This window comes from Streptomyces sp. NPDC021019, from assembly GCF_044333295.1.
Lineage (GTDB): Bacteria > Actinomycetota > Actinomycetes > Streptomycetales > Streptomycetaceae > Streptomyces.
Genome location: NZ_JBIRQR010000001.1, coordinates 287,057 through 512,571 on the forward strand (window position 1 = coordinate 287,057; position 225,515 = coordinate 512,571).

The following is a 225,515-nucleotide window of genomic DNA, read 5'->3' on the forward strand; positions in this document are numbered from 1 at the left end:
ACGACTGACGGAGACCGGAGCCCCCACCCCTCTCTAACGCGCACCACGCCCGGACGTTGCGGCACCACGCCGAACTGCTTTGCCCTGGCCCCCGGGGGCCTAGTAACGTGTGCGGCGATTGGTGGCACGACGCTCAACTGTGTCATCATCTGCACGCACCACTCGCGTCCGCGCGAGGTGTGTTGGAGGCGTCGCCTAGTCCGGTCTATGGCGCCGCACTGCTAATGCGGTTTGGGTCTTAAAGCCCATCGAGGGTTCAAATCCCTCCGCCTCCGCCCCACCCCGAAGCCCCGTGCCCCTGGCACGGGGCTTCGGCCGTTCCGGGAGGCGCGAGCGCGCGGAGGGGGTGCCGGGGTCGGTTCACCGCTGGTTCGGGAGGGTGGCCGAGAGGGGCCTCGGGAGGCCGTTCCCCCAGGTCGGCAGGGGTGCGGCCAATGGATTTCGCGTCACGGCGCAGGTCATGTAATGTTGTTCTCGCAACGCCGACCGGGGAGAAAAAAGCCCGGAACGCCAAGCACTCGTAGCTTAACGGATAGAGCATCTGACTACGGATCAGAAGGTTGCAGGTTCGAATCCTGCCGAGTGCACAGCAGGCCAGAGGCCCTCAGGAGAGATCCTGAGGGCCTCTGTCGTATGTCGTGACGGCAGTGATTGACGGCAACCGCTTCGATCGCGCTACCCCCCTCGCGGAGGCGAAGGGCGATTCACCTTGCCGACGTCAGGCGAGGTTCGCCCCTGGATCACAGTGACCTTGATTGGTGAAGCCCTCGGTGCCGTTGAGTCTGGCCGGCCCTGCTGAGCCATCCGGGTTGTCGGTGGGCATCGGTACTCTGGTGTTGGGCTCTGCCGGAAACACAAGATGTTGTGGTGTGTCGACGCACCCCATGGCGCATGTTGGGGTGTCTTGCTTGCTGGCGGGCCATCCGGGGTGCTTCACTTGATCCGCCAAACCAAAACAGGCCCCAACCGGGGCCCAACTTGGGGTTGGGCGCACGGCAATGGGGCCTGATGCGTTGGTCGCGCCTTGGGACCTTATCGCCCTCTCTTGGTTCCTCCAAGATGGGCAGCTCGGCGCGTCCGGCTCCGGAAACGGATGTGCCATGGCAGATCGACCCAACACCCGGGATGTGTCCAAGCGCGACGATGGCTGGGCGGTGACGAAGCCCGGAGCCGAGAGGGCCAGTGCGGTCCTGCCGACTCAGGCAGAGGCAGTCGCTCGTGCCAAAGAGATCCTGGCCAACGACGGTGGCGGAGAGCTTCGCGTTCGCGGCAAGAACGGCCAGGTGCGGGAGCAGAACACCGTCGCCCCGGGGAACGACCCGAGGCGGTCGAAGGGATGACCTCGACGCACAAGTACGTGATCAACAAAGGCTTCGACAGTGAGCGTGAAGTCGAGGCGATCGGGTTCTCCACCGTCGGCGACTACATCGACTTCTACGGGATCGACGGTAGGGGCGACAAGATCGTGACACTCCGGATCCGGGCCGCGAGAGTGGAGACGGTCGAGCAGCTCGCCAGTTGATCCACTGACACGGAAAGAGAGCGGGCCCTCACCGACTTGGTGGGGCCCGTTCTTGTTGCTGCGAAGGTCACCAGCTGTCGTCGTCAGCCTGATTGTTGTCACCCCTCAGCGCATCCCCGACGCGGTCGAAGGCGGAGCGCTGGGAGTCCAGCCGCACGAAGGTGTAGATGTCCATGGTCACGCGGATAGAGCTGTGGCCCAGAACCTCCATGATCATTCGGGCATCGGCACCCTGTTCATGGAGCAGGGACGCGCACGTGTGGCGCAGGTCGTGGAAGCGGACCTTGCGGACGCCGGCGCGGGCGGACAGGGCCTCGAAGGACCGGTTCAGGTTGCGGGGCTCTATGGGAGTCCCGTTCTTCGTCGTGAAGACGAGGCCCTGCCCCGTTCCCTTCCAGTTGTGACCCGCGGCCTTCTGGTCGGCGATCTGCTGGACGCGGCTGCGCCGCTTGTACGTGCCGTCCGTCGTCAGGACGTACGCGCTGCCCTCCCAGCGGCCGTCCTTGCGCTGGTAGATAGTGCCCTCGTTGTTGGCGTTCTTCTTCGGCTTGGCCATCAGGCGGCTTCCTGTTCGGTGCGGAGGGATACGTAGGCGTCCAGCGCGGCTTCGCTGATGCGCCGGCAGCGGCCGATCTTGAAAGAGGCGAGTTCGCGGGAGCGGATCAGGTCGTGGACCTTCCAGCGGCTGATGCCGAGACGCTCGGCGACCTGGTCCACGGTGAGTACGGCGGTCGTCATGCAGGCTCCAGCCCTTCGTGCTTGCGGCGTTGGGCCTGGTTGATGTCGTGGCGGGTCTGGTTGGCGAGGAGTTCTTCGCCGGGGCGGTAGCCGGAGGCGAGGTAGGCCCAGGAGGACTCGGTGACGAGCACCGTGTCCGGGGCGGGTACGGAGTGGCCGGCGCGGACGCGGGCGGCGTCGGCCTGGGCGAGGCGCCAGGCGCGGCGGACGTCGCGGAGGGCGCCGAGGGTGGTGGAGTAGGCGCGGGACTTGGTGGAGAAGTGGCCGCGGAAGCCGAGCATGTGGGCCCACTTACAGAGCTTGAGGTCTGCGAACTCGGGCAGGCCGCCGAGGTCCCAGGCGGTGCGGATCATCTGCCGCACGTGCTGGTGGACGGGCAGGTCTCGCAGGGGTTCGGCCTGGCGGGTGCCTTCGCAGTCGGGGCACAACTCCCGGATTCGGCCGCCGACCCTGCCACGGCCGGAGCAGGTCCGGCAGACCAACGAACGGTCAACCGTTCCGGAGTCCTCGGCACTCTTTGTGGCGTACTTGGCGATGTAGCCCGCCACCGCCTTGTCAGTGAGTTCGCCGTCGCCGAGCGCGGTGATCTCGTCCACCTTGAACCTCTTGCCCCAGCCGATTTCCCGGTCCCCCACGGTGTCGGAGACAACGGTCAGGGTGGTCCGCTTCAGCGCGGGCTTGACCGCGCGGAGGAGGTGGTCTGTGCTGGCCCAGGCTGGCGGGGGGCTGGTGTGGCCGTCGGGGCCGTCGAAGCGGATGACGGCGTGGAAGTGGACCAGACCGCGCTGCTGGTACTCGGCGACCTTCGCGAAGGAGATCCGCAGGGCCGCGTTCATGCCCTTCTGCGTGATGCCGAAGTTTGCGGCGAGGGTGCGGCGGAGGTTGAGGGTGAAGCGTGCCCAAAGAGCGCTTGCATGGGCGTTCCAGAGCACGGCGCCGGTGTAGTCGTACGTCTTCGGGCTGAGAGGGGTGCCGAGTTCGGGGGCGCTCTCGGGGTGCCGGGTGCCGCAGCGGCAGGGCTGGGGCTTGCCGTCCTTGGTGGTGGGTCGGTTGTGGACAGGGCCGAAGGAGGGCGCGGTGAGGGTCAGGAAGACCCTGGGGTGGGTGCGGATGGTTTCGGGGACGTTCTTGCCGCCGGAGAGTCCGGCGCGGATGAGGTGGTAGGTGTCGGCGGCGTAGAGGCGGGAGCAGGTGGGGCAGCGGGAGGCGCGACGGTTGCCGCAGGTGGTTAGCAGACGTCCGGTGGGCTCGTCGCTGGTGGAGTACGAGCGGATCGTTTCGCCGGTGGTGTGGTCGCGGGTGGTGGTGTGGCCGACGAGGTTGATCGGACGGGTGCAGCCGCGCAGGCGGTTGATCTGTTCGCGGGTGCGGTCGAAGTCGCCGAGGTTGGCCAATTCGATCAGGTCCCGGACAGCGGGGCTGATCACGTGCCGCAGGTCGAGGTCGCGGGGCATCGGCAGGGGGTCCTTTCCGCTGATGGAGGCCTCGGGCAGCACCGAGACGGAGCCAGGTGCTGCCCGAGGGCATGACGGGTCAGGCCCAGGAGGCCAGGAGGAGATGCCGGAAGGCTGGCGGAGGGTCAGGCCGTCAGTGCCGCGTGTGCGGCGGTGGCCAGGGGGAGGCTGACGCCGAGACGGGCCTTGAGTTGCGGCAGCGTGATGGGCTGGCCGGTAGCGGCGCGGTGGGCTTCGGCGATCTCGCGGGCGGCGTCCAGCAGAGCCGGGGCCACCTTGACGGCCGGATGCGGTACAGCGACGGGAGCGGGGGCCAGGGGTGCCGCAGGTTCGGGCACGGAAACCGGTTCAGGAGCAGGCTCCGGGATGAGGGCGGCTTCGATGTCGGCTGGAGCGTCCTCCGGTACGGATTCCGGGTTTGACGCCGGGTCGGCCACGCGAGTCTGGGCCGGGAGGACAGCCGGTGTGGTGGTGGGGTCCGCGGTGGTGACGGCGTGGAAGTGGCGCAGGAGCGCGGGGCCGACGGCACCCCAGCCGAGGAGGAGCAGCGGTGCCACGGAGTCGACGCAGGCGCGGCCGCAGTGGCCGGCGATGACGGGTTCGGCGATGTTGAGGGCGAGGGTGAAGAAGCCGGAGGTGTGCATCAGCCGGTTCGCGCCCTTGAGCTCGTCGGCGGCTACGCCGCGCAGGGACAGGTACCGCAGGGCGACCAGGAGGCCGAGGACGGACAGGTCCACCATCGGCGCGATCAGGGGCGCGACCGGGTCGGGGACGCCCAGGCGCAGGGACAGGTTCCAGACGTTGCCGAAGGAGAACACGAAGGCCAGCAGGGCGATGACTGCCATGACCACGGTCACGGTGCGCTGAGTGATCCGGTCTTCTGACATGAAGGGATTCACCTCCTCCAAGGGGAGTTGGGGCCGAGGTCGGCGGGTCAGCTCGCGGGGACGAGTTCGGCCCTGTGGGCGACGTTCGGACCGAGGTAGGTCTCCAGGACCTGGCGTTCGTGGGTGTTGGCGATGCGGTAGGCGGCGATGCCTATCCGCGTGGCGCGGTCAAGGTCCCCGGTAGTGATGGCCTTGTGCATGTGTCGGATGTAGATCCGCATGGAGGGGCGCATCTCAGGCCGCTTCCGCCGGGGGTTCGGGGTCCTCCTTGTTGAGGTCCACACCCGTGCGGTGGATCAGGTCTTGCAGGAGCTTGGCCGGGTGGCGAACGAGGTGGGTGGTCTGTTCGGCGACGCGGGCGGCGTCCCGGTCGGCGACGTAGGGGGTGCGGATGCGGATGAAGCCGGGGCGGCCGTGCTGGGACATGACCGCGACGCCGACGTAGGCGGGGTCCTGGAGGGTGACCGGGCTGGCGTCGGGCCACTCGCGGATGTCGTCACCGAGCGCGGCCACGGCGGCGTCGGCGGTCTTCTGCGCGAATGACAGCCCGACCGGGCACACGTCGCGGATGAAGGTGGGGATCGCGTCTCCGGTGGTCTTCTGCGTGGTAAGTAGGGTCAGGAAACCGACCGAGCGGCCCTTCTTCACCAGGTCCTCCACCAGGCGGGCGTTCTCCGCCGCGAGCGCGGCCAGCTTCTTGGTAGCCGGGTCGGAGCCCTTGTAGTCGCGGAAGTAGGTGTGGGCCTCGTCGATGACGATGACGATGAGCGGCCAGTCCTCCGAGGGACCGACGTGCCACATGTTCTTCACGCCCAACACGCGGCGGATGGACGCGGAGCGGGCGCGGCGCAGCTGTACGAGTTCCTTCAGCTTCCTGTTCGCCTCCTCCAGATCGTCCCCGCAGAACTCGAACGCGCGCTGCACGAGGTCGGCGTAGTCGCCCTCGTAGGCGTGGGAGACCTTTCCGTCGAAGAAGACGAACTGGATGGCCGGCGAGGGCGCCCAGTCACACACCAGCCGGTTCACGCATGACGTCTTTCCGAAGCCTGGCAATCCGCCCATGGCCACCCCGGGGACCTCCTTCAGGGGCACGACCACGGGCAAGCCGAACTCGTCCACCCCCAGCTCCCACACCGCGTACTCCTCCGGCGGGCGGCCGGTGGGCACATGAACGGTCGGCGTGATCAGCGGATCCACCCGCACCCCGCGCAGCGTGACCTGTCCGGGCTTCTCACCCGGCAACACGGACACGCGGGCCATGCGCCAGGCGTCCGCCAGATAGGGAGCGGCCTTCTGGAACTCCGCCAGACCCACCTTCGGCAGGCAGGTTGCCCCAGCCATCACCCCGAAGGCGTCCGGGGTGACCTTCAGAGCCGGGACCAGGACGCGGGGCTTGGGTTCCTTGCCGTCCGAGGTCGCGAGCGAGGCCAGGGCGGTCGGCATCTTGTCCGTGACCGACAGCCCGCACATCCGCGCCAGCCGCTTCCAGCCCCAACGGATCCGTATCGCCTGCCGGATGCTGATCCGCTCCATCGGCGACGCCCGCAAGTAGCGGATCACCCAGACCACGGCCCACAGGGCGATCAGCCCGAGCCCGAGCCACACCACTGTACGGAGCCAACCGAAAGCTTCGTTGAGTTCGTTCACCGGTCTTCCTTCGTTCCGTTCGAGAGATCGCGCCGCAGCAGGCACGTGGGGAAAGGCAAGGGCAGGGGGCGCAGTGCCCCCAGGACGGCGGCCGCCTCGTCGATGAAGATCACGAGCGGGCGACCGCCATCCGGGGTCTCACCCCGGCGCGCGGGGAGCGACGTCACGCCGCAGCGCCCTCGGGCCCGGTCGTCTCCTGCGGCATGGCAGGGGTGTCGACCAGCTCCAGTGCCGCGCAGCGGTAGGCCACGCCTTCCTGAAGCTGGTCGTTGAAGATCCGCGCCCACGGGCTCGCGAAGAGGTCCACCGGGCGGACGAACCGGCCCGGGTGCAGACCATTGGGCAGACCGGTCTGCGGAACGGTCACCTTCAGTGCCTCAGCGCGCTCGCCCTCCATCACGAAGAGCGTCAGGGTGCACAGCGGCGCACCGGTCTCGAAGTCCACCGCGCGGATGCCGTTCTCCTGGTCCTTCCACTTCGGCACTGCTGGCGTGCCGGTCATGACGTTCGTGGTGGGGAGCACGTGGACACGGATAACGGTCCTGGCCATGGCGAATAAGCCCTTTCAGTCGGGTTCGTGACCGGTGATCCGGCCGCACCAGAGGTAACCACAACGCCTGGGTGTACTGCAACACCCAGGCGTTGGAGGGATCCTGCTATCCATGCGTTCCGTAGGTATGACAGAGGCTGCGGCCGTATCCTGCGGGCATGACGCTGCCCCTCGAAGACGACTCCCGCCCGCCCTACGTCCAGGTGGCCGACTATCTGCGGCGCCAGATCCAGAACGGCGAGCTGGGGCCTGGCGACAAGGTGCCGTCCTCGCGGGAGCTGCAAGAGAAGTTCGGGCTCGCTAGCGCCACAGTGCAAAACGCGTTCCGGCTACTCAAGAGCGAAGGGTTGATCTACAGCGTCCAGGGGCGAGGCAGCTTCATTCGCCGCCCCGCCCCTGAGTCCGACGCAGCCGCGGAGGGGGTAGGGGGAACCTCCCTGGCCGGCGACGCTGCCTGTTCAACCGCCGATGCGCGGTACGTCCGCCTTTCTCAAGAGGTCGCAGACCTTCGACGTGACGTCGCTTCCATGCGTGAAACGCTTGTTGAAGCGCTTGAGCTCATTCAGCGGCTGAAGGATCAAACGCTTGGCGAAGGCGCTTAATCTCGCGCGTCACCTGTTGCATGAGCGCGGCGAGGTCGGCCACTTCGGCTGCGAGGAGTGTCACGTCCGCGTCCAGCGCTGATATCTCCGACTCGTTCACTGTTCCCCGCCCATCGCCGCGCCGTTCTTTCGTTCCGTCCCGCAGAACCCCTCGATGGCCCGCCCTGGTGAAGCGCGCGTGCGCCATCCGGCCCCTTCTCTGGAAGCCTGCTGAGATCGGGCATCTCGCCACAACCCCGCGACCCGCCGGGCGGGAGAGGCTGTCAAAATCCCTTGCCGCGTCCCGTCATGTGGGCGGCAGTACCGCAGGGCGGTTCCGCCCCCCGGGAAGCCGTCAGTCGCTGTGAAGGTCTTGCAACCGGATCCCGCGTGACCATGCTTATGTGTGGCGTGGGTCACATTTCTCGTTCTCTGTGTACGTAGGCTCCGGTACCTCCGGCGCGAGTCGCACGCAATCAGCGAAAGCGGACACCCCCTCAGAACGCGCATTCCCGCACCTCTCCAGCGGCCCCGCTCGGCTGCATTCCTGTGGACAACTTCCAGCAGGAACATCAAACGGCCGGGAGCCTGTGGATAGATTCCGACGATCCCGCGATCAGACCGGGGTGAAACGTGGCAAAACAGCCCACTCCCTGCCGACCGAAGCAGCCGAAGGGGCGAGCTGTCCAAAGTTTCTTTACTGGATCAAGGCGGCCCGCTGGCGCGGGCCGCGCGGCGCGGCGGCCCCAGGCCGCCGCCGGCTCCATGTCTCCGCCACCGCCTGCGACGGCCCCGCCCGCTCGCGCCGCAAAAGCCCGAGAAGCGGGCAGTCAGAACCGTGAAGAACCCCGACAGCTGCCCCACGGCGAGCACGGCCAGAAGGAGCGGGACGCTTGCCAAGTCCGCATCGGCCACCGCAGATTGCCGGTCAGTCAGTCGTGACCCGGCGATCGGTCTCCCGCCCATCCATCAGGCGAGGTCGGCGGCAGCGCTCAAGCTGCAACGTGGCCGAGACCGTGACGCACTGGGGAAGCGTGGCCGGCGCCGGTGGGTGGTTGCTGGAGACACACGTGGCGGGTGCTTGTTCGGCGCACCCGCCGTCGTGGCTGACTTTCTGTGGCTGAGGTCGCCAACGGCACGGGGCAGCAGACCAGAGAAGGTGGCGCGATTTGGAGCTATGCGGACATGGCGTAGGTGAAGCCGAGGGAGGTGAGTCCTTCGGCCTGGCACAGTCGGTCGGAGGGTCCGCCGATCTCGGTCTGGAGGAGTTGGTAGGCGGCGCCGTGGGACTGTCCCCAGTGCATGGCTGCCCGCCACAGGACGCGTCCCAGGCCCTGGCCTCGGGCCTCGGGGAGGACGGCGAAGTACTGGGGCATGAGCTGGGGGCGTCCAATGGCGTCGGGCTGGATCTCCATGGGGCCGATCGCGCCCACGATGCGGTACTCGACGGCGGCGGCGAGAACCGGGCCGCACCGGCCGGCCTGCATCTGGGCGTGGAGGAAGGCCAGGCCATCGCCCGTCATGGCCTCGGCGAACGGGGCGAAGGTCTCCTGCACGGCGGCCGACCAGGCGGTGACGGGCCGGACCGGGCCGTCCGGGGCGGGGCAGGGGCAGGCGGTGAAGTCCTTCAGCTGGATGCGGGTGCCGCGCGGGTGTGCAGTCTCGGGACCGAGAGGGCGTACGACCCGGGCGCCCGCCACGTTGTGCGTGGAGGCGAGCTTCGCGGCCAGCTCGGCGGCCTCATCCACGACGGTGTCGCGGAGCCCGTAGGCGAAGACCTTCACAGTGCCGCGTCCACGCCGACTCAGGGTGGGGATGAGAGTGTGCTCGGGCTGGTGAATCACGTCCTCGCGGAGGACGTTCTCGTCCTTCTCGCCGCCCCAGCGCCGGTCCTTGTCGTAGGGCAGGAAGTCACCCGTGTCGGCCGCTCGCAGGATGTCCTCGACCACGCTGACGGTCAGGGCATCGGGGTGGATGGGACCGAGAGTCGGCACGATCGGCGCGGTCAGTTGGGGCCGGAGCCAGTCCCAGCGGAAGAACATGAGCGGCACCCTAGCGGTGGGCCGGGCAGGGCTCAGGCCCCGACGCGAGTACGCCGGGGCCTGAACGGAGTTGACCGGATCGTGTCGGTCAGTGGGGGTTGTCGTCCCCGGCGTCGCAGGAGCACTCCGCGCTCTCCACGATCACGTCGAGGTCCTGGACGGCGGTGATCGACGCGGTCGCGACAGGCGGGGCGGCGCGGCGGGCCGAGGCCGGCGGGCCGGGGAGGATGGTCACCGGTACGGGCGGGGTCATGAGGCGTTCTCCTTGTCTCCGTGCTGGCAGTAGCTGTGCAGCGGCGCCTTGGCCTCCTGGTAGTGCTTGGCCAGGGGGCGGCAGACCCGGCAGGTGCCGGACAGGGCGCAGCCCTCGCACCCGCCGGTGCGAAGCATGAGGCGGTCGGCGATGGCGCCGAGCCGGGTGAGGCCGTCGATGCCTTCGGCCATGAGGTCGATCTGGTCGTCGCGCCCGACCTTGCAGATCGACACCTTGGCGTGCGGGTCGGCGTGAAAGAAGGTGTGTCCCGCGTTGCAGCCGGCGAACGGCTTGCGCTGCCGCAGGTGGGCAGCGGACTGGGCGAGCAGCGGCTCACCGCCGCCGTAGATCGTGGGCGTCATGTTCGTGTACGCGTGGTTCTCGACGTTCCACTCGTCGGCGAGGGCGGCCATCTCGTCGGCCTCGGAGGCGTTGTCCTCGGTCACCACGACGTTGATCCGCAGCGGCAGCCCCGCCTCCCGTGCGGCGTCCATGCCGCGCCGGAACGCCTTCCACGCCCCGCGGCGCTGGGTGAGCGTGTCGAAGGACTCCTCGCTCGCCCCGTACATGCTGACCACCAGCCGGTAGGGCGGGCAGTCCCGGAAGAGCTTGAGGAGGTCCGGCCGCCAGAGCAGCGAGCCGTTCGTCGAGATAGTGAGCATCATCCCGGCCTGCCAGGCATGCCGGTAGGCACCCTGGAAGTGGGGATCCATGGTGGGCTCGCCACCGGTGATTTGCAGCCAGAGGACACCGGCCTCGCGCATGATGTCCAGCAGTCGCACCTTGTCGTCCCAGCCGAGGCCGGAGAAGGGCCGCTCGCCGAGGTAGCAGTGCTTGCAGCCGAAGTTGCAGCCGAGGTTGATCTCCCAGGACGCCCGGCAGTAGCCGTACGAGGACGGCTCGCGCACCAGCACGGTGCCCTGCGCGGTCTGGCCGTCCAGGTCCAGGCCCCACACGTCGGCGGCGGTCTGCACCGCCCAGGCGGGAAGCGACTCACCGCCGGTGGCGGCCTGGCGCAGGCCCTCGAAGTGGTCGGCGGAGATTCGGGCGCCGGCCCTTGCTCCCGGCTTGAGGAGAAGGTGCCCGTCGAGGAACGGGGAGGCGATCAGAGCGTGGGCCATCGGGGGCCCTCCTTCCGGATCACGGAACGGGACAGTGCACGGGGCTCCTGGCGGCCGGCGCGGCAGTGGATCTCGCCAAGGCCGTTGCAGGTGCCGCAGGTCTTGCCGGACGAGTTGGCGCCGCTGCCACCGCAGTCCCCGCACTGTTCGTTACGAGGCGAGCGAGGGTGCCGGGTCTTGTGCGGGCTCGCGATCAGTTGGTGCACGAGACCTCCTCCAGCGCGTCTTCCCAGGTGTGCTGCTTGGCGTGGTCGGCGAACAGACAGCAGCCCTCACCGTCGGGCCCCGGGGAGGCCACCGGGCAGTCCGGCAGTACGACGAGCTCCGTCTCGTCTGTCCCGTGCCAGCGGAGCCACAGCGCGGTCCCGTACGTGCCGGCGTCGGTGAGGAGACCGAAATGCTCACCCTCGTTGTGCGCGGACAGCTGACACTGCACCGCCCTGTCGATGTACGGGGCGGTCGACTTCTCCCGCGCTTCCCGTGCCAGGTCGAGGGGCACCCGGCGCCAGTGCGCGCAACGCATCACGACACCATCCGGAAGGACGCGACGGCGTTCCGGGCCTGCTGCGAGCACCGGGGGCAGACGCACGGCGGGTAGCGGCCCGGGTTCTCCGGGACCACCGGGTCCTCGCCCACGCGTACCTCTGTGCGAGGCCCCCACGTCTGGCCGGAGTCGCAGGAGACCCGCAACGTCATCCGTACGTTGTCCTGTCCGTTCGCCATGGCCAGGAGCATCGCGATCCGCGGGCACGGCCAGAAAGGCCAAGCGGATTACCCAACTTGGGTAACCTCACCCTCGGTTGACCAAGTGCAGCGATCCGTAGTCCTCATGCCGGAGCGTGCCCGATGCCCGAGCCATCTCGCTCGAAGGAACTCCCGGTCAGCCTGCTCACAGACCCAGTGATGATCGAGGCATGCCAGGCCAGAGACTTCGGCCGCATCTTTCAGCTGGTCAAGGTGCGAGCAGGCATCTATCCGTCGATGATCGCGCGCCGCTGTGACCTCACTCCGAGCCGTGTGGGTGAGGTGATCGCCGGGCGGAGGCAGTTGCTGCACATGGACGTGATCGAACGGATCTCTGACGGACTGCGCATCCCCGGACACATGCTCGGACTTGCCCGTCGTGCCTGGGAGACGCCGCCCAGCCTGACGGTCACGCCCCGCGAACCGGCCGAGGTACCGACCTCAGCCGTCGAACCACTGGTCGCCGGACTGCCGGGGGCGGACGTCGACAGCATCCTCGCCCTGGCGGCCGAGCGGGACCTCACCGCGTCGACCCTGGACGCGCTGCATTCGTCGATCGCGGACTACTGGCGCCGGGACGACGAGCACGGCGGCGAGACTTTACGGCCGGCGGTCGTCGGCCAGCTCCGCTATGTCGTCGATCTCCTCAAGGAGCAGCGTCCGGCTCCTTTACGGGACGGCCTGCACAGCATCGCGGCTGAGCTGGCCCGGTTCACCGGATGGACCTACTTCGACGCCCGCCAGTACCACCAGGCACGCGCCTACTTCACCGAATCCCTCGGCCTGGCCAAGGCCATCGACGACCGCCAGTTCATGGCCAACGTCCTCGCCTGCATGAGCCTCCAGGCCACCTACCAGGACAAGCCCGGCAACGCCCTCGCACTCGTCACGGCCGCCCAGGACCAGGCCCGAGCGGCCGCGGTGACGACACCGCGCGTGTTGGCCATGCTCGCGATGCGCGAAGCCTTCGCCCACGCCACGCTCGGCAACCACGGTGCGACCCACACCGCGATCTCGGAAGCCCACACCCAGTTCGGCCGGATCAGCACCGGCGATCCGGACCCGGCCTGGGTCGCCTACTTCGACGAACCGAAGCTGATCGTGGACACCGGCATTGCGCACGGCCGCCTGGGCGAAGCAGCCCTCGCCGAACCCCTCATCGCGGATGCCCTGCGCCGAGAACACCAGACGAACCACCGAGGCCGCGCCTTCCACGCCTTCTGGCTCGCCCGCACCCAGCTCCAGCGCGGCAAACTCGACGAGGCGTGCCACACGGCCATGGACGCCTTGGCCCCGGCGGCGGCCGTCAGCTCACAACGAGTCGCCGGCCACCTCAAGGAGTTTTACGAGCAGCTGGAGCCCTTCCGCCGGGAACCGGCCGCGGTGGCGTTCGAGTCCCGGCTCAGAGAAGTGCTGCCCCGTCAGATCAGCGGATCGCCTCGTCCATGAGCACGTAGAGCAGCCCGACGAGGGAGCCGCTGCTGACGATCTCTCGTCGGTCGATCATGCCCCGCACGTCGGCCAGCGGGATCCACTCGATCCGATCCGACTCGTTCTTCTCGGTCGGCGGACCCTCGTACGTCGCTCCGTCGGCCCGGAAGACGTGGTGCTGGGAGTCGGTGATGCCGTTGGCCGGTTCGGCGTAGATCAGCGGCTTGATCGGGCCGGGGCGCCAGCCTGTCTCCTCCAGCACCTCACGGGCCGCCGCGTTGGCCGGCGTCTCGCCTTCCTCGACCAGGCCCATGGGCAGCTCCCACGCCCAGGCGTCCGTGATGAAGCGGTGCCGCCACATCATCAGAACCTCGCGCCGCTCGTTGACCACGGCGGCCACGGCCAGGTGCCGGAGCTTGACGACGTGGTGTTCCCAGCGGTTACCGTCCGGCGTCTCGACGTCGGTGAGCCACAGGTTCACCCAGCTGTTCTCGTAGATCGGACGTTCCCCGTGGATCTTCCACTGCATCGCTGCGGCCCCTCTCGATCGACCTCCAGGGTCTCAGACCGAGCCGGCGGGGGACGTACGTTCAGGCCTTTTCGCGTCAACTTGACGAGATGAAGCTGCACTTGGACCACAGTGCGCGAGGAGTGAGCCGCCTCCAGGGCTTCTACTTCTGCGACCCGGCCAGCCCCTGGCAGCGCGGTTCCAACGAGAACACGAACGGCCTGCTGCGGCAGTACTTCCCCAAGGGCACCGACCTCGCGGTCCACACCCGTGACCATCTGGCCGTCGCCGCCGCCGAACTCAACGGCCGCCCACGCAAAACGCTCGACTGGGAAACCCCAGCCGAGCGCCTCGCTAAGTTCCTGGCCACAGCCAGTTGATCATCTGTGTTGCAACGACCCCTGGAATCCGCCCATCGTCCAGGGGGCCTCTGGCATCAGCGGATGACATCAACGTCCACGGCCGAACCGATCAGGCGGCGGAATCTTCCTCGGCCTGCTGTCCCTCGTCCGGGTCGATGTCGTCCAGCCCCAGGGCGTCGCTCATCCGATCCGCAGCCGCCCGCAGGGTCGTCTGCATGACGTGGGCGTAGGTGTCGAGGGTCATAGTGATCGTGCTGTGCCCGAGCGTCTCCACGATGACTCGGGCGTGCCGGGACGCCAGCCCGTTTCCTCCAGGACCTCACGGGCCGCAGCCTCCTCCGGAGTCTCACCTTCTTCGACCAGGCCCATGGGCAACTCCCACGCCCACGAGTCTGTGATGAAGCGGTGCCGCCACATCATCAGGACCTCTTGGCGGTCGTGGATCACGGCGGCCACGGCCAGGTGCCGCAGGCGAACCACGTGGTATTCCCACCTGCGCCGTCAGGCTGCTGGACGTCGACCAGACACAGACTCACCCACTTGTTCGGGTAGATCTGACGCTCACCGTGCGTCTTCCACTCCAGTCACCTTGACGAGATGTCCGTCGGGATCGGCCGCTTGCATTGCGACTCCCTGCTCTCACCCGCTCCGTGGTCTCGGCGGACTCCGCACGGTTGCGGGAAGCGTCCCCAGCCGTTCATGTCAGTACGGCTCCCCACCAACTCGCTTTCCAACGGTGTTGGTGGGGTCTTGGGCTGCGTGCAGGGGCGTCCACTTGCGTTCGCCCTGAACAGCACCTCGCGGACCGCAAGGGTGTCGGCGCCGAGCCGCCATGGGCCCAAGGAAGCGGCGGTGTTCTATCGGCTCTCACAGCTAAGGTTGCAGGATACAGCTCCCTCGGAACCGACTCGGTCTCCGGGACGAGGGCTGACGCACGCCAGGAAGGACGAGCTGCCGGATGCCACGCTTGACTTTGCCGCAGCTGGAGCGGCACCTGTTTGCCGCTGCCGATGTGCTGCGGGGCTCCATGGAGGCCTCGGCCTACAAGGAGTACATCTTCGGGATGCTGTTCCTGAAATATGCCTCCGACCAGTTCGAGGCCGAGCGGCGGCAGGTCATCTCCGAGCAGCGGGCACGGGGGCGCTCTCAGGCCGAGGCGGAGCAGCGGGCCGAGGCGCCCTCGTTCTATCGGACGTTCTACGTTCCGCAGCGGGCTCGATGGGACCAGATCCGCGATCACCTCCATAAGTCGGTCGGCAGCGGCCTGAACAAGGCCCTGGAGGAGTTGGAGCACAGCAACCGATCGCTGGACGGGGTGCTTCAGCACATCGACTTCAACCGCAAGATCGGTCAGTCGTCGATGTCTGACAAGAAGCTGCGCGAGCTGATCATGCACTTCAATAAGGTGCCGCTTCGGCAGCAGGACTTTGAGTTCCCCGACCTCCTTGGCGCCGCGTACGAGTACCTGATCCGGGACTTCGCCGACTCGGCCGGTAAGAAGGGCGGCGAGTTCTACACCCCGCGTGACGTCGTCCGCCTTATGGTGCAGGTTGCCGACCCGCGTCCCGGCATGAGCGTCTACGACCCGTGCACGGGATCTGGCGGCATGCTGATCCTCTCCAAGGAGTACGTTGAGGAGTCGGGCGGCGACAGTCGCAACCTCGCCCTCGCCGGCCAGGAGAAGGACGGCAGCGTCTGGGCCATCTCCAAGATGAACATGCTGCTCCACGGCATCCCCGATGCGGATCTTCGGAACAATGACGACGGGACGCTCGAAGATCCAGCACACGTCACGGGCGGGGAGCTGCAGCGCTTTGACCGGGTGATCACCAACCCGCCGTTCTCAATGAACTACGTGGCTGACGCCATCCCGTTCCCTGAGCGCTTTCGCTACGGCTATACGCCCGAAAAGGGCAAGAAGGCCGACCTCATGTTCGTCCAACACATGCTGGCGGTGACCCGGCCTGGCGGGCTCGTTACGACGGTCATGCCGCACGGTGTGCTGTTCCGCGGCAGTGACGAGGGGAGGATCCGGACCGGCTTCCTGAACGACGACATCCTCGAGGCCGTCATCGGCCTCGGCCCCCAACTTTTCTATGGCACGGGCATCCCGGCCTGCATCCTCGTACTGCGGCCGCTCGGCTCGAAGCCAAAGGACCGCACGGGCAAGGTGCTGTTCATCAACGCGGACCGGGACTACCGGGAAGGCCGAGCGCAGAACTACTTGGAGCCTGAGCACATCGAGAAGATCGTCTCGGCTTACCGGGCCTTCGAGGATGTCCCTGGCTTCGCGCGCGTCGTCTCCCGCAGTGAGCTGGCCGAGAACGACGACAACCTAAACATCCGTCGCTACGTCGACACCACGCCGCCTCCCGAGCCGCAGGACGTGCCAGCGCATCTGCACGGCGGCATTCCGAAGACTGAGGTCAGTGCTAAGGCGGACCTATTCGCCGCCCACGGCCTGACGCCAGATCACCTTTTGGCCCCGAAGAACGACGATTACTCGCAGTTTGCCAACGTCGTGACCGAGCGGCGCGACCTGCGCCGCCTGATCGAGGCTGACGCCGGCGTGGTCGCCACGGAGAGCGCTGTGCTCGACTCCATCGGGATTTGGTGGGATGCGCAGGAAGCGCGCTTCGACAAGCTGGAGTCGCTTGGCGACCTCGTCGATCTGCGCAAGGACCTGATCGAGACGTTCCGAGACGCGCTGGCCTCCACCCGGCTACTGGACCCGTTCGCGATCCGCGGCATCGTGGCGTCCTGGTGGGGCGAGAGCCTGCCAGACCTGAAAGCGCTCGCGACCCACGGCTACCGCGGTCTTATCGAGGCCTGGGTTGCCACTGTGCTCGACGCCCTGGCTGAAGAGAAGGCCAAGGTCAACCCGCTCGACCACAAGGTGGCGCGGGCACTGCTGCCCGAGTACCTCGACCGGCTGGCCACCCTCGAAGCAGAGGTTGCCGAGCTAGACAGCACGATCAAGGCGGCTACGGCGTCCGATGACGAGGAAAACGGCGCCGACGATGAGCCGGTCGAAGAAGCCCTCTCACCGGCAGAAGTCAGGAAGCTGCGGACGAAGCTGACAGCGACGAAGAAACAGCTCAAATCGGATAAGGGTGCTTTCGCCGACCGCCTCGAGGCCGCCGGTGCCGCTCTCAATGACGCCATCGCCCGCCGGATTGTGCTCGAAGCCATGGAACGCGATCTTCTCGCTGAGGCCCAGGCGCGCATTGCCCGGCATCGGCGGGCGGTGGTCTCGGCGTTCGAGACCTGGTGGGACAAATACCAGACACCGCTCGCGACGCTCGAAGCCGAGCGTGACGCAACTGCCACGACGCTCGCCAGGTTGCTGAAGGAGCTCGGGTATGAATAACGCTGCAGTGCCTGACGGGTGGACCCAAGTCCATGTGCGAGATCTAATCACTAAGAAGTTCACTGGGCCGAGTCCTACGTGTGAAGAGCGCCCAATTGCTAGTGATGATGAGTGGGGACTACTCAAGACCACCGCAGTAACGTGGGACGGTTGGCGAGAAGAAGCCCACAAGGTGCCACCAGCAAGTTACTGGGGAAACGAATCTATCGAGGTTCATGCAGGGGACGTCCTGATCACGAAGGCTGGACCCCGTCATCGTGTCGGTGTAGTTGTTCATGTACGGTCTACGCGGCCCCATATCATGGTGTCTGGGAAGATGGTCGGCCTTCGGCCAAGGACATCAGCCGTGCTACCACAAATACTGGCGGGTCTCCTCTCGACCAAGGTCGTTCAGGAATACCTGAATGCCCGGACGACAGGTATGGCGGAATCTCAGACGAACTTTGCGGATGAAGCATTGTTGTCTGCTGAGCTTGTGCTCCCTACGATGCCGGAGCAAGCGCGGATAGCGCGCATCCTGGATGCGGTCGATGAACAGATCGCTACCTCTAGGCGCATCCTTTCGAAACTGAGACTGGAAGCGGAAGGGGTACTCGATCGGCTGGTGAAGGAACTTCCGCCAGCCGACTTCGTCCCGCTTGCGGATCTGTGCACTGCGGATATTTGCTACGGTATTGTCCAGTCTGGAGCATTCGTTCCAGGCGGAGTGCCGGTACTTGCTATTCGCGACCTCGATGGTGACTTTGAGACGGGTGTTCATCGAACGTCAAGGTCGATTGATGCGCAGTATCGGCGAAGCCGGGTTGCTCCGGGAGATGTCCTGCTCTCGATCAAGGGGACCATTGGCAGAGTGGGTATCGCGCCGGATGCCTACAACGGCAATATTAGTCGAGAGATGGCGCGAATTCGGCTATCCGCCCGAACGGATCCGGCGTTTGCGCGCTATTATTTGTTGAGTCGAGAGGCGCAGAGGCGACTCGATCTCGCAGTGGTCGGCACTACTAGGGCAGAGGTATCGATTCACGTTCTCAAGAGGTTCGCGTTTCCATCGCCTGATATTCGATACCAGCGGCACGTTGCTCGGGTGATGACAGCGCTTCAGGAGAGGCAAGAATCAGAACGCATTGCGTTGGCCAAGCTCCAGGCCGTGCGGCGTGGCCTCTTCGAGGACCTCCTCTCTGGACGTGTCCGCGTCCCTGCTGAGGCTGCCTCATGAGTAAGGGCCCTGAGTACACCGAGGTCGAGAAGCCACTACTTGACCAGCTGGAGGGCCTCGGCTGGCAGGTTATCGAGGGGTCGAAGTCAGACCCATCAGTCACGGAGCGCGACTCATTCCGCGGCTCGATCCTCGAAGGGAGGCTCCGCGCCGCACTGCTCAAGATCAACCCAGGGCCGGACGGTGCGCCGTGGCTGGACGATGCGCGCCTGGCCGAGGTGGTCTCGTCGCTCACGCGCTCCGAGGTGGGCAAGCTCGTTGAGCTCAACGAGCGGATGACCGAGCGCCTCGTTGAAGGCGTGTCCGTAGCGGGTCTGCCGGACTGGGATCAGGGACGCTCCCAGCGCGTCCAGTTCATCGACTTCGACAACCCCGCGAACAACGACTTTCTGGCGATCAGCCAGTTCCGGATGGATGAGCCCGGAGGCCAGGCCAAGAAGTTCGTCGCTCCCGACGTCGTGCTGTTCGTCAACGGCATCCCCCTGGTGGTCATCGAGTGCAAGAGCCCGTACATCACCGACCCCATGGCCGAGGGCATCACCCAGCTACGGCGCTACGCCAACCAGCGTCGCCTCGGCCTGCCTGAGGGCAACGAGCAGCTGTTCTGGACCAACCAGTTCGTGGTCTCGACCTACGGCGACAACGCGCGCGTCGCGACCTTCACTGCGGGCCCGGAGCACTTCCTGGAGTGGAAGGACGCCTTCCCGCTCAGCCGTGACGAGCTGGCCTCGCGGCTCGGCAAGCCCGCGGCAGAGCTGACGGGTCAAGAGTTGCTAACTGCCGGGATGCTGGCACCGTCCAACCTGCTCGACGTCGTCCGGCACTTCACCCTCTTCACGGAGGTCAACGGCCGGCGGATCAAAATCGTCGCCCGTTACCAGCAGTACCGCGCCGTTGGCCGGGCGCTCATGCGGCTCCGGACCGGGAAGACACGAACCCAGGACGGCGAAAGTGACCGTCGTGGTGGTCTGATCTGGCACACCCAAGGGTCAGGTAAGTCTCTGACCATGGTGTTCCTGGTGCGGGCGATGCGCTCGGATCCAGTGCTGCGTGCCTTCAAGGTCGTGGTCATCACTGACCGGAGCGACCTCGAAAAGCAGCTCTCCGAGACCGCCAAGCTCTCCGGTGAGGGCGTCGTCCGGGCACGGCGCGCGGCTCAGCTGCGGACCATCCTGGCGGAGAAGGGCCCTGCGCTGGTCTTCGCCATGATCCAGAAGTACCGGGATGCGGATGCCGCAGGCGTCGGTGAGGGCCGCATGGCTGCGGACGAGAAGAACGAAGCACTCGGGGTCCTCAATATCGACGAGACCGTCGTGATCCTCGTCGATGAGGCGCACCGCTCCCAGACCTCGACGCTGCACGCCAACCTCATGGCGGCGCTGCCGAACGCAGCCAAGATCGGCTTCACCGGCACCCCGATCATGCGGGAAGGTAAGAAGCGCACCGACGCCATCTTCGGGTCGTTCATCGACCAGTACACGATCCGCCAGGCCGAACACGACGGCGCCGTCGTCCCCATCCTCTACGAGGGACGCACCGCCAAAGGGGCTGTGGTCGGCGGCAGCGACCTGGACGAACTGTTCGAGGACATGTTCGCCGAGCACACTTACGAGGAGATCGAGAAACTCAAGGCGCGCTATGCCACGACCGGCGCCGTGCTGGAAGCGCCGAAACTCATCGCCGCCAAGGCGAAGTCGATCCTCTGGCACTACGTGTCGACAGTGCTTCCCGGCGGCTTTAAGGCACAGCTGTCAGCTACCAGCCGCCTGGCGACGGTGCGGTACCGCGAGGCGCTCCTTAGTGCAAGGGACGACCTCGTCGCGCAGATTGAGCGCCTGCCGGAGCACCTCGTGCGTGGGGCCGAGGACGGCAGCCTGGACATCGACGGGCTCGATCGGCGCAAGCAGGTCCTAGTCCGTGGCCTGCCGCACCTGGAGCTCATTCGGATTCTGGACTTTGTCCCGGTTATCTCGGGCAGCAACAACGATGACCCGACCTGGCTGCAGTGGACCGACAAGGCCCGCCAGGACGCGGTCATCGCGGAGTTCAAGAAGCCGCTGGGCTTCCCCGGTGAGCAGAGGAGTCCCGTTGCTTTCCTATTGGTACGCACCATGCTGCTAACCGGCTTCGATGCCCCAGTCGAGCAGGCGCTTTACCTCGACCGCTTTATCCAGGACGCCGAACTGCTCCAGGCCATTGCCCGTGTCAACCGGACCAGCCCGGGCAAGGCCGCCGGCCTGCTGGTTGACTATTTCGGCGTTGGCGCCCATCTGCAAAAGGCGCTCCAGGCCTATGCGCCCGAGGACGCCGAGGATGCCATCGGGGCGCTGGCCTCGATTGCGGACGAGGTGCCAAAGCTCCGCGACCGGCACGCCCGGGTGGTGGCGCTCTTCGCCCAGGCGGGTATCGAGACGTTCGATTTGGATGAGGACATCGAGGCCTGCGTCGACCTGCTCTCAGACGATGCTCTCAGGGCCCGCTTCAGTGTGCTGCTGAAGCAGTTCCTCACTACGCTCGACACCATCCTGCCCCGTCCCGAGGCGCTGCCCTTCGTGGCTGACGCCAAGCGGCTCGGCCTGATCCAGAAGGTCGCCCGGCGACGCTACCGGGACGACGGCCTCGGAGACTTCAGTGCCTCGCTGTACGGCGAGAAGGTGCGTGCCCTGATCGACGAGCACGTCACGGCGCTCGACATCGCGACGAAGATCGCGCCCGTCTCGGTCACCGACCCGGACTTCCTTGCGAAGGTTAAGGGTCTTAGCTCCGACAAGGCGAAAGCCTCCGAGATGGAACACGCCCTGCGGTTCCACATTCGGACGAACTTCGACGAGGATCCCGCTCGCTACACCAAGCTCTCCGAGCGCCTCGACGAGATACTGAAGTCGCTTACCGGCAAATGGGACCAGCTCAGCCTCGCGCTCGAGGTGCTGCTCGGCGACATGACCGACGAGTCCAGCTCGTCGCGCGTCCACCAAGACCCGCTGGTCGCCCGCTTCTACGGCCTTCTGGAGAGCGAGTTCGCCACCAGTGCCACCCTGCCAGACGAGGTGCGGACGGACATCCTGCACCTGGCCGAAGACATCGTCGGTGAGGTGCTGCGGCACGCAGGCATCGTGCGGTTCTGGCAGAACCCGCACGCCCAGGACGAGCTGCGTAAGGACATCGTCCATCAGCTGGACGACCGCGACCTGTTTCCGTTCTCCGAGCAGGCGGCCATTGCTGACCGCCTCATGGAGCTGGCGCGCTCCAACCAGTCTTTGATCAGGGAGCAGCTTCGTACCCGGGGGCGCCCTTGATTACTGTCCTCCAGCTTGACGATCTGCGCGTACCGGTCGAGATCGGCGGCAGCAGCCGTAAGGCTCGGCTCACCATCGAGGTCGACGGATCGCTGCGTCTGAGGGCCGCCGATGATGTGGCGACCGCGGAGCTGCAGCAATTCCTGGCGTCGAAACGCGAGTGGGTCTACCGCAAGCTGGCCGAGAAGGAAGTCCTCCAGCACGAGCCCGTCACCAAGGAGCTCGTCGACGGTGAGGGCTTCCTGTACCTGGGTCGCAGCCATCGACTGAAGATCGATGACGCGGACGGCGCTGTCCGCCTGGAGCGCGGCCGACTCGTCCTGCCACGACAGCTGCTCGGCGTGGGAGAGGCAAGCCTGATCGCCTGGTACCAGCGCTGCGGCGAGGCCTGGCTCGGACCCCGCTCTCGGGCATGGGCAGAGCGACTACGAGTCGATGCGGGGCCCATCGAGGTGGCAGACCTCGGCCACAAGTGGGGAAGTGCGACGGCCGGACGCCGCGTGCGTATCCACTGGGCGACGCTCCAGTTGTCCCCACCCCTCGTTGATTACGTGTTGGCGCACGAACTCGCGCATCTGCGCGAGCCTCACCACGGCCCCGCGTTCTGGCAACTGCTCGCCCGCGTCATGCCGGACTACGACGAGCGTAAGCAGGAATTGGCGAGGCGCGGCGCTTGCCTCTGGTTTGGGGGAACGTTGTAGTGGCGCCCTGGCTCAACGCATCGTGAGTTGGGCTGACAGGCGGGAAGGTTGTAACGCAGCCGATCTGCGGGAGCCGACTCTGCTGGAGCTGTGGCGGGTCGGCCGGCGGACCGTCGTGACGACGGCGCGACCGGTTGGAGTTGACGGCAGCACTGACGGCAACGACGGCACACGGACGCACATGATCGCTGGCTTGAGCAATCGGAGCAGTAGGCCGTTGGCGCCCCTCACGGCAAGCTGCCCGATCCTACGGATCAGAAGGTTGCAGGTTCGAATCCTGCCGAGTGCACAGCAGGCCAGAGGCCCCCAGGAGAAATCCTGGGGGCCTCTCGCGTTCTCTCCGTGGCTTCCTCCGTGGCCGGGGTTCCTCCGCACAGAGGGCGGCGGCGGGTCGTTCCGGCACCTCTCGCTAGGATCCCCGCTCATGGAGAGCAAGGGCGGGGACGCGTTCGCCGCGGGCGCGGATCGGGGGGCGGACGTGGAGTTCGTCTACCGGCCGACGGTCGGCGACTTCGAAGAGGCGCTTCGTGCGCGCGCGTTGCGGACAGGGGCGGGGCGGCTCCAGGCGTTCACGGGGCCGGTGGCTTCTGTCGGTGCTCTGGCTGTCTTCGGTGTGGTCGTCGGTATGTCGGCGCCTGTGCTGGCTGTCGCGCTGGTGGTCTGCGCGGCCGTCGTGTCCTGGGGGACCCTGCGGGCTGTGCGCACCCAGGCCCGCAGGATGTTCAGCACCGTGGAGCCGTACGGACAGTGCCGCACGGTGGCCGATGAGCGCGGCGCGGTCAGTACCGGTGAGCAGGTGTCCTTCTTCGTCGGGTGGGCGGTGCACCGGGAGTATCTGGAGACCGCACGCCTCTTCGTGCTGCTCGGCGGTGAGCGTTCGGCCGGAATCGCCGTGCTGCCCAAGAGGGGTGCCCAGGGCCCTGAGGACGTGGAGCGTCTCAGGGCGATCCTGGGGCGGAACCTCAAGCGGCTGTAGCGGTCGCCCGTGTCGGCTCCGCCGTGACCCGGCGGCGGCGGGTCGGCAGGCCCATCGTCGGGTTCGCTACGCCCCAGGCCGCGGCCTTGCAGACCAGTTCCTTGTAGAGGGCCGCCGCGCGGCCGGTCAGGGCCGCGCTGACGGCTCGGTCGTCGGCGGTGACGTACTGGATCAGGCCCTCCTTGCGGCCGAGGGAGACGCACTGGTTGAAGTAGCGGGCCGAGATGGCCGGGAGCTTGGTGCCGGTGAGGCGGGCCGCGATGGCGTCGGCCGCCTGCCAGGCGGTGGGGACGCCCGAGGCGCACGACATGCGCAGCGGTTTGCCGCCCGGGCCCGCGACCAGGGCCGCGTCGCCGATGGCGTACACGTCCGGGTGCGAGGTCGAGCGCATCGTGTCGTCGACCACGATCTGGCCGTTGTCGCCGGTCCGCAGTGTTGTGGCCCGGGCGACGGGGTGGACCGCGAAGCCCGTCGTCCAGACGGTGACCGCGGCCGGGATGTCGCCCTCGGCCGTGGTGACACGGTCGGCGTGCACGGCGGTGACGTCGGCGTGTTCGTGGGCGGTGATCCGCAGGTCGGTGAAGACCTTCCGCAGGTGCCTGGCGCCCTTGGGGGAGAGCCAGTCGCCCAGTGCTCCTCGGGCGGCCAGGGAGACGTCCAGGTCCGGGCGGGTCTCGGCCAGCTCCGTCGCGGCCTCCACGCCGGTGAGGCCGCCGCCGACGACGACCACGGGCGTGCCGGGGGCGAGGGAGGCCAGGCGGTCGCGCAGGCGCAGGGCGCCGGGGCGGCCGGCGATGTCGTGGGCGTGTTCGGCGGCGCCGGGGACGGCGTGGGTGTTCCAGGCGCTGCCCAGGGCGTACACGAGGGTGTCGTACGGCAAGGTCTCCGGCTCACCGGTTCCGTCCGGGGCGGCGACGGAGACCGTTCGGCGGTCGACGTCGATGCCCGTGACCCGGCCGAGGCGCAGCCGGACGGCCGTGCCGGCGAACATCTCGCGGAAGGGGCGGGGGCGGAGGTCCTGGCCCGCCGCGAGCTGGTGCATCCGGACGCGCTCGACGAAGTCGGGTTCGGCGTTGACCAGGGTGATGGAGACGTCCTCGCTGCGCAGCCGTCTGGCGAGGCGTCCGGCGGCGCTCGCTCCGGTGTAGCCGGCTCCGATGACGATGACGCGGTGCTGCTGGATGTTCTGCTGCATGTCCTTCGCTCCTGTCTCGCGGGGTTCCGCCCTTTGAACCGGGCAGCCCGGTGATTCCTGACAGGTGAGAAAGGTGACGTGCGTCACACGGGATCAGTCGATGCGGAGGGCCGGCTCTCCGTGGTCCGTCGCCGCCCACCGACGCGTCGCGCGTTCGAGCTTGTCGGGGTTGGCCTGGTTACGGAAGGCGGCGATGCCGTCCGCCGTGATCTCCAGGCACATGACGCCGATGACCCGGCCGTCGACGGTGACCACGAGCGCGGGCAGCCCGTTGGCGTACCAGACGTGGACCTCTGCCGTGCCGCCGAGGAGGTTGCGAGCGGCCTGGTTGGGGGTGAACAGGCTCCGCATGAACTTCGCGACGGCCACGGCCCCCTCGAAGGGCCTGGTGCGGGCCGGTACCTTCCCGCCGCCGTCGCCGATCGCGACGGCGTCCGCGGTGAGCAGCCGGACGAGCGGTTCGGTCCGGCCGCCGGCGGCGGCCGCGAGGAACTCCTCGACGATCCGACGGGCGGCGGCCTCGTCGATCTCGGTCCGGGCCCTGCCCTCCGCGATGTGCTTCTTGGCGCGGTGGAAGATCTGCTGGCCGGAGGACTCGGTGATGTCCAGGATCTCCGCGATCCTCCGGTGCGGGTAGCCGAAGGCCTCCCGCAGCACGTACACCACCCGCTCGTTGGGGGAGAGGCGCTCCATGAGGGCGAGGACCGCGTACGAGACCGATTCGCGCTGTTCGACGGTGTCGGCGGGGCCGAGCATCGGATCCCCGGCGAGCAGCGGTTCGGGCAGCCACTGGCCCACATAGGTCTCGCGGCGGGCGCGCGCCGAGGTGAGCTGGTTGAGGCAGAGGTTGGTGAGAACTTTCGTCAGCCAGGCCTCGGGGACCTCGATGCGGTCGATGTCGGCGGACTGCCAGCGCAGGAACGTGTCCTGGACGGCGTCCTCGGCATCGCTCGCGGAGCCGAGGAGGCGGTAGGCGATGGCCTTCAGACGGGGCATGGAAGCCTCGAACAGGTCCGTCTGGTTCCCGGTCAGCGCCATGGCCCGGATCATAACGGCCGGCCGCGGCGGCGGATCGAGGGTGTCGGAGGCTCCGCGTAGCATCGCCGGGCCGGTCCGACCGGTGATCTGGTGCCGGTGGAGGAGAGAGCGGGGTCCGGGTGTCCGGTGGGTGGTGGTGCGCCGGGGTGCGGTGGCCGGAGCAGGTGCCCGAGCTGGGGTGGAGCAGGGGCGGCGACCGGCGGGTGAGCGTGCTCGCGTACGGGGCCGGCCTCGGGTTCCGGGCCCTTGGGGAGCGGCACTGCGTGGGGGCCCGGGGGAATGTGTGGCCGCTGGGCGCGGTGGTGCCGGGGCGTTCCACCGGCGGGCGGTGCGCCGAGTGCGCGCGGCTGGACCGGGCGCACTCGGTGGCCGCCGACACGATGGCGGACGACCCCCGGACGTACCGCGTGTACCTCGCCTGGTTCGGGCCCGGCATGGTCAAGGTCGGAATCACCGGGGAGAAGCGGGGGGCGGCCCGGCTGCGGGAGCAGGGGGCCGTGTGCTTCAGCTGGCTGGGGCGCGGCCCCCTCATGGCGGCCCGGCGGACCGAGGAGGTGCTGCGGGCGGCCCTCGGAGTGCCCGACCGGATCCCGTACGCCAGGAAGCGGGCTGTGCGCGGGCGGCTTCCCGTGCGCGAGGAGCGGGCCGCCGAGGTGGCGGAGCTGTACGCGCGGGCCGCGCGGCTCGAAGGGGGCGGCTGGCCCGAGTCGTTGGAGCGGCTTCCGCTCGAAGTCGTCGACCAGGCGGAGTTCTTCGGGATCGACCGGACGCCCCCTCCGGTGCGGTCGGTGCGGGAGCTGGTCGACGGGGGCGTCGTGGCGGGGCGGCTCGTCGCGGCGGCCGGGCCCGATCTGCATCTGGCGGTGGACGGCGTGGGCGTGGTCGTCCTCGACACGCGGCTGATCACCGGGTGGGACCTCGCGGCCCTGCCCGCGGGGGCAGTGTCCGGGGAGGCCGCGTCCGCGGGGGCCGTGTCCGCCGTGGCGGAGGGCGATGTACGGGTCCCTCTCATCGACATCGGCGGCGGTGTGCAGGGTGGGTTGTTCTGACCGTCGACCGAGGGAGAGTCTGTCATGGGAACGCCGCCGCGTTGTTCCTCGCCGAGAAGCCCTGGGGTCCGCGCCGCTTTTCTCAGGCAATTCACAGGAACGGGTCAGGTTGCTCTCACGGGTGCCTCACAGAGTGGTCCCCATGACGACGACGACCTCGCCCCAGGGGCGTACCGAACTGCTCAGGCCGGACCGTACCCCCGTGCGGGTCCTGGTCGTGGACGACGAGGCTCCGCTCGTCGAGCTGCTCTCGATGGCCCTGCGGTACGAGGGGTGGGAGGTGCGCAGCGCCGGGGACGGGGCCGGCGCCGTCCGGGCCGCGCGGGATTTCCGCCCGGACGCGGTGGTCATGGACGTGGTGCTCCCGGACATGGACGGGCTGTCCGCGCTGGGCCGGCTGCGCCGCGAGTACGACGATGTGCCGGTCCTCTTCCTGACCGCCCGGGACGCCGTGGAGGACCGGGTCGCCGGGCTCACCGCGGGCGGCGACGACTACGTGACCAAGCCGTTCGGTCTGGAGGAGGTCGTGGCGCGGCTGCGCGGGCTCATCCGCCGCTCGGGCTCGGCCGTCGCCGCCGGCCGAGCCGGGTCCACGCTCGTCGTCGGGGACCTGGTGCTCGACGAGGACAGCCACGAGGTGAGCCGGGGCGGGGACGCGATCCACGTCACGGCCACCGAGTTCGAACTGCTGCGCTTCCTGATGCGCAATCCGCGCCGGGTGCTCAGCAAGGCGCAGATCCTCGACCGGGTCTGGAACTACGACTTCGGCGGGCAGGCCAACGTCGTGGAGCTCTACATCTCCTACCTCCGCAAGAAGATCGACGCCGGGCGCACGCCGATGATCCACACCCGGCGCGGCGCGGGGTACCTGATCAAGCCCGGCGAGTAGGGGCCGGGGCGGTGTGGGGGTGCTGCGGCGGCCGTGGACGCTGCGGACGCGGCTCGTCGTGTCCGCCGTCCCGCTGATCGCCGTCGTCGCCGCCGTCAGCCGGTGCGGCTGTTCGGGCTGAACGACTGCGCCTGGGGACGCGGCCGCCGTCGGCGCGCAGCACGCGGCCGGCTGCCAACTAGCTGCCGACGGCCCGGGTATGGCGATCTGCGGCTTCAACGGGAGCGACCCACCACCGACGCCGGCCCGGTTCAGGAAGTGCGTAGCGGAGGGGGAGACCCACTACTTCATCTCGGGCGGCGGGACGGAAGGCGGCAGCGGCAGGGGCGGCGACTCCGGTACCTCGTCGCAGTTCTCCTCCTGGGTGACGGAGAACTTCACCGGGGCACCGTCGGCACCGCCACTTCCACGACCTGACACGGCCCGCCGGTCGAGGGCCGGACGTACGCGGCCGGGCTCAGAACCCGGCCGCGTACGTCCAGAAGTCCCGCATCACCTGCGGAGCGGTGGGCCCGGCCAACTCCAGCTGGGTGAGCAGGACGGCGACGGTGCCCGTGGACGGGATGACGTGGGCCGTGGTGCCGGTGCCGCCGATCCAGCCGTAGCGGCCCAGTACGTTCCAGGGGGCCGCGATCTCGATGTCCACCGCCCCGCCGAATCCCCAGCCCTGCCCCTCCGTGAACAGCCCGCTCGCCGCGCGCTGCTCGGGGGTCAGATGGTCGGTGATCATCTGGCGGACCGACTCGGCGGCCAGCACCCGCCGTCCTTCGTCGTTCAGCCCCCCGGCGAGCAGCATCCGGCCGAACGCGGCCCAGTCGTCGACGGTCGAGACCAGGCCGCCCGCGCCGGACGGGAAGGCGGGCGGGCTGCTCCACTGCCCGTCCGGGGCGTCGACCAGCACCGGATCGCTTCCGCTGTCCGCCCCGGCCCGGTAGTAGCCGGTGAACCGGTCGAGGTCGGCGGGCTCCACGGCGAACCCGGTGTCCGTCATGCCGAGGGGCTCGAACAGCCGCTCCGCCAGATACACGGGCAGCGGGCGGTCGGCGACCCGGGCGATGAGGACGCCGAGGATGTCGGAGCACGTGTTGTAGAGCCAGCCGTCGCCCGGCTGGTGCAGCAACGGGATACGGGACAGCGCGGCCATCCAGGCGTCCGGCGCGAGGACGGTCCGCGGCTGCGGCGGGCCCTGTTTCAGCTCGGCGAACAGCGGGGCGACGGCCGGGAGCGAGAAGTCGGAAGGGAAGCCGTGGCCGGCCCGGAAGGTCAGCAGGTCCAGCAGGGTGATCGGGCGGACCGCCGACACCACGTCGTCGACCGGGCTCTGCGGGGTCCGTACGACCAGGGGCGCGGCCAGCTCGGGAAGCCAGGCCGCGACCGGGTCGGCGGGGGCGATCAGTCCGTCCTCGACGAGCGTCATGGCGGCCGCCGCCACGATCGGCTTGGTGATCGAGGCGATACGGAAGAGCGAGTCCCGCCGCATCGGCGTGGGCCCGGCGAGGTCGGCCGTACCGGCCGCCGCCACCTCGGTCCTTCCGCCCCGGGCGACCAGGGCCACCGCACCCGGCATCGACCCCTCGGCGATGTGGGCGTCCAGCAGTTCGTGCAGGGGGGTGGTGGTCATGGGTCGTCCTTCGTCCGGTACCGCGGGTGCTGTCGGAGGCCTGCCCTCCGGGGGGCGCCCCGCGGCGCGTGACCGCGGGTGGTGGACCGGGCGCGGCCCTCGGACAGGAGGACGCGCGCCGGCCGTAAAAGGAGGCATGCGGGCCGAAAGTGATGACTCCCGGCCCGCCCGGGACTCATCGGCCCGGGTCCGGGTGCTGTGGGCCGCGCCCGGGGGGCGTCGGTCCGGCGCCCCGGACCCGGCCGACCGAACTCGTGGGGCATCGGCCCCGTGCGGCCCGGTGGGTTCCGTCCGGGCTTGTCCGTGCGGCTCGGTGGGTTCCGTCCCGGCTCGTCCGTCCGACCCCCGTCGGTGGGCTCATCGGCCCCTGCCTCCCCGTACCAGCAGGTCCGCCACCACCGGCCGGTGGTCGGAGGCGACGCTCTCCGGCACCCACGCCTTCCGCACCGTGATCCCGGCGTCCGGCCCGGCCTTCGACACCGCCACGAAGTCGATCCGCTTGACCGGGTCCCCCGCCGGGAAGGTCGGCGCGCCCGGGTCGGCGTCCGCCAGTTCCCGCCACAGCGGCGCCAGTTCGGGGGCGGCAGGCTCCGCGTTGAAGTCGCCGAGCAGGATCCGCGGGCCCCGGTCCTCGGCCATGATCCGCCGGGTGTCGGCGACCTGGGCGACGCGGACGGCGGGGTCCGGGCGGTAGTCGAGGTGGGTCACGTACACGTGTACGGGCAGCCCTCGCACCCGTACGACGACCTCGCCGAACCCCGGGGCGGGAGCGGGGGCCGGGTCGGGGTCCTGGGTGGAGAGTCGGGTGATCTCGTGGTTCTCGGCGCTCACGATCCGGTACCGCGACAGCACGGCCACCCCGTACTCCGCGCGGGGGCCGCCCGGCCGGGACGGGTCCAGGCTGTAGATCGGGGCAAAGGAGACGTGCATGCGGAGCCGCCGCGCCAGCTCTCCCGCGAGATCTCGCCACTCGCTGCGGTCGCCCCAGTGCCGGTCGACCTCCTGAAGGCCGATCACATCCGCATCGAGCGCCCGGAGTTCGGCTGTCTGGCGGTCCAGGTCGAAGGCGCCGTCCACGCCCGCCCCGGCGTGGATGTTGTACGTGGCGACCCGCAGCGGAACGCCCCCGCGGGAAGGGGGGTGGTTCGTGGTGACGGCGGCGGCGGGCGGCGCGACGAGCGCGCCCAGGAGGGATGCGGTGAACAGGAGTTGAGGAATGCGAGTGGTACGGCGACGCAGCGACATGGCTCTCCAACCGGCCGAAAATCGCGCACTTTGTCAGGTCAGCGTCGAGAACCGTACCGTCCGGCCGCCGCGCGGGCCCCACCGGCGCGGCCGGTCCGGCGCCGCGAAACGGACTTGTACGTTGTACAGGGACTGTCTTACGCTGTATATCAACGACCTGTCGTACACCGTTCAGCGCCGAGTCGCGCGCCGTACGGCCCCTCCGGAGCGAGCTGTCACCGCACCGGACCCCCGGAGCCCAAGGAGTCCGCATGACGGCACCCGCCGCACCACGACCAGACCTCGCCCGTCAGGGGCATCCGCAGCGCTGGCTGATCCTCGGTGTCATCTGCCTGGCCCAGCTCACGGTGCTGCTCGACAACACCGTCCTCAACGTCGCGATCCCCTCCCTCACCTCGGAGCTGGATGCCTCCACCGCCGACGTGCAGTGGATGATCAACGCCTACTCACTCGTCCAGGCAGGGCTGCTGCTCACCGCGGGCAGCTCCGCCGACCGCTACGGGCGCAAGAAGATGCTGATGGTGGGCCTCGCCCTGTTCGGCGTCGGCTCGCTCGTGGCCGGGCTCTCCCAGTCCTCGGGCCAGCTCATCGCGGCCCGTGCCGGGATGGGGGTCGGTGGCGCGCTGCTGCTCACCACGACGCTCGCCGTGGTGGTCCAGATCTTCGACGACGCCGAGCGGGTCAAGGCGATCGGGATCTGGTCCACGGTCTCCTCCCTCGGCTTCGCGGCGGGTCCGCTGTTCGGCGGGTTCGTCCTCGACCACTTCTGGTGGGGCGCGATCTTCCTCATCAACATCCCGGTCGCCCTGTTCGCCCTGGCCGCCGTCGCCCGGCTCGTACCGGAGTCGAAGAGCGGTCAGGGAGAGCGGCCGGACCTGCTGGGCGCGCTGCTCTCCACGATCGGCATGACCGCCGTCGTCTTCGCGATCATCTCCGGTCCCGAGCACGGCTGGGCCTCCGGCCAGGTGCTGCTGACGGCGTCTCTCGGAGTCGCGGTGCTGGCCGGATTCGTGCTGTGGGAGCTGCGCGTTCCCCACCCGATGCTCGACATGCACTTCTTCCGGAACCAGAAGTTCGTCGGTGCGGTGGCGGGGGCCATCCTGGTCGCCTTCGGGATGACCGGATCGCTCTTCCTGCTCACCCAGCATCTTCAGTTCGTCCTCGGTTACGGGCCGTTGGAGGCGGGCCTGCGGACGGCACCGATGGCGCTCACCGTGGTCGCCCTGAACCTCACGGGCCTCGGCGCGCGCATGGTCCGGAAGTTCGGCACGCCCGTCGTCATCGCGGCGGGGATGAGCTGCCTGGCGGCCGGTCTCGCCGCGATCGCGGTGCTCGGCGGGGGCGACGGCGGTTACGGCGGCATGCTGTTCGGCCTGGTCGTGATGGGTGCGGGCGTCGCCCTGGCGATGCCCGCGATGGCCAACGCCATCATGAGCGCGATCCCGCCGGAGAAGGCGGGGGTGGGCGCGGGGGTCAACGGCATGCTCGCGGAGTTCGGCAACGGACTGGGGGTCGCGGTGCTCGGCGCGGTGCTGAACGCCCGCTTCGCCGCTCTCGTTCCGGCCGCCGTCGGCGCCGCCTCGCTGCCCGCGGCCCTGGCCGCCGCAGACGGCCCTGCCGCCCGGGAGCAGATCAAGGACGCCTTCGCCTCGGGCCTGGAGGTCAGCCAACTGGTCGGCGCGGTCGCGGTGCTGGCGGGCGGGCTGCTCGCCGCGCTGCTGCTGCGCCGGGCCGAGCGGGCGGAGACCTCGTCGGCCGGGGCCACGAAGGCGCGGCCCGCCGACGCCACGGAGCCGCCGGTGGCCGGGGCTGCGGAACCGCCGGTGACCGACGCCGCGAGGGCCGAGGCCGGGACGGCCGGGGCTGCGAAGGCCGCAGTCGGGACGGCCGGGGCTGCGAAGGCCGATGCCGGGCAGGGAGAGGCCGGGACGGCGGTGAACAGGGCAGACTCGACGGGGCCGACGGCATAGCATCGGACCGGACGCGCGTACCGGACCGTCAGCATCCGGTACGCCGTCCTTCCGACAGGACGGCTCGGTCCCGCCCTTCCGGCAGGACCACTCGGAAGAGTGTCCGCGCAAGACGAGGAGAGTGCGCCATGGTGTCCGAGTCCGACCGCGATGCCGACCGCCATGCCGACCGGGAGTCCTTCCCCGAGCCTGAGCCGGGGACCGGTGCCGGTGCCGGCGGTGGGCCCGGGGCGGGAGCCGAGACCGGCCCGGCGAGCAACGCCGCGCGGACCAGCGTATGGCTGGACCGCCGGGCCCCCTCGCGCTCGCGCAGGACCGAGTCCCCGGTGGGGCTGGACCGCAACCGGATCACCGAGGCGTCGGTGCGGCTGCTGGACGCCGACGGCCTGGCCAAGTTCTCGATGCGCCGGCTCGCCGCCGAGCTGGACGTCACCGCGATGTCCCTCTACTGGTACGTCGACACCAAGGACGACCTGCTGGAACTGGCGCTCGACTCGGTCTACGCCGAGATCGCCCCGCCGCGCGAGGACGCCGACTGGCGGGACCGGCTGCGGGAGCTGGCCCGCAGCTACCGCGAGCTCCTCGTCCGCCACATCTGGATCTCCCCGCTGGCCGGGACGTTCCTCAACATCGGCCCGAACTCCATGCTGTTCTCGTACGCCGTCCAGGACATCGTCCGGGCCACCGGGCTTCCCCTGGAGCGGCAGACGGGCGCGCTCTCGGCGGTCTTCCAGTTCGTGTACGGATTCGGCACCGTCGAGGGCCACTTCAAGGCGCGGTGCGACGCGACCGGACTGACCCAGGACGAGTACCACCAGCAGGCGATGAGCACGATCAGGGCGCAGCCGCACATGCGGCAGATCACCGAGGCGTCGGACGAACTGATGGCCGCCCGGGGCGGGAAGACCGTCGAGGAGATGCGCGAGCGGGACTTCGTCTTCGCGCTGGACCTGCTGATCGCGGGCATCGAGGCGGTGCGCGACCGGACGGGCTCGTCCGCCCGGTAGCCGCTTCCACGAGGAGCGCTCAGTAGCGCGTGACCGGTATCGGAGAGACGACTTCGCGTTACTGAGCGTGCGTCGGCCCCGCGCCGGCTTCAGTATCCGCGCCTCGCGTCCACCGTCAGCTCGGGCCTGCGGCCCGCCGTCACGGCCTCCCAGCAGGCGGTGAAGTCGAGGGAGACGTCCTCGTCGGTGGTGATCCCCGAGGAGTGCGAGGTGATGACCGTACGGGGCAGCTTCCACACCGGGTCGCCGGGTCCGGCCGGTTCCTCCGGCAGTACGTCCAGCACCGCCCGCCGCACCCGGCCGTCCCGCAGCGCGGTCTCCAGCGCCTCCATGTCGACGGTCGCGCCCCGCCCCACGTTGACGAACGTCGCCCCGCGCACCGCCGCGAACCGGGCGGCCCCGAAGAAGCCCCCCGTGGCCCCGGTCAGCGGCAGCGTGGAGATCACCCAACGGGCCTCGGCGAGCGCCTCTTCGTCCTCGGCGGCCCCGATCACGCGGTCGAAGCCGGGCACCACCCGGGCGGTGCCGGGCGCGGGTCCGAACCGCGTCGTGCGGGCGACGCCCACGGTGCGCACCCCGCAGGCGCCCAGCAGCCGTCCGACGGCCGCGCCGATGCGGCCGGTCCCGTAGATCAGGGCGGTCTGCCCGGCGATGAGCTCCGAGGGGAGGCGCTCCCAGCGCGCGCGGGCGTGCAGGGCGGTGAACTCCGGTACGGACTGGCACTCGGCGAGCATCCAGGCCAGGACGTACTGGGCCATCCGCTCGCCCATCCGGCCCACGGTCCGGGTGAGGAGGGCCGAGCCGGGCCAGGGGCCCCCGGCGAGCAGCGGGTCCGTCCCCGCGTTGACGCTGTGGAACCAGAGCAGCCGGCTCGTCCGCAGCGCGTCGGGCAGCGTCTCCCCCACGCACAGCAGGGGCGCTTCGGACGGCGGCGGGACGTCCTCCAGGGGCTGCGCGTCCCGCCCGGTGAGCCGCTCCAGTTCTCGTACGAGTCCGCCGTCGAGCGAGGGCGTGACCAGCAGCCGGGCCTTCGCGAGGGCGTCGGGCGAGGGCAGCGGCGGGGGCGGGACGGGCATCCCGCACGCGAGGAGCGAGTGGGGCTGCCACGGGACGGGCACCGGCGGAACGGACCAGGCGTTCCCGTTCTGCCCGTTCCCGTTCTGCCCGTTCCCGTTCTCCCCGTTCTCTGTGGCTTCTCCGGTCATCGCTCGGTCAGCTCCCCGATGCCAGGTGGGCCGGGAAGCCGCCGGTGGCGACGGGGCCCCAGCGCTCCGGGGTGACCCGGATGATCGACTTGCCCTGCTTCACCATCGCCGCCCGGTACTCGTCCCAGTCCGGGTGCTCGCCCGAGATGTTGCGGAAGTACTCGACGAGCGGCTCGACCGAGTCCGGGGCGTCGATGACCTCCGCCGAACCGTCGACCTGCACCCACGGCCCGTCCCACTCGTCCGACAGCACGATCACGCTGACCCGTTCGTCGCGCCGCGCGTTGCGGGTCTTGGCGCGCGCGGGGTACGTCGACATGACGATCCGCCCCGCGTCGTCCACGCCGCAGGTCAGCGGGGAGCCCTGGGGGCGGCCGTCGGCGCGGGCGGTGAGCAGGACCGCCCGGTGCCGGGGGCGTACGAACGCCAGCAACGCGTCGAGCTCCACAGTGGTGTTGGTCGCGATGTTCGGTGCCATGCCCACCACCCTACGACCGGGCCGGGCCAGGGCCGGGGCAGCCTCGTCGAGCGCTAACCGGGCAGCGCCTCGCCCTGTACCGCCTGGATGTCCAGTTCCACGCGCAGGGTCGTTCCGATCGCGGAGATGCCCGCCTGGACGACCTGGTTGTAGTTCATCGCGAAGTCGGCGCGGCGCAGTTCGGCGGTGGCGTGGAAGGCCGCGCGCACCCCGCCCCACGGGTCGGGCCCGGTGCCGAGGTAGCTGAGGTCCAGGTCGACGGGGCGTGAGACGCCGTGCATGGTCAGCTCGCCGTGCACGGTCCAGCGGTCGGGTCCCGCCGGGTCCAGCGCGGTGGAGCGGTAGGCGATCTCCGGGTACCGGTCCACGTCCAGGAAGTCCGGCGAGCGCAGGTGCTTGTCCCGCATCTCGTTGCCGGTGTCGATGCCGGCCGCCCTGATCACCGCCTCGACCCGGGAGCGGGTGACGTCCTGGGCGATCTCGATCCGGCCGCCGAAGTCGGTGAAGCGGCCGTGCACGCTGGAGATCCCCAGGTGCTGGGCGACCGCGCCGACCGAGGAGTGCGCGGGGTCCAGCGACCAGACGCCCGGCGGCGGCAGCTCCACCCCGCCCTGGCGGGCCAGCACGATCTGGCCGCCCTCGATGCGGCCGCTAGCGGTGACGAGGGCGGTGGAGGCGACGGGCGCGTACCCGACCGCCGTGACGATCACCGTGTACGCGCCGGCCGCCAGGGAACCGTCCGTCCGGACGGCCCCGTCCTCGTCGGCCGCGGCGCGCAGCACCTGGGTGCCGGTCATGTCGGTGACGGTGACGACGGCGTGCTGGACCGCCCAGCCGTCCCGTGTCCGTACTTGTGCGCGAAGTCCCATCCCGTATCTCTCTCCTAGCTCGATGACCCGCGGCCGGCCCGAAGGAGCCCGGGGCCACATGGGTCGGGCCCCGGGGCGGTCACGGCAGGCCGTCCCCTGCTCGCCGTACCCGCCACCGGGGCCCGTTTCCACCCGGTCGTGACAGCCTCTCCGCTGGAAGTGCCGTCCGACCAGGGGTCTTCGCGATCCCTTCACGTGCTCGCGCGCATCCCTATAGGTGCACGCGCGCCCGGGCCGAAGGAATCTGTCCCGAGGGATCTGTCCCGAGGGATCGACCCGCGGGAATCAATCCGCGGGATCGACCCGCGGGAATCAATCCGCGGGATCGACCCGCGGGAATCAATCCGCGGGAATCAATCACTCACCCGGGTGGGCGAGTTCGATGTCGTGCCCGTCGACTCCCGGGCCGCTCACGGTCAGCGATCCGGCCACCGGCGGGTAACCGGTCGCGATGACCGCGTACTCGCCCGCGTCCAGGTCGGTGAAGGCGTACGCCCCGTCCTCGCCGGTCGTCGCGGTGGCGACCACGTTGCCCGCCGCGTCGATCAGCGTGACCCGCGCGTCGGTCAGCGGGCTCCGGGCGGCCCCGGCCCGCACGACGCCCCGGACCAGCGCACCGGACCGCAGCGCGGCCTCGACGCGGGTGACGCCCTGGCCGCCGATCTCCACCGGCAGCGCCAGCGGACGGAAGCCGGCGGCGTTGACCGCGACGGTCACGGAGCCCGGGATCAGCTCGCCGAAGGCGAACTCACCGGACGGGCCGGACGCGCCGGTGGCCAGCACGTCGCCCCGGACGTCGGTCACGACGACCATCGCGCCGTCGACGGGTGCGCCGGACTCCGCGGCCTTGACGATCCCGGCCAGTCCGCTCGTACCGGAGAGCAGGATGTCGAAGGCCAGCGGCTCCTCACCGACGACCACCGTGGAGGCCTGCGGCTGGAAGCCGTCGGCGGAGGCGATCAGCACGTAGCTGCCGGAACCGGGGGCGTCCAGGCTGTAGCCGCCGTCGGGACGGGCCACGGAGCGGCCGAGCTGCCGGCCGCCCAGCGAGATCAGGGTGACGGCGGCGCGGGCGACCGGAGCGCCCTCCGCACCCCGCACCACACCGTGGACCGACGTGCCCTGGACCGAGGACCCCTGAACGCCGCTGCCGCTGTCGACGGTGTCGTACGAGGCGGAGGCAGGGGCGGGGGCCGGGTCGCCGACGGTGTCGGCCGTGCTCTGGGAGACCGGACCGGTGGCCGCGCCGACGGCGGCGGGTACGGGCGCCTCGTCCGACCCGACGACGGCGGAGGCCTGGGCGGAGGCATGGGCCGAGGCACCGGAGGGAGCGTCGGCGGGGGCGTCGGTCGCCACGCTGCTCTTCAGCGCGACCTCCTTGATGAAGAGCGTCACGATGAAGGCGACGAGCGCGGCCGGAGCGGCGTACAGGAAGACGTCGCCGACGCCGTGCCCGTACGCGGCCTCCATGACCAGGCGCAGGGGCTCGGGCAGCTTGTCCAGGTCGGGGATGCCCCCGCCGCCGGTACCGCCGTGGCCGAACGCCGCACCCTCCGGGCCGAGGTCGGCGATGCCGTCCTTGACGTAGTGGGTGACCCGGTTGCCCAGGACCGCGCCGAGCGCGGAGACGCCGATCGCGCCGCCGAGGGAGCGGAAGAACGTGACGACGGAGCTCGCGGAACCGAGGTCCTCGGGGGCGACCTGGTTCTGGGTGGCGAGGACCAGGTTCTGCATCATCATGCCGATGCCGAGACCCATGACGAACATGTAGACCGCGACGTGCCAGTACGCGGTGTCGTACCGGATCGTGCCGAGCATCCCGAGCCCGGCCGTGACCAGGAAACCACCGGTGACCAGCCACGCCTTCCAGCGCCCGGTCTTGGTGATGACCTGGCCGGAGATGGTCGAGGAGAGGAAGAGACCCGTGATCATCGGGATGGTCATCACGCCGGACATCGTCGGCGACTTGCCGCGCGCCAGCTGGAAGTACTGGCTGAAGAAGACGGTGCCCGCGAACATCGCGATGCCGACGAACAGTGAGGCGATCGAGGCGAGGGTGATGGTGCGGTTGCGGAAGAGGCGCAGCGGGATGATCGGCTCGGCGGCCCGCGACTCGGTGAGGACGAAGAGCAGGCCGAGCAGGACGGAGCCCGCGACCATCACGTATGTCTGCCACGACAGCCAGTCGTACTTGTCGCCCGCGAAGGTCACCCAGACCAGCAGCAGGGAGACGGCGGCGCTGATGAAGAACGCGCCGGTCCAGTCGACCTTGACGCCCTCGCGCTTGACGACCGGGAGCTTCAGGGTCTTCTGGAGCACGATCAGCGCGATGATCGCGAACGGCACGCCGACGTAGAAGCACCAGCGCCAGCCCATCCAGCTGGTGTCGGTGATGACGCCGCCGAGCAGCGGACCGCCGACGGTGGCGACGGCGAAGACGGCGCCCAGGTAACCGCTGTAACGACCGCGCTCGCGCGGGGCGATCATCGCGGCCATGACGATCTGCGCGAGGGCGGAGAGACCGCCGACGCCGATGCCCTGGACGACCCGGCAGGCGATGAGCATGCCGCTGCTGGTCGACAGACCGGCGACGACCGAGCCCAGGACGTAGATGATCAGGGCTATCTGGACCAGCAGCTTCTTGCTGAAGAGGTCCGAGAGCTTGCCCCAGAGCGGGGTGGTGGCGGTCATGGCCAGCAGCGAGGCCGTCACGACCCAGGTGTAGGCGCTCTGGCCGCCGCCGAGGTCGGAGATGATCTCGGGCAGGGCGTTGGAGACGACCGTCGACGACAGGATCGCGACGAACATGCCGAGCAGCAGCCCGGTGAGCGCTTCCATGATCTGCCGGTGTGTCATCGGCGTGCCGTCGGGGGTGCCGGAGGCGGGGGCGCCACCGTGCCCTCCGTGCTTGGCGTGGCCGCCCCGCACACCGGTGGGTGTGGTCGTAGCCATTGAGTTCCTTATCCGTGCGAATTTGCTTCTGTTACACAGGTGTACGGGTGTGAGCCTCGTCGCCGAGACCGGTCCTGCACTCGCCGGTGTGACGTCCGGGGGCGCAGCCGCCGGATCCGCGACAGGCGAAGCTGTCGCGCAGCCGGGACAGCAGCGCGATGAGCCGGCCGACGTCGTCGTCGGACCAGTCCTGGAGGTTGTGGGCGAACACCTCGGTGGTCCGCCGGGTCAGTTCGTCGAGCTGGTCGTGCCCGCCGGGGGTCAGCCGCAGGATGCGGGACCGCTTGTCCGCCGGGTCCGGAGACCGTTCGATCCAGCCGCGATCAGCCACATGGGCCACGTGGCGGCTGGTCACCGACATGTCCACGGACAGCAGCTCGGCGAGCCGGCTGATCCGCATCTCACCGTGCCGGTCCAGGAGGGTCAGCACGGCGGCGGATCCCGCGGGACATTCGTGGGGCAGCGCGCGGGCGAGCCCCCTTTTGACGGCCCCGACGGCGCTGAGCTGCCGGGCCAGTTCCTCGTAACTACTCCGTGCGGCCACGGGAACCCCCAGCACACTCACGACTATGTTGTTGCTTAGGGCAACGATAGAAGCCGTTGGTTGCTACAGGCAAACGAAACGGCCTTGCAGAAGTAAAGGAACGCAAAAGCCTCCGTAGGGTCCGGGTCAAGCCCGTTCGCCGACTGAGACGACGCAGGTCGGAGGAGGTGCGGGGTGGCTGCCAGGTGGCCCGGGGGTTGGGCGGTGGGCCCGAGTTCGCTAGGGTCCTGCCCCATGGCACACAACCCCCACGCCCCTCAGCCGGGCCCCGAGGGCACCCCTGACCCGGCGGGCAGCACGCAGATGTTCCGCGCCTTCGTCGACGAGGGCGAGCCGCAGCGCCGGCAGCAGCCCGCGGCGACCTCTTCCGGGCCGAAGGCCGGGGTGATCGCGGCGGTGATCGCGGTCGTCGTCGTCCTCGGCGCGGTGGCCTGGCTCGCCCTGCGCTGACCCGCGTTCGCAGGGGGGCCGCCCCGGGACGGTGCGGGACGGGCCTACGACAGTGCGGGCAGGCCCACGGCAGCACGCAGCACGCAGGGCAGGCCCGCAGCAGCACGATGCGTACGACAGCACGGCGCGTACGACAGTACGGCGCGTACGACAGTACGACGCGTGTGACCGTACGATCCGGCCGCACGGGGGACGGGAGGCGGAGCCGCACAGCCGGCCGCCGCTCCACCTCCGGGCGGCGTCCGTGCGTACCTGGACGGCTCGGCTTGTGCACGTAGCGGGCTTCCCGCCGTCCGCTCAGGTCATTTCCACCCGGCGGAGACGTCCTGTGTCTCGACGCGCATCCCCAGCGGGACCCGCCAGGACTCCACGCAGACGGTGTACGTCTTCGAGCGTGCCGAGCCCGCGCCGATCGGGGCGGGCAGGGGCTGCGTCGAGGTGATGGTCGCCCAGTCGACGCCGAGGGCGCCGATGATGTGGGTGGCGAACGTGACGGTCCCCGAGCGCGCAGGCGAGCCGCCGGTGTTGCGGAACTCCACGGTCACCTTCTCGCACCACCGTTTGCCCGCCGCCTCGCGCTGCGGTGCGCTCAACGTCAGCGCGGCCGGGGTTGCGGGCGGATCGGGAGGTTCCGTGGTGCCGGGGGTGCCGGTGCCGGGGGTGCCGGTGCCGGGTGCGCCGTCGCCCGGAGGCGAAGGGGTGCCGGGCCCGCTGCCGGGCTTCGAGGGGTTCGCGGGTTTCGCGGGCCTCGCGCCCGGCCCGTCGGGCGAGCCGCCTCCCTGACCGCCCGGAGTCTCCGTACGCGCCCCGCCGGGACTGTCCTGGGTGCGCCCGGGCCCGTTCGCGGCCTCCTCCCCGGGCCCGCTCGCGCCCTGGGAGGAGGGCGCGGACGAGGGACTGCCGGACCCGCGACCGCCGCGACCGATCTCCCCGCTGCCGCTGCCGCTGTGGCTGCCGCCGTCCCCGTCCAGCGGGACCAGCGTCACCTTGCCCGAGGGCTTCCCGTCGCCGCCCGCCGGCCGGTCCCCGCCCTCGGCTGCGGCGCCCACGGCCACGTACCCGTCGCCACCCGGCCCGCTCCCGCAGGCGGCCAGGAGGCCGCCGCCCAGGCACAGAGCGGCCGCCGAGGCGACGATGGCGGTGCCTCGGCGGCGAGTGGAGCCCCACGTCTGACGTCGCATCGCGCCAGTGTGGCTGACGGTCCGTCAAATCTGAACCCCGGTGCAGAGACCGGCGGAGTCCGGTCGAACTCCGCCGACCGGCTTCAGTCCGCGATGAGCCCTTCCCTGAGCTGCGCGAGCGTGCGGGTCAGCAGCCGGGAGACGTGCATCTGGGAGATGCCGACCTCCTCGCCGATCTGCGACTGCGTCATGTTCGCGAAGAACCGCAGCATGATGATCTGGCGCTCGCGCGGGGCGAGCTTGGCCAGCAGCGGCTTGAGCGACTCGCGGTACTCGACGCCCTCCAGTGCCGAGTCCTCGTACCCGAGGCGGTCGGCGAGGGAGCCTTCGCCGCCGTCGTCCTCGGGGGAGGGGGAGTCCAGGGAGGAGGCGGTGTAGGCGTTGCCGACGGCGAGACCGTCGACCACGTCCTCCTCGGAGACCCCGAGCGCGCGGGCCAGCTCCGGCACGGTCGGCGAGCGGTCGAGCTTCTGCGCGAGCTCGTCGCTGGTCTTGGTCAGGGCGAGCCGCAGCTCCTGGAGGCGACGGGGGACCCGCACGGACCAGGAGGTGTCGCGGAAGAAGCGCTTGATCTCGCCGACGACGGTGGGCATCGCGAACGTGGGGAACTCGACGCCCCGTTCGCAGTCGAACCGGTCGATCGCCTTGATCAGGCCGATCGTGCCGACCTGGACGATGTCCTCCATCGGTTCGTTGCGGCTGCGGAACCGCGCCGCGGCGTACCGCACCAGCGGGAGGTTCAGTTCGATCAGTGTGTCCCGCACGTAGGTCCGCTCCGGACTGTCCGTTCCCTCGGGGCCCGAGGCGGGGCCGAGCGCGGCGAGCCGCAGGAACAGGGAGCGGGACAGCGTACGGGTGTCGATGGCTTCCGGCGAGCTGGTGAGCACGGCGGGTGCCGGCACGCTCTTCGTGAGCGTGAGCACCTTCGAGCTGCCCTGTTCTTCGGACATGCCACCCCCTTGAGGTCGCGGACGGTCGCGGTGGCCGCGACCATCGGAGGAACGCAGCCTCCACCTGAATACCGGAGGCGGGGCTGCGGCAAACGCGCTTCGAGCAGAATGTCACATGTCGGCAACACGCTGTAGTGACATGTCGACATGTCAGCGCCGAATCCGCCCTGGAAACAGGGGGTGTAGCCCTTTTATGCCGTCAGAACTGCTCTGTAGACGGTCTACCCGTTCCGGTTACGCCTCGATCCTGTTTGCGGATCTCAGTCGGGCGAAACTTCTGGCGAGGAGCCTTGACACATGCATCTGGGAGACGCCCAGTTCCGCGCTGATCTGAGACTGGGTCAAGTTGCTGTAGTAGCGCAGAAGGAGGATGCGCTGCTCGCGCTCGGGGAGCTGGACGAGGAGGTGCCGGACGAGATCGCGGTGCTCGACACCCGCGAGGGCGGGGTCCTCGTAACCGAGGCGGTCGAGGATCCCCGGCAGTCCGTCGCCCTCCTGTGCGGCTTCCAGCGAGGTCGCGTGGTACGAGCGCCCGGCCTCGATGCAGGCCAGCACCTCGTCCTCGGAGATCTTCAGTCGCTCGGCGATCTCGGCGGTGGTCGGGGACCGCCCGTGGGCGGTCGTCAGGTCCTCGGTGGCGCCGGTGACCTGGACCCACAGCTCGTGCAGCCGGCGGGGGACGTGGACGGTGCGCACGTTGTCGCGGAAGTACCGCTTGATCTCGCCGACGACGGTGGGCATCGCGAACGTGGGGAACTGGACCCCGCGGTCCGGGTCGAACCGGTCGATGGCGTTGATCAGACCGATGGTGCCGACCTGGACGACGTCCTCCATCGGTTCGTTGCGGCTGCGGAACCGCGCCGCGGCGTACCGCACGAGGGGGAGGTTCGCCTCGATGAGGGCGGCCCGGATCCGCCCGTGCTCCGGAGTGCCCGGCTCCAGGTTCTTGAGCTGGCCGAAGAGGACCTGGGTGAGCGCCCTGGTGTCGGCGCCGCGGGTCCTGGCGGGCCTGATGGAAGGGTCCGGGGTCTCGGTCTGGATGTTGTCCTCGGGCCGGACGGTCTGGACGGTCTGGCCTGTCTGGGGAGGCACTTGAGGCGCTGTACTGGCCGGCACGGTGACGCCACCCCTTCGCGGTCAACTACGGTCAACTCATCCGTCAAAAGCGGTCATAGCATCACAAGACATGTCCACTGTGTGCAAGCACCTCATAGTGCCGTGTTGAGGTCATAGAGGTTTAAACAGAGCAGAGAAACCCCCCGCCCGGCAGGCGAGGGGTTGCGGGAACCGGACCGAACGGGTGCCGGGAAAGCGTCAGAAGGGGTAGTCGGCGATCACCCAAGTGGCGAATTCCCGCCACTGTCCGGCGGCGGCCTGGTGGGCCGGGTGCTCGATGTACCGCTTGAGCGCGTCCTCGTCGGCCACGGCGGAGTTGATGGCGTAGTCGTACGCGATCGGCCGGTCGGTGATGTTCCAGGCGCACTCCCAGAACTCCAGCTCCGGAACCTGCCCCTCCAGCTCCCGGAATGCCTGGTCCCCGGCGACGACCCGCGGGTCGTCCCGCTCGACGCCGTCGTTCAGCTTGAAAAGGACCAGGTGGCGGATCATCGCACTACTCCTACTTCACCAGCTCTGACATGAAGTCACCGACGCTCTGCGCGGCGGTGGAAATGCCTTCGAACCCTACCTGGACCAGCTCGGCGGCCCGCTGTGGAGACATGATGATCGTGTACAGCACGAAGACCACCACTATGTAGATGATGATCGTCTTTGCCTTGGCCACAATCCTGCCTCCCCGTCGACCCCATGTGCGATCGGGCGATTGTATCCGCACGGATGGCCGTATCCGGTGGCCGTTTTCGATCACTGATGCGTCTTTTAAGGACCTACGTCCCCACCATCGAGGCCTTTCGCCCGACCACACGGCTCCTGCCGCCCGGCAGGATGGATACCGAGCCCAACGGGACCAGGCAGGACCCGGAGGGCCGGAACAGGGCCTCTCTGTGGGGTCACCGCCGCGCGATTCCCCCCTGACCGCGGCGGAGGACCAGCAGGCCCTGTTCTCACCGGGGGAAGCGGCTTGTCCCCCCGATGCCGCTTCCCCCGACCTGAACCGTGAACCGGAGCGCCCGGTCGCCGTACATCCTTATGTACGGCGACCGGGCGCTCCGCTGTTCTCGCCGCTTGCAGAAGGCTGACAGCAGACAACAGGGAGGGCCGGAAGCCCCGGAAGCCCCGGAAGCCCCGGAAGCCCATGGGTGCGGTGACTGGGGAAAACCGGTGGGCGAAGCCGAACGGCTGACGCGGGGGGTTTCTGCCGCCTTGCGGCCACCCTAGGTTTCCACCGGGAGCCGTCGGTCCGGGGCAGCCCGCACGGGCAGGGACGACCGCGTGGTGCTCTTCCTGCGGATCGCCTGCGGGGGCAACAGCTCCGCATGCGCGGCGACGACACGATCAGCGCCGAGTCGCTGTACGCGAGCATGGAACCAACCCCGCACGTGCGGGGACGACCGGAGATTCCAGGCGATCGAAAGGCTCACCGGGGGGCCGACCCCGCACGCACGGGAACGACGGGTTGCGCGGCGAGTACCGGCCGCCCGCGTTGGGACCAACCCCGCTAGCGCGGGGACGACTTCAGGGCGGTGAGCAGCTTGAAGACCAGGCCTGGACCAACCCCGCACGCGCAGGGACGACATATACGAGCGTCCTAGCTCACTCCGTTACCCGGGACCAACCCCGCACGCGCGGGGACAACGTGTGCGGTGCCGGGGCGAGCAGCCCGTTGATGGGACCAACCCCGCACGCGCGGGGACGACTACACCACGGATCTCAAGGTTCTGGGCGGCGCGGGACCAACCCCGCACGCGCGGGGACGACGCGCACCGCCGCCGTACCGGCCAGACCCTCTGGGGATCAACCCCGCACGCGCGGGGACGACTACGCACCACGATGACGGCACCCGCCGGGGTTGGGACCAACCCCGCACGCGCGGGGACGACTCCGTGAGCCGGGCCATGACGCGCAGCCGCGCGGGGCCAACCCCGCACGCGCGGGGACGACAGTCACTGAACTGGTGTCTTATATGGCGGGAGCCTGTTTTTACCCTTGATTCGGGCATAAGTAATCTTTCTGGCCTGCGGTGTACGCCGACCTGTCCCTGCCCCTGCCCTAGACGCCACACCTACCTCCCGCCCCCGAACCGCCGTCGCTTCGACGCCTTGCTCCAGCCCTGTCGGGGTACATCGGCTGCCGCGCTCCCCGCCCGCGGGGCATGGCTGCTCGGGCGGTGGATCAGAGTGAGGCCCTCGTGGTCGGTCGGGTGCCAGGTGTGGTCGTGGGTCTCGAAGGCGTAGCCCTGCTCGTTGTCCGTCTGGTAGGCGAGCAGGGCCCGGCCCTGGCCGGCGTACTCGCGGACTTCGGCCCACAGGAGGTCGCGGATGCGGGTGGACGGAGCGCCGAGGAAGACGCCCGGGGAGATTTCCAGCAGCCAGCGGGTGAGGAAGCCCCTGAGGCCGACCGGGCAGTTGGTGAGGACGATGACGGTCACCAGATGATCTCGTCTCCGTGGTTGCGCCCAGCCTCGACCATGACGTCTCCGTCGGACTGGAGAGTGACCCGGTTCGATGACGCGCTGTCCGCCTCGGCCGTGTCGCGGGTGCCGTCGTAGCCGAGCAGATCCTTGATGTCCCGGACACAACGGTCGAGCAGGCCCATGCGGTTGATGCGGTCCCGGAGCATGCGGCGGGTCCGGGCCGCGATGTCGTCCACCCCCTCGACTGCCGCGTCGAAGGCGGCGGGAATGGCGATGTCCGTCTTGTAGAAGTCCGCGACGTCCATGACGAACGAGCGTTCGTGGCCGGAGTGGACGAACCCCAGCCCCGGCGAGCAGCCCAGCGCCGCGACGACGGAGTGGGATACGCCGTACATGCACTGCGCGGCGGCCGTTACGGCCTGGTTGGGGGCATCCCCCGCCGAGAAATCGTCACGGTGGTACTCACGCTTGCGCCAGGGGACGCCCGTACGTTGGGACTCCCGTCTGTAGCACTCCCGCAGCCGCGTGCCCTCCTTGCCGAGGAGTTCCTTACGGGTGAGGCCTGTGGTGTCCTCGCCCGGAAACCGCAGCCGGTACATGGCGCGCGCCACGTCCAGTCGGGTGCGCCGGTTCGCCCAGGCCGTGGCCTGTGCCTCGATCAGCCCCGAGGAACGGGTGAGTGCCCGGCCACCCGCGTAGTACCGGACTCCGTGCTCGCCGACCCACGCCACGCCGGCACCGCTGTCGCCGAGGAGCGCCATCGCCTGGTGGGTGACGCGGGTGCCCGGACCGAGCAGGAGCGTGCCGATGGTGGCGGACGGGATGTGCGTGACGCCGTCCGCGTCTTCGGCGGTGATCGCGTTGGAGTCCCGGTGCACTGTGCACCGTTCCAGGTAGACGAACGAGAGCCGGTCGCCGACCCGGGTGAGCTCGCGCGGCGTGGAGGCCCCCCTACGGCCGACCGTGCTCACCCTTCCCCCCGCCCCCGTACCGAGGCCAGCGTCATCAAGCCGCAGCCGTACGCCTTGGCCTTGCCCAGGCCGTGGGTGAGCGTGCGGCGGAGAAGTTCCGGATCCGTGACGCGCAGACGCCCGTCGAAGGTGACCTTGGTGATCTGTACGTCGCTGTTCCCGCGCGTCGGCTCCGCCATGCGTCGGAATTGCAGCGGGATCCGGTCGCGGACGATCAGTTCGTACTCGTCGCCCTCGGGCAGCAGACGTTGTTCCGCCGGCTTGCGAACGACCTCGAAGCCGGCCTTCTCCTGCCGCTTCAACAGCCAGTCCATCTGCTGTCGGGGGGTCTGGTGCGCGGCCCGCTTAGTCCGCTCCCCCTCCTTCACGTACGCGTGGCGCACGTTGTGCACGGGGTTCGCGGTGAGCCTGAATCCCCACGTGTCGTTCGGGTGGAGTGCGGTGAGGAAGTCGGCGTACGCGAACGTCGTCCATCCGGGTTCGTCCGAGGCGGGCCAGCCCGCCTGCTCGACCAGGTGGGTCAGGTCGGGGCGGCTGGGGCTGACGACGTAGAGCAGTGTCTCGGAGGTCCCGTTGCGGTCCACCCGCCACAGCACCCGGGGCCCGGATCCGTCGCGGGAGGGCGGAGTGGGAAAGGAGGCGTTCACCGCGCCGTGCACGCGGTGCGGTGAGCCGAGCAGGCGGCGGCCCTCTGACCGGCCGGTGTTCACACGGAATCGGGTGAGGTACATCAGTCGGTCCTCGTTGCGGCGGGCGTGGCGGGCGTGACGGGCATGACGGGCGTGACGGGCATGAGCAGGGCTGTGGGTTCATGCGGCGGCCGTGCCGACCGGGCCCCGGCCGTCGTGGGCACGCTGGTCTCGGTCGTCCGCACGCCCCGCAGCTTGTACTGGCGGTGGCGCGGGTCAAAGCTCACCGGGAGATCCCGCAGGGTGATGTCCGGCAACCGGCCGGGGCCGGGCGGGCTGTCCAGCAGGAGGTCCAGGCGCACCTCGGTGGGCGGTGACTGGCCTCGGCGACGGTACGAGGTGTCACGGTGGGTCCGGTACCAGCCGGACGCCTCCCACGGCGCTTCCCTGAGAATCTGCTCCAGCTCTCCGTCCAGCGGCTCCGCGATCGTCACCGGCTGCGATGGCGGGCAGGAACGACGGCCCAGATAGGGCAGGAAAACCGGCTCCAGCAGCGCCTCGTACAGCCGCTGTACGAGTGCGGCCTCACCGCTCACCCCGGCCACGAACACCGCGTCGGCGAGGTAGAAGCGCTCCGACAGCGGCATCGCCTTGAGCGTGTCGCTGTGGTGTGCCGTCTGGAAGTCGCGCAGCCGGGTGCCCGGTTGGTCGATGCGGACACCGAATCCCAGCGCCGCGAGGTCGGTGAGATCGGCGTCCCGTCGGCGGCCCTGGGCTGCGGCGAGAAGGCCGATGACGCCACTCTTGGTCGGCGCGTTCTCCGTGGTGCGGCGGGTGAAGCGGGCAGCCGATCCCCAGGACTGGAGGGGGCCCGCGAGCCGCAACAGCAGCACGGTCATGCCCCGGGCTCCGGCACGAGGCCCGAGGCGCCCCTCGCGACCGGGACGCCGGTGGCATGCCCCGTGCCCTCCGGCGCTACCCGGGCGACGACGGCGTCCCCCACGGCGGCCAGCAGCTCGGGCAGGCTCACGGACTGGCCCAGCGCCTCCAGAGCCTGCGTCTCCTTGCCCACCCGGACGACCCAGCCCTCCGGGCCGTCGGAGAGGCCGAAGCTCGTCTCCAGGTCCGGCACGAACGCGGCCAGCTTCTCGCAGCTCCCCGTGAGGAAGCCGCCTTCGCTGCCCATGGCCACCGGCTCCTCGAACGCGGCCACGTAACTGACCGGCCGCCGGGAGCGGAGCTTCACGATCACCGCGGCGGGCAGGGTCTGGTTGCCGAAGGAGTTGATCTTTCCGGTGGGGAGGGACGTGATGAAACCTTCGAGGAACGCCGTGACAGCCCGCCGCGTCGGCTCCACAGGCCGGGCATCGTCGTGCCCGGCGCCCAGATTCTCCTGGAGGCGGTTCACATCGAGTGCGGCATAGCGGTAAAGGGTGGCGGAGTTGAAGTCGACGGTGCCGATCATTCCGGCGCCGGTTTCAGCGTTCGTGTTCTTGTCGTCGACCGCTGTGTAGTAGTCCGATTCGACCTCCACCGTGTGCACGCTCAGCGCATGGGCGACCTGGGCCGCCGCGTCCACATTCAGATCGGTCGAGTCCGCGACCATGCGTCCGAACAGGGCGATGTCCACGGAGTGTTCGGTGAGAACGAGCTGTTTGACCCGCGACTTGTTCTCCTTGTCCTTGAAGAAGTCCTTCAGCGCCTTGACGTCGCCGCCCTTCCCGCCTTCGAGCGTCATCGCGGCGAGGGCGTCGTACTGCCGGCCGCTCAGGAACATCAGGTAGGCGGATTCCGCGGCGGGATCCTCCACGTCCTGCTTGCCCTTGCGGGCGGGGACGACTTTCGAGCCGGTCGCCGTGGTGATGGTCTCCGCCGCCAGGCTCTGAGCGGCGGCACGCGACAGCGACGGGTCCAGATCCAGGACCCGGTCGGCGAGGACCTCCACGACCTTCTTGGTGCGGATGCCGAGTTCGGATGGGTCGAGCAACTCCGCGAACGCCGTACGGGTCGCCCGCTTCCACGCCTGGCTGGACACGCGGGAGCGCCGCACGCCCCCGTACGTCGCCGATTTCGGCGTCCCTGTGTCGTCGCGATTCAGGTTGCTCGGCGGAACGGTCTGGAGAATGTGAATGTCGAGAATCGTCCGGTTCAGGGCCACGCGTGCTCAATTCCTTTGATCGTCGTCGTGCGCGAGAGATGTTCTACGAGGGCGGACAGACCGGGGGCCGTGGGCGGAGCGCGGAGCTCTACTCCCCTGCCGCACAGCCGCCGTATTCCTCATCCGGGCTCAACGCCCGGTCGACCGCGTCGCCCGCATTGCCGGTGTCGCCGGTGTCGCCGGTATTGCCGGTGCCGCTGGTGTTCCCGTCCGAGGCCGACTTGCCCTTCCTCGCGGTCGAGGCTGCGGCGAGATGGAACTCGCGGCCCCATTCCCGCTGCACCCCGGCCCGGTCGGGGCGGTGCTGCCAGCGGTAGAGCTGCCCGGCCAGGCGCGCGTAGTCGAGGGGTTCCCGCGCGCCGCGCAGGAGCATCACGATCTCTCTCAGCCGTACGGCGACCGAGTCGAGGGATTCGGCCGTTCCGACCCGCACCAGGCGCTTGCGCAGCGGGGAGTCCTCCTCGTCCTCGCCCGAGGCCCCCTTCAGCCGGATCAGAGTGCGGACGGCCCCGCCCAGGTTCTGCCTCCGGTCGTGCATGCCTGTGTCGCGGGCCGACTGCTGGTGGAGGGCCCACAGGGTGGAGGCGAGGAAGACGGCCTCCTCGGCGAATGCGGGGCGGATGAAGTCCTTCCGGCCATCGAGCAGCCGAGCCAGCTCCTCCGTCCCCCCGATGCCCCACAGGTCCTGGACCTGGTGAACCCGCTTTCCCGCGCCCCGCCGCAGCCGGGCGAGCTCCGCCACGGCGGACGAGGTGTTGGACAGATACTGAGGCTGGATCCGTGCGATGTACTTCCCCGTCGCCTGGGCGACCAGCCGATGGTCGGGCAGCCGTTCGGCGGGCGGTGCGCTCTCCCGGGGTGGCGGCGAGGCGTCCGCGCCGGGCGTCGTAGCGGCGATGGTCATGCGGTTTCCTCCGAAGAAGCTTCGTCGGCGCGGTCAGCGTGGTCGAGGCGGCTGGCGCGGTCGGCGCGCTCGGCGTGGTCGAGGCGGCTGGCGCGGTCGGCGCGGTCGGGGCGGTTGGCGGTGGTCGGAGCGGGCGCTTCCGGCAGCGGCTTGGGCAGCACCTTGTTGATCCGGGTCCGGAACCACAGGTCCGCCCGAGAACTGTCGATCCAGCGCTTGCCCACGCCCGGCAGCTCGATCACCCGCCCCTCGGCCGCCCCCCGGCCCGCCGAGTCGAGAAGCTCACGGCCGAGGCCGAGCACGATGAGCCGTACGGTGGCCCGCCATGCGGCACGAGCCCGCTCCAGATCCGTGTCCTCCGCGAGATCCCCCAGCCAGCGCCGGTACGGTCCGTCCAGCGCCCCGAAACCCTGGTCCCGGGCGGTGGTGGTGGCCGGCCCGGCCTCCGAACCGGACGCACGCGCCAGATTCCCGGCCAGGTGCCCCAGAGCGGACACGGCCCGCTCGGCTTCGGCGACCGCGTCGACCGCGACCGCCCCGTGCAGGCGGCGGTCCTGGTGGAGCAGAACGACCGGCAGGGCGATGGAGTCGTCCACCACTTCGTCCACCACGGACTGCTGCGTTCCGTAGACCGCGCCGACCAGCCGCGTACGGATCAACGACCCTTTCGGCAGCACGCCCTCGGTACTGAGCAGGGCCAGCCATCTCACGATCCCGGGCGGCCGGCTCCGGTCCGTGCCCCGCCCGGTCGTGTCCCCGTCCTCCCGCTGGGCGTACAGCAGGCTCGCCAGGCCACGCCACGCCGCCCGGTCGGGGTCGTGCTGACGCGGCAGGTAGATCAGCGGACGGCCGAGCTTCTTCTCCTGTGCGGGGCTGCGGCGCCAGCCCGTCATCGGCTCCGCCTTCTGCCGGTTGGCCGGGGCGAGCGGGTCACCGTAACCGAGGACGACCCCGATGACGTCGGAGCCCTCCGTGCGGAGGAGAAGCCGCCGGGACTGCCAGGTGTAGAGATCGCGGGGGCCCGCCGGGCGAGGCACGGAAGGGTCGCCTTCCATCACGCCCGGCCCCGGGGGCGTCTCGCGGCGCCATACGGGGAGATCGGCCTTCGGCTCCGACGCCAGGATGTCCTCGTCCGTCGGAATCAGATTCAGCAGGAGGGTCTCGCGCAGCGATGCGCCCTCCGCGAAGACACCGCCGAGGCCACCTACCCAGCCGACGCCCTGCGGGTAGACCTTTCCGCCCTTGACCCGCGCGTCGCCCTCCATACCGGACTTGATCCCGGACGAGTCGTACGCATGGGTGTGGACGAGCCAGCGGGCAGCCTCGGCGAGACCGAGCCGATCGACACCGGGCCTGCGCATGGAGAAGAACGCTTCGCCGTTGGGCACGTCGGCCACGATCCGGTTCAGCGAGGCGACTTCGTGCTTCTGCGTATGCAACCCGGCCACCTGGAAGAACGGGCGTTCCGGGTGCAGAAGGTCGAAGCGGTGCCGGTGCCGGTCGAGATAGCCGGTGACGATCTCGAAGGAGTCCGGCGCGTGCCTCAGCGCTTCCCAGTCCTCCAGCTGCGCCGGCGCGCCGCCCGACCGGCCTTCCGCCTCGTCGAACGCGTCGTACAGAATCGCCAGCAGCAGCCGCAGCAGGGCCAGCTCCTGCGTCGGGAGGTCACCCACCAGCCGACGCACCTCGCCCGCCCGCGCGAAGACGTCCCTCAGCGAGAGCTCGCCGGTGGCGCCGTCCTCGTACTGGACGGGCAGCCACGGCCGGGAGACCAGGTCGAAAGAAGGCACTGAGGACGCCACTGCTTGGAGCCCCTTTGCTCTGCTTGCGCTGCGCGCGCCGACAGGACCCACCCGGAGTCCGTCGTCTGCGCTGTAGTGGACCTTCAACCCTGACAGGTGGGTCTGACAGTCCTCGTCCAGAACGAGCAGCAACTCCCCCGCCAACCAGGGGCACTCCTTCACCTGCCAGGCCGGTACGACGAAGCGCTCCAACTCCGCGATGGTCCGATCGATCACACCCGGATGAGAGAGCGCCCGGGGCAACGTCAACGCGCACGCGGCGACGATCTCGGCTGCCCGGTACGGCGGAGGCGCGTGCTCCGGCAGATCCAGCCCGCCGCGAGCGCCGTCGAGCCAGCCCACGGTGGTCAGCCGCCCGTCCGCGCGGCGCTGGACGACCAGGACCTCAAGGCTCTCCTCGCTGTCCCGCACCTGGGCGCGCCCGTCGCGACTGTCGTCCGCGTCCCCGGCGTTGCCGTCGAGCCAGCCGAACAGGGGTCGGCCCGCCCGCCGTACCGGCCCCAGCCGGAACGCATCGGCCCGCTCCCGCTTCTCGGCCATGCGGGTCAGGTACTGTCGCCGGGCTTCGGCCAGCGCGGGGCCCCAGTGCGCGGGCCCGACCGGCCGTTCGTCGTAAGCGGCCTGCACCAACGGACTGATGTGGTCCGGCAGCACCAGCGGTACGCCGTCGAGATGCGGGCCCAGCACGGCGAGCGCCCGCAGCAAGGTGTGCGGCCCCTGGTACACGGCGAGGGAACCGCGTACGGGCACGGGCTGGTCGGCGTTCCAGTCCTCCACCCCGGTGATCAGGCAGCGGGCCCGCGCGAGGCGGGGCGGCCGGGTCCGCGGATGACGGTGCAGCCGCCCCATGCGCTGGAGCACCAGGTCGACGGGGGCGAGGTCGGTGACCAGCAGGTCGAAGTCGATGTCCAGCGACTGTTCGACGACCTGGCTGGCCACCACGATGTGCGGCCCGGCGGGACGGTCGCCACCGGGCCCGAACCGTTCACGCAGCTCGGTGTCCTTGCGTGCCCGGTCGGCTGCGATGAACCGGGAATGCGCCACGGTGACGGCCTCCGCCCCGAAGTGGGCGCGGAGGTGCTCGGCGGCTTCGAGGACCCGGTCGACGGTGTTGCGTACGACGAGGGCGCAGCCACCGTCGCGCAGCTCCTCGTCCAGCAGCCGTACCAACAGGGGCAGTTCGTCGCCCAGCCGCTCCAGGAGCACGTCGGTGCGCCGCCCGGAGGCGGGCTCGGGCCGGGCCGTCAGGGCGGCGTCTCCGGGGGCGACGGCGGTGATCAACGGATAGGCGTCGTCGGGCAGATCGAGGGCTTCGGCGAGTTCGGGAGTCTCCTCCCCGGCGTACGCGGCGGCCAGCTCGCGCCGGCGCCGGGCGGGCAGGGTGGCGGAGAGCATCACGACGGGCACCCGGTAGGCGGCCAGCCACTCCAGAACGCGGTCGAGGTAGGCGTTCATGTACGCGTCGTACGCGTGCACTTCGTCGATGATGACGATCTTGCCCGCGACGGCGAGGTGCCGCAGCGCCAGGTGCCGGCTCTTGAGCCCGGCGAAAAGTACCTGGTCGATGGTGCCGACGGCGAAGGAGGAGAGCAGCGCCTTCTTGCGGCCGCGGAGCCACTGGTGGGCGTGGAGGGAGGCGGGATCGACGCGGCTCGCGGCCCCGGCGGGGGAGACGTTCTCGACCGGACTGTCCAGGTCGACGGCCGAGATCGTCCGCCGGTCGGCCTTCGTCATCCCGGCCCAGACCTCGTTGAGGGCAGCCTTGGCGTGGGCGAGGACCACGGAGCGGGGCCCGTCCGAGGGCAGCCGCTCCAGCCAGCGCAGCAGGCGGGGGAACATGGCGTCCCCGGTGGCGCGGGTCGGCAGCGCCACGAGGCACCCTCCGGCACCCGACCGGGCGGCCAGGATCTCCGCCGCAGCGAAGGCGGCCTCGGTCTTGCCCTCACCCATGGGCGCTTCGATGATCAGGAGGCCGGGGCCAGGCAGCTCCCGGGCCACGCGCACCGCCTCGTCCTGTACGGGCCTGATCTCGGCGCCCTGCGGAAGATCGAACCGTGCTCGGAACAACTCGCCCGCAGTACCGATTGGTTGTTCGGCTCGCCAGGGGCCGGGCAGGTCCAGCCCGGCCCAGGCGGCCGCGAGTCGACGGCCCTCCCCTTCCGGTCCCACGGGGGACCAGGAGGCGGGGTCGTACGGGAACAGCTCGGAGGAGCTGGCGATCCAGTCGGAGACGATGACGATCGCGGTGAGTACGACCTGAACGGGCTGCGGCAACCGAACGGACCGCCAATCGGCGAACCGCCCCTGCACGCCCGCCCGCACGGCGCAGGCATCCATCAGCTCGTACTGGACATCCCGCCAGACGACCTCGCTCTCGCCTTCCGCCCCTCCCGCCCCTCCTGTACGCAACAGGTGGGGCCGAAGCCCGAGATCATGGATCTGCTGGTGATCCGGGGGTGTGCCGTGATGCCCGCCCGCGACCACGGCGAACTGCCCGGAGACCCGCTCACTCCACCCGAACCGCTGCGCCAGCCACTCCTGGATGAGCAACTGCCCGGCCAGTCCGTGCCGAGCCATCCTGCGGTCCATCCCGAACTGCTTCTGATACGGCATGGCGAGCCCGGCCGCCCGCATCCGGTCGGAGAGCCCTTCCACCTGGCAGGCGAAGGCGGGGGTGGCCTTGCCGATGTCGTGGACGCAGGCGAGGTAGACGGCCACTTGCCGGGCGTCCCGCGCCCCTTGGGGGAACGCGTCAGCGATGAGCGCCTTGACGCTGTCGGGCACCCACTCGTCCCAGAGCCTGCCTGCCACGGCGGCGCTGTCCGCCATGTGCCGCCAGAGGGGGAGCCACTGCTCGGTCTGCCGGTCGTGCTTGCCCCAGGCGGTGCGGGATGCGGGGGACAGGCGGGCGAAAGCCGAGAGGCTTTCCGGATGATCGCGGCTCATGGGCGTATTGGACATCGTCGAAGTCGCCGGCGGTTGCGATGACCGAGAATGAACGCAAGTGCACTTATCTGATCGAGCGCGGCGGTGGGGGAGTGTTCTGCTGATGCCAGCCGCGCTTGATGGTGGCTGTGGCTGGAGGCGGCGGTGAGCATGGTCGCCGGGCTCCGTTGGTCGACTCGCGGAGTGTGGGTCGTGCCGGGAGCCTGGGGGAACGGGTCCGATTGCGCGCGAGGTGCAGCCGTCGCTGAGGCAGGACGGCTTGATTCGCACGTGTCGCCTGCGCGGGGACCACGCGACGGTGGCCGCGCCGGTCACCGGCAGTACGGGACCACCCCCGCGTGCGCGGGGACCACGGGGAGGTCGGTCCGGATGAATCCGACGGAGAGGGACCACCCCCGCGTGCGCGGGGACCACTTGCCCGCGTACCGCCATGCCTGCTTGCCGAAGGGACCACCCCCGCGTGCGCGGGGACCACGATGTTCGTCTACCGGGACCGTTCCGGTGCGCGGGACCACCCCCGCGTGCGCGGGGACCACCCACGCCGACGCGGTGCCACGACGCGGACGCCGGGACCACCCCCGCGTGCGCGGGGACCACCCGCTGCAAGCCGAAAACGGTGAGCGCATGAAGGGACCACCCCCGCGTGCGCGGGGACCACCGCGGCCCATGCCCCAACCCCAGACGTCAGGCTGGACCACCCCCGCGTGCGCGGGGACCACTACGTCCAGTTCCTCGGCGACACGAAGAAGGCGGGACCACCCCCGCGTGCGCGGGGACCACCGTCCGCGCGGCTCGGGCCGCCGGGGTGATCGGGGACCACCCCCGCGTGCGCGGGGACCACTTCCCGGCGGTCAGGATGCCGAACACGTCGGCGGGACCACCCCCGCGTGCGCGGGGACCACTCTCTGGCCGCCGAGTACGACGCGGCGCAGCCGGGACCACCCCCGCGTGCGCGGGGACCACGAGGGCTCATACCATTCCGGCGTCTTCGTCCTGGGACCACCCCCGCGTGCGCGGGGACCACGCAGTCCGTCATGGGCCTGTCTCTCGTTAGGAGGGACCACCCCCGCGTGCGCGGGGACCACTGGCGGCGGGGACCTTCATCACGGGGACGGGCGGGACCACCCCCGCGTGCGCGGGGACCACCCGGCGTCATCTTCAGCGAGGAAGAAGCGATCGGGACCACCCCCGCGTGCGCGGGGACCACACGCGGATCCGTGAGCTGATCCAGGAGGAGAAGGGACCACCCCCGCGTGCGCGGGGACCACTGGGAGAAGTCGAAGGGGAGGTCGGTGATCCTGGGACCACCCCCGCGTGCGCGGGGACCACGCCGCCCCTGCTGCCGGACCTCCGGCCTGGCCGGGACCACCCCCGCGTGCGCGGGGACCACTCCGTAAGCGACACCCCATCCGGCAGCGCCTCGGGACCACCCCCGCGTGCGCGGGGACCACCCACTGTCCCGGCTGCTGTACCCGTGACGCGAGGGACCACCCCCGCGTGCGCGGGGACCACGAGGGCGAGGAGATCACGCATGGCCTGGATGCGGGACCACCCCCGCGTGCGCGGGGACCACTCGTGCCCGCCTACATAGCCCGCCCCACCACCGGGACCACCCCCGCGTGCGCGGGGACCACCGGTCGACGACCATCGACCGGGCGAAGTTCGAGGGACCACCCCCGCGTGCGCGGGGACCACCTGGGTGCCGGGGCCGAGCACACCTGCGGGCCGGGACCACCCCCGCGTGCGCGGGGACCACGCCGCGCCTCCCGTTGCTGACACCGACTGGAGGGGACCACCCCCGCGTGCGCGGGGACCACCAGCTCACGACGAAGATGAACCAGGCCAAGCAGGGACCACCCCCGCGTGCGCGGGGACCACCGTGTCCGCGCTCCTCGATGAGCAGTGGCCCACCGGCACGGGACCACCCCCGCGTGCGCGGGGACCACCGCCCGATGAGCCCGGAGTACGGGCTCATCGGGGGACCACCCCCGCGTGCGCGGGGACCACCGGGAGCGGGACCGTGCCGAACCGCTTGTCGAGGGACCACCCCCGCGTGCGCGGGGACCACGGTCGGCGTGATGACGACCGTTCCCCGCTTGATGGGACCACCCCCGCGTGCGCGGGGACCACGGTCGGCGTGATGACGACCGTTCCCCGCTTGATGGGACCACCCCCGCGTGCGCGGGGACCACACGAAAGCACCGCCTGGAGCAGCGTCAGCGCCAGGAGGCCGGCGAACGGGACCACCCCCGCGTGCGCGGGGACCACAGTTCTTGACCTGCGGGTTTATGCGCCCGAGGGGCTGTTTTTACCCACTTCTTGAGAAACGGGCATATCTCCTCGATGTGGCAAACCGTCCTGGCCTGGAGTTGGGCAGGTGCAGGGGTGATTCTGCCCTCTGCCGGTCGCGTGCGGTATCTCGTCTCTGCAAGAAGGAGGGCGGCCGTCGTCGGGTTCGGGATCTCGCGGAGGTTCATGGCTGCCGTTCGGGAGGTTCGGTGATCTGTCCTCCGCTTTGCTCGTGGCTTGTGTCGGTCGGGGGTGCGAGTTGCTTGTGGCGCTCGGGCTCAGACGGGTCTGAGCAGGTCGCGGAGGTTGGCCATGTGGGCCTTGACGTCGGCGATCCCGGCAGAATTGGGCGGGAGCCTGTCTGCCGGATGGTGGGCGGTGCGGCAGGGGCGGCAGAGGCCGTCGGGGAGAGCTTCCGGCTGTCCGGGGCGTCCGCAGGCGGTGCATTCCATGAGGATGCGGCGCGTTGGTGCGGGAGTGCTGGGCGAGGCGCTCTCGTGGGGGAGCCGGGGTGGGATCTTGTCGTTGAGGCGGCGGCGGACGAAGCCGAGGGGGCTGTCGACCTGGGCGGGGAGCCCTGCGGTCAGGGCGCTGGTCAGGTAGTCGACGCTCACGCCCCGGGCGAGCCACTCCGCCGCCTGTACTTCCAGGGCAGCGCAGTCGTCTGCGGAGAGGGCCAGGCGGTGATCGTCGCGGCCGAGGCGGGCCAGGGCGAGGTAGGCGGGAGACCGGCCGACTTCGGGGGCTCCGTGGGGCGTCGCGGGCACCGCGCCCGGGGCGGTCGGATGGGGCGGCGCGGCCTCGGCGTCCGGGGCCTGGTCGGGGGTGCGCTGGTGTGGTACTGCGCTGGGTCCGGGGGCCTGATCGGTACCGGGGCACTCCGGCGCGGGCGGAGGCGGCGGCTCCTCGGCCGGGACCCACGGTGGCGGCGGTGCCGCGTTGAAGGCAGGCGTCTCCGGTACGGGGGCTGCGGCCAGGGCGGCCTGCTCGGTGGCGAGGTACGCGTTCCACCACTCGTTGTCGCGGGCGGTGCGGGACCAGAAGGTGCGGAAGACCCAACGGGTCTCGTCCCCCTCGCCGGCGGGGCACCGTACGCGCCGCAGATGCCCGGCGACGGACAGGGCGGTCAATGAGGTGGAGACGGCCTGCTGGCCGTAGAGCGGGATCTGCTTGGCCAGCTGCTTCACGCTCATCGCGGCACCCTCGGGGAGGTGGTCGACGAACCCGGCGACGTATCGCTCGCGGGTCGGCAGAAGTGCGAAGTCATGGGGCGTGCGGTTCTGTTGGTCCGGCGCTGAGCGTTTGCCGTACCCGGGCTTGGCCATCGGGTACGCGGCTGAGGGTGCGGGAGCGGACAGGGCGGAGCTAGTGTGCTGAGTAGCCAAGGGATCGGCTTTCTGGGTTATCGATCTTGCGGTAAGACCCCGGCCTGGTGTGGCAACACCGGTCGGGGTCGCTTGGTTCTCGCACCGTAAGCAGTCGTGACGCTGCGCCGCAAGCTGTCACGATTAGTCATACTTGCTGACCGTTACAGGGCAGGGAGGTAGGGGAGGTTTTACCCAACCCCCTTCTTCTACCGATCGGTTAAAGAAGGCGCTCGAATCCCGGGTCCCGCATCCCGACGCCCGAGTCCCGGCACCCGAGCTTCGGGCCGAAGCCCCACTCACGTACCCCCGGAAGAGTGGCCCGACCATCCCGAAGCCCGAAACCCAGGGCTCGGAACCCGGGCCTCGGGTGAGGACTACGCCCAGGGCGGTACGTAGCCAGTCCAAGCTCTCCCGCGCCAGCAGTCCGTCGACCAGATGATTGGCGGTCCCGTTGACGAGGCGGCCTGGGCTGCTGTCGATCCAGCGTTGGGCGTTCTCGTAACCCTTGGTCCTGGACTCGATGCCCTGGAGCATGCACTTCAGCTCTGTCCGCGTCCCGAGCGCAGACCGCCGACGGCAACTCCTTCGCCTCGCACTCCGCAACCAGATCACGGACCCCCGAGGCCAGCACCTCGGGCATGCGGGCCGTCTGGGCGGCAGTGACCTCCTGCGGATCGCCGACGGGCGCCTACTTCTTCCCGAAGTGGCTCACGTCGCCGGTCCGGGTCTCCTGTGTGTCGTGCCGGACGGCGAGGCAGGCGGCGCGGAGTCCGTGCCCTCGGGTTCGCGGGGATCGTGGCGATCAGTGAAGTACGCCACGAGTGGTGGCCGCCATACGTCATGTCCCCAGCACGTCCATCAGGTGATCGTCCAGGTCGGTGACGAAATCCTCACGTCGCCATGGCCGCAACTCCGTCCTGGCCCTCCGCAGTCGAATCGTCGGCACACGGCCGCCGGTCGCCGTAGCCGAGAGCACGCACTCGTGCAGCAGCTCCGCAGCCGACCGAGGATCACCCATCCGAATGCGGGCAAGAGCCTGATCGGTTCTTACGATCGCGCGTTGCACCTGCTCCCGAGGAGCGACCAATGCGGCTGCCGAAACAGCGAACCGATCATGTGCGACCGAAGGATCACCGACGGACAGCTCGCACACCCCCTCGAACCCCCGTAGGTGCCCCGCCGAAAAGCTGCTGCCCGACGGATCGCCGCTGGTCTGGCCCCCGATGTCGTACCAAGCCAACCCGAGCGCCGACTGTGCCTGCCGTTCCAGCCCCGCCCGCGCGGCGACCTCGGCCTGGAGTGCATGCGCTCGTGCCCGTACCCGGACGCTGTCCCCCGTGCGGGCCGCACGCATCGCTCGGTCGACGAGCCGCTGGGCGTCGGAGAGGTCGGATGACGAGTAGAGGGTTACGAGCGCATGACTCATGTGTACGGATGCCTGTAGCCACGTCTCTCCGAGCTGCTCGGCCTGCGCGGCTGCTGTGGCGTACGGGGCGCGTGAAGCCTGATCGTCCCCGTTCTCGAATGCCAGGCGGCCGGCCAGGGAACAGGCGGCGACGCTGACCGCGCGGACGTGGCCAACCAGCGGGTCGGGGAGTGCCCCTGCCTGCAGACGGCGGCACACGTCGATCACGGGCGTGAGCAGCAGTTGCAGACGGACCATAGGCACCGCGCCTACTTGCGCGTTGATGTTGGCCACGACCGCACCGAGCCCGGCCACGGTCTCCTCCGTCGCCTGGCCGGGGTCGGTCAGGGCAGCGGAGAGGCTCGCCTGTAGAGGCGTGGAGAGCAAGGCCAGCACGCCGCCGGCATCCGTCGCCGTACGGATGAGCGCGGTGCGCAGGGCGGCGACTCGGGACTCGCTCTCGCCGAGATCGAGCAGCGCCCCGAGCAGTTCAGCCAGGTCGGACCCGGGGCCTACGGACATCTGTCCGGCGGGGGTGCGGGCGTAGAGGTGAGCGAGGAGAAGCTGATACCGCTCGTCGGGCAGCGTCGGCGCTGCCGACTCCCAGCGGGCAACGGTTCGCTGGATACTCGCCACGGCGGGCAGACGCGGGTGATGCAGGGCCGTGGCAGTCTCAGAGAGCGCCCGTGCGGTACCGGCCAGGGAGAGGCCGCGGCTGTGCCGTAAGCGTTTCAGCGTTGCCGCCCCCGCGGCCCGGTTGCTCATACGGCCATAGTTACGCAGCTCGCGACGGTGTGTCGTCAGACCGGCACGATCAGTCGCGGCTTTCTCTGCTCTGCTGTGTAGTTGATCGTCTGCCATGTGCCGGTCGACGGCTCCGTGGCGTGAGGGAACCCGATGGTCATCGACGTGCGGTCGACCATCCACCGGTTCCGTGCGTGGTAGGCCGGGGACCGGAGTTCGGCCGCTGCGAGCTCCACGATCTCTGTGATGCGGCCCCTCGTACGAGCGACGGCCTCACGCGCCTCGGCCGGCTGCTGGCTCAGGGTGCCCGGCGCGACGACCGTGATGGCCGCAGTGGTCCGGTCGGCGAGCCAGAGAAGGGCGAGCGAGTCGATGCCCACGGCCCCGCCGAGGTAGAAGTGGGCAGCCGGAACGAACGGTTCGAGGTACTGCTCGAACAGGTCGGCATACTCGGCGAGGGACTTGTGGCCCGTCTCACGAGTCCCCGTGATCGTCACCGTCCTCATGATCCACTCCGTGTCATAGGTTGTCATATCCCCAGGGCCGGCCGCAGTTGAGACCGTCGAGCCATGAACGCCACTGACCTGCAGAGACTGGCGGGGCACCTACGCAATCACGGATTGCGGGTTGTCGCCGTGGAACCCGAACTTCGACTGCACGCCACGCACCCTCAGCACGGCCTCCTCACCGAGGAGATTGTCGCCGGGGGAGGGCGCTACGTCACAAGCCTCTTTCACGAGATCGGCGAACGGGGACGCGAGAAGGTTTGCGCCGACCGTATCGCGCGCCTGCTCGCCGTTTCGAGTCCCATCACAGCGGGGGCGTTGTGACAGAGCTGAAGGAGAAGCGACGGCAACGGAGCGGCGAAAGGGCGTACCGGACCTGGCTCGGCCACACCCAGAGCTGCCCCGCCTGCCGTGTCGGAGTCTCCTGTCCGACCGCTGTCCACCTTGGTCGTGCCTGGCGGGAGGTCCGAAGCGGATGAGGTGCTACGCAGAGGAGGACGCGCACGAGTTGCCGGTCGAGGGCACCACCGGTGCGTACTGTCCGGGCCATGAGGTGACGCTGTTGTGGCGTGGTGACCCGATCACTTCCGCTGATGTGGCCGAGGGTGCGGTGGTCGACCTGAGTGGACTGAGGGCGGGGGCGGACGGTCCGTACGGCGTTGTGTGCCGCAGCGCCCTGGTGACGGGTCTGGCCGAGGTGCACGCCTACTGCCTGCGTCCGGACTGTGTCTGCCCGTGCCATGCGGTGGCCACCGCACTCCGGGAAGCGGTATGAGCATCAACTTCTCGGCAACGGATGTCCGTATGTACGAGGCGTGTTGGCGTGCTCCGGTCACCGCTGCACGGCGTACCGAGGGTGGCCGGGATCTGCTGTGCCGGGCGTGTGCCGAGGGTGGCTGGCCCCGCCGGGTCGATGTCTTTCCGCCGTACGGGATCTACCGGCTGCACCGTCCTGCCAATCGAACTGTTGCACCGAACAGAGGAGATAAATGATGACCATTAACCCCGTACGGGCCGATGCCGGTAAGCATGGTGGGCCGCCGTCGGACAAGCCGTGGACGCCGCCCTCGGAGCCGAAGCCGTCTCCGGACGGGAGTCGCCCTCAGTGCTTCCCGCAGTGGTGAGTACCGCACGCCAGGCTCCCACCTACCCTGAGCTGGTGCGGGAGTTGGTCGATCGTGGGCTGCTCACCGGCCGGTGGCGGCGGGTGTTCGAGGCTGTTCCGCGTAGCCGGTTCGTTCCGGAGTTTGTGTGGCGGCAGTTGCCCGACCGGTGTGTGCCGGTGGTGGGGGCGGATGCGTGGCTGGGGTTGGTGAACTCGGACGAGCCGGTCGTCACTCAGCTCGACGACGGGGTCGAGGGCGGACCGGGTGTCCCGACGTCGTTCGAACTCGATGCCCTCGATGGTTGCCCAGATGCTCACGCTCCTCGAAGTCGTCTACGGGCAGCGGGTGATGGAGATCGGCACCGGCACCGGGTATGTCGCGGCGCTGCTCTGCGAACGGCTCGGCGACGATCTGGTCCACAGTGTGGAGCTGGACCCGGTCGTGGCCCGGCAGGCGGCCGACGCCCTCGCGCAGGCCGGTTACCGGCCACACCTTCGCGTCGGGGACGGCGAACGGCCATGGCCTGGTCTGGGGTTGGTGGACCGACTGATCGCGACGTGCGCATTGCGCTACGTCCCGTACGCGCTGCTCCGGCAGGTCCGGCCTGGCGGGGTCGTTGTGGCCCCGCTGGCCCGGGAGTTCTGGTCGGGTGCGCTGGTCGAACTTCGCGTTCACGGCGACGGCACCGCGACGGGCCCGTTCTGCGGCGGGGCCACGTACATGCCGATGCGAGCCCACCGTGTGCCCGATCTTCACGAGGTGCCGGGCAAGGGGCGGGCCCGTGCGGCGGGCCTGGACCCCGCCCGGCTCCTCGACCTCGGGTTCGCCCTGTACGCGGGGGCCCGGCTGCCCGGCGTACGGCTCATCCACCAGAACACCGCCAAGGGTGTTCAGGTGTGAGTGACCCGGGAGGACGGAGGCGCTGCCACGGCGGCCTCGGGTGAGGAGGTGTGGCAGTACGGGCCCGGGTTCTTGTGGGAGGAGATCGAGCAGGTCTGGTGGGAGTACGAGTCGGTGGGGCGGCCCGATGCCGGGCAGTTCGGGCTGACCGTGACCGGCCGGGGCCAGCAGGTCTGGCTGCGCGAACCCGCCGAGGTCATCCGGCCCAGCAGGGCATGACCCAGGTCGGGTCGTCTTTGCAGCCCGCTGCTTGTTGTCTACGAGCCGACTCGGCGATGGAGACGTGGATCGTCTCAGCCGCGCCAAAATGCGGAGCAACAGGACGATGAGTGGCAAGCCCGGCAGGCGGACTTGAGGACAGCCCGCGTGCGTGGGGGCCACTGCTTTGGTGTTACCCGGGCACCGATCTCGGAGGGACTACCCCCGCACGCGCGGGGACCACCTGCTGCGCGCCGCGCTCACGTACCAGGGGGACAGCGGGCCGGGACCACCCCCGCACGCGCGGGGACCACGGCGGAACTCAGCGCCCCGCCCATGTCCCGCTAGGACCACCCCCGCACGCGCGGGGACCACAGCACCGGACCATCGCGGTACTCGTCTCCGCCGGGACCACCCCCGCACGCGCGGGGACCACTCACCAGCGCGGCGCGCTCCATGAGCTGTTCGGGGACCACCCCCGCACGCGCGGGGACCACTTCCGCATGAACATCACCGGCACCGGCACCGGCAACGTGGGACCACCCCCGCACGCGCGGGGACCACCCCCAAGCGGGGTAGTGGGCCACTTTCGTCTTGGGACCACCCCCGCACGCGCGGGGACCACCTCGGCCTCCGCCCCAGCGTCCGCCGCATCGCGGGACCACCCCCGCACGCGCGGGGACCACGCCTGGCTGCCCGTGGTGGCCAGGCCGGACACGGGACCACCCCCGCACGCGCGGGGACCACAGTTCGTGACCTGCGGGTTTATGTGGCGATGGGGCTGAATTTACCCACTTCTTGAGAAAGGACATATCCCGCACCCCGAAGGTGAATCGTGCTCGGAGAGCGCTGTGCGGCAACAGTCATTCTGCCTCTCTTCAGCCGTAGTAGGAGCCCCCTGAGAGAGAGCGGCGGGTGCCGTGGCGACCACGAAGCGTGGCCGCGACGTTTAGTGGACGTCCAGGCCCGCGTCCTCCAGCAGCTTCGCCGCACGGTCGGCGATGACCTTGGGCGTGGGAATGATGTGGCTGCGGGCCAAGGACGAGGAGGGCGCGGGGGAACCGCAGGGGCTACTCGCCGTGCCATGTTCGGCCAGCCTCCTCGATCTCCTCGGGAGTGAAGGGGCCGTGTCCGTCCTCGTACGCCTCGACGATTTCTCTGGTTTTGGTCAGGGCGAGGGCGTGTTCGGCCGGGGCGGAGGCGAAGTGAGAGAACCTCCGCGCGTCTGTGCGGGCTTCGATTTCGCCGGCAAGTGATCGGGGGTGGTGACGGATTTCTTGACGGTGGTCTCGTCCGGAGGCGCGTGCTCGGTAGCCATACCTGCGTTATCTCATCAGGAGTAGGGCTACTGCCCCGTCCCATTCTTGCGACCGTGCGTCGCGGGGCACATACAAAAACCCCCTTGACCGCGTCTCCGCAGATCAAGGGGGCTCTGTAAGAGCGGTAGCGGTGGGATTTGAACCCACGGTGACGGGTTACGCCACACTCGCTTTCGAGGCGAGCTCCTTCGGCCGCTCGGACACGCTACCGAGAGAGAGCTTAGACCATCCCGGGGTGTGGACAGAAATCGGTTCTCGGGAGCGGGGCCTTGCCTGGTCGGGCAGCCGGGGCGTACCTGGTCAGGGGCGGGGCCCTACCGGTCAGAGCGCCCGGAAGAAGGCCGTCAGCTGTTCGGCGCACGTGGCCTCCAGTACGCCGCCGATCACCTCCGGGCGGTGGTTGAGGCGGCGGTCGCGGACGACGTCCCAGAGGGAGCCGGCCGCGCCCGCCTTTTCGTCGCGGGCTCCGTAGACGACCCGGGTGACCCGGGACTGGACCAGGGCGCCCGCGCACATCGTGCAGGGCTCCAGGGTGACCACCAGCGTGCAGCCGGTCAGGCGCCACTCGCCGTGGGCCTCGGCCGCCCGGCGCAGGGCCAGGATCTCGGCGTGCGCGGTCGGGTCGCCGGTGGCCTCGCGTTCGTTGTGGGCGGCGGCCAGCTCGGTGCCGTCGGGGCCGAGGACGACGGCGCCGACCGGCACGTCGCCGGCCGACGCCGCCCGCCCGGCCTCGGCCAGGGCGCGGCGCATCGGTGCCTGCCAGGGGTCGCGTACGGGGTCGGGCTCGGGTACGTGTACGGGATCCGGGGCGGGCTCGGGTGAGGGGTCCGGCGGTCGTGCGGTCACCCGCGGACCCTAACGGACGGGACGGTACGGACGGGGCACGGGAGCAGGTGGTGAGGGAGGAGCGGGTGTACGGTCCGGGCTAGCGGACCGACTCCAGGACCTCCGCCGCTCCCACGGCCTCCGCGATCTCGGAGAGTGCGTCGGTCTGCAGGGTGAGCAGCTCCTTCTCGGACAGTCCGAGGTCGGCGAGGATCCCGAGCTCGCCGATCGGTCCCGCCGGCACGGCGTCCGGGTCGGGGCCGTCCTCGTCCGGGTCGACGGCCGCGGGGGCGGGCCGTTCCGGTTCACCGTCCTCGGTGCCGTCGAGGTCGACGAGCTCCTCCAGGGCGGCGATCTCGACCTCGGCCCCTGGTTCACGGCCGAGCACTTCGTCGGTGAGCAGGATCTCCCCGTACGAGGAGCGGGCGGCGGCGGACGCGTCCGAGACGTAGATTCGGGGGTCCTCCTCACCGTCCACCCGGACGACGCCGAACCAGGCGTCCTCCTGCTCGATGTAGACCAGGACCGTGTCCTCGTCCACCGAGACCTCCCGGGCCAGATCTGTCAGATCGGACAGGGTCTCCACATCGTCGAGCTCTGTATCGCTCGCTTCCCACCCGTCTTCGGTGCGCGCGAGCAGTGCGGCGAAGTACACCGTGACTCTCCCACTGGTCATAGGCGAATCGGTCCGGCGGGAGGGCGAACGGTGATCCGTCCGTCCTGCGCCCCGCCCAACCGGCATCGTGGCAGAAACAAGCGCTGTACGAGACCTCTTCGGCCGTTGCGTCGGCCATCAGTTCCAGGAGTGCCTGGTCGGCCGTCTCCCTGACGAGGCACTCTGCGCGGGGAGTGCGCCGGTGGTACGAGGAGGATTCACCAACGGAACGTGCGCATCCGCATCTGTTGCCGCATACGGGCGGCACGGGCCCGGCGCGGCTGCACGCGGTCGCGCAGCTGCTTGGCCTCGTGGAGCTCACGGAGGAACTGGGCGCGTCGACGGCGGCGGGCGGCGTCACTCTCCTGCGCGTCCTCGACGTCACTCGCCGCGCCCTCCGCGTCGCGCCCCTCGCGCGGCCCGCGCGAGGCCGGGTCGCGCCGCAGTTCCCCGTCAGCCATCGACACACCACCCCAGTGCTGGGTCCGTATGCCCCCACCTTCCCCCCGAACAGGTGGTTGATGCCAGCGCAGAGTGCCGGGCGGCGCGGTTACTGTTGACACATGCGGATCCACGTTGTCGACCACCCCCTGGTGGCGCACAAACTCACCACGCTGCGCGACAAGCGCACCGACTCCCCGACCTTCCGGCGGCTCGCCGACGAGCTGGTCACCCTTCTCGCCTACGAGGCCACCAGGGATGTGCGCACCGAGCTGGTCGACATCGAGACCCCGGTGACGCCCACGACCGGGGTGAAGCTCTCGCACCCCCGGCCCCTGGTCGTCCCGATCCTGCGTGCCGGTCTGGGCATGCTGGACGGCATGGTGCGGCTGCTGCCGACCGCCGAAGTGGGCTTCCTCGGCATGATCCGCAACGAGGAGACGCTCCAGGCGGAGACGTACGCGACCCGGATGCCCGAGGACCTCTCCGGTCGCCAGGTCTACGTCCTGGACCCGATGCTGGCCACCGGCGGCACCCTCGTCGCGGCCATCCGCGAGCTGATCAAGCGCGGGGCCGACGACGTCACCGCCGTCGTCCTCCTCGCGGCGCCCGAGGGCGTCGAGGTGATGGAGCGCGAGCTGGCCGGGACGCCGGTCACCGTCGTCACCGCCTCCGTCGACGAGCGGCTCAACGAGAACGGCTACATCGTGCCGGGCCTCGGGGACGCGGGCGACCGGATGTACGGCACGGCCGAATAGGCGACGGCCGAGCGGGTCACGGCTGAACAGGTCACGGTCGAACAGGTCACGGTCGAACAGGTACGGACGCCGCCGAGCGGGTTCGGACGCCCGCACGGGCCCGGACGCCGGGATCGGGACAGGCCGCTCCACGATGTCGCGCCCCGTGCCGGCGTCGTACGCATCCGTACGGTGCCGGGGCGGGGCGCGACATTCTCTGCGGGTCCAGCAGGAGGGCGGCGTGTGCGGGTTCAGCAGGAGGAGGACGGGGCCGGGGCCGGCTTCGTCAGGGCCGCCATCGCGGCGGTGGCCTCCTGCGGGGTGCTGAACGCCTTGAACTTCGTCCCGAGGATCAGGTCGACCTCGCCCGTTCCGCGGGTGTCGGTCTTCTGTACCGCGCCCGCCAGCTGGGTGCCGAGCACCGTGAAGCTGCCGTTCTTCGCGGTCGGCGCGCCGAGCAGCACACCCGTGCCGGGCACCTTCTTGTCGTACGCCTTCGTCGCGTTGCCCACCTCGCCGATGGTGAAACCGCGTTTCTTGAGCTCCTCGGCGGCGGACTTGGCCAGCCCGCTGCGCGTCGTCGCGTTGTAGACGTTGACCTTGATGGCGGCCGGTTTCGGCAGCGCCTTGGCGGGGGCCGCCGACGGCTTCGGGGTGGGGCAGTCCCGCTTGTGGTCGGCCGCGCCGGCGCTCTTGTCGCCGCCGGTGAAGACGTCGATGAGCTGCAGCGTGCCCCAGCCGGCCAGGCTGAGGGCGACGACGGCTCCGATGCCCGCGAGGACCAGCCTGCGGCGGTGCCGGGGGCGGCGCATACGGGGATAGGCGTCGCCCGTGATGCGGTACTTTCCGCCCATGCCGGGGGGAGTGAGCATGCTCATGGGGGCAGCGTAGTGCGACCCCGTGTCCATGCGTACAAGATGATCAACGCATGACACCCGGATGAGCGTGAAAACACCCGAAAGGCCCGAATTGGGCATCACTGGGTTGCGGACCCCGGGTGGGGGTGCCCGGGTGCCCTCGCGGAGGCGCGCGCAGGTAGCCGGCGGGGGCGTCAGCCCAGGTCGAGGACGCGGGCGTGCAGTACCTGGCGCTGCTGGAGTGCGGCCCGGACCGCCCGGTGCAGGCCGTCCTCCAGGTAGAGGTCGCCCTGCCACTTCACGACGTGGGCGAACAGGTCGCCGTAGAACGTGGAGTCCTCGGCGAGGAGGGTCTCCAGGTCCAGCTGGCCCTTGGTGGTCACGAGCTGGTCCAGGCGAACCGGACGCGGCGCGACATCCGCCCACTGTCGGGTGCTTTCCCGGCCGTGGTCGGGGTATGGCTTCCCATTTCCGATGCGCTTGAAGATCACACGGAAAGCCTACCGGGCAAGGGCCGCCGGGCGCAGCCGGGGAAGCTCACCGCGACGACGGAGCAAAGGGATCATAGTGCCGTATTCGGCTGGATAACCGGGCAGGGGGCGCGGGAGTCGCCGGAGGCCCTGCCCGCCCCGCCGGACCCTGGGGGCGTGGAAGGTCGCGGTAGTGGACCTGGTGCGGGATCCGGGGGGATCCCGCACCAGGCCCACTGGTGGTCCACCGTGCTGGCTCGCGTCGCGCCGTTTACGGGACTCCCTTACAGGACCGCTTACGGGACGGACGGGCCGCTTACGGAACGGACGCGTTCGGGGCCGCCGCTCCTACTCCGCGACCCGGCCGTGACCCTCGCGCAGGCCGCCGCCGCTGCCGCCGCTGCCGGGCGTACCCGTGCCGGTGCCGGGGGTGACCGGGCGGGTCAGGGAGCTCAGGTCGTGGGCGTACGTCCCGACCGCGTTGGCGATCACGTCGATGTTGGTGTCGAAGTGACCCATGTCGATGTTGTCCAGGTCGTCACAGGCCGCGTGGTAGCAGGGGTCGTACGCGATCCCCGCCTCGCCGCCGAACACCTCGGCCTGGGCCGCCGTCTTGATGCCCTCCGCCCCGGTGTCCGTACCGCCGGACGGGATGCCGACCTCGATGAACGGTCCGTAGTCCGAGCGGCCGGTGAAGTCCGTGCCCTCGTGCGGCTTGCCCTTGCCGTCGAGGAACTCGTTGATGTCACGCTCCAGTTGGGCCGAGCCCTCCGGGCCCGCGCCCTCGCCGACCTCGTCGGAGTTGTCGCCGTCGAAGACGAACTGGACGCCGTTCGGCGAGCCGATCATGTCGAAGTTCAGATAGAGCGCGATCTGCTCGCGCTGCTTCTCGGAGAGCGCCGCGACGTACTTCTCCGAGCCGATCAGGCCGTTCTCCTCGGCCGACCACCAGGCGAACCGCACCTTGTTGGCGGGCTTGCTCTTCGACTTCGCCAGTTCCAGTGCGACTTCGAGCAGGCCGGCGGAGCCGGAGCCGTTGTCGTTGATGCCGGGGCCCTCGGTCACCGAGTCGAGGTGGGCGCCGAGCATCACCGTCCGGGCCGTGCTGCCGCCCGGCGTCTCGGCGATGACGTTGCGGGTGGGCCGGTCCTCCTGGAGCTCGCGGATCTCGAAGGAGACCGTGACCTCGCCGCCCGCGGCGTCGGCGGCCAGCTTCTCGCCCTCCGCCTGGGTGAGGCCCCCGGTCGGGATCCTCCCCGCCGCGACCTCGCCGAGCGTGCCGGACAGGGCGCCCTCGACGTTGTTGTAGATGACCGCCCCGGCCGCGCCCGCGTCGGCGGCGGCCGCCTGCTTCTCGGCGAAGGAGCAGCCGCCGCGCTTGATCAGCGCGATCTTTCCCGTGAAGGTCGTGGACGCGTAGTCGGTGGCCTCACAGCCCGTCGTCCCGTCGACGGGCACCGCGACGAGCGCCGCCGTCAGGCCGCCGACCTCGGTCGACGGGGTGTACGTCATGGCCTTGATCATGACGTCGCGGGGCGTCGGCGTCACCACGGCGAGCTTCTCGGCCAGCGTCTCGGTGTAGGTGAAGCGGAAGTCCTCGTACGAGACCTTGTACCCGGCCCGCTGGAGCTGGCGGTAGACGTACGCCGCCGAGGCGTCGTGGCCCAGCGAACCGGCGGCGCGGTGACCGTCGGTCGAGTCGGCTATCGCCTGGAACTGCTGGAGGTGGCGGTGGGCGTCGCGCGCGGACGCCTTCCGCACCAACTCCTTCGACAGCTTGGCCGCTTCCTTACCGGGGTCGTGCGGCGCGGGGCGTCCGGGGTGCGGGGACGCGGCCAGGAGGAGCGGTGTGGCCAGGGCGGTGGCGGCCACGACAGCGATGGCTCTGCGACGTGTTGCGTGCACAGGAGTCCTTCCGGTCTGAACGGCTGGTGCTCTGAGCGGCTCAGTACCTGAACCGACCGCCGGTGCTCCGAGCGGCTCAGTACCTGAACGGCTGAACAAATGTGCTGCGAAAGCTAGCGAGTGGGGTGACGCCTGTGAACAGATGTGGCCGGATCCGATCGGTGAGAGGGAGGTGTCGGCCTGATCCGGTGCTCGACCACGTCCCTTCTCGGTCGAGCGCCGGACCAGCCGACTACCTGCCCGACTTCCTGTTCCTGGACGGTGAGTCGCCCTACTTCCCGGCTGAGGGCCCACTCGGCTTCTTCGCTGTTCCGGCCGCCTTCTTCGCCGCCTTGGCCGCCGCCTTGGCCTCCTGCTTGTACGCGCGCACCTCGACGAGCGACTCCGGGCCCGTGATGTCGGCGACCGACCGGCGCGATCCGGCCTCCCCGTACGGGCCCGCCGCCTCCCGCCACCCCGTCGGCCGTACGCCGAACTGCTTGCCGAGCAGCGCCAGGAAGATCCGCGCCTTCTGTTCGCCGAAGCCGGGCAGTGCGTTGAGGCGTTTCAGCAGCTCGTCGCCGGTCGCCGCGTCCCGCCACACCGCGCTCGCGTCGCCGTCGTACTCCGCCACCAGGTAGCGGCACAGCTGCCGCACCCGCTGGGCCATGGAGCCGGGGTAGCGGTGCAGAGCCGGCTTGGTGGTGAACAGTTCGGTGAAGGCGTCCGGGTCGCAGGCGGCGATCCGCCCCGCGTCCAGGTCGTCGGAGCCCATGCGTTCCGCGAGGGTGTACGGGCCCGTGAACGCCCACTCCATCGGAACCTGTTGGTCCAGCAGCATGCCGACCAGGGCGGCCAGCGGGCTGCGGCCGAGAAGCTCGTCGGCCTCCGGATTCTGGGCGATCCGCAGGGTGATGTCCTTGCCACTGTCGCTCGTGGTCATGCTGCCGATCATCGCGAGCACGGCGGACGACGGCGACCGGTACTGCGCCGATGGCCCCTCCCCTGTCGGCCGAAGGGAGTAGGGAGGGGCGCGGCGGCGGGGTCGTGCGCGTCCGTCCGTGTCGCCGCGCTGCCCGATGAGGCAGCTCCGGATGCCCCGGCCGGGCCGGGGCGCGGGCTGGACGGCCCGGGGGCCGCACCGTGATCGTGGAATGCCGAGGACAGCGCGGTCAGGGGAGAGATGAGCATGGACGCGCACGACATCGAGCAGGAACCGCACGAGCATCACGGACACGGTGGGCACCACGGACATGGTGGGCGCGAACAGGCGCACGAGCGCGATGAACAGCGCGGCGAAACCGCCGCGGAGACCTCCGGCGCGCAGGCCCACCACGTCTTCCGGGCCGCCGCCACGGGCCGGGCCGATGTGGTCGGAGCGGCCGGGATGGGGCTGCTCCAGCGGACGGCCGGCAACGGGGCGATCGGGGCGATGGTCCAGCGTTCCCGGTCCGGGGCCGCTGAATCCACCGCCGAGCAGGCCGAGCAGGCCGAGCAGGCAGGGCAGGCGGCGCAGGCAGGGCAGGCGGCGCAGGCAGGGCAGGCCGAGGAACAGCGGTCGCCGGTGCACGACGTGGTCGCCTCCGGCGGTTCGCCCCTGGACACCGACACCCGTACGGACATGGAGAGCCGGATGGGCGCGGACTTCTCCGACGTGCGCGTCCACCACGACGCCGCCGCGCACGAGTCGGCGAAGGGCGTCGGGGCGCACGCGTACACCGTGGGCAACAACGTGGTGTTCCAGCGCGACGCCTACGACCCCGGATCGCCGCAGGGCCGCACCACGCTGGCCCACGAGCTGACCCATGTGATCCAGCAGCGCAACGGCCCGGTGGAGGGGACGGAGGCCCCGGGCGGCATCCGGGTCAGCGACCCTTCGGACCGGTTCGAGCGTGAAGCCGTCGCGAACGCGGACCGGGTGCTGTCCGATCCCGCGCCGGAGGCCGCGCCGGCCCCGGCCGCCCCCGTGTCCGCCCCTGCGCCCGCCGCCGCCTCCGCGGTGCAGCGGGCGGCCACGGAGGACGAGGACGAGCAACCCGCCGACGTACAGGGGTCGTTCGTGCAGCGTGCGGAGGAGAGGAAGCCGGCGGAGGAGGAAGAGGAGGAGAAACCTCCGGCCTGAGGCAGCCCGCCTTGGTCCTGCCTCGGCCTGAGGCAGCCCGGCCCGGGGCAGCCCGCCCCGGTTCAGCCCCGGCCCGAGGGAGCCCGCGCGGGCCCGCCCTCGGCCAGAGGGCCCCCGCCCCCGCCCCGGCGCGGGCTTCAGCCCGCCGGGGTGTCCGGCCGCATCGTCCCGCCCAGGAACATCGAGGACGAGCACCGCGAGGGGGCCGGGGCGCCCACCGGTTTGCCGACCCGCCTGCAGTCGATCGTCATCGTGACCTTGCCGCCCGCGGGTACCAGGATCGGGGTCACGAAGTGGTAGTCGGAGTCGCGGAAGTTCTCCAGGCCGAGGCTCAGGACGCGGGTGTCCTCGCCGGCCGTGACGGTGACCGTGCCCGCGTCGCCCTGCGGGTTCTGCACCACGATGTCGGTGAGCTGGAAGGTGTGGCCGGCCGGTACCTCCAGGGCCGTGCCGGTGTTCGGGCCGCCGCCCACCCCGTCCCGCACCCGGACCTGCGCGCTGGTCGGGGCGCCCGCCGCCGCCTCACCGCCGCCGTTGCCACCGTTGCTGCCGCCGCTGCCGCCCGAGGCGGAGGGCCCCGGTGACGGAGTGGGGCTGGCCGCGACTCCGCCCGTGCCCGCACCGGTGGAGTCGCCGCCTCCGGAGCCCGCGCCGCCCTGCTCGCCCTCGTCCGGGGCCTTGCTCCTGTCGGCCGCGGCGGCCGACCGTACCGCCTCAGGAGTGACCGCCTCCCGGGCCGCGGACTTCACCGCCGGGCGCAGCAGCGCGTACCAGAGTCCCACCAGGACGAGGAGCAGCAGAGCGGCCGTGAGCAGGGCCCGGGGCAGCCAGCGCGGCAGGATCGGGTCCTGCTGGTAGGAGCCGTCCACCAGCACCGGGGCCGGAGCCTCCTCGCCCTCGGGCGGCTGCGGGGCGGCGAACACCTGGAAGGCGTGCGTCACCGGCGTACCGCGCCACATCCGCTTCGCCGGGCGGACCCGCAGTTTCGCGAACTCCGCGTGGCCCGGCTCGATCCGCAGCTCGGAGGCGGCGAACACGACCCGCGCCTGTTCCGTACCGTGCTGGGCCCCGAGCCGTACGGTCACCGGGGTGTTGCCGCGGTTGTCGACGGCGAACTGGTGCCGCCCGCCGCGTGAGCCGTTCGAGCCGCGCGGGACCAGCTCGGCGGTCGTCTCCGTGAACGGGAGGACGGTCACCCGGCCCTCGGGCACCACGGTGCCGCCGCGGTCGCCGGTCGGCATCACCCGGATCCCGAACGTACTCTCGCCCGCGAGGACCGTCGCTTCGCGCGGCGGGCGCATGACCAGGGAGACGGTTCCGGAGTCGCCGGGGTACAGCGAGAGGACCGCGGGCTCGATCGCCGACCAGGCGGCACAGGTCCCGACCACCTCGAAGTGGTACTCCTCGACGGTCCGGCCGGAGTTGAGGATCTGTAGGGGAAGGGTCGTCTCCTCGCCCGGTACGACGGTGGCGGACGACGCGTCGAGGCTTGCGGTAAGACTCATACGCGGACCGTAGGACCGGGCCGGGGGGTGGGCACCGGTCACGGAGGAACACTTTCGGGCAGATGTGATGCCCGAGGTAACCTTTTCGTTTCCTCACGGGTAGGAACGGGAATCTCTAGTCCGCCTCACAACGGCTGGGGCGGACGAGTACAGCTGTGGAGCTTGTGCCTGCAGTGTGATGCTTCCGGCTGGTGCCCAGGGGGAGCATTCGCATGGAGCGCATCACTGTCGTTTTACGCGCGCAGGACCCGATTTCCCAGGCCGGAGTGGCCAGTCAGCTTCGGGCCCGCCCCGAGGTCGCTGTCGTCGACCGGGACGACGGGGAGCCCGCGCCCCAGGTCGTGGTCATGGTGGTGGACGCCGTGGACGACGAGGTCCTGCGCGTCCTGCGCAACATCCAGCGCACCAGCACCTGCCGCACGGTGCTGGTGACCACGGACATCGACGAACAGAAGCTGGTGAGCGCGGCGGAGTGCGGGGTCGCGGGGGTCGTCAGGCGGTCCGACTCGACGCCGGATCATCTGGTGCAGGTCATCGGCACGGTGGCGCGGGGCGAGGGACATCTCCCCTCCGACCTGCTCGGACGCCTCCTCGAAGAGGTGGGCAGGCTCCAGGGTCAGGTGCTCGGCCCGCGCGGTCTGCACTTCACCGGCCTGGCCGCGCGGGAGGTGGACGTGCTGCGGCTGGTGGCCGAGGGGTACGACACCGCGGACATCGCGACGAAGCTGGCGTACTCCGAGCGCACGATCAAGAACGTGCTGCACTCGGTGATGACCCGTCTGCAACTGCGTAATCGCTCCCATGCTGTGGCGTACGCGATGCGTCAGGGGCTTATCTGACGGCCGACCCGTCCGAGGGCCGCTCCACGAACGCCTCTGCACCATCGGGCAGTTCGGCCTTCCCGCGGAAATGACTCGTCTCTCTCCGCACGCGGTCCGCCGGTGCGCGACGGTGGCCTCCGAGTATCGGGCGTGGCGCGGGGAGGGGAACGCTGTGCGGTGGTTTCAGCCAGGAACGGGACCGCGGAGGCGAGCGGCCGGGCTCGTTCTCCTGCTGCTGGCCGCCGGCCTCGTGCCCGCGTCGGGCGTGAGCGGTGTGGCGTCCGCCGTGCCCGTGCCGCCGGAGCCGTGGGTCACCCCGGCGACGCTGGAGGAGGCGCTCGACCCGGGTGGTTCGACGGGTGTGGACAAGCGGGTGCGGACCCCGGCGATCCCGCCTCGGCCGGATGTGGTGCTGCTGGTGGACGGCACCGGAAGCATGGAAAAGCCGATCGAGGACGTGCAGACGGGCCTGAAGGACATCACGGAGACGGTTCTCGCGGAACAGCCGGACTCGCGTTTCGCCGTGGCCACGTATGGCGACGAGATCGACGACCCGACGGCGGAGTTCGAAGTGCTCCAGGAACTGACGGACAACATGACGGACGTCCAGCTCGGGGTCGACCAGTTGGACACCTCGCGCGGATTCAAGAGCAAGGGGCCGTCCGAGGACTGGATCTACGCCCTGTGGAAGGTCGCGGGCGGCGCGGACGGCAAGACGGTCTTCCGAGAGGGGGCGAGCCCCGTGGTCGTCCTGGTCGGCGACGCGTCGAGCCACGACCCGAGTAACGGGATCCCGTTCCAGGAAGCGGTGTTCGCCCTTCAGGACGCAGGCGTACGCGTCATCGCCGTCGACGTGACGACGGAGGACGGCGATGGGCTCAACGGCGACGGTTACAGCAGCCCCACCTATCAGGATCCCTATCATGAGCCCGACCAGGCCAAGCGGATCGTCGACGCCACCGACGGCCGTATGCTGAGCGGCATCCCGGACGACGGGGTGACCGAGGCCGTCATCGAGGGCTTCGAGAACCTGCCCACGTCTGTCGGCTACCGCCTCGACGCCTGCGACCCCCATCTGACCGTCGCCCTCGACCCGCCCACCCGGCAGCTCACCAGCGGGGAGACCGCGCACTTCGCGGAGACCGTCGATGTGTCCGAGGACGCCCCGCAGGGCACGACGCTGGCCTGCACCGTGCAGTTCCTGCTCGGCACCCAGGTCCCGGGCACGGACACGGTCGGGCCGGCCGCGGTGCCCGATCCGGACTTCCGGCAGCAGATCAGCATCGCCGTGAACGACGTCGACGTGCCCGTCGTCACCGTGGACGACCGTACGGCCAGGGCGCCCGACGACGACGGCGTCCGCATCGACTACACGGCCACGGCGACGGACCCGCAGGACGGGGCACTGTCGGTGACCTGCGTCCCGCCGTCCGGATCGCTCTTCCCGGTCGGAACGACGACGGTCACCTGTTCCGCGACGGACGCGGCGGGCAACACGGGGGCGGACACGGCCCGGTTCGAGGTGCTGGAACCCGTGGTGCCGCCGAACCCGCCCGCGCCTCCGCCGCCGCCCCCGCCTCCGGCCTCCGACCTCGCGGTACGGGCCGATGTCAGCCCGGACCGTACGTACGTGGGGCGGCCCGCCACCGCCCGGTTCACGATCACCAACGCGGGCCCGGACACGGCGACCGGCGTCGTCCTCGGAGCGACGTGGCCGAGGACGGACGCGTCGAAGGACCGGAGCCTGCCCGGCCTGAGCCGGTGCACGGCGGCGCGGCCCTGCACGATCGCCGCCGGGGAGCGGGTCGTGGTGACGCAGACGGCGACCTACCGGGCGGCGGTCACCGGTGACGTACGGGCCACCGTGCGCGGCACCCTGCCCGACGGGCGGGCGGCGAACAACCGGGATGTGGACCGGCTGAGGGTCCTCAAGCCCTCGCTGACGGTCACCCCACAGGTGGCGAAACCGGGGCAGCCGGTACTGGCCCGGGGCAAGGACTATCCGCCGGGCGAGACCGTACGTTTCACGTGGAACATCGGCATCACCGCGGACCGGTCCGGCGTACGGGTCGGCCGGGACGGCACCTTCGAGGTGCAGGTGCTGGTCCTGCGCAAGGACACGCTGGGCCCGCGCGTCCTGCGGGCGGAGGCCCGCGATCTGCCGCTCCTGCGGAAACCGGTGCTGGTCGTGCAACACAACCTGCAACCACCGGACTTCGCGGGTCGCTCATGAGCTCACTCTTCGCTTCGGAGGCGGTCAGCGGATGATCCATGAGGTGGACGACGTCCTGCGGGCTCTGATCCGGGCCGAGGTGCTGGAGGGCCGCCAGATCGCGGTGGTCTTCGACGCCCCGACCCGGGAGTGGGCGGCCAAGGTCAACGCCCCGATGGTCAACCTCTACCTCTACGACATCCGTGAGGACATGCGGCGGCGGGAGCGCGGCCTGCACAACGAGTACGACGAGCGCGGGGCGATCGTCGCCCGCCGCCGCCCGCCGCGCTTCTTCAAACTGTCGTACCTGATCACGGCGTGGACGAAGCGCCCCGAGGATGAACACCGGCTGCTCTCCTCCCTGCTGGCCTGTCTGCTGCGGTACGAGGCGCTGCCCCCGGAGCGGCTGGCGGGCTCGTTGGCCGAGGTCGGGGCCGCCGTCCCGATGTCGATCGCGCTGCCGCCGCCGGAGGACCGGTCGTTCGCCGATGTGTGGAGCGCGCTCGGGGGCGAGCTGAAGCCCTCGCTGGACTTGGTGATCAGCGTTCCGGTGACGGCCTCGCCGGTCTACGAGGCGGGCCCGCCGGTGGGCGACGAGGGGCTGCGGGCGCAGTTCGGGGACGTACCCGTGCCGGTTTCCGGGGAGGGTGCGGGCGCGGGTGCGGGCGCGACGGAGACGCAGCCGGGGCGGCCGGGGCTGCCGGTGTACGGGTCGCGTCCCGGGCGGCCCGTCCGGGAGCCTTCCTCCGCGCCCTCGGGCGGGGCGCACGGGCGGGCGGTGTCACTGCGGATCACGGAGCGGCGGGGGACGCCAGCTGAGGGGCGGGGCGGGCCACCCGGGGGACGTGAGAGACGCGGTACGCCCTCTGAGGATGGGAACGTATGACGGCGCCGGCCGGCGCCGGCCCGGACCTCCGCCATCTGCTCGCCCGTGCGGCGGCCGTGGAGCGGCGCATCCGGCACGCGGTGGAGCTGCGGCGGAGTACCGATCCGGACCCGGACGACGACTTCCGGGGGCTGTACCTCACGGACGACAGCATCGTGCGGCTGCTGGACGAGAAGGGTGCGAGGGGGTTTCCGGCGCTGGACGATGCCTTGGCCGAGGGTTCACCGCCCGGAGAGGCGGCCGTCGAGACGGAGAAGGACTCCCGACTGGCGGCGCTCGCGCGGGAGTTCGACCTCACCCCGCTGGACACGGAGATCCTGCTCATCGCGCTCGTACCGGACCTGGACGACCGCTTCGAGGCGTTCTACGGCTATCTGAACGACGACGTGTCCCGTCGTCGCCCGTCCATCGGGCTGGCCCTGGGCCTGTGCGGCGCGGCCCCCTCCGATCCCGCCGCCCGGGCCCGGCTGGCGGCGGGGGCGCCGCTCCGGGCCGGCGGCCTGCTTCTGGCGGAGGACCTGCACCGCCCGTTCCTGAGCCGGGCGCTGCGGGTGCCGGACCGGGTGGCCGCGCACCTGCTGGGCGACGACACCCCGGACCCGCGACTGGCGGACCTGCTGGCCCCGTGGCAGGCCGTGCCCGGGGTGGGAGACCCGGCCCCGCTCGCCGGGGTCCTGGCGGACGGCGTCCGGCTTGCCTACCTGAGCGAGGACCAGGGCGGTGCGGGCACGGCGCTCGCCGCGTCGGCGCTGACGCGGGCGGGCCGGGGGGTCCTGGGCCTGGACCTGGCCCGGCTGGCGGAGGACCCGTCGCCCGCCGAGGCGGTGAGCGCCCTGGTCCGGGAGGCGCGCCTGACGGGGGCGGGCCTGGTCTGCGCGCCGCTGGACGCGGTGTCCAGGGAGCGCCCGGGGCTGCTGAGGCTTCTCACGGCCACCCCGGTTCCGACGGTCCTGGTGGGCCGGGCGCCCTGGGACGCGTCCTGGTCGGTCGCCCCACCCCTGCTGCTGCACGCGCCCAGGGTGGAGCCGTCGGCGCGGGGGGCGCTGTGGCGTGACGCGTACGAGCGGGTGTCCGCGTTGGGGCACGTGCCTGGCCCCGCACTTGGTCAGGCACCTGGCCACGCACTCGGTCAGGAGCCCGACCGCGCATCTGGGGGCGGGGACGGTCACGGGGCCGGCCACACGCCTGGGACCTCCGCGCCGCTCCCGCCCACCATCGCCCCGGACCTGCTGCTGGCCCCGTTCCTCCTCACCCCGGAACAGATCACCGGAGCTGCCCGCTCCGCCGCCCAGGCGGCCCGGCTGGCGGGCGGCGGGCTCACCGCGGACCACGTACGGCGGGGGGCCCGCGCCCAGAACGCGGCGGGTCTGGACCGGCTGGCCCGCCGCATCGAGCCCACGGTGGCCTGGGACGACCTGGTCCTCCCGCCCGACACCCACACCCAGCTCCGCGAGCTCACGGCCCGCGCCCGGCACCGCGACCGGGTGCTGGGGGAGTGGGGAATGCGGCCGGGCGGGGGCCGGGGCCGGGGCGTGTCGGCGCTGTTCGCGGGCGACTCCGGCACGGGCAAGACGATGTCGGCGGAGGTGATCGCCGCGGACCTGGGGCTGGACCTGTACACGGTCGACCTGGCGACGGTGATCGACAAGTACGTGGGCGAGACGGAGAAGAACCTCGAGCGGATCTTCACGGAGGCGGCGGGCGTGAACGGCGTGCTCCTCTTCGACGAGGCGGACGCGATCTTCGGCAAGCGCTCGGACGTGAAGGACGCGCACGACCGTTACGCGAACGTGGAGAGCGCGTACCTCCTGCAACGCATGGAGTCCTTCGACGGCCTGGCCATCCTCGCCACCAACCTCCGCGCCAACCTGGACGACGCCTTCACCCGCCGCCTGGACCTGGTCGTCGATTTCCCGGTCCCGGACCCCGAACAACGCCTGCTCCTCTGGGACCGCTGCCTGGGCCCGACCCTCCCGCGCGGCACGGACCTGGACCTGCCCTTCTGCGCCGAGAACTTCGAACTGGCGGGCGGCAACATCCGCTCGGTCGCGGTGACTTCGGCGTACCTGGCGGCGGAGGCGGGGGGTGCGGTGACGATGGAGACGGTGATCCACGCGATCCAGCGGGAGTACCAGAAGCTGGGGCGGCTGACGCTTGCCTCGGAGTTCGGGCCGTATCTGGGGCTGGTGACATGAGGGCGCTTGAGGGCGGGAGCGGGGATCAGACGTTGACGATCCGCACCCGGTCGCCACAAAGCATGGTCAGGTCCTCGGGAGCGGAGGTCAGGATCACGGCCGGCTTCGGGGCGTGGAGTACGGTGGCGGCGACCACGGAGTCGATGGCGTACTGTGCCCGTGCAGGCCCGCATCGACGAGCAGGCCCATCGTCGTACGTCCGATCTCCTCACGGACCGGCTCCACGTTCAGCCGGGACACGGCCCAGTTGAAACGGGCTGAGTTCACCCGCGCGTGGTGTGCCTCGATGAGGGTGAGGACGCTGGGTCACGACCCGCATGTCCTCCTGCTCGGCCCCGCGCACCAGGGACATGACGCGGCGGTCGTCGGCGACCAGCTTCGACAGTCCTTCACCGTCCAGGACGAGGGTCCGCAACCGGTTCGCCTAGCCGCGCTTCTCCCGCCGGCCTCGGCGTCTCCGCGCAGCAGGGCACGCGCGGCGTCGATCTCCGCCTGACTGAACTCGCCGTGCTCCGCCTCATGGGCGGCGATCAGCTCGGACAGGTTGTCGCGCTCGATCTGCTGCTGCACGGCAGCAGCCACGTAGGCGGAGAACCCCCGCTTCCCGACGCGGGCGCGGGCGGCGGCCACGGTGCCCGAGTGCGGTTAACGGAGACATTGGCGGTGGAACTTTCACCGGCATCGCTCATCGCGGCCCCGCATTCATCGCTCGTTTGCCGGCCACATGAGGTCCTTACGCGCGAAGAGTCCGTGCACGCTTTCGTGCACGGACTCCACAGGTCCCGACAGAATCGCATCCATTTCATCTGGCTCGATGAATGGATGCCCTGATTCGGGTTCGTTCGAAAAAACCAGTCCAGGACGACCGAGGCGACAACCTGCCGATGTCCGATAATAACTGAATGGCAGGCCGAATGCATGCAATCGGAGGGTGATCGCCCGTTCCCGCTCAAGGGACGACATGACGTCGATGCCGCGAGCCGTCAGTTTGGGGATCACGTTCTCCTGGGATCGGGATGAGATCGGATTACCTGTGACATCGACGAGCTGAAGGCTTGGGAGCTCTGTGAGCGGAGTCAATTCCTCGATGAGGTTGCGCTTCACACGCAAACTGAAAATATCCCAACGCTGCACTCCTTCCAGGCTCTTCAGGGTGCTGTCCTCCACGACGAGTGAAGTGAGAGAGTCAAGTCCGTCAATGTCGCTGAGCGATGAGATCTCACACCCGACGAGTAGAAGGATCTTTACATTGGGGCAGAGGGACAGGCCGCGAAGGTCGCGTGCATGGTAGACCGAAAGTGCGGACACTTCCTCGAGTTGAGAACGCTCCCAGGTCTCTGTGGGGCCGTATGCGCGCTCAAGTCTTGAATCGATCGCTTTCTTGATCTCCTTGTCCACATGTGAAGGCATGTTCGAGTGACCTACCTTTTCACTAGGTGATACTTCTTTTTGCCTCGTTGAAGTTGTTCTCTATTTCTAGGAAGTTGTCACGTTGTATTTTTGCCAGTCCCTCTACGGTTAACTCTTTCTTGTACTCGCCGATGGCGACACGGTAGAGGGCACCGATCTCTGCTTTTTTGATGGCGTCCGGTAGGGCGCTGGTATCGCCATTCCAGATGAGACCGCCCGGACCTCCCAGCATCCCCTTCAGTTCTGTGACGAAGCTGTACGCGCCGGCCTCCTTACCGCTCAGGAATGCTGATCTCAATTTGTTATGGAAATCATGAGTTCCGTCGGTCATTACTGATTTGTAGCGGGTTTGCCCCTCCCGGTTCTTGTACGCCTCGTAGAACGAACCAACATGGCCGCCCGGATCTACGCTATTGCCATCGCTTCCCACTATCTGCCACAGCACCATGCCAGTAGGGGAGCGAAGTTTGTGTTGCAGTGTGACCCATTTCAGGCCGTCGTCCAGTGAGCTTTTGTTCTTCTGTTCGATTGCGGTCTGCAGGATCGGGCGAATGTAGTTGGAGGGTATCCATTCGTGCATACCGCTGGCTATATCTCGGAAGCGATCTTTGATCCAGGCGGATGAATCGCCATCAGAGTTCCATATCTCGTTGAACCTGCGCCAGGTGATTTTATCGACTTTTCCGAATTCCACCATGTTGTACAGAAAGGCGAGGATGGGGCGGTGTGTACCGCGCCGGGCGCCGGTGACCGCCTGCACCAGATCGGGATCGGGATCCCTCACGCCGTCCGGGAATGGTTTGAATGCGCCATAAGGCTCGAAAGTGGGGGTGAAGTTCATTTCTTCGAGCGCGATCTTTGCGGTGCTGTCCGGAGCGACCTTTTCTAAACCTTTTGTGCGAATGTGGTCTACTGTGTTTTGGTTTCCGAGGTGCTCAATCAACTCCCGGCGGTAGCGCGTGCCCTTGAAGACTTTATCCTCGTACGCTGTCGGTTTGTCCGGGTGGTTTCGCTGCCCCTTGAAAAACTCTTGATACACGGACTCTATTATCTCCGGCGATCTCAGATATGATCGGGCCGCATTTCTGGTCGGCTTTAGTACGTCGTTCTCCCACAGTTTCACTTTGTTCAGCTGTCTGCTGTACCACCAATTGTGTGCGCGAGTCATCACGAATTGGTCCCCGAAGCTCGGGAGATTCTTCTTCACGAACTTCTTCTTCTGTTCCTCTGATGATGGGCCCTGGCTTCCTGAGGGTAGCGGTGCGGGAGTCTTCCTGAGGGATACCGGATTCACTCGTCCCCGAACCGACCAGTTCCCTCCATCCGCTACAGGAGTGAGTTCTTTTAGGCCGTATCGAATGCGAATCGCTGACAAAAGTGGTCGCAGCGTTTTGGAGGCGACCGGTCGATCGCTGTATCTTGTGAGTGCGGTAACCGCTGCCGTCATGCCCTTTTCGAGGCGTTGGCGCTTGCCATCTTCGCTGTCATGGGCGGGGTCGCGACCTTTACGTCTGTTCCAGAGCGCCTTCCCCTTCTTGGCGATGAAGTCGACGATCTTGTCGATGGCCCGGGTGACCGGTCGTGACACCGACCGGAAGACCGACTTGACCTTGTTGGCCAGGCCGCCGATGCCCAGCAGGGCGGCGAGGAAGCCGATCAGGAGGGGGACGCTGGAGGCGAGGGCGGCTTCGATGAGTTTGGGGACGCCGGCCTGGCCGCCGTTGGCGATGGCGATGACGGCGTCCAGGACCGCGTTGACGAAGTCCGCGATCTGGGCGCCCTGCGTCACGATGAACGTGACGATGTCGATGATTCCCTTGACCGCGCGGACGAACGCGGAGGCGGGGTTGAGCAGGGAGATGATCCAGGTGATGCCCGCGATGAGGACGGTGGGGATCAGGTAGGTCGTCAGCTTGCCGAGGATGGTGGCCTTGAGGTCGCCCGCTTCCGCCTGGATCTCCTTGACGGCGCCGGCCGGGCCTTCGGCGGCGAGGTTCTTCGCCACCGGGACCGAGGTTTCGACGGCGCTCATCGCTTCGTCGGGGACGCCCTTGCGGGTGACGCGGGTGCGGATGTTGTCCCAGGTCAGGCCGAGCATCGAGCCGATGAGCTGGATGATTCCCTTGAGGTCGAACTTGGCCGGGAGGTCCAGGCCCGCCTTGACCGCGGTGCCCAGCAGCCAGGAGACGACGCCGGTCTTCAGGTGGTCGGCGATGTTCGTGATGAAGAGGTTCAGGCCCGCGCCGACCGCTTTCACCAGGTTGCCCAGGAACCCGATCGGGTCCTTGATGATCTTCATGATCGCGGATGCGGCCTTGGCGAGGATGCCCAGGAGCAGGTTCTTCAGCTCGTTGATCGTCTTGATGGCGCCGACGATGGCGTCCTTCGCCTTGTCGATAAGGCCCTTGTTGGCCTCCTGGAGCTTCTTGATCTCCTCGTCGATCTTGTTGAGGGCGGCGGTGTACTTCTGGGCCAGGTCCTGGACCAGTTGTTCCGACTTCTCGTTGACCGTGGCTTCCAGGTCGTCGAACTTGCCCGCGAAGTCCTTCGCCGCCTCCTCGCCGAACTGCTTCAGGTCGGCGGGGAGCTTGTCGACCTCGGCCTTCAGCTCCGTGCGGCCCTTGGCTATGCGGGCCTTCGCCTTGCCGAGTTCGGCGCCGATGATGTCGGCGACCGAGGAGATGACCGTCTGCATGCGGGAGACGTAGAGCTTGCGGGACTCCTGGTAGAGGTCGTTCGCCGCCTTCGGCAGGCCGGCGAACTTGTCCTTGATCCAGCGGCCCTTGCCCATGAGGCCCGAGTACCGCTTGTCCTTGTACTTCTTCATCCGGCTCTTGTGGTCGGCCGTGAACGCGTCCCGCGCCGACTTCTCGCCCGACGTGAACGCCGTGTCCACCTTCTTGTCCAGGCCGGACAGGGTGTCCTCGACGTCCTTCTTCGTGCCGTCGTAGACCTTCTGGAGTTTGGCCGTGACCTCGGCGCGCTTCTTCTCGTCCTTCGACTTCGTGTCGTTCTTGCCGCCGTCCACCTGTTTGCCGGCGGTGGCCCGGGTCGCGGTGAGGCCCGCCATCGCCTGGGCTCCGGAGGCCGCCGCGTTCTCCTTGGCGGTGGAGAGCTGCTGGTCCTCCGCCGCCTTGCCCTTCGCGGGAGCCTTCGCCGCGTCCGCCTCGGAGGTCTTCTTCGCCGACAGCGCCTCGTTGAACTCGGGTTCGTTGCCCTTGGCCAGCTGTTCCTCGGTGACCTCGGCGTCCGCCATCGCCTTGTCGTTCTGGGCCGGCCCCTCGGAGAAGTCCGTGACGGCCGCGGGCTGCTTCTCGGGGACCGCGTCCGTGGCGGACGGTGCGCCCGGGTTGCCAGGAGCCTGATCGGGGGAGAGCGGGGTGACCTCCTTGTCCTTGGCGGCCGAGGTGTCGGGCGGGGCCTTCGTCGCCGTGTCGATGTCCTTGGCGGAGGACTCCTTGCCGTCGGTGACCTTGCCGTCGACCTCCGCCTTGACCTGGTCCGCCTTGCCGGACTTGGCGAACTTGTCGGCCTCGTCGAGGTTCTGGGGGGCCTGGGAGTCGATCGCCTTGTTCACCGCGTCGATGAACGCCTTCTTGTCGAACTCCCCGGGCTTCGCCGCGTTCATCTTCTCGGCGTTCGCCGCCTTGCCCTGGGCCTCCTTGTCGTCCGGCGGGGCCACCGCCGCGTCCTGCGAGGCCTTCGACTCCGCCGCCGCCGGGGCGTGTGCGGCGAGCCGGGTCTTCTTCCCCGCCACATCGGCCTTCACCCTGCGGAACCCCGCCGCCTGCGCCGGGGACGGCTTCACCGGTGCCGTGTACCGCTGGGCGACCAGCCGCGACACCGCCCCGTTCCCCGCCATCCGCTGGAGCCGTTGGATCGAGCGGCGGTCGGGGCGGCGGCCGGGGGGAGTGGCCTCGGCCGCCCGCTCCGTGCGCGGCGCTTGCGAGCGGGAGAGTTCGAGGGCCGGGGGGACCGAGGATGAGGATGAGGGTGAGGGTGAGGAGAAGGAGTCGAGGGCTGGAGTGTGTGCCGTCGTCCCGTGGTCCGGCGCGTGTACGGCGTCGAGGCTCGGGCCGTGTACGGCGTCGAGGCTCGGGCCGTGTACGGCGTCGAGGTTCGGGGTGCGTACGGCGTCCTGACGCGGTGGCGTCGCGGAAGGCTTCTCCGGAACCGCCTTCATCCGCCCTCCCGCCCTCCCGCCCCCCGCCGGCCGGCAGGCCACCCGGATGGCCCGGACGGCGGCCCGAATGGGGGGCATGCGTGGTGGTCGCCACCGTGCCGGGGAATCCGGGGAGGCACGCAGCGCGCGCGGACCGCGTACGGGGCAGGGCGGGACGGCACTCGTGGCGCGGTCGCGTTGCCTCATCGGGCAGCCCTCGATGCGCGGCGGGGCGGCCGACCGTCCGTTCCCGGTGATCGCCCCCGTGACGAGAATGGCCCGCGTCACCCGGTCGAGCAGTGCGTTCAGGAGTGTGTCGAGGAGAGGCCCTTATGCCGTCGTACCTGTCCCCCGGCGTCTACGTCGAAGAGGTCGAGTCCGGATCCCGGCCGATCGAAGGGGTGGGCACCTCGGTCGCCGCCTTCGTCGGCTTCGCGCAGAAGGGGCCGTTCGACGAGGCGACGCTGATCACCAACTGGAGCCAGTTCGTCGCCACGTTCGGCGACTTCGTCGACGGCACCTACCTCGCGTCCTCCGTCTACGGCTTCTTCGCCAATGGTGGCGGCGTCTGTTACGTCGTGCGCGTCGACGACGGCACGACAGCGGCTCACGTCGGGGCCGAAGAGCGCGACACCGGGGAGGCCGGGGAGTCCGGCGAACTGCCCGTCGGCGCCGAGGTCCCGGTCGGGCCCTACGCCGTGCGGCCCCGGCCCGGCGTGAGCGGGGAGATCAGCGTGGAGGTCGCCCCGGTGGAGGGCGACGATCCGCCTGCGGACGTCTTCCGGTTCCTGGTGAAGCGTGACGGCCAGGTCGTGGAGACGTACCCCGCCGTCACCACCAAGCGCAGCAAGGACAACGTCGCCACCCGCGTCAACGCCAAGTCCGAACTGATCGAGGTACGGGAGTCGGGGCGCGGCGCGGCCCCCGCACCGCCCGCACCGCAGACGGTGGTCCTCGCCCCGGCCGCCCCCGCCGCCGGCAGCTCCGGTGCGATGGCCCCCGAGGTGTACGTCGGCGACGCCGACCGCCGTACGGGGCTGGGCGGCCTGGAGGCGGTCGACGAGGTCACGATGATCGCCGTGCCCGACCTGATGAGCGCGTACGAACGCGGGCTGCTCGACCTGGAGTCGGTCATCGCCGTCCAGCAGGGGCTGATCACCCACTGCGAGCTGATGGGCGACCGGGTGGCCATCCTCGACCCGCCGCCCGGGCTCACCCCGCAGCAGGTCCGCGGCTGGCGCACCGGGCAGGCCAACTTCGACTCCAAGTACGCCACGCTCTACTACCCCTGGATCAGCGTCGCCGACCCCGCGTCCGGCCGCGCCACCCTCGTACCGCCCAGCGGGCACATCGCTGGGGTCTGGGCGCGCAACGACGCTACGCGGGGCGTGCACAAGGCCCCGGCGAACGAGGTCGTCCGGGGAGCCGTGGCGCTGGCGACCCAGCTCACCAAGGGCGAGCACGACCTCCTCAACCCGATCGGGCTGAACTGCGTCCGCGCCTTCCCCGGCCGGGGCATCCGGGTGTGGGGCGCGCGGACGCTGGCCTCCGACCCCGCCTGGCGGTACCTGAACGTGCGGCGGCTCTTCAACTACCTGGAGGAGTCGATCCTCGCCGGTACGCAGTGGGTCGTCTTCGAGCCGAACGACGACGCCCTGTGGGCCCGTGTCCGGCGCACGGTCTCGGCGTTCCTCGTCAACGAGTGGCGCAAGGGCTCGCTGTTCGGGCTGACCCCCGAGGAGGCGTTCTACGTGAAGTGCGACCGCGAGACGAACCCGCCGGAGAGCATCGACGCGGGTCAGGTCATCTGCGATATCGGGGTCGCCCCCGTCAAACCGGCCGAGTTCGTGGTGTTCCGGCTCTCCCAGCTGACCGGCGGCAGCGGTGGTGTCGACGAATGACCGGCCGCCGCCCCCGTTGATCGCTGACAGCCCGTTCCTGAGTCCGGCGTAAGGAGTCTGCTGTGCCACTTCCCGATCTCGACAGTTCCGTCGGGCATTCCTTCGGCCTCGAATTCGACAGCGTCATCATCAAGCAGATCACCGAGGTCAGCGGTCTGAAGATGGAACAGGACGTCATCGAGCTGAAGCAGAACACCTTCGACGGCAAGTACGCCATCAAGAAGCTGCCCGGCCGCCCCAAGGCGGGCGAGGTCACCGTGACGCGCGGACTCACCGAGGACAACAGTTTCGAGCGGTGGATCAAGGACTCGCGGTTCGGCCGCATGACGAACGCCCGCCGCAACGGCGCCGTCATCGTCTACGACTACGAGGGCCTGCCGATCAAGCGCTACAAGCTCATCAACGCCTGGCCGAAGTCCCTGGAGATCGGCACCCTGAAGGCCGGCGACACCTCGGTGCTGACCGAGAAGCTGGCGATCACCTACGAGGCCATGGAACTCGACTGATGCGCCGCTCGGTCCACTTCCGGAGCGCGGAACAGATCGACGCCGCGGCGGCCGGAGCGAGGGGCGGCGCGGGGCCGCGTCAACGGGAGACTCTGCGGACGGAGTTCGGCTTCGAGCTGCCGCGCGGTTACGTCGACGAGTCGGGGACCGTCCACCGTACGGGCGTGATGCGCCTCGCCACCGCACGCGACGAGCTGGTCCCCCTGCGGGACGACCGGGTCAGGGAGAACTCCGCCTACCTGTCGGTGGTCCTCATCTCGCGGGTCGTGACGCGCATCGGCACGGTCGAGGACATCCACCCCGGTGTCATCGAGGATCTGTTCGCCTCCGACCTGGCCTTCCTCCAGGACTTCTACCGCCGGATCAACGCCGAGGGCCACACCCGTGCCGCCGTCACCTGCCCGTCCTGCGACGAGGAGTTCGCGGTGAATCTCGCCGGTGGCCGCCTGGGGGAATCGTGACGTACGCGGCCGACCTGCTCTACGAGGAGGTCGCGTACCTCGCCTACCACTTCCACTGGCCGCTGGACGACCTGCTGGACCTGGAACATCCGGAACGCCTGAAGTTCGTCGCGCAGGTCGCCCGCCTCAACGGGCACTGAGGCCCTGCCCGACGGCCGGGCGGGATACACCGCGCAGGGGAGGACGAGGAGCTCATGGGGTTGATGTCCTGGCTGCGGGGCGGCCGCGGCGGTGCTGACCGCTCCGGCGGTGCGGTCGCCCTCGTCCCTGCGCCCGTGCCTGTGGCCGATCGTGGCGAACGGGTTGACCCGAACCGGCTGGAGCCGATCCAGCGGGTGGTGTCCGGGCAGCAACTGACCCTGGCTCCGGCGGAGTTCGAGGCGTCGCTCACCACCCGTCAGGACACTGCGCTCGGAACCCCGCTCGGGCACCTGGTGAGCCCTGACGCTCCGGCCGGGCTGGTGCGCGGGGTGGGTGTAGCGGAGTCCGCCCCGTCGTCGTCGTCACCGTCGACCGTCGTTGCTCAGCGGTCCGTGGACATGCCGATGCGGGGGGCGGTGACCGACTTCGGGCGAGTGGGCGGGCCCGCGGCCGTGCCGGGGATGGTGTCCGCGCCCGTGCCCGTGGCGGTACCCGTACAGCGCCTGTACGGCGGTGAGCACTCGGCCATGACGTCATCCGCAGGGGCGGAGAGTCGTCCGGGGGGCGCCGAGGAGCTGCCCGTACGCCGTCTGGTGGGGGAGCGGCCCGTCGTGGCGGAGCCCACGCCTCCGGTCCCGTCGCCCGAGCCGCCGACCGCCCCGGCCTCCGGCGGCGCTGGCGTCGGTGTCCAACGGGCTGCGATGCCTCCGGCGGGGGAGCGGCCCCGGCGGGCGCCCGGGCTCGGTGCGCCGTTGCCCGGTCTGCCGCCGACCGCCCAGCGTCGGGCCGGCACCGGCCCGGAAGCCGCCGACCAGGGAACCCCCGGGAGCCAGGTTCCGCCTGCTGCCCCGGCTGTGCCCGACCTGTCCGATGACGTTCGGTCGGGGGGACCGGACCAGTCCACTGCCCCCTTGCTCGGTGACCATCCGCTGGTGGGGGAGGTGTCCCGGGGCCGTCCCGATGACCGGGCAGGGGGAGCGCCTGCTTCTGCCGGTGGGGTGAGCGATGCGGGTGACGCCGGGGGTGCCGGTGCTGCCGGGGGTGCCGGGGGTTTCGTGCAGCGGTCGGACGGGCCGCCTGCCCTCTCCGGGCCGTCACCCGCCCTGCCTTCCCCGGCCGCCCCGTCCGACACCGGGCCCGTCGTCCCCCTCCTGGGCGACCGGCCCCCGGTTCCACGGAACGTCGACGTACAGCGTGCCGCCGAGCCGGGTTCCGGGCCCGCCGGGGGGCCAGCGCCGGAGCCGGGCGGTTCCGCCCCGCCCCCCGAGGGGGTACCGGTCCGGTGGACCGGGGCGGAGGGCGGGGGGCCGGTGGCCGGTCCCGGTGTTTCCCCGGGGCCCGCGCCCCCGTTGTCGTCGGCCCCCGCCGGCCCGCCCTCCGCGACCTCCGTGACCGCCGCGCCCGTTCAGCGGCGGGCAGTCGGCGGGCCTCCGGTGCCCGGCTCGGTGGCGCGCTCCCTGCCGGGTTCCGGCCGTGTGCGCCGGTCGCCCTCGGCCGGGGCCGTGGCGGTGGCGGCGGGGGTGGCGCAGCGGATGGCCGACGGCAGTGTCGTGTTCGGGGGCGCGCCGGTCTCCGGCACCTCGCGGCCGGTCGTCCAGCGGGACTCCGAGGTCGCCGAGGTCGCCGACGTCGTCGAGGAACCGCCGCCCGAGCCCGACCCCGTAACGGAACCGGAGGACGGCGCGGAACCGGGGCCGGGGCCCGCAGCGGAGACGGGCGGCGGGGCCGGTGATGCCCCGAAGGACGGCAAGGGGGCTCCCGCCGTCACGGACGAGCTGGTCCGGGCCCTGTACGCCCCGCTGAGCCGCCTGCTGAAGAACGACCTGCGGCTGGAACGCGAACGCGCCGGTCATCTCATCAACACCCGCCACTGAGAACCGGGCTGGAGCCCGGACCAAGCCCGAACGATCGGCTGCTCGACCGAACTGAGAGGTACGTGTCATGGCCACCGCCCAGGACAGCGACCCCGCCGTCAGCGTCTGTTTCGTCGTGACGATCGACGACATCGAGCTCGGGTCGTTCAACACGTGCGAGGGCCTCGGCTGCGAAGTCGTCCTCGAAACGCGGGAGGAGGGCGGCAACAACGGGCATCTGTGGCAGCTGCCGACCCGCCTGAAGTACTCCAACGTGAAGCTGTCGCGCCCGCTGACCCGGGAGACGGAGAAGGTGGCGCGCTGGTTCGCCACGATGACCACCGGGTTCAGCCGGAAGACCGCGCACATCGAGGCGCGGACCGGGGACGGCCAGAAGGTCGCCCAGTGGGGGCTGCTGGAGGTCGTGCCCGTGCGGTGGACCGGGCCCTCGTTCACGCCCGAGTCCCCCAAGGTCGCGATGGAAACCATCGAGATCGCCCACCACGGCTACGTGATGGAGGGCTGAGGACGATGAGCGGTGCGGGTCCCATCGCGTTCAGCGCGGCCGGTACGTCGGGAGTGGCCTCGGCGGCGAAGGGCGGTTCGGCGCGGCCCAAGCTGGAGCACGCCTACCTGGAGCTGCGGACCCCGCCGACCGGGGGCGGGCTGACGCCCGGCGGGCCGTGCGGGCGGATCGACTTCCAGTTCAACCCCAAGGAGCTGAGCCTGACCAAGGCGGCCTCCTGGAAGCGGAGCCCGGCGAAAGGCGCGAAGAGTTCGGGCCCCCCGGAGTACCAGGGCTCCCAGCCCAGCAAGCTCACCGTCGAGATGTTCTTCGACGCCAGCGACACCCAGGACACCCGGGTCGTCACCTCGGTGGAGCAGCTCTTCGCGTGCTGTGTGCCGACGGACGAGACCCGGCAGCAGCAGCGGTCGTCCCCGCCGTGGGTGGTCTTCCACTGGGGCGGACTGACGGGCTTTCCCGGTTACGTGAGCCAAGTGGCCGCCAAGTACACGCTGTTCACGACGTCCGGCGTGCCGATCCGGGCGGTCTGCCAGGTCACCATGGAGGAGATCAGCGGCGAGACGCCCGGCCAGAACCCGACCTCGGGAGCGCTGGCCGCCCGGCGCGTCCACCGCGTCGGCTCGGGCGACTCGCTGCCCTCGCTCGCCCATCGGGAGTACGGGGACCCCGGGGCCTGGCGGGTGATCGCCGAGGCGAACGGGATCGACGACCCGATGCGGCTCGCCCCCGGCACCCAGCTCCTGCTGCCCGCCCTGGACGAGCTGGCCCGGCTCAGGGACAAGGGCCGGGGCAGGGACTCCTCGGCCGTGGACGCCGCCGGGGCCGGCCGGGGCAGGGGGCGGGGCTGATGGCGCAGCAGGGGGTTTCCACGGCGCTGACGGTGGAGTTCGGCGGTACACCGCTGCCCCCCAATTTCCTGAACACGCTGGTCGAGGGCTATGTCGACGACAGCCGTACGCTCCCCGACCTGTTCCTGCTGCGGTTCCGGGACCCCGACCGGGTGCTGCTGGAGCAGGCGGGGCTGAAGATCGGCACCGAGGCCAGGCTGCTGGCCCGCGCGGGCGGCGGCACCGAGCCGAAACCGCTGTTGGAGGGGGTCGTCACCGCGCTGGAGGTGGAGCTCGACGAGTCCGGCACCTTCACCGTCGTCCGGGGGCTCGACGAGTCGCACCGGCTGTTCCGTGGCCGCCGGGTGGCCAGCTACCAGAACATGACCCTCGCCGACATCTGCGGCCAGGTCGCCCAGCGTGCCGGACTGAAGCCGGGCCCGGTCGACATCGCCGGGCCCGTACTCGAACACGTCGCCCAACCCAGCATCACCGACTGGGAGTTCGTGCGCGGCCTCGCGGAGGAGGCGGGTGCGCAGGCGTACGTACGGGAGGGGCAGCTGCACATCACGAAGCCGGCGGAGGCGGGCGGAGCGCCCGACGCCTCGGCGCGCGCCGACCGCGACCCGCTCGTCCTGGAACTGGGCAGCAATCTGCTGCGCTGCCGGGCCGGGGTGTCGGCCGCCGAACAGGTCTCCGAGGTGGAGGTGCGCGGCTGGGACGTCCGGGCGAAGCAGCCGCTGGTGGGCCGGGCCCCGGCGGGCTCGTCCCCGACGCTGGACCTGGGGGTGACGGCGGCGGAGGTGTCGGCCCCGTTCGGCGAGGCCCGGTTCGTGGTGACCGACGCGGCGTACGGGGCGCAGGCCCAGGTCGACCAGGCGGCGAAGGCGCTGGCGGAGCGGATCGCCGGGTCGTTCGCGGAGCTGGAGGCGGTGATCCGGGGCAATCCGGAGGTGCGGGCGGGCAGCGCGGTGGCGCTGAACGCGGTGGGCGCGCCGTTCGAGGGCCGGTACACGGTGACGACCTCGCGCCATGTCTTCGACGCCGTACGCGGGTACGAGACCTGGATCACCGTGTCGGGGCAGCAGGAGCGGTCCCTCCTCGGGCTGACGGGCGGCTCGCCCGCGGCGGGAGGTTCCCGGTGCGCGGGACTGGTCAGCGGAACGGTGACGGACACGCAGGATCCGGAGGGGTCCGGGCGGGTCAAGGTGCGGTTCCCCTGGCTCTCCGACGAGTACGCGAGCGACTGGGCGCGCACGGCGCAGTCCGGCGGTACGGGGGGCGGCGAGGCGTTCATCCCAGAGGTCGGCGACGAAGTGCTGGTCGGCTTCGAGCACGGGCACCTGGACCGGCCGTACGTCCTGGCGGGGCTGTACAACGGGCAGGACCGGCCGGGGGGCGGCGGGGGCGGGAGCGGTGGCACGTCTGCCGGTGCCGCCGGTGCCGCCGGTGCGTCCGGAGCTTCTGGTGGCGTGAGTGGCGCGGGAGGCGCGGGAGGCGGGAACGAACTCGTCGATCCCACCACCGGTGCGGTGAACCGCCGGGCCTTCGCGTCGAAGAGCGGAAACCAGCTGGAGCTGCTGGACGCCGCGAACGGCCCGCAGGGCGTCCGACTCCGTACGGGTGACGGCAAGCTCACGATCGACCTCGACCGCAGGGGCACCGCCATCGTCATCGGCAGTGACGGCAGCGTGGCCATCGAGGCCAAGGAGCAGATCTCCATCCGGGCGGCCGACGGCGTCGCCCTGGAAGCGGGGCGCGGGGCGCTCGAACTGTCCGGTGAGAGCGTCACGGTGACCGCGCGGAGAGGTGTGTCCGTGGACGGCGGCACCGGGAAGGTCGGCATCGCGGCGCAGGGGCCGGTGGAGGTGCGGGGCGGCGAGGTCACGGTCGACGGCAGCCGCCGCACGGAGGTCAAGAGCGGCGGAACGGTGACGGTCAACGCGCCGATGATCAAGCTCAACTGACGCCGCAGCAGAGAACACGCGAGGGAGGAGTGCACAGCATGTCCGACGCGACAGCCGCTCCGGCAGCCCGGGTCGGCGACCCCACGGGCCACCCCGGCACGGTCGGGCCGCCCGGAGTCCTGTCCGTGCTCGTCGGCGGGAAGCCCGCCGCCACCGTCGGGACCGCCCACCTGTGCTCCTCGCCCGCCGCCCATCCGCCGACCGTCCTCGCGCCACCCGGCAGCGCGACGGTGTTCATCGGCGGGCAGCCGGCCGCCCGCGTCGGTGACCTGGCGGGCTGCGGCTCCCCGGTGCTCTCCGGCTGCCCGACCGTACTGATCGGCGGGTGAACCGGAGCCATGGGACAGCAGTTCATCGGCGCGGGCTGGGCGTTCCCGCCGCGCACGGACGCCACCGGGTCCATCGCCCTGGTGCGCGGCGAGCACGAGCTGGAGGAGTCGATCCGGCTGATCCTGGCGACCTCGCCGGGGGAGCGGCCCATGCGTCCGGAGTTCGGCTGCGCGGTCAACGACTACGTGTTCGCCCCGGCGGACGCGGGGACCGCCGGGCAGCTCGCTTACGAGGTGCGGCTCGCGCTGGAGCGCTGGGAGCCCCGGATCGAGGTGACCGAGGTCGTCGTCCGGTTCGACGAGGCGGACAACGGCGTCCTCTACATCGACATCGGCTACACCGTGCGCGGCTCGAACGACCCCCGCAACCTCGTCTTCCCGTTCTACGTGATTCCGCAGCACGCCGACTCCACCGAGGCATCGGCCGACGAGCCGGAGGCGGGCGCGTGACCCGTTCCCGTACGTACGAAGAGGAGGCGAGGGCGTGACCCTGCCCAGCCCGCATCTGGACGACCGCACCTTCCAGGGCCTGGTCGACGAGGCGAAGCGCCTGGTGCAGCAGCGCTGCCCGGAGTGGACCGACCACAACGTCTCCGACCCCGGGGTGACGCTGATCGAGGCGTTCGCGACCATGGTCGACCAGCTCGTCTACCGGGTGAACCGGGTCCCGGAGAAGAGCTATCTGACCTTCCTCGACCTGATCGGGGTACAGCTCCACCCGCCGACGGCCGCCCACACCGAGGTGACGTTCCGGCTCTCCGCCCCCCGCCCCGAGCCGGTGCTGGTGCGCGCGGGCACGGAGGTCGCCACCGTCCGTACGGAGACGGAGGAGGCGGTCGTCTTCACCACCTCCGAACCGCTCTCCATCGTGCCGTGCGCCTTCGCCCACCTGGCCACCTGGCCCTCGCCCGGGGAGGCCGTCGACCGGACCGAGGAGCTGACGCTCGGCCGGGACGTGCCCGTCTTCGGTGCGAGGCCCGCCCCCGGCGACTGCCTGTACGTCGGTCTGTCGGCCGCCGTGCCCGCGGGCGTCGTGGCGCTCCGGCTGGACTGCACGGTGGACGGCGTCGGGGTCGACCCGGCACGGCCGCCTATCCTCTGGGAGGCGTGGGACGGGGCCAGTTGGGCCCTCTGCGAGGTGGAGAAGGACGACACCGGCGGCTTCAACCGGTCCGGCGAGCTGATCCTCCACCTCCCGCGCACCCATGTCCCGGCGGCCGTCGTCCGCCGCACCGGGGGCTGGCTGCGCTGCCGGCTGATCGAGGCGGAGCCGGGCCGGCCGACGTACATGGCGCCGCCCGTCGTGCGCTCCATCACCGCGTTCACCATCGGCGCGACGGTGGCGGCCGAGCATGCCGAGACCGTCACCGACGAGGTGCTGGGCCAGGCGGAGGGCGTCCCCGGGCAGGTGTTCCGGCTGGCCAGGCCGCCGGTGGTGCCGGGGGAGTTCGTGGTCGAGGTGACCGACCCGGCCGCGCCCGACGGCGTCGCCGGCTCGGACGTCACCCGCTGGAGCCGGGTCGACGACTTCGCGCACTCCGGCCCCGAGGACCGGCACGTCACGCTCGACCCGAACGCGGGCCGCGTCGAGTTCGGCCCCGCCGTACGCGAACGGGACGGCTCCGTACGCCATTACGGCCGCGTCCCGGTCAAGGGAGCCACCGTCCGGGTCCGCTCCTACCGCAGGGGCGGCGGGCTGCGCGGTAACGTCGCCCGCTCCACGCTCCGCGTCCTGCGCAGCGCGATCCCGTACGTGGCCCGGGTCGAGAACCGTAGGCCGGCGCTCGGGGGCGTGGACGGCGAGACCGTCGACAGCGCCCGGGTGCGCGGGCCCATGACCCTGCGCACCCTGCACCGGGCGGTCGTCCCGCACGACTACGAGCTCCTCGCCCGGGAGATCGCCCCGGACGCGGCCCGGGTCCACTGCATCCGGGCCGGTGCGCAGGACGGCGCGGAGGTCGCCGACGAGGGCGGGGTGCGGCTGCTCGTCGTCCCCGCCGGGAGCGGCGACGAGCACGGCCGCATCGAGTTCGACGAGCTGATCCCGCCCGCGAACACGCTCGCCCTGATCGCCGGACACCTGGACGCCCGGCGGCCGATCGGGGCCCGGCTGGTCGTCGAGCCGCCGTTCTACCAGGGCGTCACCGTCGTCGCCCTGGTCCAGGCGGAGCGCGGGGCGGTCACGGAGAAGGTCCGCGAGAGCGCGCTGGCCGCGCTGTACGGGTACTTCAACCCGCTCACCGGCGGGCCGGTCGGGGACGGCTGGCCGTTCGGCAGGCCCGTCCAGTCGGGGGAGGCGTTCGCCGTGCTCCAGCGGGTGCCGGGGGTCGACCTGGTGGAGGACGTCCGCCTGTACCGGGCGGACCCGGTCACCGGCGAACGCACCGACGCCACCGCGAAGATCGCGCTGGACCCGCACGCGCTGGTCTTCAGCTACGAGCACCAGCTCCGGGTGCGGGGGGCCTGATCCGATGCGCGACGGAATCCCGGGGCTGCCGACCCCGCACCCCCTGATCGACCAACTGCCCGCCGTCTACCTGGAACAGGACTTCCTCCAGCGCTTCCTGGCCGCCCTGGACGACGTCCTCGCCCCCGTACTCCTCTCCATCGACAACCTGCCCGCACACCTGGACCCGCGCAGCGCCCCCGACGACTTCCTCGACTGGCTGGCCCAGTGGGTCGCCGCCGACCCCCACGAGGGCAGCCCCCCGGAGCTGCGCCGGGCGGCGGTGCGCGGCGCGGTCGCCCGGCACGCCCGGCGCGGCACGGTGGGCGGCCTGGCGGAGGCGCTCCGGCTGGAGACCGGTACGGAACCGGAGATCGTCGAGAGCGGCGGCACCGCCTGGTCGACCGGGCCCGGCACGCCGCTGCCGGGCCAGGGCCGCCCCTGGGTGACGATCCGGATCCGGGCGTCCGGGGGCGGAGGCGACGGGGGCGAAGGCGACGGGCGTGGAGGCGACGGAGGCGGAGGCGTCGGACGCGGTCACCGGGCCGGGGCCGGCGTGCGGCAGCCGGACCGGGTGCGGCTGGAGGAGCTGATCGGCGCGGAGGTCCCGGCGCACGTCGGATTCACCCTGGAGCTGCTGTGATCTGCGACGAGTGCGGACACCGGAACCCGCTGGGGCGGGAGTTCTGTGTGGCGTGCGAGGCGTTCCTGGGCTGGGAGGAGGGGGAGACCTCGCCCGCGTCGAACGCGTCGCCCGCGCCCCAAGCGCCGGACGCGACGGCTGGGCGGCCTGCCGCTTCCGCCGGGCCTGCGGGGCCGCCCGGGCCACCCGCTCCCGCCGGGCCCGCCGGTTCCGCCGGTTCCGGGCCGCCCGTACCGGGGAGGCCACCCGCTTCCGCCGGGCATCCGGTTTCCGCCGGGCCCGCCGGTTCCGGCCCGCCCGCACCCCCACCCGGCCCGCCCGCACCGGAGAGGCCACCCGCACGGGGGACCTCGCCCGCTCCCCCGCCCACCGCACCGTCCGCGTCTCCCTTCGTGACGCCACCCGCGCCCGCCCCCGCGGCGTCGCCCGCACCCATGCCCGTAACGGCCCCGCAGCCCCCGGCCCCCACGGCGCCCCCCGGGCCGCCGACGCCACCGCGGGCAGCGGCCCCCCGGCGTCCGGGCGAAGGGCCGCCCGGTCCGGCTCCCGGGCCCGACGCGTGGCCGGACGGCGGGCCGGGGCGCGCCACCGAGCCACCCCGCCCGGTACCTGTCGGCGCGCCGGTGGTCTGCCCCAACTGCCGTACGGAGAACGCCCCGGGCCGCACGCTGTGCGTCCGCTGCGCCCTGCTCCTGGACCCCGGGCCCGCCCCCGGGGGCCGGCTGCCGTGGTGGCGGCGGATCCCGCGCCGCCGGCCCCGGCAGGCCCGCGTGGCGGGGGCGCGTCCACGGCGCGGGTGGCGGCGGCCGAGGGTCGGGCTGCCCATCGTGCTGATCCTGCTGGCGGTGGGGGTGTGGTTCGCGCTGCCGCACCTGTCGGGACTGTTCGGCTTCGCCAAGGAGGAGACCGGAACCCCGGAGTCCGTGCCGCCCGCCGTCTGCCGGGGCTCCAGCGAGGCGGGCGGGCACCCCGCGGCGGCGGCGTTCGACGGGTTCAACAACCGTTACTGGGCGCCGGAGCGGACCGGCGAAGGGGTCGGGGAGCACCTGGAGTGCGACTTCGCTCAGCCGGTGCGGATGATGAAGATCGTGGTGTTCTCCGGGACGTCGGCGCGCCAGAACGAGTTTCTGACGCAGGGCCGCCCGGCGCGGCTCACGGTCGAACTGACGTCGGAGGAGGGGGAGAAGACCGACCGGACGATCCGGCTGCGGGACCAGGCGGGCCAGCAGACCTTCGACGTACGGGGATCGGACACGGTCAAGGCCCGGCTCACGATCGAGTCGGCGTACGGCTCGGCAAAGGACCGGCGTACGGCGGTGGCGGAGATCGAGTTCTTCGGCCGACGGGAGTGAGCGGGCGTGCCGGAAGGCCGAGGGGAGTGAACGGGCGTGGCCGGAAGGGCTCGGGCTCCTACGGTTCCAGCCGGTCGGCGCGCATGCGCAGATAGCGGGCCTCGGGTTCGCTGAGCGTGCCGTCGGCGGCCGCGCGGTAGGCGGCACGGGCGGCGGCCGGCTCCCCGGCCCGTTCCAGGAGGTGCCCGCGTACGGCGTCGAGGCGGAAACGCGGCTCCACAACTCCCGTCAGGGCGTCGACCGCCGCGAGCCCCGCCCGGGGCCCGTCCGCCATCGCCACGGCGACCGCCCGGCCCAGCGCGGCGGCGGGGTCGGGGGTGCGCCGCACGAGGACGTCGTAGAGGGCGAGGATCTGCGGCCAGTCGGTGTCCTCCGCGCGCTCCGCCTCGTCGTGGAGGGCGGCGACGGCGGCCTGGAGCTGGTAGTCCCCGGCCGGGCCCTGGCCGAGCGCCTCCTCGGCCAGGGCGGTGCCTTCCGCGATGGCCGTACGGTCCCAGAGTGTCCGGTCCTGTTCGTCGAGGGGGATCAGCTCACCGCCCGGCCCGGTGCGCGCCGGGGTGCGCGCCTCGGTGAGGACCATCAGCGCCAGCAGCCCGGTCACGCGCCCCTCGTGGGGCAGCAGTCGGCGGACGGCGCGGGTCAGCCGGATCGCCTCGCGCGCCAGGTCCGTGCGGGTGAGGTCGGGGCCCGCGGTGGCGGTGTAGCCCTCGTTGAAGATCAGGTAGAGGACCTGGAGCGCGGCGCCGAGCCGCTGGTCGAGGTCCTGGGCGTCCGGCCGCCGGAACCGCGTACCGCGCAGCGTCCGCTTGGCCCGGCTGATCCGCTGCGCCATCGTCGCCTCCGGCACCAGATGGGCGCGTGCGATCTCCGCCGTGGTGAGTCCGCCGACCGCGCGGAGGGTGAGCGCGATCTGGGCGGCGGGGGTGAGCGCGGGGTGGCAGCAGAGGAAGAGCAGAGTGAGCGTGTCGTCCTCGGAGGGGGCCCGGCCCGTGCCGGAGGGGCCTTCCCCGGGCGGCGGCGCGACGAACGCGTCCGCCGGGGTGAGGGCCGCCGCCGTCTCCTCCCGCCGGCGACGGGCCTCGTCGCTGCGGAGCCGGTCGGTGAGGCGGCGGGAGGCGACCCGGATCAGCCAGCCGCGCGGGTTGTCGGGGACCCCGTCCCGCGGCCACTGCCCGGCGGCCGCGATCAGGGCCTCCTGGACGGAGTCCTCGGCCGGGTCGAAGTGCCCGTACCGGCGCACGAGCGCGCCGAGGACCTGCGGCGCGTGGTGGCGCAGCAGGTCCTCGATGATGACGTCGGTCGTCCGTTCCATCCGCGTCCTCGGGTGGTGCGTCAGTCGTCGATCCCGCCGTCGACGGGCCGGATGAGCACCGGGTAGTCGGGCGCCCCGGCCGGCTGCGGACAGCGTGCCACGCGGGCCGCGATCTCGGTCACCCTTTCCAGGCTCTCGCAGTCGAGCACCCAGAACCCGGCGAGCAGCTCCTTCGTCTCGCTGTACGGCCCGTCCGAGACCACCGGACGGCCTTCGGCGTCGACGCTGACGGCCCGGCCCGAAGCGGGCTCCCGCAGCCCGTAGCCGGTGACCAGCTCGCCCGACTCGGCGAGGTCGTCGTTGATGCTGCCCATGTAGGCGAACATCTCCTGCATGGCCTTCTCGTCCCAGGCAGGGCTGTCCGCGGTGCCCTTGCCGGTCTGCGCGTCGTAGTCCGCCTGGCTGCCCTGGACCATCACCAGATACTTCATGACCGTCGCCTCCTGGTCGCTCGTTCGCTCGGTGGTGCTTCGCCTCTTACACAGGGGACGTCGAGGCCGGTGCGGGGTTCTCGACACCACGCGCGAAGTTCTTTCGGATTCACCCGCCGGAGGGGGTGCGGGGCGGGGGTCAGTAAAGTTCGGCAGCGTCGCCCCGCGCCTCCTGCCCCCGTCCACCCGCTGCCTCCTCCCGACCCTCCTCCCGACCCTCCTCTCCTCCTCCCGACCCTCCTCCCGCCGCGCCGAACGAGGTCCCGACCGTGTCTGCCGCCCCTCCCCCCGCTGCTCCCGCGCACCCCGTCTCCGTCGTGGGGATCGGCGCGGACGGCTGGCCCGGCCTGTCCGGTACGGCCCGCGAAGCGCTGCGGGAGGCGGAGGTGCTGATCGGCGGGGCGCGCCAGCTGGACCTCCTTCCGCCGGAGTGCGCCGGTGCCCGGGTGGCCTGGCCGTCCCCGCTGAGGCCGGCCGTCCCCCGGCTGCTGGCCGAGCACCGGGAGCGCCGGATCGCGGTGCTGGCGAGCGGGGACCCGATGTTCTACGGGATCGGGCGCGCGCTGGCGGAGGAGCTGGGCCCGGAGGGGCTGCACGTGCTGCCGCACCCGTCCTCCGTCTCGTACGCCTGCGCGCGTCTCGGCTGGTCGCTGGAGGACACGGAGGTCGTGACGCTGGTGGGCCGTCCGGCGGCGCGCCTCGCGGCGTCGCTGTACGAGGGTCGGCGCCTGCTGGTCCTGAGCGCGGACGCGAGCACCCCCGCGACGGTCGCCGCACTCCTCACGGAGCGCGGCTTCGGCCCGAGCGCACTGCGGGTGCTGGAACAACTGGGCGCCGAGGACGAGGCGTACGTGGACGGCGTCGCGGAGACGTGGGAGCACCCGCCGGGGGACCGGCTGAACGTCATCGCGATCGACTGCCGGGCGTCGGCGGAAGCGCTGCGGCTGGGCACGGTGCCCGGGCTGCCGGACGAGGCGTACGAGCACGACGGCCAGCTCACCAAGCGCCACATCCGGGCGGCCACGCTCGGGGCCCTGGCGCCCGCGCCCGGAGAGCTGCTCTGGGACGTGGGCGGCGGCTCCGGCTCGATCGCGATCGAGTGGCTGCGGGCGCACCCGTCCTGCCGCGCGGTGAGCGTGGAGCGGTCCCCGGTACGGGCGGAGCGGATCACCCGCAACGCGGAACGCCTGGGAGTCCCCGCGCTGGAGGTCGTCACGGGCCCGGCCCCGGCGTCCCTGGCCGAACTGGAAGCACCGGCCGCGGTGTTCATCGGCGGCGGCCTGACCGCGCCGGGCCTGCTCGACGCGTGCTGGGAGGCGTTGCGGCCGGGGGGCCGGCTGGTCGCGAACACGGTGACGCTGGAGTCGGAGGCACTGCTGGCCGAGCGGCACAAGGCGCACGGCGGCGAGCTGGTGCGCCTCGCGGTGGCCCACGCCGTCCCGGTCGGCGGCTTCACCGGCTGGCGCCAGGCCATGCCCGTGACGCAGTGGTCGGTAATCAAGCCCTCGGGTTCCGGGGCACGTTCGCACAAGGGAGATCGATCATGACGGTGCACTTCATCGGCGCGGGCCCGGGCGCGGCCGACCTGATCACGGTGCGCGGCGCCCGGATCCTCGCCGCCAGCCCGGTCTGCCTGTACGCGGGCAGCCTGGTCCCGGTCGAGCTGCTGGCCGAGTGCCCGAAGGACGCCCGCCTGATCGACACGGCGAACCTGGACATCGAGCAGATCACGGCCGAGCTGGTCCGGGCCCACGCGGACGGCCACGACGTGGCGAGGCTGCACTCGGGGGACCCGTCGGTGTTCAGCGCGGTGAACGAACAGATGAAGCGCCTGGACGAGGCGGGGGTCCCGTACGAAGTCGTCCCCGGCGTCCCCGCGTTCGCCGCGGCGGCCGCGGCCCTGAAGCGCGAGCTGACGGTCCCGACGGTCGGTCAGACGGTGATCCTGACCCGCGTCGCGCAGCGCGCCACGGCGATGCCGGAGGGCGAGGACCTGGCCACGCTGGGCCGCAGCGGCGCGCTGATCGTCCTGCACCTGGCGGCGCGGTACGTGGACCGGGTGGTCGACGAACTGCTCCCGCACTACGGGGCGGACTGCCCGACGGCGGTGGTGGCGATGGCGTCCCGCCCGGACGAGATCATCCTGCGGGGCCCGCTGGACTCGATCGCCGAGCAGGTGAAGGCGGCGGGGGTGATCCGGACGGCGGTCATCATGGTGGGCCGGACCCTGGGCGCGGAGCAGTTCCGGGACAGCTACCTGTACTCGGCGGGGCGGGACCGGAGGAGTGCTGGATTCCGGGAAGCCGGTGCGCAGGCGGGTACGTGAACGCGTGTCTATTCTCTGGCCGTGGGGCATCATGTCGGTTATGAAAAGGCCTCACCTGCCGACCACCGAGTCAGCTGTCTCCGCAATACGTGACATCGCGGAGGAACGTGGGCTGAGAGTTTCCGTCATTGACGACATCGGTGCGGACCAGACATCGCGCCGGAGTTCCGCTGCTCTGTTCACGGCCCTGGATCCGGATGGTTCGCTGCCGCACGAGGCATGTGTCGAGCTGGAGGGTTCTCCGAAGGTTTCCGTCCGGATCTTCCCGGAGGACGATGCGAAGATCACCGTCGACGGCGTCGATTTCCACGACGTTCCGCGTGACTCCGTCCCGGCGTTCCTGCGGGCCGTCTACGGCGGTCTGGCCCATGTGAAGGGGCGGTTCTTCCCTCCGGGCCAGTGGCTGGTGGTTCCGCTTCCCGGTGACGAGAGCTACAAGGAAATGATCACGGACGTCGCGCTCTCGCCCTGGCTGGTTGGCAGTATCCGGAAGTGACCCAGGAGCAGTGCGGAAGCGACTCCCCTTTTTTGCGCTGAGGGAACCACTTTCGACGGAAAGACCTGACGAGCTTGGGCTCAGACTTCTCGCTCTCGCAGGTCTTCCCGGACCTGCACGGTGTCGGGATGATCAGGCCCCAGGACCCTCTCGCTGTCGGCGAGCAGCTGCTCCATCAGCTCGATGGCGTTCTCCTTCTGCCCCGCCTCCCAGTAGCAGTCGCTGAGGAGACGGCGGAGGAGGAGAACGTCGGGGTGGTCGGCACCCTGGATGTGCTCGAAGTCCGCCAACGCCTGTCCCCCCTGGGCAATGGCCTCGTCCATGTTCCCCAGCTCCGCGTACGAGAAGGTGAGCGCGTAGCGGAGAAACGAGGTAGCCAGGTGGGCGTCGCCGAGTGCGGCCGTCACCGATTCTCCGATGTCCACGACGTCGTCGAACCTCTGCGCTTCGAAGTAGGCAAGGGCGAGATGGCTCTTTGCCATCAGGGTGAAAAAATCGGTGACGCCCAGTACGCGCGTGCGGTGCGCAACGACCTGTTCGTGGAGGCTGATCGCCTTTTCCAGGCTGCCGGCCTTCCTGTAGACGTCCGCAAGGCCGCTGCGGCTCTCCAGACTCTGGTGGTGGTCGGCGCCGAAGACGCGTTCGTAGTCAGCGACCAGTTCCTCTCCCAACCTGACCGCCTCCGCCTCCCGGTCGGCCTCCACGAGACAGGCGGCGAGCCTGGTCCGGGCCCTGAGGGTGTGGGGGTGGTCGGTGCCGAGGTGCCGCACGCAGTCGGCGACCGCCACCTCAAGGAGGGTGACTGCGGCCTCCTTCTGTCCACCGTCCCGATATTCGTCGGCCAAGGTGATGCGCGCGGTCACGGTGTCGGGGTGGACGGTGCCGAAGACCCGCTCGTGGTCACGGACGACCCGCTCCTGGAGGGCGATCGCATCCTGCGTCCGCCCTGCCAGGCTGTAGTACCCGCTCAAGGACGTGCGGGCGCTCAGCGTGTGCGGATCGTCGCCGCCCAGTGCGCGCTCGCAGTCCGCTACGAGATCCTCCCGGAGACGCACTGCCTCGTCGATGCGTGAGGTCACCCCGAGACATGTGGCGAGCAGATCCCGGCACTCCAGCGTGTCGAGGTGATCGGGGCCCTGCACGTGTGCCGATTCAGCGACCACCTGTTCCAGGAGGGACACCGCCTTGTCCGGCCGTTGCTGCATTGCGTAGCAGGTGGCGAGGTAGCCACGGCTCTTGAGCGTCTGAGGATGGCTTCGCCCCAGGACTCGCTCGCGGCCCTGGGCGGCGCGAGCCAACATCGCCTCGCCTGACGGCACGTCACCCTCGTAGATGTGGCAGCAGCCCAGATCGTGGAGGCTCTCCAAGGTGTCGGGGTGGTCGGCTCCCAGCAGTCGCGTGCGGTCGGCGACGACCCCGTCCAGGAGACTGAGGGCCCGGTGGGACTCCTCGCTTGCCATGAGCGCCGCCGCCATGCGGTGCCGTGCGTGGAGTGCTTCGGGCGTGTCGGGTGGGAACGTGGCCTCGTACTCGCGCGTGATCCCCTCCCACAACGGCAGCGCCGCGTCATCCAGGCGCTGTTCGTGGAGGCGTTCGGCGGCGTCGAGGTACAAGGGCAGGGCGGCGGTGTCGTCGTAGCCGTCCGGCACCGTGGAGACCAGTACCAGGAGGTGGGGCAGGCACAGGTCCCACGTCGCCTGCGGCGCCGGGCTCGCCGCACCCTCGGGATGCAGGGCGTGGCGCAGGACACGGGTCGCCTCGGCGCGCCCGCGCGCGGTGGGCAGGGACGTCAGCGACAGCCCGGCGGGATCCGGAGTGCGGCGCAGCGTGAGTTGCAGGAGACGGTGTATGCGCACCGCGGGGCCGGTCAGGTGGACGAGGTTGTAGGTCGCGAGGACGCCCAGGGCCTTGTTCAGCGTGCGTCCGTCGGGGCACAGGGGGGCGAGCAGCCCGCGTGGGCAGTCGTCGGGGGAGAGCCAGGCCAAGGCGTACAACAGAGTGATCGCCGCGTCGCTCTGCTCCTCGACGGCGGCCAAGGTCACGTTCCACACCCGTGCGATGGTGCGTTCGGGGTCGATGCCGGAAGCCGCCTCGTCCAGCATCAGCCCCAGGTCGTTGTAGAAGGAGACCAGGGTCGCCCCGGTCTGCCGCAGATAGGCGCCGGTCTGGTGAAGGGCGAGCGGCAGGTTGCCCAGGGCGGTGGCCAGTGCGCGGGCGTCGGCGTACTGGGGGCTGTGGCGGTCGGGTGACTCGTCGCAGGCGAGCTCGTGGAGAAGATCGGCCGCCGAGGTGTCGTCGAGCACGTCGAGGCCGACGGCCCGGGCGCTGGACCAGCCGTGGGCGCGGCGGCTGGTGAGCAGATGGTGGCCGCCGGTCAGTCCGCCCAGGTACGGTTCGGCGTCGCGCGGTTCGTCCACGTTGTCGAAGATCAGCAGCCATCCCGGGTGCCACTGCAGCCAGACACTTGCCCAGGCCGCCCGCGCCTCCACTCCGACGCCGGCCGCCCACTGGGGGTGCAGATGCGCGGTGAGGGCGGCCAGGGAGGCGTCGATCTGCGCCGGGGAGTCCGCGTTGATCCACCAGATCAGACCGTAGTGCTCCCGGTTGCGGTGCGCGTAATGGACGGCGAGGGTGCTCTTGCCGATACCGCCCATGCCGTGCACCACGTGGGAGCGGGTCTGCTCCACACCCTCGTGCGGCTTGAACAGTTCCTGTAACTGCGTCAGCTGGACGTCACGGCCGACGAACGCGCGATCCGGTGGGTACGGAAGATTCCAGAGGTGCGGAGGCGCGCCGACCTCCTTCGCGCTGTGGAGATCCTGCTGCGTCAGTACGGTGACGCTGACATGGTCACCGGTGTTGGTGAACCCCGAAAGCGCGTCGGCCGCAATGGATCGGGCTCCGGAGGCATGGTGCGCGCCCGAGGCGGTCATGACGAGGACGGCTCCGTCGTGTGGCGGCCGTGGACCGTGATGTGGGCCCCGTCGCCCGTGCTGACGACGCCGGTGCTTTCGCCGCCGACGGCCACCGACCGCTCCCCGGACGCGGTGACCGTCCGTGGGGCGCCCGCGAGCAGGTTCCTCAACTCCTCGACGAGTTGCGGATCCTCACTCATCGCGTGCCTGAGCTGGATGCGCAGGGCCGCAGCTCCGTCCTCGGCGGCAGGTCCGGTCGTCACCGCGTCCTCGACGGCCTGCTGCAGCATGGCGCGCCGCGTCGGCGAGATGCGGTTCCAGACCCTGAGAAGAATCTGCCGTCCAGCGTTCACCGTCGCATCGGCGGCCGCGTCCTCGGCGCGGGAGAGGACGTTGGCGCCGTATGCGGCGAGCGCGGCGGCCACGTACGGGCCCATCTGGTCAACTGCCTGGACGATCTCGGTTTCCACATCCGCCCCTGTGAATCGACATCCTGTATGTACCCCGAAGGGACATCACCTGCACCTGGTTCGGTTCCGGGCGCCGACAGAACAGCCGGCACCGTGGAACGGTCACCGCTGATGAGTCCGAGTGCCCGGACTGTCAGCGGGCCGCCGTCCGGCAGGCGGAAGGGGCGAAGAGGGAAGCGGATACGGAAGCGGACGTGCCCGTGCCCGGCGGCGAACACGTCGCTGCCGGGCACGGGCACGGGCACGGGTAGGGGCCAGGCCCCTGACAGACGCCTCGCGCGTCAGCCCTTGATCTCGATCTCGCCGTTCTTCGAGGCCGACGCGTCCGTCTCCGGGGCGTCCGGGGTCGCGGGGGCGGGCACCGTGCCCACGCGGCCCTTCAGGTTCTGGAGGAGGGACGCCATGTCCACGCCCGTCGTCGAGGTGAGCAGTTCCATGCCCTGTGCGACGTTGTCGGTGACCGTACGGGCCAGCTGGCTCGCGCCGTCCGTGGAGATGACCGTCATCTTGTCGATGGCGCTCAGCGGCTCGGAGGCCTTCGCCACGACGCTCGGGAGGACCTCGACCAGCATCTGGAGGACGGCCGCGTCGCCGTACTGCGCGAACGCGTCGGCCTTCTTCTGCATGGCCTCCGCCTCGGCCGCACCCTTGGCGGCGATCGCCGCGGCGTCCGCCTCACCCTCGATGCGGACCGCGTCGGCCAGCGCCGAACGGTGCAGCTTCTCGCCCTGACCGGTCAGGCGCGAGCGCTCCGCGTCGGCCTCGGCCTCCTTGACCTGGGCGATGCGGCGGGCCTCCGCCTCCTGCTCGGCCTGGTAACGGGCGGCGTCGGCGGGCTTACGGACCTTGGTGTCCAGCTCGCGGTCGGTCAGCGCGGCCTGGCGCTCGGCGACCTTCTCCTGCTCCTGGAGCACTTCCTGCTGGCGGGCCGCCTCGGCGAGCGGGCCGGCGGCGTTGGCCTTGGCGGCCGCGGCTTCGGTCTCGGCCTTGATCTCGGCCTGCTTCAGGTAGTACGTCCGCTCGGCGATGGCGATCTCCTCGGCCGCCTTCAGCCGGGCCTGCTCGGAGGCCCGCTTCGCGATGGCCTCGGCGATGTCCGCCTCCTGCTTGGCGCGGGCGGCCTCCGGGCGGCCGAGGTCCTCCAGGTAGGAGCCCTCGGTGGTGATGTCCTGGATCTGGAAGGCGTCCAGGATCAGGCCCTGGCCGGAGAGGCTGGCCTCGGCCTCCTCCGCGACCTGCCCGGCGAACGCGGCCCGGTCCCGGATGATGTCCTCGACCGACATGCGGCCGACGATCGCGCGGAGCGCGCCGGAGAGCACTTCCTGGGTGAAGCCGACGATGCCGTCCTGCTGCTGGAGGAAGCGCTGGGCCGCGGCGCGGATCGCGTCCTCGCTGCCGCCGACCTTGACGATCGCGACGCCTTCGAGGTTCGACTTGACACCGCGCAGCGTCACCGCGCCGCGCACGGCGATCGGGATGTGCCGGCTGGACAGGTCGAGGGTGAACTTCTGCTGGACGAACGGCACGACGAAGACGCCGCCGCCCACGACGACCTTCTGGCCGCTGTTGTCGATGCTGGTCTGTCCGGTGACCGGGTCCGTCGACTTCTTGCCGCGGCGGCCGGTGATGATGAACGCCTCGCTGGGCCCTGCCACCTTGTAGCGCGTGATGACGACGAGGCCGAGCAGGACGAGGAGTACGACGATGCCGATGACGGCGATGACTACTGGACTCATGTGATGTGTCCCCCCTGCCTCCCGTGGGGGACGGCAGATTGTTGTGGAGCGGGGTGGTGCTGTGGAGTTGACCGGTGCGGTGTGCCGCGTAACGGTGGGTCGGCAGTGTGGATCAGGGTGGTCGCGTGGTCAGCGCTCCACCGGGCGGACCGCGACCGACGTGGTCGACAGTGCCTCTTCCACCCAGATCTCGGTGCCGCGCGCGACGGGCGCGGCCGACTTGGCCGCGTACTTCACGGGCTGACCGCCCAGTCGCAGCAGCACCTCGCCGTAACCCTCGGCCGGGATGGCCGTCACGACGGACCCCGAGGTGCCGATCAGGTCGGAGCCGCGCGGGGTGGCGTCCGTCTGGTCGCGCATCAGGGCCTTGCTGAGTTTCCAGGTGAGCCAGGCCGCGACCAGGCCGGCGGCGACGCCGATGGCCGTGGCCACGAGCGTTCCGGCGCTCGTCGAGCCGAGCACGATCGCTCCGCCGAAGCCGAGCATCGAGAGGAAGCCGGCGATCACCGGAAGCGACAGCAGGCCGTCGAAGAGGCCGTCGAGCACACCGTCGAAAAGCCCTTCGAGGATCCCGCCGAAGATCAGTGAGAGCGCGAGCAGCACGATCCCCGCAATGCCGAGACCGAGAAAGATGGTCACGCGATCACTCCCCTCTTGCTGCTGCCGACTTCCCCCGAACGTTTTCCGTCGATCTGGCTGGATGATCCCATACAGCACCTACTTCGGTCACTGCCGGATTCCGGCAATCTTTATGCGGCTTTGATGCCGGACAGGTGGTCGGTGAGCGTGGTGAGCGACTGGAACGTCGCACCGAGCAGGGCCACGTGCTTCCAGCGCAGGACCCCGTCCGGGCCGATCAGGAAGACCGCCCGCCGCACCCCGATGCCCGGCGCGGAGACCCCGTACGCCCTGGCGGTCTCCCGGCCCTCGTCGGCCAGCAACGGCATGCGCAGCCCGAAGGAGCGGGCGAACGACTCATGGCTGTCCACACCCTGTGGACTGATTCCCCAGACGTCGGCGTCGAGGCCCTCGAAGGCCTCCATGCCCGAGGAGTAGGAGCACAGCTGCTTCGTGCAGACGCTGGTGTTGTCCCCGGGGTAGAACGCCAGCACCACGGACCGGCCGCGGGCGGTCGACAGCCGGTAGTCGGCGCGCTCGAAGTCGTCTCCCGAAAGGACGCCGCCCGGGAGGGTGAAGTCCGGTGCGGCGCGGCCGAGTTGGGGGCCTGATGCCATGGGAGGCTCCTTCGCTGTCGTATACGGGGATGGCGCCGGGGGCACGGATGGTTCCGCGATCGTGACCGTACAGTGGAGGGCACCCCGCCCCCGGCCGGGCCGGGGGTCCGGCGGCCCCGTCGACGGCGATCCTTGGATCCGGCGGTCCGTACGCCCATCCGGAGCGGCCCGGGCGTCGAATACGGGGCGAGGGGGCTGCGCGCCCCGCACCCGCACCTGGAGGTACGCGTGGCCCAACGACCGCCGTCGGCAGCGGTTCTCGTCCTGCACGGGGGCCGCGAGAGCGGTACGGGCCCCCCGCCGTCGGGGCTGCTGAATCTGCCCGGTACCCGGATGCGCCCCTTCGTCCGTGCCGTCTCCCGGGCCGCCCGCGCGGCCGGCGACGACGTGCTCGTGGCGCGGGTGCGGTACGTCCACCGAGGGTGGAACGGCGCCCGCGCGGACCCCTTCCACGACGCCGTGGCCGCCCTCGACGCGCTGCGGGAGGAGGCGGGCGAGGGGCTGCCGGTGGTGCTCCTGGGGCATTCCATGGGGGCGCGCGCCGCCCTCCGCGCCGCCGGGCACCCCCTGGTGCGGGGCGTCGTCGGGCTCGCCCCCTGGTGTCCGCCGGGGGACCCGGTCACCCAGCTCGCGGGCCGTGACGTCGTCCTCGTCCACGGCAACCGGGACCGGATGACCAGCCCCCAGGCCAGCCAGTCCCTCACCGCGCGGGGCCGTCGCGCCGGAGCCCGTAGCTGCATGGTCACCGTTCGGGACGGCGACCACGCCATGATCCGCCGGGCCGCCGCCTGGCACCGGCTCACCACCGCGCTGGTCACCGGACTGCTCGGTTCCGGCAGTCTGCCGGGCCCGGTGGCCGAGGCCCTCGCCCTGCCTCCCACCGCCGAGGCCACCGAGGGCACCCTCGACCTGGACGCCGATCTCGGGTCCGGCCGCGGCTTCGGCCCGTTCCAGGACCGGGCGGGCGCCCGGCGCTGACCGGCCGCGCTGCGGATGCGGTACGGGAGCGGGCGACCGACGATGGAGGACCGGGAGCCGGGGGCCGGGACCCGGAGCTGGGGCCCCGGAGCCGACGACGGCGGGAGGCATGCTCTTGCGGGCCGACACGTGCGACGACGGGATGCCGTCGTCCTTCCACCCGGGGACCGTCGCGGCCCTGTTCGACGGGAACCCGGCCGCGGTCGCGGTCCTCGACCACGATCTCCGCTACACCTACGTCAACCCGGCCCTCGAACGGCTCAACGGCCTCCCCGCAGGCTCCCACCTCGGGCGGGTGTTCTCCCAGGTGCTGCCCGGGCTGCGCGGTCAGGCCTCCGTCCTGCGCGCGGTCCTGGCCGACGGAAAGCCCCGCGAGGAGACGCTTCACGGGCAGACCTGGGCGGCGGACGGGGCGGACGGCGCGGACCAGCGGTTCTGGCGTGCCACGTACAGCCGGCTGGACGCGGACGGGGCGGCGTGCGGTCTGATGGCGATCGTCGTCGAGATCACCGACCTCACCCGCCAGCGCGAGGAGCTGGCGGAGGCCCGCGGTCACATCGCCCTCCTCAGCACCGCCGCCGTCCGGATCGGCACGACGCTCGACATGGACACCACCTGCCGGGAACTGGCCGCCTTCGTCGTGCCCGACTTCGCCGACGTCGCGGCGGTCGACGTGTTCCCGTCCGAGGTGGGCCACTCCGTACGCCGCCCGGAACGCGGCGTCGTACGGCTCCGGCGGGCCGCGGTGCGGGGCGACGGCGAACTCGACGAGCAGGTGCAGCGGTTCGGACATCCCGGGGAGTACGTCGACTTCGCGGCGGACTCCGCGGTGACCCGCTGCCTGACGGAGAACGAGCCGGTCCTCGACGACTGGGAGGACCACAGCAGCGGGCGCAGCGTCGTCACCGCGGACCGGATCAGCGCCTCCCGGGCGCTCGGGCTGCGCGAGGCGCTCGTCGTCCCGCTCACCGCCCGCGGCCGGCCGCTCGGCGCGCTCACCCTCGTCCGGGCCGACGGCTCACCGGCCTTCGGCGACCAGGACGTGACCGTCGCCCGCGAACTCGCCGTCCGGGCGGGCGTCGACCTCGACCACGCCCGCCGCTACGACCACGAGCACAGCATCGCCCGCGAACTCCAGCGCTCCCTGCTCTCCGAGCCCTGGGGCCCCCACCCGCACGTCGAGATCGCCACCCGCTACCGCCCCGCCGACGAGGGCGTCCTGGTCGGCGGCGACTGGTTCGACGTCGTGCCGCTCCGGGACGGCCGCCACCTCAAGGCCATGGGCGACGTGATGGGCCACGGGGTGGAGGCGGCCGTCGCCATGAGCCAGTACCGCTCGCTGCTGCGACTGCTGGCGGGGGAGGACCTGCCGCCCCACCAGATCCTGGAGCGGCTCGACACCATGGTCGAGCGGTCGGGCCTGGACCGGGCGGCGACCTGTCTGCTCGCCGTCGTCGACCGGTTCGGCGGGGTGTGCGAGGTGGCCAGCGCGGGCCATCTGCCCCCGGTCTTCATCGACCCGGATCCCGCCGGGGCCCGGGTCGTGCCGGTGCCGGTGGGGCCGCCGCTCGGCACCGGGTTCGGCGGGTACCGGGCCGCGCCCGTGCCCTGCGGCCCCGGGACCGTGCTGTTCATGTACACCGACGGACTGGTGGAGCGCCGGGGCGAGGACATCGACGTGTCCGTGGCGCGGCTGGCCTCGCTGACCCTCCCGCCGGGCGGGCATCTGGAGGACCTGCTGGACCAGGTGCTGGACCGGTTCGGCGAGGACGCGGAGGACGACATCGCCGTGCTGGCCTCCCGGATCCGCGAGGGCCCGCCGGTGGTGCGGCCGACCCCTCCGGAGTGACGAGTGGCCGAAGGGGCGGACCGGGCTGCCGCTGCTCGGGGCCGTTCCCTCGGCACCGCACCGTCGGAGGTCGGCGGGTGGCTGTTCAGTGGCCCGAGGAAGGGCGATCTCCGGCCCCGCGGGCGGAGTCGGCGTCGGGTCGGTGCTCGGGCCGGAACGCCGGGCCCGTGCTCAGGCCGCTTCCGGGTTCTCGCGGCGCCGGCCGCGCAGTTGACGCAGTACGAGGGCGGCCGAGGTGATCAGCGGCAGCAGCCCCGCCACCGCGTCGGCGGTGTTCAGCCTGTCGTGCGAGCCCTTGGCGCGGCGGACCTGCTTGGACGCCCTGATGACCGCGAGCGCGCTGCTGCCCAGGCTCAGCACGAGCCCGGCCTTGCTGCCGCGCAGGCCCTTGGCGGGCGCGGACCGGTTCTTCGCCATCGGAGGTACCTCCAGCCTGCGGGCCGCCCCGTTCGCGGGCCGCCCTCCCCGTACACGTAACCGGGTGTCCGCCGCCCCCGCAAACGGGACGTCCCGCGTGGACGCCGCGCCGGGGCCGTCCCGCCGTGGCGCCCCCGCGCCGTCCCTCGTTCACCCCACGTCCGCGCGGGGGTCGTCGCGCCTTGCGAAGGTCTTTGCGGAAGACCATCACGCGGGAGGGGACGGCCATGGACAGATCGAGGGCGAGGGCACGGATGCCACGGAGTGGGGCGCTGTTGCTGGCCGGTGCGCTGGCGGCGGGCACGGTCGTGGCCGGTGCGGGCACGGGAGCCGCCGCGGACCCGTGTACCGGGAGCGGGCCGCTGCCGCGCGTCTGCGCGCAGCCGGGGGACCTGATCGACGTCCGGCTCGGCGAGCTGCACCCGACGCAGGCCGTCCTCGGCTTCGACCAGGTCTTCTACAAGCTCGGCCGGTACGGCGGCGACCGCGACGAGGCGGCGGGCGACGTCAACAAGCGGTTCGACGACTGGTGCGAGACCAACGGCCAGGAGGAGGCGGCCGCGGCGGGCCCCGGAGCCCGGCTGGACGACCCGTCGAGCTTCTCCTGCACCGTCCCGGTCGGGCAGGAGACGGCCGGGACGGTCGAGGAGATGAAGACGGCCGTCGTCGGGCCGGGCGGCAAGCTGTACCTCACCGACGGGCACCACACGCTGACGTCCTTCCTGGAGGGCCCGGACGGCTCCGCCGACCTGCGCATCCGGCTCCGCGTCACCGACAACTTCAGCTCCCTGTCCACCCCGGCCTTCTGGCAGCGGATGGCCGAGCAGAAGAAGGTGTGGCTGCGCGACGAGAACAACCGGCCGCTCGGCGTCGACCGGTTGCCGGACCGGCTCGGCATCACGCACTTCCGCGACGATCCGTACCGCAGCCTCGTCTACTTCACCCGGGACATCGGTTACGAGGTCCCGGACGGGGCCACGGAGTTCCTGGAGTTCTCCTGGGGGGCGTGGCTGCGCGGCGAGCACGACACGAGCGCCTACGACCTGACGGCTCCGGACCCGTACCTCGACCTGGTGAAGGGCGCCTCGAAGTCGATGGCGGCCCTGGACGCCGGCGCGGTCGTCGACGACGGCAGGACCGCCGCCCAGCTCGGCCGGATCGACGCGTGGAACGGCGGCAAGAAGGAGACCGGCGGGGAGTTCGCCAAGCTGGCCAGGCCGCTGAGCGACCCCAAGCCGGGCAAGCTCGCCGAGGCCCTCGCCTACAAGGCCCGCGTCCTGCCCGCCCCCGTCTGCACCCGCACGGTCACCGGCCCCCGCAACGGTCCGCTGACCGTCACGAGCGGCGTCACCTGCCTGGACCGAGCCGCCCAGCGCGGCCCGGTCGTCGTCCGCCCCGGAGCGGCGCTCGTGGTCACCGGCTCCACGCTGGACGGCCCGCTCCAGGCCGACCGGGCGGCGGCGGTCCGCCTCTGCGGCTCCCGCGTCGAAGGACCGGTCTCCGTGAGCCGCACCGCCGGTCCCGTACGGTTGGGGGGTCCGGGCTGCACCGCGAACACGGTCACCGGCCCCGTCGTGCTCACCGGCAACACCGGCGGTGTGCTGCTCGCCGCCAACACGGTCACCGGCCCGCTGGTGTGCTCCGACAACCGGCCGGGCGTGGACGACACGGGCCGTGCCAACGACGTGGGCGGACCGCGCACCGGGCAGTGCGCCGCGCTCTGACCCGGTGACGCCGGTCCGGGCGCCTCCGGATTTCCGGACTCGGACGCACACGTACGCCACCGTCGTCGCCGCGCCCGGACCGCGCCCGCGCTCCCACTCGATGTACCGCGCCGGTATCAGTCCGGCACAGAGAGCTCCGAGGAAGCCCCACCGCTGTCCGGTCCAGTCGCCCGCCGCGGCGAGGCCGATACCGGGCATGCCCGCCAGCAGGACGCTGCGCGGCTGGAGGGCGTCGGTGACGGTGCGCGCCACGGAGGCCGTGCGGGCGGGGCGATGGGTCTCCCCTGGCCGGTGGTGGCGCCGGTCACGCGCTCGTCTCCGTCGTGCGGATGGTCTCGGCCGTCGCGGCCGCGAGGACCGCGCGGGCGCGCTCCTCGTCGACCGTCCGGTACGCGGCGGCGACCCGGACCAGCCGGGCCACCTCGCCGTCCTGGTCCGCCGCGTGCTGCGCGGCGACCGTCGCGGCCGCTCCGGCGGGCGCGCCGGAGGCCTTCGCGAGCAGGGCGGCCCGGATCCAGTAGGCGTCCGTGAGGGACTCGGCCAGGCGCGGGTCGTCCGTGTCGTGGGCGGCGGCCCCTTCGGCGGCGGCGAGCAGTCCGTCGGGCACGTAGTGGCGCAGCTTCTCGGCCGCGTCCGCGATGTCGGCGGCCCAGCGGTCCACCCGCAGGTCGGCCGGGACGTTGAACCGGGTCAGCTCGCGGGCCAGCGGGGCGGGCGGGTCGAACGGCTGGTCGGGGAACGCGGCCATCAGCTCGTACCAGAGGGAGTGCAGCCGGACCTGCGCCCGCCACAGCCGGGCCCGGCGGGCGCCGGCCGCGAAGGCGGGGACGGAGGCGCCGAGGGCGAAGAAGGCGAACAGCACCAGCTGCGCGGCCTCGGTGACCTGGTCGAACCGCAGGGCGAACGTCTCGCTCGGCTCGTCCACGACGCTGATCCACAGGAACAGGGTGCGGCTGACGGTGTAGCCGACGCCGATGAACATCGCGAACGTCATCATCCCGAGCCCGATGCGCAGATGGCGGCGCCGGGTGTCGAGGGTGGCCAGCGCCCACTGGAAGGCGCACACGGCGGACGCGGCCCCGAGGTAGAGGTAGAAGACGCTCATGTAGAGCGTGGCGCCCCACTCCCCGGCGTGGTCGGAGACGAAGCGGTCCGAGGGCTCGGAGCGGTCGACGACGGTGAAGAAGAGGACGGTCAGCAGGATCAGCGTGGCGACGGAGGCCTTGGCCGCCAGCTTCTGGACGAGCCGCGCGAACCGTACGTGGCGGGGGACCGCGCCCGCTTCGGGGTAGCTGCCGTAGATGGCCACGATGTAGCTGAGGATGGCCAGAATTGCCACGGTGGCGGTGTAGTGCTTGATGAGGACGGCGAGGTCGGTGACGGCGCTGTTGTTGAGGCCGATGCGCACCGCCTCGGTCTTCGTCCACAGGGCGATGGCGAACCCGGCGTAGCAGCCCCACAGGGCCCGGCGTCTCCGGTCCTCCTCGTCGCCCCACAGGGCGGCGGGCATACGCCACAGGGCAACGGCCGTCATCAGGCCGGCTATCAGGTAGCCGGCGAGATCGAGGGGGGTCACGGCGGTGTTCGTCCTCGGGTCGGGAGCGCGGGGCGGGGGCCCGCGGGCGGTCCGGTGGCACGTGTCAGGCGTCGCCGGACCGTCTTCCGGGGAAGAGGCCGCGCCGTCGGTGGGCCACCGGGCGGGACAGGGAGTTGTCCAGCCGTCCCACCATGTCATCGGTGGTGAGATCCCGCGCCATCCGGGGGATCAGGGAGGCGCCGAATTCGGCCATGCGTTCGTCATGGGTCGCGTACTGCGCGCGGGCCTGGACGGTGCCGCCGCCGGAGGCGAAGGACGTGGCGGCGGCCGGGGAGATCATCCGGGCGATCAACGAGGTGTCGAAGACCGGGAGAAGCGTCCGGAGCTGTTCCGCGTCGAGCGTCGTCCCGTGGTCGAACCACTCGTGGCACAGCTCGTGCAGGATCACGTGCTGGGTCTGGTAGGCGGTCGGCCGGCGGCGGTAGAGGACGAGGCTGGTGCCGCCCGCCTTCAGGCGCAGGCCGCAGGCGGCGTTGACGCGGGCGAGGCGGTCCGGCATCTCGTGCAGCCGGATCGTGCGCCCGCTCGCCTCCTCCATGTTGGCGACGAGCTGGTCCAGCGTGAAGGGAACCGGGATGGGCAGGTCGGCGAGCCCGGCCTCGCACTCTTTCCGCAGTTTCCGCAGGGACATGACCAAGACGCTACGCTGCCGGGCCCGCCGGGCGGTGGTTCGCGGCGGAATCGTTGCCGCCGCTTTCCCCTTCGGGCCCGTCCTTCTCCCGGGCGGCGTCCTCCAGCAGGGACAGGGCGAACCGCAGCAGTTCGGGCGGGAGCCCGTCGTCGTCCAGGCCCCGGCCGGCCAGGCCGCTGATCTCCCCGGTGCGCCGCTTGGCCAGGAACTGGAGTCCGGCGACGACGTCGTCGACGACCTCGGACTCCTCCTTGAAGAAGCGCCAGTCCACGCCGAACCCCAGGCCGAGGGCCTTGAGGATGTCCTCGGAGGGCTGGGTCACCTTGCCGGCCAGGATGTTGGAGAAGTAGCTGTGCGACAGCGAGCCGCCGCGGTCGCGGACCAGCTCGGCGAAGACCCGGCCCGAGATCTTCTGGCCGGGGAAGGTCTTCTCGACCATGTACTCGACTTTCTCCCGCAGCGAGCCGAGGCGGGGAAGCTCGTCCGGGCCAAGGGGTTCGACGGGTTTCGGACCGCGTTCGTCGCCGTCGTCCATGGCCATCCGGGCCTCCACGATCACCTCGGAGTCGGAACTGAGCTTGCGCAAACACTCTACGTCACTGTTAACTCGAAAAAACACGGGCAGGGGACCACGAGGGGAGTCCCTTGCCCGTGAACGATCCTGTGCCCCGCGGTGCCCGGAGCGGGCTCCGGACAGGGGTGTAGCCCTTCACGACGGGGGATGCGTGAAGGGCTACGCGTGCATTATGGCCCCACGGTCCTCCCGGCGACAACTGACCGGTCGGTCAGTGATTCATGGGGGCGGGTCCGCCGCGTCCCTGCCGGTGGCCCGAATCTGTTACGGCCGCGATAGACATGACCTTGCCGGGCTATTAGGGTTTCTTGTGCAGTCACGTGAAACAGGTGTACGCAGCAGAGGCGCACCCCGCAGGCGTACGGCGCCCGGCTCCTCCGGTCGCGCGTGACGGAAGAGGTGCAGATGCCCCCGGAGGCCCCCTCGTATGCCACCGCCCGGCTCGACGACGACGATTACCCCGCCTACACGATGGGGCGAGCCGCGGAGATGATCGGTGCGACGCCGGGGTTCCTCCGGGCGATCGGCGAAGCCCGGCTGATCACTCCGCTGCGGTCCGAGGGCGGCCATCGCCGCTACTCCCGCTACCAGTTGCGCATCGCCGCCCGCGCCCGCGACCTGGTCGACGCCGGCACGCCCATCGAGGCCGCCTGCCGCATCGTCATCCTGGAGGACCAGCTGGAGGAGGCGCTGCGCCTCAACGAGGAGCTGCGCGGCCGGCCCGCCCCCTCCGGCGGTCCCGCCGAGCGCTGACGGGCGCCGCGCCGCAGGTCACGCGGGGTGCCGCGCACCCCCAAGCGGATATCTGCATTCGTCAGCACAGAATTTCGCGCAATGCGCGATGAGGCTTTTCTCTTCCCGGTCTGTTCCGACACGGCCGGTGATATTAGGCACCCGCCTCTCCCGGCCCCATCGTGCTAGTGTTGATCTCAGTTGCAGTTGTGGTTCCCAAAAACTTCAAGTGTTCTTGCCGGTCGGATGTCGGCGGGCACACTTTTGTATTTCCGGTGTACTTCCGGACGGGGTAATCATCGCGGCGACGTGGGGTCCGCACAGTGTGGACCCGCGGGCTCTGCCCCTAAGGAGATATGACATGGCTACTGGCACCGTGAAGTGGTTCAACGCCGAAAAGGGCTTCGGCTTCATCGAGCAGGACGGCGGCGGCGCCGACGTCTTCGCCCACTACAGCAACATCGCCGCCTCCGGCTTCCGTGAGCTGCAGGAGGGCCAGAAGGTGAACTTCGACGTCACGCAGGGCCAGAAGGGCCCGCAGGCCGAGAACATCACCCCCGCCTGATCACTCAGGTAGTACTGCGCAGCTGGGGCCCGCACCTTGGGGTGCGGGCCCCGGCTCGTTGTCGTTTCCGGGGCCCGCTCTGCGCGCCCCCCGACGGAGCCGCGTCCGGTGCACTGTTTCCCGGCGGCCGGGCTTCGTTTTCTTTTGTCATTTCATCGGCTCGTTCTTGCGATTCTGGGTGCCGTTCACGGTCGCTTCCCGAAAAAGAATCCCTCGATACGTGCCCCATCGAGGAAAGGTTCCGGATGAACCGCGAACGCACCCCCCGCTCGAACGACCGATTCTCCCGCACCCGCTCCGGCGGTGGCGCCCCCCGCTACTCCGGTGGCGGCGGCGAGCGCCGCGCCGCGGGCTTCGGCGGCGGCCCCAAGCGCTCCGGCGGTTCCGGCGGCTCCGGCCGGTCCGGCGGCTACGGCCGCCGCTCCGCCTCCGGCGTCAAGGGCGAGTTCGCCCTGCCGGTGACCGTCACCCCGGCCCTCCCCGCCGCCGAGACCTTCGGCGAGCTGGAGATGCCCGCACCGCTGAAGGCGGCGCTGGTCGCCGAGGGCATGACCGTGCCCTTCCCGATCCAGGCGGCCACCCTGCCGAACTCGCTGGCCGGCCGGGACGTCCTGGGCCGCGGCCGCACCGGCTCGGGCAAGACGCTCGCCTTCGGTCTCGCGCTGCTGGCCCGCACCGCCGGCCGCCGCGCCGACGCCAAGCGCCCGCTCGCCCTGGTCCTCGTCCCCACCCGGGAGCTGGCCCAGCAGGTCACCGACGCGCTCACCCCGTACGCCCGGTCGCTGAAGCTGCGCATCGCCACCGTGGTCGGCGGCATGTCCATCGGCCGCCAGGCCAGCGCGCTGCGCGGTGGCTCCGAGGTCGTCGTCGCGACGCCGGGCCGCCTCAAGGACCTGATCGAGCGCGGCGACTGCCGGCTGGACCGGGTCACCATCACCGTCCTCGACGAGGCCGACCAGATGGCCGACATGGGCTTCATGCCGCAGGTCACCGAGCTGCTCGACCAGGTGACCCCGGACGGGCAGCGGATGCTCTTCTCGGCCACCCTGGACCGCAATGTCGACCTGCTGGTGCGGACCTACCTGAAGGACCCGGTCGTGCACTCCGTCGACCCGTCCGCCGGCGCCGTCACGACGATGGAGCACCACGTCCTCTACGTCCAGGGCACGGACAAGTACGCCACCACGACCGAGATCGCGGCCCGCGACGGCCGCGTGATCATGTTCCTGGACACCAAGCACGCGGTGGACAAGCTCACCGACCACCTGCTGCACAGCGGGGTGCGGGCGGCCGCCCTGCACGGGGGCAAGTCCCAGCCGCAGCGCACCCGCACCCTGGAGCGCTTCAAGACCGGGCACGTCACGGTGCTGGTCGCCACCAACGTCGCGGCGCGCGGCATCCACGTCGACAACCTCGACCTGGTCGTCAACGTGGACCCGCCGAGCGACCACAAGGACTACCTGCACCGCGGCGGCCGTACCGCCCGTGCCGGGGAGTCCGGCAGTGTCGTCACGCTGGTGCTGCCGAACCAGCGCCGTGAGATGACCCGGCTGATGGCGGACGCCGGGATCACCCCGCAGATCGCCCAGGTCCGCTCCGGCGAGGCCGAGCTGAGCCGGATCACCGGCGCGCAGGCGCCCTCCGGCGTCCCGGTCGTCATCTCCGCCCCGGCCAAGGAGCGCGGCAGCAGCCGCGGCGGCGCGTTCATGGGCCGCGGCACCAAGCGCGGCGGCAGCGGGGCTCCGGCCCGGGGCCGCCGTCCCGGTGTGCCGACGCCCGAGGCCCGTGCGGCCGCGACGCAGCGCCGGAACAACCGCGCCGCGTGATCCGTGCGGCCGGCGGTCCGCCGCCGGCCGCCCCGCACGCCCGGCGATCCCCCGGCCGGCGCGTGCACCGGGCCCCACGCCCGGGCTCCCTTACGTCCCCTCCGTGCACTCGACACGTCCCCCGTGCACTCGACCCCTGTTGAGGAACCATGCGCTGTGTCATCGCCCGCTTCCCCTTCGATCTGTTCAAGAACGAGGTGGAGGACTCGATGAAGGGCATCAAGCCCGAACCCGTCACCGGCGACGCGGTGGTCATCAGCCGCCGGGTCTACCCCGTCAAGCAGGTGGGTGAGGTCATCACCCGCCAGGACCGCCGGGACTTCAGCTCCGCCGAGGTGGTCCGGGCGCTGTCGAAGCTCGGCTTCACCTGCCGCACCGCCGAGTCGGCGGTGCCGGCCCCGGCGCCCGCCCGCACCCCGCTGGAGACGGCCTCCGCGCTCCTGGGGACTCCGGCCGAGGCGCGGAGCGAGGCTCCCGAAGCGGTGTCCGCACCCCGGGCAGACGGGGTCTGAGACCTGTTTCCCCGCCCCGCGACGCCGACTTCGGGTGTCGCGGGGCGTGCGATGATCGCCGCCATGATGAGGAAGCTGACGGTGTTGGGCGTGACCGTGGTGGCGTGCATGCTGCCCGTCTCCGCCGCGTACGCCGACGAGACACACACCAATGCTCACAACGGCCCGCAGGTGGCCCTGATCTCGACGGGCCAGATCGACGATCCGCTGGAGGACGTGCTGGAGCACGTCGCGTTCCTCGGCCACAACATCATCGTGGACTGAACCTCCCCCGGAACCTCCCCCGCTCCCGGCCGTTCGGCGTCTCAGGACGCGTGGGCGGCCGGTGGTCTCTGCCGGGCCCACTCCATGCGCGGCTCCAGCAGCGGACGCAGCAGCCACCGGACCGGGGGCGTGCAGAGCAGGGTCATGATGACGACCGCGCCCAGGGTGACGGCGACCGTGCCCATCGTGGTGTCGAAGAACGGGTCGTCGTAGAAGCCGCCGTACCGCAGGCCCCGGACGACGAAGCCGTGGAGCAGATACCCGTACAGCGTGCAGGTGCCGAGCGTGGTAATCCAGCCGCGGCCCCTGGGCACCCAGGCGAGGAAACACGAGCCCAGCACGATCGCGGCCGCGAACAGCAGGAGCGTGGTCGTCGGGCCCGTCCACTCGGAGACGCTGAGCTCCTCGGTGCTGTTCTTCCGGAAGAACCACGAGGTCGACGTCCGGGGCACCAGCCAGTACGCCAGCAGCATCCCGGCCACGAACACCGGCACGGAGGCGATCCGCACCCAGGTGGAGCGGAGAGCCGTGAAGTGCTCCGGGCGCAGCCGCAGGCCGAGTACGTAGAACGGCAGGAACTGCAGGATGCGCTGGATCTGGAGGCTCCCGTCGGCGGCCGGTGACACCGTCGCCAGGGCGGCGAGGGCGAGGGAGACCAGTACGGGGAAGCGCACGGTCTGCCAGAGCGGGGTGGACAGCCGCCAGAGGAACAGGGCGGGCAGGAACCACAGCAGCCAGTAGGGCTCCAGCAGCGAGAAGGCGAACTCCGGGTCGCGGGTCGCCCGGTGGAAGAGCGTGTAGAGGATTTCGAGCAGGACGTAGGGCACCAGCAGGCTGGTGACCAGTTTCCACACCCGGTTCGGCCGCAGTTCGAAATTCCGTGAGAAATAGCCCGCTATCAGGATGAACACCGGCATGTGGAACGTGTAGACGAAGGTGTACGCCGCTTCCACGAGGCGGCCGGGAGGCAGGGGCTCCCACGCGTGCCCGACCGCCACCAGGACGATCGCCAGGTACTTCGCGTTGTCGAAGAAGTGGTCACGGCCGTCGGGCGGTGGCGTTCCGGTCGCCGGGGCGCCGGCAGCGGCGGTGGGGCGCGGCTGCGCGGAGGTGAGGGGGGAAGACATCCTGACACCCTAGAACGCGGAGGCGTTCCCTCCGGCCCCTATGGCGTGCGTCACTTCGGATCGGGTGGCCCGGGCGGCTTCGCGCCGCCACGGCGGCCGGACGCGGCAGGATGCGGCCCGGGGAACTGGTCGAGGGCGGTCCTGGGGTGGTCCGGGAGGGCCCCGGGGGTGGCCCCAGGGGTGGTCCGGGGGGTGGCCCCACCTCGGTCCACCGGGCTCCCGTATGGGCATAGCGTTTCGGCTCAACAAGGCTGGTTCCATGACCACTTGGACCCGCAAGGCCTTACTTCTCACCGTCTCCGCCGCCGCCGCGGCCGGCACGCTGACCGCCGTCGGCGCACCCGTGGCGCACAGCCGCCCGGTGGGCCCCGGTCCCGCCGTGCCCCCGCTCAGCTGGAGGGCCTGCGACCCGGTTCCGGGGACGACCCTCCCCGACGGGCAGCAGTGCGCGACGCTCCGCGTCCCCCTGGACTACCGCGTTCCCGGCGGGCGCACCGTCGACGTGGCGGTCGCCCGGCTGCGCACCGACCGGCCCGAGGCCCGGCGCGGCACCCTGCTGGTGCTCGCCGGCGGCCCCGGCGGCTCGGGGGTGCAGCGTCTCGCGCAGAAGGGCGAGGCGCTGCGGACGGCGACCGAGGGGGCGTACGACCTGGTCGGCCTGGACCCGCGCGGGGTCGGCGGCTCCACCCGGGCCGGGTGCGGAATCCCCGAGGCGGACCGGCACCTGGTGACGCTGCGGGCCTACCCCGCGCCGGACGGCTCGATCACGGAGAACGTCGAGCGTGCCCGCCGCACCGCTGCCGCGTGCGCTCGCGACGGCGGTCCGGTGGTGAGGTCCTTCAGTACGCCGAACCAGGTCCGCGACATGGACCGGCTGCGCGCCGCGCTGGGCGAGCGGAAGCTGTCGGTCTGGGCCCACTCGTACGGCAGTTACGCCGGGGCCGGGTACGCGCAGGAGTACCCGCACCGCGTCGACCGGCTGGTCCTGGACAGCACCGGCGACCCGGACCCGACGCGGGTGGCGTACGGCTGGATGGCCAACGTGGGCCCGGGGGTCGCCCTCCGCTTCCCCGACTTCGCGGCCTGGGCGGCGGACCCGGCCCGGGAGGCCGAGGGGCTCCGGCTGGCCCGGCGCGCCGAGGACGTGGAGCCGCTGTTCCTCGACCTGGCCGGGAAACTGGACCGGGACCCGCAGGAGTCGGAGACCCCTGGTGTCCCACTGACCGGGAACCGGCTGCGCCAGGCGCTCCAGAACGCCCTGATGAGCGACCGGACGTTCGCGTCCCTGGCCCGGCTGATCCGGTCGGCGCGGGACCCGGAGGCCCGTCCCGTGCTGCCGCCGGAGCTCGCGGGCGCGCTGCCGGACGAGGACGCGGCGCTGACGATGGCGGTGGTCTGCAACGACGTGCGCTGGCCGGGCCCGGACTCCGGGTACGCCCGTCGGGTCGCCGCCGACCGCGCGCGGTACCCCCTGATGGCCGGGATGCCCGCGAACATCTCCCCGTGCGCCTTCTGGAAGCACGACGAGGAGCCGCGTCCTCCCCGGATCACCGACGAGGGCCCCTCGAACGTCCTGATGATCCAGAGCCTGCGCGACCCGGCCACCCCGCTGGCCGGGGCCCTGAAGATGCGGGCGGCGCTCGGCGATCGGGTCAGGATGGTCACGGTCGGACAGGGCGGGCACGGGATGTACCTGGGCAACGGCAACGCCTGCGGTGACCGGGTGGTCAGCGACTTCCTGGTGACCGGGAAGCGGCCGGCCCGGGACGCCCACTGCCCGAACTGAACCGGCGCCCGATGGGCGCAGAGGGTGTCATAGCGGCTGATTTCGGGGTGTTCCTTGCTATACACGAGCGATGGAGCACCCCGGGACCCTCGTCCTGATCATGGCCCTGGCGGTTCTCGCCCCGTTGCTCGGTTACGCGACCGGGCGGTGGCTGCCGGTCCCCGTCGTCATCTTCGAGATCGTGCTCGGTGTCCTGGCCGGGCCGGACGTGCTCGGCTGGGCCCATCACGACCAGGTCATCGACACCCTGGCCGACCTCGGGCTCTCGATGCTGATCTTCCTCGCGGGTTACGAGATCCGGTTCGCCGAGGTCCGCGGCTCCACCCTGCGCCGGGCCGGCGGGGCGTGGGTCATCTCGTTCGCCGCCGGGCTCGGCGTCGCGCTGCTGCTCAGCGGGGCGGACCTGGCGAAGAGCCTGGTCATCGGCACCGCGCTGACCAGTACGGCGCTGGGCGCGGTGCTGCCGATCCTGCGGGACTCGGGGCGGCTGGAGGGGCGGTTCGGGTCGGTGGTGATGGCGTTCGGGTCGGTCGGGGAGTTCGGTCCGATCATCGCGATGGCCCTGCTGTTCAGCGGCCGGAGCCCGGGTGCGGCGGGGGCGGTGCTGGCCGTGTTCGCGGTCGTCACGGCGGGCGCGGTGTTCTGGGCGATGCGGCCCCGGCCGCCGTGGTTCGCCCGGCTCATCGCCGTGACCCTGCACTCCAGCGGCCAGTTCGCGGTCCGCTTCGTGATGCTGCTGCTCGCCGGGATGCTGGGCCTCGCCCACGTCTTCGGCCTGGACACCCTGCTCGGCGCGTTCGCCGCCGGGATGCTGACCCGGCTCGTCCTCCAGGGGGCGGTGCCCGAGCGCAGCGGGGAGATCCTGGAGCGGATCGAGGCGATCGGTTTCGGCTTCCTCGTGCCGTTCTTCTACATCGTCACGGGCATCGACTTCGACCTCGCGGCGCTCCTGGACGGCGGGCGGCCGCTGCTGCTCCTGCCGGTCTTCCTGCTGCTGTTCCTGCTGGTGCGCGGGGTTCCGGCGTATCTGCTGGCCCCGCGCGACCTGACGGGGCGTGCCTCGCGGTCCGCGCTCGGGCTCTTCGCGTCCACCTGTCTGCCGCTGGTGGTCGCGATCACCGCGATCGGCCTGGACGAGAAGGTGATCGGTGCGGGCGAGGCCGCCGCCCTGGTCGCCGCCGCGATGGTGTCGGTACTGGTGTTCCCGCTGCTGTCGTTCCGGCTGCTGCGCCGGGAGAAGGGCGACGAGGGCAGGACCGTGCCGGGCCGGACGGCGGAGACCGGTGAGGCATGGTGAGGCCTCGTTCCGGCTGAGGCGTCCCCATCGGTGACCTGTCACCCGAACGGCCCGCTCCTCTGCGAAGCCGGAGGCCGGACCGCAGGGTGGAGTGCATGTGGTCCCGCCGAATCGTCCTGGGTGCTCTGGTCCTGCCCCTGGCCCTCCTGGTGTTCGGGGACGGCCCGGCGTTCCGCGCGCCGGGGCCGGAGCTGGCCTCCGGGCCCCGACCGCCGCGCGGACTGCCGCAGCCGGCCGTCGTCAGCCGCCGGGAATGGCGCGCGGACGAGGAGCTGGTCCGGGAGGGGCCGCACTACACGGGCGCGGCGCGGGCGGTGTTCGTCCACCACACGGGCAACACCAACGACTACGACTGCGCGGACGCGCCCCGTCTGATCCGGGCCGTCCTGGGCGACCACATCCGGCAGGACGGCTGGGACGACATCGGCTACAACTTCCTCGTCGACCGCTGCGGCACCATCTACGAGGGCCGCGCCGGCGGAGTCGGCCGCTCGGTGCTCGGGGCCCACACCAAGGGGTTCAACACCGACACCGTCGGCATCGCGGCCATCGGCGACTTCCGCGCGGGGGCCGAGGTCCCGAAGCCGATGATGGACGCGCTGGTGAAGCTGGCCGCCTGGAAACTGCGGCCCGGGGCGGATCCGCTGGGCAGGGTCGACCTGGTCTCGACGAACGACGAGAGCCGCTTCGACGAGGGCCAGGTGGCCCGGCTGCACGTCATCTCCGGGCACCGCGACAGCTTCGAGACCCGCTGCCCCGGCGACGCGCTCTACGGGCTGCTGCCCGAGCTGCGGGAGCGTGCCGCGAAGCTGCGCGCCGCCGCCCCCGGACACTCGGCGTCGGCCCGGCTGCGCCCGTACGTCTGAGCCCGTACGGCTGAGCTTGTACGTCTGCGCCTGTACGGCTCGGCTACCGGGCGACGAACTGCGCCAGTATGGCCTGCACCTCGTAGATGTCGACGCCCTTGGTGAACGTCTTCTGGATCGGGGTCGCGCTGCCGGTGATCCAGATGTTCAGCTCCGCTTCGAGGTCGAACGTCCCGGCCGTCTCCACGGCGAACTGCGTGATGCTGCGGTACGGGACGGAGCGGTACTCCACCTTCTTGCCGGTGATGCCCTGCTTGTCGACGAGGATCAGTCGCCGGTCCGTGAACAGCATGGTGTCGCGGATCAGCAGGAACGCGGCGTGCACCTGCTCGCCCGGCCCGAGGAGCCGCGCGTAGTCCTGCTGTGCGGTGGCCGGGTCGATCGTGTGGGCGTTGCCGAACAGTGCCATGGGTCCCCGTCTCTACGTGATGTCGTACTGGAGTACGCGTACGGCGCGGTTCTGGTTCCCGTACGGCCTGCCGGCCTCTCCCTACAGCGCGACGGCTGTCGCCTCGGTGGCCTTCACGCTGGTCCAGACGGCGCTCCCGTCGGTGATGCCGAGCTCGGCGGCGGCCCCCGGGGTGATCTCCGCGACCAGGTCCGGGGCCTCGGCGGAGGTGATCAGGAGCCGCAGCCGGCTGCCGCCCGAGGTGATCTCGCGGACGGTGCCGGGCCAGACGTTGCGGGGGGAGCCGGTGGGCCGTTCCCGGTGTACGGAGACGGCTTCCGGCGGGATGACCGCGAGGGCGTCCGTGCCCGCCGGCAGGGGTTCGGCGACCACGAGGTGTCCGCCGCCCGCCAGGGCCAGGCCGTCGGCGGTGGCGGTCCCGGGCCAGGCGTTGCGGCCCAGCATCCGGGCCACCCACGGCGAGCGCGGGTGCCGGGTGACCTCGGTGGGCGGCTCGTCCTGGAGGACCCGGCCGTCCTCCAGCACCAGGACCCGGTCGGCCAGCGAGACCGCCTCGACCGGGTCGTGGGTGACGATCAGGCAGACCCCGCCGAAGTCCGCGAGGTGCCCGCGCAGGGTGTGCCGCACCCGGGCCCGGGTGGTCTGGTCGAGGGCGGCGAGCGGTTCGTCCAGCAGCAGGAGGCGGGGGCGGGCCGCCAGCGCGCGGGCCAGCGCGACCCGCTGGGCCTGGCCGCCGGAGAGCTGGGCGGGCTTCCGGTGGGCGAGGTGGCCCACCCCGAGCCGGTCCAGCCAGCTCTGGGCCTCGCGCCGGGCCGCGGTGCGGGGGGCGCCGTGGGCGCGGAGCCCGTATGCCGTGTTGGCCAGGGCGCTCAGGTGCGGGAAGAGCGCTCCGTCCTGGGGCACCCAGGCGACGCCCCGGCGGTGCGGGGGGAGTGCGGTGACGTCGCTGTCGCCGAGGCGCAGGGCGGCGTGAGCGCGGGGCGTGAGTCCGAGAAGGGCCCGCAGGAGCGTCGTCTTGCCCGCGCCGTTGGGGCCGACCACCGCGATGGTGGTGCCGCCCGGGACGTCCAGCGTGAGGTGGGTGAAGCCGGTGACGTCGGCGTGCAGCGGCCAGGGCTCCGGCGCGATCGTCGGCAGCGGGTCGGCGGCGGGCTCGGGGAGCGGGCCCGGGACCGTGGCCGCCGGTTCCTCCGGGCGGGCCGCCGCCCGGCTCGCGGGGTTCCGGTGGTCGCCCGGAGTCCCGGTCCACCGGCCGCGCAGCGCGATGAGCACGATCATCGCGATGGCCAGCAGCAGCAGTGACACGGAGGTGGCGGCCTCCGGCGAGTCCTGGAGCAGCAGATAGACCTGGAGCGGCAGGGTCTGCGTGGTGCCGGGGAGGTTGCCGGCGAAGGTGATGGTCGCGCCGAACTCACCGAGCGCCCGCGCCCAGGTCAGGGCGGCTCCGGCGATCAGCCCGGGGGCGACCATCGGCAGCGTCACGGTCAGGAACACCCGGACCGGCGAGGCCCCGAGCGAGGCCGCGGTCTCCTCGTACCGGGGGCGCAGCCCCCCGAGCGCGCCCTCCAGCGAGATGACCAGGAACGGCATCGCGACGAACGTCGCCGCCAGCACGGCCCCCGAGGTGTGGAAGGGGAGCGTGACGCCGAAGGTGTCCTCCAGCCAGGGGCCGAGCAGCCCGCGCCGCCCGAACGCCAGCAGGAGGGCGACGCCGCCGACCGTGGGCGGCAGGACCATCGGCAGCAGCACCAGCGAGCGGACGAACGCCTTGCCGGGGAACGGCACCCGGGCCAGCAGCCACGCCAGCGGCACCCCGAGCAGCAGGGAGAGCCCGAGCGCCCACAGGGAGACCAGCAGCGAGAGCCGCAGCGCCTCGGTGGTGGCCTCGGCGGTGAGGTGGGCGCCGAGCGCGCCCCAGGAGGTGCGGACCAGGATCCCGGCGAGCGGCAGCATCAGGAATGCCACGGCGAGCAGGGCGGGCACCGTCAGCAGCAGGGGCGCGCGGGCTCCCGCGGTGCGGTGGCCGGGACGTTTCATCGGGGACCTCGTCGGGCTCGGAGTGCGGTGCCCGGCAGGCCCGTCGGGTCGTTCGCCGCGGGCCTGCCGGTGCGTGGGCGCGGTTACGGCTGCTGGAAGCCCGCGCCCTGGAGGATCCTCTGCGCGGCGGGCGCGGAGAGCCAGGCGACGAACGCGGTGGCGGCCTCGCTGTGCTTCGACGTCTTCAGCGTGGCGGCCGGGTAGGAGGCGATGGCGTTCCGCTCGTCCGGGATGTCGATCGCGTCGACCTTGTCGGTGGCGGTCGCGGCGTCGGTTCTGTAGACGAGCCCGGCGTCGGCCTCCCCGAGCGAGACCTTGGACAGGACCGCGCGCACGTTGGGCTCCTGGGAGACCGGCTTCACCTCGATGTTCTGCGCGTCGAGGATCTGCGCGCCGTAGCGGCCCACCGGCACCTCGGGCGCGGCCAGGACGACCTTCAGTTTCGGGTCGGCGAGGTCCTCCAGGCTTCCGACCTTCTCCGGGTTGCCCTCGCCGGTGGCGATGACGAGGCGGTTCCTGGCGATGACGGTCGGCTTCCCGGTGTCCCCGGAGAGGCCGTCCATCGTCCTGGTGTCGGCGGTGACCAGCGCGTCGGCGGGAGCGCCCTGCTTGACCTGGGCGGCCAGTTCCTGGGAGCCGGCGAAGGAGAACGTCACCTTCGTGCCGGGGTTCTCCTTCTCGTACGCGGCCCCCACCGCCTTGAAGACGTCCGTCAGGGAGGAGGCGGCCAGCACGGTGAGGCCGGCCTTCGGGGCGCCCGTCGCGGCTGCCGAGCCGTTGCCCTCGCCCGCGGTCGAGCCGGAGTCGTCGCCGCAGGCGGCGAGCGGGATCAGGAGGGCGGTGGTCAGGACGGCGGCGGTCGCTCGGCGGGGGTTGGCCACACGGCGGTGGTTGGTCAGCGGGGACATGGGGGTCGGGCTCCTTGGATTCTCGACTCGGCCGGTCTCAGACGCGGTCGATGTGCACGCTGGTGGACTTCACCCGGGCGGTCGCCTGCATGCCGACCTCGAGACCCAGCTCCTCCACCGCCTCCCGGGTCAGGAGCGAGACGAGCCGGTGCGGGCCGGCCTGGATCTCGACCTGGGCCGCGACGTCGCCGAGTTTCACCGCGGTGACGATGCCCGGGAACGCGTTGCGGGCCGAGGTGTAGACGGCCTCGTCCTCGCCGCCCGCGCCCTGGCCGACCTCGATCGAGAAGGCGGCCAGCGCGCGGCCGTCGATCAGACGGCGGCCGGCCTCGTCGCGATGGGTCGCGACCCGGCCGGCGTCCGCCCAGCGGCGTGCGGTGTCGGGGCTGACCCCGAGAAGTCGTGCTGCCTGGCCGATTGTGTAGGACTGCATGTGCGCCACGCTAGGCCCTGTGGCCTGGCATTTACTATCCTCTGGACGATGTTCCGTCGCAGGTGCGCCACATGTTGGAGGAACGTACGGGTAGGGGTGCGAGGAGCGTGTACGGCGATCCCGGGTACGCGCCGAGACCCCGCCGGGCGCGCGTACGGGCCGCGCCGGTTCGCCGGTAGCGGCCCGTACGGTGGGACGGCCCGGGTCAGGTGGCCGGACTCGTCGCCGGCATCTCGCCCTCGGTGGTGGTCACGTCGACCACGGTGAACCAGGCGCCCTGCGGATCGCTGAGCGTCGCGAACCGGCCGAAGGGGCTGTCCTCCGGCCCGAACCGCAGCACCCCGCCGCGCTCGGTCGCCTTCGCCACGGCGGCGTCGCAGTCGGGCACGGCGAAGTAGACGTTCAGGTACGCGGGTACCTCCGGCGGGAAGTCGTCGCCCATCGCCATCCGGCCCAGGACCGTCTCCCCCCGGACGTCGAACAGGGAGAAGTCCATCGACTCGTCGTCGAACTTCCGCACGGTGTAGGGGAAGACCGAGGGGTAGAACGCGTCCGCCTTCCCGGGGTCCCGGGTGAAGACCTCGCCCCAGCAGTACCCGCCGGGCGCGCCCGTCTCCGTCCCGAAACCCTCGTGGCTGCCGGCCTGCCAGATGCCGAAGACAGCTCCACCGGGGTCGCGGGCCAGGGCCATCGTGCCGAAGTCGTCGACCCGCGTCGGCTCCATCAGCACCTCGCCACCGTTCGCGCGGACCCTCTCCGCGGTGGCCGCCGCGTCCGGCGACGCGAGGTACAGGCACCACGCCGAGTGGCCCTCCGCGCCCGGCATCGGCGGGACGACGGCCGCCGCGGCCTTTCCGTCCGCGTACGCCTGCGTGTAGTCGCCGAACTCCGACGCGCTCTCGCCGAACGTCCAGCCGAGTACGTCACCGTAGAAGCTCTTGGCGCCCTCGACGTCGGCGAACATGGCGTCCGCCCAGCATGGAGTGCCCTCGGGTTGTACAGCCATGGTGCCGGTCCTTCCCTGGAGTCCCTGTCGTCGGCCCCACCCGTACGGGCCCCTGCCCGCACCGGCAACGCTAGTCAGCCGGGGGCCGGTCCGCGCGGCGGGCGAACAGGGCGCAACTATGCACAAGTGCATATGCGGTAGGAGCTGCGCGAGCGCATGGCGGGGGTGCTGGGCGACACGGGGTACGTCCCGTTCGCCGTCGTCCACCGTCCGAGCGGACGCGCCGTCGGCTGGACCACGTACATGGACGTCGTGGTGCACGACGAGCGCCTGGAGATCGGCTGGACCTGGTACGGCCGGGCCCACTGGCGCTCGGCGGTGAACACCGAGACGAAGCTTTTGCTGCTGACGCACGCCTTCGAGGAGCTGGGCATGGGGCGCGTCCAGCTGAAGACCGATCACCGCAACGAGCGCTCACAGGCGGCCATCGCCCGGCTCGGGGCGCGGCGCGAAGGGGTGCTCCGGAGGCACCGGCGGCGGCCGGACGGGAGCTGGCGGGACAGCGTCTGCTTCTCGCTGCTGGCCGACGAGTGGCCGGCGGCGAGGGCGCGTCTCACCGCGCGTCTGGCCGCGGGCTGAGGACGTCGGGGCTCCCGGTCACGAGGAGCCGGTCCGGTGCCGGGCGGGCCGCTCCCGCGCGGCGTACTCCGCGCAGTCCGGGTTCTCGCAGGGACCCCCGCGCCAGACGGGGACGAAGATTCCGAGGGACTTGTGGCGGTGGATCTCGGAAGGGACGGGCTGCTTGCAGGTCGGGCACATGAAAGCGGCCCGCTGTCGGGTGTCTCGCTCTTTGTTCGCCATTTATTCACGATAGGCGGGGCGGGGGATTTTGGAAAGTCTTTCCCTTTGCGTTGCCGATGCATGGCGTCTCGCGTCGCGTGAGGGCATCGCTTTCCGTGACCCTACTTGTCCGTATCGGTGTCAGAGGCGTCGGACGCCTCCGCGGAACCCGGGCTCTTCGCCGGACGGCGCATGCTCAGGGTCACCGAAACGGCCAGAATGACGATGATCACCGCGAGGCTCACCGGCGACGGAATCTCCGGGATCGAGGTGCTGATCATCTTGTGGGAGGCCTGGAGGATGAGCTTGACCGCGATGAAGGCGAGGATGACCGCCAGGCCGTGGCTCAGGTAGTGGAACCGGTCCAGCAGCCCCGCCAGCAGGAAGTACAGGGCCCGCAGTCCCAGGATCGCGAAGGCGTTGCTGGTGTAGACGATGAAGAGGTCGTCGCTGACCGCCAGCACCGCGGGCACGCTGTCGACCGCGAAGATCAGGTCGGCCGCCTCGATCGCGGCGACCACCGCGAGCAGCGGAGTGGCGACCCGCCGCCCTTCCTCGCGGACGACGAAGTGCGTCCCGGAATAGTGGTCCTGGACCGGCATCACTTTCCGCAGCAGCCGCACCGCGAAGCTTTTGCCGGGATCGAAATTCTCCTCCTGGCCGCTGAGAATTTTGTAGCTGCTGTAGAAAAGGATCGCGGCGAAGAGGAACAGGACGAAGGTGAATCGGTTGACCACCGCGACGCCGAGGGTCAGGAACACCGCGCGGAACACCAGTGCGCCGATGACGCCGAAGAAGAGCACCCGGTGCTGATACTCCCGGGGCACCTTGAAATACGCGAAGATCAGCGCGAAGACGAAGAGGTTGTCGACCGAGAGGCTCTTCTCCAGCAGCCAGGCGGTCGTGTACTCCGTTCCGGCGGTACTCCCGAGCGTCAGGAAGACGACCGCACCGAAGATCAGCGCGAGGCTCACCCACAGCGCGCTCCACAGTCCGGCCTCCTTGAAGCCGATGACATGCGCCTTGCGGTGCGCCAGGAGGTCGACCGCCAGCGAGACGACGACGGTCACGGCGAACACGATCCAGAGCCACACCGGTACGTCCACGCCGGAGACCTCCCACTCGGGTTTTTACGAGTGTGCCCCGCCCGCCCCGTCGCCGCCCGCCGGAGAACGCCGGGTGGCGGCCGCGACCGAGGCCATCAGCTCCGCGTCGAGGAACGAGGGGTCGGCCAGCCGGGTGGCGGCCGCGTAGGAGTTCAGCAGCGCCTTGGTGACCCGCAGCGCGGCCTCCGGGCGGCGGACCACCGGCTTCGCCCAGGCGGCGACCGCGGCGTCCAGGTCGGCCTCGGGCACCACCCGCTGGAGCACCGACAGCCCGTACGCCTCGGCGGCGTCGAAGGCCCGGCCGGTGAGGATCAGCTCGCGGACCCGGGCCGCGCCGACCTCGTGGATCAGCCGGGGCAGCAGCCCGCCCCAGGCGGTCGGCAGCCCGAGCGCCAGCTCCGGCAGCCGGAAGGCGGCGGTGTCCGCGCCGACCCGCAGATCGCAGGCGAGGGCCAGCGCGAACCCCGCGCCGACCGCCTTGCCCTGCACCCGGGCGATGGTCACCGCCCGGCCGCCGGAGATCGCCTCGCAGACCCGGCGGGCCTTCTCCCCGGCGACCCGGATGCCCCGGCCGGTGGGGTCCTCCTCCAGCCACTCGGCGAACTCGGTGCGGTCCCCGCCCAGGCAGAAGTCGTCCCCCGCGCCGCTGAGCACCAGCACCCGCACCTCGGGGTCCGGGGCGGCGACGATGTCCAGCAGCTCGTCGAGCATCGCATCGGTCACCGCGTTGCCGGTGTCCGGCGCGTGCAGCTCCACGTACAGGACGGGCCCCTCGCGCCGGGTGCGTACCGTCGGCGAGCGGTCATCGGAGCGGCCGGCCGGGGTGAGGAATTCGGGGAGCGAGAGCTTCACAGGGCCACGCCCAGGGAGGTGATCCGTCTGAAGACCATCCGGGGGGCGTACTCCGGCCGCGAGACGGTGTGCAGGGTGGGGAAACGATCCAGCATCCGCGCCAGCAGCGTCCGCGCCTCCAGCTTGGCCAGCGCCGCGCCCAGGCAGTAGTGCACCCCGCCGCCGAACGTGAGGTGGCTGCCGCCGCGCAGGATGTCGAAGGCGCCCGGGTCCGGGTTCCGCCGCGGATCGTGGTTGGCCGCGCCGTACAGGACGTGGATCATGCTGTCCTTCTTGATCGGGACCCCGGCCAGCACGGTGTCCTCGGCGGCGATCCGGGTGTTGATGTGAATGGGCGGGTCGTGGCGCAGGACCTCGTCGACGGCCGCGTCGATGTGCTCCGGATACTTCCGCAGCCACGCCCACCGGCCGGGCTCGGTCAGCAGGGACGTCATCGAGGTGAGCAGCGTCGCGGTGGTCTCCAGCGAGGCGATGGTGACGAACATCGTGAGCCGGTAGAGGATCTCGTCCGCCCGTTCCCGGTCCGGCTCCATCGCGTCCCAGGTGTGGATCCAGCCGGTCAGCACGTCGTGGCGGGGCTCCGCCCGGCGCCGGGCCACCAGGCCGGTGAAGTAGGCCCGCAGCCGCATGGTCGCCTCCTCCGAGACGGCGAGCTGCGACTTGGTGGGGAGCAGTTCCTGGGCGAACACCTGGTTGTGGGTGATCTCCAGGATGTCCGGGTAGTCCTCGGGCGGGATGCCCAGCCAGGAGCCGACGGTGCTGATCGGCAGCTGCTCGCTGACCGTGGAGACGAAGTCCGCCTCACCCCAGCGGAGCTTCTCCGCCAGCTCGTCCAGCAGCCGGTCGGCGTCGCGCTCGACGTCGGGGGTGAGGCGTTCGATGGTGGAGCGGTCGAAGAGGTTGCCCAGGGAGCGGCGCTGGCAGGTGTGCTCGGGGGCGTTGAGCCGGGCGAGCGTGGTGGTCATCTCCCGGGTCGCTATCGCGTCCCACTGCTTGGAGTCGTCCTGCCGCTGCTGCCAGGCGAGATCCGGGGCGAGCCAGTTGCGGCCCCGGAGCACCTGGCTGCAGGCGTCGAAGCCGGTGACGAAATACCCGTTCCACGGAGCGCGGACGACGTCACCCATCGCCCGGAGCTCCGCGAGTATTCCGTACGGCTCGGCCTGTCCTTCCGGGGAATTGAGTCTGCGGAGCAGACCGATGACCGCGCGCCGTCCGTCGGGCGTCCTGGTTGTACCGCCAGTGATGCTCACGCAGAGTTCCTCGACCTAGGCTCGTGGTTACCGCACTGAACCTACCCCTCCGGATATCGGCGCCAAGCATCGTTCTTTGTTGCCCCCGTCACATGCAATCGTCACTAAATGCCCGTTGTCATATGCGAATTGTCGGCCGGTGAGTCATACGCGGAACACGTCGAGGAACGAACTCCACCAGCCCTTCTGCTTCTTGGCCGGCTCCTGGGCGTGACGTGGCGTCACGGACGGCGCGGAGGGGCTGTTCCGGAACGGGTCGGGCAGCTGGGCCGAGGTCGGGGCCGGGGGCTGCGCCCCGCTCCCCGCATGTCGCGCGGCCGTCGGGGTGAACCGTACGGGCAGCGCGACGAGGGCCCGGTGGAACGGGCCGGGCCGCCAGGCCACACCCGAGGCGGGCACGGCCAGCGCGAGGTCCGGGACGGTGTTGAGGATCTTCTCGATGGCGGTCAGCGCGATCAGCGTCGCGGGCGACTTGGCCGGGCACACGTGCGGGCCCGCGCCCCAGGCCAGGTGGGCGCCCTTGCTCAGGGTCTGGCGGGCGTCGGTGAGCCCCGGGTCGCTGTTCGCGGCGGCGAAGCTGATCAGTACGGGGGTCTCCGCCTTGAGTACGATCCCGTCCAGCTCGATGTCCCGCACCGGGTAGTGCGTCGCGTAGTTGGCGATCGGCGGGTTGTTCCACAGGACGTCGTCCAGCGCGTCCTCGACGAGCATGCCCGAGCCGCGCCGCTCGGGCATGCCCGGCTGGTCGCCCGCGAGCATCAGCAGCAGCGCGTTGCCGATCAGGTTGCGCTCCGGCTCCACGCCCGCGCCCATCAGCATCACCAGCTGGTCCTTCAGCTCCTCGTCCCGCAGCCCCGCCGGGTGCTGGATCAGCCAGGAGGTGATGTCCTCGCCGGGCTGGCGGCGCTTGATCGCGACCAGCTCCATCAGGCACTCGGTCAGCTCGGCGTTGGCGCGGAGCACGTCCTCGCCGTCGAAGATGGCGGACATCGAGCGGGTCAGCCGGTCGCCGATGTCGCCGGGGCAGCCGAAGAGCTGGTTGAACAGCAGCAGCGGCAGGAGCTTGGCGTACTCGTTGAGCAGATCGGCGGTGCCGCGCTCGATGAACTGGTCGATCAGGTAGTCGGCGATCCGCTCGACGTCCCGGCTCAGCCTGGAGCTGTTGAGCCGCGACAGCGACTCGGTGACCGCCTTGCGCAGCCGCAGGTGCTCCGCGCCGTCGGTGAACAGGCAGTTGGGCCGGTACACCATCATCGGCAGGACGGGGCTGTCCATGGGGACGGCGCCCTCGCGCAGCGCGGCCCAGCGCCGCGAGTCCCGGGCGAAGAGCGCCGGGTTCTGGAGCACCCGCAGCGCCGCCTCGTGCTGCACGATCAGCGTGGCCTCCACCCCGGGGGCCAGCTCGATGGGCGCGGCGGGGCCGTGGGCCCGGGACGCGTCGTAGAAGCGGTGCGGATCGGCGGCGAACTCCGGTCCGTACAGCGACGTCTGCTGCTGGTGCATGGGGCACCCGGCGGGCGCGCTGTACGGGGTGGCTCCCGGCTGCGGGTCCATGTCGGCTTCCTCGGTGTGATCGCGGGGCCCGGTAGGCCCCGGCTCGGGATACGTCTGGGGGTGGGTCAGGCCGCGTGCGCGAGAAGGTGGCGGACCAGGGTGATCAGGGCCTGTGCGGAGGAGTTCTGGTCCCGGGCGTCGCAGAAGACGACCGGGGTGTCCGGCAGCAGGTCGAGCGCCTCGCGCAGTTCGTTCTCGGCGTGCTGCGAGTACGGGTCGAAGCTGTTGACGGCGACCGCGTACTCCAGCCCGTACGTCTCGATCAGGTCGATCACGGGGAAGGTGTCGGCGAGCCGCGCCGGGTCGACCAGGAGCAGCGCGCCCAGCGAGCCGCGCGCCATGTCCTCCCACAGCTCCACGAACCGCTGCTGGCCCGGCGTGCCGAACAGGTACAGCACCAGTTCGTCGCTGAGCGTGAGGCGCCCGAAGTCCAGGGCGACCGTCGTCGTCTTCTTGTCGGGGGCGCCGCGCAGATCGTCGACCTGGGCCGCGGCCTGCGTCATCCGCTCCTCGGTGCGCAGCGGCGTGATCTCGGACAGTGTGCCGATCAGCGTCGTCTTGCCCACGGCGAAGTGCCCGACGACGAGGATCTTCGCCGCGCGCCGCACCGCGTCCGGCACATAGATGCTCTCAGCCGAACCGGACTTGGAGTCCATGCAACACCTCTTCGAGGATCTTCCTGTCAACGAGCTGGGCAGGCGGCGGCGCCTTCCGGCGCAGCAGATGTCCCTGCTGGTTTAAATCCTGGAGCAGGAGACGGGCCACCCCGACCGGCAGGCCGAGGTGGCCGGCGACCTCGGCCACCGACAGATAACCGCCGGAGCACAGCTCCCAGATCGCCTTGACCTCGGGGCTCGGGCTCGGCGGCGGCTGGCGGTCGGGTGCGAGGGTGACCAGGGTGACCAGGGAGAGGTCGTCCGCGTCGGGCAGTCCCCGTCCGCCGGTGATGACGTAGGACCGGACGAACCCGCTGCTGACCTGCTGCTCCTCGCCCGGCGCCGTCATATCTCGCTGCTCGCGTTCTGGCGGGGCGGCGTGGTCATCGCCTTCCCCAGTGCGGTGACCTGCTGCTGCATCCGGAAGGACATCGCCTCCATGTCCACGTCGGCGGCGGCGGTGGCGGCCAGGTAGGCGCCGGTGCCGGCGGCGATCAGGAAGATCCAGCCGTCCTCGTACTCCAGGAGCGTCTGCCGCCAGCGGCCCGGCTCCCGGGTTCCGATGAAGGGGGCGACGGCCCGGCTGAGGGACTGCATGGAGCTCATCGCCGCGGCGACGGTCTCCGCGTCGTCCCGGCCGATCTCGCTGGAGTTGGCGAGCAGCAGGCCGTCGGCGGACACCAGGATCGCGTGCCGGGCGCCGGGTACCTGGAGCAGGTCGTTGAGCACCCAGGACAGATCGGGGTTCACTGGAACTCGGGTCCTTCCGTCATCGTCGTGTCGCGTCCGGACCGGGTGCCGCGCTGGAACGCGCCGAGTCGGGAGGCGGTCTCCTCGTTGCTGCGCACGGGCTCCGGTTCCGCCGATGGCACCGCGGAGACCGGGCTCTTACGACGACGCTTCGGCAGACCCCCGGCGGTGGTGGTGATCTGGGCCAGCGGCTGGGTGGCGGTGTCGGGCTGCTGCGGGGCGGGCGGGAAGAGCGGGGTGGGCGCCGGAGCCGGGGCCTGCCACTGGTCGGCCTGCCGCACCCGCTGCTGCTCCTGCGGCGCGTGGGGAAGGGCCGCCGCTTCGGGTGCCTCGACGGGCGCCACGGTGGGCGGCGCCTCGGTGGTGAGCAGTTCGTCGGGGATGAGGACCACCGCGCGTACGCCTCCATAGGGGGAAACGGAGTCCACCGAGACCCGGAAGCCGTAGCGGGCGGCGAGCATCCCGGAGACGGCGAACCCGAACTGCGGCGGGATGCCCAGACTGGAGACGCTGATCGCGGCCTGAGGGGAGAGGAGTGCCGCCGCGCGGTCCTTCTCCTCCTGGCCCATGCCGAGGCCGGCGTCGTCGACGATGAGGCAGACGCCCGTCGGCACGGCCTGGATGTTGATCTCGACCGGGGTGCCGGGGGCGGAGTAGTTCGTGGCGTTGGCGAGCAGCTCGGCGAGGACCACGGCGACCGGCTCGACGGCGCGGCTGACGACGGAGAAGTTCACCTGGCCGTTGACCCGGACCCGGTCGAAGTGCCGGATACGGCCCTGGGCGCTGCGGGCCACGTCGAAGACGGAGGCCACGGTCTCGCGCCGGCCGAGCCAGCCGCCGCAGAGCACGGCGATGCCCTGGGCGCGCCGGCCGAACTGGCTGTTGGCGTGGTCCATGGCCATCAGGTCGGCGAGGATCCCGGGGTCGTCGCCGTACTTGCGCTGGGCCTTCTCGATCACGACCTGCTGTTCGTCCGCGAGCCCCTGGAGGGTGCGGACGGCGGCCTTGAGGACGGCCTTGGTCTCCTCCTCGGCGTCCTTGCGGACCTCCGCCAGCTCGGTGGACTGACGCTGGAGCAGACCGTTGTGGACGACGTGCAGTTCGTCCCGTTGGTGCAGGAGCGCGTCGCGTTCCTGGCGCAGCTCCGCATGGTGTCTGCGGAGCTTGACGTTGGTCGCGCGAGCCCGCAGAACGGCACCCACGGCGACCAGTGCTACGACAACCAGCGCCCAGATGACGGGGCCCTGTGGAAATGTCATGAGACTCACTTCAAGTGCCATGGCGGAAACGGCTTGACACCCCGTCATGCGGCACGCAGTCGCAGCTCGTTCGCCAGGACCGTGCGCCGCTTCGGGAGGTGCCCCTCCGAAGGTGGGGCCGAGGATTTCATCCCTCCCGGAATGCCCCCACACGCCATCAGCCCACTGGAAGTAAGATGATCTTAGCATCGGCCGCGCGGTGAAATGTCAAGGCCGCCACGCCAGTTGCCAGTCGACTCACAACGTTCACATTGCGGAGATGCGGAGGACGGCACCCGGTCGCCGCTCGCGGGAGGTCGGTCAGCCCGGTGAGCCCGGTGAGCCCGTTGAGGCCCGGGTCTCCAGAGACCACGCGTGGCGGCGGACGGTGTCGGGGGCCGCGCGGCCCGCGAGGATGTCGCAGAGCAGGTCGGCGCAGGCGCGCCCGTACGCGGCGGGGCGCAGGTCGACCGCGGTGACCGGCGGTTCGGCGCCCCGGGTCGCGGGGCCGTCCACACAGGAGGCGACGAGGAGGGCGACGCCCGCACGCGGGTCCGCCTCCCCGGCCCTGCCGGCCTCCCGGCCGAGCGCCGCCGCCGCGCGCAGGACGCCCGGGGCGGAGCCGTCGGGGGCGCAGATCACGGCGTCCACGGCGGGGTCGGCGGCGAGCAGTGCCCGGGTGGCCGCCTCGGCCTCGGCCGGGGTCGAGGCGAAGGGCACGGTGCGCAGGGTCACCGTCACCCCGTGGGCCCGCCCCCATGATCCGGCCGTCGTGCGCAGGGCGGTCGCCCAGGCGGAGGAGCCGGACGGGGCGAGGAGCGCGGGGCGGCGGGCGCCGCGCTCGGTGACATGGTCGAGGAGGGCGGTCAGCGAGGCGGCGTTGTCGCAGACCACGGCGCCGCTGGGGCCGGTGGCCGGGCCGAGGTAGCGCTCGCCGGTCACCACCGGGACGCCCGCGTCGAGCAGCCCCGGCACCGCGCTGTCGCCGGCCTCGGGGTCGATCACCAGCAGGCCGTCGACGCGTGAGGCGATCCGCCCGCCCGTCGCCCCCGAGGGGGCGAGCAGCACCATGTCGAGCCCGTCCTCCTGGGCGCGCTCGACCGCCCCGAAGGCGAGGTTCATGTAGTAGTCCAGCCGGGTCGCGGTCGCCGGCAGGTGCAGTCCGACGGCTCCGGTGCTGGCGCGGCGCAGATGCCGGGCGGCGCTGTTGGGGCGGTAGCCGAGCGCCTCCGCGACCGTGCGGACCCGGTCCCGGGTGGCTTCCGCGACCCGTCCCGAACCCTGGAGCGCGTCGGAGACGGTGCTCTTGGAGACCCCGGCGGCGCGGGCGACATCGAGCAGGGTCACGGTCCGGGAGGTCACGGGGGTGAAGTCTAGACGGTCGCCGACGGGCCGGCGAGGGGTTGCCGGAACGTTCCGGCAAGGTTAGGTTCTGTCGCGTGCCGGAACGTTCCGGCACGCGTCCTGCCTCATACGTCCTGCCTCATACGTCCTGCCTCGTACGACCTCCCTCGTGTCCGTTCTCCTCGTGCCCGCCCCGGCGACTGCCCCCTCCCTCGCCCCTCCTCCCTCCCCAGGAACCCGCCATGCGTCTGATCACCGCGTACGACCCGCCCGCGTCCCCGACCAGGACCCGCCCCGCCGAGCGCGCCCCCCTGCGCGTGGCGGCGGTCCAGCAGCGCTGGCACCGCGACCCGGCCGAGCACCGGGCCGCCCTGCTGGAAGGCGTCCGGCTCGCCGCGGCCGAGGGCGCCCGCGTGGTCTGCCTCCAGGAGCTGACGCTGTCGCCGTACTTCGCCGTCGTGCGCCGGGCCGGCCATCCCGAGCCCGCCGGACCGGAGGAGCTGCTGACCGGCCCCACCTTCACGTTCGCGGCCGAGGCCGCCCGCGAGCACGGCGTGTACGTGCACGCGTCGCTGTACGAGAAGGCCCCGGCGCCCGGCGGCGAGGACGACGGCCTCGGCTACAACACCGCGATCCTCGTCGCCCCCGACGGCACCCTCGCCCAGCGGACCCGCAAGACCCACATCCCGGTCACCGAGGGGTATTACGAGGACGACTGGTTCCGCCCCGGCCCGGCGGGCGACGACGCCTTCCCGCTGGTCACGGTCGACGAGGCCCGTTTCGGCCTGCCGACCTGCTGGGACCAGTGGTTCCCGGAGCTGGCGCGCGCCTACTCGCTCGCCGGGGCCGACGTCCTCGTCTACCCCACCGCCATCGGCTCCGAGCCGGGCTTCCCCGGATTCGACTCCCAGCCGCTCTGGCAGAAGGTGATCACCGGGAACGCCATCGCCAACGCCACCTTCATGATCGTGCCGAACCGTATCGGCGCCGAGAACGGCCTCACCTTCTACGGCAGTTCCTTCGTCGTGGACCCGTACGGCCGCGTCCTGGCCCAGGCCCCCCGCGACGAGCCCGCCGTGCTGGTCGCCGATCTGGATCTGGACGCCCGCCGCGACTGGCTGGAGCTGTTCCCCTTCCTGACCACCCGCCGCCCGGACGCGTACGGTCCGCTCACCGAGACCCGCTGAGCCCAGCAGCGGCATCGGCTGCGGCAGCGGCAGCGGCGGTCGGCGTCGGCTCGACTCCGGCACTCCGCCCCGCCCGGCGCACCGATACCTACCCGATACAGAGCCGTGCGGTGCTCGAAGCGCGCCCCTGACCAGCCGGAAGCGCTGTTCCCGGAGGCTGTCGGCGTACCGGGATCCCCGGTGTACGCGAACGTCAGGAGACCAGTGCCGTGCTGAGCCCACCGGAGGCCGCAGCGTCTGCCACTGACGCGACACCCGCCAGTGACGCGCAGCCTGCCTCCGGGCCGGCTCCCGTCGGGGCGGCTCCCACCGAGCCCGCTACCCCGTGAGTGCCGACCGCCGCTCCGGCCGGTGGCTCGGCGCCGCGGCGGTCGTCTGGGCCGCGGCGACGGCGCTGCACGCGTGGATCCCGAACGTGGGCGTCAACGCGGGCAGTCTCTTCCAGACGCTGCTGCCCTGGACGGGCCTCGGCGTGCCGGTCCTGCTCGGGTTCGCCGCCGTACGCCGGTCCCGTACCGCCGCCGTGGCGGTGCTCGCGCCCGCCGTCGTCTGGGGCACGCTCTTCGGCGGCGCGCTCACCGACAAGCGCTCGGGCGGCGGCGGCCTGACGGTGGTCAGTCACAACGTGAACGAGGGGAACACCGACCCGGCCGGCACCGCGCGCGCACTCGTCGGGGCGGGCGCGGACGTCCTGGCGCTCGAAGAGCTGTCCGACGCGTCGGCGACCGTCTACTCGCGCGAACTGGCCGTCGCCTATCCGCACCACGCGGTGATCGGCGGGGTCGGCATCTGGAGCAGGTACCCGCTGGCGGACGTGCGGGCGGTGCCGATCATGCCGTGGACCCGCGCGCTGCGCGCCACGGCCCGGACCCCGGACGGGCCCGTCGCCGTGTACGCGGTCCATCTGGCGTCGGTACGGGTCTCGGCGGCCGGTTTCACGACGGGCCGGCGCAACGAGGCGGCCCGCGAGCTGGCCGCCGCGCTCCGGGCGGAGCCCGCGACCCGGGTCGTGGTGCTGGGCGACTTCAACGGGACTCACCAGGACGGGGCGCTGGCCCCGGTGACCTCGCAGCTGCGTTCCGCGCAACGGGAGGCGGGCGACGGCCTCGGGTTCACCTGGCCCGCCGCGTTCCCGGTGGTCCGCATCGACGACGTGCTGGTGCGGGGGATGACCCCGCGCGCCGCCTGGACCCTGCCCGCCACCGGCAGCGACCACCTTCCGGTGGCGGCCACGCTGGGCCGGTGACGCACCCGCGCCACCTGGCCGCCCCGGGTGGGCCGGTGACCTCCCTGCGGCGGCCCGGGTGACCCGGTCCCCCGCCCTCCCCCGACTACGATGCGAGCGACCGATGACCTCGAACGCCCAGGTAGGCAGCGTGTCCGAAGCTCGGGGCCCGGACCCCGTCAGCGTGCTCGTGGTCGAGGACGACACCACTATCCGCCGCGCCGTCCAACTGGCCCTGGAGCGCTACGGCTACCGGGTCGACGTGGCCGCGGACGGGCTCAGCGGCCTGGAGGCCTTCCGGGCGGGCGCGTACGACCTGCTGATCCTCGATGTGATGCTGCCCGAGCTGGACGGCATCGGCCTCTGCCACCGGATCCGCGAGGAGAGCCCCGTCCCGGTCCTGATGATGTCCGCGCGCGGTGACGCCCTCGACGTGGTCGCCGGCCTGGAGGCGGGGGCCGACGACTACGTGATCAAGCCCGTCGACACCGCCGTCATGGTCGCCCGGATCCGCGCCCTGCTGCGCCGCGCCACCTTCCGCCCGGAGACGGAGGGCCCCGCGGCGGGGAGGCCCGGCCGGGCCGACCACATCCTCGTCTTCGGGGACCTCAGCGTGGACACCCTCGGCATGGAGGTGCGCCGGGCCGGCGAGACGGTGTCGCTGACGCCGACCGAGCTCCGTCTGCTGCTGGAGTTCGCCGCCGCGCCCGGCTCGGTGCTCGACCGCCGCCGGCTGCTGCGCGAGGTGTGGGACTACGGCTGGGAGGGCGACACCCGGGTCGTCGACCTGTGCGTACTGCGGCTGCGCAAGAAGATCGGCGGCGAGCGGATCGAGACCGTCCGCGGCTTCGGCTACAAGCTCGTCCGCGGCTGAGCGGCCGGCGGACGCCGTGGACTTCCTCAACCCCCGCGCCCTGCGCTGGAAGATCGCCGCCCTGGCCGCCGCCGCGTGCTGCGCGGTCGCGGCCGTCGTCGGCTTCCTGGTGCACGACGCGACCCGGGAGCGCGGGCTGCGCGTCGGCCACGACCGGACCCTCACCCGGCTGATCGCGGCCGAGCGTGAGTACGACCGTACGGGGAAGGCCCCGGCCGACATCGACGTACGGACCAGGGCCGAGCTGCCCGAACCGCTGGCGCGCGATCTCGCCGAACGCCGTCCGGAAACCGACGGCGGATACGCCACCTGGTACGACGCCGATCCGCCCAACTGGTACTGGATGTGGGGCGCCGTGGCCGTCGGCGAGGACCGGGTCCTCGTCGTCCGGGACGACATGAGCACCGAGGTCCGCAGCCTCCAGCTGCTGGACCGCAGCATCGTGAAATCCGTCCTCGTCGCCCTCGTCTTCGTCGTCCCGCTCGCCGCCCTCGCCACCGAGCCGATCAACCGGCGGCTGCGCCACGGAGCCCGTACCGCCCGCCGTATCGCCGACGGCGACCTGGACGCCCGCATCGGCCACGACGGGCGGGCCCGCGACGAGATCACCGAGATGTCGGCGGCCGTCGACGAGATGGCCGGCGCCCTCCAGCGCAAGCTGGAGACCGAGCGCCGCTTCACCGCCGACGTCGCGCACGAGCTGCGCACCCCGCTCATGGGTCTGGTCACCGCCGCCGGGCTGCTGCCCGACGGCGAGGAGGCGACCGGTCTCGTACGGGACCGGCTGCGGGCCCTGAACGCGCTGGTCGAGGACCTGTTGGAGATCTCCCGTCTCGACGCGGGCGCCGAGCGGGCCCGCCTCGACCCGGTGCCGCTGGACGAGCTGGTCGCCGACGTGGTGCGGCGTACGGGCACGGACACCCGGGTCGACGTCAAGGCCGCCGAGGTCGTGGAGACGGACCCGCGCCGGGTCGAGCGGATCGTGGTCAACCTCGTCACCAACGCCCACCGGCACGGCGCGGGCCCCGTCGCGGTGACCGTGACCGGGGCGCGGATCGCCGTACGCGACCACGGGCCCGGCTTCCCGCCCGGCCTGCTGGAGCGGGGTCCGCAGCGCTTCCGCACCGGCGCGAGCGAACGCGGCCGGGGGCACGGTCTCGGCCTGACGGTCGCCCAGGGCCAGTCCGAGGTCCTCGGAGCCCGGCTGACCTTCGCGAACGCCCCGGGCGGCGGAGCGCTCGCCACCCTCGACCTGGCCCCGCGTGCGGCCTGATACGGAACCGATACGCACTCTCGCGGGGGCGGAAACGGTGCTGTACGGGTGCGGAAGAACGACTGCTCGAAGGTGACGGAAGTACGGGAAACCGCACCTGTCACCTGGAGGAGCCCATGCCCGGCACTCTCACCGTTCCCGCCCTCGACCCCACCCCTGACCCCGCCGCCGGGAGCGACTTCCGAGGCCGCGTCCGATCCGGCTTCGGCTTCCGGCGCCGCCGCTCGGTTCTCGTATCGCTGACCGCCGCCGTGGTGCTCGTCGCCGGTACGGGCGGGTGGTACGCGGTCGGCGGCGGCAGGTCCACGGTCGGGCCGGCCCCCGCCGGGGGCCCGGAGGAGGAGGTGGCGCCGCTCGCCAGGTCGATGCACCTGCCTTGGCCGCGCGAGGGCCAGGCGAGCGTGGCGGTCGAGGGGATCGGCAGCCTCGGCACCCGGGGCGAGCAGAAGCCGGTCCCGATCGCCAGCGTCGCCAAGGTCATGACGGCCTACGTGATCCTGAAGGACCACCCGATGCGGGCCGACGCCCCCGGCGCGACCGTGGTCGCCGACCGGCGAGCGGCCGACGAGTCGTACTCCTCCGTCGAGACGACCGCCCCCGTGCTCGCCGGGCGGGAGTACACCCAACGGCGGCTGCTGGAACTGATGATGGTGCCGTCCGGCAACAACGTGGCTCGCTTGCTGGCCCGTTGGGACGCGGGCGATGAGAAGGCGTTCGTCGCGAAGATGAACCGGGCCGCCGCCGGGCTCGGCATGCGCGCCACCACGTACACCGGGGTGAGCGGCATGGAGGCGAGCACGAGGAGTACGGCGGCGGACCAACTGAGGCTGGCCCGCGCCGCCATGAAGGAGCCGGCCTTCCGGCAGGTCGTGGCGACCGCCTCCGTCACCGCACCGGGCGTCGGGGTGACGTTCCGCAACACCAACAAGCTGCTCGGGCGCGACGGGGTCATCGGCCTGAAGACCGGCTCCTCCACCCCGGCGGGCGGCAACCTCGTCTGGGCCACCACGCAGGAGGTCGCCGGAGTCTCCCGCCTGGTCCTCGGGGTTGTGCTGCACCAGCGCGCCGGCACCACCCCCGCCGAGGGCAGCGCCGCCGCCCACGAGGCCAGCCGCGCCCTGATCACCGCGATCCGCGCGAACCTCCCGGCGGCGGCGAACAGAGCATAGGCGCCGGGGCGAGGCCTCGCGGGTCAGCGCAGGGTCGTCAGCATCTCCGCGGTGAACGGGGTGATGTCCGAGGCGCGTCCGTGCAGGGTCTTCGCCGCCCACTCGGGGTCGGCGATCAGCGCCCTGCCGACGGCGACCATGTCGAACTCGTCGCGCTCCATCCGGTCCAGCAGCTGCTCGATGCCGGTGACCTCGGAGTCGTTGCCCTGGAAGGCGCTGAAGAAGTCGTCGTCCAGTCCGACCGAGCCGACGGTGAGGGTCGGCCTGCCGCTGATCTTCTTCACCCATCCGGCCAGGTTCAGGTCGGAGCCCTCGAACTCCGGCAGCCAGTAGCGGCGGGTGGACGCGTGGAAGACGTCGACACCGGCCTCGGCCAGCGGCATGAGCAGGTCGTCCAGTTCCTGAGGATTCCGGGCGAGCTTCGCGTCGTAGGCGTCCGACTTCCACTGGGACATCCGGAAGAAGAGGGGGAAGGCGTCGGAGACGGCGGCGCGGCAGGCCGCCACGATCTCGGCCGCGAAACGGGTCCGGGAGACCAGGTCGCCGCCGTAGGCGTCGGTACGCCGGTTGCTTCCGGACCACAGGAACTGGTCGATCAAGTAGCCGTGGGCGCCGTGCAGTTCGACGCCGTCGAAGCCGAGGCGCTCGGCGGCGGCCGCCGCGTCGGCGAAGGCCGCGACGACGTCGTCGAGGTCCTGCTGCGTCATGGCGCGCCCCTTGGGCTCGCCGCTCAGGGACAGGCCCGAGGGGCCGACCGGCTCGGCGTCCGGTACGGGCCCGGCGCCTTCGGCGCGGGTGACGCCCACGTGCCACAGCTGCGGGATGATCGCGCCGTCCGCGCGGTGCACGGAGTCCGCCACCTCGCGCCAGCCCGCGAGCGCCGCCTCGCCGTGGAAGCGCGGTACCCGGTCGCTGGTGCCCGCGGACGCGTGGTCGACGTAGGTGCCCTCGGTGATGATCAGCCCGACGTCGCCGGCGGCCCGCCGGGTGTAGTAGTCCACGACGTCCTGGCCCGGCACGCCGTCCGGGGAGAACTGCCGGGTCATGGGCGCCATCGCGATCCGGTTCCGGCTGGTGAGCCCGCGGACGGTGAACGGGCGGGAGAGGGTGTACGCCGCGCGGGCTGCCGTGCCTGTCACGCCGGTCGTCATGCCGGTCGTCATACCGGTGGTCCCGTCGGTGGTCACGCCGGTCGTCCCGTCGGGCGCCGCGTCGGTCGGAGCGTGGGCCGCCACGTTGGTCGGAGCGTGTGCCGTCACGTCTGTCACGTCGGTTTCCTGTCGATAGCCGGGGGTGTCCACCCGGCGCCAACACGCTCCGACCGCGTGGGCATCCCGGCACCGGCCCCGACCCGGGTAAAGTCTGGGCAAAGAACGGAGTCAGCCTCCGGTGGTCGGGTGGCCGTCGGCGCGGCGGGGCGCGGCGCAGCGCAGCGGGACTGTGACCCGAGCCACTCCCGATCGCCGCTGAATTCACCGTCCGCCGCCGGTCACATCCCCGACACCTCCCGGACGGGGAGGGCATGACAGACGGGACACCCCATGACCGACGCCGTGAAGGGCCCTGCCAGTTACTTCCCCTCGATCGAGAAGAAGTACGGCCGCCCGGTCTCCGAGTGGAAGGCCCTCATCCGCGCCTCGCCGCTGACCAGGCACATGGAACTGGTCGCCTGGCTCAAGTCCGACCACGGACTGGGCCACGGACACGCGAACGCCCTGGTCGCGGACACCCTTGCCGAGGGCAGCCACCCCAAGGGCAGCCACCCCGAGGGCGGCGCCCGCTGACCCGGTCTCCCGACGGCCCTCGTTTGTCGCCGGCTCCCTGCGGCTATGTCCGCGATCGGTAACCGAGGCATCCCACCGGGGCGTTCGCCCGTCTGGACGGGTGCACGGCATCGGTGGAGACAGCACAAAGGGGCGGGCGGACATGGGCAAGCACAAGGGAAGGGCCTGGCACAGCCGGCTCCTCGCGGCGGCACTCGGCGTGACGGCGCTGGCCGCCGCCACCTCGGTGTGGACCGCGCAGGCCGACACCGCCGGGGGGCGGCCGTCGGGAAGTGCCGCCTCGCCGGACGAGCGGGACCGGCCCGCGGCCGAGGTGGCGGCGGACATCGCGCACGCCTCGGACCGCGGGGAGCGGGGCGTCAACATCACCATCGACGACGGACCGGACCCGGTCTGGACGCCACAGGTGCTGCGCCTGCTGAAGGACGAAGGCGTGAAGGCCACGTTCTGCATGGTGGGCACCCAGGCCCGGGCGTACCCGGACCTGGTCAGGCAGGTCGTGGCGGACGGCCACCGGCTGTGCAACCACACCGTCTCGCACGACACCACCATGGACACCAAGCCCGAGGCCTACCAGTCGCAGCAGATCCTGGACGCCGAACGCATGATCATCAAGGCGTCCGGAGGCGTCCGGTCGCAGTACTACCGGGCCCCGGGCGGCGCCTTCACCCCGTACAGCCGGCAGCTCGCCGCGTCCCACGGGATGCGACCGCTGGGCTGGAACGTCGACACCAAGGACTTCGCGCACCCCGGTGCGGACACCATGGTCGCCACCGTCAAGCGCGAGATCTCCAACGGCCCGACCGTCCTCTTCCACGACGCGGGCGGGGAACGCTCCCAGACGCTGGCCGCTCTGCGCGAGGTCCTGCCCTGGCTGGGGGAGCAGGGCTACTCCTTCGGATTCCCCGTGCGTTGACCGAGGCCCGCTCGCCCCGCCCCGTCGAAGCCGTTGAGCGTCGACGACCGGGGCCTCAGCTGGCCCAGACGACCGGACTGTCGCTGTACGTGTCACCCTCGTCGAACTGAGCGGCCGTGACCGGTGCGCCCTTCGTCGCGGTGAGCGAGCAGGTCTCGTACGAGGCGCCCTTGGTGGTGAACTCGCGGGGCGCGCTCTCCCTGTCGCACTTGCCGGGGATGTCGCCGATCAGCACGATGCCCGTGCCCGTACCCCCTTCGAGCACACCGTCCAACTTCAGCGACGCGTACGACAGGTCGGTGCCGCCGACGTTCTCCACCTTCATCTTGATGAAGTAGGGCGTCATCCCCTTCGCCTTGTCACCGAAGGCGGCCATATCGGCCTCGGCGCCCTTCTCGATCGCCGTGACGGTCACGGCGATGGTGCCCTTCTTGTCGCTCGTGTACGCGAACGGCAGGACGGCCCTGTCGCCGACCTTGAGCTCGGTGCCCGGGGCGGCGACGTCCCCCTCGCCCCCGGCCGGAGCGTCGCCGTCGCCGCTGTCGGCGGTGGGGCTCTCGCTGCCCGCCTCGCCGTCCGGCTCGGACGGGGCCGGGGCCGACGCCGCCGGCGACTCCTTCGCCGCGGGCTCCCCGTCTTCGTCGCTGCAGGCCGTAAGCCCGAGCCCCAGGGCGACCACAGCGGCCGCGGACACGATACGTCGCTTGTGCACTGCTACTACCTCACTGATCACAAGAAGTGTTCCGTCGTTGGCGCGCAGGGTGCCACAGCACGGAATACGGCTGGTACACGCCCGGGACGACGCCGGAAGGACTACGTGCCGCGCCGTGCGGTGCCGTCCGGCGAGGCTCAGCGGATCCTGTCCCGCACGACGGCCGCCTCGTCGGCCAGGTGCCGCGCGGTGGTGGCGTCACCCGCCGCGTCCCGCAGCCCGGCGAGCTTCTCCAGTACGCCCGCGAGCAGGTACGGGTAGTCGATGCCGCGGGCCACCTCGACCGCGTGTTCCCCCCGGCCGATCGCGGCCGGCAGCTCACGCGGACCGTACAGGCGGGCATCGAGCAGGTCGACGAGGACACGGGTTTCGAACATGGGGTCGTGGAGTGCGTGCGCGATCTCGACGCCTTCGAGGAGACGGCGGCGCGCCTCGGCGTGCTCGCCCCGGGCCAGGTGGAGACAGCCCCAGGCGTGGGCGGTGTAGAACATGCCGGACGACCCGATGTTCCGGGAGCACTCGGCCAGTTCGGTGAACGACCTCTCGGCCTCCGCGGGCCGGCCGAGTGCGAGCTGTGCCTGGCCGAGCCAGTAGGTGTCCCGCGCGATCAGGGTCCGGATGCCCTGCTTCCGCGCGCCGTCGATGATCTCCGTGAGGACCGCCGCCGCGCGCTCCGGCCGGCCCGCCTGCAGATGAGCGAGGCCGACCTGGGAGTACGCGTGCAGGGCCGCGGCCGGCTGTCCGCCCGCGTCGAGCCGTACGAAGGCCTCGCGGCCGGCGGTGATCGCCTCGGTCAGCCGGCCGTTGGGCACGAGGAAGAACGGCGCGTTGCTCAGCGCCTCCAGATAGCCCCGCTGGTCCCCGATCCGCTCGAACAGCTCCATGGCCTCGGTGTTGGACTCCTCGGCCGGACCGTAGCGGCGCCGGGTGTAGAGCAGTCCGGCCATGGAGATGAGCAGTCTGGCCCGGCCCCGCAGATTGCCCGCGGCCCTGGCCAGGCCCATCGCCGTCTCGTAGCACTCCTGCCAGTCGTCGAAGTACCGCTCCGTCTCGAACAGCGCGTGCCCGCCCACGGCCAGTTCCCAGCAGAGCTCGTCCCTGCCCAGCTCGGCGGCCTGCCGCACCCCGGCCACCAGGGGCACCCGTTCCGCGTCCAGCAACCGCATCGGCGGCACGGAGGGCGGCAGGCCGGCCTCCACCACCGCCGGCTGCCACCGGACGGCGTCCCGCTGGAACATGTTCTGTCCCATGTGGTCGCGGTCAGCGATGTCCGTGAAGGCCAGGAGCGCGCCGAGGACGCGGACGACGGCCCCGTCCCGGGCCTCCACCGGCTCCTCCGCCTCCGCGCGTTCCCGGGCGTACGCGCGGATCAGGTCGTGGAACCGTAACGCGCCTGGCCGTTCGGCGTTCCGGTGACGTCGAGGAGGTGTACGTCGACCAGCTCGTCGAGGAGCTCCTGGGCCGCCCGCAGCCCGGTGTCGAGCGCGGCGGCCGCCGCCCAGAGCGGGAAATCGGGCGCCTCCAGCAACCCGAGAAGCCGGAACAGCCGCCGTGCCCCGGGCCGGATCCCCTCGTAGCTCAGCCCGAAACTGGCCCGCACCTCAAGATCGCGGTAGCGCAGGGCGTCCAGCCGGTGCTGTTCGTCCGCCAGCCGCGCCACGAGGTCCGCGGGGCGCCAGTGCGGCCGGGACACCAGGAGCGCTCCGGCGATGCGCAGTGCCAGCGGCAGCCGCGCGCACAGCCGTACCAGGTCGGACAGCTCCGCCGGGGCGGCCGAGGCCAGCCGTCCGCCCGTGCCGCGCAGCATGGCCAGGCTGTCGGCCTCGGACATCTCGCGGAGCTCGACCCGGTGCGCGCCCCCCAGCCCGGCCAGCCGCACCCGGCCGGTGGCGATCACGCCGCAGGTGCCGCTCGTCGGCAGCAGGGGAGCCAACTGCTCCTCGTCGAAAGCGTCGTCGAGCACGACCAGGACCCGACGCTCCGCCAGCATGCCCCGATAGAGGTCCGTGCGTTCCTCCGGATCGTCGGGCACCGCCGTGGCGGGCACTCCCAGGGCCCGCAGGAAGCGGCCGAGCACTGTGGCGGGGGAGACCCGCTGCGTACGTGCGCCGTCCAGCGCCGCGAACAGCTGACCATCGGGGTACGCGGACCTCAGCCGGTGCGAGGCCTGCACCGCGAGGGCGGTCTTGCCGACCCCGCCGGGGCCCGAGATCGTCACCGTGGCGGCCGGTTCGTCCGCGGCGCGGTGCTCACGGAGCCGGGCATCGATCTCCGCCAACTCCGCCCGCTGACCGCTGAAGTCGCCGAGCGCCGGAGGCAGCATCCGCGCCCCGGTGACGATGCGCCGGTCCGGTTCCTGGCTCGGTTCCTGGCCCGGTTCCTGGTTCTGTTCCCCATCCGGCCCCCCGCCCGGCCCCCCGCCCGTTTCCTCGCCCTGCTTCCCGCCCGGAACCGGCCGGTCCAGTGCGGGGTCCTCGCTGAGGATGGCCCGGTGCAGATCGCGCAACCTGTGGCCGGGCTCCAGGCCGGTCTCCTCGGCCAAAACCTCACGGACCTGGAGGTAGGCCTGCAGCGCGTCAGCCCGCCGGCCGCAGCGGTACAGCGCGAGCATGAGCTGCGCCCACATCCGCTCGCGGAACGGGTGCTCCATCGTCAGGGCTGTCAGCTCGCCGAGAAGCTCGCCGTGCCGGCCGAGCCGCAGATCGACGTCGATCCGCTCCTCGGCCACCCCGAGCCGGAGTTCATCGAGGCGCGTGGCCTCCGGGCCCAGCGCCGGCAGGTCGGCGACCCCGGCGAACGCGGGGCCCCGCCAGAGCCCCAGGGCCTCCGCGAAGAGCCGCCGCGACCGCTCGCGTTCACCTGCCGCGAGCGCCGTCCGGGCCGCGACCGCCAGGTCCTCGAAGCGTGCCGCGTCCACCTCGGCACGGTCGGCCCGCAGTACGTAGCCCCCGCCCTCGCGGGCGATGCGTCCCGGGTCGCCCAGGCGGTGCCGGAGCCGGTGGACGTAGGTCTGCACGTTCTTGGCGGCGCTCTTCGGCTGTTCCTCGCCCCAGACCGCTTCGACCAGCGCGTCGTCGGAGACCGGCCGGCCCGGTCGGCTCATCAGGACCGCCAGGAGGATTTGCCCTTTCGGCGTGCCCAGTTCCAGGGGTACGCCGGCCCGCCACACGGTCAGCGGACCCAGTACTCCGAAGTCCACAGCTGCTGCCCCCCACCTTCGACCGCCACTGTAACGGCCACCGTCCGCGACCGAACCGAAGGAGCCGCCGGGTGGTGCGGGCCGGGCCGTCGCGGGGTGGGGCTGATGCTCAGGGGCCCGCACCCGCCAGTAGAGTTCGATGCTTGTTCGATTCGATGCGAGGTAGGGGGGCGGATGATGGGCACACAACTGAGAGACACCGCAGAGGAGTTGGCGGCGGTGTTGTGGCGGGAGCACACCGTGTACCGGGAGCGGTCCGGGGGGATGGTCATCCGGGGGGAACACGTACGGCGGTGGATCAGCCTTGCTCCGGCAGGCGGCCGGGACGAGATTCTCGTACGCGCGGGCCGCATCCTGGACGGCGGCACCACCGCTCCGGCGCGTTCGGAGGCCGTGGTGTCCCTCTCCGCCGGTACGGGCGTGCTCGCCGCGACCTGCCGGCGCCTGCTGGCCGAAGCGGCGGCCGACGCGGCGCGGCCCGCTCCGGACCGGGCGGAGACGGGGCGGACCCGGCGGTCGCGGCGGCCCCGCAGGTCCGTGCGGCGGAACGGCAGGGGAAGGCACACCGGATTCAGCTCATGGGTGATCCTCGTGTGCGTCGCCGGCGTGATCGCGCTGTTCGCGTACACGTCCGCGATGCACGGGTGACGTAAAGCGGGGCGTCGGCAAGGAGCTACCAGGACCGGGGCCGCACCGGTGAATGTCAGTACCCACTGGCAGGATCCCGTGCCATGACCGCACCGATCAGTGAGTCGTGGACGCGCATCGAGAACTGGCTGGCCGAGCACGCGCCGACGACCTACGGGGCACTGGCGCCGCCCGCCGATCCGGCGGATATCGCCGCGACCGAACGGGACATCGGCCACCCGCTCCCGAGGCCCCTGGTGACGTCATTGCTGCGGCACGACGGCCTCCGCGACCAGGGAGGGGAACTGCTGCCCGGGTTCTACAGGCCGATCGGCGCACGCCGGATCGCGGACGAGTGGCGGCGCCTCACCGTGTACTACGACAGGCGCACTGCGGAGGAGATCGGGGCCGACGAGGGGGACTTCGACTTCATGGGCAGGGGGTTCAGCAGCGTTCTCTACGGACATCCTCGGTTGATCCCCATCGCACGGGACGTGGGCGGGGGCTACCTCGTGCTGGACCAGCGCCCGGAGACCGACCGCGGGCGTGTCCATCAAGCCGAGGCCGTGGAGGGCGTCACGCGTGGATCCCATGAGGTGTGGGCGTCCCTGCCCGTGCTCATGGAGACCGTAGCCGCGTCGCTGGAGACCGGCCGGCCCGTCGAACACTTCAGGCCCGAGGTGGACGAGCAACAGCGGCTGCGGTGGAACGTCATACCGCTGCCCGACGACCGGGCCGTGGGGGACCGGGCTGTGCGTCAGCCCTGACGAGGGCACCCGCCGCCGGCCGACGCCGTCAGTGAGCGGCGCGTGTCAGCGCGTGGCGTTTCGCTCCGCCGACCACACGGCGGACCGGTGAACAACGGGACCGTCGACACAGAGCGCCCCCGCCGCCCAGGCGGCCCAGAGCAGTTCCTGGCACCCGAAGAAGGGTTCCCCCCGGCTGTCCACCCAGAGGTGGAGGCGGTCCGGCCCGACCTGTGTGGCGTCCCACCACTCCCAGCCCCGGGAGCTCTCGTCGGGAGCGAAACGGTGCAGCCAGTCGTGGAGCTCCCACGGCCGGCCGCCCCCGGTGTGCGTCACGTACCCGTCGCGGCCGGTCCGTGCGAACTGCGGGGCGGCCCGCTCCCCGCTCCCGGGACTCACAGCGGTGAACCAATCCGGTACACCGTCGGCCGGGAGATCCTCCTGCTCGAAATCCGCGGTGCGGCCCAGCCGCACCGCGGCGGAGAGCACCGACCGCAGGCGCCGTCCGTACGCCGCCGCGCCCCCGGAGACGTCAACGGCGAAGAGGGCGAGAACGGGCGGCGCGAGGGCGGCACTCGGACGGTCCCGCAGGCGCTGGAGCTCGGCGGCCAGGCTGTCGGTGGTGTGCGTCATAGGAGGAAGTACACCCTCCCCGGGCTACTCGGCTACTTGGCCAGTCGGCAACTCGTCGACCCGGCTACGGGCGGCAGCGGCCCGGAAAGACGGCCCGGACCCGTGCGGTGACGCGGGCGAGGGCGATGCGGGCGGTGTGGCGGCGTCGGGACCGCATCCGAGCCGCAGGGGCCCTCGGTCAGGCCGCAGGGTCAGGCCCTCGACCAGGGGCCGGAACCGAGGGCGGAGTCCTGTGCCCGCACCAGCCCGTCGCCGACAGAGGTGCGGTAGTAGAGCACGGACCGCCCCGCACGGCGTCGGCCGACCAGCCCGGCGTCCAGGAGCACCTTGAAGTGGCGGCCCACCGAACCCAGACCCTGGCCCGTCACCGCCACCAGGTGCGTCGTGCTCATCGGGCTGTCCAGGAGCATCAGAACGCTCGCCCGACCGGCACCGAGCAGCCTGGCCAGCGCCTCCGGAACGGCGGCTCGCTCCTGCTCCGCCAGCGTGCCCGAGCAGGGGTACACCACGGCGTTGCGGTGGACCGCGCCGCCGGCGTCCGGACGGTCCGTGGAGATCCACCCCCTGCGCGCCGTGACCGGTACGAACAGCAGCGGCGCGCCCATCAGTTGCCGGGGTGGGAAGGCGCGGGCGTTGATCTGCAGCCGGTTGCCGCCCAGCCATCGCATCTCCGGATGCATGCCGTCCAGAGCCGCTGCCCAGCCCTGTTGGCTCAACTGGCTGGTACGCGCGACCCCATCGGCCTCGATGACGCGCCGCCGTCGCGACCAGTCGGGCGCCACGGTCTCCCGCCACACCCACTCCAGCAGGTCGGCGATGCGCTCCGGCAGATCGGCGCGCAGCAACGGGCCCGGCAGCGGCCCCCGGTGAGCGATCTCCAGGTCGGTGCGTGCGGTGTCGGCCGGCGTCTCACGGATCCGCGCCAACGCGTCAGGGAACTCCGCACCGTCCTGCGCCTCCCCCTCCCGGGACGGCACCGGTGTCACGAAGTCGGCGATCCACCGGTACCTGCCCAGGGCGACGCGTACCAGCAGGGCGGTGACCGGATCGGCGGTCAGCCGTTCACGGTAGGCGGGCCCGTGCCGGTCCAGCCAGCGGCGCTCGGCGGTGTGCGCGGGGGATTCCCTCTCCAGGGCATCAGGCTCGCGATCGTCTCGCAGAGGGGCGACACGACGAAACGGCTGCTCGCGACCGTATCCGCGTTGACTTCCCAGCAGCCCAAGGGTTTCGCCTCCCCGCGAAACATTACCTCCGTGCCGGAACGCGTGCCGACACTCCGGCCATGCGCACCTACCAGGAGCTTTTCAGGACTCCGGAGTTCTCTCCGCTGCTCTCGGCGACCGCCGCGCACATGGCGGCACAGACGATCAGCAGAATGGCCATCGGGACGCTCGTCCACGACGCGACGGGCTCACCGTTCCTCACCGCCCTCAGCATGTTCGGCCCGTTGCTTGCGCAGATCATCGGTGCGACCTTCCTGCTGTCGGCGACGGACCGTCTGCCGCCGCGCGCCGCGACCACCGGCCTGGCGCTCTTCTTCGCGGCGGTCACCACCGTCCTCGCCCTGCCCGGTCTGTCCGTCGCGACGATCTTCGCGATCCTGGCGGTGCAGGGCATGCTCGGCTCGGTCGGCGGCGGGGTGCGCTACGGACTGCTCGCCGAGATCGTCCCCGCGGAGGGCTACCTGCTCGGCCGTTCGGTGCTCAACATGTGCGCGGGAACGCTGCAGATCTTCGGGTACGCCGTCGGCGCCGTGCTCGTCAACGTCCTGACTCCCCGCGGGGCCCTGCTGACCGGCGCCGCCCTCTTCGTCGTGGCCGCGTCCGTCGCTCGCACCTGTCTCGCGAGCCGGCCGCCGCGCGCACAGGGGCGTCCGTCCGTGCGGGAGACCTGGCGGAGCAACGCGCGCCTGTGGGCATCGAAGCCACGGCGCCGCGTCTACCTGGCGCTGTGGGTGCCCAACGGTCTCGTCGTCGGCTGTGAGTCGCTCTTCGTCTCCCACGCCCCACGCCACGCGGGGCTCCTGTTCGCCTCCGCCGCGGTGGGCATGCTGGCGGGAGACGCGTTGGCGGGCCGCTTCCTGCCCCCGCGGTGGCGCGACGGACTCGGCGCGCCACCCCTGCTGTTGCTGCTCGCCACCCCCTACCTGATCTTCGCCCTGCACCCGGCGCTGCCCGTGGCCCTCGCCGCCGTGACCCTGGCCTCGGTCGGCTTCTCCGCCAACCTGCTGCTCCAGGAACGCCTGATGACCATGGTCCCGGGCGAGCTGAGGGGGCACGCCTTCGGACTGCACCACTCAGGGATGTTCACCATGCAGGGCGTCGCGGCGGCGGTCGCCGGCGGCATCGCGCAGCTCACGTCGCCGGCGACCGCCATGACCGTGATGGCAGCCGCCTCCGCAGCGGTCACCCTCGCCCTCACGCCCGGCCTCCGGCGCCCCGGGCCGCCGGCCGGAGCTGTGCCGGCCGGGGACGTGCCCTCCGAAGCCGTACCGACCGGGGCCGACGCCGGCCGCGGAACGCGGGGTCCGGCCATGGAATAGGGGACGCCTCATGCGCGGCAGCGGACAGCGGACAGCGGGCGTCGACGGAATGCGGGCGGCGCGGAGCGGCGGAGCACGGGGCCGACACGCCCTTCACATGCTCCTCCGGGCCCGGGCCCGGGGCCGACGGGAACGGCCGCGTGGTGGTGGCAGCGGGCCGGCAGACAGGTTCTGACCCTGATCACTTCGCCTCCGGCAGCAGTCCGATCACGGCGTTCCTCAGCTCCTCGCCCGACAGGTCGTCGGGCCCCTTGCGTCGCGGGTCGATGGAATGGTCCTCCAACAGCGAGAAGACATGGTCGAGGAGGGCCTCCAACGGACCGCGGACCCGTTCGCCCCACCGTTGCGAACGCCGCCTCGCGTCCAGCCATCCGACGGCGAAATCCGCAGCCGTGCACCGTTCTGCTGCGAAGTCGTCCATGAGCGCCAACTGTTGGGCCGTGGCGGTACCCGCAGGAACGTCCCCTGGTCCCTTCCAGGCGAAGTGGGCGGGGCGGAACGCCCGAGCCGTCGAAACCAGATCGGGCCATTGCCGCGCCGCGACACGGGCGTAGCGGGCGAATCGGGCCCGGCCTTGGTCCACTCCTTCCGGAGCGGCCCCCGCGAGGAACGCCGCCGTACCGGCGACCAGTGCGAAGCCGGGCCGGGAGAAGAGGACCGCACCCTCCAGGCCCGCGGCGATGAGCAGAAGGGGCGGAGACAGCGTGAGGAGGCAGGGGTCGGTCGGCGGTAGACGGTCTGCCGGAGCAGTCGCCCCGGCGTCGGGACGCATGAGCAGCACGGCGTCGACGCCCGCTGTTCGGCACCCCCCGGCGACACGCCGGGCGAGGGAGGCGCCGGTGTGGCTGCCTGCCGGCACCGGGACGATCCTCTTGTCCCCCGCCGAGAGCCAGTGTTCGCTGTAGCGCCACTGCCCGTCGAGGGCGAGCGGGTCGGTCACGACCATGCCGAGCAGTCCCCCACGGAGATCTCCGCGACAGCCGCGTCCCTGACATTCTCCAGGGCCGGGATGTAGGGGCGAACGTCCGGGAGCGGAGTGCAGAAGGTGACGTTGGAGGTGAGGAGACCTCTGCCGGCGCCGGAATCGGCGTCTCCGGCATCCGCATCCGCATCCGCTTCCGCACCCGCATCTTCGTCGATATCGACGAAGGAGAGGAAGATGTACGCCCTCACTTCGGCATCACCGAACTCCTCCTGTGCCTTCCGAAGGCAGGCACACACGTAGGCCAGGCACCTCCGGACGAGAAGGGGCGTGCGTTCGTGCGGAGCGGCCGGGAGGTCGTAGTCGGTCATCCCCCTCCCGTTGCTCGTAGTCTCCTCCGCGAGCCGGTCGAAGTAGGGGCCGGGCGTCTCCGGACGGAGGGCGGTCAGCACGCGCCCACCGGAGGCCGTGACGGACCACCCGCGTTCCACCACTTCACGGAACACAGGCGGGATATCCCGATCGCTCAGGTCGGTGAGACCTGTCGTCCGCAGGATTTCCCGCATCAGGGGATTACTACGCATGCGCCCCCCTCGCCGATCGTGACGATACGGATGTGAGCTTGCAGATATGAGGCTTGCGGGAGTGCCCCACGGTCGCAGAGCGTCAGGGGTTCCGTCCATGGCCGGCCCGCAGCCGTCAGGAAGTCGGGCGGCGACCCACTCGCACGCGGGGCCATCGGTATCGACGTCGGGGGGAGGAGTCCTGCCTCGATGGGCTCGTACGCGGCCGGGATCTCGTCCAGAACGCCGGCGCCTTCCGGTGCTGCCGGGCGGCGGGCAGGTCGTGAGTCGAGCCGGGCAGAGCCGGCGAGGCTCGGAGCAGCCGCCCGAAGGGATCGGCGAGGACCAGGCCCTGGACGTTCATGGCGTGGCATTCATGTTTCCCGGAGTAGTACGGGGCATCGGCGGCGTCGCCTCGTCCAGGGGCGGGGCGGGGCGGGTGCGGCCGGAGCCTCGACGGCTTCACGTCTGGAGCGGTACACGGTTGCGATCCCGATGCCGTACCCGGTGGCGAGCTGGGCGTAGGTGTCACCGCACCGCAGGTGGGCCAGGGCGGGCAGGCCTGGCGTCCGGCAGGAAGGCGCCGCCACCGCGTTCCGGTCTCGTGTCGCCGGGCTGCCGGTTGTTCGGTCAGGAACCGCAGAGGGCGGCTGGACAGGTCGGTCGAGGATGGGCAGACAAGCACGCGAAGCTCTTGGCAGACGCGGACGGTCTTGGCCGAGAACCCGTCTACCAGGAACTTCGTCGTTCCGCGCCATGGTGCCACGCGGGGTCAGGACGGCCGGCTCGAAAAGGGCTCAGTTCCTTCGGCCGCGGTGTCGATGGCGTGCCCGTGCAGCGGGAGCCTTTGAGGGGCTCACCTGCTGCCTCGGTGGCGGTCAGACGGTCGCGGACGACGGAGACACCTTGTCCAGCATCCTGCGGGTGGCGGTCCCGCGCTGGGCGGCGCGCAGGACCGCGTAACCCAGGAGACCACCGATGGTGTTGGCGATCAGGTCGTTGACGTCGACGGCGCGACCCATGGCGAAGGCGATGTACTGGAGCAGTTGGACTGCCTCGATGCCCAGGCTGATGAGCGCGCAGGCCAGGAGGGTGCGGCTGCGGTCGAGTCGGGGGAGGAGCAGCGGCAGCAGGAAGCCGAGCGGCATGAACATGATCACGTTGGGGGCCATGGTGATGTCGGCCAGGAGCAACGGGATCGGCTGAATCTGCCCGATCCATTCTGCCTGGTTCCGATAGTCCCCGCCGTAGATCCACAGAGGGAAGAAGGTGAGGGAGGCGACGGCTGCGGCGTAGAGCGCGGTGACGCCGCGCAGCACCAGCGAGCCGCCTTGCCAGTCGGGGAAGCCGCGTCGGTGGCGTACCAAGGCCACGAGGGCGAAGACGGCGAGCGCGGGCCCCAGGATCGCGGCGGTGGGAATGTGGATCTGGAAGTTCATGGGTGCTCCTGAGGTTCACGTACCGATCGTCCTGAGCGATCGTCGTCCGTTGAGATGCCAGGGCGGATCTACCGAAGGAAGGAGCCCGCGCGGAGCACTACGACTTTTGGCAGAGGGGCTCCCGACCCCGGATACGTACGCTGCCCGTATGGCTTCCCCGCATCTCGGCAGACGCTCCTCCCGGGTGCGTCGTGTCCTGTTCCGCCTCGGCGTCGTTCTCGTCGGGGCGGCCTTGGTGTCGGCGCTCGCCGCCGACTACCGCACCGGTGTCTACCGGTCCGTCCTCGTACCCCAGGCCCTCCTCTCGGCAGCCGCACCCGTTCTTGCCCTCGCGGTAGGGGCGGTGCGCCGGTGGCGAAGCGATCCGCGGCTCGTGGCGGGGGCCGGCACACTGGCGGGGGCCTTGTCCCTCACGTGCAGTGCGTGGATGCGTGTCGCCGCCGGGTCGCCGGAGGCGTCGGCACGGCACGCCGACGCCTACACCCTGTTCGAGATCACAGCACTCCTCGTGGTGCTGGTCCTCACCGTCCGGTACGGTGCCGCGCTGCCGGCCGTGGCGGCGTCCCTCCTGTTGTGCCTGGCCGTGGTTCTGCGTCCGGTAGCGGTGGAGGCCACGGAGAACAGCCTTGTCCTGGCGCTGCTCTGTACGTTCGCCGTCTGTGCGGGGTCGACCGGGGCGCTCGTGTCCCGGCTGGCAGCCGCTGACCGGCGGCGTCACGCTGAGCAGGTGCGCTTGGAGCAGCGGCTCACCTTCGCCCGGGACCTGCACGACTTCGTCGCGCACCATGTGACGGGCATCGTGGTGCAGGCCCAGGGCGCCCAGGTGGTCGCGGCGTCCGATCCGCAGGTGACGGTTTCGGCGCTGGGCCAGATCGAAGGGGCGGCCTCGGAGGCACTCCGGGCGCTGCGGCACATGGTGAGTGGGCTCCGGACGGAGGCCCCGCTCGTACCGGCGGGCGAAGCGGAACATCTGCGAGCTCTGGTGGCGACCTTCGCGCTGCGTGGCGGCGGGCCTGCCCGGCTCGAGGAGGAGGGCCCCGTCGACAGTCTGCCGACAGCGCCCATGGCGGCTGTGCACCGGGTCACCATGGAGTCCCTGACGAATGTGCGTAAGCACGCGCCGGACTCCCGGCAGGTCTCCGTGGTGCTCCGAGCGCTCCCCCGATCCGTGGAGATCGACATCACCAACGATCTGCCCGGGGCGGGGGCACCGACGACGGTGGGGTACGGTCTCGTCGGACTTGGGGAACGCGTCACCGCCGAGGGCGGCTTCTTTCAGGCGGGTCCCGACGGCAGTGGACGCTGGCGCGTACACGCCCGCATCCCCTTGGAGAGCGCGTGGAGGGACGGCCCGTGATCCGGGTGCTGCTCGCCGACGACCAGGAGATCGTCCGCACCGGTATGTCCATGATTCTTTCCGCCGAGGACGACATCCATGTCGTCGCCCAGGCCCAGGACGGCCTCCACGCCCTGGAGATGGCCGAACTGCACCGGCCGGACGTCGTTCTGATGGACATCCGGATGCCCCGCCTGGACGGGCTGGACGCCCTGCGCCACCTCACCCGGCCCCATGCCGTGCACCGGCCCCAGGTCGTGATGGTGACGACCTTCGACGACGAGGACTACCTGGCGCGCGCGGTGGCTGCGGGGGCCAGCGGATTCATCCTCAAGGACTCCGGCCCGCGTCTGCTGGCCGAGGCGGTCCGTGCGGCTGCGGTCGGCGACTCGCTGGTCAGCCCCTCGATCACCGTGCGGCTCCTCAAGCAGCTCCGACCGGCGCCCCGCGGCCCGGAGCCGGCCACCAAGCTCTCGCCGCGAGAGAAGGAGGTAGTCGTGCTGCTGGCCGAGGGCATGACCAACGCCGAGATAGCGGCCGCCCTGTCCATCACCGTGGGAACGGTCAAAACACACCTCACCCATGTGCAGTCCAAGCTCGGAGCGAGAAACCGCGTGGAGACCGCGGCCTGGGCCTGGCGCAGCGGTCTGATAGGACGCGGAGCCTGAAGCGTCGGCGCCTCGCGCGGAGGCCGGGTGCGTGCGGGGAAGGGAAGGACCCCGGTTCCCAGACCCGCTGTCGTCCGCTCCGCTGAGCACGGATGAGGCACGAGGGCAGTAGCGCGGCGGACCCTGCCAAGGGGTGTGCTCGGGGTGGGTCGGCGGGTCAGAGAGGGATGACGCGGATCTGGTTTCCGCAGAGTTTGGTCATGTCGTCGGTGTCGGAGGTAGGGAGAGCGACGGGCTTCGGTTGGCGTAGGGCGACCTCTGCGACCGTGGCGTCGATGGCGTACGTGTGCCCGTGCAGCCCAGCACCTTTGAGCAGCTCCGCTGCCGCCTTCGCCGCCTGTTCGGTGACCGGCTCCACCATGACACGGGACAGAGCCCAGTTGAGGCGAGGCAGGTTGGTGCGGGAGTGGCTGACTTCCGCGATGGTGTTGGCCCCGACCACCAGGTCGGCTCCCATGTCGTGGAAGACCTGAAGCATCGCGAGGAGCTTGCGGTCCTGCGCGATCCAGGCGGAGACCGCGACTACCTGCTCCGGGTGTGACCGGAGGGGCGGTCGCTCTCCGGCTGTCCACAGCGGGGTGAGACTCAGGGCCGATGCCGATGGAGGGGAAGCGAAAGGCCCCGGTCATTGACCTGGACCTTAGTCGTGGCGCGGGTGACGAGACTCGAACTCGTGCTCTGAGCTTCGGAATCAGCGGTTCTTGAACCGTTGAGGGGCTCTGACCTGCACTTTCACGCTGGACGAGGTGTATGACGACGGTCTGGGGGAGCCGTATCTGACCGCTGTCGTCCGCTCTGCAGGGACGGATGGGGGCACGAGGGTCGGCGGCGCGACGGGTCCTGCCCAGGGTGAGCCCAGCTGCTCAGGTACGTCCATTCCCATGTCCCATGCGGACGCCGGTCACCCCTACGCCTTGATGCTCTGGTTCACGTGGAACAGGTTGCTGGGGTCGTAAGCCCTCTTGACCTCTACGAGGCGTTCGTAGTTGCCCCGGTAGTTGGCCCTGATCCGGTCCTGGTCGTCCTCGGCCATGAAGTTGATGTACCCGCCTTCCTCCGAGTGCGGAGCGGTGGCCTGGTAGTAGTCACGCACCCAGGCGGTGTTGGCCTCGTTGTCGGCAGGGTCCGGCCACATTCCGGCGATGACGGTGGCGAACGTGGCATCCCGGTAGGCGAAGGCCGTGTCCTGCGGTGCCACGCGGTGGCAGGCACCGTTGATCGGGTAGATGTGCACCGTCGAATTCATGGCGGGTAGCCGAGGCCCGTGGTCGAGGTGTGCTGTGATCGCCGCATCACTCAGCTCCGTCACGAAGTTGGCCTTCCAGTAATGCTGCAGACCAGGCGGCACCAGCGCGTCGAACGCACTGTTGAGCGCGGAGTACGGCATCGGCCCTACGTGCTCGGCAACCACCGGTGCGATATCGCGGTACCGCTGGACGGCGCGCTCTCCCTCATCCATGGAACCGGCCCAGCACGCGACGATCAGAATGAAAGTGTCGCCGTGCCGGTTCTCAGGTATGAACGGCAGAGGTGGGGCGATCTGGAAGGCGGGGAAGCCGCCGAGTTCCTCCGGGGCGTCAGCGATGAGTTCGCGGAAGGAACGCAGAACCGTGCCGGCATCTTCCAACTCGTACAGGATGGGCCCGCCATAGACGTCCTTGACCGGACTGAGCCGGAACTCGAGCGATGTCACCGCGCCGAAGTTGCCGCCGCCGCCGCGGATGGCCCAGAAGAGGTCGTCGTGTTCTTGCTCGCTCGCGACGAGCAGCTTGCCCTCCGCCGTCACCACATCGGCCGAGATCAGGTTGTCGCAGCTCAGACCCAGGCTGCGGGTGAGGTATCCGATGCCGCCACCGAGGGTGAGTCCCGCGACGCCGGTGGTGGAGACGATCCCGCCCGTGGTCGCCAGACCGAACGCGTGCGTCGCCGCGTCGAAGTCGCCCCAGGTCGCTCCGCCGTCCACACGCGCGGTTCGTCGCTCGGGATCCACGCGGACGCCTCGCATGCCGGACAGATCGGCCACCACGCCGTCGTCGCAGGTCCCGAAGCCGGGCACACTGTGCCCACCGCCGCGCACCGCCAAGTCCAGCTCGTTGCCCCCTGCGAAATCGACCACGGCCATGACATCGCCCGCATTGGCACACTGCACGACGGCGGCCGGTCGCCTGTCGATCATGGCGTTGTAGACCTTGCGGGCCTCGTCGTAGCCATCGCTGTCAGGAGTGACTACCGGCCCCCGTACGCGTTCCCGCAACCGTTCGATCGATGAGTTTCTCACCAACCTCACTCCTTGCGCGTCGTTGCCGCGAGCTCCCGAGATACCCACCCCTCAGCCCTGGTCGGCCCATGCTCCCCCGGCCACTCTCCGACCCGGCTGCGCCTGGCCTGGTTCCCTTCCACGCTACGCCCATGAGTCGGATGCTCAACTCGACAGCCTCGGGAACATCCACGCGGCACCAACGGAAAGAACCAGGTCGGCGGGCGACTCGGAGGGTATCGCCGCCAGGCACCCCCGGCGGTCGGTCTTGTATGTCGAGGATCAGAGGTCAGCGAGCGATCCGCCCTCCTGCGGCACCCGTGGCCGGAGTCGAGCGTGATCGCTGGGGGCCCGCGGCTGTGTACTCGCCCAGAGGGACGAGGCTGGAACGGTGCCGCAGAGCCGCCGGGCGCGGTGCACGGGATCCGGCGGACAGCCGTGCGCAACGGGCCCGGTTGACATCCGCCTTGGTGCAACGCCGATCGCGCGGATTGCCAGGCCATGGTCGGAGTCGGACTATAAGGGGGCCTTGAGCCCGAATCCCGAACACACGTTATGCGGCTTGTGCCAGCGTAGTTGGTGTGCGGTGGAGGGCGTTCTCGAAGGCGATCGGTGATCGTTGTCCGAGGCAGGAACGTCGGCGTCGGGTGGTGTAGCGGTGGAGCCATCGGAAGGCGTCGCGTCGGGCCTCGCGCTCGGGTGGCCAGCTTCTTCGTTGTTGCAGGGTCCCGCGTTTGAAGGTCGCGTCGAAGGACTCGGCGAGTGCGTTGTCCGCGCTGGACCCGACCGCGCGCATGCTCCGGCGTATCCCTGCCGACTTGCAGGCTTCGGCGAAGGATCTGCTCGTGTACTGGGCTCCGTGGTCGGTGTGCATGATCGATCCGGCGAGGCTGCCGCGGGTGCGGATCGCTGCGGCCAGGTACTTCGTGTTCGGAGCCGTGGCGGTGAAGTCGCGGCCGATCAGGCCCGGTGACCTGGCCGCCGCTGGGTCAGCGACGGTGGTGCGGTGCCGGCGGGGCAACCGGACCCCTTCGATGCCGAACGCCCGCATGATCCTGGCGACGCGCTTGTGGTTGAGTGCCTCTCCGCTCGTATCGCGGAGCTCGGCGGTGATTCGTGAGGCGCCGTAGGTGCCGTCCGATTCCTGGTGCACGGCCTGTATCAGGGCGGCCAGGCGGGCGTCGGCTGCCTGTCGGGCGGCCCGGTCCGTGGCTGTCCGGCGCCAGTAGTAGAAGCTCGAGCGGCTGATGCCGAGGATGCTGCACAGCCGCTTCCCGCCGTAGCGGCGGTGGAGGTCGGCGACGAACTGGAAGCGGTTCACCAGCGCGTCTCCCCGGCGAAATACTTCGCCGCATTGCGGAGGATCTCGCGTTCCTCCTCCAGCTCACGGACCTTCTTCCGCAGAGCCGCGTTCTCCGCCTCCCGCGGGGTCGGCGGCTGGACAGGATCTTGCGACCGACGTCCGCGGGGGCGACTTGCTCCAGCTGCCCTCACTCAGTTCCGTAAGGTCTCCGGATGGATCCCCAGATCGGAGGCGACCGACCTCATCTTCGCCTCCGGCCGCGACTGGTACAGAGCGACCGCGTCCGCCGTAAACTGCGTCGGGTAGTTCTTCATGACCAGGGGACGTCCGTTCTCAGATTCTCAGGATTCAGTGTGTCGTGTGTTCAACATCAGAGGTCAAGGCCCCACAAAGAAGCCCCGGCCGCTGGCTTGGGGCCTTTTCATGGAGCGGGTGACGAGAATCGAACTCGCGCTCTGCGCTTGGGAATCAACGGTGCTTGGGTTGCAGAGGAGGCTCTGAGCTGCGCTTTTACGTCGGTCGGCGGAGATGGGCATGGTCTATGGAAACCGTGTCCGACCGCTGTTGTCCGCTCTGCTGGGCACGGATGGGGCACCCGACGGTGGGACATCAGTCTGAGGCTCTGTGCCGGAGTGGGTGACGGAAAGCGGAACGGGAGCTACGTGTGCTGCAGACGCTCCGGTGGCGCAGACGTCAGGCCCAAAGGGCTTCGGTGACGATGATCTGGGGATCGGTGTGGCGCTGCATGAAGGTGTAGATGAGCCAGCCGCGTCCACGGGCCAGGTCCACGATGTGGGGGCCGCCGGGGCTTGCAGAGGCCAGAGGTCGGATGGTCATGCAGTGCGGGAGCGAGGCATCGGCGCCGATCCCCCGGAAGTACGGGTCTTCGGCCGTGATCAGTTCCGCACGGGCGCTCATGATCAGGTCACTGCCTTCGGCGGGCATGTTCTGGAACCACGCTACCGCCACGAGATCAGCCGCGCTTAGGGATACATCCTTGCTCCCCACGGTGTAATCACAGGTCGTCAGGGGTTCCGTCGACGGCAGGCCCGCAACCGTCGGGAAGGCTGGCGGCGATCAACGCGTAGGCCTCTTCGACGGTGTCGACCACGCCGAGGAGGGACTTGTCGGACCTGCGACGCACTCGGTATCCACCCTCGACCAGCGGGTAGGCCGTACCGACATCGTCCGTCCAGGGCCACCGGGTGCACCGGCTCAGGTACAGAACGCCGTGGCTGACCATGGGCCAGAGCTCGCGCAGCGACGGGTGCTGGTAAGCAGCTCGGGGAACGGCCGGATTGATGAGGTCCCTGCCGTATGACAGGATATCGGACCACTCTGCTGCCACGATCTCTGCCGCGCTTCGGGACTTTTCGTTGCTCGCCATGATTTATTACCTCAAGTGTGCCGGCAGGTTCGACAGGTCTGGTTGTATCTCGGGAATGTCCGGCTTGGGTACGGTGACTTCTCTGTACCCCCCCTCCTCGGTTCGCGTGTACCACTTTATCTCCTCCCATGGTCGCCCAGGGCGTTCGTCATCCGGGTCTCCCCAAGCGGCTGCCCCATCGTAATTGCGCACTGCGTAGGCGACTTCGCTCATCTCCCAAGCTGTGCCGTGGCCTTGGCCCGGGTAGTTGTCCTCGTGCAGGGTGTTGAACGGAGCTCCATTCCGTGCCGCGTTCTGGAAAGCGTCTACAATATCCTCGGGTGAACTCCAGTTCCCGAACCCGCCACTGCTGTTGGGCATTCCGTCGAGTGTGATCGACAGAATGGTACCGCGATCCCCGATGGCCCCCATCACGTTGGTCATCCAGACCGGCCCGCTTTCCTCGACTCCGGCATAGTCGTCCCCGTTATAGGTGTGGGCTCCCGGATCACCGTTGGCGCGGAGATGTTCGGCGAGGGAATTCGAGGCGAAATCGGGCTTCTTATTGATGCCCAGTACCACACTGTGCTTGTGCTCCCCGCTCCGGTGCGGGCACCCCGCAAGACCCAGCGGGTCGATCCACCGCGTCGGGTCGTCGACATAGGTGACCGCGTTCGGGGCCGGGGTCAGACCGAGCGGGTCGGGGGAGAGGTAGCGGCCCGATTCGGGGTCGTAGTGGCGGTGGCGGTTGTAGTGGAGGCCCGACTCCGGGTCGAAGTACTGGCCGGGGAAGCGCAGGGGCGTGTACGCGTCGGCGTCGCGGTTCCATGACGTGGCTCCCCACAGGGCGGAACGGGTGCGCCACGCCACCTCGCCCTGTTCGTCGACCAGTTCACGAGGTGTGCCGATGAGGTCGGTGATGATCGCGAAGAAGCGGCTGTCGACTTCCGCCTGGTCCACGAGCCGGCGTTCCACCTGGGTCACCGGCTTCACGCCGTCGTGGTCCCAGGTGAGGGCGACGGAATCCGGGGAGCCCGTCGTGGACGTGGTCTGTTCGCAGAGGGTGTCGCCGTCCCAGGTGAAGGTCACCTCCTCGACCACCGGCGCCCCGTCCTCGGCCAGGCGCTGCTTGGCCGAGCGCCGTCCCAGGGCGTCGTAGAGGTAGCGCCAGCGCGTACCGTCCGGCGTGGTGACCGAGACGAGGCGGTCCTCCGCGTCCCAGCCGTAGTGCCAGGTCTCGGGCTTGCGGGAGAGGCGGGTTTTCTGGCGCAGGATCACCCGGCCTTGGGCGTCGTGCTCGTACCGGACACGGCCCGCACGGGTGATGCGCGTTCCGGCGTACTCGCGCGGACCGGAGGCGTCGCCCGCACCGGGCCAGGAGGCACTGGTCTGGTTCCCGGCCTCGTCGTACGCGTACCGCTCCGACCAGTTCTCCGCCGTCACGCCGGTGACCCGGCCGTCACCGGACACCTCCAGCCGCTTGCGGCCTCCGGTCAGCTCTTCGGCCGAAGCGAGATGGCCGTCGGGACGGTACGTGTACGTGCGGCGCTGGAGGACCCGGTCACCGGTTGTCCGGACGAGCTGGTCGGTCAGGCGCCCCGCCGGGTCGTACGCGAGATCGACGGTCAGCGCGTCACCGATCCGGCGGCCGGTCTCGCGACCCGTCTCGTCGAAGTGGAAGCCCAGCCGGTGGCCGGAGGCGGTCAGCTCGGCGGTGCGACCGGCCGGGAAGGACCAGGAGCTGACGGCACCGGACGGGGTGACACGACGGGTGCGCCGCCCGGTCTCGTCGTAGGTGTTGACCAGTTCGCGGCCGTCGCACACCTCCCGCAGGACCCTGCCCGAGCTGTCGCGTACGTACGACAGCTCGCTGTCCGGGCCCGTCGCCGAGGCGAGCCGGCCGTGGATGTCGTAGGCGAAGCGGGTGACGCTCCCGTCGGCGTCCTTGGCGGTGACCCGGCCCGCGAGGTCGCGTTCGTAGCGGACCGTCTGGCCGAGTCCGTTCGTACGGGAGAGGAGTTGGCCGCAGAAGTCGTGGGAGTAGCGGAGGGTGCGGCCGTCATAGTCGGTCTCCGCGCTGGTGCGGCCTGCCGCGTCGTAGGTGTAGTCCCAGGTCAGACCTTGGGGGTTGGTGACCCGGGTGAGGCGCAGCTCGGTGTCGTGGGTGAATTCCTGGCGTGCGCCGCTCGGTGAGGTGCGGGCGGAAACCAGGTCGAAGTGGGTGTACTCGAAGCGGGTCTCGCCGCCCGTCGCGTCGGTGTGCACGAGGCAGTTGCCTTCGCCGTCGTACGTCCACGACTGCTGCGAGCCGTCGGGTTCCGTCCGGCGGGCGAGCTTGCCCTCGACCGTCCACTCCAGCTCGGTGGTGCGGCCTTGGGGATCAGTGATACGGACCGGGCGTCCGAATGCGTCCCGGATGTAGTGGGTGACCGTACCGAGCGGCCCGCGGACCGCCACCGGCAGACCGGCCGCGTCACAGCGCAGCCGGTCCAGCGCGCCCAAGGAGTCGTCGACTCCGATGAGCTGGCCCTGTGGGCCGTGAGTGAGGCGGGTCGTCGTCCCGTTCGGCCGGGTGAAGAGCGTCGGGTTGCCCCGGTCGTCGTACTCCTGCCGCGAAGTCCCGCCGTCCGGGCCGGTGACGGCGGCCAACTGGTTCAGCTCGTTGTACTCGACCCGGGCGACGGTGCCGTCGGGGTGCTCGACCCGGACCGGGTTTCCGCGATCGTCGTAGGTGTACGTGGTGGTACGACCGAGCGGGTCGGTCCGGGACAGCAGCCGGTCGTACCGGTCGAAGCTGCGGTGGGTGACGCCGCCCAGCGCGTCGATCTCCGCGACGGCCTGGAGCCGGTCGTTGAACTGGTGGACCTTGGTCGCGCCGAGGGAGTCCGTGTACCGGGTGACGCGGTCGCCCGTCTCCGGATGGACGTCGTAGGCGAACGTGGACGACAGATAGCCGTCCGGGCCGACCGTGCGGACCACGCGGCCGGCATCGTCGTACACATAGCGGAACGTGGAGTCGTTACGGTCGGTCCACGAGGTGATGCGGTCGTCCGGGTCGTACGTGAAACGCAGCGGCAGCCCGGACGAGTTGATGACGGCGTCGAGGTTGCCGAGAGGGTCGTAGCCGTAGCGCATGACGGTGACGGGACCGTCCGGCGTACGCAGGGACAGCTCACGTATTCGGGAGTCCTCGACGGCGAGGGCGACCCGGTAGCCTCCGGAGTGGACGACGGCGGTCGGACTGCCGTCCCCGAGGCGGGCGAAGTCGATCCGGTTGAGGTTGCGGTCCTCGATCTCCCTGAGCCAGTAGGCGGGGGACGCGTTGTAGGGGCCGCCGCGGAAGGAACGCGTCAGCCCTGAACGGGGATCGGTGACGAGATAGGTGGTTTCGCTGTTGCCCTGGCCTCCGTGCCGGATCGGCAGCCGTGGGCCTTCCACGGGGAGTACCCCGTCGTCGTCCTCGGGCAGGGGCAGCCGCGGATAGACGAGGAGCGAACCGTCCTCCCGGGACCACACCGCGCCCCCGCCGAGGGGGTCCAGCTCGATCCGCTCGTCCAGCGTGGAGGCCCAGCTGCGCCCGAACCACTGGCCGTAGCGGTAGTCGGAGAGATGGGTCCGGCGTAGGACCAGGGGAAGGACTCCGGGCAGGGCCAGATCGGTCTGCGGGAGGGTCATCTCGCCGGTGGCGACGTCCACCGGGTCGTTCTCGCAGGTCTTCTTCTCCAGCGAGATGGCGTTGCGGCGCGGCTCGTCCTTGGCGTTCTTCAGCGCGTCGGCCTTGGTGCGGGCGGAGCTCCGGGGCGCATCGGGGCGCGAACGGTCTCCCTCGTCACCCTTCTGCACCTTGACGCCCTTGGACATCATCGCCTTGATGTCCAGTTCGATCTTCTTCTGGTTGTCAGAGATCTCCTTGACTGCCTTCGGCAGTGCCTTGCCGACGTGGTCGCCCATGGCCTTGTTGGCCTTGCCGAGCGCTTTCATGGCCTTGTCGATCACGGGGTCCAGGGCGCCGGCGATGTCGTCCTTGCCGCGGGTGCGTCCGTGGGACGTCCTGGCCTTGGAGAGCTTGCCCGCGGTCCTGCCGTGCACGTTGACGCTGACGAGGTTCAGCTGGGTACCGGCGCGCGTGTGCTCCGCGTGCTCGATGTGCACGCCCTTGCCGGGCGCGGGGCCGGGGCCGTCGGCCGAGGCGAGCTGGAGGGAATCCTTGGCCCCCGCCACTCCTTCGTTGAAGCCCTCCTTGCCCGACTGGCCGACCTGGTTCATGTCGACGCCGTCCTGAAGGCCGAGCGCGTTGGCACCGACCTGTACGGCGAGATCCGCGGCCATGTTCTCCAGCGCGGCGACGGCCGGCTCGGTCAGGGCGGAGACGATGTAACCGACGACCTCCTCCATGCACTCCTTGATGATCCGGCGGATGGCCTGCTGGGCGACCGCGATGGCTGCCCCGCCGATGAGCATGGACAGCCCGCCGGTCACGGGTATCAACGCCATGGAGATGCCCGCCTTGCCGGCGAGCACGCCCAGGTGGACGATTGCCGCGTACTTCATGGCCTCGATCGCCGTGGCCGCGTTGTCCAGCGCGCCGGCGATCGTGCGGGCGCCACTGGCCAGGTCCTTCACGTGCTTGTTCTTGACCTTGCCCCAGTGACCGTTGAGCGCGTCGAGGGCTTCACCGCTGCCGGAGGACAGCAGACGTTGCACGTGCTGGTTGGCAAGGTGACCGTCGTCCTCGACATCGTCGGCGAACTCCCGGAGAGCGTCGGCCATGTCCCGGTACGCGTCTTCGTCGACGTTCGGCCAGTTGATCCCGATGAGGTCGAGCATGGTGTCGGCCCAATCGGGCACGGTTACAGCCACAGCGTGAAGTCCCCCCGTGCAAAGCTGCGTTCACTGAGCGCAGATGCGAACAGGATCTCATTCCTGCGCCGCGGTACCAAGATCGTTCACAGTCGGCGGGTACGGGCGAGCGGACAGCTGCGAGGTGAGACGGTGGACACCGGAGCCTGAGCTATCGCAGCGAGATAGGCGGCGCCGGGCGGCGAGGCGGTGGGAGGGGGCCTCCGTGGGCGGCTGCGGGGACGCCCACGGTTCGAGGTGAGCCGCGGAGGGTCGCCCGGTGGTTGTCCGAGTCGCACGAGGGCGCACTGCCTGCCCCGGATCTGGTGCACGACACCTGAAGTGGTCCAGACAACAAACAAGGCCCGGGTCGATGACCTGGGCCTTAGTCGTGGAGCAGGTGACGAGAATCGAACTCGCGCTCTGAGCTTGGGAATCAACGGTGCTTGAGCCGCTGGAGGAGCTCTGACCTGCGCCTTCCCGTAGGGGCCGTGTATGACTACGGGGTCTGGGGGCCGCATCTGACCGCTGTTGTCCGCTCTGCTGGGCACAGATGGGGCACGGGCAGAAGATCGCGCCCGGATTCAGACGGGCATGTCCCGGGCACGTAGGGCCGACGTTCTGGGGTGCTGTCGTGCCTCAGGGAGCGAGCAGGGCGTCGAGCATCTTCCTTACAACCAGGGTCAGTTCACCAGGGTCCGGTGCCGGGCGGCTCGCGGCCGGGGCGCCAGCGAGGCGGTCGTACAGCAGGCCGTCGGTCCAGGAGACGAGCAGGTCCGCCGCCTGGACCGGGTCGGGGGCGCCGAGCGACGTCAGCAGCGCGGCCGCCCTGGAGCGTGCAGCCCGGCCGGCGGTCTCCAGGTCGGCGCGGAGTTCCGGGCGACGGGTCGCCTCCAGGCTCAGCTCGAAGCGGGCCAGCTGGCGGTTCCGCCCCCCGGTGAGCCAGTGGTGCAGCAGTGTGGCCAGGGCCTCGGCGACGGAGTCCGGGCCCGGGGTGCCGTGCTCCGTTTCCCAGCGGTCCACATCGGCGACCGTCAGGGCGGCCAGGCGGAGATAGCAGGCACTGATCAAGGCGGATCGCGTGCGGAAGTAGTACGACGTGCTGCCGGCGGGCAGGCCCGCCGCCGTGTCGACCGCGCGATGGGTCAGGCCTCGCAGTCCGGCGGCGGCCACGGTGGCGATGGCGGTGTCGGCGATCAGATCCCGGCGATCGGAGAGGGAGGCAGACATGTTTCCCCACTCTACAGATGTAGAGTGCGGAGCGTGATCCTCTACAGATGTAGAGGGTGCGTGTGAGGGGTGAGGGAGGCGGTCGGTATGGGTGTTCGTCATGCTGTTGTGGCCGGAGGGGGGATCGGCGGCCTGGCCGCAGGGGCGGCGCTGAGCCGCCGAGGTTGGCGGGTGACCGTGTGCGAGCGGGCTCCCGTCCTGGCGGGTATCGGTGCGGGCATCGTGCTTGCCCCCAATGCCCTGCGCGCCCTGGACTCGATGGGCCTGGGACCTGAGGTGTCGGTGGGCGAGCCCTTGGTCGGTCCGCTCGGGCTCCGTACCCCCGACGGCGCATGGCTGAGCCGAACCGGAGCCACGGCCTCCCGCTACGGTCTTCCCGCGCGGGCCGTGCACCGCGGCTTCCTGATTGATGTCCTCGCCGCCGCCCTGCCGCCCGGCGCGCTGCGCCTGGGCGTCTCGGTGAGCGGTGTGGACGACGCCGGGGGCGCGGTGGTGGTGCGTACGTCGGCGGGGGACCTGAGCGCCGATGTCGTCGTGGCGGCCGACGGGCTGCGCAGCGCGCTCCGCAGGCAGCTCTTCCCCGGGCACTCCGGTCCGCGCCACGCCGGTGAGACCGGCTGGCGGGCAGTGCTGTCCGGGGTCGGCCTGCCCGCGTTGCCGGCGGCCGAGACCTGGGGGAGAGGAGAGCGGTTCGGGATCGTCCCCCTCGGCGACGGCCGGGTCTATGTGTACGCGACCGCCGTCACCGGCCCCGGCACGCGGCCGACCGACCACTCCGCGGAGCTGAACCGGCGCTTCAGTGCCTGGCACGATCCGATACCCGCACTGCTGGAGCGCCTTACGCCCGACCGCGTCGGCATACTCAACCACGACCTCTACGAACTCGCCCCGCCGTTGCCCCGGTTCAACTCCGGCCGGGTGGCCCTGCTCGGTGACGCCGCCCATGCGATGACGCCCAACCTCGGCCAGGGCGGCTGCCAGGCCATCGAGGACGCGGTCGTCCTCGCTCACCTCCTCGCGGGCGGTCCCGACGTACCGGCCGCGCTCGCCGCCTACACGGAGGCCCGACACGGGCGCACCACGCGGATCAGTCGCCACTCCCGACGCATGGGGGACCTTGCCCGGCTCTCCCACCCCCTGGCGGTGTTCGTCCGGAACCTCGCCGTACGGGCCACGCCCTCGGCGGTCACGAGAAGAGGACTGGACACCCTCCTCGGCTGGCAGCCCCCACCCGGTCCGGCACCGCACCCATCCTCCGCCCCCGCCGTACACCCGTCCGTCGATACGAAGGAGCAGTGATGAACAGCGCGATTCCCGCCCGGACTTCCGCCGGAGCGGACCCGGTGCGGCCATTCAAAGCCGGCGCCTATGGATTCGTCCTCCTCGGGGTCGGCCACCTCGCTCTCTCCGCCGCCGATGCCTCGGCCACGATGACACCGGAGCGACGCGCGGCCGACACGGCCCTGCGCGAGTCCACCTTCGCCCTGCTGGGCCTGGAACGCACCGCCCTCGATGTCACCAACGGCATGAGCATCGCGATGGCGCTCTTCGCCGTCGCCTGCGGCCTGCTCACGCTCGCCGCCGTCCGTCATGCCCCCGCCCTGGTCCAGCGGCGTACCGCGTTCGGAGGGATCACCCTGCTGGTCTCCCTGGCCGTTCTGGCGACAGCGCTCCTTCTGCTGCCAGTTCCACCGATCATCATCCTCACAGTCACCAGCTGTGCTTTCGCCCTCTCGCTGCGGAGGGCCGCCGCAGCCTGACGTACGGGCGGCAATGCACGGTCGGCACGCTGAGGCGCCGTGCACCCTCAGCCACCGAGGCGGGCTCACACCCCTTCCGGGCACGCTGCCAGGCCCCTCCTGGCCGGCGCCGTCGAGGACCTGCGGGCAGAAGCCCGGCTCGGCGCTCCCCGCAGTCACGTTGTGGCACCTGCAACGCGCCATAGACCAGGAACACGCCGACCACGAATGCCAGAAAGAGGTGGCGGGAAGGTTGGCCGGATGGTGAGAGCGGCCGGCCCGCGGCAAAACGCGCGAGGAGCGCGAAAAGGGGTCAGGTGGTGCGGAGGTGGTGCAAGGCGCTTAGGGAGGTCTAGACAACGACGAACCCCCAGGCCGATGACCTGGGGGTTCGTGAAAGAGCGGGTGACGAGAATCGAACTCGCGCTCTGAGCTTGGGAATCAGCGGTTCTTGGTCCGTTGAATGGGCTCTGACCTGCCCTTTCGTGCTGGACGATGTGTATGACTGCGGTCTCGGGAAGCCGTACCTGACCGCTGTTGTCCGCTCTGCTGGGCACGGATGGGGCACGGGGTCGGCCGCGCGACTCCCTCCTGAGGTGCAGGCGCGGAGTGGGGCGACGGGTCAGAGAGCGATGATGCGGACTTGCTTGCCGCAGGGCGACCGTGGCGGTTGATGGCATAGGCGTACGTGTGTCCGTCCGGTCCGACGCTTTTTAACCCACGCCGGTGATCTCCGTTCGCGCGTACACGTACAGCGAAGGATTTTTCACGGGTGAGACCATTCGACTTCCCAATGCGCTTCGGCGAAGAATCCATCCAAGTCATCACGGTTCTCCACCCAGTAATCCCCGCATCCGTTGGAGAACTCCGAGTCCTCGGCGAGGAGGATCAAGTAGCTGGGTGGGTTGTCAGGGAGTTCGTTGATCCTGACAAACTTTCCGAGTTCGTCCCCTGCGGTGATTTTTCCGACCCTGTTGATCTTGATCATCTCTTGCTCTCCCAGAAAGCCGACGTGCATGGTGCTGATGAAGCATTACTCGATCAGGGGCACATGATTGTTCACCGCTGCCTTCTTGGCTCCAGGCGCAGGGAAAATCTCGAAGTGTACATGTGGAATGTCGGGCCAGTGTTTTCCCTGTATGGAATCAGGATCCATGCGGAACTGTCGTAGTCCGTCCGCGCTGCGGAACACGCCGCGATTCACTCCCTTTTCCACATAGTCATCACCCAGGAACTTGTGGGCGGCGTCGAGGGCCTCGTCGGCTGTCATCGGATGCTCGCTCACGATGCTTCCGTCGCCTACGCGGCCGCGGGTTTCGGCGACCGCGGGATGCTCGGGCGGACAGCCCCCTTCGGGCGCCAACCCCAAAGGGTCGCACCAGGTGTGAGGGTTGTGTACGTACGTCGATGGGTTGGGTGCCGGGACGAGTCCCAGAGGGTCCGGCGTCAGGTAGCGGGCTGTCTCCGGATCGTAATGACGGTGATGGTTGTGGTGGAGGCCGGTTTCGGGGTCGTAGTACTGGCCAGGGAAGCGGAGAGGTGTGTACGCGGTGCTGCGTCTGGCCCAGGTGGTGGTGCCCCACAAGGTGGTCCGGATGTGCCAGGCCACCGAACCCGTTTCGTCGACGAGTTCGGTGGGTGCACCGATCAGGTCGGTGACGATGGCGAGGAAGCGTTCGTCCACTGTCTGCTGGGAGGAGTCGGCAGAGAGGATTCTCTCGGTTTGGGCCAGGGGGCGGAGCCCTTGGTGGTCCCAGGTGAGGACGATGGGGCGGGGCAGGTCGGTCGTGGTGGTGGTCTGTTCGCAGAGAGTGATGCCGTCCCACGTGAAGTGGGTTTTCTCAACCACTGTTCTGTGGTCGTCGCTGAGGCGCTCCTTGGCGATCCGGCGGCCCAGGGGGTCGTAGCGGTACAGCCAACGAGTGCCGTCCGGGGTGACGGCCGCGGTCATGCGGTTTTCCGCGTCCCATTCGTAGCGCCAGGTGGCGGGCTTACGGGAGGGCCTGGTCTTTCGGCGCAGGGTGATGCGTCCGGCGGCATCGTGTTCGTACCGCGCCTGCCCAGCACGGGTGATGGTGGTGCCGGTGTACGAACGGGGGCCGGTGGTTTCGTGCCCCGGGTGGGAGGAAGGCCACTCGGCGGCGGTCTGGTTGCCGGCGGCGTCGTAGGCGTACGACTCGTTCCAGTTGGCGGCGGTCACCCGGGTGACGCGGCCGGCACCGTCCAGGTCGAAGCGGTGCGGCCCGTTCAGAGTGTCTTCCAGACCGGTGAGATATCCGTCGGCGCGGTAGGTGTAGGTGCGCATGTTCAGACTGGTGCGATCGCAGCCCATGAGGTGCTGGGAACTGAGGCGACCTGCCGCGTCCCAGGTGGAGGCGACGGTGAGTGCGTCGCCGAAGGTGCGTTCCTGTTCCCGGCCGATGGCGTCGTGGGTGAACGTAATGCGCCGTTCGCCTGCGGTCAGTTCGGTCGGTCGGCCCGCCGCGTCGTAGTTGTATGTCGTGCGTCGGCCGGTGGGGGTGACCCGGCGGGTGCGTCGGCCGAGGGCGTCGTGCGCGTACGTGGTGGCACGGCCGTCCGCAAACTCCGTCTTCACGCGCCCCGCCCGGTCGTACTGGTAGATCAGCTCGGTGTCGGGGCCGCTCGCCTGCAACAGCCGTCCCGCGCGGTCGTAAGCGAACGTGGTCACCTGGCCGGCGGCATCCTTACGGGTTACGCGGCCGAGGACGTCGTGAGTGTAGGAGATTCTCTCCCCGAGTGGGGTTACGAAGGCGGTCATCCTTCCGGTCCCGTCAACGGTGTAGCTCATCGTGCGACCGTCGAAATCGGTCTCGGAGACCAACCGGTCGGCATGGTCGTAGGCATACGACCAGGTAAGGCCCTGTGGGTTGGTGACCCGGGTGAGCCGCAAGTTCGCGTCGTGCGTGAACTCGTACCGGGATCCGTCGGGATCGGTCCGGGCCGTCAGCACGTCGAAGTGGGTGTACTCGAAACGGCTTGTTCCACCGACGGGATCGGTATGGGTGAGCCGGTTGCCCTCACCGTCGTAGGTCCAGGACTCCGTGGTGCCGTCCGGACTGGTGCGCGCCGCCAGCCCACCGTCCTGGGACCAGCGCAGGAGGGTGACCCCTCCCAGCGGATCGGTGACGCGCACAGGGCGTCCCCATGGGTCCCGGTCGTAGCGGGTGGTGTTACCGAGTGGGTCAGTGATCTCCATAGGCAATCCGGCAGAGGTGCAGCGGATTCTGGTTATGTTGCCCAGCGCATCGGTGACCGAAGTGACCCGGCCCGCCGCGTCGTGGGTATAGCGGGTGCTGCGGCCGCCAGGTTCAGTCACGGCTGTGCGGTTGCCGTGATCATCGAACTCCTGCATGCAGCGGGAGCCGTCCGGTTCAATGATCTCGGTCGGGAGCCCCGCCTCGTTCCGCGTGATGAAGTGGCGCTGGACCGGATTTTGGACGGGCTGCCGTAGATCAGCTTGGTCTTGTCCTGGGTCTGCCCGAGGTCCATCTCGTCGACCTCGGCGCCCATCCGGTTCGCGACGGACCGGGACTTCTCCCGGACCCAGTCCGCCCCGGACTCCCAGCCGACGTCGTCCAGCCGGTCGCCGGTCCAGTTTCCGGCGTGCTCGACTCGGTCGCCGGCCCACTCGACACCGTCCTCGACCGCGTCCTCGACGACATCGGGCGTGATGTCACTGACGAAATCCTTGAACCCCATGACCTAGCTTTCCCCGCCGCCCTGCTGCTGCCGGGCGCGTTCCTCGGGTGAGGTCCCGAACATGTCGTCCACGGACCGGTCGAACGCCTCCTGGTCCACGCCGAACATCTCGTTCAGCTGGTCCGCCTGACGCCCGCCGTTGCCCTCGGTGACGAGTGCACGTCCGGTGTCCTTCCAGGTCTGCCCGGCCTCGTCGGCTGTCCGCTCGAACGACTCGCGGCTGTAGACCGGGCTCAGATAGTCCGGGGTGAACACATCCCCCCAGCCCTCCTTGACGATCTCGTCCTCGGAAGCATGCGGATTCCCCACGCCCGCGTTGACGACGATCTTCAACGTGCCCTGGACGTACTGGTCCTCCTCCCACACGATCCCCGCAGCCAGCCCCAGCTTCGCCGCGATCGCGTTGGCATCCTGGACCAACGCCCGCACCCCCCACTCCCACCGCTCGCAGAAGTCCTCAAAGTCCACCGACAACCCGTGATGCCCGGCCTCCATCCCGGTCATCGACAGCTCCGAGAGCCCCTTGCCGAGCACCGCCCCCGTACCGGTACCGATCTCCCTCAACTCCGCCACGGCCTCGCGCAGCCCGGTGGTGATCTGCTGAACACTGATCGGATCGACGTTGAGGTCCTCGGCCCCCGTACCGCTCACAGGTCCCGCCCCTCGCTCGGTACGTCGGCATCGACGGCGACGGCATCGGGCACGATCCCCACCACCGGCGGAAACAGCATCGACCCGTCCGGATCGGCCACGTTCACCGCGACCCCGGCCGGCACCCCCATCGCCGGAATGACTTCGTCCAGCAACCGAGCCCCCCGGAACGTGGCGTACTCCCAGCTCCGCGAGGTGGCCCCGGCACCCTCCACCACAGCCCGCTCCGCCGCGAACCGGGCCAACGCCCCCTCATCGGTGAACCCGCACACCCACCGCACCCCACCGAACTCAGCGGTCCACAACCCGCCACCGTCGTACGGCACCAGCACCAGCGCCCGCCGCAGCTCACCCACCAGAGCCCGCGGATCCCCGACCCCGGCCCGCCGCTCGGCAATCCGATCCGCCAACGCCACCCCGTCACCCTCTGGAAGTTCCCCCCGTACGCGAGTCGTCACTCTTAACTTCCGCACACGCTAGGACACCACGTTCACCCGCAACCAGGTGGTTCCCATCGCCCCCTCAGCCCCCACACCGCGGGCCGACGCCGAACATAAAAAGGCCCCGGTCACTGACCAGGGCCTCATCAAAGAGCGGGTGACGAGAATCGAACTCGCGCTCTGAGCTTGGGACTCAACGGTCCTTGAACGGCTGTAGTGGGCCCTGACCTGCATGTATGAGTGGAGCGGTCGAGGTTGGTGTGGTCTCTGGCTACCGTATTTGTCCGCTGCTATCCGCTCCGAAGGGCACGGATGGGGCACGGGGTGATCGATGCCGCTGTGGCGTGGGTGGAAAAGCGTCACCGCGCTGGATCAGGCACCTGCCGTCGTGCCATTTCATCTCTGGGCGATCTGGCGCAGGGCAATCCGGTCGACCGTCATCGATCCGGAGCCGTGGTACCGGCGGTCGGCGGACTGTGCCCCATTGCGGTCACGAGCACGGCCCACCATGAGGTACTAAGGTACCGTAGATGCGGAGGTGGGATTTATGACCACGGCTTCGAAGCCGCCCCGGCAGTCGCCGCTCAAGGTGGACCCGGCGACGGACAAGTTGATCAGCCAGGGCGCACATTTCCTGGGCTTGACGAAGAAGGACCTGGTCGCGGAGGCGGTACGGGTTTACCTGGACCAACGGCGTGAGGATCTGCGTGAGGGCATGGTGGAGGCGCTCAGCGTCCTGGACGGCTCCCTGAAGTCGGACGTCATGCTCCTGACCGGTCTGACATCGGAGGAGATCGACGCGGTCGGCGGGATCGACGAATGACCGGCCCCGCCGCGACGCGGCCCGCCAGGCCCACCTTGCGATGCCTACGCGATGACCTCGGACTCCCCCTGCCGGCGGTGACCGACCCCCTGGACGAGATTGAGCACCCGATCCTGGCGAAGACCGCCGAGCAGTTCGCGGCGGACGATGCCAAGCACGAGCGCATCCGCGCTGTCGATGACCAGGTGCTGTTCAAGGTGAAGGTCCAGCGCTGGCGTGGGGCGGTCTGGGGGACGCCGATCTTCCGTGGCTGGTGGCGGCCGGCCGCCGCGAAGGCGGCTCCACCGACGACTTCTACGCAGCTCTCGAAGCCGACGGCAAGACCGCCCGAACCCGCTACAACGCCGGCAACGCCGACGCGCTCAAGTCCGCCACGTACACTGCCCACTTGCTCCCCGCTCGCGAGGACCACGTTCGCTATCGCGCCGAAGCGGGAGTACGTTTCGTCAGGCGGCTCCGGACCACGGTTCTGACCTTGAGCCGTTCTACCCTCCGGGACGGCGAGGAGCACACGGTGGATTTCGACACCTTCACCATCGGCCTTCAGGTCCGCGCCGACCACGGTCACGAAACCTACCTCGCGGTGCGGATCACGGGTTCGGTCCCGCCGAACCTCGCCACTTTGATCCTGCGCAACGTCCCCAGCTGTGAGGCCGACGGCTGGTACCCCGAATACGCCCTGCCGGAGCGGGACCTGCTCCCCGCCGAACAAGCCTGGTCCAACCTGATGGACCCTCGCGAAGCCGCCCGAGTCCTCGACGCAGAGCCGTAGCAGCCGGTACAGAAACAAGGCCCAGGTCGCTGACCTGGGCCTTCATTAAAGAGCGGGTGACGAGAATCGAACTCGCACTCTGAGCCGTGTACAGCAGCGGACAGCGGCGTCCGTCAGTGAACGGACAACGATGAGCGATGGAGCAGGTAGCCGGGCGGATGTGATCAGTCCAACAGCGGCAGCGACGGACGCCGTTCCGCAGAAAGTCCCGACCGCTCAGGCTCTGGCCACTTGGGAAGGTCGGCAGAGTCCCCACCGAAGGCGAGCACGGTTTGCGAGGCGAGGTCACAGCACGCTTGGATGAAGCCTTCAGCGCCCATGAGTCGCATCGAGTGCCTGCCGTTCTTCAGGGGCCACAACGCTCCAGAGCGGTTCGACACCGCGTATGGGTCCCCTCCGTGGCTCAGGATGTCGCGGAGGTTCTTCATGTCGGCGAGGTACAGCTGCACCTCTTGGGTGCCCACGTAAGCCGTCCAACGCGATCGGTTGCCGGGGGCATTGCCCAGAATTCTCGTACGAACCCCCCAGTCGTTGGTGAAGAGCCGGACCGCGTGCTGCTGCCCTACGTTGCGGAGCTTGTCCGGGTTGAGCGGGAGATGCCGCGTCTGGGACGGATCGAGGGCAAGGACGTCGTTGAAGAAGGCTTCGACAGCTGCGTAGGACATCGTGAAGATTCCCCACCGCAGGGCGTACTGCTTCGTCGAGCGCCCGAGCGACTTGCCGTCCTTCCCGGTCAAGCCGTCGATGTCGCGGTGAAGGCCCACCAGCAGCGAAGGGTTTTGCAGCCCGGCGGATAAGGCGTTGGCGGCGTCGATGACAGCGGGAAGGTGAGGGTGCGGAGGCATGCGCGCGATCGTAATGGCTACACTGCCGGCGTCGGTCGGGGTGGGATACCTCGTTACCCGGTTGATGGACTTGGCGACGCCTACGCACCAGTGGCGTCGACGAATCCATGGTCAGCCGGTGCCGTTGGACACTGCGCGAGGGACCAGGTGGTGCAGAGGTGGTGCGCGGTTCCAGATCAGGTCTAGACAACGATGAGGCCCCAGGTCGCTGACCTGGGGCCTCATGGAAGAGCGGGTGACGAGAATCGAACTCGCGCTCTGAGCTTGGGAATCAGCGGTTTTTAGGTCGGTGGAGGGGCTCTGGCCTGCGCTTTCGCTATGGGCAGGTGGATGGCTCCCTGTCTCCTGGAGTCGTATCTGACCGTTGTTGTCCGCTCTGCTGGGCACGGATGGGGCACGAGAACTGGCAGTGCGACGAGTGCTCCGGGCGGTCCGGCTCGTCAGAGGGGGATGATGCGGACCTGGTTGCCACAGAGCTTGGTCATGTCATCGCTGTCGGGCGTCAACAGGGCGACAGGTTTCGTCTGGCGGAGTGCGACCTCGGCGACCGTGGCGTCAATGGCGTACTTGTGCCCGTGCAGCCCGGCGCTTTTGAGCAGCTCCGCTGCCGCTTTCGCTGCCTGTTCGGTGACCGGCTCCACCTTGACGCGGGACAGGGCCCAGTTCAGGCGAGGCATGTTGGTGCGCGAGTGGGTGACCTCCACGATGGTGTTGGCCCCGATCACCAGGTCGGCTCCCATGTCGTGGAAGACCTGAAGCATCGCGAGCAGCTTGCGGTCCTGCGCGATCCAGGCGGAGAGCCCTTCCGAGTCCAGGACGACGGTCTCGATGCGCTCGCTCACGCGGCGTCCGCTCCCTTGGAGGAGCCGGCGGAGTCGAAGATCTTACCGCGCGCCTCGGCGAGCTCCTCGTCGCTGAAGGCTCCGTGCTCCTCCTCATGGCGGCGGAGGTCCTCGCCCAGAAGCTGGTGCCGGATCTGGCGGGCTACTGCTTCCGCCACGTACCCGGAGACGTTGTCCGTGAGCTTGCGGAGTTCCGCCACCTGGTCGCTAGGGAGGGTGACGGTGATGCGAGTCGTTGAGGACATGAGTCCAAGCATACTGGAGTATGCACGCGCTGGCTCGGGTTTCTGGTCCCCAGCCTCGACGCCTGAGGTCGCATGCTCCAGGTGAAGACATGGGGGCGATCGCTCACCGGCTGTCCCTGGCGCGTGACGCTCCGGGCCGGTGCCGTTGGGCGGCAAGCAAAAGGCCCCAGTCATTGACCAGGGCCTTCGTCGTGGAGCGGGTGACGAGAATCGAACTCGCGCTCCGAGCCTGGGAATCAACGGTGCTTGGGCCGCTGGTAGGGCTCTGAGCTGCGTTTTCCCGCGAGGAAGAGTGGATTGCCATGGTCTCTGGAAGCTGTACCTGACCGCCGTTGTCCGTTCTGCTGGGCACGGATGGGGCACGAGGTTGGCGGTGCAGCTTACCCTGCCAGGGGGTGTGCTCGGGGTGGGCCGACGCATCAGACAGGGATGATGCGGATCTGGTTGCCGCGGAGTTTGGTCATGTCGTCACTGTCGGAGGTCAGGAGGGCGATGGGTTTCGGCTGGCGCAGGGCGATCGTGGCGTACTTGTGCCCGTGCGGCCCAAAACCTTTGAGCAGCTCCGCTGCCGCCTTCGCTGCCTGTTCGGTGACGGGCTCCACCTTGACGCGGGAGGGAGCCCAGTTCAGGCGAGGCATGTTGGTGCGGGAGTGGCTGACGCCCACGATGGTGTTGGCCCCGATCACGAGGTCGGCTCCCATGTCGTGGAAGATCTGAAGCATCGCGAGGAGCTTGCGGTCCTGCGCGGTCCAGGCGGAGAGCCCTCCGGAGTCCAGGACGACGGTTTCGATGCGCTCGCTCACGCGGCGTCCGCGCGGCCGGGGCGGAGCCGGCGTCGCCGAAGATCTTCGAGCGGGCCTCAGCGAGCTCCTGGTCGCTGACGGAACCGTGCTCCTCCTCATGCCGACGGAGGTCGTTGCCCAGGGGCTGGTGCCGTATCTGGCAGGCTATGGCTTCCGCCACGTAGCCGGAGACGATGTCCGTGGGCTTGTGAAGCTCCGCCACCTGGTCGCTGGGGAGCGTGACGGTGATGCGGTTCGTCGAGGACATGAAACCGGCCATCGACCTGAGGTCTCTTGACCCGGAGCGGGTGACAACAGGCGGAAGATGAGCCGGCAGCATCCTCCGGCGAGGCCCAAGACGGGGAAACCATCAGGGCTCGTGGAGTCAAGTGGCCGGATGGTCATCCAGTGCGGGAGCGAGGCATCAGTTTCGGCACGATCCCCCGCCTGCGCGGAGCGCTCCGCGAAACTGGGCAGGCTGCAGCTGAAAGTCCGTGGCGGCGTAGCAACGGGTCCGGCATCATCCCCATGTGATGGTGATGCAACCCGTTCTGGAGACTTTCGCTGCCGACGACTTCGCGCTCTGCCCGGTCGGCGAGCACGAGTCACACGACTACCTGGTGCTGAACGGGAAGCAGACTTCGGCGGAGGTCGGCACAGCCGTCATGCGGATCGCCGACTGCAACGACTTCAGTCGGAGGAGGAGCACGGCCTGTGCCCGACTGACCCACTCGGCATCTTCCTGCACGGGCTGCTCACCATGGCTGATCCGTTCGCAGCCGGCGGGTTCCTGGTGACCGACACCGTCCTCGTCGAGCCGGGCTGCTGGAACGGCCTGGATACTTGGCGGGACTGGCTGAACGTGCTCGACGGCACCGGCTGCGCCCACTTCGGCCACGATCCCTTCTCGATGGCCGAACGCGTTGGCGATATCGTCCGGCTGACGGTCGAGGTCCACGGGACGGGCGGCAGCCTGGTGACCGAGTTGCTCGTCGCCGATGCCGAGCAGGATATGCAGGACTTCCTCAGCCTTGCTGGACCCTTGGCCGAACAAGACCTGCCGGAATACGCCACTCCCGCCACTGCCGCCCTGGCACGGGCCCTGGACCTGGCGCACTCACCATGACCAGTTTTCTGACCCACAGAGAACGCGTGCACGATGCCCGCCTTCCCCCTCATCGTCGGCACAGCGCGCTGCGGACCTGCCTCACCTGCTTTGCTCCGTACGGCTTGCGGGCGACGTACCACCACCTCACACTCAGCGCTGCGATCCCCCGGCGGCTCGAGGCGGACCCGGACGCGCTGGTTCGGGCGGTGGAGGAACTGCACGAGGCACGGGTGCTGTGGTTCGCGCGGGCGGAGGCGTACGCCGTCCAACGCCGGGCGGAAAAGCGGGCTGGGCGGCGGGCTGTGGCAAACCCGCGACCGTGGTGGCTGCGGAGCTGGTGGGAGGGCCCGAACCGCGCCTGGTACGAGGACCCGACTCGTCATCCGTCGCTGCGGCTGCCCAAGTATGTCCGGCGGCAGAACGCGATTTTGGACGGTACCGATCTACCCGGCTGCCCCGCCTGCGGGGACGAGAGGCCGCTGGTGTCGAACTCGACCGGGCACGGCTGGGTGGAGCTGTGCCGCGGGTGCGCTTGGGTGCTGGCGTCATGCCCGTGCGGGCAGCAGCACCCGGTCGTTCCGGAGACCCCGTTCGACTGGAACGGGATCTGGCGGCGGGCACACATGAGCGATGAAGGAATGCCGAATCCGCATTGGCCTACGGCATAGGAGCGCTTGGCGGAACATGCGTGAGAGACGTCTTCCCATCCGGAGCACTCGCGAACGGTGCCCCGTCCATCTCGGAGTCTGAGCACCACCGCCGAAGGCATCAGGAAGCAGGGAAGGTCCTACTGCGCTGGGAGCAGGTGCTTGCCGCCGTGGCCCTGGACGTGAGCCCGCCTCATCGAGGACGTCCAGCAGGCGGATCGCATAGTCCGGACGACAAACAAGGCCCAGGGTCGATGACCTGGGCCTTTGCCGTGGAGCGGGTGACGAGAATCGAACTCGCGCTCTGAGCTCGGGAATCAGCGGTTCTTGAACGGCTCTGGTGGATCTGACCTGCATTTTTGGCCGAGGCGGGCAAGGTCGGTGTGATTTCTGGGCACCGGGCTTGCCCGCTGTTGTCCGCTCCGAAGGGCACGGATGGGGCACGAAAGCGGTCACTGCGGGGAAACGGCCCTTGGCGTGTCACGCCCAAGCGGTGATGAGGTCGTCGGGGGTGAGGCTGAGGATGCCGTTGGCGGTGCTTCCGCTGCGGGCGACGGCGAGCAAAGGGGTGGAGTCGTCGGTGCCGGGCAGTTGTGAGCGGTGGGTGACGAGGCGGGCGAGGTCGCGGTTGTCGAAGGGCTTGTTCTCCAGCCACTTGATGGATCCGACGAAGGTGATCTTCTTGGCGATGGGAGATCGGTCGGCGCCGACGAGGTCGATTTCAGGGTCGTTGGTGCGGGTCCAGTAGCCGCCGATCACATGGGTGGCCTCGGGCAGCCGGTCGTCGGTCAGGCGCCACAGGGCCTCACGGACCACAGGTTCGACGGCGCGGCCCCGCCAGGACGTCCAACTGGTGCGGATCGACTCGAGTACACGGTCTCCACGCCCGCGCTCGATCATGGGGATGCCGGGCCCGAGGAATGAGAGCCAGAAGCGCAGGTACGGATCGGCGACGCGGTAGCGGCTCTCACGGCTCGGCCTGGTGGACAGCGGAAGGTCAACCGCTACCATGCGTCGGCTTGCGAGGAGCTCCAAGGAGCGTTTCACGGATCCTGGATTCAGGTCGCCGGCTGCCCGGCCGATGAGCGTGAAAGTGCGTTCCCCATGTCCGATGGCGCTCAGCACGGTGCGGGCCTGTGCCTCGGTGGGGAACTCGGCGGCCAGAGTGCGCTCGCCGCTGACGAGGAGGGCGGACGTCGGACGGGTCAGCGCCTGTCCCAGATAGTCCCAGAGGGTGGCACCCAAAGGCCATTCCTCAAGGATGAGAGGGAGGCCGCCGGAGACCAGGAAGGCGTCGAACGCCTCAGCCGGCGGGAGGTCGAGCATGGCGGCGACCTCGGCCGGATTGAGCGGAGGTACGACCATCTCGGTGCCGCGCTGGTAGAAGGGCCGACCGTAGGTGTTCAGCTGCTCCATCATCGCGATGTCCGAGCCGATGAGGACGAGCAGTACGGGGAGCTTGGACAACGTCCGGTCGAATGCCTTCTGCAGTGCGCCTTCGAAAGTGGGGTCCTCGCGTACGAGGTAGGGCATTTCGTCGAGCACGACCACGCTTGGCCTGTCCTGAGGCAGGACACCGGCGAGCAGGCTCAGAGCCGCGTCCCAGGTCTGCGGGGTGGCGAAGTCCGCGACCCGGCCGGCGTCAGGGAGCGGAGAGATGGCAAGCTCGGCGGCGAAGCCTGCCAGGTCCTCGGCCTTCGAGCCGCCTACTGCGGTGAAGAAGACATGGGGAAGCCCGGAGCGTTCCAGGAACTCCTCCACGAGCCGGGACTTGCCGACGCGTCGCCGCCCTCGGATCAGTACGGCGCGCCCGGGCCGCCCGCTGCGTCCGCCGGTCCGCACAGGGGTCAGTAGGTCATCCAGAAGGTCGAGCTCCGTACGACGCCCCACGAATCCGTTCACAGGTACCACCTCGCCGATCGTTCATTCCCTGCACCAGGTTACTTTCTTGAATGAAAGTTGCGCAAATGCAATGCTTACTGCTTGGTGTCGGTGTTCGGGGAGACCAGGAGGAGAGGAAGGTTGGCTAGGCGTACCTCCTGCGCGCGGGGCGCACCCCGAAACGGCCCGGGGCTCGGCGGGTAGGCGGATGCCGCCCTGAGGCGGCATCCGCGGGAAGGGCGCAGGCGGCGTAGAGGTGGAGCGCGATGTTTCGATCGGTCCAGACAACAAACAAGGCCCGGGTCGATGACCTGGGCCTTAGTCGTGGAGCGGGTGACGAGAATCGAACTCGCGCTCTGAGCTTGGGAATCACCGGCTCTTACGGTGACCCAAACCGCTCTGACCTGGTGATTCGTCACTCTCGAGGAGCTCTGGCATGGCCCTGCGGTGCCCTTGCCCACCGCTGTTGACCGTTCTGCTGGGCACGGATGGGGCACGAGCGGCCGGTGCGCCCGACTCGTTCTAGGCATACTTTAGCCCTGCGCGTGGACTGCGGTGACGTGGCCCCGGCCAGGTCGAGGGCGAAGCGCGGGGCTCGGACATGTCGTCGTCGATGCAGCCCAAGTATCCCGTCGGCGCGATAACCGTAGGCACGGTGGTTTGAAGCTCCACCCCTCGGGCGAGGTGTACGGCCGCGCCGTAGGTCACGTGCCGGTCTGCCGTCTGCCCTGCCCGTGGTCACCGTCCGCCGGGGCGACCGTACTCCTACGAATGGGCCAGGATCGTCGCCCGCTCATCTTCGTATACCGCGATCGCCCGTGGGTCGCCGTCGTAGTAGGCCTCCCAAAAACCGGGTGCGTTCCATGATTCGGGACACAGTGAGAAAGAGCCGGAATCGAGCTGAAAATACTGCCAGGTCGGTGACAGAGAGTGGGAAGTGACGGTGAAAGATCGGGTGTCGAAGAGGGCGGACTGTCTTAGTCCGCCCTCAATGAACTCGACGCGGAACGAGGTGCCCGTTTTGAACCGTGCGGAAATTTCAAGCACCACGTACTCGTGCCCGTCGCTGAGGGCGGTGATTCCCTGCAAGATTTTGGGGTCCGAGGTGTTGATTGTGTTCACGCGGACGCGCATGTCGAATTACCTTCTGTTCATGATTACCTTGTAATCATAGTTCAAAACTCGCCCCGTTTCGGGATTGTAATAATAGTGCACCTGGAAGTCGCCGTAAGGCGACTGGTGCGTCTTGGTCGTGTATTTGCCCCAGTCGCTGAGATTGCTTCCGTCCGACGTCATGGCCTCACGTACCGCAGGGTTGCCGATCTTCTCTCCATCGATCACTCGCCGGGAGTCGGTGATGGCCTCAGGTGTGAGCCAACCGTTCTCGTTGAAGATCGAGCCCGCCGACTCCCTGCGCAGTTGTTCGGCGAGCCGTTGCCCCTCGGCCGAGCCCGGAACGAAGTTCTCGTTGACGTCTTTGCCCTCTCTGCCCGTGTCGTTCAGGCAGCGAGGGGCAAGGCCCAGAGGGTCGGACCAGGTGTGTGGATTGTGTACGTACGTCGAGGGATTGGGTGCCGGGGCCAGTCCCAGTGGATCCGGTGTCAGGTAGCGGGCTGTTTCCGGGTCGTAATGACGATGGTGGTTGTGGTGGAGGCCGGATTCGGGATCGTAGTACTGGCCGGGGAAGCGGAGAGGGGTGTACGCGGTGCTGTGTCTGGCCCAGGTGGTGGTGCCCCAAAGGGTGGTTCGCGTGTGCCAGGCCAAGGAACCGGCTTCGTCGACGAGTTCGGTCGGTGCGCCGACCAAGTCGGTGACGATGGCGAAGAAGCGTTCGTCCACCACGTGCTGAGAGACACCGTCGGAGAGGATTCGTTCGGTCTGGGCCAGAGGTCGGAGCCCTTGGTGGTCCCAGGTGAGGACGACGGGCCGGGGCAGATCGGCCGTGGTGGTGACCTGTTCACAGAGGGTGGTGCCGTCCCACGTAAAGCGGGTCTCCTCGACCACGGCCCGGTGGTCGTCACCGAGGCGCTCCTTGGCGATCCGGCGGCCGAGCGGGTCGTAGCGGTACCGCCACCGGGTGCCGTCCGGGGTGGTGACCGCAGTCATGCGGTCCTCCACGTCCCACTCGTAGCGCCAGGTGTCGGGCTTGCGGGAGAGCCTGGTCCTTTGGCGCAGGGTGATGCGGCCGGCGGCGTCGTGCTCGTACCGCGTGCTCCCAGCACGGGTGATGGTGGTGCCGGTGTACGAACGGAGGCCGGTGGCGTCGTGTCCCGGGTGGGAGGAGGGCCATGTGGCTGCGGTCTGGTTTCCGGCGGCGTCGTAGGCGTACGACTCGTTCCAGTTGGCGGCCGTGACCCGGGTGACGCGGCCGGCGCCGTCCAGGTCGAAGCGGCGGGCCCCGTTCAGAGTGTCGTCCAGGACGGTGAGATATCCGTCGACGCGGTAGGTGTAGGCGCGTGCGTTCAAGGTTGCGCGGTCCCGGCCGATGAGGTGCTGAGTACTGAGGCGCCCTGCAGCGTCCCAAGTGGAGGCGAGAGTGAGGGCGTCACCGAAGGTGCGTTCCCGTTCCCGGCCTGCGGCGTCGTGGGTGAAGGTGATGCGCCGTTCACCGGCGGTCGTCTCACTGGGGCGGCCCGCCGCGTCGTATTCGTAGGTGGTGCGCCGGCCGGTGGGGGTGACCCGGCGAGTGCGCCGGCCCAAGGCGTCGTAGGCGTACGTGGTGGCACAGCCGTCCACGAGCTCCGTCTTCACCCGCCCGGCGCGGTCGTACTGGTAGATCAGCTCGGTGCCAGGACCGCTTGCCTGTACCAGTCGTCCAGCCGGGTCGTAAGCGAAGGTGGTCACCTGGCCGACGGCATCCTTGCGGATTACGCGGCCGAGGGCGTCGTGAGCATAAGCGACGTGCTCCCCGAGCGGGGTCACGGAGGCGGTCATTCTTCCGGCCGCGTCGACGGTGTAACCGACGGTGCGACCGTCGAAGTCGGTCTCGGAGACCAACCGGCCGGCCCGGTCGTAGGTGTATGACCAGGTGAGGCCCTGCGGGTTGGTGACCTGGATGAGGCGTAGGTTCGCGTCGTGCGTGAACTCGTACCGGGATCCGTCGGGATTGGTCCGGGCCGCCAGCAGGTCGAAGTGGGTGTACTCGAAACGGCTTGTTCCGCCGACGGGGTCGGTGTGGGTGAGCCGGTTGCCCTCACCATCATAGGTCCATGACTCGGTGGCGCCGTCCGGGCCGGTGCGCTCCGCGAGTTCACCGTCGAGGGACCAGCGCAGGAGGGTGACCGCTCCCAGTGGGTCGGTGGCGCGCACGGGGCGGCCCAGTGGGTCCCGGTCATAGCGGGTGGTGTGCCCGAGCGGGTCGACTATTTCCACAGGCAGCCCGGCAGGGTCGCAGCGGATTCTGGTCACGTTCCCCAGCGCGTCGGTGACCGTCGTGATCCGGCCTGCCATGTCGTAGGTGTAGCGGGTGGTGCTGCCGCCTGGCCCTGTGACCGCCGTGCGATTACCGTGGTCGTCGAATTCTTGCACGCGGCGGGAGCCGTCCGGCTCCACGAGCTCGGTCACGAGCCCCAGCCGGTTCCGCACGACGCGCAGACGGGTGCCGTCCGCCTGCGTGACCCCGGAGACTCTGCCCTCACCGTCGTAGGAGAAGGCGGTCGTGTGTCCTAGCGCGTCGGTGTGCGTCAGCCGGTTCCCGTCGGTGTCGAAGGTGTCGCGGGTGGTGTTGCCCAATGGGTCGGTGGTGGCGAGGATCCGGCACCTGCCATCGACGAGATGACGTGTGGAGCGACCGTTGGCGGTGGTGAGAGTGGTGGTTCGGTTACCCGTGGACGGATCGGGTTCGCTATAAGCCAGGGTGACTTGGAAGTGGCCCGCCTCACCGCCCTCCGCAACGACGCGGTCCCGGTCGTCGTAGGTGTAGCTGTACCGGCTGTTGTTTGAATCCGTCCACCCCGTTACTCGGCGACGGTCGTCGTAGGAGAAGGTGAGGGCAGCAGCCCCCGACGGTTTGATGACGGTGCTGAGGTTGCCGTCCGTGTAGCCGTAGGTGCGCAGCGGAAAGGCTGCCTCCCGGTCGGCGGCCGTGGGCGCCTCTACGCTCGCCGTAGGGGTGAGCAGCGCCAGTTCTGTCACCAGTCCGTTCGTCAGCGTCAGCCCCAGGTGGTAGCCGGCTGAGTGGGCCAGGGCCCTGGGTGCGCCGTCCTCAGCGCGGTCGTAGGTGATGGTATTGCCGTTGCGGTCACTTACCTGCCCGAGCCAGGCGTCACCGTCGCACCCTGGCTCCGCCCCGGTTGGTGCGTCGAAATGGCGCACGAGCCCGTCGTCGGGGTCGGTGAGCGTGTAGTTGCCCCCCTCGTCGCGGCTGAGAACCCTGCGTGAGGTGCCGGACTCCGGGACAGTCGGCAGACCGGGGACGGGGTGGGGGTAGGGGATCAGGAGGCCGTCGTCGGTGACGTGGATGACGCCGTTGGCGTCGATCTCCAGGCGTTCGTCGACGGTGGAGGACCAGGAGGGGCCGAAGAACCGGCCGGCGGTGTAGCCGGATTCCACCCGGCGGGTGAAGGCCAGGGGCAGCACCCCCGGCAGCACCACATCGGTCTGGGGCAGGTACATGCGCCCGGAGGCGAGGTCGACCGGGTCGGTGCCCTCGCTCGTACGTTCACCGTCGGGCCGGTTATGGGTGCCTTCGGGAGCGGCGTTCTCCAGTTTGCGGGCGTCGGAGGCGAGGTCGGCGGCCTCCTTCACCACCCGGGCTCCCTTGACACCCGCCCCCGCGCCGCCGGTGGCGACGGTGAGCGCCAGGTCGGGCAGGAGCCGCCCGAGCCCTTCGGCGGGGTCCTTCATGAACCCGTCGATCATCTGCTTGCCGGTGCCCCAGGGGTCGTTGGCGACCCGGACGAGCCCGGCGGCGGTGTTGTTGAGCGCGAGCGCGTACTCGGCGGGGTGCGTGATGTTGTACGGGTCCGTGGGGTTGACGCTGCGCGCGAAGTTCAGGATGCCCGCGGCGCCCTTGAAGACGCCGCCGGCGATGTGGGTCTTGATGACCTGGTACTCAGCGAGGCCGTCCATGGCCTGCTCGGAGTACCGCGGCTTCGCCGGCGCGGTGTCCCGCGCCGCCGTCACCGCCTTGCGGGCGGTATCGGCCGCCGAGTTGCGCTGCTTGCGCGCCTCCGCGAGCAGCGACTGGGCCTCCTCCATCCGCCCCGTTCCCGGGTCGCTGAAGATGCCTGGCTTCGGCGGCAGCGTGGAGGGATCACGCTCGTCGGAGGGCTTGGCGTTGTAGACGTCGACGGCCTTGTTGTACGTGTCCGTCTTCTCGTTGTACGCGTCCCTGGCGTCCTCGGACGCCTTGGTCCCGGCCTTCCACTTGTCGATCGCGGTCTGCGCCTGCCCTTGCGCCCACTCGACGGTCCCGGCGAAGGAGTCGAGCGCGGCGGCCGCCTTCTCGAAGGCGTCGGCAGCCTTGAACCACTTCGGCGGCTCGATCGACACGGAGTTCCGGAACGCGTCCGCCGCCTGCCCCTTGATCGCGGAGGAGTCCACGCCCTTGAGCCCGCCGCCGACCTTGTCGAACGAGCCCTGCAACGTACGCAGGTGAGTGGCGCTGGACCGGATCTTGGACGGGCTGCCGTAGATCAGCTTGGTCTTGTCCTCGGTCTGCCCGAGGTCCATCTCGTCGACCTCGGCGCCCATCCGGTTCGCGACGGACCGGGACTTCTCGCGGACCCAGTCGGCTCCGGACTCCCAGCCGGCGTCGTCGAGCCGGTCACCGGTCCAGTTCCCGGCGTCCTCGACCCGATCTCCGGCCCACTCGACACCGTCCTCGACGGCGTCCTCGACGACATCGGGCGTGATGTCGCTGACGAAATCCTTGAACCCCATGACCTAGTTCCCCCCGCCGCCCTGCTCCTGCTGCGGTCGTGCCCGCTCCTCGGGCGAGGGCCCGAACATGTCGTCCACGGACCGGTCGAACGCCGCCTGATCCACGCCGAACAGCTCGTTCAACTGGTCGGCCTGCCGTCCGCCGTTCCCCTCGGTCACCAGCGCACGTCCGGTGTCCTTCCAGGTCTGCCCGGCCTCGTCGGCGGTCCGCTCGAACGACTCGCGGCTGTAGTCCGGGCTCAGATAGTCCGGGGTGAAGACATCGCCCCAGTCCTGCTTGACGATCTCGTCCTCGGACGCGTGCGGATTCCCGACGCCGGCGTTCACGGCGATCTTCAGGGTGCCCTGGACGTACTGGTCCTCCTCCCACACGATCCCCGCCGCGAGCCCGAGTTTCGCCGCGATGGCGTTGGCGTCCTGGACCAGCGCCCGGACTCCCCACTCCCACCGCTCGCAGAAGTCCTCGAAGTCCACCGACAGCCCGTGATGTCCGGCCTCCATCCCGGTCATCGACAGTTCCGAGAGCCCCTTGCCGAGCACCGCCCCCGTACCGGTACCGATCTCCTTCAACTCCGCCACGGCTTCCCGTAGCCCGGTGGTGATCAGCTGAACACTGATCGGATCGACGTTGAGGTCCTCCGCCCCCGTACCGCTCACCGCTCCTGCCCGCTGTCCGCTTCGTCCGCGTCGACGGCGACGGCATCCGGCACGATCCCCAAAACCGGCGGAAACAACATCGACCCGTCCGGATCGGCGACGTTCACCGCGACCCCGGCCGGCACCCCCATCGCCGGAATGACCTCATCCAGCAACCGGGCCCCGCGAAACGCGGCGTACTCCCAGCCCCGCGAGGTGGCCCCGGCACCCTCCACAACAGCCCGCTCTCCGGCGAACCGGGCCAACGCCCCCTCATCGGTGAACCCGCACACCCACCGCACCCCACCGAACTCCGCGGTCCACAACCCGCCACCGTCGTACGGCACAAGCACCAAGGCCCGCCGCAGCTCACCCACCAGAGCCCGTGGATCACCGACCCCGGCCCGCCGCTCGGCAATCCGATCCGCCAGTGCTGCCCCGTCCCCCATCGGAAGCCCTCCCCCGTACGCGAGCTGTCGCCCTTCACTTCCGCACACGCTAGGACACCACGCTCATCCGCAACCACGTGGTTCCCGCACCTCCACAGCCCCCGCGCCACAGGCCCGGGCCGGCGCCGAACGCGAGAAGGGCCCTGGTCACTGACCAGGGCCCTCATTAAAGAGCGGGTGACGAGAATCGAACTCGCGCTCTGAGCTTGGGAAGCTCATGTTCTACCATTAAACTACACCCGCGAAGCGTGCCGATCACCGGCGCTGCATCGTTCCACACTCTACCCCATGCCAGGCCCCCGGCGGATGAGCCGTGGGGCCTCTGTGTTGTGTGTCCGGTAGGGGAGGGGGCGTGGACGGGGTTGGGAGGGGCGGGAGTTGGGGGCGTAGCGTGGGTGGTCGGAGTGCCGCGTGGAGTGGCGTCCCGTTCATCCCCTAATGTGGCTTTCTCGTCCATGTGTGGTTGGGGAAGGGACTTGATGGATCCGATGGAGCGCACCGTCGTCCGCTGTGCCGAAGGGCATGTTTTCGCTACCTCGTCGTTCCCGTTGCAGCAGCTCGGGGCCGACCGGATCGGGCCCGGGCGGTTGATCCGGTGCCCTCGGTGTGCCCGGTTGCGGCAGGCCGTGCCGGTGGCGTTCGAGAAGCGGTAGGGCGCGGGGTGGTAGCAGCGGCGGCAGTGAGCAGCGGTGGGCCGTGGCGGTAGCGGTAGTCCCGGGACAGTCGGCCCGGGGAGTGGTGGCGGTAGCCGGTGTGGGCACGTGCGTCGTGGCCGGCAGCTGTGGCGGGGTGCTAGAGGGCGCGTAGGTAGCGGGGCGGAGGTGTTCTGCAGGCGCGCGGGTGGTCCGGTTGGGGCGGGCTCGCGCGTTCTGCGTATCCTCGGGAGGTGCTTCTCTCAGACAAGGACATCCGGGCCGAGATCGACACCGGCCGAGTCCGTATTGATCCGTACGACCCTTCGATGGTGCAGCCGTCGAGCATCGACGTGCGGCTGGACCGCTACTTCCGGGTGTTCGAGAACCACCGGTACCCGCACATCGATCCGGCCGTCGAGCAGCCCGATCTGACCCGTACGGTCGAGCCGGAGGGCGACGAGGCGTTCATCCTGCACCCCGGGGAGTTCGTGCTGGCGTCCACGTACGAGGTGATCTCGCTCCCCGACGATCTGGCCTCGCGGCTGGAGGGCAAGAGTTCGCTCGGGCGGCTCGGGCTGGTGACGCACTCGACGGCCGGGTTCATCGACCCCGGGTTCTCCGGGCACGTGACCCTGGAGCTGTCGAATCTCGCGACCCTGCCGATAAAGCTCTGGCCGGGCATGAAGATCGGGCAGCTCTGCTTGTTCAAGCTGACCTCGTCCTCCGAGTTCCCGTACGGCTCCGAGCGGTACGAGTCGCGGTACCAGGGGCAGCGTGGGCCGACGGCCTCGCGGTCGTTCCAGAACTTCCATCGGACCCAGGTGTGATCAACCATGGCTAGTGACGTGCGGGAGAACCTGACCTACGAGGGCTTCGGGCGGGCGGTGCGCGAGTTGGCGCAGGCCGTCGCCGACGACGGGTACGAGCCCGACGTCGTCCTCAGCATCGCTCGGGGTGGCGTCTTCGTCGCCGGTGGGCTTGCCTACGCGCTCGACTGCAAGAACATCCATCTGGTCAACGTGGAGTTCTACACGGGGGTGGGCACCACCCTGGACATGCCCGTCATGCTGGCGCCCGTGCCCAACGTGATCGACTTCTCGAAGAAGAAGGTCCTGATCGCGGATGATGTCGCTGATACGGGCAAGACGCTCAAGCTCGTCCACGACTTCTGCGTCGACCATGTCGCCGAGGTGCGCAGCGCTGTCATCTACGAGAAGTCCCACTCCCTCGTGAAGTGCGAGTACGTGTGGAAGAAGACCGATCAGTGGATCAACTTCCCGTGGAGCGTGGAGAAGCCCGTCGTGCGGCGGGGCGGGCAGGTTCTCGACGCGTAGGCCCCCTTGGGTCCCCCCGGTGGCCCGGTGGCCCGGTGGCCCGGTGGCCCGGTGGCCCGGTGGCCACACGGCCTCGTGTATCCCTGTACGGCAGAAGGCCCCCGAGCGCGTGTGCGTTCTGCGCTCCGGGGGCCTTCTCGTGCGTGCGGGGCTTACTAGATCGTGCCCAGCTTGATGATCGACAGCAGCGCGATCAGCTGGATCGCCGACGCTCCCAGCGCCTTCGGCCAGGGCAGGTCGTGCGACTTGCTGACCATCGACGTGAACAGCGCCCCCGCCGCCAGCCAGGTCAGCCAGCCCACGATCTGGACCAGGGAGTTCTCGCCGCCCAGGAAGAGGGCGAAGAGGAGGCGTGGGGCGTCGGTCATCGACATGATCAGCATCGACAGGCCCACTGTCGGCTGCCACGAGCCCGTGCCGCCGAGCTGGCGGGCCAGGGTGTGGGTCACCGCGCCGAGCACCAGGCCGCCGATGACGAAGCCGACGCCGGTGAACAGGACGTACGGGATGGCCGTCGAGATCGTCGCGTTGATCGCTTCTTCGCGCGCCTGGTCGAAGCCGAACAGCGCGAGCAGGCCGTAGACGAACGTGACGACCAGCGCCGGGCCCCAGACCGGGTAGTCCCGCATCTGCCAGAACGTCGGACCCGGGCGCGCCACGATGCCGGTCAGCAGTTCCTTCCAGCGCAGGCGCGGGCCCGGCGGCGGGGCGGGGGCGGAACCGGCCTGGTAGGTGTTGCCGCCGTTGTACGGGTCCTCGTCGACGCGGAACGCCTGCGTGTGACCCGGGTTGTTGGCGTACGGGTCATGGGGCGCGGGGTCCGCGTACGGGTCGCCGAAGTACTCCGGCTCGCCGTGGCCGCCGTGGCCGCCGTGGCCGTGCGGGCCCTGGCCGTGTCCGGCCTGTCCGCCCGGTCCGGGGGCCGCGTAGCCGCCGCCCGAGTTGTACGGGGCGCCTTGCGGCGGGCCGTACGGCGGTGGCGCTCCGCCGTTGCCGGGGCCTCCTGCCGTCGGCCACGGCTGAGCACCGTACGGCGGCTGTGGTGCCTGCCCTCCGTACGGCTGCTGCCGCTGCTGCTGCGGTTGTTGCGGGGTGCGGTTGTCCCGGCCGCGTCCGATCCTGAATCCAGCCACCCGTCGAACGTACCTGGTCCCCGGGGGCGGGGGGTGGGGGCCGGGGGAACCCGTCCGCCTTTGCGGCCGAGCTGTGACATCCCCTAGGGGCCGTACCCCGGGCCCTGGGAGGGGGAGCTCAGGGGGAGTTCAGGGGAGGAACAGCGCCGTGGAGAAGGTGAGTACCGGCCTGTCCGTGTTACCCGCCGGGTAGAGGGCGATCAGGTCCTGGCGATCGCCCCGGTACGTCCGCACCACTGTGTCCCGCTTCTTGTCGGCGTCGTAGTCGCCGTGGTCCAGGAGGGTGGTGCGGGTGGTGCCCGTCACGTGCAACGGCGCGCGGGGGAGTTCCTCCGCCCGGAACGCGTAGGCGCCGCCCGGTCCGGCCGGGCCCTTCGCGGAGCCGAGCAGCAGGGTGCCCCTGGCCGCCTGGCCGGGGGCGTGCGGGCGGGCGGCGGCGACGAGGTCGTCGTAGCCGTCCCCGTCCGTGTCGGGCCTGGGCTCGGGGGCGTAGAGGTACGGGCCGCCGTCGGGGAGCAGGTCCGCGCTGCGCGGGGCCCCGTCGCGGGTGAAGGGGCCGTGCAGGAAGGTGACCTGGCCGGCGCTGGCGGTGACCGCTAGGTCGGCCCTGCCGTCGCCGTCGAAGTCGCCGCAGACCGGCTGCTCGGGCCATTCGTTCCCGAACCGGGCCTTCTGCGGGATGCGTACCGTGACCGCCTTGCCCGTCAGGCCCCGCGCGGAGCCGAAGAGTATCTGGAGGGGGACGGGCGGGGCGCCGATGCCGTTGTACGGGGGGTCGGTGGAGACGATCAGGTCGGTGAAGCCGTCCCGGTCCAGGTCGCAGGCCGACTCGGCGTCGAACGCGGCGGGCAGGGTGTCCCCGGATTTCGCCGCGTTCGCCCGGGCGCTCAGCAGTTGCCGGGCCGCCGGGTCCAGGGGGCGGTCGTCGGAGCCGTAGACGACGCCGATGCCCGCGTCGTCACCGTGGCTGTCCTCGGGGGGCTTCACCAGGTCGTCGATGACCAGGTCGCGGTGGCCGTCGCCGTTGAAGTCGTACGGGACGCGGCTGCCGGATCCTCGCGGTACGGGGACGCGCGCCGTGTCCGCCCGGGCCTGGGACTGGTCCTTCGGCGGGGTGTCGCCGTTCTTGTCCCCGGAGGCGGCGGACGAGGGCGCGTCGGCGGCGGACGGGCTCCCGCAGCCGGTGAGTGCGAGCAGCAGACCGGCGCAGCCCGCTGCGAGGGCGGCCGTCGCCCTGGTGGTGACCGCTGCCTTCGGGCGCGTGATGCGTGGGGGCACGGGGCCTCGTTCGTCGCTCGTTCGTCGTGTGCTGCCGCCGCGGCTGTCCGCCTTCGGCGTTCGCCGTCCGTCTTCGGCCGGCGCGGGTCCCCGCCCCGTGACCGGGCGGCTCCGGGGCACATGATGCTCCGGATACGTCCTCGCGTACATGCCCGAGTTCACAGTGCGCCCGCGGCGGTCGTCACGTCCGGCGGACCGGGCCTGCCCCACGGAGAAGCGGCCGGTCCTGCCCCCGAGGCAGGTCCGGCCGCTCATCGCGTCGACGCGTTGCGTCACTTTGCCGGTTCGGGCTCCGGCGCGTCCACCTGCTCCGACTCACCGGCCGGATCGGCCGGGGTCTTCACGGACTCCAGGAGGAGCTGCGAGACGTCCACGACCTGGATGGACTCCTTGGCCTGGCCGTCGTTCTTCTTGCCGTTGACCGAGTCGGTCAGCATGACGAGGCAGAACGGGCAGGCGGTGGAGACGATGTCCGGGTTGAGGGCGAGTGCTTCCTCGACGCGCTCGTTGTTGACGCGCTTGCCGATCCGCTCCTCCATCCACATCCGGGCGCCACCGGCGCCACAGCAGAAGCCGCGCTCCTTGTGGCGGTGCATCTCCTCGTTCCGCAGCCCCGGGACCTTCGCGATGATTTCGCGCGGCGGGGTGTAGATCTTGTTGTGACGGCCCAGGTAGCACGGGTCGTGGTACGTGATCAGGCCCTCGACCGGGGTCACCGGGATCAGCTTGCCCTCGTCGATGAGGTGCTGGAGCAGCTGCGTGTGGTGGATGACCTCGTACTCGCCGCCGAGCTGCGGGTACTCGTTCGCGATGGTGTTGAAGCAGTGCGGGCAGGTCGCGACGATCTTCTTCGACGACTTGGGCTTCTTCGTCGTCGTGTCCTCATCGTCCTCGCCGTACGCCATGTTCAGCATGGCCACGTTCTCCTGGCCGAGCTGCTGGAACAGCGGCTCGTTGCCCAAGCGGCGGGCGGAGTCACCGGTGCACTTCTCGTCGCCGCCCATGATCGCGAACTTGACGCCCGCGATGTGCAGCAGCTCTGCGAAGGCCTTCGTCGTCTTCTTGGCCCGGTCCTCAAGGGCACCCGCGCAGCCGACCCAGTACAGGTAGTCGACCTCGGTGAGGTCCTCGACGTCCTTCCCGACGATCGGGACCTCGAAGTCGACCTCCTTGGTCCACTCGACGCGTGCCTTCTTGGCCAGCCCCCAGGGGTTGCCCTTCTTCTCCAGGTTCTTGAGCATCGTGCCCGCCTCGGACGGGAACGCGGACTCGATCATCACCTGGTAGCGGCGCATGTCGACGATGTGGTCGATGTGCTCGATGTCGACCGGGCACTGCTCGACGCAGGCGCCGCAGGTGGTGCAGGACCACAGGACGTCCGGGTCGATGACGCCGTTCTCCTCGGCGGTGCCGACGAGGGGGCGCTCGGCCTCGGCGAGGGCGGCCGCGGGAACGTCCTTGAGCTGCTCCTCGGTGGCCTTCTCGTTGCCCTCCATGTCCTTGCCGCCGCCGGCCAGGAGGTAGGGGGCCTTGGCGTGCGCGTGGTCGCGCAGCGACATGATCAGGAGCTTGGGAGAGAGGGGCTTGCCGGTGTTCCAGGCGGGGCACTGGGACTGGCAGCGGCCGCACTCGGTGCAGGTGGAGAAGTCGAGGATGCCCTTCCAGGAGAACTGCTCGACCTGGGAGACGCCGAAGACCGCGTCCTCGGCCGGGTCCTCCCAGTCGATCTCCTTGCCGCCCGAGGTCATCGGCTGGAGGGCGCCGAGCGCGACGTCGCCGTCGGCGTTCCGCTTGAACCAGATGTTCGGGAAGCCGAGGAAGCGGTGCCAGGCGACACCCATGTTGGTGTTGAGCGAGACCGTGATCATCCAGATCAGCGAGGTGCCGATCTTGATCATCGCGGTGAAGTAGATGAGCGTCTGGAGCGTGCCGAGGCTCAGCCCCTCGAAGGCGAGGACCAGCGGGTACGACACGAAGTACGCGGCGTCGTAGCTCTCGACGTGGTGGATCGCGCCCTCGAGGCCGCGCAGCACCAGGATCGCGAGGCCGATGATCAGGATGATGTACTCGACGAAGTACGCCTGCCAGGCCTTCGAGCCCGCGAAGCGCGACTTGCGGCCGGCCCGGGAGGGCAGGTTCAGCAGCCGGATCGCCATCAGGGTCACGATGCCGACGACCGTCATCAGGCCGATGAACTCGATGTACATCTCGAACGGCAGCCAGCCGCCGATGATCGGCAGCACCCAGTCGGCCTGGAAGAGCTGCCCGTACGCCTGGAGCAGCGTGGGCGGCAGTGTCAGGAAGCCGATGGCGACGAACCAGTGGGCGAAGCCGACGATCCCCCACCGGTTCATCCGGGTGTGGCCGAGGAACTCCTTGACCAGGGTGATCGTCCGCTGCTTGGGGTCGTCGGTGCGGCTGCCTGCCGGTACCGGCTGTCCGAGACGGACGAAGCGGTAGATCTGCGCGACGGCTCGGGTGATGAGCGCAACGCCGACGACCGTCAGCACCAGCGACACAATGATCGCGGCGAGTTGCATTTCGGGGCTCCTCGGGCCTGCGAGAGCGGGGTCCAGTTACTACTGCCCACTACTACTAAGCAGTAACTTAATTAGTCTGTGCTGACACTATCCACTTATTCCACCGTGCTGTAGCCGGGGTGTCGGTGATCTGCGTCGCTCAGGCGTGCCTTGGTACGACGGGCCTTCCGGAGCCTCGTCCGCAGGGGCGAGCGCGCGGCTTCGGTGAGAACCGCCAGGTCGAGCACCACTCCATGGTGCTCTGCGTAGTGCTGGTCCAGCAGGGCGGGGTCGTCCCACGGCATGCCGGAGCGGGCGCGCACCTGCGCCAGCCCGGTCAGTCCCGGCCGTAGCTCCTGCCGCCACTGCCGGGCGCCCGGCCGTGCGGCCCGTGGGTCGCCCGGGGCCAGTGGGGCGGGGCCGACCAGGGAGAGGTCGCCGCGTACGACATGGGGCAGGCGGGAGAACAGGTCCAGCCGGAGTCTGCGGGTGCGCAGGGTGCGCAGTTCGAAGACCCGGCCGCCCAGGCCGGTCCGGGGCCGGCGGTCCCAGGCGCCGCCCGGGGTCCGCCGCATGCTCAGGGCGAGGGCCGCCACGGCCACGGCGGGGGCGGTCAGGGCCAGCAGGGCGGTGCCGAGGGTCAGGTCCAGGACGCGCTCGGCGGGTGTGCGCGGGAGGTAGCGGTCCGCGAGCTGCCGGGCCCGGTCGGCGAGGCCGGCCAGGTGTGCCGCGGGGGGCGAGGGGAACTGGCCCCTGGCCGACCCCGTCACGCTCCGGTACGGGGACGGGTGCGGGGGCCGGTGTGGGTGCGGGGCCGCGTACGGATGTGGGCGCGGGTGCGCCTCGTACGGTTCCGGGCCCTGCGGCTCCGCGGCGGGCGGCGGCGACGCCGGGCGGGGACGGGGCGGGAGGGGGAGCGGGTGTCGCGGTTGCTGGACCTGGACCTGGACCTGCTCGGCCTGCTGGTCCTGGTGGACCCGGCCGGCCTGCTGGACCTGCTCTGCCTGCTGGCCCTTCTGGCCCTTCTCGTTTCTCTGGCTTCTCTGGTTCTTCCGCCGTACGCGCGGCTTCCTCGCGTTCTGCATCGCGCCCGCCCGGGGTTCGAGGTTCGATGGTGTGACGATCCACGGTGAAACCTGCCGGTCGGTGACGGTTGCGACCGTCTCACGGCAATTTGTGACAGAACGATCCCATGGTGAGACGGTGGGGCGGGTGGTGCGCGCGGGGTGTGGCGTGTGCCGGTGCGCTCGCGGGGCGGGCGAAGCGGCGGGCGAAGGGCGGGCGCGCTCTGGGTGTGCTCTATGTGAGCACTTAAGTTGAGCGTAAGAGACTCAGGTCTGTTGACTCCGGCGTCGACGTCATGCATTCTTGAGTCAGATCCACTCAAGTAGTCAGTTGGAGGAATTGAAATGGCACGTGCGGTCGGCATCGACCTGGGCACGACTAACTCCGTCGTCAGCGTTCTCGAAGGCGGCGAGCCCACCGTCATCACCAACGCCGAAGGCGCCAGGACCACGCCGTCCGTCGTCGCCTTCGCCAAGAACGGCGAGGTGCTCGTCGGCGAGGTCGCGAAGCGCCAGGCGGTCACCAACGTCGACAGGACCATCCGCTCCGTCAAGCGCCACATGGGCACTGACTGGAAGATCGACCTGGACGGCAAGAGCTTCAACCCGCAGCAGATGAGCGCCTTCATCCTGCAGAAGCTGAAGCGCGACGCCGAGTCCTACCTGGGCGAGAAGGTGACCGACGCGGTCATCACCGTCCCGGCGTACTTCAACGACTCCGAGCGTCAGGCGACGAAGGAGGCCGGCGAGATCGCGGGCCTGAACGTCCTGCGCATCGTCAACGAGCCGACCGCCGCCGCGCTGGCGTACGGCCTCGACAAGGACGACCAGACGATCCTCGTCTTCGACCTCGGTGGCGGCACCTTCGACGTGTCCCTCCTGGAGATCGGCGACGGCGTCGTCGAGGTGAAGGCCACCAACGGTGACAACCACCTCGGTGGTGACGACTGGGACCAGCGCGTCGTCGACTACCTGGTGAAGCAGTTCGCCAACGGGCACGGCGTGGACCTGTCCAAGGACAAGATGGCTCTCCAGCGTCTCCGCGAGGCCGCGGAGAAGGCGAAGATCGAGCTCTCGTCCTCGACCGAGACCACGATCAACCTGCCCTACATCACGGCGTCCGCCGAGGGCCCGCTGCACCTGGACGAGAAGCTCACGCGCTCGCAGTTCCAGCAGCTGACCGCGGACCTCCTGGACCGCTGCAAGACCCCGTTCCACAACGTCATCAAGGACGCGGGCATCCAGCTCTCCGAGATCGACCACGTCGTTCTCGTCGGTGGCTCCACCCGTATGCCCGCCGTCGCCGAGCTCGTCAAGGAGCTGACCGGCGGCCAGGAGGCCAACAAGGGTGTGAACCCGGACGAGGTCGTCGCCATCGGCGCCTCGCTCCAGGCCGGTGTCCTCAAGGGCGAGGTCAAGGACGTCCTGCTCCTCGACGTCACCCCGCTCTCCCTCGGCATCGAGACCAAGGGAGGGATCATGACCAAGCTCATCGAGCGCAACACCACGATCCCGACCAAGCGTTCCGAGATCTTCACGACGGCCGAGGACAACCAGCCGTCCGTGCAGATCCAGGTCTACCAGGGCGAGCGCGAGATCGCGGCGTACAACAAGAAGCTCGGGATGTTCGAGCTGACCGGTCTGCCGCCGGCCCCGCGCGGCGTGCCGCAGATCGAGGTCGCCTTCGACATCGACGCCAACGGCATCATGCACGTCGCCGCCAAGGACCTCGGCACCGGCAAGGAGCAGAAGATGACCGTCACCGGCGGCTCCTCGCTGCCGAAGGACGAGGTCAACCGGATGCGCGAAGAGGCCGAGAAGTACGCGGAGGAGGACCACGCCCGCCGCGAGGCCGCCGAGTCGCGCAACCAGGGTGAGCAGCTCGTCTACCAGACGGAGAAGTTCCTCAAGGACAACGAGGACAAGGTCCCCGCTGACGTGAAGACGGAGGTGGAGACCGCCGTCGGCGAGCTGAAGGAGAAGCTCAAGGGCGAGGACTCCGCCGAGATCCGCACGGCCACCGAGAAGGTCGCGGCCGTCTCCCAGAAGCTGGGCCAGGCGATGTACGCCAACGCCCAGGCCGAGGGTGCGGCCCCGGGCGCCGACGCCCCGGGCGACGGTCAGGCCAAGGCCGACGACGACGTCGTCGACGCCGAGATCGTGGACGACGAGAAGGACACCAAGGGCGGTGCGGCGTGACCGAGGAGACCCCGGGCTTCGAGGAGAAGCCCGACGTCCCCTCCGGCGCCACCCCTGATGACGCCGAGCCGAAGGCTGCCGACTCCTCCGAGGAGGAGCCGGCGGCCCCGGCCGGGGACCTCGACCCGACCGTCGGTCTGACAGCGGAGCTGGACCAGGTACGCACCGCGCTCGGTGAGCGCACCGCGGACCTCCAGCGGCTCCAGGCCGAGTACCAGAACTACCGCCGCCGCGTCGAGCGGGACCGGGTTTCGGTCAAGGAGATCGCTGTCGCGAACCTCCTGTCCGAGCTCCTGCCCGTCCTCGACGACGTCGGCCGCGCACGGGAACACGGCGAACTGGTCGGCGGCTTCAAGTCGGTGGCCGAATCGCTGGAGACCACCGTCGCGAAGCTGGGCCTCCAGCAGTTCGGCAAGGAGGGCGAGCCCTTCGACCCGACGATCCACGAGGCCCTGATGCACAGCTACGCGCCGGACGTCACCGAGACGACCTGCGTGGCGATCCTGCAGCCGGGGTATCGCATCGGCGAGCGCACCATCCGCCCCGCGCGGGTGGCCGTCGCCGAGCCGCAGCCGGGCGCCACGCCCGCCGCGGCCAACGAAGAGAAGACAGACGACGAGGAGAGCGGTGGCACCGAGGAGGTCTGACGGCAACGCGTCTGACCACCACGGTGCCCACCGACCGGCCCGGCGGCCGGCCCACGGGCCGGCCGCTCGGCCGATCGTCCGGAAGGAGGGACGTCGATGAGCACGAAGGACTTCGTCGAGAAGGACTACTACAAGGTCCTCGGCGTCCCCAAGGACGCCACCGACGCCGAGGTCAAGAAGGCGTACCGGAAGCTCGCCCGCGAGTTCCACCCGGACGCCAACAAGGGCGACGGCAAGGCGGAGGAGCGCTTCAAGGAGATCTCCGAGGCGAACGACGTCCTCGGTGACCCCAAGAAGCGCAAGGAGTACGACGAGGCGCGCGCCCTCTTTGGCAACGGCGGCTTCCGGCCCGGCCCCGGTGGTGCGGGCGGCAACTTCAACTTCGACCTGGGCGACCTCTTCGGCGGGGGCGCCCCGGGCGGCGGACAGGGCGGTGCGGGCGGCGGCTTCGGCGGCGGCGGGGGCGGTCTCGGCGACGTCTTCGGCGGGCTGTTCAACCGCGGCGGCGCCGGTACCCGCGTCCAGCCCAAGCGCGGCCAGGACATCGAGTCCGAGGTGACGCTCAGCTTCACCGAGGCGGTCGACGGGGCCACGGTCCCGCTCCGGATGTCCAGCCAGGCGCCCTGCAAGGCGTGTTCCGGCACCGGCGACAAGAACGGCACTCCCAGGGTCTGCCCGACCTGCGTCGGTACCGGCCAGGTCTCGCGCGGCAGCGGTGGCGGCTTCTCGCTCACCGACCCCTGCGTGGACTGCAAGGGCCGGGGCCTCATCGCCCAGGACCCGTGCGACGTCTGCAAGGGAAGCGGCCGGGCGAAGTCGGCGCACACCATGCAGGTGAGGATTCCGGCGGGCGTCTCCGACGGCCAGCGGATCCGGCTGCGCGGCAAGGGCGGCGCGGGCGAGCGCGGCGGTCCGGCCGGCGATCTGTACGTCGTCGTCCACGTCGACGCCCACCCGGTCTTCGGCCGCAAGGGCGACAACCTCACGGTCACCGTTCCCGTCACCTTCGCGGAGGCGACGCTCGGCGGCGAGGTCAAGGTCCCCACCCTCGGCGGCCCCCCGGTCACCCTGAAGCTTCCCGCCGGCACCCCCAACGGGCGTACGATGCGCGCCCGGGGCAAGGGCGCGGTGCGCAAGGACGGCACCCGCGGCGACCTGTTGGTCACCGTGGAGGTCGCGGTCCCCAGGGACCTGGGCCAGGAGGCCAGGGACGCCCTGGAGGCCTACCGGAAGGCGACCGCGGACGAGGACCCGCGGGCGGAACTGTTCCAGGCTGCGAAGGGAGCTTGAGATGGACGGCCGTCGACGCAATCCGTACCAGCTGACCGATGAGACACCGGTGTACGTGATCTCGATCGCGGCCCAGCTCTCGGGCCTGCACCCGCAGACACTGCGCCAGTACGACCGTCTCGGCCTGGTCTCCCCGGACCGCACGGCCGGGCGCGGCCGGCGCTACTCGGCCCGCGACATCGAGCTGTTGCGCACCGTGCAGCAGCTGTCGCAGGACGAGGGCATCAACCTCGCGGGCATCAAGCGGATCATCGAGCTGGAGAACCAGGTCGCGGCCCTCCAGCAGCGCGTCGCCGAGCTGTCGGCGGCGGTGGACGGCGCGGCGGTCGCCCTCCAGCAGCGCGAGGCCCAGGTGCACGCCTCGTACCGTCGGGACCTCGTGCCGTACCAGGACGTGCAGCAGACCAGTGCGCTGGTGGTCTGGCGGCCGAAGCCGAAGCGGCCGACGGACTGACCGGACACGGCCGACGCGAGTCGGCCGGACCCCGCGTGAGTCGACGGGGCCGGAAGAGCGGATGACGCTCTCCCGGCCCCGTCGTCGTGTGTCCCCGCGTCGCCCGGTCGCCGCGCATCCTCAGGTGGCCGAAAACCACCGGAGCGCTCCGGCGGAATACGGTTGGCACCAAGTAGCCCCGCATATGCAGCAAGTTGACAGTGATCGCCCCTGTCAAGGGCACGTGTCACTGGCAAGCTTATGGGCGTCGGCGAGGGAAGCCGGCGGGACACATGACGTACGGGGAGGAACACATGGGCGTCTGCGCGTTCACCGGGAGGATGGTCGGTACCGGGGGAATGATCCTGGGGCTGGTCGTCGGGGCGGCCGCGATTCCGGCCCACGCCGGCGCGGGGCCGGGGGGCGTGTCCCCGCAGGGCGGGCCGGCCGGGTTGTCCGGCGGGATCTCGCAAGCGCTGGCGGAGGGGAACGCCGCGGTCTCCGGGTTCCTCTGCGGCGTACCGCTGCCCAAGATTCACGGACCGGACAGGGGCAGGGCCACGTGCGTCAACGGCTGGCAGTAGACGACCCCGTCGAGGTCGTGGTGGTCCGGGTCGCCGCGCACGCCGCGCCCGCCGGGACCGCGGTGCTCCGGCTCCTCGGGATGCTGCCCGCGCACTGGGAGTGCGCCCAGCGCATCGGGGAGGACCGGATCACGGTCCTGGTCCGGGGCGGCGGGGAGCACGAGGTGCGGAAACGCTGCGCCGAGGCGCTCAGGGGCCGGACGCTGGAGGGGTGGGCGCTGGAGGCACGGCAGGCCCCGTAGGACTCCGGACCGACCGACCCTCACTTCCCGGTGTGCCGGGCCTCAGATCCAGCCTCTCTCGCGGGCCAGCAGGGCCGCGTGCGGGCGGCTGGTCGCGTCCAGGATGCGGAGGACGTCGGCGACGTGACGGCGGTACGTCCGTACCGAGATGTCCAGGTTCCGGGCACCCGTCTCGTCCTTCGCGACCCGGCACATCTCCTCCATGACACGCTGCTCCATCTCCGAGAGCACGCCGGTCGGCGCGGCACCCGTGTCGATGACGGCGGCGAGGTCCGTGGCCTCGGTCCAGATCTTCTCGAACAGGGCCAGGATGTTGGAGACCAGGCCGGCTTGCTGGGTGACCAGTGCGCCGCTCGACGTGTCGGCCGGGTCCACGGGCACCAGGGCCGTTTGGCGGTCGTAGACGAGGATGCGCTCGGACAGGTCGTCCGCGGCCCGGATCGACGCGCCCTGGGCCCTGAGCTCACGGAGGTAGGCGACGGTGGGCGGGTGGTCGAGCGCCTCCCGCAGCACCACGCTGCGGATCCGCACGCCGCGGCGCAGACACCGGGTGTCGAGCGGGCGCGCGTGCGCGATGTTCTCGGGGGTGAGGGCGGTGTACGGCTCGACGGAGAGGATCTCCTGCCGGGCGAAGAAGGCCAGGTCGTCGATCCGGTCGCGGATGTGCCGCAGGACTTCGAGCCGTTCCACGCCCTGCCCGGCGAGGGGTCGGGCCTGTTGTTCGGCCGTCAGGTCGGCCACCAGATGCCGGCACCTGGTGACCTGGTGGAGCTGTTCGTGCAGCTCGCGCAGCCGGATCTCCGTGAGCCGCTCGATCGCGGTCTCCGGGTCGGTCGCCGTCGCTCCGCCGTGTTCGTCGGTCCGCAGGAGGCACAGCTCGTCGAGCCGGGCGAAGGCCTTCTCCACCTCCTCGCGCGGGCGGTGGAGGAGGATGTCGATGTCCTCGGTGCTGGTCCCCGGATTGCGCAGGAAGTACCGGTAGACGCGTTCCTCCGTCGCGTCGATACCGAGTATGGACAGACTTCCGTCGTTCACTGCTGCCGCCCCCCGCGTGCCGCACAACAACTGTCGGCGCGCCGGCATGGGTCAGATGCCGGGGCGCCCGTCGAACCGGTGGCTGGGGCACGGGTCAGGCGCCACGCAGCCGTCGAACTGATGAGGGAAAGGGTAATCGAAGGGTAAAGGTGCAGGTGGTCCCGATCGGTCGAGATGCCGACGCGGGGCGGACAACAGACGGACAACAGTGGATGATCACGACTAGGGGGCTGCTGTGACGACGATGATCGACCGACAGGTACTGGATTTCACCACGCTCACGGAACGCGAGTGCGAGGTGCTCGCGCTGCTGGCCGGCGGAGAGCAGAACCGCTGGCTCGCCCGGAGACTCGGCATTACGGAACGGACGGTCCGGGCGCATACGTCGAGCATCGTGCGGAAGCTGAATCTGAAGTCCAGGTTCGAGGCCGCGATCGTGTCGAACCTGTACGCGGAGGACATCAGGGGTCTGCGTCCGTGACCTGACCTTCTCCGGTGCTCGGCCGCCGGGTGGAGCGCGAAGGCCGAAGTCCCCTGCGGGAGGAGTAGCTTCCCGCAGGGGACTTCTCGTGTTCCTGGCGTCGGCCGGGGGAGCGGTGAACGGGTACGTCCCGGGGTCCGGCCCGGGAGGCCGTGCACGGGGAGGTCCCGGGGTCCGGCCCGGGAGGCCGTGGACGGGCCAGGCCCCGGAAGCGGCCGGGCCGCCGGCCGCGTCCTCAGCCGGGCAGGGCCGTGCTGATCGCGTCGACCAGCATCATCCACATCGGCTGGCCGCCGGTGCCGAACGCCGCGGACAGCGCGTAGCCGATGGCCGCGTCGAGCGGTTCGATGGTCCCGGCGTCCTCCCGCCACTCGGCGATCACCCGGCGGTCGCCGTCCGACGAGAAGTCACCGAGGTGCTTCCCGTCCCGGGTCAGCCGGCTGCCGGGGATCGAGTCCGGGACGAGCCGGAAGCGCGTGCCCGCGCAGCTGACGTCGACCCGGTAGGACTGCCTCCGCAGCCTGCCCTTGGCGGGCGTGATCGTCGCGGGCTCGCCGTCCACGGTGATCGTGAGGTGCCGGGGGTCCCGGGTGCCGATGACGATGTGGTCGTCGACCTCGGCCTCGGGCGCGCGGACGATGGTGATCGTGGGAATCCGCTCGCCGCTCACGACGAGCTTCTCCCGCTGGGCGCCGAGGAGTTCGACGGCGATCTCGCCGTAGTGGTCGTCCTCCGTCGCGGCGGGCAGAGGCAGGGGAGTGGTGTCGGTCATCTGGTTCCTTGAACCCTTCGGTCGTGCTGAGGGGGGTGTTCGGTGAGGAAGTGTTCGGCGTGCGGATGTTCGTTCCGCCGGAAGCCGCGCACGGAATTCTCGCAGGGCGAGGCAGTGGCCCGAGTCCGCTCAGCGAGGTGCGGCCGATCCGGCGGGGGTCAACTGCGTCGCGGTGAGGTCCTGGTAGAGGGCGCTGCGCTCCAGCAGCTCCTCGTGCCGTCCGTGGTCGCTGACCCGGCCGTTCTCGAACAGGACCAGTCGGTCCGCCGAGGTGACCGTCGAGAGCCGGTGGGCGATGAGCAGCACCGTGCAGTCACGCGCCGCCTCCTCCACCGTCCTGCGCAGCGCCGTCTCGCTGCGTCCGTCGAGGTGGGCGGTGACCTCGTCCAGGAGCAGGACCTGCGGACGGCGCAGCAACGCCCGTGCGATCGCCAGCCGTTGGCGCTCGCCGCCGGAGAGGGCCAGGCCGCGGGAGCCGACAGCCGTGTCGAGACCGGCCGGGAGTGAGGAGACGAAGTCGTCGAGCAGAGTCCTGCGGAGCACGTCGGCGACGGCCTCGTCGCTCGCGTCGGGCGCGGAGTAGAGGAGGTTCTCCCGCAGCGTGCCGGCCAGCATCGGTGAGTCCTGCTCGACGTACGCGATGCGGCGCCGGAGTTCGGCCCGGCCGAGCGTGCGGATGTCGGTGTCGTCCAGCAGGATGCGGCCGGCCTCGCTGTCGTAGAACCGCTGGATCAGGGAGAACACCGTCGTCTTGCCGCTGCCGGACGGGCCGACGATCGCGGTGACCTTGCCCGCCGGTGCGACGAAGCTCGTGTCGTCCAGGACGGGGGTGCGCCCCTCGTAGGCGAAGGTCAGGCCGTCGATCGTGACCCGGGGCGGCGGGCCGGACGGCACCGGCGGCGTACCGTCCACGTCGTCCTCCGCAGCCATGGACCGCACCTCCTCGATCCTGGCCAGGGCGCCGAGTCCCTGCTGGAGGGCGGTGGTCCCGCCCACGAGCGAGAGGACCGGGCCGCCCAGGTTGAACAGGTAGAGCAGGAAGCCGATCAGCGCGGCCAGTTCGAGGGTTCCCATGGCGACCAGCGCGCCGCCGAAGCCGATGACGGCGAGGAAGGACGCCTGGACGATCAGCCCGGCGAGCACGGCGATCAGCGCGTGGTAGCGGGCCCCCTTGAGACCGGCCCGGTAGGCGCGTTCGGCGGCGTCGGTCGCCCGCTCGGTCTCCTTCGCCTCGGCTCCGTTGGCCTTCACGGTCCGGGCCGCTCCGAGCGACCGGTCGAGTGCGGCGCCGATCTCGCCCACGGAGGTCTGCGCCTCGGTGGTCACCCGCTTGATGCGCGGCATGACGACGCCCATGGCGATGCCCACGACCACCAGTACGGCGGAGGTGATGCCGAGCAGCGGCAGGCTGACGATGCCCATCAGCACGATCGTGGCCAGGAGGTGGATCGATCCGTCCACGAGCTGGATGAGGCCCCCCGTGGCCGCGTGCTGGACGAGCGTGCTGTCGGACGTGACGCGGGTGGTCAGGCCGCCCGGTTCGACGCGGTCCAACTCCGCGGTGCGCAGGCGTATGAGGCGCGCTATGAGGCCGCGGCGCACCTGGAGCACGACCCGCTCGGCGGTCCGCTCGCTGAGCCAGGCCTGCACCCAGGTCAGCCCGATGGAGGCGACCAGCAGGCCGAACAGCAGGAGGAGGTCGTCCCGCAGGCCCTCACCCGTCATGAGCTTCGCCAGGACCGACTGGATGACCAGCGGCTGGGCGAGACCGGCGGCGCTGCCCAGGAGGGTCAGCGCCAGAACGGTGAGGAGGACGCCGCGGTGCGGACGCGCGTACGAGAGCAGCGCCCGCAGCGCGGGCCGCTCTGCCGGAGGCTGTTCTGCGTCAGGTGTGTTCACCCTCGTAGTTCTATCCCCTCCTTCGTACGCGGGGGAACTGTCGCTTGCGGCAATGCCGCAAGAGCCAATGGTGCGGGCCCGGTGTCGCGGTCCATTCTTCTTTCTGTCCGCAACGGACGCCGGGCATAGCAGAGATGGCCGGCCGTCAATTCCCTTTTATGGAGAGAAAACTGATGCAGAACGTCACCGAGCGGGACCTGTTCGACGGTTACACCGCCTACACCTCCGCCGAGGAGCTGGGCCTGCACGACGGCAAGGACGCCGCGCCGGCCTTCAGCCCCACCATCCCGTGGGCGATCCGCGCCACGATCATCAGCGCGCGTTCCTCGCAGCAGTGCGCCGCGGCTCTCGGCTCGCTCGCCGCGAAGACCGTCGAGAACAAGTGCTGACCAGGCTCTCTTCGCAGTGAGCCGCGGGGTCCGGCCGGAGCGCACGCCCCGGCCGGGCCCCGGCCCCCAGCCACACACAGGAGGCGTCGTGGAGGAACAGCAACGGGACTTCGAGCGCGTTCTCGTCGTGGGGACGGGAGCCCTCGGCGTCGCCTTCCTGCCGTTCTGGATCAACTGGCTCGGGAATTCCTTTCCCGACGTGGAGAAGAGAGTGGCGCTGACGCGTTCCGCGTGCCGGTTCGTCTCGCGGGACGCGGTGGCCGTGCTCTCCGGAGAAGAAGTATTCATCGACGACTGGAACGCGTTCTCCGGCGACGACGTGCCGCATGTCGACCTCGCGGAATGGGCGGACCTCATTCTGGTCCATCCCGCCACACTGAATTTCGTCGGCCGGTACGCCCTCGGCGTCGCCGACACACCGCTGATGGTCGCGCTGCACACCACCCGGGCGCTGGTGGGCGTCGCGCCCTCGCTGCCGCCCGGTGCGCTGCGAAGCCCGGTCGTCCGGGAACACCTGGCGGTGCTGCGCGAGCGGCCCGGTGTGGTGCTCGCGCCGACGATCCCCGCGCGGAGCGCGCGCACGGGAGAGGTGGAGGACGGCGGCTCCGCCCCCCTGAACGAGTTGTACGACCTCTGCGTCGCGCGCCGGAAGGAGAGCGGGGGCGGCGCCGCTCCGGGTGCCGCGCGCGGCGACGGGGCCGGGACCGGGACCGCGCCGGGGCCGGGCCGCCCCGACGCGGCCGGGGGCCGGGAGCGGGCCGCGTGACCGGGACGGACTTCCTGGCCGGAACGGGCCCCCGGGCCGGAGCTGCTGTCCTCGTGGCGGAGCACCATACGGGCCTCCAGGTCACCCGCGTGTACGAGGACCCGGACGCCGGCTTCCTGTGGTGGCACGGCCCGGGGGGCCGTCACGCGGGTCCGGTGCGTGCGCCCCGTCGGCTGGTGACGCTCGTCCCGGACCGCGAGGACGCCACGGGGGCCGCGCTGCTGTCCACCGGGCAGACGCACGGAACCGGGCTGCTCCACCGGGCCGCAGGCTCCGTCTCGGCCGCCGCCTGGCTGCGGGACCCCCGCCCCCAGGCCGGGCGGCTCGTCGCCCACTCCCTCACCGGCGCCGCCCGAGCTTTGCGGGCCCTGCACGGCGTCCCCCTGCCCCAGGACCTGGAGCCGGCCCCGCCGCCGGGCCTGCGGCGACTGCGGGAGTGGGCGAGCGGGACGGTTCCGCTCGTCCCCGCCGCCGAACGGCTCCGGCGACATGCGCTGGAGGTGTGGGGCGGCGCCCGCACGGCGCGGCTCCTCGACTGGGCTGAGGACGCCGAACGGCCCACGGGTGTCGGGGCGTCGGCCGTGCTCCTCCACGGCTGGGCCTCGACCGGTGCGCTCGTGCCGCCGAGGAGCCGCGGCCGGGTGGCGCTGCTGACCGGTCAGGACCTCGGCACCGGGCGCCGGGAGCTGGACCTCGGCTGGATGCTCGGCGACCTCGTCGAACTGGCGTGGTCGTCACCGCTCTACCGGGTCGCGCACGACGGTGCCGGGGGTCCGGAGGAGGAGGGCGCGGGGCTGCCGTCCGCGGCCCTCCTCCAGCAGGTGTTCCTGGGCGTGTACGGCGAGGGCGACGGCGACAGCGGCGACCGCACCGACGGCGGAGGTCCGGTGTACGACCCGGCGGCCGTGGGGCGTTGCGCCGTGCTCCGCGTCGTCACGCACATGCGGGACTTCGCCACGTACTGCGAGTGGAGCGACGAATTGCTGGACTACCTCGCCTTCACCGCCGAGTTGATCGATGAGGAGGGCCGCCGGGCGGTCCCCCGAGGAGTGTCATGACGACCACGACGAACGAAGCGCCCGCGCTGATCCGCTACCGGCCGACCGGCCTCGACGCCGCACCGGAAGTGAACGCGCTGCTGGAACGGCTGGGCCTCGGCCCCTTCGCTCCGGACGGGCTGACCGCCTTCGGCGGCCGCAACGACAACTGGGCCGGGACGACCACCCGCGGTCAGCAGGTATTCGTCAAGACGGTCGCCCGGTCCTCCGACGGCAGCCGTCCCGAGATCGACCGCGCGCTCGCCTTCGAGGCGTCGGCCGCACGGCTCCCGGCCGGCTCGCCGCTGCGTACGCCCGAACACCTCGGGACCGACCGGGCCGCCGCCGTCAGCGCCTTCCGGCTGCTGCCCGGGGCCCGATCGGGCTCGGAGGTCGCGCTGGACGGCGACTTCGACGAGGAGCTGTGCCGGGAGGCGGGGCGAGCCGTCGCCACCCTGCACGCCATGGAGCCGGTGGGCGGTCCGGCGAGCACGGGGCAGGCCGCGGCCTTCGGCGTGCCCGGGCCGGCCGACCCGGCCGGCGGCACGGCAGAGGCGGTGATCGACACGGGTGAGGCCCCCCTGCCGCCGATGCGCTGGTTGCGGGCGTTCCCGTGGAGCGAGGTCCAGGACCGCAGCATGGCGCAGATCGCCGCCTGGAAGCTGGTCCAGGACGACGCCGAGGTCGTCGCCGCGCTCCACCGGCTGCGGGAGCGGGAGCGTACGGCGCCGCACACCCCGGCCCACTGCGATCTGCGTTTCGACCAGTTCATCGTCCACGGGGGCTCGCTCTACCTCTGTGACTGGGAGGAGTTCCGGTGGGCCGATCCGGCCCGGGACGTCGGAGCTTTCGTCGGCGAGTGGCTCTTCCAGGCCACCTACTCCGTCTTCGCGCCCACGGGCGAGGCCGCCGCTGGGGACACCGTCGCGCTCGGCTTCGACCTCACCCACCAGGAGATCGTCGAACGCGGCACCGCGGGGCTGCGCCGCCACCTTCCCCGGGTCGCCGCCTTCTGGGCCGGCTACACCGGCTGGCGGACCCCGGACCCGGAGCTGGCGGAGCGGGCCGTCGGGTTCGCCGGATGGCACCTGTTCGACCGGCTCATCGCCACCGCACAGGCGCACGCAGTCCTCAACCCGGTCGCGCGCGCCGCCGCCGGGATCGGGCGGACCCTGCTGCTGAATCCGGCCGGGGCCGTCCCCACCCTCCGTCTGACCGCCCCCGCCGCCGCACCACGCCGCACCGCCGCCACGTCCGGGAGCCCCCGATGATCCTCGACTGTCCGCTGCCCCTCTCCGCCGAGCCGTCCCCGGCACCGCGTCTCACCGCCGCGCTCGGCCTCGTCTCCGTACGGGCCGACGGTCTCGCGGCGGAGGTCGCCGGGCGGAAGCTGACCGCCGACAGCCCGCGCGACCTGCGCGGCCGGCTCACCAACGCGCTGTACGAGGAGTTCCACGCCGGGAACGGGGCGCACCGCCGGGACGCGGACGCCCCGCCCCGCCGGTCGTTGCGCGACTCCGCGCTGGAGCGCCGCCTCACCGAGGCCGTGCCGCACGCCAGGACCCCGGTCACGGGGCGGCTGGTCGAGGTCACGGACGCCGGCGAACTGGTCGTACGGCTGCCGGAGATCACCGCCCGGCTCGGCGCCGACCGGCTCATCACCCCCGGCACGCCCGCCCCCGGCGAGCTGGTCGAGGTCGCGCTGGAGGCCGCGCGGCCCGCTCTGTCGCCCGGCTTCTTCTACGTCATGGGGTCGCGGGCCCTGCCGTCCCCCGCCGGGCCGGTCCGCCGCCTCTTCCTGCACGCCCGCGACGCGGACGGGGCCGTCGCGCTGTGGGCCGCCGCGCTGACCGCGCTGGAGGGGGCCGGGGCGCGCTACCACGCCAAGGTCCTGTCCGACGAGGACGACTACCCGCGCCGTGACAGCGTCGTCGTCTATCTGCACGGCGACCACGCCCCGGCCGAACGGGCCGTGGTGGCCGCCGTCCGGGACCTGCCGGGGCTGGGCGCCGACACCTCGCTCTTCACCGCCCGGCTCGCCCCCGGCGTCGCCGCCGCGTGGGATCCGCGGGACCCGCGCCCCGGGCACGACGGCATGAGCTTCGGCCAGCACCGCAGCTTCGCGTTGGCCACCGCGCTCGTCGACCACGCCCTGGAGGGGGCCGAAGGGACCGACGGCCTCGCCGGCCACGTCGTCCGGGCCTTCCGCGCGGCGGGCATCGACCCCGCGCACCCCGAGAACAACCTTGCAGCGGACGCCGCGCACCCCATGAACAGCCTTGCGGCGGACCCCGAGCGTCCCGAGGACGGCCTCGCCGCGGACACCACGACCACGACCACGACCGCTGGAGTATGAGCCCGATGAACACCGCCGGAACCACGGACACGACGACCACCGCCGACGCGTCGGGAGCGGCCGACGACGCCGGGGCCCCCGCCGGGGCAGGCGGCTTCGGGGCGGCGATCACCACCGCCTACAGCGACGCCCTCGCCGGGGTGTACGACGAGGTCTACCCGAGCACGCCCGACCTCGACGACATCGGTACGTACCTGCTGACCCTCACCGCGCCCGGCGCGAGCGTCCTCGAACTCGGCGTCGGCACCGGCCGGGTGGCGCTCCCGCTCGCGGAGCGCGGCTTCGACGTCCACGGCGTCGAGTCCTCGGAGGGGATGCTGGCACGTCTCGCGGAGAAGGATCCCGAGGGCCGGGTCACCCCGGTCCACGGCGATTTCTCCGGTCTCGATCTCGGCCGTACCTTCGACGTCGTCCTCGCCCCCTTCAACGTGCTGTGCTGCGCGATGGCGGTCGACGAGCAGATCGCGTTGACGCACGCGATGGCACGGCACGTGGCGGCCGACGGCCACGTGGTGATCGAGACGTTCGACCCGAGCGACTACCACGTACAGAAGAAGAACGCGGTCACCACCTATCCGATCGGCGCGCGCGGGGCGCTCATCGAGTCCGTGGGCGTCCTGCCGGCCTCGCAGAACATGATGGTGCAGAGCACGCTCTTCCTGGACGGCGACGCCCCCCGCTCCGCCACCACCGTGATGCGCTACGTGTGGCCCGGGGAGCTCGACCTGCTGGGCGCCATCGCCGGTCTGGAGCTCGTCGGCCGGTACGCGGGCTGGCGCGAGCAGCCCTTCGACGGGGGCGACAGCCGGAAGATGTGCGTGTCCGTGTTCCGGCCGCTGGCATGAGTCGGCGCGCCGCGACCGCCACCGGCCCGGACGCCGCCGCGGGACGGGTGAGCGTGCTCGCCAACGGACTGCGGGTGTGCGCGGAGGCGGTCCCTCAGTACGGGCGCGGCCTCGCCGCCGTCGCCCTGACCGTGGCGGCCGGCGGTGACGACGACCCCGCCGGGCGGCACGGCACGGCGCATCTCGTCGAGCACCTGATGTTCCCCCGCTCCGGCCCGGCCGCCGGCGACGGAGAAGGCCACGCGGCCCTGGTCGAGGGGGCGGGCGGGGTGTGCAACGCCGAGACCCACCGCGACCACACCGTCTTCCACACCACCGTCCCGGCCGACCTGCTGCCGGCCGTCCTGGCGGCGGAGGCACGCCGCCTGCTCGGCTTCGCGCCCACCCGGGACGTGATCCGCACCGAGACCGCCGTCATTGCCGAGGAGATCCGCGGGGCCGGGACCGGCGGCCGGTACTGGGAAGCGGCGCTGGACGGGCTCTACCCGGGGAGCAGGGACAGCTTCGGTACGGCCGCCGAGCTCGACGGCATCGGCGCCGACGAGGCCGAACGCTTCCAGCGCGACTACTACACACCCCGGCGGATGGTCCTGTCGGTCGTCGGGGACATCGACCCCGCGCGCGTCACCGCGGCGGCGCACGAACTCTTCGCCCCGCTCGGGGCGTCGGCCGCGCACAGCGCCGTAGCACCGCCCGCGCGGCCCCGGCCGCCCGCTCCGGACCCCGGTCCGCTCCCGGAGATCCGTACCACGCCCGTCTCGGCCCCCGTGCCCGGCGTGGCGGTCGGACACCGTCTCCCCGACCCGGTCGCCGAACGCCCCGCGTACCTCGCCCAGGTCGTTCTGGCGCAGGTGCTCGGCCGGTCCCGGCTGCCGGCGGTGGCGCGGTCGGCGCGGGACGGGCACCGCCTCACCTCCGCGACCGTCACCTGCGGCTACCACGGCCAGTGGCTCGCCTCGGCCGCCCCCGACCTGACCCTCGCGGTGCTCGGCCGGGCGCCCGGCACCGACGTGGACGCGGCGGCCGGCGTCTGGCGGTCCGTCCTGCGGACGCTCGCGGACCGGCCGCCTTCCGAGGCCGAGCACCGGCGGGCGGTGAACTCCCTGCTGGTCGCCGTCCACCGGCAGACCGACTCGCTCCCCACCCGCGCCGTCGCCCTCGGCCGCGCCACCCTGCTCCTGCCGGGATCCGCCGGGCCCGACGGGCTCCCCGAGGAGCTGCGGGCCACCACCCCCGCCGAGCTGGCGGCCGCGGCCCGCGCCCTGCTGGAGGGGCCCACCACCGTGACCGAACTCGTCGCCCGGGAAGGCGCCGCCGGATGAACCGCACCACCGCCGCCGTCCTGCCCACCGGGCTGCGCGTCCTCGCGACGCGCGCCCCGGGCACCCCGCTCGCGGAGCTGCGCCTCGTCATCCCGTACGCGCGCACCGAACCGGGCCTCGCCGCCGCCCAGGAGCTCCTCGCCGCCTGTCTCGGGACGGGCAGCCGGGACCGTACCCGTCAGGAGATCGCCGACCGCGCCGCCGACCTCGGCGCGGAGTTCAGCACCGTCGTCACCGCCGAGTCCCTGATCCTCTCGGTCAGCGTGCTCGCGCCGGGCCTCCCCGGCGCGCTCGACCTGCTGGCCGAGCTGCTGACGCGCCCGCGGTACGAGGCGGGGGAGGTGGCCATCGCCCAGCGCCGGGCGGCCGCCGCTCCCCGTGCCCCCGCGAGCCGCGTACGGCTGCGTCGTGCCGCGCTCGCGCACGGCTTCGGGCCGCACCCGCTGTCCTCCCGCTCCGGTGGTACGGCGCCGCTTCTGGACGTCGTCTCCCTGGCGCCCGGTGCCCTCGGGGCCCTGCACACGCGCGCCGTCGTGCCCGGCGGGTCGTCGCTCGTCGTCCTGGCGGGCGACGAGCCGGAGACCGTGCTGCGCCTGGCCGGCGAGCGGCTCGCGCCCTGGACGGGCGGCCCTTCGGGTCTCACCCTCCCGCGCTTCACGCGTCAGGACCCCCGGCCGGGGCGGGTCGGGCTCGACGTCGTCGAGGGCGGCGGCGGGAGCGACGGTGTCGGCCGTACGGCCGACACCGGTGACCAGGCGCTCGTCCTGGCCGTCGGGCCCGCGGTCCCCACCGCCGACCCGGATCACGCGCCGTTCCACCTCGCTCAGCTGCTGTTGGGCGGTTACGCCTCCGCCCGGCTCGGCCGTCGGATCCGGGACCGGTACGGGCTCGCGTACGCGGTCTCCGCCCGTGTCCGCGAGAACGGGGCGGGCGGCTGGCTGGAGATCGAGTGCGCGGGAGCCCCGGGCAGCGCGGACCGGATCTCCGGCGAGATCACCGGGTGCCTCCGGGAGCTCGCAGCCCGGGGCCCGTCCCCGGCGGAGGTGGACCGCGCCCGCGCCTACGCGACCGGCTTCACCCGCTTCGCCCTGGCGACCCGCGCCGAGGAGGCGAGCGCGCTGGCGGGCTTCGCCGCGGCGGGGCTGGAGCCGGACTGGCTCGACGGCTACCGGGACCGGCTCGCCGCCGTCACCCCCGCGCAGGTGGCGGCGGCCGCGCGCCGGCTGGACCCCGACCGGGCGGTCATGGCGACGTACGAGCCGGACGCCGTCCCGGCCCGGGCCCGCGCCCCGTACGAGCCGGATGCCGTTCCGGCCCGGGCCCGTGCCCGGTACGGCCTGCCCGCCTCCGCCCGGGGCCTGTCCGCCGAGGCCGATGGGCCGTCGCCGCCCGGCAAGTTCCGCGAGACACCTGGTGGGTCCCGAGAGATGCCCGACGGGTTCCGCGAGACGCCCGATGGGTTCCGCGAGCCCCCCGGTGGGCCCCGCGAGACGCCCGATGGGCCCCGCGCTATGCCCGAACTCCGCGATCAGAAGGGTGCCCCCCGGTGAACCCGGCCGTTCTCTACCCGCTCCAGCCCGACCACCCCGACCTGGTCGCCCCCTTCGCGGCGCTCGTCCGGCGCTCGGGGGCCCGGCGCCTGTGGATGTGCCAGTCCTTCCAGGCCGAGACCCACCAGACGCTGGCCTATCTGGCGGGCGCGGGCCACACGGTCCCGGTCGGGACGAGCGTGACGTTGCTTCCGCTGCGCCATCCCTACGAGGCGGCGCTCCAGGCCCGGTCGCTGGCGCTGCTCACGGGGGAGCCGGTCGTCGCGGGTTTCGGCATCGGCGACCCGGGCTTCGTGGCCGGGCTGACGGGACGCGCCTACGACAGCCCGCGCACCGCGGTCCGCGACTACCTGAGGTCGGTACGCGCTCTCCTGGACGGCGAGCCGGTCGCGACCAGCGGCCCGTACCACCACCTCCACGGCACGTTGCCGGAGCTTCCGCACGCTCCTCGGGTCGAGGTGGGTGCGGGGGTGCTCCGGCCCGGCATGGCGCGTACCGCCGGTGAGGTGGCGGACGTCGCCGTCACGTGGATGACGCCACCCGCCTATGTGGCGGGCACGCTGCGCCCGGCGCTCCAGGAGGGCGCGGAGGAGGTGGGCAGGCCAGGGCCTCCCCGCCTCGCGACCTCCGTCCACGTCGTCGTCGACCGGCCCGGCCGTGACGTCCGGGGCATGGCGCTCGCCGCGACCGCCGGCCATCTGTCGACGCCGCACTACGCGGCGATGCTCCGTGCCGCCGGGCTGGACCTGGACCCGCACGACCCGGCGGGCACCGTGGACGCCCTGCTGCGCAACCGGGTGGTGGTGGCGGGGAGTCCCGAGGAGATCGCGGGCGCGCTCGACGCGTACCGGCGCGCCGGCGTGGACGAGGTGCTGCTCAACCCCACCGGGGTCCTGCTCGGCGAGGGAGTGCACGCGGCCGTGGCGGATCTCGAGGAGATCATCGGATCCTGCCGCAGCTTCCTGCCGGACAGCCAGCAGGAAGCTGCGTCCGCCGGGCCGCCGGAGCGGCCCGGCGGCTGATTGGCTGAAGTCCCGCGGCGGAGACCCGGCAGGCGCGGTGCCATGCCGCCCGGCAGGCCGGCGGCTCCGGCCCGTGGACGGGTCCCGTGCCCGGGTCCTGTAGCCGGGTCCCGTGGCCACGGGACCCGTACGGCCCGGCCCCTCCCCCTCCCCACGACGACGGACCCCCCATGACCGAACAGCAGGACAGGACAGAACACGTGCGACCAGAACATCCGCCCCGGGCAGGCGGCAGCGTCGTCTTCTCCAACGTGACGAAGACGTTCGGCGGCCGGAGGGCACTCGACGACGTCAGCTTCGCGCTGCGGCCGGGCAAGGTCACCGGCCTGCTCGGCCCCAACGGCGCGGGCAAGAGCACGCTCCTGCGGATCCTGCTCGGACTGGCCCGTCCCGACGCGGGGACCGCGCAGGTCCTGGGCGGGGAGCCGCTGTCCGCTCCGGAGCGGGCGCAGCGGGTCGGCGTGGTCATGGACGCGATCGGCTTCCACCCGCGCGTGACGGTCCGCCGCCAGCTGGAGATATCGGCCCGCTCCCTGGGGCTGTCGTCCTCGCGCATCGCCGAGGTGATCGACCAGGTCGGTCTCGACGGCGCGGAGCGCAAGCGGGTGAAGGCATGCTCCACCGGTATGCGCCAGCGGCTCGCGCTCGCCGTCGCGCTGCTTCCCGATCCCGAACTTCTCATTCTGGACGAGCCGTTGAACGGTCTCGACCCGGACGGAATCCGCTGGATGCGCCGCCTCGTCGAGCGCTCCGCCGCCGATGGGCGGACCGTGCTGATCGCCAGTCACATGCTGTCCGAGGTCGAGCAGAGCGTCGATGACGTGGTCGTGCTGCGCCGCTCGGTGCTGTTCACGGGCTCCCTCCAGGAGCTGGTGCGGCGCGGCGGGGGACGGCTGGAGGACGCCTACTTCGCACTCGTCGAGGGCGCGGCCGCCGCGTCCCGTCCGGAGGTCACCCATGCCTGAGGTCCTGCGTAACCAACTCTCCGCGGAACTGCTCAAGCTCCGCTCGGGCGTGGCGCTCACCGTGCTGCTTCTGGTCGCCCTGGTCTTCTGCGCGCTGGGGCAGTTCGGCCTCGTGTACGCGGAGGCCGACCCCGCGTCCGCCGGGGCCGGGCTCACCGGGAGCATCGTCGGCCTCGGCGCGTCCGCCGCCCTCTTCGCGGGGCTCTTCGGCGCCCTGCACGTCACCAACGAGTTCGGTTCCGGTTCGATCGGCCGCACGGTCCTGTACGCGCCCGGACGTTCCTCGGTCGTCGCCGCCAAGCTGCTGGCCACGGCCCTGTCCGGCCTGCTCTTCGGTATCGCGGCGGTCGTGGGTTCCTTCGCCGTCGGCCATACGGCTCTCGCGGCGAGGGGTGCCGACCTCGCCGTGGACGGGGCGACCTGGACGACCGCCGCCGCCGTCCTGACCATCTGCACCCTGGCCGGCCCGTGGGGCGCGGCGGTCGGGTTCGTCGTGCGCAGCCGGCTCGCCGCGGTACTCGGCCTGGTCGTGTGGGGCACCCTCGGCCAGGTGCTGGTCCTCGGTCAGCTCCCGGAGGTGGGCCGGTTTCTTCCCGAGGGGGCGCAGTACGCCCTCCTCGGTGACACGTCGGCCTTCCCGGAAGCCCTGGCGGCCCCGTTCGGTCTGCTGCTGATCGTGGGGTGGACGGCGGCCGCGTCCCTCGTGGGCGGCCGGCTCTTCGTCCGCCGCGACATCTGAGGTTCGGGTACGCGTACGGCCGGACGCACCTCTGGCTGTGGCCCCCCGGGCAGTCGTCGCGGGCGCGGTCATGCCCCCGGCTCGGGGGTGAGCGCGTGATCGGGACCTGATTCCAGGATTCCCGATCGTGCGATCAAGTAGCCGAGCTGGGCCCGGCTGTTGCTGCCGAGCGCGACGCTGAGTTTGGCGATGTGCGACCGGCAGGTGCGGACGTTCATGCCGAGGCGGCGGGCGATGGCCTCGTCGACGTGGCCCTCGACGAGCAGTTTGGCGATCGAATGTCTGACCCCGGAGATACCGTCCGTCGTGGAGTCGTACGGAATCTGTTCCTGGAGGGGTACCGCGCGGTGCCAGAACTGCTCGAAGACCTTGGCGAGGTACTCCACGATGCCGGGGTGCCGCAGCTCAAGGGCTACGGTGCGGTCGTCGGTCGCCGGTATGAAGGCGACGGTGCGGTCGAAGATCATGAGCCGCTCTATCAGCTCCTCGAGTGTTCGGATCTCCACCTTGCTCTCGGCCATCCGGGCCGCGTAATTGAGGGTTCCATGGCTGTGGCGGACGGTGTGCTGATACAAAGTGCGCATGCCGACGCCACGTTCCGCGAGCATCTGGCCGCGTTCCATGGCGATGGTGAGCGCGTTCTCGCTGCGCCCGCCGCCCGGCTGAATGGTGAGGACTTCCGAACGGCACTCGGCGAGGGCGAGTTCGATCGAGGCGTTGATGCGGCCGATGCCTTCGAGGACCGTGATGGCGTGCGTGGTCGGCGGAGCCTGGGCACTGATCGCCATGAAGGGTTCGAACGCCTCGGTGAGCTCCACCGAGAGCCGCCTTCGGTCCTGGATCTCCCGCTCGATCGGGTGGAGCCGCTGCGTGAGCGCCGCGGACGGCGGCACCGGCCGCAGCCAGGTGGGGTCGTCGGGATCGGGATGGAGCAGGGCGAATTCCAGCAGACACGGAGCGTCTTCCGCCTCGACGCGAGCTATTTTGCCCACACTCAGCGCACTGGCGTAGACCCGTGCTCCCTCGTCACACAAGGCACTAACCGAGTGGGGATGTACCGCTTTGGTGCTGTCTGTGGTCAATTCTCCACCCCCCAGGAACATGAATCAGCAGGAACATGATGCATCGCTTCTGTGGCGTTGACGTGCCTGGATGGGTCATCGTCTTGTTCTGCGGGGGAGAGGAAACCTTGGAAGTGAGGACGAAGCCCATCATGAGTAACAAAACGCTTCGCTCGGTGCTTGCTGTTGCCTTCTCCTTTGGGCTGACGACCGGGGCGCTGAGTGTTCTTGACCTCGTTGAGGGCGGCGTGACCCACGGTACGGCCGGCGCACAGGTGCAGGCCGCTCCGCCTCCGGACCTGGCCTGGGACTCGATGCCCGCACGGACGACGGGGACGGAAGCGGCCCCCGGGTCGCTGTCGGAGAACGCCCCTGGCACACGGGGTCGGGTATGAGCACCCCGCCGGACGACCGGACCTTCCGGCGCGAGATGGCGACCGCCTATCGCTCAGGGTGGCATTTCATCGATCTGCTCACGGCACTCCCCCGCCGTGGCGACTCGTTGATGGTCACCCTGTTCGGAGAGCCGATCGTCGTGGTGATGGAAGAGGACGAGGACGTCCGCGCCTATCGCTGTCTCCGTCGGCCACGCGGTGCGCCGCAGCCGGTCCGCTGTGCCGTCAGGTACGGCATGATCTTCGTCAATCTCGATCAGCGGGACCACGAGCTGTTCGACGCAGAACCACTTTCCGCCACCCCCCGCA

197 protein-coding genes, 4 tRNA genes, 13 pseudogenes and 3 CRISPR repeat arrays (1 of these 217 cut by a window edge) are annotated in these 225,515 nt (G+C 70.7%); of the genes and pseudogenes, 93 read left to right on the forward strand and 121 right to left on the reverse strand.

The genetic code is table 11. From position 1 onward, the window contains the following. Positions 1-184 precede the first annotated feature (184 nt). The 4 genes from ACH4RG_RS01270 (at position 185) to ACH4RG_RS01285 (ending at position 1,522) form a co-directional block, all read left to right on the forward strand. Positions 185-275, forward strand: a tRNA-Ser gene (locus tag ACH4RG_RS01270). Between the two features lie 239 nt (positions 276-514). After that, positions 515-587, forward strand: a tRNA-Arg gene (locus ACH4RG_RS01275). 513 nt (positions 588-1,100) lie between these two features. Beyond that, on the forward strand, positions 1,101-1,340 hold the full coding sequence (locus ACH4RG_RS01280) for a DUF2188 domain-containing protein (RefSeq protein ID WP_398538902.1): 240 nt from the start codon (positions 1,101-1,103) through the stop codon (positions 1,338-1,340). Next, the gene (locus ACH4RG_RS01285; protein ID WP_398538903.1) at positions 1,337-1,522 is read left to right on the forward strand and encodes a hypothetical protein; all 186 of its coding nucleotides are present in this window, start codon (positions 1,337-1,339) and stop codon (positions 1,520-1,522) included. The genes ACH4RG_RS01280 and ACH4RG_RS01285 overlap by 4 nt, the downstream gene beginning before the upstream one ends. A 67-nt stretch (positions 1,523-1,589) precedes the next feature. Here the strand turns inward: ACH4RG_RS01285 and xerC are convergent, their stop codons facing one another. From xerC to ACH4RG_RS01320, 7 genes are all read right to left on the reverse strand, one after another. After that, positions 1,590-2,078 carry a tyrosine recombinase XerC gene (xerC, locus tag ACH4RG_RS01290; protein WP_398538904.1) on the reverse strand — a complete coding sequence of 163 codons (489 nt, stop codon included), beginning with the start codon at positions 2,076-2,078 and terminating at the stop codon, positions 1,590-1,592. Beyond that, positions 2,078-2,260: a helix-turn-helix domain-containing protein gene (locus tag ACH4RG_RS01295; protein WP_019324615.1), complete on the reverse strand. Its 183-nt coding sequence runs from the start codon at positions 2,258-2,260 to the stop codon at positions 2,078-2,080. The genes xerC and ACH4RG_RS01295 overlap by 1 nt, the downstream gene beginning before the upstream one ends. Further along, entirely contained in the window at positions 2,257-3,714 is a 1,458-nt protein-coding gene (locus ACH4RG_RS01300; protein ID WP_398538905.1) for a replication initiator, read from the reverse strand. The genes ACH4RG_RS01295 and ACH4RG_RS01300 overlap by 4 nt, the downstream gene beginning before the upstream one ends. Before the next feature lie 125 nt (positions 3,715-3,839). Then, on the reverse strand, positions 3,840-4,601 hold the full coding sequence (locus ACH4RG_RS01305; protein ID WP_398538906.1) for a DUF2637 domain-containing protein: 762 nt from the start codon (positions 4,599-4,601) through the stop codon (positions 3,840-3,842). Between the two features lie 47 nt (positions 4,602-4,648). Then, a complete protein-coding gene (locus ACH4RG_RS01310; protein ID WP_398538907.1) occupies positions 4,649-4,801 on the reverse strand; it encodes a hypothetical protein in 153 nt (50 codons plus the stop codon). 34 nt (positions 4,802-4,835) lie between these two features. Then, a complete protein-coding gene (locus ACH4RG_RS01315) occupies positions 4,836-6,248 on the reverse strand; it encodes a cell division protein FtsK (protein ID WP_398538908.1) in 1,413 nt (470 codons plus the stop codon). Between the two features lie 163 nt (positions 6,249-6,411). Next, a complete protein-coding gene (locus ACH4RG_RS01320) occupies positions 6,412-6,798 on the reverse strand; it encodes a hypothetical protein (protein WP_398538909.1) in 387 nt (128 codons plus the stop codon). A 158-nt stretch (positions 6,799-6,956) separates the two neighbouring features. Here ACH4RG_RS01320 and ACH4RG_RS01325 point away from each other — a divergent pair, with 158 nt between their 5' ends. After that, on the forward strand, positions 6,957-7,400 hold the full coding sequence (locus ACH4RG_RS01325) for a GntR family transcriptional regulator (RefSeq protein ID WP_398538910.1): 444 nt from the start codon (positions 6,957-6,959) through the stop codon (positions 7,398-7,400). Between the two features lie 1,154 nt (positions 7,401-8,554). Here ACH4RG_RS01325 and ACH4RG_RS01330 read toward each other — a convergent pair. The 5 genes from ACH4RG_RS01330 to ACH4RG_RS01350 form a co-directional block, all read right to left on the reverse strand. Next, entirely contained in the window at positions 8,555-9,421 is an 867-nt protein-coding gene (locus ACH4RG_RS01330) for a GNAT family N-acetyltransferase (protein WP_398538911.1), read from the reverse strand. Between the two features lie 88 nt (positions 9,422-9,509). Then, the gene (locus tag ACH4RG_RS01335) at positions 9,510-9,674 is read right to left on the reverse strand and encodes a hypothetical protein (protein ID WP_162952559.1); all 165 of its coding nucleotides are present in this window, start codon (positions 9,672-9,674) and stop codon (positions 9,510-9,512) included. Beyond that, positions 9,671-10,795 (reverse strand): radical SAM protein, encoded by a 1,125-nt coding sequence (locus ACH4RG_RS01340; RefSeq protein ID WP_398538912.1) that lies wholly within the window; start codon positions 10,793-10,795, stop codon positions 9,671-9,673. The genes ACH4RG_RS01335 and ACH4RG_RS01340 overlap by 4 nt, the downstream gene beginning before the upstream one ends. Positions 10,796-10,988: 193 nt before the next feature. Next, positions 10,989-11,318, reverse strand: a complete 330-nt coding sequence (locus tag ACH4RG_RS01345; protein WP_398538913.1) for a hypothetical protein — start codon at positions 11,316-11,318, stop codon at positions 10,989-10,991. Further along, positions 11,318-11,518: a hypothetical protein gene (locus ACH4RG_RS01350; RefSeq protein WP_398538914.1), complete on the reverse strand. Its 201-nt coding sequence runs from the start codon at positions 11,516-11,518 to the stop codon at positions 11,318-11,320. The genes ACH4RG_RS01345 and ACH4RG_RS01350 overlap by 1 nt, the downstream gene beginning before the upstream one ends. 123 nt (positions 11,519-11,641) lie before the next feature. Here ACH4RG_RS01350 and ACH4RG_RS01355 point away from each other — a divergent pair, with 123 nt between their 5' ends. Beyond that, a complete protein-coding gene (locus ACH4RG_RS01355) occupies positions 11,642-12,988 on the forward strand; it encodes a hypothetical protein (RefSeq protein WP_398538915.1) in 1,347 nt (448 codons plus the stop codon). On the opposite strand, the gene ACH4RG_RS01360 is transcribed toward ACH4RG_RS01355, so the two are convergent. Further along, positions 12,966-13,499: an NUDIX hydrolase gene (locus ACH4RG_RS01360; protein WP_398538916.1), complete on the reverse strand. Its 534-nt coding sequence runs from the start codon at positions 13,497-13,499 to the stop codon at positions 12,966-12,968. The two genes, ACH4RG_RS01355 and ACH4RG_RS01360, sit on opposite strands and share 23 nt — an antisense overlap. 143 nt (positions 13,500-13,642) lie before the next feature. Here ACH4RG_RS01360 and ACH4RG_RS01365 point away from each other — a divergent pair. Beyond that, positions 13,643-13,858, forward strand: a pseudogene (locus ACH4RG_RS01365) (IS30 family transposase); the annotation flags it as partial. 91 nt (positions 13,859-13,949) lie between these two features. On the opposite strand, the gene ACH4RG_RS01370 reads toward ACH4RG_RS01365, so the two are convergent. Continuing rightward, positions 13,950-14,084, reverse strand: coding sequence for a hypothetical protein (locus ACH4RG_RS01370; RefSeq protein ID WP_398538917.1), 135 nt, complete (start codon positions 14,082-14,084; stop codon positions 13,950-13,952). A gap of 44 nt (positions 14,085-14,128) precedes the next feature. Beyond that, positions 14,129-14,424: pseudogene (locus tag ACH4RG_RS01375) on the reverse strand (NUDIX hydrolase); the annotation flags it as partial. Between the two features lie 374 nt (positions 14,425-14,798). On the opposite strand from ACH4RG_RS01375, the gene ACH4RG_RS01380 reads away from it, so the two are divergent. The 5 genes from ACH4RG_RS01380 to ACH4RG_RS01400 all read left to right on the forward strand — a co-directional run bounded on the left by ACH4RG_RS01380 (position 14,799) and on the right by ACH4RG_RS01400 (position 23,399). After that, positions 14,799-17,210, forward strand: coding sequence for an N-6 DNA methylase (locus tag ACH4RG_RS01380; protein WP_398538918.1), 2,412 nt, complete (start codon positions 14,799-14,801; stop codon positions 17,208-17,210). Between the two features lie 301 nt (positions 17,211-17,511). After that, positions 17,512-18,426 carry a restriction endonuclease subunit S gene (locus ACH4RG_RS01385; RefSeq protein ID WP_398538919.1) on the forward strand — a complete coding sequence of 305 codons (915 nt, stop codon included), beginning with the start codon at positions 17,512-17,514 and terminating at the stop codon, positions 18,424-18,426. Then, a complete protein-coding gene (locus tag ACH4RG_RS01390; protein WP_398538920.1) occupies positions 18,423-21,722 on the forward strand; it encodes a type I restriction endonuclease subunit R in 3,300 nt (1,099 codons plus the stop codon). The genes ACH4RG_RS01385 and ACH4RG_RS01390 overlap by 4 nt, the downstream gene beginning before the upstream one ends. Then, positions 21,719-22,423: a M48 family metallopeptidase gene (locus tag ACH4RG_RS01395; protein ID WP_398538921.1), complete on the forward strand. Its 705-nt coding sequence runs from the start codon at positions 21,719-21,721 to the stop codon at positions 22,421-22,423. Before ACH4RG_RS01390 ends, ACH4RG_RS01395 begins: the two co-directional genes overlap by 4 nt. Before the next feature lie 424 nt (positions 22,424-22,847). Beyond that, positions 22,848-23,399, forward strand: coding sequence for a hypothetical protein (locus tag ACH4RG_RS01400; protein WP_398538922.1), 552 nt, complete (start codon positions 22,848-22,850; stop codon positions 23,397-23,399). On the opposite strand, the gene ACH4RG_RS01405 is transcribed toward ACH4RG_RS01400, so the two are convergent. Then, entirely contained in the window at positions 23,386-24,594 is a 1,209-nt protein-coding gene (locus tag ACH4RG_RS01405) for an NAD(P)/FAD-dependent oxidoreductase (RefSeq protein ID WP_397930740.1), read from the reverse strand. The two genes, ACH4RG_RS01400 and ACH4RG_RS01405, sit on opposite strands and share 14 nt — an antisense overlap. A 93-nt stretch (positions 24,595-24,687) precedes the next feature. Continuing rightward, the gene (gene sigJ, locus ACH4RG_RS01410) at positions 24,688-25,632 is read right to left on the reverse strand and encodes an RNA polymerase sigma factor SigJ (protein WP_397918605.1); all 945 of its coding nucleotides are present in this window, start codon (positions 25,630-25,632) and stop codon (positions 24,688-24,690) included. 119 nt (positions 25,633-25,751) lie between these two features. Here sigJ and ACH4RG_RS01415 point away from each other — a divergent pair, with 119 nt between their 5' ends. Then, positions 25,752-26,681, forward strand: a complete 930-nt coding sequence (locus ACH4RG_RS01415; protein WP_398538923.1) for a DUF2797 domain-containing protein — start codon at positions 25,752-25,754, stop codon at positions 26,679-26,681. A 142-nt stretch (positions 26,682-26,823) separates the two neighbouring features. Then, positions 26,824-27,570: a response regulator transcription factor gene (locus ACH4RG_RS01420; protein WP_397918601.1), complete on the forward strand. Its 747-nt coding sequence runs from the start codon at positions 26,824-26,826 to the stop codon at positions 27,568-27,570. A 457-nt stretch (positions 27,571-28,027) separates the two neighbouring features. On the opposite strand, the gene ACH4RG_RS01425 is transcribed toward ACH4RG_RS01420, so the two are convergent. Both ACH4RG_RS01425 and ACH4RG_RS01430 read right to left on the reverse strand, forming a co-directional pair. Beyond that, positions 28,028-29,191, reverse strand: a complete 1,164-nt coding sequence (locus tag ACH4RG_RS01425) for a serine hydrolase domain-containing protein (protein ID WP_398538924.1) — start codon at positions 29,189-29,191, stop codon at positions 28,028-28,030. Positions 29,192-29,548: 357 nt separating this feature from the next. Then, positions 29,549-30,436, reverse strand: coding sequence for an endonuclease/exonuclease/phosphatase family protein (locus ACH4RG_RS01430; RefSeq protein ID WP_397918597.1), 888 nt, complete (start codon positions 30,434-30,436; stop codon positions 29,549-29,551). Between the two features lie 251 nt (positions 30,437-30,687). Between ACH4RG_RS01430 and ACH4RG_RS01435 the strand changes: the two genes are divergently transcribed. Further along, positions 30,688-32,406: an MFS transporter gene (locus ACH4RG_RS01435; protein WP_397918595.1), complete on the forward strand. Its 1,719-nt coding sequence runs from the start codon at positions 30,688-30,690 to the stop codon at positions 32,404-32,406. A 128-nt stretch (positions 32,407-32,534) separates the two neighbouring features. After that, positions 32,535-33,413, forward strand: coding sequence for a TetR/AcrR family transcriptional regulator (locus ACH4RG_RS01440; RefSeq protein ID WP_397930731.1), 879 nt, complete (start codon positions 32,535-32,537; stop codon positions 33,411-33,413). A gap of 89 nt (positions 33,414-33,502) precedes the next feature. On the opposite strand, the gene ACH4RG_RS01445 is transcribed toward ACH4RG_RS01440, so the two are convergent. From ACH4RG_RS01445 to ACH4RG_RS01465, 5 genes are all read right to left on the reverse strand, one after another. Then, positions 33,503-34,489 (reverse strand): NAD(P)-dependent oxidoreductase, encoded by a 987-nt coding sequence (locus ACH4RG_RS01445; protein ID WP_397919284.1) that lies wholly within the window; start codon positions 34,487-34,489, stop codon positions 33,503-33,505. A 136-nt stretch (positions 34,490-34,625) separates the two neighbouring features. Beyond that, complete coding sequence (locus ACH4RG_RS01450; protein ID WP_398538925.1) at positions 34,626-35,096, reverse strand: PPOX class F420-dependent oxidoreductase; 471 nt, start codon at positions 35,094-35,096, stop codon at positions 34,626-34,628. Between the two features lie 53 nt (positions 35,097-35,149). After that, the gene (locus ACH4RG_RS01455; RefSeq protein WP_397930725.1) at positions 35,150-35,965 is read right to left on the reverse strand and encodes a YceI family protein; all 816 of its coding nucleotides are present in this window, start codon (positions 35,963-35,965) and stop codon (positions 35,150-35,152) included. A 357-nt stretch (positions 35,966-36,322) separates the two neighbouring features. After that, positions 36,323-38,917, reverse strand: coding sequence for an MFS transporter (locus ACH4RG_RS01460; protein WP_398538926.1), 2,595 nt, complete (start codon positions 38,915-38,917; stop codon positions 36,323-36,325). Between the two features lie 31 nt (positions 38,918-38,948). Next, positions 38,949-39,461 (reverse strand): MarR family winged helix-turn-helix transcriptional regulator, encoded by a 513-nt coding sequence (locus ACH4RG_RS01465; RefSeq protein WP_397919282.1) that lies wholly within the window; start codon positions 39,459-39,461, stop codon positions 38,949-38,951. A 234-nt stretch (positions 39,462-39,695) separates the two neighbouring features. Between ACH4RG_RS01465 and ACH4RG_RS01470 the strand changes: the two genes are divergently transcribed. Continuing rightward, positions 39,696-39,911: a hypothetical protein gene (locus ACH4RG_RS01470; protein WP_397918585.1), complete on the forward strand. Its 216-nt coding sequence runs from the start codon at positions 39,696-39,698 to the stop codon at positions 39,909-39,911. Between the two features lie 302 nt (positions 39,912-40,213). Here the strand turns inward: ACH4RG_RS01470 and ACH4RG_RS01475 are convergent, their stop codons facing one another. The 16 genes and pseudogenes from ACH4RG_RS01475 to ACH4RG_RS01550 form a co-directional block, all read right to left on the reverse strand. Continuing rightward, on the reverse strand, positions 40,214-41,092 hold the full coding sequence (locus ACH4RG_RS01475) for a hypothetical protein (protein WP_398538927.1): 879 nt from the start codon (positions 41,090-41,092) through the stop codon (positions 40,214-40,216). A gap of 83 nt (positions 41,093-41,175) precedes the next feature. Beyond that, a complete protein-coding gene (locus ACH4RG_RS01480) occupies positions 41,176-42,042 on the reverse strand; it encodes an RNA polymerase sigma factor SigF (protein ID WP_018958648.1) in 867 nt (288 codons plus the stop codon). Between the two features lie 234 nt (positions 42,043-42,276). Next, on the reverse strand, positions 42,277-43,158 hold the full coding sequence (locus ACH4RG_RS01485; protein ID WP_397918581.1) for an RNA polymerase sigma factor SigF: 882 nt from the start codon (positions 43,156-43,158) through the stop codon (positions 42,277-42,279). A gap of 198 nt (positions 43,159-43,356) precedes the next feature. Then, entirely contained in the window at positions 43,357-43,650 is a 294-nt protein-coding gene (locus tag ACH4RG_RS01490) for a Dabb family protein (protein WP_397918579.1), read from the reverse strand. A gap of 10 nt (positions 43,651-43,660) precedes the next feature. After that, positions 43,661-43,825, reverse strand: coding sequence for a hypothetical protein (locus ACH4RG_RS01495; protein ID WP_003967683.1), 165 nt, complete (start codon positions 43,823-43,825; stop codon positions 43,661-43,663). A gap of 638 nt (positions 43,826-44,463) precedes the next feature. Continuing rightward, positions 44,464-45,102: a CRISPR direct-repeat array (repeat unit 29 nt; unit sequence GGGACCAACCCCGCACGCGCGGGGACGAC). Between the two features lie 121 nt (positions 45,103-45,223). Further along, the gene (gene cas2e / locus ACH4RG_RS01500) at positions 45,224-45,589 is read right to left on the reverse strand and encodes a type I-E CRISPR-associated endoribonuclease Cas2e (protein ID WP_361872951.1); all 366 of its coding nucleotides are present in this window, start codon (positions 45,587-45,589) and stop codon (positions 45,224-45,226) included. Continuing rightward, positions 45,586-46,545, reverse strand: a complete 960-nt coding sequence (cas1e, locus tag ACH4RG_RS01505) for a type I-E CRISPR-associated endonuclease Cas1e (RefSeq protein WP_397930712.1) — start codon at positions 46,543-46,545, stop codon at positions 45,586-45,588. Before cas1e ends, cas2e begins: the two co-directional genes overlap by 4 nt. After that, a complete protein-coding gene (cas6e, locus tag ACH4RG_RS01510; protein WP_398538928.1) occupies positions 46,542-47,276 on the reverse strand; it encodes a type I-E CRISPR-associated protein Cas6/Cse3/CasE in 735 nt (244 codons plus the stop codon). The genes cas1e and cas6e overlap by 4 nt, the downstream gene beginning before the upstream one ends. Then, positions 47,276-48,073 carry a type I-E CRISPR-associated protein Cas5/CasD gene (gene cas5e / locus ACH4RG_RS01515; protein WP_398538929.1) on the reverse strand — a complete coding sequence of 266 codons (798 nt, stop codon included), beginning with the start codon at positions 48,071-48,073 and terminating at the stop codon, positions 47,276-47,278. The genes cas6e and cas5e overlap by 1 nt, the downstream gene beginning before the upstream one ends. Then, the gene (gene cas7e, locus ACH4RG_RS01520) at positions 48,070-49,332 is read right to left on the reverse strand and encodes a type I-E CRISPR-associated protein Cas7/Cse4/CasC (RefSeq protein WP_398538930.1); all 1,263 of its coding nucleotides are present in this window, start codon (positions 49,330-49,332) and stop codon (positions 48,070-48,072) included. Before cas7e ends, cas5e begins: the two co-directional genes overlap by 4 nt. Before the next feature lie 88 nt (positions 49,333-49,420). Further along, positions 49,421-50,236 carry a type I-E CRISPR-associated protein Cse2/CasB gene (gene casB / locus ACH4RG_RS01525; RefSeq protein WP_397930703.1) on the reverse strand — a complete coding sequence of 272 codons (816 nt, stop codon included), beginning with the start codon at positions 50,234-50,236 and terminating at the stop codon, positions 49,421-49,423. Further along, the gene (casA, locus tag ACH4RG_RS01530) at positions 50,233-54,984 is read right to left on the reverse strand and encodes a type I-E CRISPR-associated protein Cse1/CasA (RefSeq protein WP_398538931.1); all 4,752 of its coding nucleotides are present in this window, start codon (positions 54,982-54,984) and stop codon (positions 50,233-50,235) included. Before casA ends, casB begins: the two co-directional genes overlap by 4 nt. 324 nt (positions 54,985-55,308) lie before the next feature. Further along, positions 55,309-56,991: a CRISPR direct-repeat array (repeat unit 29 nt; unit sequence GGGACCACCCCCGCGTGCGCGGGGACCAC). Positions 56,992-57,551: 560 nt separating this feature from the next. Continuing rightward, positions 57,552-58,598: a MarR family transcriptional regulator gene (locus tag ACH4RG_RS01535; protein ID WP_397918565.1), complete on the reverse strand. Its 1,047-nt coding sequence runs from the start codon at positions 58,596-58,598 to the stop codon at positions 57,552-57,554. A gap of 420 nt (positions 58,599-59,018) precedes the next feature. Continuing rightward, positions 59,019-59,464 (reverse strand): annotated as a pseudogene (locus ACH4RG_RS01540) (HD domain-containing protein); the annotation flags it as partial. A 14-nt stretch (positions 59,465-59,478) separates the two neighbouring features. Further along, complete coding sequence (locus ACH4RG_RS01545; protein ID WP_398538932.1) at positions 59,479-60,810, reverse strand: hypothetical protein; 1,332 nt, start codon at positions 60,808-60,810, stop codon at positions 59,479-59,481. 35 nt (positions 60,811-60,845) lie between these two features. Further along, positions 60,846-61,295 carry a hypothetical protein gene (locus tag ACH4RG_RS01550; protein ID WP_397918561.1) on the reverse strand — a complete coding sequence of 150 codons (450 nt, stop codon included), beginning with the start codon at positions 61,293-61,295 and terminating at the stop codon, positions 60,846-60,848. A 63-nt stretch (positions 61,296-61,358) separates the two neighbouring features. Here ACH4RG_RS01550 and ACH4RG_RS01555 point away from each other — a divergent pair, with 63 nt between their 5' ends. The 3 genes and pseudogenes from ACH4RG_RS01555 to ACH4RG_RS01565 all read left to right on the forward strand — a co-directional run bounded on the left by ACH4RG_RS01555 (position 61,359) and on the right by ACH4RG_RS01565 (position 63,520). Next, positions 61,359-61,619, forward strand: a complete 261-nt coding sequence (locus ACH4RG_RS01555; protein WP_398538933.1) for a hypothetical protein — start codon at positions 61,359-61,361, stop codon at positions 61,617-61,619. A gap of 151 nt (positions 61,620-61,770) precedes the next feature. Continuing rightward, positions 61,771-62,070, forward strand: coding sequence for a hypothetical protein (locus ACH4RG_RS01560; RefSeq protein WP_397918557.1), 300 nt, complete (start codon positions 61,771-61,773; stop codon positions 62,068-62,070). Between the two features lie 345 nt (positions 62,071-62,415). Then, positions 62,416-63,520, forward strand: a pseudogene (locus ACH4RG_RS01565) (methyltransferase). Positions 63,521-63,714: 194 nt separating this feature from the next. Continuing rightward, positions 63,715-64,246: direct repeats of the CRISPR family, unit length 29 nt; unit sequence GGGACCACCCCCGCACGCGCGGGGACCAC. A 694-nt stretch (positions 64,247-64,940) separates the two neighbouring features. Here ACH4RG_RS01565 and ACH4RG_RS01570 read toward each other — a convergent pair. The 4 genes from ACH4RG_RS01570 to ACH4RG_RS01585 all read right to left on the reverse strand — a co-directional run bounded on the left by ACH4RG_RS01570 (position 64,941) and on the right by ACH4RG_RS01585 (position 66,759). Next, positions 64,941-65,028, reverse strand: a tRNA-Ser gene (locus ACH4RG_RS01570). Between the two features lie 111 nt (positions 65,029-65,139). Continuing rightward, positions 65,140-65,568, reverse strand: coding sequence for a tRNA adenosine(34) deaminase TadA (tadA, locus tag ACH4RG_RS01575; protein ID WP_397919280.1), 429 nt, complete (start codon positions 65,566-65,568; stop codon positions 65,140-65,142). Positions 65,569-65,743: 175 nt separating this feature from the next. Continuing rightward, positions 65,744-66,298 carry a hypothetical protein gene (locus ACH4RG_RS01580; protein WP_398539377.1) on the reverse strand — a complete coding sequence of 185 codons (555 nt, stop codon included), beginning with the start codon at positions 66,296-66,298 and terminating at the stop codon, positions 65,744-65,746. Positions 66,299-66,516: 218 nt separating this feature from the next. Continuing rightward, positions 66,517-66,759, reverse strand: a complete 243-nt coding sequence (locus ACH4RG_RS01585) for a hypothetical protein (protein WP_398538934.1) — start codon at positions 66,757-66,759, stop codon at positions 66,517-66,519. A gap of 102 nt (positions 66,760-66,861) precedes the next feature. Here ACH4RG_RS01585 and upp point away from each other — a divergent pair, with 102 nt between their 5' ends. Further along, positions 66,862-67,497, forward strand: coding sequence for a uracil phosphoribosyltransferase (gene upp, locus ACH4RG_RS01590; protein WP_215109612.1), 636 nt, complete (start codon positions 66,862-66,864; stop codon positions 67,495-67,497). 230 nt (positions 67,498-67,727) lie between these two features. Here upp and ACH4RG_RS01595 read toward each other — a convergent pair whose 3' ends face one another. The 4 genes from ACH4RG_RS01595 to ACH4RG_RS01610 form a co-directional block, all read right to left on the reverse strand. Next, entirely contained in the window at positions 67,728-68,330 is a 603-nt protein-coding gene (locus ACH4RG_RS01595) for a LytR C-terminal domain-containing protein (RefSeq protein ID WP_397919276.1), read from the reverse strand. 197 nt (positions 68,331-68,527) lie between these two features. Continuing rightward, a complete protein-coding gene (locus tag ACH4RG_RS01600) occupies positions 68,528-68,824 on the reverse strand; it encodes a type II toxin-antitoxin system VapB family antitoxin (RefSeq protein WP_003967677.1) in 297 nt (98 codons plus the stop codon). 327 nt (positions 68,825-69,151) lie between these two features. Then, positions 69,152-70,708, reverse strand: a complete 1,557-nt coding sequence (locus ACH4RG_RS01605; protein ID WP_398538935.1) for a M28 family metallopeptidase — start codon at positions 70,706-70,708, stop codon at positions 69,152-69,154. A gap of 271 nt (positions 70,709-70,979) precedes the next feature. Further along, positions 70,980-71,630 carry an HhH-GPD-type base excision DNA repair protein gene (locus ACH4RG_RS01610; RefSeq protein WP_398538936.1) on the reverse strand — a complete coding sequence of 217 codons (651 nt, stop codon included), beginning with the start codon at positions 71,628-71,630 and terminating at the stop codon, positions 70,980-70,982. A gap of 240 nt (positions 71,631-71,870) precedes the next feature. Between ACH4RG_RS01610 and ACH4RG_RS01615 the strand changes: the two genes are divergently transcribed. Then, complete coding sequence (locus ACH4RG_RS01615; protein ID WP_398538937.1) at positions 71,871-72,809, forward strand: DUF4157 domain-containing protein; 939 nt, start codon at positions 71,871-71,873, stop codon at positions 72,807-72,809. 137 nt (positions 72,810-72,946) lie between these two features. Here ACH4RG_RS01615 and ACH4RG_RS01620 read toward each other — a convergent pair whose 3' ends face one another. Beyond that, positions 72,947-74,314: a hypothetical protein gene (locus ACH4RG_RS01620; RefSeq protein WP_398538938.1), complete on the reverse strand. Its 1,368-nt coding sequence runs from the start codon at positions 74,312-74,314 to the stop codon at positions 72,947-72,949. A gap of 212 nt (positions 74,315-74,526) precedes the next feature. Between ACH4RG_RS01620 and ACH4RG_RS01625 the strand changes: the two genes are divergently transcribed. The 4 genes from ACH4RG_RS01625 to ACH4RG_RS01640 all read left to right on the forward strand — a co-directional run bounded on the left by ACH4RG_RS01625 (position 74,527) and on the right by ACH4RG_RS01640 (position 80,428). Continuing rightward, on the forward strand, positions 74,527-75,153 hold the full coding sequence (locus ACH4RG_RS01625; protein WP_026291033.1) for a response regulator transcription factor: 627 nt from the start codon (positions 74,527-74,529) through the stop codon (positions 75,151-75,153). 154 nt (positions 75,154-75,307) lie between these two features. Beyond that, positions 75,308-77,368, forward strand: coding sequence for a VWA domain-containing protein (locus ACH4RG_RS01630; RefSeq protein WP_398538939.1), 2,061 nt, complete (start codon positions 75,308-75,310; stop codon positions 77,366-77,368). Positions 77,369-77,399: 31 nt separating this feature from the next. Continuing rightward, complete coding sequence (locus ACH4RG_RS01635) at positions 77,400-78,233, forward strand: DUF4255 domain-containing protein (RefSeq protein WP_398538940.1); 834 nt, start codon at positions 77,400-77,402, stop codon at positions 78,231-78,233. Then, a complete protein-coding gene (locus ACH4RG_RS01640; RefSeq protein ID WP_398538941.1) occupies positions 78,230-80,428 on the forward strand; it encodes an AAA family ATPase in 2,199 nt (732 codons plus the stop codon). The genes ACH4RG_RS01635 and ACH4RG_RS01640 overlap by 4 nt, the downstream gene beginning before the upstream one ends. Positions 80,429-80,453: 25 nt before the next feature. Here ACH4RG_RS01640 and ACH4RG_RS01645 read toward each other — a convergent pair. From ACH4RG_RS01645 to ACH4RG_RS01655, 3 genes and pseudogenes are all read right to left on the reverse strand, one after another. Further along, positions 80,454-80,843 (reverse strand): annotated as a pseudogene (locus ACH4RG_RS01645) (DNA-binding protein). A 287-nt stretch (positions 80,844-81,130) separates the two neighbouring features. Beyond that, entirely contained in the window at positions 81,131-81,826 is a 696-nt protein-coding gene (locus ACH4RG_RS01650) for a hypothetical protein (RefSeq protein WP_398162015.1), read from the reverse strand. A 34-nt stretch (positions 81,827-81,860) separates the two neighbouring features. Then, on the reverse strand, positions 81,861-86,021 hold the full coding sequence (locus ACH4RG_RS01655; RefSeq protein WP_398538942.1) for a hypothetical protein: 4,161 nt from the start codon (positions 86,019-86,021) through the stop codon (positions 81,861-81,863). A gap of 311 nt (positions 86,022-86,332) precedes the next feature. Here ACH4RG_RS01655 and ACH4RG_RS01660 point away from each other — a divergent pair, with 311 nt between their 5' ends. The 13 genes from ACH4RG_RS01660 (at position 86,333) to ACH4RG_RS01720 (ending at position 98,952) form a co-directional block, all read left to right on the forward strand. Then, positions 86,333-87,901 carry a phage tail sheath family protein gene (locus ACH4RG_RS01660; RefSeq protein ID WP_398538943.1) on the forward strand — a complete coding sequence of 523 codons (1,569 nt, stop codon included), beginning with the start codon at positions 86,333-86,335 and terminating at the stop codon, positions 87,899-87,901. A 62-nt stretch (positions 87,902-87,963) separates the two neighbouring features. Then, positions 87,964-88,407, forward strand: coding sequence for a phage tail protein (locus ACH4RG_RS01665; protein WP_018960795.1), 444 nt, complete (start codon positions 87,964-87,966; stop codon positions 88,405-88,407). Continuing rightward, a complete protein-coding gene (locus ACH4RG_RS01670; protein ID WP_398162009.1) occupies positions 88,407-88,868 on the forward strand; it encodes a hypothetical protein in 462 nt (153 codons plus the stop codon). The genes ACH4RG_RS01665 and ACH4RG_RS01670 overlap by 1 nt, the downstream gene beginning before the upstream one ends. Then, positions 88,865-89,008, forward strand: coding sequence for a DUF6760 family protein (locus tag ACH4RG_RS01675; RefSeq protein WP_007457431.1), 144 nt, complete (start codon positions 88,865-88,867; stop codon positions 89,006-89,008). The genes ACH4RG_RS01670 and ACH4RG_RS01675 overlap by 4 nt, the downstream gene beginning before the upstream one ends. A gap of 1,476 nt (positions 89,009-90,484) precedes the next feature. Continuing rightward, positions 90,485-90,883, forward strand: a complete 399-nt coding sequence (locus ACH4RG_RS01680; RefSeq protein WP_398538944.1) for a hypothetical protein — start codon at positions 90,485-90,487, stop codon at positions 90,881-90,883. Between the two features lie 67 nt (positions 90,884-90,950). Further along, entirely contained in the window at positions 90,951-91,388 is a 438-nt protein-coding gene (locus ACH4RG_RS01685) for a phage tail protein (RefSeq protein ID WP_018488496.1), read from the forward strand. Between the two features lie 5 nt (positions 91,389-91,393). Further along, positions 91,394-92,236, forward strand: a complete 843-nt coding sequence (locus tag ACH4RG_RS01690) for a LysM peptidoglycan-binding domain-containing protein (protein WP_397918538.1) — start codon at positions 91,394-91,396, stop codon at positions 92,234-92,236. After that, positions 92,236-94,182: a VgrG-related protein gene (locus tag ACH4RG_RS01695; RefSeq protein WP_398538945.1), complete on the forward strand. Its 1,947-nt coding sequence runs from the start codon at positions 92,236-92,238 to the stop codon at positions 94,180-94,182. Before ACH4RG_RS01690 ends, ACH4RG_RS01695 begins: the two co-directional genes overlap by 1 nt. Before the next feature lie 38 nt (positions 94,183-94,220). After that, the gene (locus ACH4RG_RS01700) at positions 94,221-94,511 is read left to right on the forward strand and encodes a PAAR domain-containing protein (RefSeq protein WP_397918536.1); all 291 of its coding nucleotides are present in this window, start codon (positions 94,221-94,223) and stop codon (positions 94,509-94,511) included. A gap of 9 nt (positions 94,512-94,520) precedes the next feature. Next, a complete protein-coding gene (locus tag ACH4RG_RS01705) occupies positions 94,521-94,961 on the forward strand; it encodes a GPW/gp25 family protein (protein ID WP_397918535.1) in 441 nt (146 codons plus the stop codon). 34 nt (positions 94,962-94,995) lie between these two features. After that, positions 94,996-96,978 (forward strand): putative baseplate assembly protein, encoded by a 1,983-nt coding sequence (locus ACH4RG_RS01710; RefSeq protein WP_398538946.1) that lies wholly within the window; start codon positions 94,996-94,998, stop codon positions 96,976-96,978. 4 nt (positions 96,979-96,982) lie between these two features. Continuing rightward, positions 96,983-97,600 (forward strand): phage tail protein, encoded by a 618-nt coding sequence (locus ACH4RG_RS01715; protein ID WP_398162005.1) that lies wholly within the window; start codon positions 96,983-96,985, stop codon positions 97,598-97,600. Between the two features lie 623 nt (positions 97,601-98,223). Next, on the forward strand, positions 98,224-98,952 hold the full coding sequence (locus ACH4RG_RS01720; RefSeq protein ID WP_398538947.1) for a discoidin domain-containing protein: 729 nt from the start codon (positions 98,224-98,226) through the stop codon (positions 98,950-98,952). Between the two features lie 58 nt (positions 98,953-99,010). On the opposite strand, the gene ACH4RG_RS01725 is transcribed toward ACH4RG_RS01720, so the two are convergent. Continuing rightward, positions 99,011-100,264, reverse strand: a complete 1,254-nt coding sequence (locus ACH4RG_RS01725) for an RNA polymerase sigma factor (protein ID WP_397918531.1) — start codon at positions 100,262-100,264, stop codon at positions 99,011-99,013. Between the two features lie 20 nt (positions 100,265-100,284). Beyond that, entirely contained in the window at positions 100,285-100,695 is a 411-nt protein-coding gene (locus ACH4RG_RS01730) for a YciI family protein (RefSeq protein WP_018960806.1), read from the reverse strand. A 269-nt stretch (positions 100,696-100,964) separates the two neighbouring features. On the opposite strand from ACH4RG_RS01730, the gene cbiE reads away from it, so the two are divergent. From cbiE to ACH4RG_RS01745, 3 genes are read left to right on the forward strand one after another with little or no spacing between them, the layout of a single operon-like run. Next, a complete protein-coding gene (gene cbiE / locus ACH4RG_RS01735) occupies positions 100,965-102,242 on the forward strand; it encodes a precorrin-6y C5,15-methyltransferase (decarboxylating) subunit CbiE (protein WP_398538948.1) in 1,278 nt (425 codons plus the stop codon). Continuing rightward, positions 102,239-103,021, forward strand: coding sequence for a precorrin-4 C(11)-methyltransferase (gene cobM, locus ACH4RG_RS01740; RefSeq protein WP_398538949.1), 783 nt, complete (start codon positions 102,239-102,241; stop codon positions 103,019-103,021). The genes cbiE and cobM overlap by 4 nt, the downstream gene beginning before the upstream one ends. A 40-nt stretch (positions 103,022-103,061) precedes the next feature. Next, complete coding sequence (locus tag ACH4RG_RS01745; RefSeq protein ID WP_397919274.1) at positions 103,062-103,517, forward strand: hypothetical protein; 456 nt, start codon at positions 103,062-103,064, stop codon at positions 103,515-103,517. Positions 103,518-103,597: 80 nt separating this feature from the next. Here ACH4RG_RS01745 and fxsT read toward each other — a convergent pair whose 3' ends face one another. The 5 genes from fxsT to ACH4RG_RS01770 form a co-directional block, all read right to left on the reverse strand. Further along, a complete protein-coding gene (fxsT, locus tag ACH4RG_RS01750; RefSeq protein ID WP_398538950.1) occupies positions 103,598-106,450 on the reverse strand; it encodes an FxSxx-COOH system tetratricopeptide repeat protein in 2,853 nt (950 codons plus the stop codon). Continuing rightward, complete coding sequence (locus ACH4RG_RS01755; RefSeq protein ID WP_397918527.1) at positions 106,447-106,902, reverse strand: hypothetical protein; 456 nt, start codon at positions 106,900-106,902, stop codon at positions 106,447-106,449. Before ACH4RG_RS01755 ends, fxsT begins: the two co-directional genes overlap by 4 nt. Before the next feature lie 281 nt (positions 106,903-107,183). After that, on the reverse strand, positions 107,184-108,638 hold the full coding sequence (locus ACH4RG_RS01760) for a flotillin family protein (protein ID WP_397918526.1): 1,455 nt from the start codon (positions 108,636-108,638) through the stop codon (positions 107,184-107,186). Positions 108,639-108,767: 129 nt separating this feature from the next. Beyond that, positions 108,768-109,277 carry an NfeD family protein gene (locus ACH4RG_RS01765; RefSeq protein WP_397930639.1) on the reverse strand — a complete coding sequence of 170 codons (510 nt, stop codon included), beginning with the start codon at positions 109,275-109,277 and terminating at the stop codon, positions 108,768-108,770. Between the two features lie 110 nt (positions 109,278-109,387). Further along, complete coding sequence (locus ACH4RG_RS01770; protein ID WP_398538951.1) at positions 109,388-109,873, reverse strand: peroxiredoxin; 486 nt, start codon at positions 109,871-109,873, stop codon at positions 109,388-109,390. Positions 109,874-110,101: 228 nt separating this feature from the next. Between ACH4RG_RS01770 and ACH4RG_RS01775 the strand changes: the two genes are divergently transcribed. Both ACH4RG_RS01775 and ACH4RG_RS01780 read left to right on the forward strand, forming a co-directional pair. Further along, positions 110,102-110,851 (forward strand): alpha/beta family hydrolase, encoded by a 750-nt coding sequence (locus ACH4RG_RS01775; RefSeq protein ID WP_397918523.1) that lies wholly within the window; start codon positions 110,102-110,104, stop codon positions 110,849-110,851. 109 nt (positions 110,852-110,960) lie between these two features. After that, complete coding sequence (locus ACH4RG_RS01780) at positions 110,961-112,700, forward strand: SpoIIE family protein phosphatase (RefSeq protein WP_398538952.1); 1,740 nt, start codon at positions 110,961-110,963, stop codon at positions 112,698-112,700. 171 nt (positions 112,701-112,871) lie between these two features. Here the strand turns inward: ACH4RG_RS01780 and ACH4RG_RS01785 are convergent, their stop codons facing one another. Next, positions 112,872-113,117, reverse strand: coding sequence for a hypothetical protein (locus tag ACH4RG_RS01785; RefSeq protein ID WP_397918521.1), 246 nt, complete (start codon positions 113,115-113,117; stop codon positions 112,872-112,874). A 227-nt stretch (positions 113,118-113,344) separates the two neighbouring features. Here ACH4RG_RS01785 and ACH4RG_RS01790 point away from each other — a divergent pair, with 227 nt between their 5' ends. Continuing rightward, positions 113,345-114,841 (forward strand): ParB-like protein, encoded by a 1,497-nt coding sequence (locus ACH4RG_RS01790; protein WP_398538953.1) that lies wholly within the window; start codon positions 113,345-113,347, stop codon positions 114,839-114,841. 78 nt (positions 114,842-114,919) lie between these two features. Here the strand turns inward: ACH4RG_RS01790 and ACH4RG_RS01795 are convergent. From ACH4RG_RS01795 to ACH4RG_RS01810, 4 genes and pseudogenes are all read right to left on the reverse strand, one after another. After that, a pseudogene (locus ACH4RG_RS01795) lies at positions 114,920-115,149 on the reverse strand (hypothetical protein); the annotation flags it as partial. After that, positions 115,146-116,417 (reverse strand): MAB_1171c family putative transporter, encoded by a 1,272-nt coding sequence (locus ACH4RG_RS01800; RefSeq protein ID WP_397918519.1) that lies wholly within the window; start codon positions 116,415-116,417, stop codon positions 115,146-115,148. The gene ACH4RG_RS01800 and the pseudogene ACH4RG_RS01795, both read right to left, overlap by 4 nt. A 64-nt stretch (positions 116,418-116,481) precedes the next feature. Next, positions 116,482-117,069 (reverse strand): toxin, encoded by a 588-nt coding sequence (locus ACH4RG_RS01805; RefSeq protein ID WP_398538954.1) that lies wholly within the window; start codon positions 117,067-117,069, stop codon positions 116,482-116,484. Positions 117,070-117,079: 10 nt separating this feature from the next. Further along, positions 117,080-117,655 (reverse strand): hypothetical protein, encoded by a 576-nt coding sequence (locus ACH4RG_RS01810; RefSeq protein WP_397918517.1) that lies wholly within the window; start codon positions 117,653-117,655, stop codon positions 117,080-117,082. A gap of 393 nt (positions 117,656-118,048) precedes the next feature. Between ACH4RG_RS01810 and ACH4RG_RS01815 the strand changes: the two genes are divergently transcribed. From ACH4RG_RS01815 to ACH4RG_RS01835, 5 genes are all read left to right on the forward strand, one after another. Continuing rightward, positions 118,049-118,396, forward strand: coding sequence for a MerR family transcriptional regulator (locus ACH4RG_RS01815; RefSeq protein ID WP_398538955.1), 348 nt, complete (start codon positions 118,049-118,051; stop codon positions 118,394-118,396). A gap of 340 nt (positions 118,397-118,736) precedes the next feature. Further along, positions 118,737-118,940 (forward strand): cold-shock protein, encoded by a 204-nt coding sequence (locus ACH4RG_RS01820; protein ID WP_015609674.1) that lies wholly within the window; start codon positions 118,737-118,739, stop codon positions 118,938-118,940. A gap of 245 nt (positions 118,941-119,185) precedes the next feature. Next, on the forward strand, positions 119,186-120,766 hold the full coding sequence (locus ACH4RG_RS01825) for a DEAD/DEAH box helicase (RefSeq protein WP_397918515.1): 1,581 nt from the start codon (positions 119,186-119,188) through the stop codon (positions 120,764-120,766). Positions 120,767-120,915: 149 nt separating this feature from the next. After that, positions 120,916-121,278 (forward strand): SCO5918 family protein, encoded by a 363-nt coding sequence (locus tag ACH4RG_RS01830; RefSeq protein ID WP_219611204.1) that lies wholly within the window; start codon positions 120,916-120,918, stop codon positions 121,276-121,278. 51 nt (positions 121,279-121,329) lie between these two features. Beyond that, positions 121,330-121,542 (forward strand): hypothetical protein, encoded by a 213-nt coding sequence (locus ACH4RG_RS01835; RefSeq protein WP_397918514.1) that lies wholly within the window; start codon positions 121,330-121,332, stop codon positions 121,540-121,542. Between the two features lie 41 nt (positions 121,543-121,583). On the opposite strand, the gene ACH4RG_RS01840 is transcribed toward ACH4RG_RS01835, so the two are convergent. Further along, on the reverse strand, positions 121,584-122,669 hold the full coding sequence (locus ACH4RG_RS01840) for an acyltransferase family protein (RefSeq protein ID WP_398538956.1): 1,086 nt from the start codon (positions 122,667-122,669) through the stop codon (positions 121,584-121,586). A gap of 259 nt (positions 122,670-122,928) precedes the next feature. On the opposite strand from ACH4RG_RS01840, the gene ACH4RG_RS01845 reads away from it, so the two are divergent. The 3 genes from ACH4RG_RS01845 (at position 122,929) to ACH4RG_RS01855 (ending at position 126,618) form a co-directional block, all read left to right on the forward strand. Beyond that, entirely contained in the window at positions 122,929-124,455 is a 1,527-nt protein-coding gene (locus ACH4RG_RS01845; protein ID WP_397918512.1) for an alpha/beta hydrolase, read from the forward strand. 70 nt (positions 124,456-124,525) lie between these two features. Then, on the forward strand, positions 124,526-125,752 hold the full coding sequence (locus ACH4RG_RS01850; protein ID WP_397930618.1) for a cation:proton antiporter: 1,227 nt from the start codon (positions 124,526-124,528) through the stop codon (positions 125,750-125,752). Positions 125,753-125,847: 95 nt separating this feature from the next. After that, on the forward strand, positions 125,848-126,618 hold the full coding sequence (locus ACH4RG_RS01855) for a peptidoglycan recognition protein (protein ID WP_397918510.1): 771 nt from the start codon (positions 125,848-125,850) through the stop codon (positions 126,616-126,618). Between the two features lie 43 nt (positions 126,619-126,661). On the opposite strand, the gene ACH4RG_RS01860 is transcribed toward ACH4RG_RS01855, so the two are convergent. The 5 genes from ACH4RG_RS01860 to ACH4RG_RS01880 all read right to left on the reverse strand — a co-directional run bounded on the left by ACH4RG_RS01860 (position 126,662) and on the right by ACH4RG_RS01880 (position 131,411). Continuing rightward, complete coding sequence (locus ACH4RG_RS01860) at positions 126,662-127,027, reverse strand: PH domain-containing protein (protein WP_397918509.1); 366 nt, start codon at positions 127,025-127,027, stop codon at positions 126,662-126,664. An 81-nt stretch (positions 127,028-127,108) separates the two neighbouring features. Further along, on the reverse strand, positions 127,109-129,064 hold the full coding sequence (locus ACH4RG_RS01865; RefSeq protein ID WP_397918508.1) for an ABC transporter permease: 1,956 nt from the start codon (positions 129,062-129,064) through the stop codon (positions 127,109-127,111). An 83-nt stretch (positions 129,065-129,147) separates the two neighbouring features. Then, the gene (gene modA / locus ACH4RG_RS01870; protein WP_397918507.1) at positions 129,148-129,972 is read right to left on the reverse strand and encodes a molybdate ABC transporter substrate-binding protein; all 825 of its coding nucleotides are present in this window, start codon (positions 129,970-129,972) and stop codon (positions 129,148-129,150) included. A gap of 37 nt (positions 129,973-130,009) precedes the next feature. After that, the gene (locus ACH4RG_RS01875) at positions 130,010-130,405 is read right to left on the reverse strand and encodes a molybdopterin-binding protein (RefSeq protein ID WP_003967638.1); all 396 of its coding nucleotides are present in this window, start codon (positions 130,403-130,405) and stop codon (positions 130,010-130,012) included. Between the two features lie 205 nt (positions 130,406-130,610). Beyond that, the gene (locus ACH4RG_RS01880; RefSeq protein WP_397930611.1) at positions 130,611-131,411 is read right to left on the reverse strand and encodes a VOC family protein; all 801 of its coding nucleotides are present in this window, start codon (positions 131,409-131,411) and stop codon (positions 130,611-130,613) included. Positions 131,412-131,585: 174 nt separating this feature from the next. On the opposite strand from ACH4RG_RS01880, the pseudogene ACH4RG_RS01885 reads away from it, so the two are divergent. Continuing rightward, positions 131,586-131,990: pseudogene (locus ACH4RG_RS01885) on the forward strand (GNAT family N-acetyltransferase); the annotation flags it as partial. 18 nt (positions 131,991-132,008) lie between these two features. Here the strand turns inward: ACH4RG_RS01885 and ACH4RG_RS01890 are convergent. The 10 genes from ACH4RG_RS01890 to ACH4RG_RS01935 form a co-directional block, all read right to left on the reverse strand. Further along, the gene (locus ACH4RG_RS01890; RefSeq protein WP_397918505.1) at positions 132,009-132,212 is read right to left on the reverse strand and encodes a hypothetical protein; all 204 of its coding nucleotides are present in this window, start codon (positions 132,210-132,212) and stop codon (positions 132,009-132,011) included. A gap of 101 nt (positions 132,213-132,313) precedes the next feature. Further along, positions 132,314-133,297: a TerC family protein gene (locus tag ACH4RG_RS01895; RefSeq protein ID WP_397918504.1), complete on the reverse strand. Its 984-nt coding sequence runs from the start codon at positions 133,295-133,297 to the stop codon at positions 132,314-132,316. A gap of 24 nt (positions 133,298-133,321) precedes the next feature. Next, complete coding sequence (locus tag ACH4RG_RS01900; protein WP_397918503.1) at positions 133,322-134,149, reverse strand: enoyl-CoA hydratase/isomerase family protein; 828 nt, start codon at positions 134,147-134,149, stop codon at positions 133,322-133,324. Then, positions 134,146-135,273, reverse strand: coding sequence for a cytochrome P450 (locus tag ACH4RG_RS01905; protein ID WP_397919272.1), 1,128 nt, complete (start codon positions 135,271-135,273; stop codon positions 134,146-134,148). Before ACH4RG_RS01905 ends, ACH4RG_RS01900 begins: the two co-directional genes overlap by 4 nt. A gap of 270 nt (positions 135,274-135,543) precedes the next feature. Continuing rightward, positions 135,544-136,953: a cytochrome P450 gene (locus ACH4RG_RS01910; protein ID WP_397918502.1), complete on the reverse strand. Its 1,410-nt coding sequence runs from the start codon at positions 136,951-136,953 to the stop codon at positions 135,544-135,546. Positions 136,954-137,018: 65 nt separating this feature from the next. Further along, a complete protein-coding gene (locus tag ACH4RG_RS01915) occupies positions 137,019-137,609 on the reverse strand; it encodes a GTP-binding protein (protein ID WP_398538957.1) in 591 nt (196 codons plus the stop codon). Beyond that, entirely contained in the window at positions 137,584-137,958 is a 375-nt protein-coding gene (locus tag ACH4RG_RS01920; protein ID WP_397918500.1) for a DUF742 domain-containing protein, read from the reverse strand. The genes ACH4RG_RS01915 and ACH4RG_RS01920 overlap by 26 nt, the downstream gene beginning before the upstream one ends. Further along, positions 137,955-138,359, reverse strand: coding sequence for a roadblock/LC7 domain-containing protein (locus tag ACH4RG_RS01925; protein WP_007452160.1), 405 nt, complete (start codon positions 138,357-138,359; stop codon positions 137,955-137,957). The genes ACH4RG_RS01920 and ACH4RG_RS01925 overlap by 4 nt, the downstream gene beginning before the upstream one ends. Further along, positions 138,356-139,618 (reverse strand): ATP-binding protein, encoded by a 1,263-nt coding sequence (locus ACH4RG_RS01930; protein ID WP_397918499.1) that lies wholly within the window; start codon positions 139,616-139,618, stop codon positions 138,356-138,358. The genes ACH4RG_RS01925 and ACH4RG_RS01930 overlap by 4 nt, the downstream gene beginning before the upstream one ends. A 300-nt stretch (positions 139,619-139,918) precedes the next feature. Next, complete coding sequence (locus ACH4RG_RS01935; protein WP_397930608.1) at positions 139,919-140,959, reverse strand: LacI family DNA-binding transcriptional regulator; 1,041 nt, start codon at positions 140,957-140,959, stop codon at positions 139,919-139,921. 224 nt (positions 140,960-141,183) lie between these two features. On the opposite strand from ACH4RG_RS01935, the gene ACH4RG_RS01940 reads away from it, so the two are divergent. From ACH4RG_RS01940 to ACH4RG_RS01960, 5 genes are all read left to right on the forward strand, one after another. Then, positions 141,184-142,128 carry a carbon-nitrogen hydrolase gene (locus ACH4RG_RS01940; RefSeq protein WP_397918497.1) on the forward strand — a complete coding sequence of 315 codons (945 nt, stop codon included), beginning with the start codon at positions 141,184-141,186 and terminating at the stop codon, positions 142,126-142,128. A 325-nt stretch (positions 142,129-142,453) separates the two neighbouring features. After that, a complete protein-coding gene (locus tag ACH4RG_RS01945) occupies positions 142,454-143,374 on the forward strand; it encodes an endonuclease/exonuclease/phosphatase family protein (protein WP_398538958.1) in 921 nt (306 codons plus the stop codon). Between the two features lie 103 nt (positions 143,375-143,477). Next, positions 143,478-144,227: a two-component system response regulator CseB gene (gene cseB, locus ACH4RG_RS01950; RefSeq protein WP_398538959.1), complete on the forward strand. Its 750-nt coding sequence runs from the start codon at positions 143,478-143,480 to the stop codon at positions 144,225-144,227. A gap of 16 nt (positions 144,228-144,243) precedes the next feature. Further along, the gene (locus ACH4RG_RS01955) at positions 144,244-145,500 is read left to right on the forward strand and encodes an ATP-binding protein (protein ID WP_397930603.1); all 1,257 of its coding nucleotides are present in this window, start codon (positions 144,244-144,246) and stop codon (positions 145,498-145,500) included. 251 nt (positions 145,501-145,751) lie between these two features. Beyond that, positions 145,752-146,669 (forward strand): D-alanyl-D-alanine carboxypeptidase family protein, encoded by a 918-nt coding sequence (locus tag ACH4RG_RS01960; protein WP_398539378.1) that lies wholly within the window; start codon positions 145,752-145,754, stop codon positions 146,667-146,669. A 23-nt stretch (positions 146,670-146,692) separates the two neighbouring features. Here ACH4RG_RS01960 and ACH4RG_RS01965 read toward each other — a convergent pair whose 3' ends face one another. Next, a complete protein-coding gene (locus ACH4RG_RS01965; RefSeq protein ID WP_398539379.1) occupies positions 146,693-147,820 on the reverse strand; it encodes an NADH:flavin oxidoreductase in 1,128 nt (375 codons plus the stop codon). A 390-nt stretch (positions 147,821-148,210) separates the two neighbouring features. On the opposite strand from ACH4RG_RS01965, the gene ACH4RG_RS01970 reads away from it, so the two are divergent. After that, complete coding sequence (locus tag ACH4RG_RS01970; RefSeq protein ID WP_398161985.1) at positions 148,211-148,453, forward strand: DUF4287 domain-containing protein; 243 nt, start codon at positions 148,211-148,213, stop codon at positions 148,451-148,453. A gap of 142 nt (positions 148,454-148,595) precedes the next feature. Further along, positions 148,596-149,369, forward strand: coding sequence for a polysaccharide deacetylase family protein (locus tag ACH4RG_RS01975; RefSeq protein ID WP_398538960.1), 774 nt, complete (start codon positions 148,596-148,598; stop codon positions 149,367-149,369). Positions 149,370-149,424: 55 nt separating this feature from the next. Here the strand turns inward: ACH4RG_RS01975 and ACH4RG_RS01980 are convergent, their stop codons facing one another. The 3 genes from ACH4RG_RS01980 to ACH4RG_RS01990 form a co-directional block, all read right to left on the reverse strand. Beyond that, positions 149,425-150,081, reverse strand: coding sequence for a hypothetical protein (locus ACH4RG_RS01980; protein WP_397918491.1), 657 nt, complete (start codon positions 150,079-150,081; stop codon positions 149,425-149,427). Positions 150,082-150,218: 137 nt separating this feature from the next. Beyond that, positions 150,219-151,409 carry a hypothetical protein gene (locus ACH4RG_RS01985; RefSeq protein ID WP_398538961.1) on the reverse strand — a complete coding sequence of 397 codons (1,191 nt, stop codon included), beginning with the start codon at positions 151,407-151,409 and terminating at the stop codon, positions 150,219-150,221. 41 nt (positions 151,410-151,450) lie between these two features. After that, positions 151,451-153,280: a BTAD domain-containing putative transcriptional regulator gene (locus tag ACH4RG_RS01990; RefSeq protein WP_398538962.1), complete on the reverse strand. Its 1,830-nt coding sequence runs from the start codon at positions 153,278-153,280 to the stop codon at positions 151,451-151,453. Between the two features lie 177 nt (positions 153,281-153,457). Between ACH4RG_RS01990 and ACH4RG_RS01995 the strand changes: the two genes are divergently transcribed. Next, positions 153,458-153,928, forward strand: coding sequence for a hypothetical protein (locus ACH4RG_RS01995; protein ID WP_397930865.1), 471 nt, complete (start codon positions 153,458-153,460; stop codon positions 153,926-153,928). An 83-nt stretch (positions 153,929-154,011) separates the two neighbouring features. Continuing rightward, positions 154,012-154,674 (forward strand): SMI1/KNR4 family protein, encoded by a 663-nt coding sequence (locus ACH4RG_RS02000; protein WP_398161979.1) that lies wholly within the window; start codon positions 154,012-154,014, stop codon positions 154,672-154,674. Positions 154,675-154,719: 45 nt separating this feature from the next. On the opposite strand, the gene ACH4RG_RS02005 is transcribed toward ACH4RG_RS02000, so the two are convergent. Continuing rightward, positions 154,720-155,286 (reverse strand): hypothetical protein, encoded by a 567-nt coding sequence (locus ACH4RG_RS02005; protein ID WP_397930592.1) that lies wholly within the window; start codon positions 155,284-155,286, stop codon positions 154,720-154,722. A gap of 191 nt (positions 155,287-155,477) precedes the next feature. Beyond that, positions 155,478-156,508 (reverse strand): annotated as a pseudogene (locus ACH4RG_RS02010) (ArsR/SmtB family transcription factor). Positions 156,509-156,568: 60 nt separating this feature from the next. On the opposite strand from ACH4RG_RS02010, the gene ACH4RG_RS02015 reads away from it, so the two are divergent. Continuing rightward, a complete protein-coding gene (locus tag ACH4RG_RS02015) occupies positions 156,569-157,828 on the forward strand; it encodes an MFS transporter (RefSeq protein WP_398538963.1) in 1,260 nt (419 codons plus the stop codon). 181 nt (positions 157,829-158,009) lie between these two features. Here ACH4RG_RS02015 and ACH4RG_RS02020 read toward each other — a convergent pair whose 3' ends face one another. The 4 genes and pseudogenes from ACH4RG_RS02020 to ACH4RG_RS02035 form a co-directional block, all read right to left on the reverse strand. Further along, the gene (locus ACH4RG_RS02020) at positions 158,010-158,774 is read right to left on the reverse strand and encodes a hypothetical protein (protein WP_397930590.1); all 765 of its coding nucleotides are present in this window, start codon (positions 158,772-158,774) and stop codon (positions 158,010-158,012) included. Beyond that, entirely contained in the window at positions 158,765-159,316 is a 552-nt protein-coding gene (locus ACH4RG_RS02025) for a hypothetical protein (RefSeq protein WP_398538964.1), read from the reverse strand. Before ACH4RG_RS02025 ends, ACH4RG_RS02020 begins: the two co-directional genes overlap by 10 nt. A gap of 256 nt (positions 159,317-159,572) precedes the next feature. Continuing rightward, a pseudogene (locus tag ACH4RG_RS02030) lies at positions 159,573-159,998 on the reverse strand (transposase family protein); the annotation flags it as partial. A gap of 193 nt (positions 159,999-160,191) precedes the next feature. Beyond that, on the reverse strand, positions 160,192-160,752 hold the full coding sequence (locus ACH4RG_RS02035) for a VanZ family protein (RefSeq protein WP_397918484.1): 561 nt from the start codon (positions 160,750-160,752) through the stop codon (positions 160,192-160,194). A gap of 148 nt (positions 160,753-160,900) precedes the next feature. On the opposite strand from ACH4RG_RS02035, the gene ACH4RG_RS02040 reads away from it, so the two are divergent. Together ACH4RG_RS02040 and ACH4RG_RS02045 are read left to right on the forward strand one after the other, a co-directional pair. Next, positions 160,901-162,109, forward strand: coding sequence for a sensor histidine kinase (locus tag ACH4RG_RS02040; protein ID WP_398538965.1), 1,209 nt, complete (start codon positions 160,901-160,903; stop codon positions 162,107-162,109). After that, on the forward strand, positions 162,091-162,756 hold the full coding sequence (locus tag ACH4RG_RS02045; protein WP_397918482.1) for a response regulator: 666 nt from the start codon (positions 162,091-162,093) through the stop codon (positions 162,754-162,756). The genes ACH4RG_RS02040 and ACH4RG_RS02045 overlap by 19 nt, the downstream gene beginning before the upstream one ends. Before the next feature lie 157 nt (positions 162,757-162,913). Here the strand turns inward: ACH4RG_RS02045 and ACH4RG_RS02050 are convergent, their stop codons facing one another. The 7 genes and pseudogenes from ACH4RG_RS02050 to ACH4RG_RS02080 form a co-directional block, all read right to left on the reverse strand. Then, positions 162,914-163,330 carry a DNA-binding protein gene (locus tag ACH4RG_RS02050; protein ID WP_398539380.1) on the reverse strand — a complete coding sequence of 139 codons (417 nt, stop codon included), beginning with the start codon at positions 163,328-163,330 and terminating at the stop codon, positions 162,914-162,916. A gap of 333 nt (positions 163,331-163,663) precedes the next feature. Further along, positions 163,664-165,043, reverse strand: a complete 1,380-nt coding sequence (locus ACH4RG_RS02055; RefSeq protein WP_398539381.1) for an FAD-binding oxidoreductase — start codon at positions 165,041-165,043, stop codon at positions 163,664-163,666. A 523-nt stretch (positions 165,044-165,566) separates the two neighbouring features. After that, positions 165,567-166,636 (reverse strand): annotated as a pseudogene (locus ACH4RG_RS02060) (IS3 family transposase). 373 nt (positions 166,637-167,009) lie between these two features. Continuing rightward, positions 167,010-167,324: a hypothetical protein gene (locus ACH4RG_RS02065; RefSeq protein ID WP_398161973.1), complete on the reverse strand. Its 315-nt coding sequence runs from the start codon at positions 167,322-167,324 to the stop codon at positions 167,010-167,012. A 7-nt stretch (positions 167,325-167,331) separates the two neighbouring features. Continuing rightward, complete coding sequence (locus ACH4RG_RS02070) at positions 167,332-167,703, reverse strand: DUF6193 family natural product biosynthesis protein (RefSeq protein ID WP_228921809.1); 372 nt, start codon at positions 167,701-167,703, stop codon at positions 167,332-167,334. A 6-nt stretch (positions 167,704-167,709) separates the two neighbouring features. Beyond that, complete coding sequence (locus ACH4RG_RS02075) at positions 167,710-172,509, reverse strand: DUF6531 domain-containing protein (RefSeq protein WP_398539382.1); 4,800 nt, start codon at positions 172,507-172,509, stop codon at positions 167,710-167,712. A gap of 651 nt (positions 172,510-173,160) precedes the next feature. Further along, positions 173,161-173,751, reverse strand: a complete 591-nt coding sequence (locus ACH4RG_RS02080; RefSeq protein WP_397918480.1) for a TetR/AcrR family transcriptional regulator — start codon at positions 173,749-173,751, stop codon at positions 173,161-173,163. 87 nt (positions 173,752-173,838) lie between these two features. On the opposite strand from ACH4RG_RS02080, the gene ACH4RG_RS02085 reads away from it, so the two are divergent. Both ACH4RG_RS02085 and ACH4RG_RS02090 read left to right on the forward strand, forming a co-directional pair. Further along, positions 173,839-175,050, forward strand: a complete 1,212-nt coding sequence (locus ACH4RG_RS02085; protein WP_398538966.1) for an FAD-dependent monooxygenase — start codon at positions 173,839-173,841, stop codon at positions 175,048-175,050. Continuing rightward, the gene (locus ACH4RG_RS02090) at positions 175,050-175,511 is read left to right on the forward strand and encodes a hypothetical protein (protein ID WP_398538967.1); all 462 of its coding nucleotides are present in this window, start codon (positions 175,050-175,052) and stop codon (positions 175,509-175,511) included. The genes ACH4RG_RS02085 and ACH4RG_RS02090 overlap by 1 nt, the downstream gene beginning before the upstream one ends. Positions 175,512-176,256: 745 nt before the next feature. On the opposite strand, the gene ACH4RG_RS02095 is transcribed toward ACH4RG_RS02090, so the two are convergent. The 5 genes and pseudogenes from ACH4RG_RS02095 to ACH4RG_RS02115 all read right to left on the reverse strand — a co-directional run bounded on the left by ACH4RG_RS02095 (position 176,257) and on the right by ACH4RG_RS02115 (position 180,277). Beyond that, a complete protein-coding gene (locus ACH4RG_RS02095) occupies positions 176,257-176,478 on the reverse strand; it encodes a hypothetical protein (protein ID WP_397918477.1) in 222 nt (73 codons plus the stop codon). 45 nt (positions 176,479-176,523) lie between these two features. Next, positions 176,524-178,917, reverse strand: a pseudogene (locus ACH4RG_RS02100) (RHS repeat-associated core domain-containing protein); the annotation flags it as partial. Positions 178,918-178,925: 8 nt separating this feature from the next. After that, positions 178,926-179,210: pseudogene (locus ACH4RG_RS02105) on the reverse strand (putative T7SS-secreted protein); the annotation flags it as partial. A 3-nt stretch (positions 179,211-179,213) separates the two neighbouring features. Further along, positions 179,214-179,861, reverse strand: a complete 648-nt coding sequence (locus ACH4RG_RS02110) for a hypothetical protein (protein ID WP_397918475.1) — start codon at positions 179,859-179,861, stop codon at positions 179,214-179,216. Then, positions 179,858-180,277 (reverse strand): hypothetical protein, encoded by a 420-nt coding sequence (locus ACH4RG_RS02115; protein WP_398538968.1) that lies wholly within the window; start codon positions 180,275-180,277, stop codon positions 179,858-179,860. Before ACH4RG_RS02115 ends, ACH4RG_RS02110 begins: the two co-directional genes overlap by 4 nt. A 571-nt stretch (positions 180,278-180,848) precedes the next feature. On the opposite strand from ACH4RG_RS02115, the gene ACH4RG_RS02120 reads away from it, so the two are divergent. Further along, the gene (locus ACH4RG_RS02120; protein WP_030595208.1) at positions 180,849-181,124 is read left to right on the forward strand and encodes a hypothetical protein; all 276 of its coding nucleotides are present in this window, start codon (positions 180,849-180,851) and stop codon (positions 181,122-181,124) included. Positions 181,125-181,377: 253 nt separating this feature from the next. Next, positions 181,378-181,896, forward strand: coding sequence for a hypothetical protein (locus ACH4RG_RS02125; protein WP_398538969.1), 519 nt, complete (start codon positions 181,378-181,380; stop codon positions 181,894-181,896). A gap of 164 nt (positions 181,897-182,060) precedes the next feature. Here the strand turns inward: ACH4RG_RS02125 and ACH4RG_RS02130 are convergent, their stop codons facing one another. The 5 genes and pseudogenes from ACH4RG_RS02130 to ACH4RG_RS02150 form a co-directional block, all read right to left on the reverse strand. Then, positions 182,061-182,741, reverse strand: coding sequence for a hypothetical protein (locus tag ACH4RG_RS02130; protein ID WP_398538970.1), 681 nt, complete (start codon positions 182,739-182,741; stop codon positions 182,061-182,063). 440 nt (positions 182,742-183,181) lie between these two features. Then, positions 183,182-183,583: a DNA-binding protein gene (locus ACH4RG_RS02135; protein ID WP_398538971.1), complete on the reverse strand. Its 402-nt coding sequence runs from the start codon at positions 183,581-183,583 to the stop codon at positions 183,182-183,184. Continuing rightward, the gene (locus ACH4RG_RS02140) at positions 183,580-183,828 is read right to left on the reverse strand and encodes a hypothetical protein (RefSeq protein WP_397918470.1); all 249 of its coding nucleotides are present in this window, start codon (positions 183,826-183,828) and stop codon (positions 183,580-183,582) included. The genes ACH4RG_RS02135 and ACH4RG_RS02140 overlap by 4 nt, the downstream gene beginning before the upstream one ends. A 419-nt stretch (positions 183,829-184,247) precedes the next feature. Continuing rightward, positions 184,248-184,631 carry a DNA-binding protein gene (locus tag ACH4RG_RS02145; RefSeq protein ID WP_397918469.1) on the reverse strand — a complete coding sequence of 128 codons (384 nt, stop codon included), beginning with the start codon at positions 184,629-184,631 and terminating at the stop codon, positions 184,248-184,250. A 19-nt stretch (positions 184,632-184,650) separates the two neighbouring features. Further along, a pseudogene (locus ACH4RG_RS02150) lies at positions 184,651-184,878 on the reverse strand (hypothetical protein); the annotation flags it as partial. Between the two features lie 492 nt (positions 184,879-185,370). Between ACH4RG_RS02150 and ACH4RG_RS02155 the strand changes: the two are divergent. Further along, positions 185,371-185,736: a hypothetical protein gene (locus ACH4RG_RS02155; protein WP_397918468.1), complete on the forward strand. Its 366-nt coding sequence runs from the start codon at positions 185,371-185,373 to the stop codon at positions 185,734-185,736. A gap of 1,109 nt (positions 185,737-186,845) precedes the next feature. Here the strand turns inward: ACH4RG_RS02155 and ACH4RG_RS02160 are convergent. The 6 genes from ACH4RG_RS02160 to ACH4RG_RS02185 form a co-directional block, all read right to left on the reverse strand. After that, positions 186,846-188,267 (reverse strand): ATP-binding protein, encoded by a 1,422-nt coding sequence (locus ACH4RG_RS02160; RefSeq protein WP_397918467.1) that lies wholly within the window; start codon positions 188,265-188,267, stop codon positions 186,846-186,848. Between the two features lie 744 nt (positions 188,268-189,011). After that, the gene (locus ACH4RG_RS02165) at positions 189,012-189,368 is read right to left on the reverse strand and encodes a hypothetical protein (protein WP_398538972.1); all 357 of its coding nucleotides are present in this window, start codon (positions 189,366-189,368) and stop codon (positions 189,012-189,014) included. Between the two features lie 18 nt (positions 189,369-189,386). Then, positions 189,387-194,129 (reverse strand): putative T7SS-secreted protein, encoded by a 4,743-nt coding sequence (locus ACH4RG_RS02170; RefSeq protein WP_398538973.1) that lies wholly within the window; start codon positions 194,127-194,129, stop codon positions 189,387-189,389. A 3-nt stretch (positions 194,130-194,132) separates the two neighbouring features. Next, positions 194,133-194,786 carry a hypothetical protein gene (locus ACH4RG_RS02175; protein WP_397918464.1) on the reverse strand — a complete coding sequence of 218 codons (654 nt, stop codon included), beginning with the start codon at positions 194,784-194,786 and terminating at the stop codon, positions 194,133-194,135. Further along, entirely contained in the window at positions 194,783-195,214 is a 432-nt protein-coding gene (locus ACH4RG_RS02180) for a hypothetical protein (protein WP_397918463.1), read from the reverse strand. Before ACH4RG_RS02180 ends, ACH4RG_RS02175 begins: the two co-directional genes overlap by 4 nt. A gap of 172 nt (positions 195,215-195,386) precedes the next feature. Next, a tRNA-Gly gene (locus ACH4RG_RS02185) sits at positions 195,387-195,457 on the reverse strand. A 643-nt stretch (positions 195,458-196,100) separates the two neighbouring features. Between ACH4RG_RS02185 and dcd the strand changes: the two genes are divergently transcribed. Together dcd and ACH4RG_RS02195 are read left to right on the forward strand one after the other, a co-directional pair. Continuing rightward, positions 196,101-196,676 carry a dCTP deaminase gene (dcd, locus tag ACH4RG_RS02190; RefSeq protein WP_007452873.1) on the forward strand — a complete coding sequence of 192 codons (576 nt, stop codon included), beginning with the start codon at positions 196,101-196,103 and terminating at the stop codon, positions 196,674-196,676. 6 nt (positions 196,677-196,682) lie between these two features. Beyond that, entirely contained in the window at positions 196,683-197,183 is a 501-nt protein-coding gene (locus ACH4RG_RS02195; RefSeq protein ID WP_397918460.1) for a phosphoribosyltransferase, read from the forward strand. A gap of 155 nt (positions 197,184-197,338) precedes the next feature. Here ACH4RG_RS02195 and ACH4RG_RS02200 read toward each other — a convergent pair whose 3' ends face one another. From ACH4RG_RS02200 to ACH4RG_RS02215, 4 genes are all read right to left on the reverse strand, one after another. Further along, entirely contained in the window at positions 197,339-198,316 is a 978-nt protein-coding gene (locus ACH4RG_RS02200) for a Yip1 family protein (protein WP_398538974.1), read from the reverse strand. Positions 198,317-198,445: 129 nt separating this feature from the next. Beyond that, entirely contained in the window at positions 198,446-199,594 is a 1,149-nt protein-coding gene (locus ACH4RG_RS02205; protein WP_397918458.1) for an FG-GAP repeat domain-containing protein, read from the reverse strand. Between the two features lie 272 nt (positions 199,595-199,866). Then, positions 199,867-202,134 carry a heterodisulfide reductase-related iron-sulfur binding cluster gene (locus ACH4RG_RS02210; RefSeq protein WP_397918457.1) on the reverse strand — a complete coding sequence of 756 codons (2,268 nt, stop codon included), beginning with the start codon at positions 202,132-202,134 and terminating at the stop codon, positions 199,867-199,869. A 95-nt stretch (positions 202,135-202,229) separates the two neighbouring features. After that, positions 202,230-202,883, reverse strand: a complete 654-nt coding sequence (locus tag ACH4RG_RS02215; protein ID WP_397927447.1) for a sugar transferase — start codon at positions 202,881-202,883, stop codon at positions 202,230-202,232. Positions 202,884-203,033: 150 nt separating this feature from the next. On the opposite strand from ACH4RG_RS02215, the gene ACH4RG_RS02220 reads away from it, so the two are divergent. The 7 genes from ACH4RG_RS02220 to ACH4RG_RS02250 all read left to right on the forward strand — a co-directional run bounded on the left by ACH4RG_RS02220 (position 203,034) and on the right by ACH4RG_RS02250 (position 208,572). Next, entirely contained in the window at positions 203,034-203,246 is a 213-nt protein-coding gene (locus ACH4RG_RS02220; protein WP_398538975.1) for a hypothetical protein, read from the forward strand. 276 nt (positions 203,247-203,522) lie between these two features. Further along, entirely contained in the window at positions 203,523-205,376 is a 1,854-nt protein-coding gene (dnaK, locus tag ACH4RG_RS02225) for a molecular chaperone DnaK (protein WP_397918454.1), read from the forward strand. Beyond that, entirely contained in the window at positions 205,373-206,023 is a 651-nt protein-coding gene (gene grpE / locus ACH4RG_RS02230) for a nucleotide exchange factor GrpE (RefSeq protein ID WP_398538976.1), read from the forward strand. The genes dnaK and grpE overlap by 4 nt, the downstream gene beginning before the upstream one ends. Positions 206,024-206,119: 96 nt before the next feature. After that, positions 206,120-207,313 carry a molecular chaperone DnaJ gene (gene dnaJ, locus ACH4RG_RS02235; protein ID WP_398538977.1) on the forward strand — a complete coding sequence of 398 codons (1,194 nt, stop codon included), beginning with the start codon at positions 206,120-206,122 and terminating at the stop codon, positions 207,311-207,313. 1 nt (position 207,314) lies between these two features. Next, positions 207,315-207,767: a heat shock protein transcriptional repressor HspR gene (locus ACH4RG_RS02240; RefSeq protein ID WP_018960890.1), complete on the forward strand. Its 453-nt coding sequence runs from the start codon at positions 207,315-207,317 to the stop codon at positions 207,765-207,767. A gap of 272 nt (positions 207,768-208,039) precedes the next feature. Further along, entirely contained in the window at positions 208,040-208,330 is a 291-nt protein-coding gene (locus tag ACH4RG_RS02245; protein WP_397918451.1) for a hypothetical protein, read from the forward strand. Next, the gene (locus ACH4RG_RS02250) at positions 208,309-208,572 is read left to right on the forward strand and encodes a hypothetical protein (protein WP_397918450.1); all 264 of its coding nucleotides are present in this window, start codon (positions 208,309-208,311) and stop codon (positions 208,570-208,572) included. The genes ACH4RG_RS02245 and ACH4RG_RS02250 overlap by 22 nt, the downstream gene beginning before the upstream one ends. A 42-nt stretch (positions 208,573-208,614) precedes the next feature. Here ACH4RG_RS02250 and ACH4RG_RS02255 read toward each other — a convergent pair whose 3' ends face one another. Further along, positions 208,615-209,607, reverse strand: a complete 993-nt coding sequence (locus tag ACH4RG_RS02255; RefSeq protein WP_398538978.1) for a helix-turn-helix transcriptional regulator — start codon at positions 209,605-209,607, stop codon at positions 208,615-208,617. A gap of 244 nt (positions 209,608-209,851) precedes the next feature. Here ACH4RG_RS02255 and ACH4RG_RS02260 point away from each other — a divergent pair, with 244 nt between their 5' ends. Further along, entirely contained in the window at positions 209,852-210,088 is a 237-nt protein-coding gene (locus tag ACH4RG_RS02260; protein WP_397918448.1) for a helix-turn-helix transcriptional regulator, read from the forward strand. Between the two features lie 235 nt (positions 210,089-210,323). Here the strand turns inward: ACH4RG_RS02260 and ACH4RG_RS02265 are convergent, their stop codons facing one another. After that, complete coding sequence (locus tag ACH4RG_RS02265; RefSeq protein ID WP_397918447.1) at positions 210,324-210,860, reverse strand: hypothetical protein; 537 nt, start codon at positions 210,858-210,860, stop codon at positions 210,324-210,326. Positions 210,861-210,989: 129 nt separating this feature from the next. Beyond that, positions 210,990-212,759, reverse strand: coding sequence for an ABC transporter ATP-binding protein (locus tag ACH4RG_RS02270; RefSeq protein WP_397927451.1), 1,770 nt, complete (start codon positions 212,757-212,759; stop codon positions 210,990-210,992). A 173-nt stretch (positions 212,760-212,932) separates the two neighbouring features. Between ACH4RG_RS02270 and lxmA the strand changes: the two genes are divergently transcribed. The 11 genes from lxmA to ACH4RG_RS02325 all read left to right on the forward strand — a co-directional run bounded on the left by lxmA (position 212,933) and on the right by ACH4RG_RS02325 (position 223,750). Then, the gene (gene lxmA, locus ACH4RG_RS02275; protein WP_397918445.1) at positions 212,933-213,148 is read left to right on the forward strand and encodes a lexapeptide family class V lantibiotic; all 216 of its coding nucleotides are present in this window, start codon (positions 212,933-212,935) and stop codon (positions 213,146-213,148) included. Between the two features lie 88 nt (positions 213,149-213,236). After that, positions 213,237-213,914 (forward strand): peptide terminal cysteine decarboxylase LxmD, encoded by a 678-nt coding sequence (gene lxmD / locus ACH4RG_RS02280; protein WP_397918444.1) that lies wholly within the window; start codon positions 213,237-213,239, stop codon positions 213,912-213,914. Beyond that, the gene (locus ACH4RG_RS02285) at positions 213,911-214,972 is read left to right on the forward strand and encodes a hypothetical protein (RefSeq protein WP_397927452.1); all 1,062 of its coding nucleotides are present in this window, start codon (positions 213,911-213,913) and stop codon (positions 214,970-214,972) included. The genes lxmD and ACH4RG_RS02285 overlap by 4 nt, the downstream gene beginning before the upstream one ends. Further along, positions 214,969-216,222 carry a phosphotransferase gene (locus tag ACH4RG_RS02290; RefSeq protein WP_398538979.1) on the forward strand — a complete coding sequence of 418 codons (1,254 nt, stop codon included), beginning with the start codon at positions 214,969-214,971 and terminating at the stop codon, positions 216,220-216,222. Before ACH4RG_RS02285 ends, ACH4RG_RS02290 begins: the two co-directional genes overlap by 4 nt. Beyond that, positions 216,219-217,307, forward strand: coding sequence for a T3SS effector HopA1 family protein (locus tag ACH4RG_RS02295; RefSeq protein WP_398538980.1), 1,089 nt, complete (start codon positions 216,219-216,221; stop codon positions 217,305-217,307). The genes ACH4RG_RS02290 and ACH4RG_RS02295 overlap by 4 nt, the downstream gene beginning before the upstream one ends. A gap of 5 nt (positions 217,308-217,312) precedes the next feature. Next, positions 217,313-218,152 (forward strand): class I SAM-dependent methyltransferase, encoded by an 840-nt coding sequence (locus ACH4RG_RS02300; RefSeq protein ID WP_398538981.1) that lies wholly within the window; start codon positions 217,313-217,315, stop codon positions 218,150-218,152. Next, a complete protein-coding gene (locus ACH4RG_RS02305; protein ID WP_398538982.1) occupies positions 218,149-219,474 on the forward strand; it encodes a M16 family metallopeptidase in 1,326 nt (441 codons plus the stop codon). Before ACH4RG_RS02300 ends, ACH4RG_RS02305 begins: the two co-directional genes overlap by 4 nt. Beyond that, positions 219,471-221,024 (forward strand): M16 family metallopeptidase, encoded by a 1,554-nt coding sequence (locus ACH4RG_RS02310; RefSeq protein WP_398538983.1) that lies wholly within the window; start codon positions 219,471-219,473, stop codon positions 221,022-221,024. The genes ACH4RG_RS02305 and ACH4RG_RS02310 overlap by 4 nt, the downstream gene beginning before the upstream one ends. Continuing rightward, positions 221,021-222,046 (forward strand): F420-dependent peptide dehydroalanine reductase LxmJ, encoded by a 1,026-nt coding sequence (gene lxmJ, locus ACH4RG_RS02315; protein WP_397918437.1) that lies wholly within the window; start codon positions 221,021-221,023, stop codon positions 222,044-222,046. Before ACH4RG_RS02310 ends, lxmJ begins: the two co-directional genes overlap by 4 nt. Before the next feature lie 200 nt (positions 222,047-222,246). Next, positions 222,247-223,011, forward strand: coding sequence for an ABC transporter ATP-binding protein (locus tag ACH4RG_RS02320; protein WP_397918436.1), 765 nt, complete (start codon positions 222,247-222,249; stop codon positions 223,009-223,011). Then, positions 223,004-223,750 carry an ABC transporter permease gene (locus tag ACH4RG_RS02325; RefSeq protein WP_397927457.1) on the forward strand — a complete coding sequence of 249 codons (747 nt, stop codon included), beginning with the start codon at positions 223,004-223,006 and terminating at the stop codon, positions 223,748-223,750. Before ACH4RG_RS02320 ends, ACH4RG_RS02325 begins: the two co-directional genes overlap by 8 nt. A gap of 68 nt (positions 223,751-223,818) precedes the next feature. On the opposite strand, the gene ACH4RG_RS02330 is transcribed toward ACH4RG_RS02325, so the two are convergent. Beyond that, the gene (locus tag ACH4RG_RS02330) at positions 223,819-224,853 is read right to left on the reverse strand and encodes a helix-turn-helix transcriptional regulator (protein ID WP_397918434.1); all 1,035 of its coding nucleotides are present in this window, start codon (positions 224,851-224,853) and stop codon (positions 223,819-223,821) included. A 349-nt stretch (positions 224,854-225,202) separates the two neighbouring features. Between ACH4RG_RS02330 and ACH4RG_RS02335 the strand changes: the two genes are divergently transcribed. Beyond that, positions 225,203-225,515, forward strand: partial view of a hypothetical protein gene (locus ACH4RG_RS02335; RefSeq protein WP_003967571.1) — the 5' portion only. 8 nt of this gene lie beyond the right edge of the window; the window shows 313 of its 321 coding nt (coding positions 1-313); its start codon is at positions 225,203-225,205; its stop codon lies beyond the right edge, outside the window.

What these genes read in the sequence shown, in the direction of transcription:
- ACH4RG_RS01345 (WP_398538913.1), bottom strand. Translation starts at nt 11,318, where the DNA reads ATGCGTTGCGCGCACTGGCGCCGGGTGCCCCTCGACCTGGCACGGGAA.
- ACH4RG_RS01405 (WP_397930740.1), bottom strand. Translation starts at nt 24,594, where the DNA reads ATGCAGCAGAACATCCAGCAGCACCGCGTCATCGTCATCGGAGCCGGC.
- ACH4RG_RS01805 (WP_398538954.1), bottom strand. Translation starts at nt 117,069, where the DNA reads ATGTCCCTGCGGAAACTGCGGAAAGAGTGCGAGGCCGGGCTCGCCGAC.
- ACH4RG_RS01930 (WP_397918499.1), bottom strand. Translation starts at nt 139,618, where the DNA reads ATGACATTTCCACAGGGCCCCGTCATCTGGGCGCTGGTTGTCGTAGCA.
- ACH4RG_RS02040 (WP_398538965.1), top strand. Translation starts at nt 160,901, where the DNA reads ATGGCTTCCCCGCATCTCGGCAGACGCTCCTCCCGGGTGCGTCGTGTC.
- ACH4RG_RS02005 (WP_397930592.1), bottom strand. Translation starts at nt 155,286, where the DNA reads ATGACGCACACCACCGACAGCCTGGCCGCCGAGCTCCAGCGCCTGCGG.
- ACH4RG_RS01940 (WP_397918497.1), top strand. Translation starts at nt 141,184, where the DNA reads ATGCGTCTGATCACCGCGTACGACCCGCCCGCGTCCCCGACCAGGACC.
- ACH4RG_RS01545 (WP_398538932.1), bottom strand. Translation starts at nt 60,810, where the DNA reads ATGAGCAACCGGGCCGCGGGGGCGGCAACGCTGAAACGCTTACGGCAC.
- ACH4RG_RS01445 (WP_397919284.1), bottom strand. Translation starts at nt 34,489, where the DNA reads ATGCCCGTCCCGCCCCCGCCGCTGCCCTCGCCCGACGCCCTCGCGAAG.
- tadA (WP_397919280.1), bottom strand. Translation starts at nt 65,568, where the DNA reads ATGCGCCGCGCCCTGGCCGAGGCCGGGCGGGCGGCGTCGGCCGGCGAC.
- ACH4RG_RS01685 (WP_018488496.1), top strand. Translation starts at nt 90,951, where the DNA reads ATGGCCACCGCCCAGGACAGCGACCCCGCCGTCAGCGTCTGTTTCGTC.
- ACH4RG_RS01610 (WP_398538936.1), bottom strand. Translation starts at nt 71,630, where the DNA reads ATGACCACGAGCGACAGTGGCAAGGACATCACCCTGCGGATCGCCCAG.
- ACH4RG_RS01915 (WP_398538957.1), bottom strand. Translation starts at nt 137,609, where the DNA reads ATGGACTCCAAGTCCGGTTCGGCTGAGAGCATCTATGTGCCGGACGCG.
- ACH4RG_RS01975 (WP_398538960.1), top strand. Translation starts at nt 148,596, where the DNA reads ATGGGCAAGCACAAGGGAAGGGCCTGGCACAGCCGGCTCCTCGCGGCG.
- ACH4RG_RS01660 (WP_398538943.1), top strand. Translation starts at nt 86,333, where the DNA reads ATGCCGTCGTACCTGTCCCCCGGCGTCTACGTCGAAGAGGTCGAGTCC.
- ACH4RG_RS02310 (WP_398538983.1), top strand. Translation starts at nt 219,471, where the DNA reads ATGAACCGCACCACCGCCGCCGTCCTGCCCACCGGGCTGCGCGTCCTC.
- ACH4RG_RS01830 (WP_219611204.1), top strand. Translation starts at nt 120,916, where the DNA reads ATGCGCTGTGTCATCGCCCGCTTCCCCTTCGATCTGTTCAAGAACGAG.
- ACH4RG_RS01850 (WP_397930618.1), top strand. Translation starts at nt 124,526, where the DNA reads ATGGAGCACCCCGGGACCCTCGTCCTGATCATGGCCCTGGCGGTTCTC.
- ACH4RG_RS01480 (WP_018958648.1), bottom strand. Translation starts at nt 42,042, where the DNA reads ATGTCCGAAGAACAGGGCAGCTCGAAGGTGCTCACGCTCACGAAGAGC.
- ACH4RG_RS01815 (WP_398538955.1), top strand. Translation starts at nt 118,049, where the DNA reads ATGCCCCCGGAGGCCCCCTCGTATGCCACCGCCCGGCTCGACGACGAC.
- ACH4RG_RS01490 (WP_397918579.1), bottom strand. Translation starts at nt 43,650, where the DNA reads ATGATCCGCCACCTGGTCCTTTTCAAGCTGAACGACGGCGTCGAGCGG.
- ACH4RG_RS01835 (WP_397918514.1), top strand. Translation starts at nt 121,330, where the DNA reads ATGATCGCCGCCATGATGAGGAAGCTGACGGTGTTGGGCGTGACCGTG.
- ACH4RG_RS01330 (WP_398538911.1), bottom strand. Translation starts at nt 9,421, where the DNA reads ATGTTCTTCCGCTGGGACTGGCTCCGGCCCCAACTGACCGCGCCGATC.
- cas6e (WP_398538928.1), bottom strand. Translation starts at nt 47,276, where the DNA reads ATGTACCTCACCCGATTCCGTGTGAACACCGGCCGGTCAGAGGGCCGC.
- ACH4RG_RS01450 (WP_398538925.1), bottom strand. Translation starts at nt 35,096, where the DNA reads ATGGCACCGAACATCGCGACCAACACCACTGTGGAGCTCGACGCGTTG.
- ACH4RG_RS02295 (WP_398538980.1), top strand. Translation starts at nt 216,219, where the DNA reads ATGATCCTCGACTGTCCGCTGCCCCTCTCCGCCGAGCCGTCCCCGGCA.
- ACH4RG_RS01840 (WP_398538956.1), bottom strand. Translation starts at nt 122,669, where the DNA reads ATGTCTTCCCCCCTCACCTCCGCGCAGCCGCGCCCCACCGCCGCTGCC.
- ACH4RG_RS01860 (WP_397918509.1), bottom strand. Translation starts at nt 127,027, where the DNA reads ATGGCACTGTTCGGCAACGCCCACACGATCGACCCGGCCACCGCACAG.
- fxsT (WP_398538950.1), bottom strand. Translation starts at nt 106,450, where the DNA reads ATGACCGCCTCGGGCGCGCACCATGCCTCCGGAGCCCGATCCATTGCG.
- ACH4RG_RS01715 (WP_398162005.1), top strand. Translation starts at nt 96,983, where the DNA reads ATGCGCGACGGAATCCCGGGGCTGCCGACCCCGCACCCCCTGATCGAC.
- ACH4RG_RS01640 (WP_398538941.1), top strand. Translation starts at nt 78,230, where the DNA reads ATGACGGCGCCGGCCGGCGCCGGCCCGGACCTCCGCCATCTGCTCGCC.
- ACH4RG_RS01430 (WP_397918597.1), bottom strand. Translation starts at nt 30,436, where the DNA reads ATGTCGCTGCGTCGCCGTACCACTCGCATTCCTCAACTCCTGTTCACC.
- ACH4RG_RS01350 (WP_398538914.1), bottom strand. Translation starts at nt 11,518, where the DNA reads ATGGCGAACGGACAGGACAACGTACGGATGACGTTGCGGGTCTCCTGC.
- ACH4RG_RS01705 (WP_397918535.1), top strand. Translation starts at nt 94,521, where the DNA reads ATGGGACAGCAGTTCATCGGCGCGGGCTGGGCGTTCCCGCCGCGCACG.
- ACH4RG_RS01475 (WP_398538927.1), bottom strand. Translation starts at nt 41,092, where the DNA reads ATGCGACGTCAGACGTGGGGCTCCACTCGCCGCCGAGGCACCGCCATC.
- ACH4RG_RS02305 (WP_398538982.1), top strand. Translation starts at nt 218,149, where the DNA reads ATGAGTCGGCGCGCCGCGACCGCCACCGGCCCGGACGCCGCCGCGGGA.
- ACH4RG_RS01285 (WP_398538903.1), top strand. Translation starts at nt 1,337, where the DNA reads ATGACCTCGACGCACAAGTACGTGATCAACAAAGGCTTCGACAGTGAG.
- ACH4RG_RS02025 (WP_398538964.1), bottom strand. Translation starts at nt 159,316, where the DNA reads ATGCGGGAAATCCTGCGGACGACAGGTCTCACCGACCTGAGCGATCGG.
- ACH4RG_RS01790 (WP_398538953.1), top strand. Translation starts at nt 113,345, where the DNA reads ATGGACAGATCGAGGGCGAGGGCACGGATGCCACGGAGTGGGGCGCTG.
- cas5e (WP_398538929.1), bottom strand. Translation starts at nt 48,073, where the DNA reads ATGACCGTGCTGCTGTTGCGGCTCGCGGGCCCCCTCCAGTCCTGGGGA.
- ACH4RG_RS02070 (WP_228921809.1), bottom strand. Translation starts at nt 167,703, where the DNA reads ATGGCGAGCAACGAAAAGTCCCGAAGCGCGGCAGAGATCGTGGCAGCA.
- ACH4RG_RS01455 (WP_397930725.1), bottom strand. Translation starts at nt 35,965, where the DNA reads ATGGGACTTCGCGCACAAGTACGGACACGGGACGGCTGGGCGGTCCAG.
- upp (WP_215109612.1), top strand. Translation starts at nt 66,862, where the DNA reads ATGCGGATCCACGTTGTCGACCACCCCCTGGTGGCGCACAAACTCACC.
- ACH4RG_RS01435 (WP_397918595.1), top strand. Translation starts at nt 30,688, where the DNA reads ATGACGGCACCCGCCGCACCACGACCAGACCTCGCCCGTCAGGGGCAT.
- ACH4RG_RS01380 (WP_398538918.1), top strand. Translation starts at nt 14,799, where the DNA reads ATGCCACGCTTGACTTTGCCGCAGCTGGAGCGGCACCTGTTTGCCGCT.
- ACH4RG_RS01890 (WP_397918505.1), bottom strand. Translation starts at nt 132,212, where the DNA reads ATGGCGAACAAAGAGCGAGACACCCGACAGCGGGCCGCTTTCATGTGC.
- ACH4RG_RS01335 (WP_162952559.1), bottom strand. Translation starts at nt 9,674, where the DNA reads ATGACCCCGCCCGTACCGGTGACCATCCTCCCCGGCCCGCCGGCCTCG.
- cobM (WP_398538949.1), top strand. Translation starts at nt 102,239, where the DNA reads ATGACGGTGCACTTCATCGGCGCGGGCCCGGGCGCGGCCGACCTGATC.
- ACH4RG_RS01880 (WP_397930611.1), bottom strand. Translation starts at nt 131,411, where the DNA reads ATGGCTGTACAACCCGAGGGCACTCCATGCTGGGCGGACGCCATGTTC.
- ACH4RG_RS02075 (WP_398539382.1), bottom strand. Translation starts at nt 172,509, where the DNA reads ATGCTCGACCTCATCGGGATCAACTGGCCGAACGTCGACGAAGACGCG.
- ACH4RG_RS02300 (WP_398538981.1), top strand. Translation starts at nt 217,313, where the DNA reads ATGAACACCGCCGGAACCACGGACACGACGACCACCGCCGACGCGTCG.
- ACH4RG_RS01695 (WP_398538945.1), top strand. Translation starts at nt 92,236, where the DNA reads ATGGCGCAGCAGGGGGTTTCCACGGCGCTGACGGTGGAGTTCGGCGGT.
- xerC (WP_398538904.1), bottom strand. Translation starts at nt 2,078, where the DNA reads ATGGCCAAGCCGAAGAAGAACGCCAACAACGAGGGCACTATCTACCAG.
- ACH4RG_RS01470 (WP_397918585.1), top strand. Translation starts at nt 39,696, where the DNA reads ATGGCACACAACCCCCACGCCCCTCAGCCGGGCCCCGAGGGCACCCCT.
- ACH4RG_RS01560 (WP_397918557.1), top strand. Translation starts at nt 61,771, where the DNA reads ATGAGGTGCTACGCAGAGGAGGACGCGCACGAGTTGCCGGTCGAGGGC.
- ACH4RG_RS01965 (WP_398539379.1), bottom strand. Translation starts at nt 147,820, where the DNA reads ATGACGACCGGCGTGACAGGCACGGCAGCCCGCGCGGCGTACACCCTC.
- ACH4RG_RS02170 (WP_398538973.1), bottom strand. Translation starts at nt 194,129, where the DNA reads ATGGGGTTCAAGGATTTCGTCAGCGACATCACGCCCGATGTCGTCGAG.
- ACH4RG_RS01655 (WP_398538942.1), bottom strand. Translation starts at nt 86,021, where the DNA reads ATGAAGGCGGTTCCGGAGAAGCCTTCCGCGACGCCACCGCGTCAGGAC.
- ACH4RG_RS02085 (WP_398538966.1), top strand. Translation starts at nt 173,839, where the DNA reads ATGGGTGTTCGTCATGCTGTTGTGGCCGGAGGGGGGATCGGCGGCCTG.
- ACH4RG_RS01970 (WP_398161985.1), top strand. Translation starts at nt 148,211, where the DNA reads ATGACCGACGCCGTGAAGGGCCCTGCCAGTTACTTCCCCTCGATCGAG.
- ACH4RG_RS01700 (WP_397918536.1), top strand. Translation starts at nt 94,221, where the DNA reads ATGTCCGACGCGACAGCCGCTCCGGCAGCCCGGGTCGGCGACCCCACG.
- ACH4RG_RS02000 (WP_398161979.1), top strand. Translation starts at nt 154,012, where the DNA reads ATGACCGCACCGATCAGTGAGTCGTGGACGCGCATCGAGAACTGGCTG.
- ACH4RG_RS01370 (WP_398538917.1), bottom strand. Translation starts at nt 14,084, where the DNA reads ATGACCCTCGACACCTACGCCCACGTCATGCAGACGACCCTGCGGGCG.
- ACH4RG_RS01670 (WP_398162009.1), top strand. Translation starts at nt 88,407, where the DNA reads ATGCGCCGCTCGGTCCACTTCCGGAGCGCGGAACAGATCGACGCCGCG.
- ACH4RG_RS01340 (WP_398538912.1), bottom strand. Translation starts at nt 10,795, where the DNA reads ATGGCCCACGCTCTGATCGCCTCCCCGTTCCTCGACGGGCACCTTCTC.
- ACH4RG_RS02015 (WP_398538963.1), top strand. Translation starts at nt 156,569, where the DNA reads ATGCGCACCTACCAGGAGCTTTTCAGGACTCCGGAGTTCTCTCCGCTG.
- cseB (WP_398538959.1), top strand. Translation starts at nt 143,478, where the DNA reads ATGACCTCGAACGCCCAGGTAGGCAGCGTGTCCGAAGCTCGGGGCCCG.
- ACH4RG_RS02180 (WP_397918463.1), bottom strand. Translation starts at nt 195,214, where the DNA reads ATGGGGGACGGGGCAGCACTGGCGGATCGGATTGCCGAGCGGCGGGCC.
- ACH4RG_RS01905 (WP_397919272.1), bottom strand. Translation starts at nt 135,273, where the DNA reads ATGGGTGACGTCGTCCGCGCTCCGTGGAACGGGTATTTCGTCACCGGC.
- ACH4RG_RS01635 (WP_398538940.1), top strand. Translation starts at nt 77,400, where the DNA reads ATGATCCATGAGGTGGACGACGTCCTGCGGGCTCTGATCCGGGCCGAG.
- ACH4RG_RS01385 (WP_398538919.1), top strand. Translation starts at nt 17,512, where the DNA reads ATGGTGTCTGGGAAGATGGTCGGCCTTCGGCCAAGGACATCAGCCGTG.
- sigJ (WP_397918605.1), bottom strand. Translation starts at nt 25,632, where the DNA reads ATGGCGCTGACCGGGAACCAGACGGACCTGTTCGAGGCTTCCATGCCC.
- ACH4RG_RS01425 (WP_398538924.1), bottom strand. Translation starts at nt 29,191, where the DNA reads ATGACCACCACCCCCCTGCACGAACTGCTGGACGCCCACATCGCCGAG.
- modA (WP_397918507.1), bottom strand. Translation starts at nt 129,972, where the DNA reads ATGTCCCCGCTGACCAACCACCGCCGTGTGGCCAACCCCCGCCGAGCG.
- ACH4RG_RS02090 (WP_398538967.1), top strand. Translation starts at nt 175,050, where the DNA reads ATGAACAGCGCGATTCCCGCCCGGACTTCCGCCGGAGCGGACCCGGTG.
- dnaJ (WP_398538977.1), top strand. Translation starts at nt 206,120, where the DNA reads ATGAGCACGAAGGACTTCGTCGAGAAGGACTACTACAAGGTCCTCGGC.
- ACH4RG_RS01745 (WP_397919274.1), top strand. Translation starts at nt 103,062, where the DNA reads ATGAAAAGGCCTCACCTGCCGACCACCGAGTCAGCTGTCTCCGCAATA.
- ACH4RG_RS02035 (WP_397918484.1), bottom strand. Translation starts at nt 160,752, where the DNA reads ATGAACTTCCAGATCCACATTCCCACCGCCGCGATCCTGGGGCCCGCG.
- ACH4RG_RS01865 (WP_397918508.1), bottom strand. Translation starts at nt 129,064, where the DNA reads ATGAAACGTCCCGGCCACCGCACCGCGGGAGCCCGCGCGCCCCTGCTG.
- ACH4RG_RS01625 (WP_026291033.1), top strand. Translation starts at nt 74,527, where the DNA reads ATGGAGCGCATCACTGTCGTTTTACGCGCGCAGGACCCGATTTCCCAG.
- ACH4RG_RS01390 (WP_398538920.1), top strand. Translation starts at nt 18,423, where the DNA reads ATGAGTAAGGGCCCTGAGTACACCGAGGTCGAGAAGCCACTACTTGAC.
- casA (WP_398538931.1), bottom strand. Translation starts at nt 54,984, where the DNA reads ATGAGCCGCGATCATCCGGAAAGCCTCTCGGCTTTCGCCCGCCTGTCC.
- ACH4RG_RS01535 (WP_397918565.1), bottom strand. Translation starts at nt 58,598, where the DNA reads ATGGCCAAGCCCGGGTACGGCAAACGCTCAGCGCCGGACCAACAGAAC.
- ACH4RG_RS02260 (WP_397918448.1), top strand. Translation starts at nt 209,852, where the DNA reads ATGATCGACCGACAGGTACTGGATTTCACCACGCTCACGGAACGCGAG.
- ACH4RG_RS01760 (WP_397918526.1), bottom strand. Translation starts at nt 108,638, where the DNA reads ATGAGTCCAGTAGTCATCGCCGTCATCGGCATCGTCGTACTCCTCGTC.
- casB (WP_397930703.1), bottom strand. Translation starts at nt 50,236, where the DNA reads ATGACCATCGCCGCTACGACGCCCGGCGCGGACGCCTCGCCGCCACCC.
- ACH4RG_RS01770 (WP_398538951.1), bottom strand. Translation starts at nt 109,873, where the DNA reads ATGGCATCAGGCCCCCAACTCGGCCGCGCCGCACCGGACTTCACCCTC.
- lxmA (WP_397918445.1), top strand. Translation starts at nt 212,933, where the DNA reads ATGCAGAACGTCACCGAGCGGGACCTGTTCGACGGTTACACCGCCTAC.
- ACH4RG_RS02240 (WP_018960890.1), top strand. Translation starts at nt 207,315, where the DNA reads ATGGACGGCCGTCGACGCAATCCGTACCAGCTGACCGATGAGACACCG.
- ACH4RG_RS01440 (WP_397930731.1), top strand. Translation starts at nt 32,535, where the DNA reads ATGGTGTCCGAGTCCGACCGCGATGCCGACCGCCATGCCGACCGGGAG.
- ACH4RG_RS02330 (WP_397918434.1), bottom strand. Translation starts at nt 224,853, where the DNA reads ATGTTCCTGGGGGGTGGAGAATTGACCACAGACAGCACCAAAGCGGTA.
- ACH4RG_RS01855 (WP_397918510.1), top strand. Translation starts at nt 125,848, where the DNA reads ATGTGGTCCCGCCGAATCGTCCTGGGTGCTCTGGTCCTGCCCCTGGCC.
- ACH4RG_RS01690 (WP_397918538.1), top strand. Translation starts at nt 91,394, where the DNA reads ATGAGCGGTGCGGGTCCCATCGCGTTCAGCGCGGCCGGTACGTCGGGA.
- dnaK (WP_397918454.1), top strand. Translation starts at nt 203,523, where the DNA reads ATGGCACGTGCGGTCGGCATCGACCTGGGCACGACTAACTCCGTCGTC.
- ACH4RG_RS02020 (WP_397930590.1), bottom strand. Translation starts at nt 158,774, where the DNA reads ATGGTCGTGACCGACCCGCTCGCCCTCGACGGGCAGTGGCGCTACAGC.
- ACH4RG_RS01730 (WP_018960806.1), bottom strand. Translation starts at nt 100,695, where the DNA reads ATGAAGTATCTGGTGATGGTCCAGGGCAGCCAGGCGGACTACGACGCG.
- ACH4RG_RS01310 (WP_398538907.1), bottom strand. Translation starts at nt 4,801, where the DNA reads ATGCACAAGGCCATCACTACCGGGGACCTTGACCGCGCCACGCGGATA.
- ACH4RG_RS02210 (WP_397918457.1), bottom strand. Translation starts at nt 202,134, where the DNA reads ATGCAACTCGCCGCGATCATTGTGTCGCTGGTGCTGACGGTCGTCGGC.
- ACH4RG_RS01825 (WP_397918515.1), top strand. Translation starts at nt 119,186, where the DNA reads ATGAACCGCGAACGCACCCCCCGCTCGAACGACCGATTCTCCCGCACC.
- ACH4RG_RS01615 (WP_398538937.1), top strand. Translation starts at nt 71,871, where the DNA reads ATGAGCATGGACGCGCACGACATCGAGCAGGAACCGCACGAGCATCAC.
- ACH4RG_RS01325 (WP_398538910.1), top strand. Translation starts at nt 6,957, where the DNA reads ATGACGCTGCCCCTCGAAGACGACTCCCGCCCGCCCTACGTCCAGGTG.
- ACH4RG_RS01780 (WP_398538952.1), top strand. Translation starts at nt 110,961, where the DNA reads ATGCTCTTGCGGGCCGACACGTGCGACGACGGGATGCCGTCGTCCTTC.
- ACH4RG_RS01360 (WP_398538916.1), bottom strand. Translation starts at nt 13,499, where the DNA reads ATGCAGTGGAAGATCCACGGGGAACGTCCGATCTACGAGAACAGCTGG.
- ACH4RG_RS01305 (WP_398538906.1), bottom strand. Translation starts at nt 4,601, where the DNA reads ATGTCAGAAGACCGGATCACTCAGCGCACCGTGACCGTGGTCATGGCA.
- ACH4RG_RS01585 (WP_398538934.1), bottom strand. Translation starts at nt 66,759, where the DNA reads ATGGCTGACGGGGAACTGCGGCGCGACCCGGCCTCGCGCGGGCCGCGC.
- ACH4RG_RS01555 (WP_398538933.1), top strand. Translation starts at nt 61,359, where the DNA reads ATGAACGCCACTGACCTGCAGAGACTGGCGGGGCACCTACGCAATCAC.
- ACH4RG_RS02095 (WP_397918477.1), bottom strand. Translation starts at nt 176,478, where the DNA reads ATGATCAAGATCAACAGGGTCGGAAAAATCACCGCAGGGGACGAACTC.
- ACH4RG_RS01845 (WP_397918512.1), top strand. Translation starts at nt 122,929, where the DNA reads ATGACCACTTGGACCCGCAAGGCCTTACTTCTCACCGTCTCCGCCGCC.
- ACH4RG_RS01300 (WP_398538905.1), bottom strand. Translation starts at nt 3,714, where the DNA reads ATGCCCCGCGACCTCGACCTGCGGCACGTGATCAGCCCCGCTGTCCGG.
- ACH4RG_RS01910 (WP_397918502.1), bottom strand. Translation starts at nt 136,953, where the DNA reads ATGGACCCGCAGCCGGGAGCCACCCCGTACAGCGCGCCCGCCGGGTGC.
- ACH4RG_RS01355 (WP_398538915.1), top strand. Translation starts at nt 11,642, where the DNA reads ATGCCCGAGCCATCTCGCTCGAAGGAACTCCCGGTCAGCCTGCTCACA.
- ACH4RG_RS02245 (WP_397918451.1), top strand. Translation starts at nt 208,040, where the DNA reads ATGACGTACGGGGAGGAACACATGGGCGTCTGCGCGTTCACCGGGAGG.
- ACH4RG_RS01995 (WP_397930865.1), top strand. Translation starts at nt 153,458, where the DNA reads ATGGGCACACAACTGAGAGACACCGCAGAGGAGTTGGCGGCGGTGTTG.
- ACH4RG_RS01295 (WP_019324615.1), bottom strand. Translation starts at nt 2,260, where the DNA reads ATGACGACCGCCGTACTCACCGTGGACCAGGTCGCCGAGCGTCTCGGC.
- ACH4RG_RS01280 (WP_398538902.1), top strand. Translation starts at nt 1,101, where the DNA reads ATGGCAGATCGACCCAACACCCGGGATGTGTCCAAGCGCGACGATGGC.
- ACH4RG_RS02120 (WP_030595208.1), top strand. Translation starts at nt 180,849, where the DNA reads ATGACCACGGCTTCGAAGCCGCCCCGGCAGTCGCCGCTCAAGGTGGAC.
- ACH4RG_RS02325 (WP_397927457.1), top strand. Translation starts at nt 223,004, where the DNA reads ATGCCTGAGGTCCTGCGTAACCAACTCTCCGCGGAACTGCTCAAGCTC.
- ACH4RG_RS01920 (WP_397918500.1), bottom strand. Translation starts at nt 137,958, where the DNA reads ATGACGGCGCCGGGCGAGGAGCAGCAGGTCAGCAGCGGGTTCGTCCGG.
- ACH4RG_RS01725 (WP_397918531.1), bottom strand. Translation starts at nt 100,264, where the DNA reads ATGGAACGGACGACCGACGTCATCATCGAGGACCTGCTGCGCCACCAC.
- ACH4RG_RS01820 (WP_015609674.1), top strand. Translation starts at nt 118,737, where the DNA reads ATGGCTACTGGCACCGTGAAGTGGTTCAACGCCGAAAAGGGCTTCGGC.
- ACH4RG_RS01400 (WP_398538922.1), top strand. Translation starts at nt 22,848, where the DNA reads ATGGAGAGCAAGGGCGGGGACGCGTTCGCCGCGGGCGCGGATCGGGGG.
- ACH4RG_RS01460 (WP_398538926.1), bottom strand. Translation starts at nt 38,917, where the DNA reads ATGGCTACGACCACACCCACCGGTGTGCGGGGCGGCCACGCCAAGCAC.
- ACH4RG_RS02155 (WP_397918468.1), top strand. Translation starts at nt 185,371, where the DNA reads ATGGCTGATCCGTTCGCAGCCGGCGGGTTCCTGGTGACCGACACCGTC.
- ACH4RG_RS02290 (WP_398538979.1), top strand. Translation starts at nt 214,969, where the DNA reads ATGACGACCACGACGAACGAAGCGCCCGCGCTGATCCGCTACCGGCCG.
- ACH4RG_RS02265 (WP_397918447.1), bottom strand. Translation starts at nt 210,860, where the DNA reads ATGACCGACACCACTCCCCTGCCTCTGCCCGCCGCGACGGAGGACGAC.
- ACH4RG_RS01420 (WP_397918601.1), top strand. Translation starts at nt 26,824, where the DNA reads ATGACGACGACGACCTCGCCCCAGGGGCGTACCGAACTGCTCAGGCCG.
- ACH4RG_RS01550 (WP_397918561.1), bottom strand. Translation starts at nt 61,295, where the DNA reads ATGAGGACGGTGACGATCACGGGGACTCGTGAGACGGGCCACAAGTCC.
- ACH4RG_RS02140 (WP_397918470.1), bottom strand. Translation starts at nt 183,828, where the DNA reads ATGTCCTCAACGACTCGCATCACCGTCACCCTCCCTAGCGACCAGGTG.
- ACH4RG_RS02195 (WP_397918460.1), top strand. Translation starts at nt 196,683, where the DNA reads ATGGCTAGTGACGTGCGGGAGAACCTGACCTACGAGGGCTTCGGGCGG.
- ACH4RG_RS02080 (WP_397918480.1), bottom strand. Translation starts at nt 173,751, where the DNA reads ATGTCTGCCTCCCTCTCCGATCGCCGGGATCTGATCGCCGACACCGCC.
- ACH4RG_RS01875 (WP_003967638.1), bottom strand. Translation starts at nt 130,405, where the DNA reads ATGCAGTCCTACACAATCGGCCAGGCAGCACGACTTCTCGGGGTCAGC.
- ACH4RG_RS01620 (WP_398538938.1), bottom strand. Translation starts at nt 74,314, where the DNA reads ATGAGTCTTACCGCAAGCCTCGACGCGTCGTCCGCCACCGTCGTACCG.
- ACH4RG_RS01320 (WP_398538909.1), bottom strand. Translation starts at nt 6,798, where the DNA reads ATGGCCAGGACCGTTATCCGTGTCCACGTGCTCCCCACCACGAACGTC.
- ACH4RG_RS01595 (WP_397919276.1), bottom strand. Translation starts at nt 68,330, where the DNA reads ATGGGCGGAAAGTACCGCATCACGGGCGACGCCTATCCCCGTATGCGC.
- ACH4RG_RS02130 (WP_398538970.1), bottom strand. Translation starts at nt 182,741, where the DNA reads ATGCCTCCGCACCCTCACCTTCCCGCTGTCATCGACGCCGCCAACGCC.
- ACH4RG_RS01785 (WP_397918521.1), bottom strand. Translation starts at nt 113,117, where the DNA reads ATGGCGAAGAACCGGTCCGCGCCCGCCAAGGGCCTGCGCGGCAGCAAG.